The sequence below is a fragment of the Flavobacteriales bacterium genome (genome assembly GCA_016700415.1).
GTDB lineage: Bacteria > Bacteroidota > Bacteroidia > Flavobacteriales_F > PHOS-HE28 > PHOS-HE28.
In genome coordinates, this window is the sequence record CP065018.1 from 3,639,617 (window position 1) to 3,851,287 (window position 211,671).

At 59.0% G+C, this 211,671-nt stretch carries 168 protein-coding genes and 5 pseudogenes; 71 read left to right on the plus strand and 102 right to left on the minus strand.

Annotated elements, in window-relative coordinates:
• Positions 1-220: 220 nt before the first annotated feature.
• On the plus strand, positions 221-571 hold the full coding sequence (locus tag IPP95_15230; GenBank protein QQS72499.1) for a hypothetical protein: 351 nt from the start codon (positions 221-223) through the stop codon (positions 569-571).
• A gap of 96 nt (positions 572-667) precedes the next feature.
• Positions 668-892: pseudogene (locus tag IPP95_15235) on the plus strand (two pore domain potassium channel family protein).
• Between the two features lie 152 nt (positions 893-1,044).
• On the opposite strand, the pseudogene IPP95_15240 reads toward IPP95_15235, so the two are convergent.
• Both IPP95_15240 and IPP95_15245 read right to left on the minus strand, forming a co-directional pair.
• Positions 1,045-2,016: pseudogene (locus tag IPP95_15240) on the minus strand (DUF389 domain-containing protein).
• Positions 2,017-2,259: 243 nt separating this feature from the next.
• On the minus strand, positions 2,260-2,874 hold the full coding sequence (locus IPP95_15245) for a hypothetical protein (protein QQS72500.1): 615 nt from the start codon (positions 2,872-2,874) through the stop codon (positions 2,260-2,262).
• A gap of 161 nt (positions 2,875-3,035) precedes the next feature.
• On the opposite strand from IPP95_15245, the gene IPP95_15250 reads away from it, so the two are divergent.
• The gene (locus IPP95_15250; GenBank protein QQS72501.1) at positions 3,036-4,271 is read left to right on the plus strand and encodes a hypothetical protein; all 1,236 of its coding nucleotides are present in this window, start codon (positions 3,036-3,038) and stop codon (positions 4,269-4,271) included.
• Between the two features lie 11 nt (positions 4,272-4,282).
• On the plus strand, positions 4,283-5,344 hold the full coding sequence (locus tag IPP95_15255) for a hypothetical protein (protein ID QQS72502.1): 1,062 nt from the start codon (positions 4,283-4,285) through the stop codon (positions 5,342-5,344).
• A 72-nt stretch (positions 5,345-5,416) separates the two neighbouring features.
• On the opposite strand, the gene IPP95_15260 is transcribed toward IPP95_15255, so the two are convergent.
• From IPP95_15260 to IPP95_15290, 7 genes are all read right to left on the minus strand, one after another.
• Positions 5,417-6,571, minus strand: coding sequence for a hypothetical protein (locus IPP95_15260; protein ID QQS72503.1), 1,155 nt, complete (start codon positions 6,569-6,571; stop codon positions 5,417-5,419).
• A gap of 229 nt (positions 6,572-6,800) precedes the next feature.
• Positions 6,801-8,465 (minus strand): multicopper oxidase domain-containing protein, encoded by a 1,665-nt coding sequence (locus tag IPP95_15265; protein QQS72504.1) that lies wholly within the window; start codon positions 8,463-8,465, stop codon positions 6,801-6,803.
• A 262-nt stretch (positions 8,466-8,727) separates the two neighbouring features.
• Positions 8,728-10,212, minus strand: coding sequence for a gliding motility-associated C-terminal domain-containing protein (locus IPP95_15270; protein QQS72505.1), 1,485 nt, complete (start codon positions 10,210-10,212; stop codon positions 8,728-8,730).
• Positions 10,213-10,300: 88 nt separating this feature from the next.
• On the minus strand, positions 10,301-10,957 hold the full coding sequence (gene msrA / locus IPP95_15275; protein QQS72506.1) for a peptide-methionine (S)-S-oxide reductase MsrA: 657 nt from the start codon (positions 10,955-10,957) through the stop codon (positions 10,301-10,303).
• Positions 10,958-10,997: 40 nt separating this feature from the next.
• A complete protein-coding gene (locus tag IPP95_15280) occupies positions 10,998-11,543 on the minus strand; it encodes a hypothetical protein (protein ID QQS72507.1) in 546 nt (181 codons plus the stop codon).
• A gap of 37 nt (positions 11,544-11,580) precedes the next feature.
• Positions 11,581-12,513, minus strand: coding sequence for a T9SS type A sorting domain-containing protein (locus IPP95_15285; GenBank protein ID QQS72508.1), 933 nt, complete (start codon positions 12,511-12,513; stop codon positions 11,581-11,583).
• 253 nt (positions 12,514-12,766) lie between these two features.
• Positions 12,767-14,467 carry a DEAD/DEAH box helicase gene (locus IPP95_15290; GenBank protein ID QQS72509.1) on the minus strand — a complete coding sequence of 567 codons (1,701 nt, stop codon included), beginning with the start codon at positions 14,465-14,467 and terminating at the stop codon, positions 12,767-12,769.
• 154 nt (positions 14,468-14,621) lie between these two features.
• On the opposite strand from IPP95_15290, the gene IPP95_15295 reads away from it, so the two are divergent.
• From IPP95_15295 to IPP95_15305, 3 genes are all read left to right on the plus strand, one after another.
• Entirely contained in the window at positions 14,622-14,867 is a 246-nt protein-coding gene (locus IPP95_15295) for a hypothetical protein (protein QQS72510.1), read from the plus strand.
• Between the two features lie 15 nt (positions 14,868-14,882).
• Complete coding sequence (locus IPP95_15300; protein QQS72511.1) at positions 14,883-17,702, plus strand: hypothetical protein; 2,820 nt, start codon at positions 14,883-14,885, stop codon at positions 17,700-17,702.
• Positions 17,703-17,918: 216 nt separating this feature from the next.
• Complete coding sequence (locus IPP95_15305) at positions 17,919-19,187, plus strand: glycosyltransferase (GenBank protein ID QQS72512.1); 1,269 nt, start codon at positions 17,919-17,921, stop codon at positions 19,185-19,187.
• 70 nt (positions 19,188-19,257) lie between these two features.
• On the opposite strand, the gene IPP95_15310 is transcribed toward IPP95_15305, so the two are convergent.
• From IPP95_15310 to IPP95_15320, 3 genes and pseudogenes are all read right to left on the minus strand, one after another.
• Positions 19,258-19,620, minus strand: a complete 363-nt coding sequence (locus tag IPP95_15310; protein QQS72513.1) for an FkbM family methyltransferase — start codon at positions 19,618-19,620, stop codon at positions 19,258-19,260.
• A pseudogene (locus tag IPP95_15315) lies at positions 19,604-20,002 on the minus strand (FkbM family methyltransferase). The gene IPP95_15310 and the pseudogene IPP95_15315 overlap by 17 nt, the downstream one beginning before the upstream one ends.
• Positions 20,003-20,008: 6 nt before the next feature.
• Positions 20,009-20,536: a class I SAM-dependent methyltransferase gene (locus IPP95_15320; GenBank protein ID QQS74290.1), complete on the minus strand. Its 528-nt coding sequence runs from the start codon at positions 20,534-20,536 to the stop codon at positions 20,009-20,011.
• 245 nt (positions 20,537-20,781) lie between these two features.
• Between IPP95_15320 and IPP95_15325 the strand changes: the two genes are divergently transcribed.
• Positions 20,782-22,257, plus strand: a complete 1,476-nt coding sequence (locus tag IPP95_15325; GenBank protein ID QQS72514.1) for an oligosaccharide flippase family protein — start codon at positions 20,782-20,784, stop codon at positions 22,255-22,257.
• Here IPP95_15325 and IPP95_15330 read toward each other — a convergent pair.
• Positions 22,254-22,820 carry an NAD(P)-dependent oxidoreductase gene (locus tag IPP95_15330; protein ID QQS72515.1) on the minus strand — a complete coding sequence of 189 codons (567 nt, stop codon included), beginning with the start codon at positions 22,818-22,820 and terminating at the stop codon, positions 22,254-22,256. The two genes, IPP95_15325 and IPP95_15330, sit on opposite strands and share 4 nt — an antisense overlap.
• Positions 22,821-23,013: 193 nt before the next feature.
• Between IPP95_15330 and IPP95_15335 the strand changes: the two genes are divergently transcribed.
• Positions 23,014-24,099, plus strand: a complete 1,086-nt coding sequence (locus tag IPP95_15335) for a glycosyltransferase family 4 protein (protein QQS72516.1) — start codon at positions 23,014-23,016, stop codon at positions 24,097-24,099.
• Positions 24,100-24,280: 181 nt separating this feature from the next.
• On the opposite strand, the gene IPP95_15340 is transcribed toward IPP95_15335, so the two are convergent.
• The 5 genes from IPP95_15340 to IPP95_15360 all read right to left on the minus strand — a co-directional run bounded on the left by IPP95_15340 (position 24,281) and on the right by IPP95_15360 (position 31,306).
• On the minus strand, positions 24,281-25,801 hold the full coding sequence (locus IPP95_15340; GenBank protein QQS72517.1) for a hypothetical protein: 1,521 nt from the start codon (positions 25,799-25,801) through the stop codon (positions 24,281-24,283).
• A 10-nt stretch (positions 25,802-25,811) separates the two neighbouring features.
• The gene (locus tag IPP95_15345; protein QQS72518.1) at positions 25,812-28,997 is read right to left on the minus strand and encodes a M1 family metallopeptidase; all 3,186 of its coding nucleotides are present in this window, start codon (positions 28,995-28,997) and stop codon (positions 25,812-25,814) included.
• Between the two features lie 73 nt (positions 28,998-29,070).
• Complete coding sequence (locus tag IPP95_15350; GenBank protein QQS72519.1) at positions 29,071-30,048, minus strand: YihY/virulence factor BrkB family protein; 978 nt, start codon at positions 30,046-30,048, stop codon at positions 29,071-29,073.
• Positions 30,048-30,893 carry a carboxylating nicotinate-nucleotide diphosphorylase gene (gene nadC, locus IPP95_15355; GenBank protein ID QQS72520.1) on the minus strand — a complete coding sequence of 282 codons (846 nt, stop codon included), beginning with the start codon at positions 30,891-30,893 and terminating at the stop codon, positions 30,048-30,050. The genes IPP95_15350 and nadC overlap by 1 nt, the downstream gene beginning before the upstream one ends.
• Entirely contained in the window at positions 30,893-31,306 is a 414-nt protein-coding gene (locus tag IPP95_15360; GenBank protein QQS72521.1) for a DUF4783 domain-containing protein, read from the minus strand. The genes nadC and IPP95_15360 overlap by 1 nt, the downstream gene beginning before the upstream one ends.
• Before the next feature lie 74 nt (positions 31,307-31,380).
• Between IPP95_15360 and IPP95_15365 the strand changes: the two genes are divergently transcribed.
• Positions 31,381-31,845, plus strand: coding sequence for a 23S rRNA (pseudouridine(1915)-N(3))-methyltransferase RlmH (locus tag IPP95_15365; GenBank protein ID QQS72522.1), 465 nt, complete (start codon positions 31,381-31,383; stop codon positions 31,843-31,845).
• Here IPP95_15365 and IPP95_15370 read toward each other — a convergent pair.
• A complete protein-coding gene (locus IPP95_15370; GenBank protein QQS72523.1) occupies positions 31,836-32,717 on the minus strand; it encodes a class I SAM-dependent methyltransferase in 882 nt (293 codons plus the stop codon). The two genes, IPP95_15365 and IPP95_15370, sit on opposite strands and share 10 nt — an antisense overlap.
• Positions 32,718-32,823: 106 nt before the next feature.
• On the opposite strand from IPP95_15370, the gene IPP95_15375 reads away from it, so the two are divergent.
• Positions 32,824-34,320 (plus strand): hypothetical protein, encoded by a 1,497-nt coding sequence (locus IPP95_15375; protein ID QQS72524.1) that lies wholly within the window; start codon positions 32,824-32,826, stop codon positions 34,318-34,320.
• Positions 34,321-34,348: 28 nt separating this feature from the next.
• Here the strand turns inward: IPP95_15375 and IPP95_15380 are convergent, their stop codons facing one another.
• Genes IPP95_15380 through IPP95_15400 form a run of 5 tightly spaced genes read right to left on the minus strand, consistent with a single transcriptional unit; the run spans position 34,349 to position 39,667 of the window.
• Entirely contained in the window at positions 34,349-35,539 is a 1,191-nt protein-coding gene (locus IPP95_15380; protein QQS72525.1) for a glycosyltransferase, read from the minus strand.
• Positions 35,536-36,375, minus strand: a complete 840-nt coding sequence (locus tag IPP95_15385) for a glycosyltransferase family 2 protein (protein ID QQS72526.1) — start codon at positions 36,373-36,375, stop codon at positions 35,536-35,538. The genes IPP95_15380 and IPP95_15385 overlap by 4 nt, the downstream gene beginning before the upstream one ends.
• Positions 36,372-37,760 (minus strand): hypothetical protein, encoded by a 1,389-nt coding sequence (locus IPP95_15390; GenBank protein ID QQS72527.1) that lies wholly within the window; start codon positions 37,758-37,760, stop codon positions 36,372-36,374. Before IPP95_15390 ends, IPP95_15385 begins: the two co-directional genes overlap by 4 nt.
• Before the next feature lie 15 nt (positions 37,761-37,775).
• Positions 37,776-38,957, minus strand: coding sequence for a glycosyltransferase (locus IPP95_15395; protein ID QQS72528.1), 1,182 nt, complete (start codon positions 38,955-38,957; stop codon positions 37,776-37,778).
• Entirely contained in the window at positions 38,954-39,667 is a 714-nt protein-coding gene (locus tag IPP95_15400; GenBank protein QQS72529.1) for a methyltransferase domain-containing protein, read from the minus strand. Before IPP95_15400 ends, IPP95_15395 begins: the two co-directional genes overlap by 4 nt.
• A gap of 129 nt (positions 39,668-39,796) precedes the next feature.
• Between IPP95_15400 and IPP95_15405 the strand changes: the two genes are divergently transcribed.
• A complete protein-coding gene (locus IPP95_15405; protein ID QQS72530.1) occupies positions 39,797-41,185 on the plus strand; it encodes a polysaccharide biosynthesis C-terminal domain-containing protein in 1,389 nt (462 codons plus the stop codon).
• Positions 41,186-41,199: 14 nt separating this feature from the next.
• On the opposite strand, the gene IPP95_15410 is transcribed toward IPP95_15405, so the two are convergent.
• Entirely contained in the window at positions 41,200-41,997 is a 798-nt protein-coding gene (locus tag IPP95_15410; GenBank protein ID QQS72531.1) for an FkbM family methyltransferase, read from the minus strand.
• A gap of 9 nt (positions 41,998-42,006) precedes the next feature.
• The gene (locus IPP95_15415) at positions 42,007-42,816 is read right to left on the minus strand and encodes a hypothetical protein (protein ID QQS72532.1); all 810 of its coding nucleotides are present in this window, start codon (positions 42,814-42,816) and stop codon (positions 42,007-42,009) included.
• Between the two features lie 151 nt (positions 42,817-42,967).
• On the opposite strand from IPP95_15415, the gene rdgB reads away from it, so the two are divergent.
• Positions 42,968-43,558 carry an RdgB/HAM1 family non-canonical purine NTP pyrophosphatase gene (gene rdgB / locus IPP95_15420; GenBank protein QQS72533.1) on the plus strand — a complete coding sequence of 197 codons (591 nt, stop codon included), beginning with the start codon at positions 42,968-42,970 and terminating at the stop codon, positions 43,556-43,558.
• Here rdgB and IPP95_15425 read toward each other — a convergent pair.
• Positions 43,543-44,547, minus strand: coding sequence for a D-alanine--D-alanine ligase (locus IPP95_15425; protein QQS72534.1), 1,005 nt, complete (start codon positions 44,545-44,547; stop codon positions 43,543-43,545). The genes rdgB and IPP95_15425 overlap by 16 nt on opposite strands.
• Positions 44,548-44,702: 155 nt before the next feature.
• Here IPP95_15425 and IPP95_15430 point away from each other — a divergent pair, with 155 nt between their 5' ends.
• The 3 genes from IPP95_15430 to IPP95_15440 all read left to right on the plus strand — a co-directional run bounded on the left by IPP95_15430 (position 44,703) and on the right by IPP95_15440 (position 48,871).
• The gene (locus tag IPP95_15430; protein ID QQS72535.1) at positions 44,703-45,476 is read left to right on the plus strand and encodes a PASTA domain-containing protein; all 774 of its coding nucleotides are present in this window, start codon (positions 44,703-44,705) and stop codon (positions 45,474-45,476) included.
• Positions 45,477-45,584: 108 nt separating this feature from the next.
• Positions 45,585-47,765 (plus strand): T9SS type A sorting domain-containing protein, encoded by a 2,181-nt coding sequence (locus tag IPP95_15435; protein ID QQS72536.1) that lies wholly within the window; start codon positions 45,585-45,587, stop codon positions 47,763-47,765.
• Positions 47,765-48,871, plus strand: a complete 1,107-nt coding sequence (locus tag IPP95_15440) for an RluA family pseudouridine synthase (protein ID QQS72537.1) — start codon at positions 47,765-47,767, stop codon at positions 48,869-48,871. The genes IPP95_15435 and IPP95_15440 overlap by 1 nt, the downstream gene beginning before the upstream one ends.
• Before the next feature lie 79 nt (positions 48,872-48,950).
• Here the strand turns inward: IPP95_15440 and IPP95_15445 are convergent, their stop codons facing one another.
• Positions 48,951-49,757, minus strand: coding sequence for an FkbM family methyltransferase (locus tag IPP95_15445; protein ID QQS72538.1), 807 nt, complete (start codon positions 49,755-49,757; stop codon positions 48,951-48,953).
• Between the two features lie 253 nt (positions 49,758-50,010).
• On the opposite strand from IPP95_15445, the gene IPP95_15450 reads away from it, so the two are divergent.
• On the plus strand, positions 50,011-51,069 hold the full coding sequence (locus IPP95_15450; protein ID QQS72539.1) for a beta-lactamase family protein: 1,059 nt from the start codon (positions 50,011-50,013) through the stop codon (positions 51,067-51,069).
• A gap of 60 nt (positions 51,070-51,129) precedes the next feature.
• Here the strand turns inward: IPP95_15450 and IPP95_15455 are convergent, their stop codons facing one another.
• Positions 51,130-51,990, minus strand: a complete 861-nt coding sequence (locus tag IPP95_15455; protein ID QQS72540.1) for a hypothetical protein — start codon at positions 51,988-51,990, stop codon at positions 51,130-51,132.
• 128 nt (positions 51,991-52,118) lie between these two features.
• On the opposite strand from IPP95_15455, the gene IPP95_15460 reads away from it, so the two are divergent.
• Positions 52,119-52,592 (plus strand): hypothetical protein, encoded by a 474-nt coding sequence (locus IPP95_15460; GenBank protein ID QQS72541.1) that lies wholly within the window; start codon positions 52,119-52,121, stop codon positions 52,590-52,592.
• A 225-nt stretch (positions 52,593-52,817) separates the two neighbouring features.
• On the opposite strand, the gene IPP95_15465 is transcribed toward IPP95_15460, so the two are convergent.
• The 11 genes from IPP95_15465 to tgt all read right to left on the minus strand — a co-directional run bounded on the left by IPP95_15465 (position 52,818) and on the right by tgt (position 68,953).
• Entirely contained in the window at positions 52,818-56,534 is a 3,717-nt protein-coding gene (locus IPP95_15465) for a T9SS type A sorting domain-containing protein (GenBank protein QQS72542.1), read from the minus strand.
• A gap of 381 nt (positions 56,535-56,915) precedes the next feature.
• Positions 56,916-58,784, minus strand: coding sequence for an ABC-F family ATP-binding cassette domain-containing protein (locus tag IPP95_15470; GenBank protein QQS72543.1), 1,869 nt, complete (start codon positions 58,782-58,784; stop codon positions 56,916-56,918).
• A 199-nt stretch (positions 58,785-58,983) separates the two neighbouring features.
• Positions 58,984-59,739 carry a response regulator transcription factor gene (locus tag IPP95_15475; GenBank protein QQS72544.1) on the minus strand — a complete coding sequence of 252 codons (756 nt, stop codon included), beginning with the start codon at positions 59,737-59,739 and terminating at the stop codon, positions 58,984-58,986.
• A 63-nt stretch (positions 59,740-59,802) separates the two neighbouring features.
• Complete coding sequence (locus IPP95_15480) at positions 59,803-62,007, minus strand: tetratricopeptide repeat protein (protein ID QQS72545.1); 2,205 nt, start codon at positions 62,005-62,007, stop codon at positions 59,803-59,805.
• Positions 62,008-62,146: 139 nt separating this feature from the next.
• Complete coding sequence (locus tag IPP95_15485) at positions 62,147-62,749, minus strand: SCO family protein (protein ID QQS74291.1); 603 nt, start codon at positions 62,747-62,749, stop codon at positions 62,147-62,149.
• Positions 62,750-62,805: 56 nt separating this feature from the next.
• On the minus strand, positions 62,806-63,525 hold the full coding sequence (locus IPP95_15490) for a DUF2490 domain-containing protein (GenBank protein QQS72546.1): 720 nt from the start codon (positions 63,523-63,525) through the stop codon (positions 62,806-62,808).
• The gene (locus IPP95_15495) at positions 63,522-63,908 is read right to left on the minus strand and encodes a hypothetical protein (protein ID QQS72547.1); all 387 of its coding nucleotides are present in this window, start codon (positions 63,906-63,908) and stop codon (positions 63,522-63,524) included. The genes IPP95_15490 and IPP95_15495 overlap by 4 nt, the downstream gene beginning before the upstream one ends.
• A gap of 43 nt (positions 63,909-63,951) precedes the next feature.
• Positions 63,952-65,718: a long-chain fatty acid--CoA ligase gene (locus IPP95_15500; protein ID QQS72548.1), complete on the minus strand. Its 1,767-nt coding sequence runs from the start codon at positions 65,716-65,718 to the stop codon at positions 63,952-63,954.
• A gap of 129 nt (positions 65,719-65,847) precedes the next feature.
• On the minus strand, positions 65,848-66,540 hold the full coding sequence (locus IPP95_15505) for a DUF4918 family protein (GenBank protein QQS72549.1): 693 nt from the start codon (positions 66,538-66,540) through the stop codon (positions 65,848-65,850).
• A 35-nt stretch (positions 66,541-66,575) separates the two neighbouring features.
• Positions 66,576-67,715 carry an LptF/LptG family permease gene (locus IPP95_15510; GenBank protein ID QQS72550.1) on the minus strand — a complete coding sequence of 380 codons (1,140 nt, stop codon included), beginning with the start codon at positions 67,713-67,715 and terminating at the stop codon, positions 66,576-66,578.
• A gap of 101 nt (positions 67,716-67,816) precedes the next feature.
• Positions 67,817-68,953: a tRNA guanosine(34) transglycosylase Tgt gene (gene tgt, locus IPP95_15515; GenBank protein QQS74292.1), complete on the minus strand. Its 1,137-nt coding sequence runs from the start codon at positions 68,951-68,953 to the stop codon at positions 67,817-67,819.
• 400 nt (positions 68,954-69,353) lie between these two features.
• On the opposite strand from tgt, the gene IPP95_15520 reads away from it, so the two are divergent.
• The 12 genes from IPP95_15520 to IPP95_15575 all read left to right on the plus strand — a co-directional run bounded on the left by IPP95_15520 (position 69,354) and on the right by IPP95_15575 (position 79,073).
• A complete protein-coding gene (locus IPP95_15520; GenBank protein ID QQS72551.1) occupies positions 69,354-70,430 on the plus strand; it encodes a glycosyltransferase in 1,077 nt (358 codons plus the stop codon).
• Positions 70,421-71,032 carry a sigma-70 family RNA polymerase sigma factor gene (locus IPP95_15525; protein QQS72552.1) on the plus strand — a complete coding sequence of 204 codons (612 nt, stop codon included), beginning with the start codon at positions 70,421-70,423 and terminating at the stop codon, positions 71,030-71,032. The genes IPP95_15520 and IPP95_15525 overlap by 10 nt, the downstream gene beginning before the upstream one ends.
• A gap of 91 nt (positions 71,033-71,123) precedes the next feature.
• Positions 71,124-71,771, plus strand: coding sequence for a 16S rRNA (guanine(527)-N(7))-methyltransferase RsmG (gene rsmG / locus IPP95_15530; protein ID QQS72553.1), 648 nt, complete (start codon positions 71,124-71,126; stop codon positions 71,769-71,771).
• A gap of 37 nt (positions 71,772-71,808) precedes the next feature.
• The gene (locus IPP95_15535) at positions 71,809-72,111 is read left to right on the plus strand and encodes a DUF4160 domain-containing protein (protein QQS72554.1); all 303 of its coding nucleotides are present in this window, start codon (positions 71,809-71,811) and stop codon (positions 72,109-72,111) included.
• Positions 72,108-72,485: a DUF2442 domain-containing protein gene (locus tag IPP95_15540; protein ID QQS72555.1), complete on the plus strand. Its 378-nt coding sequence runs from the start codon at positions 72,108-72,110 to the stop codon at positions 72,483-72,485. Before IPP95_15535 ends, IPP95_15540 begins: the two co-directional genes overlap by 4 nt.
• A 106-nt stretch (positions 72,486-72,591) precedes the next feature.
• Positions 72,592-72,825: a DUF433 domain-containing protein gene (locus tag IPP95_15545; protein ID QQS72556.1), complete on the plus strand. Its 234-nt coding sequence runs from the start codon at positions 72,592-72,594 to the stop codon at positions 72,823-72,825.
• Positions 72,826-73,122: 297 nt separating this feature from the next.
• A complete protein-coding gene (locus IPP95_15550; GenBank protein ID QQS72557.1) occupies positions 73,123-73,566 on the plus strand; it encodes a hypothetical protein in 444 nt (147 codons plus the stop codon).
• Between the two features lie 532 nt (positions 73,567-74,098).
• Positions 74,099-75,460 (plus strand): DUF1669 domain-containing protein, encoded by a 1,362-nt coding sequence (locus IPP95_15555; GenBank protein QQS72558.1) that lies wholly within the window; start codon positions 74,099-74,101, stop codon positions 75,458-75,460.
• Between the two features lie 215 nt (positions 75,461-75,675).
• Entirely contained in the window at positions 75,676-75,963 is a 288-nt protein-coding gene (locus tag IPP95_15560) for a transposase (GenBank protein ID QQS72559.1), read from the plus strand.
• Positions 75,960-76,145, plus strand: coding sequence for a hypothetical protein (locus tag IPP95_15565; protein ID QQS72560.1), 186 nt, complete (start codon positions 75,960-75,962; stop codon positions 76,143-76,145). Before IPP95_15560 ends, IPP95_15565 begins: the two co-directional genes overlap by 4 nt.
• 5 nt (positions 76,146-76,150) lie before the next feature.
• Complete coding sequence (locus tag IPP95_15570) at positions 76,151-76,858, plus strand: IS3 family transposase (protein QQS72561.1); 708 nt, start codon at positions 76,151-76,153, stop codon at positions 76,856-76,858.
• 160 nt (positions 76,859-77,018) lie between these two features.
• Positions 77,019-79,073, plus strand: a complete 2,055-nt coding sequence (locus tag IPP95_15575) for a hypothetical protein (protein ID QQS72562.1) — start codon at positions 77,019-77,021, stop codon at positions 79,071-79,073.
• Here IPP95_15575 and IPP95_15580 read toward each other — a convergent pair.
• From IPP95_15580 to IPP95_15590, 3 genes are all read right to left on the minus strand, one after another.
• Positions 79,063-80,898: an ATP-binding cassette domain-containing protein gene (locus tag IPP95_15580; protein QQS72563.1), complete on the minus strand. Its 1,836-nt coding sequence runs from the start codon at positions 80,896-80,898 to the stop codon at positions 79,063-79,065. The two genes, IPP95_15575 and IPP95_15580, sit on opposite strands and share 11 nt — an antisense overlap.
• A gap of 184 nt (positions 80,899-81,082) precedes the next feature.
• Positions 81,083-81,484, minus strand: a complete 402-nt coding sequence (locus tag IPP95_15585) for a hypothetical protein (GenBank protein QQS72564.1) — start codon at positions 81,482-81,484, stop codon at positions 81,083-81,085.
• A 2-nt stretch (positions 81,485-81,486) separates the two neighbouring features.
• Complete coding sequence (locus IPP95_15590) at positions 81,487-82,191, minus strand: orotate phosphoribosyltransferase (protein QQS72565.1); 705 nt, start codon at positions 82,189-82,191, stop codon at positions 81,487-81,489.
• Here IPP95_15590 and IPP95_15595 point away from each other — a divergent pair.
• Complete coding sequence (locus tag IPP95_15595) at positions 82,190-82,828, plus strand: NUDIX domain-containing protein (GenBank protein ID QQS72566.1); 639 nt, start codon at positions 82,190-82,192, stop codon at positions 82,826-82,828. The genes IPP95_15590 and IPP95_15595 overlap by 2 nt on opposite strands.
• Here the strand turns inward: IPP95_15595 and IPP95_15600 are convergent.
• The 4 genes from IPP95_15600 to IPP95_15615 are packed head-to-tail and all read right to left on the minus strand — an operon-like array spanning position 82,791 to position 86,099.
• Positions 82,791-84,308: a hypothetical protein gene (locus tag IPP95_15600; protein QQS72567.1), complete on the minus strand. Its 1,518-nt coding sequence runs from the start codon at positions 84,306-84,308 to the stop codon at positions 82,791-82,793. The two genes, IPP95_15595 and IPP95_15600, sit on opposite strands and share 38 nt — an antisense overlap.
• On the minus strand, positions 84,305-84,766 hold the full coding sequence (coaD, locus tag IPP95_15605; protein ID QQS72568.1) for a pantetheine-phosphate adenylyltransferase: 462 nt from the start codon (positions 84,764-84,766) through the stop codon (positions 84,305-84,307). The genes IPP95_15600 and coaD overlap by 4 nt, the downstream gene beginning before the upstream one ends.
• A complete protein-coding gene (gene rsmD / locus IPP95_15610) occupies positions 84,763-85,311 on the minus strand; it encodes a 16S rRNA (guanine(966)-N(2))-methyltransferase RsmD (GenBank protein ID QQS72569.1) in 549 nt (182 codons plus the stop codon). Before rsmD ends, coaD begins: the two co-directional genes overlap by 4 nt.
• Entirely contained in the window at positions 85,299-86,099 is an 801-nt protein-coding gene (locus tag IPP95_15615; protein QQS72570.1) for a DUF3822 family protein, read from the minus strand. Before IPP95_15615 ends, rsmD begins: the two co-directional genes overlap by 13 nt.
• Before the next feature lie 219 nt (positions 86,100-86,318).
• Here IPP95_15615 and IPP95_15620 point away from each other — a divergent pair, with 219 nt between their 5' ends.
• On the plus strand, positions 86,319-87,794 hold the full coding sequence (locus IPP95_15620; protein ID QQS72571.1) for an AAA family ATPase: 1,476 nt from the start codon (positions 86,319-86,321) through the stop codon (positions 87,792-87,794).
• 11 nt (positions 87,795-87,805) lie between these two features.
• Here IPP95_15620 and IPP95_15625 read toward each other — a convergent pair whose 3' ends face one another.
• From IPP95_15625 to IPP95_15635, 3 genes are read right to left on the minus strand one after another with little or no spacing between them, the layout of a single operon-like run.
• Complete coding sequence (locus IPP95_15625; protein ID QQS72572.1) at positions 87,806-88,555, minus strand: 4'-phosphopantetheinyl transferase superfamily protein; 750 nt, start codon at positions 88,553-88,555, stop codon at positions 87,806-87,808.
• Between the two features lie 2 nt (positions 88,556-88,557).
• Positions 88,558-92,523, minus strand: a complete 3,966-nt coding sequence (locus IPP95_15630; protein ID QQS72573.1) for an amino acid adenylation domain-containing protein — start codon at positions 92,521-92,523, stop codon at positions 88,558-88,560.
• Positions 92,524-92,554: 31 nt separating this feature from the next.
• Positions 92,555-99,055, minus strand: a complete 6,501-nt coding sequence (locus IPP95_15635) for an amino acid adenylation domain-containing protein (protein ID QQS72574.1) — start codon at positions 99,053-99,055, stop codon at positions 92,555-92,557.
• A gap of 301 nt (positions 99,056-99,356) precedes the next feature.
• Between IPP95_15635 and IPP95_15640 the strand changes: the two genes are divergently transcribed.
• Positions 99,357-104,243: a thrombospondin type 3 repeat-containing protein gene (locus tag IPP95_15640; protein QQS72575.1), complete on the plus strand. Its 4,887-nt coding sequence runs from the start codon at positions 99,357-99,359 to the stop codon at positions 104,241-104,243.
• A gap of 309 nt (positions 104,244-104,552) precedes the next feature.
• Positions 104,553-110,084 carry a T9SS type A sorting domain-containing protein gene (locus IPP95_15645; protein ID QQS72576.1) on the plus strand — a complete coding sequence of 1,844 codons (5,532 nt, stop codon included), beginning with the start codon at positions 104,553-104,555 and terminating at the stop codon, positions 110,082-110,084.
• A gap of 49 nt (positions 110,085-110,133) precedes the next feature.
• On the opposite strand, the gene IPP95_15650 is transcribed toward IPP95_15645, so the two are convergent.
• From IPP95_15650 to IPP95_15660, 3 genes are all read right to left on the minus strand, one after another.
• Entirely contained in the window at positions 110,134-114,111 is a 3,978-nt protein-coding gene (locus IPP95_15650) for a gliding motility-associated C-terminal domain-containing protein (protein ID QQS72577.1), read from the minus strand.
• A 138-nt stretch (positions 114,112-114,249) separates the two neighbouring features.
• Positions 114,250-115,239 carry a 6-phosphofructokinase gene (gene pfkA / locus IPP95_15655; protein QQS72578.1) on the minus strand — a complete coding sequence of 330 codons (990 nt, stop codon included), beginning with the start codon at positions 115,237-115,239 and terminating at the stop codon, positions 114,250-114,252.
• Between the two features lie 5 nt (positions 115,240-115,244).
• A complete protein-coding gene (locus IPP95_15660; protein QQS72579.1) occupies positions 115,245-115,622 on the minus strand; it encodes a hypothetical protein in 378 nt (125 codons plus the stop codon).
• Positions 115,623-115,695: 73 nt separating this feature from the next.
• Between IPP95_15660 and IPP95_15665 the strand changes: the two genes are divergently transcribed.
• Complete coding sequence (locus tag IPP95_15665) at positions 115,696-116,016, plus strand: hypothetical protein (protein ID QQS72580.1); 321 nt, start codon at positions 115,696-115,698, stop codon at positions 116,014-116,016.
• Between the two features lie 199 nt (positions 116,017-116,215).
• Positions 116,216-118,723 carry a TonB-dependent receptor gene (locus IPP95_15670; protein QQS72581.1) on the plus strand — a complete coding sequence of 836 codons (2,508 nt, stop codon included), beginning with the start codon at positions 116,216-116,218 and terminating at the stop codon, positions 118,721-118,723.
• A 76-nt stretch (positions 118,724-118,799) separates the two neighbouring features.
• Here IPP95_15670 and purE read toward each other — a convergent pair whose 3' ends face one another.
• The 11 genes from purE to IPP95_15725 form a co-directional block, all read right to left on the minus strand.
• Positions 118,800-119,303 carry a 5-(carboxyamino)imidazole ribonucleotide mutase gene (gene purE / locus IPP95_15675; GenBank protein QQS72582.1) on the minus strand — a complete coding sequence of 168 codons (504 nt, stop codon included), beginning with the start codon at positions 119,301-119,303 and terminating at the stop codon, positions 118,800-118,802.
• Positions 119,300-120,484 (minus strand): 5-(carboxyamino)imidazole ribonucleotide synthase, encoded by a 1,185-nt coding sequence (locus IPP95_15680; GenBank protein QQS72583.1) that lies wholly within the window; start codon positions 120,482-120,484, stop codon positions 119,300-119,302. The genes purE and IPP95_15680 overlap by 4 nt, the downstream gene beginning before the upstream one ends.
• 41 nt (positions 120,485-120,525) lie before the next feature.
• A complete protein-coding gene (locus IPP95_15685) occupies positions 120,526-121,128 on the minus strand; it encodes a PorT family protein (protein ID QQS72584.1) in 603 nt (200 codons plus the stop codon).
• Between the two features lie 125 nt (positions 121,129-121,253).
• Positions 121,254-122,813, minus strand: coding sequence for a hypothetical protein (locus IPP95_15690; GenBank protein ID QQS72585.1), 1,560 nt, complete (start codon positions 122,811-122,813; stop codon positions 121,254-121,256).
• A gap of 159 nt (positions 122,814-122,972) precedes the next feature.
• A complete protein-coding gene (locus IPP95_15695) occupies positions 122,973-123,620 on the minus strand; it encodes a ribulose-phosphate 3-epimerase (protein QQS72586.1) in 648 nt (215 codons plus the stop codon).
• A gap of 73 nt (positions 123,621-123,693) precedes the next feature.
• Positions 123,694-124,563, minus strand: coding sequence for an RNA polymerase sigma factor RpoD/SigA (locus tag IPP95_15700; GenBank protein ID QQS74293.1), 870 nt, complete (start codon positions 124,561-124,563; stop codon positions 123,694-123,696).
• 178 nt (positions 124,564-124,741) lie between these two features.
• Positions 124,742-126,967 (minus strand): polyribonucleotide nucleotidyltransferase, encoded by a 2,226-nt coding sequence (pnp, locus tag IPP95_15705; GenBank protein QQS72587.1) that lies wholly within the window; start codon positions 126,965-126,967, stop codon positions 124,742-124,744.
• Between the two features lie 168 nt (positions 126,968-127,135).
• The gene (rpsO, locus tag IPP95_15710) at positions 127,136-127,405 is read right to left on the minus strand and encodes a 30S ribosomal protein S15 (GenBank protein QQS72588.1); all 270 of its coding nucleotides are present in this window, start codon (positions 127,403-127,405) and stop codon (positions 127,136-127,138) included.
• Positions 127,406-127,568: 163 nt separating this feature from the next.
• Entirely contained in the window at positions 127,569-128,414 is an 846-nt protein-coding gene (locus IPP95_15715; GenBank protein QQS72589.1) for an acetyl-CoA carboxylase carboxyltransferase subunit beta, read from the minus strand.
• 157 nt (positions 128,415-128,571) lie between these two features.
• On the minus strand, positions 128,572-129,636 hold the full coding sequence (locus IPP95_15720) for a class I fructose-bisphosphate aldolase (GenBank protein ID QQS74294.1): 1,065 nt from the start codon (positions 129,634-129,636) through the stop codon (positions 128,572-128,574).
• A gap of 245 nt (positions 129,637-129,881) precedes the next feature.
• On the minus strand, positions 129,882-132,425 hold the full coding sequence (locus IPP95_15725) for a BamA/TamA family outer membrane protein (GenBank protein ID QQS72590.1): 2,544 nt from the start codon (positions 132,423-132,425) through the stop codon (positions 129,882-129,884).
• A 77-nt stretch (positions 132,426-132,502) separates the two neighbouring features.
• Between IPP95_15725 and IPP95_15730 the strand changes: the two genes are divergently transcribed.
• The gene (locus tag IPP95_15730) at positions 132,503-133,240 is read left to right on the plus strand and encodes an RNA methyltransferase (protein QQS72591.1); all 738 of its coding nucleotides are present in this window, start codon (positions 132,503-132,505) and stop codon (positions 133,238-133,240) included.
• A 146-nt stretch (positions 133,241-133,386) separates the two neighbouring features.
• Here IPP95_15730 and IPP95_15735 read toward each other — a convergent pair whose 3' ends face one another.
• Positions 133,387-134,622: an IS256 family transposase gene (locus IPP95_15735; GenBank protein QQS72592.1), complete on the minus strand. Its 1,236-nt coding sequence runs from the start codon at positions 134,620-134,622 to the stop codon at positions 133,387-133,389.
• A gap of 598 nt (positions 134,623-135,220) precedes the next feature.
• Here IPP95_15735 and IPP95_15740 point away from each other — a divergent pair.
• The 5 genes from IPP95_15740 to IPP95_15760 all read left to right on the plus strand — a co-directional run bounded on the left by IPP95_15740 (position 135,221) and on the right by IPP95_15760 (position 140,521).
• Entirely contained in the window at positions 135,221-135,664 is a 444-nt protein-coding gene (locus tag IPP95_15740; GenBank protein QQS72593.1) for a hypothetical protein, read from the plus strand.
• 316 nt (positions 135,665-135,980) lie between these two features.
• Entirely contained in the window at positions 135,981-136,418 is a 438-nt protein-coding gene (locus IPP95_15745; GenBank protein ID QQS72594.1) for a transposase, read from the plus strand.
• 36 nt (positions 136,419-136,454) lie between these two features.
• Complete coding sequence (locus tag IPP95_15750) at positions 136,455-137,162, plus strand: IS3 family transposase (protein ID QQS72595.1); 708 nt, start codon at positions 136,455-136,457, stop codon at positions 137,160-137,162.
• Positions 137,163-137,199: 37 nt separating this feature from the next.
• Positions 137,200-138,189: a hypothetical protein gene (locus IPP95_15755; GenBank protein QQS72596.1), complete on the plus strand. Its 990-nt coding sequence runs from the start codon at positions 137,200-137,202 to the stop codon at positions 138,187-138,189.
• Between the two features lie 319 nt (positions 138,190-138,508).
• Positions 138,509-140,521: a tail fiber domain-containing protein gene (locus IPP95_15760; protein ID QQS72597.1), complete on the plus strand. Its 2,013-nt coding sequence runs from the start codon at positions 138,509-138,511 to the stop codon at positions 140,519-140,521.
• Positions 140,522-140,615: 94 nt separating this feature from the next.
• On the opposite strand, the gene IPP95_15765 is transcribed toward IPP95_15760, so the two are convergent.
• The 5 genes from IPP95_15765 to IPP95_15785 all read right to left on the minus strand — a co-directional run bounded on the left by IPP95_15765 (position 140,616) and on the right by IPP95_15785 (position 146,193).
• Positions 140,616-142,172 carry an FAD-dependent oxidoreductase gene (locus tag IPP95_15765; protein QQS72598.1) on the minus strand — a complete coding sequence of 519 codons (1,557 nt, stop codon included), beginning with the start codon at positions 142,170-142,172 and terminating at the stop codon, positions 140,616-140,618.
• A gap of 103 nt (positions 142,173-142,275) precedes the next feature.
• Positions 142,276-143,007 (minus strand): PorT family protein, encoded by a 732-nt coding sequence (locus IPP95_15770; GenBank protein QQS72599.1) that lies wholly within the window; start codon positions 143,005-143,007, stop codon positions 142,276-142,278.
• A 278-nt stretch (positions 143,008-143,285) separates the two neighbouring features.
• Positions 143,286-144,002 (minus strand): bifunctional demethylmenaquinone methyltransferase/2-methoxy-6-polyprenyl-1,4-benzoquinol methylase UbiE, encoded by a 717-nt coding sequence (ubiE, locus tag IPP95_15775; protein ID QQS72600.1) that lies wholly within the window; start codon positions 144,000-144,002, stop codon positions 143,286-143,288.
• A complete protein-coding gene (locus IPP95_15780; GenBank protein ID QQS72601.1) occupies positions 143,999-145,006 on the minus strand; it encodes a D-glycero-beta-D-manno-heptose-7-phosphate kinase in 1,008 nt (335 codons plus the stop codon). The genes ubiE and IPP95_15780 overlap by 4 nt, the downstream gene beginning before the upstream one ends.
• Before the next feature lie 11 nt (positions 145,007-145,017).
• Positions 145,018-146,193, minus strand: a complete 1,176-nt coding sequence (locus IPP95_15785; GenBank protein QQS72602.1) for a pyridoxal phosphate-dependent aminotransferase — start codon at positions 146,191-146,193, stop codon at positions 145,018-145,020.
• 318 nt (positions 146,194-146,511) lie between these two features.
• On the opposite strand from IPP95_15785, the gene IPP95_15790 reads away from it, so the two are divergent.
• Positions 146,512-147,051: a hypothetical protein gene (locus tag IPP95_15790; GenBank protein ID QQS72603.1), complete on the plus strand. Its 540-nt coding sequence runs from the start codon at positions 146,512-146,514 to the stop codon at positions 147,049-147,051.
• 64 nt (positions 147,052-147,115) lie between these two features.
• Here IPP95_15790 and meaB read toward each other — a convergent pair whose 3' ends face one another.
• The 3 genes from meaB to IPP95_15805 all read right to left on the minus strand — a co-directional run bounded on the left by meaB (position 147,116) and on the right by IPP95_15805 (position 149,448).
• The gene (gene meaB, locus IPP95_15795; protein QQS72604.1) at positions 147,116-148,111 is read right to left on the minus strand and encodes a methylmalonyl Co-A mutase-associated GTPase MeaB; all 996 of its coding nucleotides are present in this window, start codon (positions 148,109-148,111) and stop codon (positions 147,116-147,118) included.
• Positions 148,108-148,665, minus strand: coding sequence for a hypothetical protein (locus IPP95_15800; protein ID QQS72605.1), 558 nt, complete (start codon positions 148,663-148,665; stop codon positions 148,108-148,110). Before IPP95_15800 ends, meaB begins: the two co-directional genes overlap by 4 nt.
• Before the next feature lie 219 nt (positions 148,666-148,884).
• Positions 148,885-149,448 (minus strand): GNAT family N-acetyltransferase, encoded by a 564-nt coding sequence (locus tag IPP95_15805; GenBank protein ID QQS72606.1) that lies wholly within the window; start codon positions 149,446-149,448, stop codon positions 148,885-148,887.
• A gap of 68 nt (positions 149,449-149,516) precedes the next feature.
• Between IPP95_15805 and IPP95_15810 the strand changes: the two genes are divergently transcribed.
• Positions 149,517-150,641 (plus strand): hypothetical protein, encoded by a 1,125-nt coding sequence (locus tag IPP95_15810; GenBank protein QQS72607.1) that lies wholly within the window; start codon positions 149,517-149,519, stop codon positions 150,639-150,641.
• A 10-nt stretch (positions 150,642-150,651) separates the two neighbouring features.
• On the opposite strand, the gene IPP95_15815 is transcribed toward IPP95_15810, so the two are convergent.
• Entirely contained in the window at positions 150,652-151,599 is a 948-nt protein-coding gene (locus tag IPP95_15815) for a GNAT family N-acetyltransferase (GenBank protein ID QQS72608.1), read from the minus strand.
• A 222-nt stretch (positions 151,600-151,821) separates the two neighbouring features.
• On the opposite strand from IPP95_15815, the gene IPP95_15820 reads away from it, so the two are divergent.
• Positions 151,822-152,193 (plus strand): hypothetical protein, encoded by a 372-nt coding sequence (locus IPP95_15820; protein QQS72609.1) that lies wholly within the window; start codon positions 151,822-151,824, stop codon positions 152,191-152,193.
• Between the two features lie 78 nt (positions 152,194-152,271).
• Positions 152,272-154,005: a hypothetical protein gene (locus tag IPP95_15825; GenBank protein ID QQS72610.1), complete on the plus strand. Its 1,734-nt coding sequence runs from the start codon at positions 152,272-152,274 to the stop codon at positions 154,003-154,005.
• Positions 154,006-154,071: 66 nt separating this feature from the next.
• Here IPP95_15825 and IPP95_15830 read toward each other — a convergent pair whose 3' ends face one another.
• Complete coding sequence (locus IPP95_15830; protein ID QQS72611.1) at positions 154,072-155,373, minus strand: C1 family peptidase; 1,302 nt, start codon at positions 155,371-155,373, stop codon at positions 154,072-154,074.
• Here IPP95_15830 and IPP95_15835 point away from each other — a divergent pair.
• Positions 155,372-155,863 (plus strand): hypothetical protein, encoded by a 492-nt coding sequence (locus IPP95_15835; GenBank protein ID QQS72612.1) that lies wholly within the window; start codon positions 155,372-155,374, stop codon positions 155,861-155,863. The genes IPP95_15830 and IPP95_15835 overlap by 2 nt on opposite strands.
• Positions 155,864-155,928: 65 nt before the next feature.
• Here IPP95_15835 and IPP95_15840 read toward each other — a convergent pair whose 3' ends face one another.
• From IPP95_15840 to IPP95_15865, 6 genes are all read right to left on the minus strand, one after another.
• Positions 155,929-156,453, minus strand: a complete 525-nt coding sequence (locus IPP95_15840) for a GNAT family N-acetyltransferase (GenBank protein ID QQS72613.1) — start codon at positions 156,451-156,453, stop codon at positions 155,929-155,931.
• Positions 156,454-156,550: 97 nt separating this feature from the next.
• Entirely contained in the window at positions 156,551-157,102 is a 552-nt protein-coding gene (locus tag IPP95_15845) for a GNAT family N-acetyltransferase (protein QQS72614.1), read from the minus strand.
• A 60-nt stretch (positions 157,103-157,162) separates the two neighbouring features.
• Positions 157,163-157,534: a DUF2442 domain-containing protein gene (locus IPP95_15850; GenBank protein ID QQS72615.1), complete on the minus strand. Its 372-nt coding sequence runs from the start codon at positions 157,532-157,534 to the stop codon at positions 157,163-157,165.
• A complete protein-coding gene (locus tag IPP95_15855; protein ID QQS72616.1) occupies positions 157,497-157,739 on the minus strand; it encodes a DUF4160 domain-containing protein in 243 nt (80 codons plus the stop codon). The genes IPP95_15850 and IPP95_15855 overlap by 38 nt, the downstream gene beginning before the upstream one ends.
• 5 nt (positions 157,740-157,744) lie before the next feature.
• Entirely contained in the window at positions 157,745-160,150 is a 2,406-nt protein-coding gene (locus IPP95_15860; GenBank protein QQS72617.1) for a transketolase, read from the minus strand.
• A gap of 187 nt (positions 160,151-160,337) precedes the next feature.
• The gene (locus tag IPP95_15865; protein QQS72618.1) at positions 160,338-160,694 is read right to left on the minus strand and encodes a T9SS type A sorting domain-containing protein; all 357 of its coding nucleotides are present in this window, start codon (positions 160,692-160,694) and stop codon (positions 160,338-160,340) included.
• Between the two features lie 80 nt (positions 160,695-160,774).
• Here IPP95_15865 and IPP95_15870 point away from each other — a divergent pair, with 80 nt between their 5' ends.
• The gene (locus IPP95_15870) at positions 160,775-161,260 is read left to right on the plus strand and encodes a cytochrome c (protein QQS72619.1); all 486 of its coding nucleotides are present in this window, start codon (positions 160,775-160,777) and stop codon (positions 161,258-161,260) included.
• A gap of 102 nt (positions 161,261-161,362) precedes the next feature.
• Here IPP95_15870 and IPP95_15875 read toward each other — a convergent pair whose 3' ends face one another.
• Positions 161,363-162,607: a hypothetical protein gene (locus IPP95_15875; protein QQS72620.1), complete on the minus strand. Its 1,245-nt coding sequence runs from the start codon at positions 162,605-162,607 to the stop codon at positions 161,363-161,365.
• Positions 162,608-162,804: 197 nt separating this feature from the next.
• Between IPP95_15875 and IPP95_15880 the strand changes: the two genes are divergently transcribed.
• The 14 genes from IPP95_15880 (at position 162,805) to IPP95_15945 (ending at position 175,857) form a co-directional block, all read left to right on the plus strand.
• A complete protein-coding gene (locus IPP95_15880; protein ID QQS74295.1) occupies positions 162,805-163,227 on the plus strand; it encodes a cytochrome c in 423 nt (140 codons plus the stop codon).
• A gap of 32 nt (positions 163,228-163,259) precedes the next feature.
• A complete protein-coding gene (gene nosZ, locus IPP95_15885) occupies positions 163,260-165,248 on the plus strand; it encodes a Sec-dependent nitrous-oxide reductase (GenBank protein ID QQS72621.1) in 1,989 nt (662 codons plus the stop codon).
• Positions 165,249-165,531: 283 nt separating this feature from the next.
• Positions 165,532-166,116, plus strand: a complete 585-nt coding sequence (locus IPP95_15890) for a hypothetical protein (GenBank protein QQS74296.1) — start codon at positions 165,532-165,534, stop codon at positions 166,114-166,116.
• A gap of 13 nt (positions 166,117-166,129) precedes the next feature.
• A complete protein-coding gene (locus tag IPP95_15895; GenBank protein QQS72622.1) occupies positions 166,130-166,576 on the plus strand; it encodes a nitrous oxide reductase accessory protein NosL in 447 nt (148 codons plus the stop codon).
• Between the two features lie 62 nt (positions 166,577-166,638).
• Positions 166,639-167,841 carry a nitrous oxide reductase family maturation protein NosD gene (gene nosD / locus IPP95_15900; protein QQS72623.1) on the plus strand — a complete coding sequence of 401 codons (1,203 nt, stop codon included), beginning with the start codon at positions 166,639-166,641 and terminating at the stop codon, positions 167,839-167,841.
• Entirely contained in the window at positions 167,822-168,559 is a 738-nt protein-coding gene (locus IPP95_15905; GenBank protein ID QQS72624.1) for an ABC transporter ATP-binding protein, read from the plus strand. Before nosD ends, IPP95_15905 begins: the two co-directional genes overlap by 20 nt.
• Entirely contained in the window at positions 168,543-169,310 is a 768-nt protein-coding gene (locus IPP95_15910; GenBank protein ID QQS72625.1) for an ABC transporter permease, read from the plus strand. The genes IPP95_15905 and IPP95_15910 overlap by 17 nt, the downstream gene beginning before the upstream one ends.
• A gap of 202 nt (positions 169,311-169,512) precedes the next feature.
• Positions 169,513-170,088, plus strand: a complete 576-nt coding sequence (locus IPP95_15915; protein ID QQS72626.1) for a fasciclin domain-containing protein — start codon at positions 169,513-169,515, stop codon at positions 170,086-170,088.
• A 583-nt stretch (positions 170,089-170,671) separates the two neighbouring features.
• Complete coding sequence (locus IPP95_15920; GenBank protein QQS74297.1) at positions 170,672-171,004, plus strand: Hsp20/alpha crystallin family protein; 333 nt, start codon at positions 170,672-170,674, stop codon at positions 171,002-171,004.
• A gap of 175 nt (positions 171,005-171,179) precedes the next feature.
• Entirely contained in the window at positions 171,180-171,596 is a 417-nt protein-coding gene (locus tag IPP95_15925; protein QQS72627.1) for a hypothetical protein, read from the plus strand.
• An 8-nt stretch (positions 171,597-171,604) separates the two neighbouring features.
• Positions 171,605-171,910, plus strand: a complete 306-nt coding sequence (locus tag IPP95_15930; protein ID QQS72628.1) for a hypothetical protein — start codon at positions 171,605-171,607, stop codon at positions 171,908-171,910.
• A gap of 324 nt (positions 171,911-172,234) precedes the next feature.
• Positions 172,235-174,775 (plus strand): adenosylcobalamin-dependent ribonucleoside-diphosphate reductase, encoded by a 2,541-nt coding sequence (locus IPP95_15935; GenBank protein ID QQS74298.1) that lies wholly within the window; start codon positions 172,235-172,237, stop codon positions 174,773-174,775.
• A gap of 163 nt (positions 174,776-174,938) precedes the next feature.
• Entirely contained in the window at positions 174,939-175,175 is a 237-nt protein-coding gene (locus IPP95_15940; GenBank protein QQS72629.1) for a thioredoxin family protein, read from the plus strand.
• Positions 175,176-175,284: 109 nt separating this feature from the next.
• On the plus strand, positions 175,285-175,857 hold the full coding sequence (locus IPP95_15945; GenBank protein QQS72630.1) for a MarR family transcriptional regulator: 573 nt from the start codon (positions 175,285-175,287) through the stop codon (positions 175,855-175,857).
• 5 nt (positions 175,858-175,862) lie between these two features.
• Here the strand turns inward: IPP95_15945 and IPP95_15950 are convergent, their stop codons facing one another.
• Positions 175,863-176,612: an NRDE family protein gene (locus tag IPP95_15950; protein ID QQS72631.1), complete on the minus strand. Its 750-nt coding sequence runs from the start codon at positions 176,610-176,612 to the stop codon at positions 175,863-175,865.
• A gap of 147 nt (positions 176,613-176,759) precedes the next feature.
• Between IPP95_15950 and nadA the strand changes: the two genes are divergently transcribed.
• The 6 genes from nadA to IPP95_15980 all read left to right on the plus strand — a co-directional run bounded on the left by nadA (position 176,760) and on the right by IPP95_15980 (position 184,882).
• Positions 176,760-177,692, plus strand: coding sequence for a quinolinate synthase NadA (gene nadA / locus IPP95_15955; GenBank protein ID QQS74299.1), 933 nt, complete (start codon positions 176,760-176,762; stop codon positions 177,690-177,692).
• Positions 177,689-179,296, plus strand: a complete 1,608-nt coding sequence (gene nadB, locus IPP95_15960) for an L-aspartate oxidase (GenBank protein ID QQS72632.1) — start codon at positions 177,689-177,691, stop codon at positions 179,294-179,296. Before nadA ends, nadB begins: the two co-directional genes overlap by 4 nt.
• A gap of 383 nt (positions 179,297-179,679) precedes the next feature.
• On the plus strand, positions 179,680-181,494 hold the full coding sequence (locus IPP95_15965; GenBank protein ID QQS72633.1) for a hypothetical protein: 1,815 nt from the start codon (positions 179,680-179,682) through the stop codon (positions 181,492-181,494).
• Positions 181,495-181,551: 57 nt separating this feature from the next.
• Positions 181,552-182,934 (plus strand): tyrosine phenol-lyase, encoded by a 1,383-nt coding sequence (locus IPP95_15970; GenBank protein QQS72634.1) that lies wholly within the window; start codon positions 181,552-181,554, stop codon positions 182,932-182,934.
• Between the two features lie 119 nt (positions 182,935-183,053).
• Positions 183,054-184,430, plus strand: a complete 1,377-nt coding sequence (locus tag IPP95_15975) for a tryptophanase (GenBank protein QQS72635.1) — start codon at positions 183,054-183,056, stop codon at positions 184,428-184,430.
• Positions 184,431-184,441: 11 nt separating this feature from the next.
• Positions 184,442-184,882 (plus strand): 6-carboxytetrahydropterin synthase, encoded by a 441-nt coding sequence (locus IPP95_15980; GenBank protein ID QQS74300.1) that lies wholly within the window; start codon positions 184,442-184,444, stop codon positions 184,880-184,882.
• 5 nt (positions 184,883-184,887) lie between these two features.
• Here IPP95_15980 and IPP95_15985 read toward each other — a convergent pair whose 3' ends face one another.
• From IPP95_15985 to IPP95_16035, 11 genes and pseudogenes are all read right to left on the minus strand, one after another.
• Positions 184,888-185,274: a type II toxin-antitoxin system VapC family toxin gene (locus tag IPP95_15985; GenBank protein QQS72636.1), complete on the minus strand. Its 387-nt coding sequence runs from the start codon at positions 185,272-185,274 to the stop codon at positions 184,888-184,890.
• Entirely contained in the window at positions 185,271-185,504 is a 234-nt protein-coding gene (locus IPP95_15990) for a DUF2281 domain-containing protein (protein QQS72637.1), read from the minus strand. Before IPP95_15990 ends, IPP95_15985 begins: the two co-directional genes overlap by 4 nt.
• Before the next feature lie 312 nt (positions 185,505-185,816).
• The gene (locus tag IPP95_15995) at positions 185,817-186,518 is read right to left on the minus strand and encodes a VIT family protein (protein ID QQS72638.1); all 702 of its coding nucleotides are present in this window, start codon (positions 186,516-186,518) and stop codon (positions 185,817-185,819) included.
• A gap of 175 nt (positions 186,519-186,693) precedes the next feature.
• On the minus strand, positions 186,694-187,500 hold the full coding sequence (gene blaOXA, locus IPP95_16000; protein ID QQS72639.1) for a class D beta-lactamase: 807 nt from the start codon (positions 187,498-187,500) through the stop codon (positions 186,694-186,696).
• Between the two features lie 179 nt (positions 187,501-187,679).
• On the minus strand, positions 187,680-187,904 hold the full coding sequence (locus IPP95_16005; GenBank protein ID QQS72640.1) for a DUF2281 domain-containing protein: 225 nt from the start codon (positions 187,902-187,904) through the stop codon (positions 187,680-187,682).
• Between the two features lie 55 nt (positions 187,905-187,959).
• Positions 187,960-188,349, minus strand: coding sequence for a DUF302 domain-containing protein (locus tag IPP95_16010; GenBank protein ID QQS72641.1), 390 nt, complete (start codon positions 188,347-188,349; stop codon positions 187,960-187,962).
• A gap of 104 nt (positions 188,350-188,453) precedes the next feature.
• Positions 188,454-189,461 (minus strand): GTP 3',8-cyclase MoaA, encoded by a 1,008-nt coding sequence (moaA, locus tag IPP95_16015; GenBank protein ID QQS72642.1) that lies wholly within the window; start codon positions 189,459-189,461, stop codon positions 188,454-188,456.
• A gap of 7 nt (positions 189,462-189,468) precedes the next feature.
• Positions 189,469-190,170, minus strand: coding sequence for a hemerythrin domain-containing protein (locus IPP95_16020; protein ID QQS72643.1), 702 nt, complete (start codon positions 190,168-190,170; stop codon positions 189,469-189,471).
• A 176-nt stretch (positions 190,171-190,346) separates the two neighbouring features.
• On the minus strand, positions 190,347-191,666 hold the full coding sequence (locus tag IPP95_16025; GenBank protein QQS72644.1) for an alginate export family protein: 1,320 nt from the start codon (positions 191,664-191,666) through the stop codon (positions 190,347-190,349).
• Positions 191,667-191,730: 64 nt separating this feature from the next.
• A pseudogene (locus tag IPP95_16030) lies at positions 191,731-193,073 on the minus strand (NarK/NasA family nitrate transporter).
• A gap of 31 nt (positions 193,074-193,104) precedes the next feature.
• Positions 193,105-194,583, minus strand: coding sequence for a NarK/NasA family nitrate transporter (locus IPP95_16035; GenBank protein ID QQS74301.1), 1,479 nt, complete (start codon positions 194,581-194,583; stop codon positions 193,105-193,107).
• 241 nt (positions 194,584-194,824) lie between these two features.
• Here IPP95_16035 and IPP95_16040 point away from each other — a divergent pair, with 241 nt between their 5' ends.
• Together IPP95_16040 and IPP95_16045 are read left to right on the plus strand one after the other, a co-directional pair.
• Complete coding sequence (locus IPP95_16040; protein QQS72645.1) at positions 194,825-195,289, plus strand: hypothetical protein; 465 nt, start codon at positions 194,825-194,827, stop codon at positions 195,287-195,289.
• Positions 195,290-195,709: 420 nt separating this feature from the next.
• On the plus strand, positions 195,710-198,139 hold the full coding sequence (locus IPP95_16045) for a CotH kinase family protein (protein QQS72646.1): 2,430 nt from the start codon (positions 195,710-195,712) through the stop codon (positions 198,137-198,139).
• Between the two features lie 368 nt (positions 198,140-198,507).
• Here IPP95_16045 and IPP95_16050 read toward each other — a convergent pair whose 3' ends face one another.
• Positions 198,508-199,758, minus strand: coding sequence for a Fic family protein (locus IPP95_16050; GenBank protein QQS72647.1), 1,251 nt, complete (start codon positions 199,756-199,758; stop codon positions 198,508-198,510).
• Positions 199,759-199,922: 164 nt separating this feature from the next.
• On the opposite strand from IPP95_16050, the gene IPP95_16055 reads away from it, so the two are divergent.
• The gene (locus IPP95_16055) at positions 199,923-200,156 is read left to right on the plus strand and encodes a hypothetical protein (protein ID QQS72648.1); all 234 of its coding nucleotides are present in this window, start codon (positions 199,923-199,925) and stop codon (positions 200,154-200,156) included.
• A 102-nt stretch (positions 200,157-200,258) separates the two neighbouring features.
• On the opposite strand, the pseudogene IPP95_16060 reads toward IPP95_16055, so the two are convergent.
• From IPP95_16060 to IPP95_16090, 7 genes and pseudogenes are all read right to left on the minus strand, one after another.
• Positions 200,259-202,338 (minus strand): annotated as a pseudogene (locus IPP95_16060) (DEAD/DEAH box helicase).
• Between the two features lie 77 nt (positions 202,339-202,415).
• Positions 202,416-203,762 carry a hypothetical protein gene (locus IPP95_16065; protein QQS72649.1) on the minus strand — a complete coding sequence of 449 codons (1,347 nt, stop codon included), beginning with the start codon at positions 203,760-203,762 and terminating at the stop codon, positions 202,416-202,418.
• Positions 203,763-203,765: 3 nt separating this feature from the next.
• On the minus strand, positions 203,766-206,561 hold the full coding sequence (locus IPP95_16070) for a site-specific DNA-methyltransferase (protein QQS72650.1): 2,796 nt from the start codon (positions 206,559-206,561) through the stop codon (positions 203,766-203,768).
• Positions 206,562-206,588: 27 nt separating this feature from the next.
• Entirely contained in the window at positions 206,589-207,023 is a 435-nt protein-coding gene (locus IPP95_16075; GenBank protein QQS72651.1) for a GxxExxY protein, read from the minus strand.
• Positions 207,024-207,112: 89 nt separating this feature from the next.
• A complete protein-coding gene (locus tag IPP95_16080) occupies positions 207,113-210,202 on the minus strand; it encodes a DEAD/DEAH box helicase family protein (GenBank protein QQS72652.1) in 3,090 nt (1,029 codons plus the stop codon).
• A 315-nt stretch (positions 210,203-210,517) separates the two neighbouring features.
• Complete coding sequence (locus IPP95_16085) at positions 210,518-211,081, minus strand: hemerythrin domain-containing protein (protein ID QQS72653.1); 564 nt, start codon at positions 211,079-211,081, stop codon at positions 210,518-210,520.
• A gap of 43 nt (positions 211,082-211,124) precedes the next feature.
• A complete protein-coding gene (locus tag IPP95_16090; protein ID QQS72654.1) occupies positions 211,125-211,601 on the minus strand; it encodes an FAD binding domain-containing protein in 477 nt (158 codons plus the stop codon).
• Positions 211,602-211,671 lie beyond the last annotated feature (70 nt).

Below are 211,671 nucleotides of genomic sequence, written 5' to 3' on the forward strand. Positions count from 1 at the left end.
CATAACGCCCCTTGGGCCTCATTCGGGTGGCGAGGAAAGCTTGAACAACGTTCAATGTGGAAGAGCAGATCAAGAACATTGTTGTCTCCTTCATGCCGGGGCGGTCCTGTCGATCCTGCACAAGGTCTCTGAGATCGCATCAATTCGTTTCCCGACAAGGGTCCATGTGGCAGTTCGTGAAGGCGCGGGATGTCCGGGATCCCCTACATTGGGCGGGTCCATGGAACGTACGGCACGCCCTCTCCACATGCGCTTCGGTTTCATCAACCACGTGCTGGGGCGACGCTACCGCTATCTGCTCTATGCGCTGGTCCTGTTTTTGGTATTCCCCAGTTTCTTCTTCACCACGGCATACCACAGGGAGATCGCCTACGCCTGCTTGAGCTTGGTGCTGGTGATGGGCGTGTATGCCGTGCATACCCTGGTCACCAATATGTACATCGGGCTCGGCATGTCCGCGTTGGTGATCGTCATCAACGCGGGCGGGCTGTTCAGCACGAACGCCACCGTCAGTTCTATGTGGGTTTCCTCTTCTACATGGTGTTCTATAGTTACGTGGCATATCAGCTGATCGCCTCATTTTTCGCACTTCGAACGTGACGATCGGTGTCTTGTTCGCAGCGATCAATGTGTACCTGCTGGTCGGGATCGTCGGCGGCTTCAGTTCATGTTGATCGAGAACGCTTTCCCAGGGTCGCTCAACAACGTGAAACTGGAAAGTTTGACGACCGATCAGGCGCACTTCATCTATTTCAGCTTCATGACCATGAGCACTGTGGGCTATGGTGATATCACCCCGCGACCGCTCCGGCCCGAATCACTCGCCATCGTCTTGTCCGCATTCGGGCCGATACATTTGACGATGTTGGTGGCCATCCTCGTAGGGCGCTTCATCACGCACCGGTTCCAAACACAGATGGAACGGATGGCGCTAGGAGTGACACTGGTCTGCGCGCCGGATGTTGTGGTCGAGCGGTCAGGGTCACTGATCATTGGTCGGCCCATGTTCGTTCCCGGCCATGCATGGCCAAGCGCAATAAGGGATCACTCCAAACCCTTGTGTGTGATCAACGGGATCACCTCCACCGTGATGTCGCTCCGGAAACCGGTCTGTTCATGTACATCGTCACCAATGGTAGTGGCCAACGTTTGCGGGACCTCACCGCCGAAATGGCGCCGGACGATCACATTGATCAAGGCCTCTGAGGCACTCAGCAAAGTGACATTGATGGTGCTGCCTTCATCCATGAAGCCCGGCACACGCTCCACCGTCCGGGCGGTGGTGGTACGGATGGCCTTCTCTTGTTCGAGGGATCGGCGACGGATCCCGCGTATCACCAGGATGAGCCCGCTGCCGATGATGTCCAAGCCGATGATGTTGAGGAGCATGAGCAACAGGGCGTGCGATGCGACGTCCGTGTTCCCGAATGCGAGCCCGATACCGACGACGGCTGCCGGAGGTAAGAGGGATACTGCGATCTCCACCCCGATAACGGCATCCAGGACCTGGCCCCGGCGATTCGATGCGGTGGGGCTCGGCGGTGAGCGCCAGTGCCGCAGCGGCACCGGCGGAGATGGCGATGATGAGGTTCAAGGCGAGATCCTGCGAGGTGGGGATCGCCCGCAGCGCGATCTCCGGCGTGATGGTGTAGCCGCCCAAGAAGTGCTGAAGAGCGATGGTGATCAGGTAGGCGATCCCGCTACCGATGATCAACAAGCCCGCGACCTGTTTGAACAGACCACGTGCGGCGATCCCGGCATCCGAAAGATGGTACCGATGCAAACAGCGCGTGATGGGGCCATGAACGGGGCCACGCACATGGAGCCGATGATCGCGGCCGGGCTGTTGAGGAGCAGGCCGGCCGTGGCCAGACCGGCGGCGGCCACGGTCATGGCGATGTATCCTGGTGAGATGACCGCGCCGGAAATGGCGCGTTCCTCCAAGGTGGTGTAGTAGTTCCGGATACCCCAGATGCCGGGCCGGAGGTCCCACGGGTTGTACTTGTAGTGCGTCATGGTGTTGTGCTGTCCTGGTTCAGGATGAGGGTGATATGGGGGTGTGATAGCCTCATTCCCACCGATGTCCACGAGGATGATCGGCCGGTGCAGGGAAAGGTAGGGCAGGTTCTCTTCCTGCATGCTGCGCTCCTTTTTGCCGGTGATCCGCACATAAGGATCGGTCTGCAGTATTCCGGTGAAGGCCGCTGCGTTGTGGGGAATTGATCGCTGATCATTGGCAGGAAGGAAGTTCGGCTACATTCAATCCTGCTCCAGTCTCCACGGGTTCAGGAAGAACGTCAGGTAGGTCATCAGCCCGCTGAAGCCGATGAGGTAGAGCGGCCACAGCAGGTGCAGCCAAGAAAAATTGAAAAGGATGCTGGTCGCGGTGAGCGTCCATGCAAAGAGGACGATGGGCCAAGCATCGGTGCGGTGGCCGGCGGGGTCCTTGAAGGCGCGTTCCAACATGGGTATGGCCACCAGCAGGTCCGCAGTGATGGCGAGGACCGTGGTGATCCAGGTCGGAGGACAGGAGGAAGACGCCCATGCATGCCAAAGTAAGCCCAGCAGGCAGAGCACATCGCCTTTTCCCCGGGAGTAGTTCCCGCTCCACACCCCGGTGATGCCGATGAGCACGCAACCCATGGCGGATAGCAGCACGCTGAACACGTTCCAGTCCCAGGCCCAAGCCCCGGCCTGCAACTGGGCCACCACACTGATGCCCATCAGTAGTGACCAGCCGAACCAGGAGAGCACAACGGCCTTCATGCGGCCACTGGCCACGCGGCGGATCATCCGGTATTGCGCAAAGGCGACGAGGACATAGGCTGTCACCTTCATCATCCCGATCAGCATGGCCGGTCCATTGGTATCCATCGGTAGATCGGCGAAGCTACTGGGTCCGAATGCTCCTTCGGGATGTCCGCGACGGTTCCGGACGGCGTGTTGGATGCCGAGGATCCGCATCCGATCACAACGCTGTGCGGGTTACTGATCCTGAAGGGCTATTTTCGTCGCCGAACAATCAACATACTTGAATGAAAGCTCTTTTCACCTTGGTCGCATTCGCTGTGTCCGCTTCTGCTTTGGCCACGGACCGTATCGTGGAGGAATTCGGGCAGGCACCGGCCTACTCCAACATCACGGCGGCGGTAGCAGCCGCTTCGGACGGAGACCGGATCATCGTAAAGAACCGGGCGGGCAACATCCCATGGATCGAGAACATCATGGTGAATGCCAGTCTGCAATTCCTGAGTTTCTCCAACGACGACTTCTTCTACGTCCAAGGGAACTACACGATCACTGGTGCTGCCGATCGCGAGGTCACTATCATCGGCATGCGGAACACGTCCGGTAACATCCTGGCCGGTGCAGGAGGGACTGTACGTGGTACTTCTGTGCGCCTTATGGATAGCTACTTCGTGAATGGATACGTGAACCTGAGCAATAACAACTTCCAGGCAGATATCGTCGGTTGCACTTTTATGAACGGTACCGTGGCCGTCAACTACGGCAACGTGGTGGGCTGCGACATCGATGGGTCGGCACAGAACGCTGCCGGTATCAGCATATCGGGCAGTTCCTCGGGCTTTCCGCTGGACACCTGTGCTGTCATAGGCAACAAGCTGAAGAGCGCAGTAGGCTATGAAGGTATTTTCTCCAGCTCGGAGAGCCAGGTGTTGCATATCCGGAACAACTACATCCAGCATGGTTGGATGGGGATCGAGGTCTACGAAGGAAACAACACCGGCGTGCAGAACCTGATCTGGAACAATACGATCACCGCGTACGCCGGATCGTCCACCACTTACGGTATCAGCCTCGCGAACACCAACACCGGGAGCGTGTGGGAAGTGATGAACAATGCGATCACGCGCACATGGAGCGGTACCAATAACCGGGGCATCAACAAGGACAGTGGCAATTCAGGCCAGATCAACGTGTATTTCAACCACGTGTCCAACAACATGAGCACACCGATCTCCGCCGGGTTCACCTTCGCTTCGGACAACACCACGGACCAGGCCATCACGCTGAACGCGGACGGCACCTTCGCCAGTGCGCCGTCCTGCATCGACGGGGGCAATCCGGCACCGGTGCTCAGCGACCTGGACCTAACCACGGGTGATGCGGGCGCTTACGGTGGTTCATACACGCTCAACAATTTCCATCCCATGCACACGGGTGCTGCGCGGGTCTACCTCACCGGCCATCCGTTCAATGTGCGTTCCGGTTCCACACTGCGTGTGAAGGCCGTGGCCTTCGACCGCTAATGCCGGTGCTCATGCGAACGCGTTTCATTCTTCTGTTCCTACCTGTGCTCCTCTGCACGCAGTTGGCAGCCCAGACCGGGCTGCTGAACACCGAGTATTTCTGGGGTGCGGATCCCGGCCAAGGCAACGGCTCACCGATGGTGGCCGTGGATGGAAGTTATGGTCAAGTCTTGGAAACCGTGCTGGCGGAGACGGTGGCACTTCCTTCACCGGGCGAGCACACCTTTTCCATCCGGGCCAAGGACGAGGATGGCAATTGGGGGCCGGTCTTCCAAACGCTGATCCAAGTATTGGCTGGCGCTGTCAGCTTTCCGGACATCCAGGTGAGCGAAGGCGAGTACTACTGGGATACCGATCCCGGCGAGGGGAATGGCGGTCCATTGCTCGCGTTGGACGGGAACTATGATGATGCGCTGGAAGCGATCGGTGCGGACATCACGCAGTTGCCTGCAGCGGGCATGCATGTGTTGAGCTTACGCATACTGGATGTGAACAGCCATTGGAGCGCACCGTTCAGCATTGTGGTGGAGGTGTTACCGGGCAGCGTCAGCTTTCCCGCGATCCACGTTGCTGCGGCCGAGTACTGGTTCAACACGGATCCCGGGGAGGGCATGGCTACGGCCATGTTGGCCGCGGACGGGGCGTTCGACCATGCGATCAAGGCAGTGAAAGGAGGAGCGATCCCGGTGCCGGTGACAGAGGGCATCAATGTCCTGTGGATGCGGGCTAAGGACGACGACGGAGGCTGGGGGCCGCCGTTCGGCGTGGTGGTGAACATGGACACCACGATCTTAGGTACGGTGGCTGTGCCTGAAGAACTCGCAGGGACCTCTCCCTTGATCATCGCGCCGAACCCGACCACCGCTGCGTCAGGTTTCCGGGTGGAGCAACGTGGCGATCCGGCGCCGATCCGCATCCGTGTGCTCGATAGCCAAGGACGCGTGGTGCTGGACCGGGACTATGGGAGCCGTTCCAGGGTGGATGTTCCACTGAACGGCGTTGCTGCGGGCCTTTATCCTGTGGGTGTGTACCGGGGTGATACGGTCACTTGGCATTCGATCGCAGTGCGATAGCGGCAACGTTCCGATGGTCCGATCAAAGTAGACCACTGTTCTGTCGTTCATGGACCTGTTCGGAACGCGTCTTCATGGCTCGACCTCCACTTCCTGCCACTGCTGGTTGTTCACGTTCTGGTCAGCGTTCGGGTCGTACATCACATCGTTGCTGGGGATGTACTCTTGGTTGTTGTTCATCCAGTACTGGTCCGCGCCGCTCTGCACCTGGTAGCGCTCGCCGGTGCTGTTGTCACGCACGGTGTTCTCGTCCTTGATGTAGTTGAGGAAGCCGCGTTGGTTCTCGTCGCTGGCCTGCATCCTTGAGTTGTAGGAACCCATTATGCTGTTGTTGACGGCTTCCGTGGTACTGCGATGGATGGCCTGCCGTTGATCGAAATTCCGCTGGTTCTCCTGCATCCGTGCATTGTGTTGCGACCAGCTCTGGCCAGCCTTCTGCTGTTCGCTGGCGTTGTATGCTGCGATCTGCTGCGGGTTGTACTGCGTGTTCACGATGCTGTTGACCAACGCTGCTTTCGCGCTTGCCATGGCTCCCTTTTCAGCAGTAACGACCTGCATGTTCGTGTACCAGAACACATTGCTCTGCCCTTGGCTCACCATCATGTTCACGATCATGAACATCGGCTCGCCCTGCGCGTTCGTCCATTCGGTGCCCATGGCTGAAAAGTGGTCGCGTGTCGGTGCGACTTTGTACAGCTTGGACGAATACGCTTGATTGCTTGCCGCGATCTGTGGCAGCGGATATTGTTTCATCAAACGCATCCCCTTATTCCCCATCGCCTGTGAAACATCTTGTAGCACGTAGGTTTGGATATCAACGGGTTGCCGCATTTGTTGCCCGGCCATCTGGTAGCTCTGCTGCATCGACGGGTCGTTGGAATACGTGAATGTCCCGCCATTCCAGTAGTATACTTTCACGCCACCAGGGCCCGTGATGGCCGGTCCATTGCCTTGGGCGCCTTGGGCGACCTTCCAGGATGCGGGCAAAGGGACCTGCTGACTGACCATGCCCGTGTTCGGGTCGGTCACCGGATACATGACCATCCGTTCATCCCCACTGGAACGGCCTGGCATGCTGCCGTTCCCTTCCTGCATTCCAGGATCTCCCGGCTCTTGGCCGTTGTAACCGTACTGTCCATCGTCGAACTGGTCCTCTTGTGGATCGTTGCCGCAGCTCGTCGCAAGAAGGACAATGACGGAAAGCAGGGGGAGTGTGAGGCGTTTCATGGTTTGGATGTTCAAGGGTGATCGATCATCCATACTAAGGTAGGTGGAATTGGGGCCAAAGACCTGTAGAATCCCCCGAATTGGGGGGATGCCCTCGCAGCACCACCGGTCCGGTTTTTTCGGCAGTTTTTATCCCCGACCACGATCGGGACGCGACCGCAGATCCGCCTGCCGGGAGCTCGGCAGAAGTTCCACCTATGAGCGGTGGGGGTATGTGCGCTTGGACGGCTTATTCCCGAACGACCATGGCCTGCGCCTGTTTGCCCAAGCCCGTGAACAGGGCGATGTAGTTGCCGGGTGAAAGCCTTGCGAGATCGATCGTGCCTTCGGTCATCTTCGGGCCTTCCGCACGCAGCACCTCGCGACCGGACAGGTCCAGCAGGCGCAGCTGTATCACCGGGAAGGACGTGTTGAACCGCACCAGCGAGGAGGAGGGTACCGGATAGACGAGGGGATGTTCCACCTTCACCGTTCCGGCCACGGAAGCCGTCGGGTCCACGATGATGAACTGCCACATCATGTGGTTGATGTGCATCAGGTTGTGGCAATGGTACATCAGGGGCCAGCCGTCGGTGGTGTATTCGGCGAAGCGCATGATGACGCGCACGGTGTCGCCCACATCCACTTGGACGACGGACTTCGGCCCGCGTTCCCACTCGGCGGGCGGTTGGCCGTTGCGGTCCAGCACGAAGAAGGATCCCCCGTGCATGGTCATCGGGTGGGCCATGTTGGAGTGGTTGATGTAGGTCCAGATCTCGGTGTCGCCCAACATGATGGTGTCATTGATCACGTCCATGTCCCATCCTTCACCGTTCATCATGAACATGCCCAATCCGCCGACCAAGCCGGTCCCCGTTATCTCCTTGATGCGTGTGCGCGCCGCCGAGGCCTCGGGATAGGGCTGTACATCGGCCAGCGTGGCAGGTATCGTTGTGATCGGGTTGCTGCTCTGTGGCCCCACACGGATGCGCAGGATGGGGAAATCGACGCCATTGAGCGAGCTGCTTTCCCAGAGGAGGTTGTTCGAGCCTGGGACGGTATTGGGCAGTTCACTGCCATAGCTCATCAATAGCAGGCTGTCGCCTTCCATACCGGTGAGGTCAAGGAGAAGTTCCACGCGTTCGCCACTTCCCAGCATGATCCGGGTCATGGTTGCCGGGGCCGCCAGCAGACCTCCTTCACTGGCGATCACTTGGAACGGGACATCCCCTTCGAAGCCGAACGGGTAGTACCTGGCGGTGGAAGCGTTCAGCAGCCGGAGCCGCACTACCTGTGCCGGGCATTCCAAATACGGATGCGCCGTGCCGTTCACCAAGATCGAATCGCCATAGGGTGAAGAAACCAACTGCCCTGAAGGCGAGAATTTCTTGTCCTGCACCGCCAAGGGAAAGTCATCAACGCCATAATCTCGCGGCAGTGCAAGTTGGGCTTCTTCATCATCGCGAACGATCATAAGGCCGGCCGCTCCTTTGCCCACTTGTGCCCCGATAAGGTTCATGGTGTGCGGATGGTACAGGTACACGCTCGCCTTGTCGATCACCTTGTACTTCACGCTCCACATGTCACCCGGCTCGATCACCCTGGGCGGGCTGCCGTCGAACTCCGGTGGCACGTTCATGCCGTTCCAGTGCATGCCGCTGATCTCCGCCAACTGGTTGTGGATCCGGAAGTGCGCGGTATCCCCTTTGTGCAGGATCAGCGTGGGCCCGAGGTACGGTGCGTTGATGCCGTAGGTGTCCGTCACCACCCCGGGATAGAACTCATGGGTGTGCTCATCCAGCGTCAGGTCGAAGGTGTCCAGTTCGATCGCGGGCGGGATCGCCAAAGGGTTCTGTGCCCGGACATGGGCCGTGGCGAGGATCACTAAGGCTATGGGCAAGGCGTATCGTTTCATCATAGGGTTGTTTCGGTAGGTCAAGCTTGAGAGATCCCGGCGGATTGAAGTATGATGGATGTCATATTTGTCCGGGATCCGGAGTGCCAGTGCGGGCTTCCGGGCCTTGGATCCGGACCGGCCCCACCCTGCATTTGTTTGGGGTTCATCCACCTCCCGCGTACGGCGAGCCGCTACTCCACGCAGAATTCCGCATCGGCGAGTGCCCCTGCAATAGGTGTCCGGGTGTGAGCGTGGGCCGCTTGGAAGCGGTGTGGCGCGGCTACCGGACCAACGTCACAAAGCCCTTTCGTGTCAGTTCCGATCTGGGGTCGCACGGGTCACGCATGTGCATGACGTAGACATAAACGCCGAGAGGCAGTTTGGCACCGTCCCATTTCTCAAAGGTATCCGTGGTGGTCCACAGAAGCTTTCCCCAGCGGTCGAAGATCTGGACCTGATAGTCGAGGTCGGGAATGTCCAAATGCCCTGGCCACGTGTCGTTGATCTGATCACCATCGGGCGTGAACGCGTTCGGGAGAAAAGCCGTGGGAGCTGTGCGAACGTCGATGTGCGCACTGGCCGTGTCGTCGCATTGGTCGGGCCGGGTGGAGTAGAAAGTGAGGTCGTATTCATTGTACCGCTCCAGGTCCACGTGGTAAGTGCCGCGGCACTGGCCCAGCACCCAGCGGTCGCCCACGAAAAAGGCACAGGAATCGGCCTCGCTGGCGAAATTCACTTCGATCCCGGGCGTACAGGGGATCTGCTCCACCGTGAAGGTCGCCGGAAAGCGGGGGCGGACAAAGACACTGTCCGTGACGGGTTCGTTGCCACAGCCGAGGACATCGAAGGCTTGCAAGGAAATGGGCTGCCAATAGGGTCGGTCGAAGACGATCGTGGGGAAGTTGTTGTTACTGAAACCGTTCGTTCCCCAGCGCCAGACCAACGAATCCGCATTGGTGGCCAGCAGGATGCCGGTTCCGGGCGAGCGGAGGCAGAGGCTGTCCGGCGCGGCAAAGATGGCGGTGGGTGGGGGCAGGAGCGTGAGGAAGACGTTGGCGGTGACGATGCAGCCCGAGGTGGTGTCCACGGCGATCACGTCCACGTTGCCCACGGTGCCCAACACCACGGTGAAGGAGGCTGTTGTATCCCCGGTGCTCCAGAGGTAAACGTCCGGTTGGAAGCCGAAGACCGGGTCAGCTGAGAGCACCGATGGAAAAGCAGGGCAATACACGGCCTCGCCGCTGATGTTGATGCCGGGATCGCCTAGTTCCACCGAGAGGAAGGAAGGGCAGGTCCCACCGCTGATCAGGACCGAATAGATGCCCGGCCCCAGGTCGTTCCGGGTAAAGTCCGTAACCGCGGGGTCGTCGGCCCACTGCCAAGTGTAGGGGCCGGGGTCTTCGGTAAGCGTGACGCTGCCGTCGTCGAGCCCCGCGCAACTGATGTCCGTGGCGGTGAGCGTACCCAAAGGCAGCACGGTCGGAGGCACGACCACCGTATCGATGACGCTGTAGCATCCGGTGGTGTCGAAGACCTCCACCGTGTACGGTCCAACAGCCAACCCCGTGGCGACGGGGTCCTGCAAGCCCGGATCATGGGACCAGATGTAGAAGTACAGGCTTGGGGTGTTGGGCACTACGGTAATGGACCCATCGGCATCACCCGGGCAGGTGGGGGAGTTGACCTGCACGGTGATATTGCACGGAACCTGGCCATGCACGAGGATGGCGGCGGTACACAAGAAGAAGAGGGGGAAAAGGCGCATTTGGGGCCGCAAAGCTCGCTTTTTTCAGCAGGACCGAAGCACCGCGCCGGATCAGTTTTACACGGCACGCAAAGATCGCGCCAGCCGCTCACTTCAATACCTCCGGCATCTTCGCCTTGAACCGATCGAATCGCGGGATTGAAACGCTCTGCACATAAGGATCGCCGGGGTTGTGCCTGATGTAGTCCTGGTGGTAGGCCTCTGCGGGCCAGAACTTCTCGAACGGCACCACCTGCGTGACGATGGGCCGGTCGTACTGCCCGGAAGCGTTCAGTTTCTTGATCTCATCCTCGATGGTCGCCTTCTGCGTTGGCGTTTCATAGAAAGCGATGGAGCGGTATTGCGCACCGGCGTCGGGGCCTTGACGGTCAGGCGTAGTGGGGTCCTGGCTTGCGAAGAAGACCTTCACCAGCGTTTCAAAGCTCACCACCTCGGGGTCGAAGTACACCTCAATGGATTCGGCATGGCCGGTCCTGCCACTGCTTACTTCCTCGTATGTGGGGTTTTTCTCCGTTCCGCCTGAATAACCGGAGATCACCTCTTTCACGCCCTTGACGCTTTCGAACACTTCTTCCGCGCACCAGAAGCAGCCCTCGGCGAAGTGTGCCGTGCTCAGACCGGAGAGCTCCGGTATTTGTCCACTTGGATCAACAGGAAGTGCATTGTCCGCAGGGGTCGGGGAGCTGCTGCTTCCACAGGCGGCGAACAGGGCAAGAGGAAGGAGGACGGCGGTGAGGGCTTTCATTGGAGTGCTTGGCTTGGCCTGAACAGCGTGATGGACACGATCAACGGAAGGTCGTTGTGCGGGTGCGCGCCTGACGGTCAAGCGTGCGCATGGCCTTGGTGGCGCGAGAACGCACGGCCGGTCCCGGGTCTACGCGGAGGGCTTCTTCCAGCAAGAGCTTGAATTCCGCAGCGAGCTCCGGGTAGAACTTCACCATGCGCATGCCCACGGTGATGCTGAACGCCTGTGAGGCAATGGGCTGTGCCGGGTCTTGGACAATGGCGAACATCACCTCCGTGATCCGGCCATGAAGTGCCTTGGGCAGCGGGCAGAACTGTAAAGTCCGGATCAAGTTACGGTGCACACCTTGGTGCAAGGGAAGGTCGAGCAGGTCGAGCATCTTGCCGCCCCATGGTCCGCCCAGCTTCGGATGCGCTTCACAAGCGATGGACATGGCCCACGAGGCCAACTGTGCCTCCCGTGATGTGCCGTGAAGCACCAGCTCCATCAGTGCGGCGAAGCGCTTCCGATCTCGGCCGATGTGGTCGGCTATACGCTGGATGTTCGCCTTGTTCCGATCGCTTAAAAGGGTGGCGAGATAGTCCATAACGTACTTGGCCTTTATTCAAAAGCCAGCGACATTGCTATTGCTTTATGAACCTCGCCCATTGCGCCCGGGTCCCTTGAGCGATCTGAAGTTGATACAGACCTGCGGGAATTGCGGACACGTCAAGCCGACCGCGATCCGGGCCGGTCACGATCAAGCGGCTTTGCGTATCATGCACGCGGACGACGCCATTGGCCGATGGTTTCCACTGCAGTACATCATGCACGGGTTGCGGCCAGACCACCAAGGGTTCCCCATGCGCGGCCCGATCTTCCGTGATACCTGTGGTGGTGCCGATCGTGATCACGGTGTCAGAGAGGTTGCAGAGGCTGTCCGGGGTGAAGAAGACATCATAATCCCCGGCGGGCAAGTTGTCCCAGAAGGCAGTAGTACCGGCCTGCTCGGAACCCACTGGTGTGTGATCCGGCAATTGGTAAAGGGCAAATGTTCCAGTGAAGGGCGTGGGCGGGGGCAGGGGTGAGAGCGGGTCAGTTGTAAGACCAGCCACCTGTATACTGCCTCCAACACTTTCGTCGGCATCCTGGGAATTGATCGTGAACTCGACCTCTCCGGATGAATAGGCGGTCAAGAGCGGCTCGATACCGTATGACCCACAATGTGAGTGGTCCACTACCTTCGTTTGATAGGTATGTCCAAAAGGCAGCCCCGGCCAGATCTGAGTAAATTGGTATGTGAAGTCTGTCCCGACCACACTGTCGATAGCTATCCCATCCTGCAAAAGGTAGGCGACTGTCGAATCTGGGACCACACATTCGGGATTGTTGAAGATCTGCGGAGCGCCATATGGCTCGATGCCTCCGAAGATGTCGATCTCTAGGCCTAGGAAAGTCACGTAAAATTGCTGGTTGAGGTTCCAGCGGTCCTGCACGATGGTCAATGGATATGTGCCCAGCAAGTCTGTTCCATTGAACATGGTGATCGTATGGGGGCCGATCGGAAGTTCCGTCATCGGCTCCGTGGACCCGTTGTCCCAAAGACAGGATGTAGCACCGCACTCACCCAAATTGACCCATGAGAAACCAATTGAGTCCGGCCACACAGGATGATGATTGTAGGGTCCGCATTGCGCTATTCCGGCGTTGGCCAAGAATAACATACTGAAGGCGGCGGTGAAGGCTTTCATCATCGTTCACTGTTATTGATCAACAGGAAGACGGGAGCCTACGCCAACAGTTGCCCGTGGTTTACCGGGACGAGGACGCCTATGCAACTCCCGTCCGCCGCGCCTTGTTGAACTTCTTCTTGTCCTCCTTGAAATCGCGGGCACCCGTGGCACCTCCTCCTTCGTCCACGCGGATCTTGCGCCCCTTGTAGTTCGCGGCCTTGAAGTGGCCCATCGCCTCGTCGAAGTGCTCACTGTCGATGTCGATGAAGCTGAACATGTCCTTCAGCAGGATGCGCCCGAAGTGCTGGCCGGTGAGGCCGGTGATGCCACAGAGGTAGCCGAGCATTTTGCCCTTGTCGAAGCCGTCCTTGGTGCCGATGTTGATGAACATGGAGCGCATCGGGCCACCGGAAGAACGTCCGTACTCGGTCTTCTCCTTCCGCTCCTTGGGGTTGTGGTCCTTGCGGGCAAGGTCCACGTTGAGGTCGCGTGCATCCTTGTACTGCTTGAGGAAGCGGTTGAATTCCAAGGAGACCACGCGCTTGATCAACTCTTCACGGTCCAGCTCGGCGAGGTCCAGTTCAACGGCGTTCAAATAACCGGCGATGGCTTCTTCGTCCACCTTCACGGCCTTGAGCTTGCCGATGAAGGTGAGCAGTTGGCGCTCGCAGATCTCCGAGCCGTCCGGCACGCGCACATAGGTGAAGTGGACCTTCAGCTGGCGCTCCAGACCGCGCACCTTGAACACGTCGCGGCTCCCGATGATGCTGAGTGAGATCCCGGTCTTTCCGGCACGCCCGGTGCGGCCGCTGCGGTGGGTGTAGCTCTCCACCTCGCCGGGCAGGTCGAAGTGGATCACATGGCTCACGTTGCTCACGTCGATGCCGCGCGCGGCCACGTCGGTGGCGATCAGTAGTTGGAGGCTCTTGGAGCGGTAGCGCTCCATCACACGGTCGCGCTGCTGCTGGCTGAGGTCGCCGTGGATGGCATCGGCGTTATAGCCGTCGCGGCCGAGGTTCTCGGCGAGTTCCTGGGTATCCTGTTTGGTGCGGCAGAACACGATGGCGAACATGTCCGGATCGGCGTCCACGAAGCGCCTCAGAGCGAGGTAGCGGTCGCGGGCCATCACCACGGTGTAGCGGTGCTGGATGGATTCGTTGGCTTTGCCGGCGCCGCCGAGGCTCACTTCCTCGGCCTCGCGCATGTAGTTCTTGGCGATGCGGCGCACCTCGTTGCTCATCGTGGCGCTGAAGAGCCAGGTGCGCTTCTCTTTCGGCGTGCGGTCAAGGATGGTGGTGAGGTCCTCTTGGAAGCCCATGTTGAGCATCTCGTCGGCCTCGTCCAGCACGGCGACCTTGACGTGCCCGAGGTCCACCGCGCCGCGTTCCAACAGGTCGATGAGGCGGCCCGGAGTGGCCACCACCACATTGGCACCGCGCTGGATGCCGCGGATCTGATCGCGGATGTTCGCACCTCCGTACACCGGAACGCATTTGATGCCGGGCAGGTGTGCTGCGAAATGCTCGATGTCCTTGGTGATCTGCACGCACAGTTCACGCGTGGGTGCGAGCACCAGTGCCTGCACCGTTTTTAGGTCCTTGTCGATCCGCTCCAGCAATGGGATCCCGAAGGCTGCGGTCTTACCTGTGCCGGTCTGGGCCAAGGCCACCATATCGCCTTCCCCGGTAAGGAGGAACGGGATCGTTTTTTCTTGTACGGGCGTGGGGTTCTCGAAGCCGAGGTCGGTGAGGGCGCGCAGTATTTCGGCCCGTATACCGAGCGATTCGAAGGAGGACATGAGGAGGGGAAAAGGGGGGAAAGCCGTACCTGTCGCGGAAACGGGGGCGCAAATGTAAGGGTTTGGGAATGAACGGGGTGTGGCAGGTTTCTTCCAAGTGAACGATGGCACCGGAGCCGGGTGTAAGCGAGCGTCCGCCCCTACATTCGCGCCGATGTACCTGCTTTCGGCGAACGGCACCTTGCGGACGATACTGATCTTGCTGATCATTTGGCAGATACTTCGGCTTTGGATGAAGGTCCGCGAGAAGAATGTGAATCCCGGCCCTAGGAACACCCATTGGACCACGGACCGACCGCGACCCAAAGGCGAGGTCCGCATTGAGAAACTGGAGGACGTGGAGCATCATGCGCCCCCGCTGGATGCGGAGGACGCCGATTTTGAAGAGATCAAGGACTAGACCGACCACTACGGGATGAAAATGATGAACTGGAAGAAAATGCTGCCTGTTGTGGTGGCGGTGGTCACGTTCTTCGTGCTCACCCTGGGTTACTTCAGCCCGGTATTGGAAGGCAAACGCATGGTGCAGGGGGACATGGTCCACTACGCCGGCATGGCCCAAGAGATGCAGGAGCACCGCGCGGCCTTCGATGGCGAGGAGCCGTTGTGGACGGGCAGCATGTTCGGCGGCATGCCGGGCTACCAGATCGGCGTGATCTGGCCGACCAATGCGCTCACGTGGTTGGACTCCGTCTTCTCCGGCTTCCTGCCGCGTCCCGCCTCCTTCGTCTTCCTCTATCTCGTAGGCATGTTCATCCTGCTGCTCTGCCTGCGGACGGATCCCTGGCTGGCCCTGTTGGGCGCTGTCGCCTTTGCCTTCTCCTCGTATTTTCTGGTGATCATCCAAGCGGGGCACAACAGCAAGGCTTCGGCGATCGGCTATATGCCCATGGTGTTGGGCGGGCTGTATGTGCTGCTGCGTGGCCGGAAGCTCTTGGGCGCAGCGCTCTTCGCGCTCTTCCTCGCCTTGGAGGTGCATGCCAACCACGTGCAGATCGCATACTACCTCGGGATGTTGCTCGTGCTCTTCGGGCTGGCGGAAGCCTGGCGGGCCTTCAATGAAAAACGGATCGCCGACTTCGTAGGGCGCGGCGCGCTCGGCCTCGTCGGCGTGGCGTTCGCGGTGCTGTGCAACATCGGCCTGCTATGGAGCACCATGGAATACGGGGCCCACACCACGCGTGGCAAGAGCGAGTTGACGATCAACCCGCAAGGCGAGGCTGACGTTGACAACAAGACCGGCGGGCTGGACCGCGATTACGTGACGCATTGGAGCTATGGAAAGCAGGAAAGCCTCTCGTTACTGGTGCCGGACATTAAAGGCGGCGCGAGCGGATCGATGCTCCAAAGCCGCGAGGACCTGGACAAGATCACCGATCCCGCCTTGAAGAAGGCCGTGCTGGAGAAGTACCAGGCGGGCGGCTACGTGAACAACTACTGGGGCGACCAGGACTTCACCAGCGGGCCGGTCTACCTCGGGGCCATCATCATCCTGTTGATGTTGCTGCTACTGGTGCAGGCGGAGGCGCGCGCGCGATGGTGGATGCTGGCGGTGATCCCCTTGGTGATCATCCTGGCCCAGATCGACAGCCCTGTGGTCGTGGGGATCCTGTTGATAGCCTACCTGTTGGCGGGTCTTTTTCTGTGGAAGGACACATTGGCCTATGCGCTCTTCGCGGCGTTCGTGCTCACGCTGCTGCTCAGCTGGGGCCACAACTTCATGCCGCTCACGGATTTCTTCCTGGACCACATTCCCGGCTACAACAAGTTCCGTGCGGTCACCATCATCTTGGTGATCGTGGAAATGGCCGCGCCGGTGTTGGCGGTGCTCTACCTGGGCCGGATGATGGAAGCGGACAAGTGGGAGAAGAAAGTGGAGCGCCGCTTCCTGATGACCGCGGGCGTCTTGGCGCTCATCGTATTGGTGATCGCCGTGATCCCCGGCAGCCTCTTTGAATTCTTCGGCTCTTCCGAGAAGGCGCAGTTGATCGCCCAGATGGACAGCGCCAAGGACGCGGGTTCCGTGCAGGCCTACATCGACGGGCTGAAGCAATTGCGCATCGGCGTGCTGAGCATGGACGCTTGGCGCAGCTTCGCCTTCATCATCCTCGGTGGCGGGCTGGTGTTCGCCTTCGGGCGAAGGCTGATCGGGCGCACGGTCCTGCTGGCCGGTATCGGCCTATTGGTGTTGGTGGACCTCTGGAGCGTGGACCGCCGCTATGTGAACAACGACAAGGACGCCAAAGGGCAGTACATCAGCTGGGAAAGCCCGGAGAGCAATGCCTACCCGTACAAGCCGCAGCCGGCGGACATGGCCATCCTGCAGGCCGAGAGCAACGCCGCCACGGAAGCGGACTTCGACAAGGCACTGGCACGTTTGAAGGCAAGTAAGGCCAAGCTCAGCGGCTCGCAGCGCTTGGTGAGCAAGGAAGAGGCGGCCATTACGCGCTTCGGCAGCCTGCGCCGCACCACCGATTTCCGCGTGCTCACCATGCGCGGACCGTTCCAGGATGCCCACGTGGCCTACTTCCACAAGAGCATCGGCGGTTACCACGGAGCCAAGCTGAAACGCTACCAGGAGCTGATCGACTTCCAGCTGAACCTGGAGATGCAGAACGTGATCGGTGCCTTCGGTCAAGGTGCCACGCCGCAAAGCATCGACAGTGTGCTGGCCAAGCAGCCCGTGCTGAACATGCTCAACACCAAGTACATCATCTATGCGGATGACAAAGCGCCGCTGCTCAATTCCCATGCGCTGGGCTCTGCTTGGTTCGTCAATGAGGTGAAGGAGGCGAAGGATGCGAACGAGGAGATCACCCTGCTCGGCACCATCGATCCCGCGAAAACAGCGGTAGTGGACGCACGCTACTACAATGAAGTGGCCAATGTGGCAAAGCCGGATCCCACCGCAAGCGTGAAGTTGATCGGCTACCGCTCGAACGACCTGAACTACACGGTGCGCAGCGCGAACGGCGGCGTGGTCGTCTTCAGCGAGATCTGGTACGGACCCGACTGGGTGGCCGAGATCGACGGCAAGCCCGCACCCTACGTGCGCGCCGACTACGTGCTGCGCGCCATGAAAGTCCCCGCCGGGGAACACACCGTGCGTTTCCATGTCGTCAGTAAACCGTTCAACATCGGTGGCCGCATCGCCTCGGTGGGCTCCTTTGTATTGTTGCTGCTGGTCGTGCTGGCACTGGGGTTTGAGTGGAAGCGGAGTCGCGATCAGGCGTGAACTTTTCACCACAGTGGCACAGAGGACACGGAGAAATGCACGAATTGCATGGGTCGGTACAGGGTATAGGGTACCGAGTACAGGGTACAATGCGGCGCTGTGCCCGCAAGTACCTGCATTCGGTACGCGGTACTCAATACCCTGTAGCCAGTACACAAACCCGGACCTCATGCCAATTCCTCTCTGTGCTCTCTGTGCCGCTGTGGTGATCCTGCCATGAAGCGCGTCCTCATCATCACCTACTACTGGCCGCCCAACGGGGGGGCGGGCGTGTACCGCTGGTTGAAGTTGAGCAAGTTGCTGCCCGAGCATGGATGGCAGCCGGTGATCTACACACCGGAGAACCCCGAGGTGGTCGCCGATGATCCCGGGCTTTTGCGCGACGTGCATAAGGACATCGAGGTGATCAAGCGGCCCATCACCGAGCCCTTCAACCTCTACAAACGGTTCACCGGAAGGAGCACCAAGGAGAAGGTGCAGGTCGGCTTCCTTAACGAGAAGAAACAGGGCGGCTGGAAAGAGGACTTCGCGCTCTGGGTGCGGAGCAATTTCTTCATCCCCGATGCACGCGTGTGGTGGGTGAGTCCCTCCGTGAAGTTCCTGAAAAGATACCTCCGTGAAAACCAGGTGGACGCCATCATCACTACCGGCCCGCCGCACAGCATGCACCTCATTGGTCTGGGCCTGAAGCGCGTCTTGGACGTGAAGTGGATCGCGGACTTCCGGGACCCATGGACGGACATCGATTTCTATGCGCAACTGAAGCTGACCCGCAGTGCCGATGCCAAGCACAAGCGTTTGGAAGGGGAGGTGCTGCGCGAAGCCGACAAGGTGCTCACCGTTTCCTGGCATTGGGCGGAGGACCTGCGGAAGTTGGGCGCACCGAACGTGGAGGTGGTCACCAACGGCTATGATCCCGACGACCTGCCCTCACCGCCCGAGCCTGTGGATGACGACTTCAGCCTGGTCCACATCGGGTCGCTTTCGCCCACACGCAACGCGCCGGAACTGTGGAAATCCTTGAAGAAGATCTGTGATGAGGACCCCGCGTTCGCCGCGAAGTTCAAGCTCCGTTTTGTCGGCCCGGTGGACCACACCATCGCGGAGAGCGTGGCGGAAGCCGGACTGGGCGCACATTTGGAGCGCACCGGACGCGTAACACACGAGGAGGCCATGCGCCAAATGCAACACGCTCGCGTTCTGCTGTTGCTGGTGAACGACACGCCGAACCTCATGGGCATCCTGCCGGGCAAGCTCTTCGAATACGTCAGCACCGGCAGGCCGGTCTTGGGCGTAGGCCCTACCGAGGGTGATGTGTCACGCGTGCTGGACAGCGCGCCGCATGCCGTTGTCGACCGCCCAAGCCTGGTGGTGCAACGCGAACGGATCAAAGCCATGTTCAACGCACCGACTTCGGAACCGGACCCACGCTGGTCCCGCGCGGCAACCTGTGAGCAAGTGGTTCAGGCTTTGAACGTGTTATGACAAGTACGGGCAGTGCAAGGCCGCCAATCGAATAATGCGCCCTTCTTGTTCGGTGAGGAAGCGAGCAAACTCAGGGCCGCACCCGGGTGCAGTACACCACGTGCCCGATGAACTGGAAATTCCAGTCGTAGCGGCTGATCGCCTTGAAGAAGGCATTGCCGCAACCGGGGCGGAACCAATCGTGAAGCTCGATGGACAGCCGGTCCACCTTGTCGATCCAGCCCAGATCGCCTTTGCAGAAAAGCTCCAGTTCCGATCCCTCGATATCCACCTTCAACAGGCCGATGCGGTCCATGCCGTAGCGCTGCATAATGCCGGGGATGGTCAACGCATCGGTATCGCCCTGATCCCCGGCCTCCGTGCGGTAGGCGGATTCCTGATGCCCTTCTCGTTGCAACTGCAGCTTGCCTTCTTCCGGCCAGATGCTCGGCACGGACGCATTCCACCTTGGGATAGCCTTCCATGTTCTTGCAAAGCAGTTCGAAGTTGCCCTCTTCCGGTTCCACCGCGATGATGTGTGCCTCGGGGTAGGCGTGCTGCAGGTAGCGCGTGGCCAACCCGATATTCGCGCCGCAGTCGATGACGGTGCCGGGATCCCAGTCGGCTTCCACCGGCATGTAGGGGCCGATCAGGATCTGGTCGATCGTGTTGATATCCGCGGTGCCCGGCCGTAGCCACAGCCGTCCGCCCAACCAAGGAGCATCGATCTGCCGCAGCTTTCCTTTGGGCAGTTTTTTGATCCACAGCACACGGATCCCTTGGACGGGACCCAGCCGGACGATGTGCGAAATGAGGAGTAGAAGTGCCTTGCGCATGTTCGGTCAAGCAGTGATGCGACGGATCGCGAAGCTGAGGTGGCGGTCGGTCTCGTGGGTGAGCAGGATCAGCTCCCAGTCGTGCTTTACGCAGAATTCATGCACGGCCTCCACCACGCCGTAACGAATACCGCCGTCCCAATTCCCGGTGACATAGTCGTGCCCGGCGATGATGCCGCCGGGCTTCACCTTGGTGCGGGCGATCTCCAGCTCCGCCGCAGTGATGGGGTATCCATGGTCCGTATCGATGTATACCCAATCAAAAGTGGCATCGGGGAACTTGGGTAGCGCATCCGTGGACAGCCCGAGGTCGATCACGACTTTTCCGGCGGCGATCTCCTCCCTGAAGCGGCCTTCCACTTTGGCACGGCCCGGAGCGTAACGGTCACTTCCCCAGAAGTCTACCAGATGCAACACTACCGGGTCGTTCAGGCGAAGGATCATTGCCGAGAAGTCGCCAGAGGCTACACCGACCTCAGCGACCGTTCCATGTTTCGGGAGTTGTTGGAGGAAAGCCTCCCGGTCAGGGACCACGCGAAGGTTCCTCAAGTGCTTTTCAGACAATTCCACCCGTGGAATGGCCGCACTATGCTCCTTGCGCACCACGCCCAAAAAGTCTGTTCAGGGCGCTAAAGACCGGTTTCCCGATCCATTTCGGGACTATGCTACTAAGGCTCATACTGGGAACGGGCCGTTCAAACGGCGCGCAAGATACTGGGGTTTGCACATCAGCCTCATATCGGATCATTGACGCTACGTGCGCAACTTGCGCCCGCATCATGGGACGCATCGCCCGCCAAGCCACCATCAATTCCCTGCTCACCTATGTGGGGCTGGTGCTCGGCTTCGTGAATTTGGTACTGCTGTACCCGCGGATCCTCACCCCGGGCGAGCTGGGCCTCACGCGCTTGGTGGTCTCCATCGCGGTGATCGCCGCCCAGATCGCGCAGGTCGGTCTGGAAAGCACCACCATCCGTTACTTCCCATACTTCCGTGAGCGTCGGGGCGGGCATCACGGCTTCTACGCCGTGGTCCTGCTGCTGGGCACGCTGGGCGGCTTGCTGGCGATGCTTGCGTTATGGCTCTTTCATGGCACGTTCACGCAGTGGTTCGGCGACAAAGAGGGGCTCTACGGCGAGTTCGGCCTCATTGTGGTGCCGATGGTGCTCGCCGAGGTCTGGTACATTCTCTTCCGCGGGATCAGCCGGTCCGTACACCGCAGTGTCGCCCCGGTGTTGGCACATGAATTCGTGCTGCGTCTATTGCAGACGGTGTTGATCCTTGCCTATGTGAAGTTCCACCTCTCGTTCCACACGTTCGCATGGTTGTTCGCCGGGACCTTCCTCGCGCGGACGGGCCTGTTGATGTTGGATCTGTGGAGGGTGGGCACTTTCCGCCACTTCTTCCGGTGGCCGCGGATACAGAAGCGATTGGTCCGCAGCATGGCACGCTACACGGCCTATACGTTCGGAAGCGGGTTCGCATCCATCATCCTTGGGAATATGGACCAGATGATGATCGCCGCGCTCCTGAGCGATGGGCTGAAATATGTGGCCTTCTATTCGGTCGCGTTCCTGATCGCATCGGTGATCATGGTGCCCGCACGTGCCCTGGCACTGCCTGCGATGCCCCACTTGGCCGAAGCATGGCGCAAGCACGACATGGTCGCGATCGAACGCATCTACCGGTCCTCCGCCAACGTGCAGTTGGTGGTGGGCGTGTTCATCTTCACCTGCTTCTGTGCCAGCCTGCCGCAGATCTTCGCCCTGTTGCCCCCCGCGTATATGATCGGGATGCCGATCTTTCTTGTACTGGGCGCCACCAATGTCATCAGCCTTTCCGGTGGGATCGGAGGGGGCGTCATGAGCACCTCGCGGGCCTTCCGCATGGACGCCCTGTTGAGCTTCCTGCTGCTGGGGCTGAACGTGGTTTTGGACTATGTCCTGATCATTTCCATGGGAGTGATCGGGACCGCGTGGAGCTCGTTGATATCCTTAGTGGTGGTATTGGTCTTGCGGACCGCGTACCTGTACCGGAGGTTCGGCCTGTGGCCATATGACATGCGCATGCTCGGGGCGCTGTTCCTTGCAGGCGTGGCCGGTGGCCTGGCGTGGTGGTTGCCGTTGCACCTCGGCAACGTCGCTGACATGGTGGTGCGGACCTTGATGGTGTCCGTGGTCTTTTGGCCTGCGGTGTTCGCCTTGAAGCTCGCGCCGGAACTGCGCTTGTTCATAGGGAAGCGATGGCAGCGCTAACCGGTCGTGGCCGAGCTGCCCCCGTAGTACCGGGCCAATGTTGAGGCCCAGTGGCCCGGATCCGGCCATGAAGCCCCGGTGGAGGTCCAGATCCGTTTGAAGTCGCTGTTGTCCACCTCGTAGCAGGAGCCGGCATCCACGGGCCGGGCCGTTGCCATCTTGCCCAGAAGGTGCTCCATGACCCGGACCAGCTCGGGGAGCGGAGCGGGCATGTCGAAACAAACATTGATGGTACTGCCACCGTAGCTTCCGTCCGACAGGATGGGTGAACAGGCGGAACGGACCTCCTCCACATCGATCAAATACCGGCAGGCGTTGGTCTGCACATTGAACGGTTCGCCCGAAAGGATGCGGTCCCGGAAGAAATTGCACAACGTGTGCGGGTTCGGGGTGCGGCCCACCACATTGGGCAGGCGCAAGATGAGATGGTCCTCAAAATACTCCCGCACCAAGTCCTCCATCCGCCGCTTGTGGCCGATGTATTCCGAATCCTTGAGCGCCGGATCGAACAGGCTGCACGTGCTGAAATAGACCAACCGCGCATGCGTGTCTCGCTGTTCCATTAACAGAGCTCGCTCACGGGCATAATTCGCCTCAGTGGCCGAGGATGAGTTGGACACGCCTGAAGCGAATACAAGGACTCTGTCATCATCCTTGAATGAGGCGAAAGCGCGGGCGAGCAGACCGGAACCGATGACCATTACGGGGTGCAAAGAAAGGCGCTCAGGATGATCGACCCCCGCTTAGCTTCGCCGCATGGGCGCAAAACCGGGACCAAAGCGCAGGCTTGTGTACAGCACGCCGGTGCTCGTGTCTTTCGCGCGGAACGATATCACCCTGCTGAGCGAGGCATTCGAGGTGTCGGTGTTCCACTTCAAGCCGAAGCGCAAGTGGATCACCCCGTTCAGCCTGCTCAACCAGCTTTTCTTTCTGCTCCGCACCGTACCGGGTAGTTCCATCATCGTCTGCCAGTTCGCGGGCTATCATTCGGTGCTGCCCTGCCTGTTCGGGAAGGTGTTCCGTAAACCCGTATTGCTGGTGCTAGGTGGAACGGACTGTGTGAAGTTCCCGTCCATCGGATATGGGAATTTTACGCGTTGGCCTCTTGGACCGGTCACGCGTTGGTCCTTGCAGCTCGCCGATCATTTGGCACCGGTGGATGAGAGCTTGGTGGAAAGTGAGCACAGGTACACCTCCGACCCACAGGACCCGGTGATGCAAGGCTATCGGGGTCTTTTCCCCGGTATCCGGACACCATACACGGTGATCGCATACGGTTACGACCCGCAGCGCTTCCGATGCGAGGTGTTGAAGACAGCGGGTTCCTTCATCACTGCCGCACAGATGAACGTGCCCAACTTCCATCGCAAAGGGATCGACTTGATCTTCCAAATGGCCGACCGATTTCCGCAGTGCAGGTTCACCATCTTGGGAAACACACCTGCGATGAAATATGAGCGGGTCCCGCCGAACGTAAAGCTGTACGGTTTCATTCCGTACGAGGAGCTTCCGGGATTCTATGCGCGGCACCGTTTCTACCTCCAGCTTTCCATTTGGGAGGGCTTCCCCAGTGCGCCTTGCGAGGCCATGCTCTGCGAATGTGTACCCATTGCCAGCTCGGTGGCCGCTTTGCCTGAGATCGTCGGCGATACGGGCTTCATTTTGCATACCAAGGATGCGGACCGGTTGAAGGAACTCCTGGACACCGCGCTGGCGTCGGACCAGATCGCACTCGGACTGCGGGCGAGGCAGCACATCATGGACAGTTTTCCGCCGTCGGAAAGACGGAAGTTGCTCGCTTTGGTGGAAGAAATGGTCTCGAAGAAGCGACGAACCGGATAGAATGGGGCGATCGATCCTCCTTCAAAAACTCCGTCCGATCCCCACCACATACCGGAACATGGCGTGTAGGATAGCCGGTCGGGTCTGTGCAATGTGCTTTTCGGGGTCCATGGAGCAAGGCTTCTCAGCACGGACCATGGTGACCAACGTTAATAAGCACGCTTTGGTGCACCGAGACCGGTCAATGTTTGCGCTCATAGAGCAAAAAGGACTCATCTGATCGGATCGTCGGTGGGCACTGATGGATCAATACCAGGCGATGTTCCATTTTCTGCTCATTCGTAAGTGGCTCTGCGGTCAGGTACAGCATTCCCGGGGTCGCAGTTGTCAGAGAGTCGAACTCTGCCAAATGTGCTTCCTCCGATATGCCCCATCGACGTTCGTTGTTCCATTCCATGTAAGTGGTTTCCCGATGGATGATCGGATAGTACACCGGACGGTTCAGCGCGCCGGCAATGGAGATGCCACGGTCCTCGCAAGCTGAATAGATCTCGTTTTCTTCCCGTCCGTTGTCACGCAGGAATTTGGCAGTCCCTACGGACCCGCTGAAGGGAAGCAGGATATCGGCCATGATCATCGTAATTCCCGAAGCGACTTGGACGAAAAGGATGAACGGCAGGAATGAACGCATTTTCACAGGCGTCACGGAAACACGCCCAGTCTCGTCCGTTCGCGCCAGCCAAGCACTACCGATGTACGCGATGAAGATCAACCCTTGGTGGCGCATGCTTCCGTGGAACCGGAGCGCGCAAAAGGACAGGATGAACAAGCAGCTGCACAGGAATAGCACCTGGGCGCTTCTCTTCTTATGCAGGGATAGGGTGGCGCAGGTTATGAGGAGGACGGAGACCGATGTGAGCAGCCATTTCGAGGCATCCGGCCTAGTGGCTTTCGCCAGTTCCGCGATCAGTGTGCCGTCCCAGTTCCATGGCACCACTGCCGGGAAGGGCAGGAATATTTTCGCGGGGACCGTCATTGCGTCCAGCACTTTGGCTCCTTCCAAGGACCAGGCGCCGAAGAAGTTAGCATCCGGGGCGGGAGCTATGTCCCAGATCGCGACCGCGAAGGCGATCAGGTAAAAGCCTGAGGCTGCAATGCCTGAACGGGTCGAAAGGATCCGTTCACCACGCCATTGCATGTGTACCATGCAGGCGAACAGGCCGGCACTTAGCAAGGCGCCGTATATCTGTGTGAACGGCAGTAGGGTCAAAGGGATAAACGCAGTCCATCGTCTGCCGCGATGGCTCGACCTCAGAAGCGTGATGGTAAGCAGGAAGAACAGGACCGCAAGCCCGTAATTTCTGAAGAAAGCGGAATACTCGTAGCAGAAGAAATAGCCGAAGAGCACTCCGGCCTTGATCGCGTTGGAGAAGGGCGCTCGAAAAACGATCAACCAGCCCGCACCGGCCATGATGCCCACTGCGATGGCTTTCGCAACGGCCACTTGGTCCCAAGTGTTGGGGATCAAATAAAGGATCAGGTACCAAAGCGATGGATGTCCCTCATACCGGGCGCGCCATATGACATCCATATAGCCCGAGGAACTATTGGCCAACAGCAATGCCTGGTATTCGTCACGCCAGGGTTCATGAAAGTAGCTGGCCACGGCGATCAGACAAACAAAAGCCGCCCATACCGCGAGCATGCCGTGGGACCGTCCTGTACCAGGAACTTCCGGGTTGAACGCGGCAGGGGTGGACATGGCCATAGGATCAAAAGCTCCTCCCGATCCCCACCACATACCGGAACGCGACATGCTCCGTCTCCCCGGCGGGAATGTTGGACAGCACCAGCGGCATGTCGAAACGGATCGTCAACGGTTTGATGTCCTGCAAGGGACCGAATTTCTTGATGGTGAGGGCTGCTCCGGCGCCGGCGTCCGCACGGGGCGTGGCCAGTTTTATCTGCGTGGTGCCGAGCTCGGTGGTAGTGCGGTAGCCCATGGTGCCCACATCGCCAAAGAGGTAGACGTCGAGATGGAGATAATCCGCCAGCTTTCCGGGGCGGAAGCGGACCAGCCCGTCGAGGTCCAGTTCGCCGTTGATGGCCGCGCCGGTGTTGCCGGCATACGTGAGGATCGTGTTGCCCTCGGCGTCAAGCGTAGGGGCTACGTAGCCCGCATAACCGCGCAGTCCGAGGCCGCCGCCCTGTTGGAAATGGTTCACAACCGCTCCGTAGCCCATCCAGTCGAAAGGGACAAAGCCGATGCTCCGCACATACTTGTCGTCCATCATCTCCTCAGGCGAGGCGCTGGCTAAATACAGCTGGCTTTCGCGCGGGGTATTGCCGCTGCCGTATTGCGCGAAGAGCCGGGTGCGCAGGTCGAGTTTCCCGATGCGCGTGTTGTTGGTCGCGCTCGCAACGATCTGCGCAAAGGGATCCACCGCGCCGATGCCTGCGGTGCGCACTTCCATGCTCAACAGCCCGTTGCCTTTGCGCCAGTCGTAGCGATGGTCCACTCCGGTGTTCCACGTACTGTTCAACGCGTTCAGGTTCCACTGGTCCGTGTTGATCAGGTAGGTGAGGTCGGTACTGTCGCGCCGCAGCATGAACTTCAGGTTGGTGTAGATCGTAGTGCGGGTGAAGGGCACGTTCCAGTTAAAGCCACCTTCGTACTGCTCCAGTCCGTCGAGCAGGCGGGCGGCCACATGGACCGAGGAGCCGTGCAGCAGTTTCTCCGTGGCGTTCTCGTAGCGGAAGTTGAAGCTGACGGGATCGTACGCGGTGTTCACCCGGCCGTTCGGAAGGTTCTGCCCCAAGCCCGTGTTCAGCCAGGCGGTGAACCACACCTGATGCTTTTGTTGTAGGTAACTGCCGTGGAAATGCACGCCCATCTTCGCGCCGTCATAGCCGTTGTACCACACGTCGGGGCGCACGAAACCTTCATAAGTGCGCCAGTCCGGCCAGTTGTAAATGTGGCTGTCGAAGGTGCTGGTGAAGGGGAACTTCAGGCTGTTGTTCAGCATGTTGGCATCACCTAAGCGGTATGTGGTGTCGATACGAACGTCCGCGATGCCTGATGGGATGTCCACCTGCGCATAGTAGTCGCGTTGTAGCTCGTCGAAGCCGATCCATCGCGGAAGCATGGTGGCATCGGTCTTCTTTTCGAACCAGTTATTCGGGATGTGGTAGTTGTACGCTCTGCCATCGTTGGCGTTAACGGTGAAGTCGATCGGCATCTCCATTTCGCCGGCGCGCCGGAAGTGGATCTGCTGGCCCGCATCCGCACCTCTGTGCTTCACGCCTTTCACGGCATAATCCAGCTGCTTGCCGGTATCGATCCATTGATCGAAGAACCAGTTGAGGTCCACGTGGGTGAAGGAGATGAAGCTCTGACGGAGATCCTCCACGTAGGGGTGCTTGAACTTCCACTGCGCGAAATAGTGTTGGAAGGCGGCGGTGAAGAGGGAGTCGCCCAGCACGTACTGCAGATTGAAGAGCATGGTGGCGGTCTTGTAGTACACCATGCGGTAGCCGGTGGGCAGGCGCGAGAACTCGTCGCTGCGCGTGTTGATCGGGGGCAGCTCATCCCGCACGGCGGCACGCATGTAGCTGTTGTAGGCCAGCCTATCGCGGGCGAGCGTGGGCTTTGTCCACTTGCGCACGTAGGCGTTATTGGCCGGCTCCATCACCAGCGTGTCCTCGCCAATATGCGACATGCCCATCGTTTCGATGAACTGCGTGAAGCCCTCGTCCAGCATGGCGCGGTAGGTCTCGTTGTTGCCCACCATGCCGAAGAACCAGTTGTGCCCGATCTCGTGCATGAAGAGGATGCGGTAGTTCGGTTCCTCACCGCTGTCCAAGGTCAACATGGGGTATTCCATGCCGTCCCGCGCATCGGCCACCACCATCTTCGGATAGCCGTACATGCCGACGTACTCGCTATGCACCTTGATGCACTTCGCGGCGTATTCCGCAGCGTTCTGCCATTTGCCAGCGTGCGGCTCCTGGGCCACGGCGATGCACTTGATCCCGTTCCACTCGGCCTCGCCGATGCGGTAGGTGGGATCGGCCGTGAAGGCGAAGTCATGCACGTTCTCCGCGTGGTATTTCCACACTTTGCGGACACCGGACTGATAGGGCGTGATCACGGATGGTGCTTCGTTCCCCGGCTTGTCCTTGAAGTTGGCGATGTCGAGTTTCTTCCGCAGCTCGGGGGGCATCACCTCTTCAGGGTTCTGCAGCCAGCCGGTGGCCTCCACCACCATGTCGTTGGGCATGTCCAGCGCCACGTCGAAGCCGCCGAAGTCGCCGTAGAACTCGTAGCCGAGGTGCTGCTGCGTGTCCCAACCGAACTTACGGTCGTACACACCAAGGCGGGGGTACCACTGCGTGCCGTCGAAGTGCTTGAAGCCCCATGCGTTGAAGAGCTTCATCCGGCCCATCCCGCCCCAGTGGGTGATGAACGTGTAATGGAAGGTCGTCTTGGTGTTGGGCAACAGCGGTTCAGGTAGCGTCACCTTCATGATGGTGTTGTCCACCTCGAGTTGCACCTCTTTCCCGTCCGCGGTCATGCTCAGCACATCCGTACCGCGGGCAGGTGCTTCGGCGTTCGTTGCGCCCTTCGCGCGGTTGTCCCCTCCGAGCTGGTCCAGATAGCTTCCAGGCTTTGCGGCGTTGGCATAAAGGTGGAAGAAGACCTCGCGCAAGGTGTCCGGCGAGTTGTTCCAGTAGGTGAGGTCGATGGTGCCCTCGATCAGGTCATGCACCTCGTCCAACCGGGCGTCCATGTCGTAGTGGACGTCCTGCTGCCAATAGCCGGCATAAGGCGGGGAGTTCTTCCAGTAGTAGGGATTGTTCGCTTGGCGGAAGGAATCGGGCGGGCGTAACGGGTCATAGCGTTGCGTGAAGGCGGCACAGGCCAGGCTTATCGCGAACAAAAGAGCAATTCTCCTCATGGCATGTTCAGCGGATGCATTGGATATGGCACCGCCGATCGGGGTGCAAATTATCCGATCACAGCGTGTGGCCCTATCTGTTTTTTGCGGCTGTCCGGCTATGATCGTCCACGAGCCTCAACTTGCTGCGTTGTTCGCTGCGCGCCTTGGCGATGCTGGTGTTCAGTTCGTAGCCGATCAGCAGTACGATCATATTGAAATAGAGCCATAGCTGCACGGCGAGGATCACGCCAATGGAGCCATATAGCGCATTGTAGTCAGTGACGTTGGTGAACACGAAGGCCAGGGCGCGCGACAGCAGGAAAACCAGCACCAGGGCCAGCACGGCGCCGGGGGTGAAGAGATGGAACCTCCGCTTTCCGGGAGCTCCTGCGTGATAGAGCAGGGAGATCGCTACGAGGATCAACATCACTGAGACGGACCAGCGCAGCACGCCGAACCCCACGCCTTCCAGCAGATGGAGGGAGTGGCCGTCCGAGTGGATCAACGATCGCCCCCAAGAGCTGATGGTGAGCACGGCGGTGGCGGTGATGCAGAGCACGGTGAGCAGGAACATCAACAGCAGGCTGATCAGGCGTTGCTTCCATGGCCGGTACCATTCGGTGACAAAGGTGCTGGAGCGGAAGCCCTGCAGGATCGCATTGATGCTGTTGCTCGCCAGGAAAAGACCGGCCACGAAGCTGATGCTGAGCAACGTGGTATGCCTTCGGATCAGCAGGTCGTGCAACAGGCCCTCGATGAAATCATAGACCTCCCCGGGCAGCATGGAGTGGAAGGCGTCCAGAAGTTTCTCCTGGAAATTAGCCACCGGGATGAAGGGGATCAGCGTGAGCAGCACGATGATCGCCGGGAAAAGCGAGATGAAGAGCCGGTAGGTGATCGCGGCCGCTCTGTTCACCAGATTGCCTTGGAAGAGCGCATGGAAGAAAAAGCGGGAAACATGATAGATGCTGAAACCGGAAAACCCCGGTAGCATGATCTTTTCGGCCCAGCCGATCAACCTCCGGTTGGCCCGGGAATAAAGTAGCCGACGAACGATGTTCATCGCCATCACCCCATGGCTTTCAGGCTCATGTCCAAGCCCACGGCGGAATGCGTCAATGCGCCCACGGAGATGAAGTCCACGCCGCACTCCGCATACGATCGCGCGGTATCCAACGTGATCCCGCCACTGGCTTCCGTCTCAAAGCGCCCACCGATCATTTCCACCGCCTCCCGCAAGGTGCCGGTGTCGAAATTGTCCAACATGATGCGCTGTACACCGCCCACTGAGAGCACTTGCCCCACCTCGATCAGGTCGCGCGTCTCCACCTCGATGGGGATGGACATCCCATGCTCCCGCTGATAGGCCGTCGCCCGGGTGATGGCCTGCGAGATCCCACCTGCGAAGTCCGCATGGTTGTCCTTGATCATCATCATGTCATAAAGTCCCTGCCGATGATTGGTGCCCCCGCCGATCAGGACCGCCCACTTCTCTATTGCCCGCAGGCCGGGCGTGGTCTTGCGGGTGTCCAGAACGCTGCATTTCGTGCCTTCCACGGCGTCCACGAAAGCGCGTGTGAGGGTGGCAATACCGCTCATGCGTTGCATGAAGTTCAGCAGCACGCGTTCCACGAGAAGGATGCTCCGGCTGTTGCCGTTTACGGTGAACGCCACATCGCCGGGCACCACACGTGCGCCGTCCATCAGCATAGGCCGTAGATGCAGCCCTTCATCCGTCCGATCACAGATGGCCTTGGCCAGTTCGATCCCGGCAATGACCCCATTGGCCTTCACCAGGAGGTGGGCCGCACCTCTGGCATCACCGGGAATGGTCGCGAGGGAAGTATGGTCGCCATCGCCCACGTCCTCCGCGAAGGCACGGTCAATGAGCTCTTCCGTACCCGGTGGCAGCATCAGCGTTCGCCCTTGCTCGTTTCAATGCGCAATTGCTTCACCAAAAAGCCGGCATCGGACTTTTTCAGGAAGAAGGTGACCCTGAAATCACCGTTGGAGGTCGGCATCTTACCGATGTAGTAGCTGTCCCCCGTGCGGTTGGTGCCCTCGTGCTCGATCGTCAGGCCCTTGGGAGGATGCTCATCGAAGAACTTGCGCAGGATCTGTTCGGCCTGGGCATTGCTGTAATAATCGCTTGCCACGGGAAGGGTCATGTCCACATTGGCCACCATGTATTTCGCCAGTGCTGAAGCATTGCCGGAACCCAAGGCCGAGACCACCTGGTCCTTTACTCCGCTCTGTGCCTGTAGGCCCCCGAATGCAATTGAAAGGACAAGGAAAAAGGCCGCTCTTATCAGGATCGAATTTCGCATGTGGGACAATTTTGCAAAGAACGGGCCACATTTGCCCCTATGCAAGGGAAGGAGTTACGAACAAGGCAGCGGGCATGCGTATCCGCTTGATCCTCGTGGGGCGCACCGAGCGTGGGCATGTGATGGACGGGGTCCGGCATTACTTGGACAGGGTCCGGCGCATGGAAGCGGTGGAAGAGGTGGTGTTGCCGGACGCGGGCAGGGGGGAGGTGGTTTGGCAACAGCGCATCGAAAGCGAGCGCATTTTGGCCGCGCTGAGGCCCGGGGAGAAGGTGGTGGTATTGGATGAACGCGGCCGCCAGCTCACCAGCCCCGCCTTCGCCCAATGCCTCGGCACATGGCGCGACCAAGGGATACGGGACATCGCCTTCGTGATCGGCGGTGCCTATGGCATGACCGGTGAAGTGCGCGAACGGGCGGACCTGGTGCTTTCCCTGTCCCCGATGGTGTTCCCCCATCAGCTGGTGCGGGTGCTTTTCGCTGAGCAGCTCTATCGGGCGTTGAGCATTTTGAAAGGGACGGGGTATCATCACGGGTGAGGCTTCTCAAAGCAGGCCTTCATGCTGTCACCGACCTTGAGGAGGTCCAATACCGAATTAGCGGCCCGTTTCAAGATCTTCATGGACGTTTCCGTTTCCATCCTGGCGCGAAGGTCCTCTTGTTCCGCACGTGCTGCCGCACGGACGCCGGGATCGCGTGTTCGTTTCGTGCGCCATCGTTCCACGCTGACCCCGGTGGTCGTTATCCACTTCTCGCGAGCACCTTGGGACTGGACCAATTTGTTCAGGGTGCGGGGGGTGAAATAGTTCAAATGCTCGGGATAGCTCGCGATGCTCCAACTTTCAGGTGCTGCACGGCGCGCCAAGCAATTGTAGTTCGGTGTGGTCAGGTATAACAACCCACCTGGCCTCAGCAGGGCAAGCATGTTCCTGACCTCGGTCCGCGGATGGATGACATGTTCGATCACTTCGAAAGAGCAAACGATATCGTAACCTCCGATCTCATGCGCACCGGGGTCCAATTCACCTTCGGCCACCGGTATGCCCCGCTCACGGCATGCTCTCAAGGTCAGTTCCCCATACTCGTTGCCCTGCACTTCCCATCCGTGCGATCTGGCCCGTTCAAGGAAATGCCCGGCACCGCATCCCACCTCGAATAGGCGGCCTGTTTTGCGGTACGGCGCAAAGCGCATGAGCAACTCGTCATAGCGCTGAATGGTGATGGGGGAAATAGCTGCGGGGGCAGGATAATGGGCGTAATAGTCCATAAGCTCCTGCTCGGTCGGTTCCCAACCGGTGTAAACAAGCCCACAATTCCTACAACGGACCAGATGATGCTCGGCCAAGGGTGCGATGGGGCGACTATCGAGTTGGTCGCACTGGGGGCATTTCCGTGTTCGGGTCAAAGGCATGCTGCGAATGTATGGCCATGGTCGAATGTCGGCGCAGAGCCTCACACTCGGCCATACTTTGGCGTAGCTGTGGTGTATTGGGCGGCCAGGCCCGATATTTGGCACCATGCCCTTGTTCTGGATCCTATATTACGGGGACGTGGATATTGCGACCTGGGAATGGCCGGTGAGCATTCTCTACATCTTGTTGCTGTATACCTACTTCGCCCGGATGAAGAACGTGGCGATAAAAAAGGACCCGGAATATAAACATCTGCTCTGGGGGCTTTTTGCCAAATTGTTCGGCGGCATAGCCTTCAGCTTGATCTATTTCTATTATTACAAGGGAGGGGATACGATCTCGTATTTCTATTCCGCCATTCCCCTCAGCAGAATGGCAAGGGTTGATTTCACGACGTTCCTGTCGTTGTTGTTCGGACCCAATGATCTGGAACATTTACAAATGTTCTACAAGGTCGGGGTCATCCCATATACGTATGTGTATTTCGACAGCCGGACTTTTCTCGTCATCCGCCTCATTACACCTTTGGTCATCATTACGTTCAATAGTTTTCTTATCACGACGTTGATGCTGTCCAGTATATGCTATATCGGAATATGGCGTTGTTACAGAACTTTCGTATCCTATTATCCATCCTTGATGAACAAGTTAGCGATCGCATTCCTGTATATGCCATCGGTTGTTTTCTGGGGATCTGGCATTTTGAAGGACACGATAACGTTGAGCGCCACTTGTTGGTGGATCCATTGTTTGGACGAGGTGTTCTTCAAGAGGAGACGATTTTTTTTTAATATCCTCGGCCTCGTCGTGAGCACAACCTTGCTGATCATGATCAAGGCATACATCTTCATGGCTCTTTTCCCCGTGTCGCTGCTCTGGCTGTTCTTCTACAGGGTATCGCGGATGAAGAACGCTCTACTGCGCTATGGCACCCTGCCCTTGGCCATGATCATGATACTCACCATGTCCTTGTTCGTGCTCACCTATTTTCAGGACAGCTTAGGGAAGTTCGCGCTGGACAAGGCCGCCGAGACGGTGATGGTAAGTCAGGCTGACCTGAAGCGCACGGAACAGTATGGCGATAATTTTTTTGACCTTGGGCCGATGGACGGTACCTTCACGGGGATGCTGAAGAAATTTCCGAAGGCGGTCAATGCGGCGCTCTTCAGGCCATATATATGGGAATCTTCAAGTGTTGTTGTTGCCTTGAGCGCATTGGAGAATTTCTGGCTGTTCGGCTTTTTACTTTACATTCTATGGCGCACCAGGGTCTGGTATCTATTGCGAATAATCACAGGTAACCCTTTGGTGCTCATGTGCATATTGTTCTCGGTCATATTCGGTTTTATTATTGGGATATCGACGCCGAATTTCGGTGCGTTGGTAAGGTTCAAAATTCCGTTGGTCCCGTTCTTTGTGGCTGCCATGTTCATCTGTAAGCTCATTTTGGATCGGCGCAGAGAGAAAATGAGGAAGGGCGAGCGTTTCAGATTAAGGGATTACATGGCAGGTGAGCAACTTGTATCCACCATTGGCAAACGACCGGATGCCCGGATGCGGGGGACTTCCCAGATCACTGGTCATCGATCGTCCCAGCGATAGTCGGACGGTCGTAGGAAGATCGGTACGATCAACCGAAGATCTCAGCATACACTTCTTTGGCAAGATCGATCGACTTGTATCTCTTGGCCAATTCCGCGATCTCGAAGCGATGGCCCTCGCGTGAGATGATGCTGGCCATTCCACCCATGGCTTCCTTCAGGTCGCTCATGTCCGGGTTAAAAACATGGCCGCCGATGCCTTTTCGCATGAGGCGATATTCGTCCGCTATGCCATCGGTCATAAAGATGGGCAATCCGTTCGCCCAGTATTCTCCGTTTTTTACCGGGCTTTGGTACCGATTGACCGTAGATGGTCTTATCGTGCTGAAGGCAATGTCCGAGGCGGAGAGATAGGCCGGGATCTCCTTGTGCGGGACCGTGGCGAGATGGACGCGGTCCATAGGCAGGCCCGAGTGTTCAACCTTCTTCAGGATGATGGAGGTGTCCGACGGTGAAAGGATGATCAGGTGGAACCCCGGGAATTGTTCGAAGGCATGACGAAAGATCACGTAGGTCTCGTCATCATAGTAGAGTCCGCCGAATTTGCCGACATAGATACCGACAGTGGCCTGTTGTGGAATGTTCATCGCACTGCGCACCCGGGCACGTTCGGCCTCCTGAAAGCGGAACACATGGGTGTCTGTAATGGACGGTATGGTTTTGATCCGGTGCGGTGATTGGCCGGCTTTGATCAAGTCTTCCCGATGATTATGAGTTACGGTGACGAGATATTCAGCATGTTTCAATTGGGCTTTTTCCAGCATGTTGGCATAGAGATAGCGCGGGTCACGCTTGGTCCACACTCCGCATCCCAACATGTAGGTAGAGTGGGGCTCATAGGATTCCACGATGTACCGTACCCCGGTCATGAGATGGACCAGGTGCGCCACATTTCCCGCAAGCGAGGACTTGGCGATCAGGATGTCTATCTTCTCCTTGCGGACCAAGCAGGACAGATAGTGCAGCGCATGGACCTGCAGGTCGACCTTTGATAACGCATAGGACCAGGTGAACCGGGACCTGATCCCATGATGGACGACCTTGTCGATATCGAGGACGACCTCCGGCAGGAAATGCTGGGAAGTCTCGAAGGTGACCAAGTGGATCCGCTCAACGTCCGGCATCTCTGAAAGCAGATGCAGATAGGGGAAGATGGCGGCGGCGGTCAAGGGTTCGCGCAGACTCCAATAGCTCAGGAAAAGGATGTTCTTCTTTTTCATGGCCTTCTTTGGGGTGGAAAAGGAGGGGTGCGCAGCATGGACCGGACGGCATCCACAGGGCGGCCGGCCTTCAAATAGCTTCGGAACATGATCCGCCGGGCCCGGGCACGCATGAAGGCCAATTGCGCCGCATCCGGGGGGTGTGGCAGTTGCTGGACGAAAGCAAAGAGGGCATGATATCCCCTTTCCAGGCCTTTCAGGTCCGACATGGCCGAAGGTCGTCCTTGGCGATAATGGAGCACGGGTTCTTCCACAAAGGTGTATTTGCCGGCCCGTGCGATGCTGGTGTAGAAGGCGAGGTCCTCCCCATGCCGCATGTGCTCGGGAAAGCGTTTGTTGGTCGCATCCGTCCGGCGGATCATCCAAGAAGGGCCGAAAAAGCAGGTCTCAGATAGAGCCACCAAGCGGTCGAATGCCATGCCCTTGAAGGACGGGGAGTACATGTGGGTCAACCTGCCGTCGGTGGCGTCCAATCGGAGCACGGTCCCATCCACGAAGAACACCTCCGGGTCGGAGACGATCAAGGCCGCACGTGCTTCCAGACTGCGCGCCGGCAATACATCGTCGGCGTCCAGGAAGGCGATGATCTCGCCGCGGGCACGGTCCAAACCGGTATTGCGTGCCGCGCTGACCCCCTTGTTTTCTTGGTGTACCACGATGATCCGGGCATCATCCAGACCATCAAGGATCGCAGCAGTTGCATCCTGGCTCCCGTCGTTCACCACCACCAATTCCCAGTTCGGCCACGTTTGAGCTTGCACCGACATGATGGCCTCGCGGACGTGTTCGGCCGCATTGTACGCCGGCATGATGACACTTATGAGCGGTGCCGTCATACCTCAGGGGGCATTGAGATGTACCGGCCATCATCCGGCATCGGGATGGAAGATCTTCGCTCGATGTCCCAAGCCCATATTTGTTCCACCCATGGGCGCATGCGCTCGGGATATGCGAATTCCCGCAGTGCTTCGCAGTCCGGCAGGAGCTTCCACCCCAAGCCTTCTTTCCATTGTGCCAGACGGTCTTGGATAAGGTCGATGAATGACCGGGCGTCCGGTATCAAGATCCCGGTCCCGGTACGGATCAGGATCGACTCCATGATGTCCTCTTCCTTCGTTACCAACAGGATAGGCCTGTCGGCATTGAGATATTCCAGGAATTTCACCGGGAGAAAGCCTTTCCGGCCCCGATAGGTGAGATGGAGCAATGCATCAGCTGCGTGTTGCTCGCGCAGCGCCTCTTCCCTGGGCATCCGGGGTATCAACTCCATTGCGTGGGTCCGCTCCGCCGTGGCCTGCAGGTCCCGCAACAGAGAAGGGTCATTGCTCACCGTGCCGATCATCCTCAGTATAAAATGGTCGTGAAAGCCTTCAATGGCAGTTGAAAGCCGGTCCAGCCCGGACATCACCAGACCCCAATCTTGTTCAGGATAGACGCGGCCGGTGTAGACCAAGGTGAATTTGCCGTTCCGGACCTGTGCCGCGGGTTGAATATCGGGGTCATAGCCTCCCGTGAAGACACTTCCGCGGAAGTTGCGCGTCACTTGTTGGGCGTTCCGAAGGACGCCATCGCTGACCGCCGTGATCGCAAAGGCGGCACTCCCGATCTTTTTTTCCCGTTGCTTGAAAACGGCTTTTCGCAAAATGCCGGCCAACCCTTTTCCGTGACCGGTGACAATGTCCATGTGCAAGCTCGGGTCGATGATCGACCACGGGTCGCGATAATCCACGAGGAACGTGGCGTTCCAAACGTTGGCCAACCGCATGCCGGTCTCCGCCGTGCTCCATCCGGGCGCCGTGGCAAGGACCACATCGGGGATGCCGAACCGTTGTTCGATCTCTTCAGGCAGGACATCCCAGCGGCTACCATGGTCCAGGGGAAGAAGCAAGTCGGAGAGGACCCTCAACGGTCCGTGCAGGAACTTGCCCTGGATACGGTGGTGAGCCTTGGCAATAGTGCGCTGCCAAGGGTGCATGTCGCGTTGCAGATGGGTGCGTGGGCAACGCATCACGGAGATACCGCCAAGGTCGACCTCCCAAGTGGCGTCCTCCGTTTCCGTGGAGGTAAGCACCGATACCTGATGTCCTTCATCGCGCAGTTGGCGTGCCAAGTAGTAGGGCCTGCGCGCCCCGGTGCGGTTCAGTGGCGGGAAGTGCGTGCATAGGAGCAGCACGTGCAACTTGGTGGAGGTAGCTCCTTTTTCGGCTGAAGGTGGCGGCATTCCCGGCAGGATCGATCAAGAGGTGATCTGTTCATACACATCCAAGAATTGCCGCGCCACGGCAGCGGCTGAATAGCGGGCATCGGCAGCACGGGCAATAGCGGGACGGTCAAAACCACGGTAGTTGTCCATGATCCATCGGAGCGCGTCCGCGAAGGCCTGTGGATCTTCCGGCGGGGTCAGGACACCGTTCAAACGGTCCACCAGCTCGGGAATGCCATTGACCGTGGTGCTCAGTACGGGGGTACCGCAACAGAGGCTTTCAATGATAATGCAAGGCAGGTTCTCCGCCTTCGTAGGGTGGACCAGCAAATGCGCTTTGGCGAGCAGTGGTGCCAGCTCCGTCTTTGGCAATCGGCCGCGGAAGTGCATGATACCGTCCGTGATGAAGGCGGCGCACGCAGCACGCGCCTGCTCTATTTGGTCCCCATCGCCCACCCAATCGACGTGCAAGGAATTGCGCACCCCAACAGGCAAAAGATGCAGGGCATCGATGAACAGGAAGGGGTCCTTCGGCGCGCTCCATCTTGCTGCGAGGAGAATGCGGAACGGAGGAACATGCTCAGAAGCCGCCGGCTTGAAGATCGGGGAAGCCACATTGGGCACGACATGGATCTTTTCCTTGGCAACGTCGAAATCATCCTGCAACACACGACCGAGGTCTCGGGAAACGGGGAGGACCGCCCGGATGGAAGGCCGGGCGAACCAATTGATGATCCTTTCCCTTGTCTGGCTTCCTACCTCGGCACCGAGATGGTGGATCCAGAGGTGGTAGAACGAACTATGCTCGGTGACCACGACCGGCAGGCCCATTTCCTCGCCCACGAAGGATGCATTCTCCGTGATGGGCGTGCGGTTGTGGATATGCATGACACGGAAGCGGTACCTGTCCGAATACTTGAGAATTGCTTTGCGGTAAGCCGAACGCACGATCCGGTCGTGCCATCCGCCCCTCCGCACAGGCGTTTGGATCTCTCCGTGGATGACCTGCAGACCTTGGTCCGAGGATTCTTGCCATTTGAATTTGAGCAATCCCCATTTTCTTTTCACAACGCTCAGGTGGACGACCACCACCGGGGTGGCCGTAGCCAGCGCCAATGCATGCTCCCTAATGAATACACCATTGTGCGGGTCGGCTTCCGTGGGCCACCAGCCGGTGATGAAGAGCACGGCCTCCGGTCTCCGTTCCACGGTCATTTTACCTTTCCCCGGAACTTTGCGAAGCTTCGCCGCCAGCGTCCGATGCGGCCGACAGGAGGGGGCACCAGTTTGAAGGCGAGGTCATTCCGGTAGTGTTTCAATACCAGGACGGCCGCATCCGGGCCGTCCGTCCATAACCCGTAGTGTTCGGCGAATTGCAAATAGAGCCCGGCACTTGCCACATGCGGGAGCAATCGTTCCAAATGCAAGGGCTGGTCGATCACTTGGAGAAGCTCCGGCCGGTGTTCAATGTTCCATTCGAGGTATTGCGGGGCGGGGATGTGGATCACCACTTGCCCGTCCGGCTTGAGCAGCCTGCCGATCTTTAGGAACAACGACCCATGTTCGTCCACGGGAATATGTTCGAGGACGTCCGGAAGCACGATCAGGTCGAATTGGCCCGGGATCTCCAGTTGGACGATATCCCCGGTGATGAACTCCACGTTGTTCCTGCCCGCCAGCCGCTCGCGGGCGTGCTCCACGCTTTTCGGGCTGATGTCATTCGCAATAAGCTTCCCGTTCGGGATGGAGCCCGCGATCAATGCGGTCTGCGTGCCTACCCCGCATCCGATCTCCAGCACCCTGATGCCGTCCCGAAGACCGGACCGGAGCAGCCATTCCATGATCTTGTGGTGCCGAAGGTTGACGCCTTGTTCGATCTGCCTGGAAGCAAAGTCGTCATAGAATGATCGAACCTCGTCGCTCATGAAATAATATTGATGCCAAAGGGCTTCATTTGTGAAGTGGGACTTCGGTTTACGGGGACCCCGCGATGCTCACGGGATACGGCAGGCAAAGGTAGGCAGCAATTTAGGCGGTTCCTTCCCGTGCGGACCGTGTCCACCGCCGATCGGTCGGTGGTTTTTGTTCCGGAACCTTACACCACCTTTGGCGGCACGCTGCCCACGCGCATCGGGATGTCCATCAACAAGAGCATTTTCTACACCACTGCCGTCCAACTGCCGAGCGTGGCTCTGGGGTTCGGGACCGGGATCTGCATCACCCGGCTGCTTCAGGATGTGGGACGCGGCTATTATACGGTGCTCCAATCCGATGTGGTGCTTCTATCGCTTCTCATTTCCTTCAATCTGGGTGCGGGCCTGCTTTTCTTTCTGGCCAAGGAGGGCGTCGACAAAAAGCGGAGCATAGGCATAGCGGCCTCGGCCATGTTGATCATCGGGGTGTTATTGGCCTCCCTGTTGGCGTATGCCTGGTATTACGGCCTTCCGGCCAATCCCTTGTTGCCGGAGGGCATTGACGGGTTTTACTACGTGGCCTATCTCGTTGGGACGTTGTTCTTCAGTTTGTCCCATTCCTTCTTCAATGCGATCTTCCTTGGTCTGCGCCTTTTCCGGATCGCGAACCAGATGACCCTGATCTCCGCGATCCTTATGGCCGCTGTGTTCGGTACGTTGTTCTTTTGGCTGCGCAGTTCGCCCGGTGCAGGGAACTTGCCCATGGTGCTTTTGTGCTCCTTCCTGATCTTGTTGGTGCTCAACGCGCTTTGGTTGGTCTACTACATGGTGCATGTCCGGGTCCGGCCGGTGCTTTTCACTGGCGGTGAACTCCTGAGGCCATTGGCGTCCTTCGTGTTCATCGGGTATGTCGCCAACCTGCTCAATCAATTGAACTACCGGTTTGATATCTGGTATTTGCAGGATGTGCGCGGTGCCGGGGAACTCGGGCTATATGCGGTCGCGGTGGGAGTGGCGCAGTTCTTCTTCCAAGTGCCCGAACCGCTTTCTCGCGTACTGCAGCCCCACCTCATCGGGCAGTTCGACGACGAGATGCTGGGCCGGTTCCGGCTTTATGCACGGTTGAGCTTCACGTTGGTCCTGGTGGGAGGGACCGTGTTCATGTTCTTGGCGGGCTGGATGTTCTCCTTTTTGTATGGTGATGCGTTCGCACGGTCCGCCTTGGCTTTTCGTTGGCTGATGCCCGGCATCCTGTTCGCGTGCGCGTCGAAAATGATGGCCTTGTTGGTGGTCCGCACAGGGAAAGTGGGCTACAATGCACTGGCCTCCGGGGTCGGGCTCGTCTTCACCGTATTGCTGAACGTCTTCTTGGTCCCGAAATACGGCCTGGTGGGTGCGGCGATAGCGTCGACCGCAGCCTATTTGGCCGTGCTGCTGGTGGTACTGTGGGCGGTGTTCCGGCGCTTGGGGGTGCCGTGGGGCAACTACTACATCCTGATGCCGGGCGACCTTGGCAGGCTGCTGAAATAGCCAAGGGCTCGCGGTCAGGCCGAAGCGGCGGCGCTTCGCACGTATATGTCACCTGACCCGAATTTCAGGAAATCCGGGGAGGCGACCAGTTCGCGCATGGCTTGCAAAGGCATCCACTTTTCGGAACTGAAGGCTGCGGTCTCTCCCCGTGAATGGTTGCATTCCGCATCCGGTGTGAAGGTGCCGATGAGTTCCAGGCATTTGAGGGCCTTGTCCTGTTGTTCCGGTATGGTGCATTCGAAGGAAAGCATGGGCACCGGTCTGGACATGCCGCTGAGGACCTGCGCTTCAAAACCTTCCACATCGATCTTGATGAACCTGGGCGTGCCGTACTGCTCGAAGAGCAGGTCCAAGGTGGTCATCCCGACCTCGATCCTGCGGTCCCAGTGGGCAGAGGAAAACCGGGAATCCTTTACGGAGTCGATCCATTCCTTGGAAAAGGAGGACAGGGTATGCGAGTCGGACAGGAACATGGTCGCGGTTCCCGGGGAATCGGACAAACCCATGGGCACGACGGTGATCTTTTCCCCAAAGCGATGGCGCAGGACCAATTGGCATCCGGGTTGGGGTTCGATCGCAACGACACGCGCTCCGGCGGCCAGGAGGGAAGCCACGCGATTGCCGAGGTTGGCGCCCACATCGAAGCAGAGGTCGTCCTTTCGGATGAAGTTGGCATAGAACCGGTCACGGGCTTTGTCCGCCTCGATCATTTCCGGGGTTCTCCTGGCGATGGAATGGCGGATGGCGAAGGACAGCCTGTCCCCCAAAATGAGGCGACTGGCATTGAGCAATGTGGTCTTGATCTTGTTCATGGGAAAAGTTCAATCGGGCCGTCCGATCACATGTGACGGGATATGGCCGATCTCCGCGGCGGTCCGTGAAAAGGAGCTGAAGTGTGACCTGAACAAATAACCCGTTCGGGAGAGGGCGAATAGTTCCACCAAGGCATGCTGCATGCCGCTGATACTGGCCCGGTCCACCGGCTCTTCCCCGGTGATGATGCGATCACCGAACTGCGAGATGAGCTCTTGCTTGGTATCCTGGCAATCAGTGGCCAGATAGAAGCGGGTCCGGGGCTTTTCCCGTATCAATTGTTCCATGGCCTCTTTGAACAGACCGGTGGAGCTGACGGCAATTGAATGGGCATTGTCCGTGCGCCGGATATGGACGCCGATGGTCCACTGGTCGAACCGGTCCGTGATCTCAGCGATGCGCTGCTCCAGCTCAGGTATGGGACGGAAGGAGGAGTATTGCTCCGGGGCTTGATGAAAGCGTGCAAAGCTGATGATGTGCAGCTGGCGCAGCTTATGCAACTGTTCCGTTGCAACATCCAGCTCCAGTCTTTCATTCTCGTCGTGATGGTAGTAGGTGGTGCCTGTGAGCCGGCCCAACACCCTCGCCGCTGCATGGAATCGGCCAAAGCGCAGGAGGAGGCGGGAGGACCAAGATATGCCTTCGACCAGCTCGATCCCGGGGATCGGCCGGAACAACCGGTGAAATGGGCAATTGAGCAATGCATTGCTTTCCCAGTACACCCGTAAAGGAACCCCTGTGACGCGGTGGAGTGCCAAAGCAGCATCCATGGCGCGCATGCGGTTACACAAGCCCCCTACGGGCACCAGGGTGATCATGAAGTCGAATTGATGTACAAAGCATTTGGCCAAATATCCGCATCGCTCGGCCTCAGGCCAAATCCGTGCAGGTCCCATCTTTTGCCGAGGCGCAAAGCTGGTCCGGATTTGGATCCATTGCAGCTTCCGGCGTGATGACCATCTTCGCTCCATGGACAAACTGCTTCTTTGCACCGGCAACCCCGGTAAGGTCACCGAACTACGTGCTATGCTGCCCGGCAGTATGCAGCTCGTGGGCCTTGCCGATGTTGGCCTGCCCTCGGACCTGCCGGAGACCGGCGATAGCTTCACCGCCAACGCGCTTCAGAAGGCACGCTTCGCCTTCGGGCGCACGGGCTTCGCTTGCATCGCCGACGACTCCGGCCTGGAGGTGACGGCGTTGGACGGCGCACCGGGCGTGTACTCCGCCCGCTACGCCGGCGAAGAGAAGAACGATCGGGGCAACATGGCCAAACTGCTGCGCGAACTCGATGGCATGGAGGACCGGAGCGCACGTTTTCGCACCGTGGTGGCGTTGATCGATGCGGGCGGTGAACACATCTTCGAGGGGGAAGTGCGCGGAACGATCACCACGGAGCCACGCGGAGGCAACGGTTTCGGCTACGACCCGGTGTTCCTGCCGGAGATGAGCGACCTCACCTTCGCGGAGCTGGACGCGAAAATGAAGAACGCCATCAGCCATCGCGGTCAGGCGGTCTGGAAGTTGGTGCGCTTTCTTTCCGAACGTCAGCGCGAGGGCTGAATCATCCACTCCACCATCCCGTTCACCGCCTCGGCGATGGTGATCCCCGCTGCGGCCAGCATCTTGGGGAAGATGCTCACGGGGGTGAAGCCGGGCACAGTGTTCACTTCGATGGTGACCACCTCTTTGCCATCGCCTTCACCTTCCCGCCAGAAGTGGTCGATGCGCGCCATGCCGTTGCACTTCAGCGCCCGATAGATCGCCACGGAGCGTTCCTGGACGATCGTCGCGATGTGTTCCGGCACCGGTGCGGGCACGATCTCCTCGGTGTCCGCAGCGTTGTACTTCGCCTCGAAATCAAAGAACTCGTGGCTGGTGCGGATCTCGCAGATGGGCAGCGCCCGCACCTCGCCGCCCATACGGATCACGCCGCAGGTGAGCTCGCGGCCTTGCACAAAGGCTTCGCACATCACGGTGGGGTCTTCGGCGAAGGCCTTGTCCAACGCGGGTCCCAGCTCGGCGGCGGTCTTCACCTTGCTGATGCCGAGGCTGCTGCCACTGTTGTCCGGCTTGATGAAACAGGGCAGGCCCACTTCGTCCAGCACGCGTTGTGCATCCGATGCGTCGCGGCCCTGCAACAGGAGCGAGGGGGCCACGGCAAAGCCCATCTGGCGCAGCAGGCCGGTGGTGCTGAACTTGCTCATGGTGAGGGCCATGTTGAGCACCCCCCCGGTCTGGTATGGCACCTTCAGCATGTCCAAGTAGCCTTGCAGCTTGCCGTCCTCACCGGGTGTGCCGTGGATGGAGATCAAGGCGGCGGCGAAGCGCTCGGGACCCTGGCCACGGTCCGCGGAGAAGGCCCCGCGATCGAAGGGGAGCACGGTGCCGTCATGCCGTTCGCAGGTCCAGCCTTCACGCGCCACGCTGATGAATGCCGCGTCGAAGCGATCCGTGCCGAGCGCGTCCATCATGGTCTGCGCGCTTTTCAGGCTGATGACGGATTCTCCGGTGTATCCACCGCGCAGGATGGCGATAAAGGGTAGGGGCATGGCAGGGTATCGTGCGGACCAAAGTAGCGGTGGTGCCGTGCAAGGGCCGGTCGGGGTGCGGAGTAAGTGCCAACCATCGGATGTTGATGCCCCTTCGGTCGGATCTATATTCGCGCCTTGCTGAAAAGGGCCTTGATCGGCCTGAGGCAAAAGAGATGACGGCTGGAAAACGGTACTTTCTGATCATTGCCCCGGTGGCGATCACGGGCTTGGTCCTCCTGGGTGCCTGGTTGTGGCTCGGGTCCTATACACGGCATGATGTGAGCACAATGGTGCCGGACTTGCGGGCCCGCAACTACGAGGAGGCCACGCAGATCTTGGAGGCCATGGGCCTGCATGCGGAAGTGATCGATTCGGTCTACAACGACGATGTGCCCAAGGGCAGTGTGGTGGACCAGGACCCGGACAGCGGCAAATTCGTGAAGCCGGACCGGACCGTGTACCTGGTGATGAACGCAAGCCAGCCCAAGATGCTCAACATGCCGGACCTGGTGAACTTGAGCAAACGCCAGGCGATCAGCGTGCTGGAGATCATCGGGCTGAAAGTGTCGGAGATGCAATACCGCCCGGACCCGTGCTTGGATTGCGTACTGGCGCAATTGTACCAAGGCCAACCTATCGCAGCGGACGCCCGGATCCGCCGGGGCGAGTCCATTTCCTTGGTGCTGGGGCAAGGGCAGAACGGCGAGCGTGTGCCCGTGCCGGACGTGCGCGGGATGGGCTTTGAGGAAATGAAGGCCGTTCTGAACCTGGCATCACTGAATCTGGGGCTGGTGGTGCAGGTGGCCGGATGTGGCAATAGTGGCTGTGATACCGCGTTCGCGACAGTAGCACGCCAATCCCCCGTTCCCGGACCTGAGAACCTGATCAGCCCCGGTGGTCTGGTCGATGTTTGGCTTACGATGGACAGCACTGCGGTCACCCCTTGATCATGATGAAACCTACAATGATCCATGCCGGCCTACGGGCCTTTGTTGCCGTAAGCCTGCTCGTGTTGGCGCACCAAAGCGGGGCCCAGGAGCTCATCACTCCGTTGAATGCCATCCCGCGTTCGGGGAGCGCCCGATCCGCTACAGCGGTCCGGTGGGCTGAACGAGATCTTCCTGTACGACAATGCCACGCAGACGCTGCCCGTGATCGACGACTTTTCCGTGGACCGTACGCGGTATCTGAACGCTCAGCAGGGGGATGCCAACGTGAGCCTGACAGAGACCATCTACAAGATCGTGGTCAATGGTGTGAGCACGCCGGACATGGCCTTCCTCACCGACACCAGCTACCGTTACATCATCGACGAGCAGCCGGACACGTTGATCATCACCCAAGAGCCGATCGCGGCGCTGGTCGCGGTGATCCGGGACCTGAGCGTGTACCCGGTTACGGAGCAGAGCATGTTCGTTTGGCCGCACTATACCTTGATCGATACGTTGGGCACCACAACAACGGACACGTTGTGGCTCGACCCCACCTTGATCCAGGACTCGCTGCTGGTGTACAACGTCACGGCGGACACGCGCACCTATACCAATCCGGACAACACCCCGCGCCCGTGGATCCTGTGGGCGGATGATGACGCCTATGTGAATTCGACCTTCCCGCTGAACCCGCCGACCATCGGCGTGGCCACGCTCGACGGGATGGACCGCACGGGTGGGCCGTACGAACCGGACGCGCCGAACATGAACGGCCTGGCGGACAAGCTCACCTCGGTGCCGATCAATCTGGCGTTCCCCGCAGGTGATAGCATTTACCTGAGCTTCTTCTGCGAGCCGATCGGGCGCAGCGGCGACCAATTGGCCCATGGCGAGGACAGCCTGCGCCTGGAACTTTTCGCACCCGACGAGAATAATTGGTACCAGGTGTGGACCGCCCCCGGCAATGCCGCGGCGGACACCTTCCGGCAGGTGATGGTGCCGATCACTGATCCGAAATTTCTGAAAAGCAACTTCAAGATGCGCTTCAGCAATTACGCCACCTTGGGCGGGGCCGTGGACCAATGGCACATCGACTATGTCCGCTTGGACCGCAACCGCACCGCGGCGGACACCGTGCTGAAGGACGTTGCCTACGTGTACGAGGAAGCGGGCCTCTTGCAGACCTTCACGTCGGTTCCCTACGCCAAGTTCATCCAAGCACCCGCCAGCTACATGGCGCAGCAGGTGGACCTGGAACAGCGGAACAACGACACGCAGGACAAATTCATCACCTGGGGCTACGGCGTAACCTCCGATTGCGGTTGGAGCGCTTCCCGTGACAGCTACGGCAATAACATCAGCAACAACGCCGGTAGCCATTTCAACTCCGTCCATCCGGTGAACAGCGGGGCCGACCCGTTGGTGTACGATGTTTCCGCCTGCGCCGATGCCGCATTTCTCACGGCGAAGTTCTGGACCAACGCCACGCCTGATGTCTGTGCCTACAACGACACCATGGCCTACGTGCAGGAGATCAGCAACTACTACAGCTATGACGACGGCACCGCCGAGGCCGGCTACAGCCTGAACCAGATCGGCGCCAAACAGGCCTACCGCTTCGACACCGAGGGTGCCGATTCCCTCCGCGCGCTGCGGATGTACTTCGACCCCATCTTCACCTACAACCCGCCACCGGTGAACCATCCGCCGAGCGGCTCCTTCATCATCACGGTGTGGAGCAGCTTGGACCCGGAGGTGATCGTCTTCCAGAACATCTCCTTCAATTCCCCGCAGTACCACCTCTGGGGTCCGGACCACTACGTGGAATATCCCTTGGACAGTACCATCGCCGTCAGCGGCACCTTCTATGTGGGCTGGGTGCAGACCAACGACACGCGCATGAATTTGGGCCTGGATAAGAACCGGGACAACCACGACAAGATGTTTTTCAAGACCGGCCTCAGCTGGTCCGTCTCGGCGCAGGAGGGTTCCTGGATGATCCGCCCCGTGATGGTGGCCGCTGTGGACCCCTTCGCAGGCGTGGATGAGATCGCCGCTCCGGAAGTCTCCCTTTCGATCTGGCCGAACCCGTCGGGTGATACCTTCCATGTGCAGTTCGGCGAAGGCTTGGCGCAAGCCGCGCAGGTGGAACTGATCGATCCGATGGGCCGTTCGGTGCGCCGCTGGATCGCTGATGGAAACGCCCTGTCCGTGCAGGACGTGGCCAGCGGCCCTTACATCGTCCGCCTGATCGCACGCGACGGGCACACTGTGGCGCAAGGCCGATTGATCGTACAGCACTGATGGAACCAAGCAAGGGGTCGCCCGAAAACGAAGTCGGGGAGACCACCGAGGAACAGGAGCTTTACGAGCACCATCGCATCGTGGCCGACCCCGGCCAAGGGCTGATGCGCTTGGACAAATTCCTATTCGACCACCTGGCCGGTGCCTCGCGCTCGCGCATCGCAGCCGCCGCACGCAACGGCAATGTGCTGGTGAACGGTAAGGCCGAAAAGCCAAGCCACAAGGTGAAGCCGAACGATGTCGTCACGCTGGTACTGCCGCATCCCGTGCAGAATGTGGAACTGGCCCCGGAGGACATCCCGATCGAGGTGATCTACGAGGACGACCAGATCCTGCTGATCAACAAGCAGCCCGGCTTGGTGGTCCATCCCGGCCATGGGAACTGGACCGGCACGCTGGTGAACGGGCTGCTCTTTCATTTCGGGAAGCTGCCTTCCTCGCCCGACCAGCCTGTGCCACGGCCCGGCCTGGTCCACCGCTTGGACAAGGACACCAGCGGCGTCATGGTGATCGGCAAGACCGATGAGGCGCTCACGCACCTGGCCCGCCAATTCTTCGACCGCACCAACGACCGCCGCTACCGTGCGCTGGTATGGGGCGATTTCGATGAAGAAGAGGGCACCATCGAAGGCAACTTGGACCGTTCCTCCAAGGACCGAACGGTGATGTCCGTGCCGCTGGACCCGGAGCAGGGCAAGGCGGCCATCACCCATTGGAAGGTGATCGAGCGCTTCACCTATGTCACCTTGGTGGAATGCAAATTGGAGACGGGCCGCACGCACCAGATCCGTGCGCACATGAAGCATATCGGCCATCCGCTCTTCAACGATGCGCAATACGGCGGCGACCGCGTGCTGAAGGGCACGGTCTTCACCAAGTACAAGCAGTTCGTTGAGAACTGTTTCACGCTGCTGCCCCGCCAAGCGCTGCATGCGGCAGTGCTGGAGATCGACCACCCCACCACGGGCAAGCGCATGAAGTTCGAAAGCCCGCTACCGGCGGACATCGAGGCCGTGCTCGCACGTTGGCGGGTCTACACCAATTCCCGGCCGTTGCTGGACCCCGGCGAGGAGTTCAATGCGGAGGAGGCGAATAACTTGAAGTGATCGGAGTAGTTGTCCGTTGTCAGGCGTTGCCGCCACGTTGTTGAACTTTGCAATGCAGAGTTCAACTGAGAATGGACAACTAAGAACTACCTGACAGCTTTCTCCCGGGACGAGTTCCCCGAAAAGCTTGCCCAAGGCGCCACCGCAGGTTTTGCCAGGCCATCCGGATGCGCCACTCCCAGGAACGCAGGAACATGCTGGAACGGACGCTGAACGGTTGTTGGCCGGCAAACGCCCGGTTCACCCAAAACTGATCACCGGCCGTACGGCCCACGGTACTGATCACCAGGTCGAAGCCGTTCCCTGTCATGAAGGCCTCCACTTCCTGCTTCACAGGTTGGTCCAGATAGAGCGGTATCCGTTCCACCTCCATCCAGACCGTGCGGATATGTGGTAGCATTGAGGATGCTTTTCGCAAGACCATCAGCTCGGCACCTTGAACATCCATATGGATAAGATCGATGGCCGCTATGGCATGTTCAGCGCAGAAATCATCCAGCGTCCGCGTCGGGACCGTAATACGCTCATTGAACTCGAGCCAAGGGAACACTTCGGTGGCACGGCCGGGTTCCAACAGGGATGAGCTTTTGTTGCCATGGCGCCCCATTTCACCTTGGGCGGAGGAAAGATTCAACACGGCCGTGCCGGCCTGGTCAGAGAGGGCGACACAATGGGCTTGTGCTCTCAATTCAGGATGTTGACTGAAGTTTTCAAGTACCAGGGAGTGGTTGGCGACTACAGGCTCGAAGGCATGAAGCTCCGCCTGCGGGAACATGGAGGCATAGCGAATGCCCTCCGTACCGCTACAGGCACCTATGTCGAATATCTGCTGCATCCCGGAACCGGCGAAGAGGCGGCGGAGGAGGGATCCGTGTGGTGCGCTCATATGCGATAAAGGTATGTCCGCCGAAGCACTTGGGTACCTCTCGTCGCCGCACGATGTCCAGCCTTCCAAAGCCTTGCGGCCCTGGCGAGTTGGAACATACCGCAGAACGGCCATCCATGCTTCAGGGGGCACGGGAGGTCGGCCTACCTGCGGTAGACAGGCTCGCCTAACTCCCGCACCAGAGAACAGGGGGAGAAGCCCCGGATGAGTTCGGGGCCGATGGCGTTAACGCGCCGTTCCACATCTTTACCACATGGCTTCCCCTGATGTCCTCCTTGGAACATGGGCAAAGCACTCGACACCGGGTGTGGCCTACTTGCATTTCGACCGTGTTCAGGTGCTCCATCAGCACTATGCAGGACTCGCCGAAGTCAGCACGCAACGTCCGGTGGATGCCAGCACCAGCTTCCATGGTTTCTCCGTGACGAAGACGATGACCGCCTTGGCCGTGGTGCAGTTGGCGCAGGCCGGACATGTGGACCTGGATGCACCGGTACGCGAGCACCTGCCTGGCATTCCCTGTTCCGGCGATATCCGCATTCGGCACTTGCTCAACCACACGGCAGGGCTACCAAACCCGTTGCCGCTGTCCTGGGTACATGTTCCCACGGAAGCCGACTTCGATCGCGATGCGTTTTTCGCGGCGGTATTCGCGAAGCATCCGAAACTACGCTCCAAGCCCGGCGCGCGTTTCGCCTATTCCAACCTGGGTTATGTGCTGCTCGGGCAATTGATCGAGCGCGTGACCGGCCAACGTTATGAAGAGATCGTTCGTCGTGGGATCTTCGATCCATCAGGCATTGCACCGGATGAATTGGGCTTCCAGTATCCCACGAACGGCGCACATGCAACGGGGTATTTGCGTACACCCGGCCTGTTGCCACTTCTATTGCCGTTCATGCTGGATACCAAGCGGTACATGGGCGAACGCGTCGGACGCTGGAGGCCGTTCAAACCTTTCCTGCTGAACGGCGCCTCCTACGGTGGCAGCTTGGGAACGGCCCATGGATACCGCAAATACCTGCAGGCGCTGCTCACCCCTAACAAGCTCGTGAATGATCGATGGCGTGAGCAACTGTTCACGGAGAACCTCGACGCTGCCGGCCGCCGCACGGGCATGGCCATGGGCTGGTTCACCGGTTCATTGAAGGGGCATGCCTTTCTAGCGCACGCCGGTGGCGGCGGTGGCTACTACGCGGAACTCCGCCTGTACCCTGCTATCGGCAAGGGCAGCGTGGTGCTCTTCAACCGGACCGGGATCCGTGATGAGCGGGTGTTGGACGAACTGGATGCACCGCTGGTGCCCGGGTGAATCGGGGGCAATTCCCGGTCGGACCGGGAACACTGGCGGGAGCGCGGGCGATCGTGCCCGTCACTTGCACCCCTTCTTGAACCTCTCCCAATCAAGCTCCACACCGTTCGGATAGGCCGCCGCCACATCCGCATCGATCCGTGCCACTAATTCCGGGAAACCCATGCCATAGACCTGCTCGAAGCTGGTGGATCCCTCCTGCCACAAGGTCCCGAACTTCTCCACGCCGAAGTGCTCCAGCAAATACTGCACGATGCATGCGGATTGATGGTAGGCGGTCATCTCGTCGCGGTGATAGAACCCGTCCATCAAGGAGTCCGTGGGGAAGGTCATGTCGTGGGTGAGGAGATAGCTGTAGATCTCACGCACCGTGTATCCGTTGCACTGGTCCGCGGCATAGGTGGCCAGGCCCTCGTTCAGCCACAGGTTGTCCTCCGGTGGGAAGCCCCACTTTTCCATCGCGATCATGTGCATGGTCTCATGGATGATGGGCGCAGGGATGATGTTCTCCTTCTCGATCGTCGCCGGATCGTCGGTGGCTACAAAGGCTACTTCCTTGATCCAAAAATCCGCGTGGCCGGAAACGCCGATGTTGGTGGCCTCCTTCATGGCGGCCTTGGACGGGTAGAACCTGATTTTGTACGGCACTGAGAAGGTGTCCACCTCCAGCATCGCCATGTTCCGCCGGATCGCGGCCATGCACGCATCCACAAGCGAGTCGCGGTGCGCGTACGCAAAGCCTTCCTCGGGAAAGATGAAGGTGTAGTTCTCGATCGGCTTCGTCACCGAACGTTGCACCGTCCAGCCCGTCGCTTCCACGGACAGGCCGTCGCGCTCGTTCACCGGGGTACAGGCGACACCCAAGATCATCAAGGCCAGGTAACCTGCTGCGGACCGGGACTTTTTGGTGGTAGTGTTCATTGGACCGCTCAAGATAGGGAACTGCTCCGTGGCCTGTTCACTCAGGGGCGCAGTACCCGCTTTGGCCGGAAACAGGGGCGGGAGATAGAGGGATCGCTTAACTTTGAACTTGGCCAAACACCTCAGTGATGACATTCGAGACAACAGCCAAAGTCTCCTTGACGCTTGAGCAAGTGCTGGAGGTGGTGAAGCAACTTCCCGCAAAGGCGAAGCTGCGGATCGCCAAAGAGCTGGAGCAGGATGGCGTGAAGGCGGAATGGGACTTCGTGTTCGGTGCCTTCAAGAGCCGCGAGTTGGACATGGCAACCATCAATAAGGCCGTGGAAGCCGAAAGGGCCAAAGCCTATGCCAAGCGCCGTTTGCGGGTAAAGCTGGTCGTTGATACCAATGTCCCCCATCCCGGCGCTCGGCTGTTTGCCGAGTGCCATGCGCGCATCCGCCTCCTGCGGGCACCGTATCTTAACGCCTCAAATAACATCAGCACAGCCCGCCAAAGGCTGATCGAAGCGGCGGGCACTCGGCAGATCCGTGAGGTAATTGCGAAGCCGAGCGCCGGGGCGGTGTTTTCAAAGGCGTTCGGATCATCGCTCCCTCGAAGTTGATGGCGGAGCTCAGTGGTGGGCTTTAGCCCTCACTGCCGCATGTGGTGTAGCCGGCTGTAGACTGCTGGCAACACCAGCGCGCTGCTCTAATACGGAGAGCAGCCCCACCAGTGGCCCCGGCCTGTTCATTCAGGAGCCATGCCCCGTGCCTACGGCAGGCAAGTGCGGCAGGCAGGCGCATTGCGCGGTTGGGCCGGGAAATGGTGGGGGCAAGGGACATCTTGTTCACTCCACAACGAAGCGCCCCGAGTATTGTATCTCCGTGCCATCCAGTACACGGATCATGTAAAGACCCGGTACCAATGAGGACGCATCCAAATGCAATGCGCGGTCCCCATTGCCCACCATGGTCAGCAGTGCCCGGCCCTGTACGTCCATTACCTCGATCCGGGCGTGAACGCTCAGTACCTCCTCCGTATACAGCATGGTGGTGCCATGCACCGGGTTCGGGAAGATGACCCCATGACCCGCTTGGACCTCTGGGATCCCGGTAGTGCTCACGTAGAACGGCTCACTTTCATTGACGCATCCGAACGGCCCTGTGACCGAAACGCTGTAATAACCTGTTTCCGAGGCCAGATATGCGGACTGGATCGCGCCGGGGATCGGCGATCCGTTGAACAGCCATTGAAATCCATTCCCGCTTGATGCCCCGAGCAATCCATTGCCAAGGTCGGTGATGGTGGCCGTGTACAGGCTGCAGTCCAGCAATGTGCTCACCGCGTTATTCGTGATCACGGGATCGTTCTGGTCGAAATGGATGGCCGCCTGGTTCGAGATAAGGGTCCCGTTCTCCTGGCCCGGTACCACCCTGGTCCGGAAGGTGAAGAAGCCTTGGCTGCCGGCCCTGTCCGTAGCGCTGTCCGGCAGTACGATACCACGGAATTCAACTACCAGTTCACCGCCTGGTTCTATCGAGATACGACCGGGAGCATGGCTGTATCCAAGCACTTGCACCGCATCATGGAACAGCGCGGGGTCCAGTTGGTCCCGAAGGATGACATCCTGGGCCGGCGCATTCCCCGTGTTCTGGAAACGGATGGTGTAGTCCAAATGGTCCGTATGGAGGTCAATGATCCCCAAGGGACCGGTACCTCTCGGATCGACCAGCTTGTCGTTTGGATCGTATGAACAGAGATGATCATAGCTCCAAGCGTAGGAGAATGTATCCGTCACCGCATTGAGCTGGTCCTCACGAAGCACGTTGACCGAACTGTTCAACTGTTGACCGTAGAACTCAGCGCTGGGACGGGTGACGTTGAGCACATAGGTGCGGATCTCCTCATAATTCAGACCCGTGAAATTCCATTCGAGGTGGTGACCTTGCACCACATCCGGGGTCGGCTCGGCGCCGTTGAACGCGAACAGGGTGTCCAGGTCCACTGTGAGCCTTCCGTGCTCAACCCTTGTGCCCATGTTCGCCATCACCACGTATTGATGTGCGGCACTTCCGCATGGCGCCACCATATCCTGCAGGCTGGTCACGATCAATGAGGTGTCAACGGCTGCAGTGATCCCCAGGTCCAAGCCGATGGCAACGGGTTGCGAGCCGGTCAACACGGCTTCTTGGAAGGGTGGCGTGGAACTCACCTGCCAAAAAGCGTTGGGCAAAACCGGATGAACTTGGTACGTACCACTATCGGCAAAAATGATGAAGTGGCCGAGCGTATCCGATAATGCGGTGGAGGACTGGGGTAGGCTCTGTACGGAAGCCCACAGGGCACCGGGTTCCGCGGGTTCAGCTTGTCCGTCCCCGTTCAGATCATGGAAGAGCCTGCCCTCCATGTGGAAGGGGGAGCCGATGTAGTTCTCATACCAGACCACCCTGTCGTCCAGATTCGATGAGACCAACACATCCGGATCCCCATCTTGGTCCAGGTCACCAACATCAATATAGATCGGGGAATACAGCAGGTCACCGATCACCTGCGGCCCGGAGAAACCGCCCGAGCCGTCATTCAGGAAGGAGGCAACGGTGCTGTCGAACCAAGAGCACGCCACCACGTCCTGGTCGCCGTCCGCATCCAAGTCCGTTGCCGCCAGACCGCGCGGGGCACCGAGAGGCCCGATATCGATGGGACTTCCAAAATTGCCGTTGCCCAAGTTGCGGTACCACGCGATCTTGTCCGGTGACTCGGTACTGGTCAGCATGTCCTTGATGCCGTCCCCGTCCATATCGGCCCAAATGATGCGGTCCACAGTACCGATGGCCGGTGCAATGTTCTGGGCGGCACCGAACTGCCCTGAACCATCATTCGGGAACCACTGGTAGACATCATCGAACTGGTTGCCCATCAATACGTCCAAGTCCCCGTCCGCATCCACATCCACCAAGGACATGCCTTGCGGTTGATAGCTGGTGTAGTTATCATAGGCTGGGATCGTGAACGTTCCGGACCCATCGTTCAAGGCGACCTTCAGCCCAGCATCATCCAGATAGCCCAGCAGTAGATCCACGTCCCCGTCGCCATCCATATCCCCGACCGCAAAACCGGTCATGTACCCCACACCCGGCATCAGCACACGCGGGCCGAACTGCCCATCGCCATTGTTGAGTGAAAGCCCAAGCTCATATAAGGGGGACCTTGAGATCAGGTCCAAGTCACCATCGCCATCCACATCCACAGCAAGGGCGAAACTCATTCCGGAGCTGACCGCGATCACTTGTTGTGCCCCGAACGAACCCGCACCAATGTTGGGGTACCAGGCTAATTTGCCGTCCCCACTGGAAGCCGTGACCACATCCAACATCCCGTCCCCATCGAGGTCGGCACAGAAACTCATGTACACGTTGGATGTTTCCGAAGAACCTACCGTGTAGGCGCTGCCGAATTGTCCTGAACCGTTGTTGGCATAATAGACGAGCAGGTCAGCCGTATACCCCGATGCAACCACATCCAAGTCCCCGTCATTATCAAGGTCACCCGCCATAACGGTCCCAGGGTTGCCCAATGAGTTGCTGATCACTTGTTGAGGGCCGAACAGCCCCGCGCCATTATTGGCATACCAAGAGATCACGTAGTTGGGGCTTGAGGCCCCCGCCACCACGTCCAGGTCGCCGTCCCCATCGAGATCGGCCGCATACACTCCGCGTAGATAGGTGTTGCTGTCGTCGGTAATGAGCGATGAAGTACCGAACGTTCCGGTGCCATCATTGGAGAACCAGCTGATCTTGTTGTCGCCCCCGCTGCCCACCAGTACATCCAAGGTGCCATCGCCATTGATGTCCACCGCGGAAACGTAAGAGGCGTACATGGACAAAAGCGAAATGATGCGTTGCGAGCCGAAGGTGCCATCCCCGACGTTGGGATACCACTTGACCACGTTGTTGCCTGCTTCAGCCACAATGAGGTCAAGGTCGCCGTCCCCGTCAAGATCTCCAGTGGCGGTCATAATCGGGTTGTTCAACGCAGTTACTAAGTCGGTTCCTTCAGTGAATTGCCCGTTGCCGAGGTTGTGGAACCAAGTGATCGTTCCACCGCCGCTGCACGACGCCACGACATCGGCCAGACCGTCGCCGTCCAAGTCGGCGGACTGCACACTCCATGGTCCCAATGCCGTAGTGGACAGCACCCTTTCAGGCCCGAAAAATCCGGCTCCATCATTCCGGTACCATACGATCTTGTTGCCATCGTGCGCACTCGCCAATACGTCCAGGTCCCCATCCCCATCCAGATCCACGGCCTCACATCGGCTCGCCCCAAGAAGGTCTTGGGCGATCACCTGTTGCTCCCCGAATACACCTGCCCCAAGGCCGGGATACCACGCGACCTGATCATTGGAACCCGCGCTTGTCAACAGGTCGTTGAGGCCATCGCCGTTCAGATCCGCAACAACAATGCATGACGGTGCAGAGGCGGAACGGGAGATGTTCACTTGCGGCCCGAATTGGGCCTGTGACACGAAGGGCAGTAGGAAAAGTAACAGGGTTGAACAGCGCATGGGAAGGAGTTGTGGATAATCAAATATATCCGTTCCCGAATAGTGCGGATGTCAACGCTCGTGCCATATGTTTTCGATAGCTGATATTTTCGTGTGCCGATCTGAAGACTGCTGGCAGCTCCAGCGCGCTGCTCAACTACGAAGAGCAGCCCCTTCGCTGCCGCAAGTGTTCCAGCCTTCCACAGGATTGCGCTCCTGAGTGGCTGGGTCACTTGTGGCCTACAAGAGGCGGAAATCCAAATGCACCAATGGCCAAGGGCCCAATACGCCTGAGACGGAATGCGCCTGAAAAGTCAAGAGACCAAAAGACCCAATACGCCTGAGCCCGAACGCACCTCAAAAGCCTGAAAGCCGAAGGCCAAAAGAGCCTAACACCCAAGCCTATTCCCCCTCCACCTTCTCCATCAAAACCAACCATCGTTCCCCCAGCGTATCCAGCTGCGTGGTCACCTTCTCCAGGTCGATGGAGAGTTGCATGATGGCATGGTGGTCGGCGGCCTTCGCCAGCATTTCCGCGGCTAGTTCCTCCTTCTTCTTTTCCAGCGTGGGGAGGTCCTTGTCGATCTTCTTCAGTTCGTTGCGCTCGGCGAAGGTCATCTTGCCGCTGGCCTTTTTCTTCGTCGGGGCGGCCTCCACAGGGGCTTCCACCTTCTTGGTTGGGCGGGAGGCGAGTTCCCGCTGGTAGTCGCGCAGCTCGGTGTAGCTGTGTACCCATTCCTTCACCACGCCGTTGCCCTCGAAGACGAGCAGCTTGGTGCAGAGCTTGTCCATGAAGAAGCGGTCGTGGCTTACGATGAGCAGGCAGATGTTGAGGTCGGTGAGGAAATCCTCCAGCGCGTTGAGGGTGGGGATGTCGAGGTCGTTCGTCGGCTCATCCAGCACCAGCACGTTGGGGTTCTTCATCAGCACGGTGCAGAGGTGCAGCCGGCGCTTTTCGCCGCCGCTGAGGGTGCTGACGTACTGGTACTGCTTCTCCTTGTCGAAGAGGAAGCGCTCCAGCAGTTGGGCGGCGGTGAGGGACTTGCCTTTGCTCAAGGGGATCAGCTCGGCGATGTCGCGCACCACATCGAGGATGCGCTGGTCCTCCTTTAGCTGGAGGCCTTGCTGGCCGAAGATGCTGAGCACCACGGTATCGCCGATGGTGACCTTGCCGGCGTCCGGCTCGGACCGCTTGGTGAGCAGATCGATGAACGTGCTCTTGCCGATGCCGTTCGGCCCCACGATGCCGATGCGGTCGCCGGCCTTCAGGCTGTAGTTGAAATGCTCCACGATCTTCTTGTCGCCGAAGCTCTTGGTGAGGTTGCGGGCCTCGATCACTTTGCCGCCGAGGCGTGAGCTCTGGATGTCGATGCTCACCTGGCCGTGGTCGAAGTTGCGGTTGGCGAGGTCCTTCAGCGTGTCGAAGGCCTGTAGGCGGCTCTTGCTCTTGGTGCCGCGTGCGCGGGGCATTTTGCGCACCCATTCCAGCTCGCTGCGCATGAAGCCTTTCAGGTGGTGCTGAGTGGCGTTGCGCACCTCGTCCAGCTCGGCCTTCTTCTCCACGTAGTAGCTGTAGTTCCCCTTGAAGCGGGTGAACTCACCGAACTCCATCTCGATGATCTCGTCGCAGACGTTGTCCAGGAAGTAGCGGTCGTGCGTTACCAGCAGCAGGGTGACGTTGGGCGCGGAGAGTTCCTGCTCCAACTGCTCGATCATGTGGAGATCGAGGTGGTTGGTGGGCTCGTCCATGATGAGCACATCGGGCATGTCGATGAGCACCTTGGCCATGCCGAGGCGCTTCTGCTGGCCGCCGCTGAGGGTGTTCACGGGCTGCTCGAGGTCGCGCAGGCCGAACTGGAAGAGGAGGCGCTTCACGCGGGCCTCGTGGTCCCAGGCGTTCAGCTCGGTCATCTTTTCGATGGCGCTGTGGAGGGCGTCGCCGTCGAGGTTCTGCGCTACGGCGTGCTCGTAGGTGCGGATGGCGTTGGTGACGGGGTCGTCGCGGTCCAGCATCTCGTCCACGAGGCTGTGGGACGCGGTCATCTCCACGTTCTGGTCGAGGTAGCCGATGCGGAGGCCCTTGTTGAAGCTGATGATGCCCGAGTCCGGCGTCTCCAGCCCGGCGATGCATTTCAGCAGGGTGCTCTTGCCGGTGCCGTTGCGTGCAACGATGGCGGTCTTCTGGCCTTTTTCAAGTCCGAAGGAGATGTTCTCAAAAAGTTGGCGTGGGCCATAGCGCTTACTGATGCGCTCAACGGAAAGGCAGTTCATGGGAGAGGCCCGATTTGCGGGGCGCGAAGGTACGGTGAGTGCAGTCGGGAGTCTTTTAGTCGGGAGTCGTGAGCCACAAGCTGCTAGCCGCAAGCTGTGCGCCGGAGGCTTGGAGCTTGTGGCTTAAGGCTTAAAGCTTGTGGCTGTGAGAAAAGTCGGACTCACGACTCCCGACTCCCAGACTCAAGACTTCCCCTGATCACCACTTCTCAACGCGCTCCAGCAAGGTCCGCATCCGGGTCGCTCCTACTTCGATCACGGTGCCGTCGGACATGGTCACCGGTTTATCCGCACCGAGGGAGCGCCTGTCCAATTGATGGATGTTGACGAGAAAGTCGGGATGCACGCGCAGGAATGTGTCGGGATCGAGCATGCCCTCGAAGGCTTTCAGCTCCCGTTCAACTTGTATGTGGCCCTTACTGCTGGTATGCACCAAAGTTCCGCCGTCTTTGGCCTCGCAGCAGATGATCTCCTGTTGCGGAAGCTGGACGGTGCCATCGGGGGTGGGCAGTGCGATCTCCACCCCGGGGCCTTCGAGGCTTGTCAGGTTCATCAACAAGGACATGAACCGGTCCGGTCCCTTGGGCTGCCGCAGGAGCTGCTTTGCCTTACCGATGGCGTTGGTCAGCTCTTCCGGGTCCACGGGTTTCAGCAGGTAGTCCAATGCGCTGAAGCGGATGGCCTTCACGGCATAGCCCTCGTGCGCCGTGGTGAAGATCACGTGCGGTCGGTCCGGGCCCATGGCCTGCAAAAGGTCGAAGCCCGTGAGGTTTCCCATCTCGATATCGAGGAAGAGGATCTTGGGTGCCATTCTCCCCAGCAGGGCGATGCCTTCCGGCACGTTCACGGCCATGCCGAGCAGTTCCACTTCGGGATGTCTTCGCGCGAGCAGGGCTTGGAGGCTGTCGCGGCAATGCTGTTCATCATCGACGATAACGGCTGTGAGCTTTTCCATGGGGTGCGGGATGTGGTGAAAAGGTAGGGGATCAGGAATTCAACGGGACCTCTGGGGGATCGATCACCCTTCCAGCAGCGGCATCTCCACTTCCACGCGCGTGCCCTGTGGCAGATCCGTGTATTGGAAGCCTGCCTTGCCGCCGTGCTGCTTCTGCACCAGGTCCAAGCGGGCGCGTGTGATCGCGGTGCCCAACGAGGTTTTCTTCACGGGTCGTCCCGGAGCGGGAGCAGTTTTTTTCGCGTTCCTGCCTGCCCCGTCATCCTCAATGGTCCATATCATTTGGTTCTTGCGTTTGGCCACGTTCAGGGTAATGTGGCCTTTGCCTTCCTTGCCGGCCATGCCGTGCCAGATGGCGTTCTCCACGAAGGGCTGCACCACCAAGGGAGGCACCAACACCTCTTCCGGATCTATTCCGGGATCCACGGTAATGGTGAAGTCGAACTTGTTCTCCATGCGCATGCGTTCGAGCTCGAGGTATCCGCGCAAGGCTTCCAGGTCATCCGCGAGGGGGACTTCCGCATGGCGGCTGTTCTCCAGCACCGAGCGCATCACCCGCGCGAATTTGCTGAGGTAGCGGGTCGCGCTGTCCTGATCATTGCGTTGCACGAATGCATTGATGCTGTTGAGGGCGTTGAAGATGAAGTGCGGGTTCATCTGGCTGCGGAGCGCCTGGGTCTCCAGCGTGGCGGCCTCTTTCTCGAAGCGTTCACGCCTGCGCCTGCGGTCGCTCATGGTCCACGCCCCGATGCCGCCGAGGAGGAGGACGGCCCCGGCGCCGGTGGCGAGCGCGCGGTTGCGGTTCTGGTCGGCGCGTAGGGATTCGATGGTGCGCGCCCCTTCGAGCTGGGCGCGTTCAGCGGAATGATGCATGCTGTCGGCGAGTTGCTGCTTGGAGAAATCGTAGAGCAGGTCGCGCCGGGTCAGCTGGTCGTGGGACCGTTCATTGTCTATGCTGTCACGTGCGCCGATGAAGGTCTCGTAGTACTTCAACGCGAGCATGCCGTTGCCGAGTTCCTTGTTGGCCAAGTAGAGGCATTCGCAGTTCTCGCGGCGTTCATCGGTGGCGATCCCGGCGGGGGCCAAGGCGAGCCCTTCGGTACACCGCTCCAGCGCGGCGCGGGCATGTCCTTGGTCCAGCTCCACCCGCCCCAGCTCGGCGAGGGCCAGGGCCTCACCGGACGCGTCGCCGAGCTGCTTCGCCAACCGGACGGCCTCGTTCAGCGTGCGTGCGGCATCGACGGGGCGGCCCGTCGTGCGGAAGGCGGTTCCGAGCCGTCGCAGGGTGTGCCCCATCAGGTCTTTGGCATCCACGGCCCGTTCGAGGTCCAGGGCTTTGTTCAGCATGACCAGTGCGCTGTCCGGCCGGCCCATTACCAGTAGCATTTCGCCGATGCTGCTACTGGCGGTCATCTCGCCTTGGCGGTAGTCCACCTGCCTGTATTTGGCCAAGGCCTGCCGCAGCAGGGCGAGGGCACTCTCCTGATCGCCGAGCGAGGCTTTCAGGCTGGCGACCGTGGTAAGGCAGGCGGCGACGTCCTGTACACTTCCGATGCGCTCGCTGATGGCTAAGCTCCGGTAGGTCATGTCGATCCCCTCGCCGATGCGCCCCATGGATTGGTACACGTTGCCCATGTTGCCGTAACCGCCGGCCTCCAGGTCGTCCATGCCCAAGAGATGGGCCAGTTCCGTCGTGCGCCTGTACCAGACCAACGCGCTATCCCTTTGACCTTTGATCTCCCAAACGCGGCCCATGCCGTTGTAGCAGTAGACCACTCCGTGGGGGTCGTTGGCGGAGTTGTGCAGGGCGATGCTCTGGCGGTACAATACCAAAGCGGTGTCCAAGCGGCCCGCGTTCATATGTGCCATGGCCATGGTGCTCAGCACGGCCCCGGCCCCGACACGGAAGCTGGAGTCCGGCCTCATACCGTACCACTGGAGGGCCGTGTCCAAGTAGTCCAGTGCGGGAATGGTGGAGCGGACCATCAGCTTAGCGATCCCGAGGTCCTTGTAAGCCAGTGCGGCCATCAGGGTATCGCCCTGTTGCCGGGCTTCCCGGAGAAGCTTTTCCGCAAGGGCCCTGGAACTGTCCTGGTCCACGTTCCGCATGGCCCTGACCAATTCGTTGAGCGTCATCAACCGTGCACGCACGTTGGCTTTCGGGTCGCGGTAGGCGTGCCACAGCGAGTCCAAGGCGGGGTTGTTGCTGGCTGCTGGGCACCAGAAGTGGAACAGGAGGAAGACGGCAAGAATTACAGCGCGTGCCATAGTGGGGACGTTTTGGGGTGGACGAAGAGCAAGGTAGGACTTCGGTCGACCCCGGAGATCCTTCAGGAGTCTGTGAGTCTTGAGTCGGGAGTCCTATCCTCGACTCAAGACTCACAGACCCATGACTTACGGCTCAGAACTACATCTCGTCAAGCAACCTGAGCATGTCCCTCATGGCCTTGTCGGCCTCGGCGGGCTTGGTGCCGTCGTAGAAGCCGCGGATCCTGCCCTGCGGGTCCACCAGCACGAAGTTTTCGGTATGGACGAAGTCGTCCGGGCCTCCGTCGCCCTGGTCCACGGCGGCGAAATAGCTGGTGCGGGCGAGGTCGTAGATCTGTTGCTTGTCGCCGGTAAGGAGACGCCAGCGCTCGTGCTGCACGCCGTATTCCTGGGCGTAGGCCTTCAGCACGGGCACGGAGTCGGTCCCGGGGGTCACGGAATGGGAGAGGAGCATCACGCGGTCATCGTCTTTGAAGGCTTCCTGCACCCGCACCAGCTGGGTGCTCATCTTGGGGCAGATGCTTCCGCAGGTGGTGAAGAAGAAATCCGCCAGCACCACTTTGCCTTTCACGTCAGCGAGCGAAACGCTGTCGCCGTCCTGGTCGATCAGGTGGAACTCCTTGATGTGGTGCTCGCCCTTTTCGCCCTTCGCGGCGTCGCCCACCAAGCGCGGGTCCAGTTGGGAAGGGTGATAGACGGGCAGTTCCCCGGAGGGCTTGATGATGAAGTAGCCGATCACCACGGCCACGACGAAAATGGCGCCGAACGCGAGGATACGGAAGAGGAAAGAAGGGTTTTTCACTTTTTCTTGAATGAGCCTTCGAAGGCGAATATGAGGATCCAGGCGTTTCCCGGTGCCACGGTGTTCACCTCTTGGTCATAACGGACGGCAAGGCCCAATGTCCGCTTCTTCTTTTTATCGAGCGCCAGGTCCGTTCCCAACTCGTAGCGCATGCCCCCCAAGCGGTTTTCCGTGTAGTGCAGGGCGTAGAACATTTCGGCGCTCACATGCGGGTCCAGCTTCCAGTGCGGGATGTTGTACTCCACCCCCAAGCGCTCGCGGAAGGTGTCCCGGATCTTGTTTACCGGCTTGAATTCATGTTCATACCGCGTGCGGCTGTCCAGCTTAAGGCGGCCGGTACCCCATGAGAGGGAAGCTTGAAGGCCGATCCGATGCACGTTATCGGTGTAGCGGTCCTTGAGGGCATAGCGATACTGCACGGCCACCTTCAGGAAGTCCGTCACCTTGTATTCCGGGGCAAAGGTGAAGTTGACCTGCTTGGTCTCGCTGGCCCATTCCCGGGTCCGCCATTCCACCTCACCGTTCAGTTTGAAGTTGCGGCGGAACCCGCCCTCCACCACATTGCCCTTTTTCTTGGCGAACGGTTTGTAACCCACACCGAGGCTCATCCAGACCTGTCCGTCCGTGACCGGTACGGACGTGTTTTCCTGGGCTGTGGCACCTTGGATGCAGGCCCATGACAGGCCGACGAACGCGATATGCCGCAGGAAGCTCAAAAGTTGTCCGCAGTGATGACGGGCACGGTCACGACGTCCTTCTTCCCATCGATCGTCACTTGCCGCTCGATCGCCACGGAATTGCCCGGGCAATCACATTCCCCGTAGGTGTAGATCGTGTAGGTGCCTTTGCGCAGCCAGCGGAACGCGAACTGGCCGTCCGGTCCGGTGCGCACGTCGTCATCCTGGAATTCATGGTCGCCATAAACGATGTACACGCGGGTGTCCTGGTAGGGATAGGGATCACCTTGCGGGTTGCCCGCACCGTTCACGTCCTGTCGCATTACGGTACCATTGATCTCGGCCTTGCCGCCCTCGCCTTCTTCCTTTTTGCAGGCGGAAAGGAGCAGTAGGCATAAAACAAGGACTGACGTGTAGCGCATTTCCGATGGTTTTGTTGGGCGTGAAAGTAGGAAGGACGGCCGATCAGGTCCCGGCGTAGATCCCTTCCACGGCATCCGCGTATTTCGCGAGCACCGGTTTCCGCCGCAGCTTCATGGACGGGGTGAACTCGCCGCCGTCGATGCTCCAGTCCTTGTCCAGGAGCGCGATCTTCTTCACCTGCTCCCAGTGCCCCAGCCCTTGATTGGCCGTATCCACCTCCTGCATGACGCGGTCGATGATGCGCTGGTCCTTCACCACCTGCTCGTTGCTGGTGAAGGGGATCTCCTTCAGCTTGCAGTAGTCCTGGAGGAAGGCGAAGCTGGGGACGATGAGCGCGGCGGGGAACTTGCGGTTCTCGCCGATCACCATGGCCTGCTCGATGAAGCGCGAGGCGCGCAGCTTGTTCTCGATCACCTGCGGGGCCACGTATTTGCCGCCGCTGGTCTTGAACATTTCCTTCTTGCGGTCGGTGATGTAGAGGAAGCCCTCCGCGTCCAATTTGCCGATGTCGCCAGTGTGGAACCAACCTTCGGCGTCCATCACTTCGGCGGTGATTTCCGGCTGCTCGTAGTAGCCCATCATCACGTTGGGTCCTTTCACGAGGATCTCGCCGTCCTCCGCGATCAGCACCTGCACATCGCGGAGCAGCTTGCCCACGCTCTTGAATCGGAGCCCGTCGTTGCGGGCGTCGTTCACGCTGACCACCGGCGAGGTTTCCGTAAGGCCGTAGCCTTCCATCACCGGCACGCCGGCCGCGTTGTAGATGCGGGCCAGTCGCGGATTCAACGCGGCGCTGCCACTGGCTACGCAGAGCACTTCGCCCCCGAGGGCCTCGCGCCATTTGCTGAAGACGAGCTTGTTCGCGATCGCCAGTTGCAGCCGGTACCACGCGCTGGTACCATGCACATCATAACGTTCGCCCAGCCCGATGGACCAGAAGAAAAGCTTGCGCTTGATGCCGGTGAGCGCCTCGCCCTTGGCCAGGATGGTGTCGAAGATCTTCTCCAACAGGCGCGGCACGGCCGTGAAGACATGAGGCCGCACCTCGCGGATCGCTGCGCCAAGGTCTTCGAAATCCGCTTTGAAGTGGACGTTCATGCCGACGTGGTGGTAGAGGTACATCAGCATGCGCTCGTAGATGTGGCAGAGCGGCAGGAAGCTGATGCAGCGCGTGCCTACGCTCACCGGGAGCCGCTCCGCGCTACCCTCCACGTTGCTCATGATATTGTGGTGGCTCAGCATCACGCCCTTGGGTTTGCCGGTGGTGCCGCTGGTGTAGATGATCGTGGCCAGTTCCGATCCCTTTATGGCCGCCTTGTTCAGCTCCAGTTGGGCACGATGTTCCTCGCCCTTGTTGAGCAGCATGCTCCAATGCGGCAGGCCGTCCAAGCGGTCGAAGGTGAAGAGGTGTTTGAGGCCGGGGACCTGGGCGGCCGCGGCTTCTGCTTTTGCATGGATCTCCTCGGAACCGGCAAAGAAGACCTTGGAGCCTGAATGGTTGAGCACGTAGGCATAATCCTCCGCGCTGCTGGTAGGGTAGATGGGCACGCTGATGGCGCCCATGCGCGTGATGGCCTGGTCGGTGATGCACCACTCGCTGCGGTTGCCGCTGGCGATGGCCACCTTGTCGCCGGGCCGGATGCCGAGCGCCATCAGGCCCAGCGCCAACTTTTCGGCGGTCTCAATGACCTCTGCCGTGCTGTAGGAGATCCACTTGTCGCCTTCCTTGGTGGCGATACAGACCTCCTGCGGAAAGTCCGCGAGTTGGCGGTCGAGCAGGTCAAAAAGCCGGGAAGGATCGGGTCTCATTCAATAATTGGGATTTTCAAGATCTTCAAAGGTCGATACGATCTTGGGTCGGATGCCCCCAAAATAGGGATAATGGATCCAGTCATGAGTCTTGAGTCCGACCTAGACTCACGACTCATGACTCCCCGACTACAAGTCCGCGGCGGCCACATACTTCTCCACATACTCATCCAGTCGCTTGAACCTGTATTGCATCACAAAGCGCGGATGCTCCAAGGGGATGATCCGCCCGAAGAAGCCGTGCTTGTCGTTGAGCTTCTTCAGGAAGGTGAGGTTCTTGCCGGTGCCGATGCAACAGGCCACGTCCGTGCGCAGGCCGGTGGCGATCAGGTCCCGCAGCCATCGCACCACCACGGGCGTGATCGCTTTCTGCAGGGCCGCATCATCGTAATAGTTCAGGTTCAATGGCGTGCCTTTGGGGCCCGTGTGCGTGAAACCCAGCGGGCAGATCGCTTGCACATAGACGCGGTCGTAAAAGGCCTCAGCACCACCGGCAGCGCGTACCGCCCGATAAAAGAAATCGCTGCTCGGCTCGTGGGTGCGCATGCCTTCCACGGGAATGCCCAAGTCGGCCTCACAGCGCTTGGTGTCCGTGAAGCAGATGCCCGTGCTGCCCGCGCCCAGCCTGCCGGGATTGATGCCCAGCATCAGCATGCGCGGCCGCTCGTCGGCATAGTATTGCCGGTGGAAGAGTTTCACGATCCGTCGGACCTCTTCAGCGTTCTCCCCATTGAAGGGGTCCAGCACGTTGATGCCATCAGGCAGCTTCACCTTTTTCAGGTTGAAAGCGAAAACTTCCTTCAATAGACGATCGGCGAGCATGGTGCAAAGTTGGCAAGGACACGCTGCACGGCCGCTCACTTCGGCGCCTTCCAATAGATCCACACCCCGACGATGCCGAAGATGATGTTCGGGATCCAGACCGCCAGCGTTGGGTTGAACGCGGAGTTGGTCGCGGCCACCGTCGTCATCTTCATGGTGAAGACGTAGAGCAGGCAGAGCAGCACGCCCAGTACCATGTGTACGCCGGTGCCGCCCCGCACCTTGCGGCTGGCGATGCCCACGCCCATCAGCGTGAAGACGTAGGTGGCGAACGGGTAGGAGGTGCGCTGCTTCTGTTCCACCTCGTAGTAGGCCACCTTGCTCCCGCCGCGTGCCTTCTCGGCCTTGATGAAGTCCGCGATCTCCGTGCGGTCCAAGGCGGCGGCGATGTCGAGCCGCTGGCCCAGATCGGAGGGCTTCAACGGGATGATGGTATCCAACAGCGCTCCCCGGCGGATGCGTTCCGGTAACATGACCTCCTTCTCCGCCAGCAACCCATTGCTCTCCTCGATACCGACAGCGCCTTGGTCCGGAGGGATCTCCCGCGTCATGTAATCATGCACTTTCCAGCTCCCGGAAATGGTGTCGTACACGGCGCGGTCGCTCATCAGTTTGAAACGCAGCTGGCCGTCCACCCATTTCTCCAGGCTGAAGCGGTAGCCGGTGAGCTTGGACATGTCCACGGACTCGAAGTAGACGATCTCGCCCGGCGCGATCTCGCGGAGCACATTGCTTTCCTCCAGCTTGTAAGTGCTCCAGATGTGCGCCTTCTCGAAGGCGAGCCGCGTGCGGTTGGCATGGGGCAGCAGGAAGACGTTCACGTAGAGTGAAAGTGCCGTGAGGATCGTGGCAGCGATGAAGAACGGCTGCACAAAACGTGGGAAGCTCACCCCGCTGCTCAGCGCCGCGATCACCTCGCTGCGGCCCGCCAGTCTGCTGGTGAAGAGCAGCACGGCGATGAAGATCAACAGCCCGCTGAACAGGTTGCTGTAGTAGATGATGAAGTTGAGGTAATAGTCCACCACGATTTCGTATAGGCTGGCCGAGGTCTTGGCTAAATCCTCCGTCTTCTCGCTGATGTCGAACACCACGGCGATGGCCATGATCATGATCAGGATGAAGAAGAACGTCCCCAGGAACTGCCGGATGATATAGCGGTCTAGGGTTTTGAACATGGTTGACAAAGGTCGGTCTTATAGTCGTGAGTCGTGAGTCGTGAGTCGTGAGTCTGGAGTCTGGAGTCGGACTCATGACTCCCGACTCACAGACTCCCGACTCACCCGGATATCCTCGTCTTTAACTTCGGCAGCATCCCCGCCTTCCACTCGGAAAACGTCCCGTCCAGGATCTTCCCGCGTGCCTCGGTCATCAACGCCACATAGAACGCCAAGTTGTGCAGGCTGGCGATCTGCAGGCCCAGCAGCTCGTTGGTGACGAAGAGGTGCCGCACGAAGGCCTTGCTGTAGGCGCTGTCCACGAAGCTGGTGCCGTTCGGGTCCAGCGGGGAATGGTCGTCCGCCCACACTTTGTTCTTGATCTGCACCACGCCTTCCCGGGTGAACAGCATGCCGTTGCGGCCGTTGCGGGTGGGCATCACGCAGTCGAACATGTCGATGCCGATGGCCATGTTCTCCAGCAGGTTCCAAGGGGTTCCCACGCCCATCAGATAGCGCGGCCGGTCCTTCGGCAGGATGTCGCAGCAGAGCTCGGCCATGGCATACATCTCTTCCTCCGGCTCGCCCACGCTGAGGCCGCCGATGGCATTGCCGTACGCGCCTTTCTTGGCGATGTATTCCGAACTGGCTTTCCGCAGTTCCGGAAAAGTGCTCCCTTGTACGATGGGGAAGAGCGCCTGCTCGTGGCCGTACTTCGGCTCCGTAGTGGTGAAGCGATCGAAGCAGCGGTCCAGCCAGCGGTGCGTGCGGTGCATGCTGTCCGTGGCGTACTTGATCTCGCAGGGCCATGGCGTGCATTCATCAAAAGCCATCATGATGTCCGCGCCGATGGTGCGCTGGATGTCCATCACGTTTTCCGGCGTGAACAGGTGCTTGCTGCCATCGATGTGGCTGCTGAACTTCACGCCTTCCTCGGTGATCTTCCGGATGTCGCTGAGCGAATGCACTTGGAAGCCGCCGCTGTCGGTGAGGATCGGCCCGTCCCAGCCATTGAATTTGTGCAGCCCGCCCGCGTGCTCGATCACCTCCATGCCGGGCCGCAGGTAGAGGTGATAGGTGTTGCTGAGCATGATCGAGGCCTTCACATCGTCGCGCAGCTCGCGCATGTGTACGGCCTTCACGCCGCCCAGCGTGCCCACGGGCATGAAGATCGGCGTCGGCACCACGCCGTGGTCGGTAAGGAGCTCGCCTGCGCGGGCTTTGCTCTTCGGGTCGGTGGTCAGTAGCTTGAACTCCATTCGGGGCGCGAAGATGGGGAAGGTGGGAGTGTCTAATGCCATTTCGCATTCCAAAGTCACCTTGATCTGAATTGATATCCGCCGTGCCGCTAATTTTCTTTAGTGGCGTGTAACCTATTTCTGGATTAGCTGATGAGAAGGATTAGCTGATTAGCTGATGGTTGCCCTGAGCAACGCCATCAGCTGATCTCGCACATCAGCTAATCAGCACATCAGCTAATCATAACGGAAACTGCGTTCCGCCGCGCGCCCATTCCCTTTAGGCCCATCCACGCCGACGTTGTTCATAACTGGGCCGCCACACCGCCTTCCCGCCAAAGCCGTCCGGATAGCTTCGCACCCATACCATCGCCACGCTTGGGCGTGTTCCGCTTTGATCGTCACCACCGTACTCTGCCTCATGGCCGCCGCATTGTTGATGCTGGCGTTTTTCCACATGGTGATATTCAGCCGGTTGGCCTTCCGGAAGCAGGAGGTTGAGCCGGACCGCGACCTGCCGGTGAGCGTAGTGATCTGCGGTCGCAACGAAAGCATCGCCTTGCAGCAGTTGATCCCGTTGTTGCTGGACCAGGACCATCGGGAGTTCGAGCTGATCGTGGTGAACGACCGCAGTGAGGATGATACCTGGGAGGTATTGCAGTGGATGAAGCCGCAATACGCGAACCTGAAGCCGGTGAACATCCAGGCGGACGAGAAATTCAGCTACGGCAAGAAGATCGCGCTGGGCGTGGGCGTTCGCAGTGCGAAATACCCGAACGTGCTGGTCACCGATGCCGACTGCCTGCCCACCGGCCGCGATTGGATCAGCCTGATGGCCACGGGGTTCAAGGGCGGCCGCCAGATCGTGATCGGCCACAGCCCCTACGAACGGCAGGACGGCCTCACCAGCCTGCTGGAACGCTACGACGGCTTCACGAAGGCCGTGCAGTACATCAGCTTCGCGCAGGCGGGCCTTCCCTACATGGGCGTTGGGCGCAACATGGCCTTCACCAGCGAGCTGTTCTTCGGAGCGAAGGGCCAGCATCGGCACCGCCAGTTGATGAGCGGTGATGACGACCTCTTCATCAACGAAGTGGCCCGTGCGAAGAACACCACCGCCATCGCCGACGGCCGCTCGTATATGACCACGCGTGCCACGCCTGATCTCGGCACTTGGTTCCGGAGGAAGCGCAGGCATTACACCACGGCACGGTTCTACCGGTTCGGGCATCAGTTGTTGCTCACGCTGCTTCCGGCGTCCCGCATGGTGCTGTGGGCCACCATCCTCTTCCTCTTCTTCACCGGCCACGTGCAAAGCGCCTTGATCGGGCTGTGCATCGAACTGTTCGTCTTCCAGCCGATAGGCATGATCGCCATGCGCAAGCTCGGTGCGGGCCGCATCATCTGGCTGTCCCTGCCGCTGGAATGGCTCTTCCTACTTTTGGACCCCTGCATTTATCTCAGCACGCTCATCATCAAGCCCACACGATGGAAGTAAGCCCGAACCTGTCCGAAAAGGCCACCTACGACCTGGACCTCGTCCGGCGCGCCGTGGACAACAAGGACCAGAAGGCCTATGCCGAACTGATGTCCCGTTACCGTGATTCGATCTACTTCATGCTGCTGAAGATGATCAACAACAAGGACGACGCGGACGACCTCACCATCGAGGCCTTCGGCAAGGCCTTCCACCGCCTGCACCAGTACACGCCGAACTACGCGTTCAGCACCTGGCTCTTCAAGATCGCGTCCAACAACTGCATCGACTGGATCCGCAAGCAGAAGAAAAAGAAGATGCTGAGCATCGACAATCCCATCGGCACCAAGGATGGCGATGAGATGCACATCGAGCTGAAGGGCCACGGCCTCGATCCCTCGGAAGTGGTGATCAAGGACCAGAAGAGCGACGTGATGCGCGAAGTGGTGGCCAAACTGAAGCCGCGCTACCGCACGCTCGTGGAGCTGCGCTACTACAAGGAATACAGCTACGAGGAGATCGCCAACGAGCTCGACCTCCCGCTCGGCACCGTGAAGGCCCAGCTTTTCCGCGCCCGCGAATTCCTCGAGAACCTCCTCGATACCCGCAAGGACACGATCTGATCACTCCCCTGGATCTGTCATGCCGGGCCTGCCTCCCGAAGGGACGGCTTGACCCGGTATCGCGATCAGGCGCGTGGATTTTCTCTGATCAATGCCCGGAGTAGAACTGATCTGCCGATACTTCCCGGAACTCACCCCGGAGCAGCGCGCGCATTTCGCAGCGCTCGGTGATCTCTACGCCCACTGGAATGAGCGTGTGAACCTTATTTCCCGCAAGGATTTCGAGCACCTTTACGAGCGGCACGTCCTACACTCGCTCGGCATCGCCAAGGTCCATGCATTCAAGCCCGGCACGCGTATCGTGGATGTCGGCACGGGCGGTGGTTTCCCCGGAATCCCGCTGGCCATCCTATTCCCGGAAAGTCGCTTCCATTGCATCGACGGCATCGGCAAGAAGATCACCGCCGTTCAAGGTGTGATCGAGGGCCTTGGCCTGAAGAACGCCACCGCCGAACAAGTGCGTAGCGAGGACCACAAGGCGAAGTATGATTTCATCGTTAGCCGTGCCGTCACCACGCTGCCGGAATTCATCAAAGCCACCAAGCATCTCGTTCCGAACGCCAAGCAGGCCCTCGGTAAACACCATGAATCGATGCGCTCCGGCCTCCTCTATTTGAAAGGCGGTGAGCTGGCGGACGAGCTGCGGCCCTTGCGCTATTCCATCCGCGTCACCGAGCTGCGCGATGTCTTCAGCGAGGAGTTCTTCGCGACGAAGAAGGTGGTGGAGGTGGGGCTGTAAAAATCCAGACGTGCCACTTGACTAACTTTGGTCAGCAATGCCAAAGCTCTACGTGTATGCCGGGATGTACTTCTTCTTCTACTCCAAGGACCATTTGCCCATCCATCTGCACGTCGCCCATCAGAACTGTGAGATGAAAGCGACACTTCACTTTGGACCGGATGGAGAGCTTGTCGATCTCCAGTGGTCACGTGTCGGTAAGGCACTACCTGCTTCGTTGCGGTCCAAGGCAGAAGAACTCATTCGGGTCAAAGCTTCCGACATCGCGGAGAAATGGACCGCTCGCTTTCTCTATGGGCGCTCGATCAAGCCTGAAACCATTACCAAGTTGAAGCCATGAAGATGAACGAATTGTCGATCACGAGTATCGAGTCCTTAGGTGGTTATCGCTTGAAGGTCAATTTCAGCAATGGAAAGTCGAATACGATCGACTTTGAGCCTTGGATCCGATCCCTTCCAACAGAAGAGGAACGAACTTACCTTGAACCTTCACGCTTCAAGCAGTACAAGGTGCATTTGGGGCACGCTATTTCCTGGGGTGAGTTCGACATTATCTTTCCCATCACGGCCTTGTATCATGGGAATCCTGAACTTCTGCAACAGGGTGTTCCGGTCGATACAACTAAGCGTTCGGTCGTTCGCCGCAAAAGAAGTGTGGCCGGCCATAAGAGCACTTCCTTGAAGCGGCCGAAAAGGTCGAAGGCCGGATCGTAAGTATTGTTGCTCGCTCCATCAGGGGCTCCGCCTCGAGACCCTGATGCACATTCATCTGCCTCGCACAATAATGAGCCAGTGATGTAAAAACTTAGCTTGCGTTCAAATGGAACATCCTCTGCTCGAACGGATCACGATCGAACCTGAGATCTGCCACGGCAAGCCTTGTGTGCGGGGTATGCGTTGGCCTGTTGAAGTAGTCTTGGATATGCTTGGCTCAGAGATGAGTGCGGCAGACATCGTCTCAGAACATCGGGAGTTGGAAATGGAGGATGTTCAGGCCTGCCTCCATTATGCCAAGCTTACCGGAACCAGCATCCACAACTCATCCCGGAAATGAAATTCGACCCTGTAACGAAGCGCGTCTATACCGAGAGGGACGAATTCATCAAAACGATGCATTGCCCATACAAGGTGAGGTGGGGGAATTTGCAAGAGACGAGTTCGACTTCGCGGAAATGTGCGCAGTGTGATCACTTGGTCATAGACACGGAATTCTTGTCCGATGCTGAGGTCCTTCGACTGGTTAATGCGAACCCCGCCACGTGCTTGAAAATAGACTTGGATCAGCACAACGTAAAGCTGCGGACAGATGGCATTCTGGAACAGAAATAGGGTTCCACGCGAAGATCTACGCGTGATCAAGACCGCACGGGACAAGGACAGCATCAATGAAGCGGCAAGGAATGGATTCCGGCCATTGCTCAAGCCAGTTCAGCCTTCGGATAAAATTCGGTCGAAGTATTCAGTCGTTCAGAATAAGCGGACCGGCGAGATCAAAGTCGTTGGCGATTATCGGGCACGGCTCCTTTCGGATATCGCCGATGAAGATGAGACCGTCATTGACTGGACCTTCTACTACCCGCACAATTTCAAGTCCCCTTTCGCAGCCTATTTGATACCCGCTGACATTAGGAAAGGAGAACGGGTTTTCATAGAAGACCTGATCGAAGACTACGTAGGTGCAAGTTGGAACCAAGGAGACACGTATAGGCTTGAAAGCTGCGAAGCGATCTGGAACGGGAAGGACTTGAAGATCCAGTATGATCCAAAGGTCAATCGTTCAAGTTTTATTGGCTAAGAACGCCGCGCTTGGAGATTCGGAGTTAAGTAAGTGGAGTGGCTAGGTCCTCGCCAATCTGGTCAATGACTCCTTGTACAGCCTTGCGAAAGGAATCTTCAAACCGCATGGTCTTAGTGCTAGACGGCCTCTTTTTCATTTGCTCATACTGTAGCGGAAGTATCCGCTCCTGATGTTCCGTGAACATCATGCGATGCGGACTTGCTGGAAACCCACCTTCTGTGCCGCAAATGGAGCGGATCTTAGAACAGATCGGACCAATTTGCGAATACTCAGTAGGTGATAGAGCTGTGAGCCTTTCACGCAGCGCCTGAAGATCTGTGCGTTGCTCGTCTGATAAAACCATCATGTGTGCATTTTTATAATTTCAAAGCTACATTTTCTATTCAAGCGCAACTGGGATTTCATTCGACGTGCCCACGTATACCTGCTTCAACGAAGTCTACCATCGCCCTCGGGATAGCGCAGAGTGCTAATTGAAGGACCCAGTATATTGTACGCCTTGAAGATGGGGCATCCAACCGGCCGATCCATGATCACCCAAGCCTATTTCGACCAGATCGAAACTCAACTTCTCAAGGAGTTGGACAACGCCCAGGAAAGCATCTTGGTAGCGGTGGCGTGGTTGACGAATGCGCAGCTCTTCAACAAGCTCCGCGAAAAATGTGGAAGAGGCGTGACCGTGGAATTGATGATCTTCAACGACGAGATCAACAACACCAGCGGGAACGACTTCTCAAGGCTTGAGGAGGTGGGTGGCAAGCTGTACAAAGTTGGCAGCGGGGATGGCGGGACGTTGATGCACAATAAGTTTTGCGTTATCGACCGGAGCACGGTGATCAATGGCTCTTACAACTGGAGCTATAAGGCTCGGCAGAACCATGAGAACATCACGGTTTCCACCAACGCCGAAGAACTCGCGGCCCAGTTCGTGGCTGAGTTCCGCAGGTTGAAAGCCAAGTACTTTGTGGAAGATGGCGGTGGAAGTGAAGTGCTGGATCCGGCCAAGGTGGATCATCGGCTGGCGCTGATAAAGAACCTGATCAAGTTGGAAGAGTTGGAGGAAATACCACTTCAACTTGCCAAGCTCCCTACTTCGAGTTCGGATGCTGCGTTGAATGAGATCACCGGCGCTTTGAAGGGTCGGCGATATGCTAAGGCACTACTGGCTATCGACGCGTACATCCAAGCTCGGAGCCAAGTTGCCACCTATGTTGATCCCGAAATTGTTGGCCTGCGTTTGGAGGCGCATGCATTGGAACTTCAGTTGAAGGCGTTAACGGATGAACAAACGGAGCTTGAACGATTGATCCATCAATTCCAGATCCGGCACGCACAAGAACTTGGACCACTGATATTGAGGCTATTGGTGCTGCGAAAGGAGAAGGCAAAGACAGAGGCAGAGAGAGCAGAGGCGGAGAACGACTATCAGGAGTATCAAAAGGATTACCAGCGACAGAAGGATGAAGTAGTCCATGTGCTCAATGAGGAGGAGAAGAGTGAACTCAAGCAGCTATACCGCGAGGGAAGTAAGTTATGCCACCCGGATGCCGTGCAAGCTGAACATCAAGATGAAGCAGCGAAGTGGTTCATAGCCCTGAAGGATGCATATGAGCACAACGACACAAAAAGGGTCAATGAGATCCTGCACAAGTTGAAGAAGGGAGTAGCATTTGGTTCCATGGTGGATTCATTGTCCAAGAAGGAACGGTTGCGGGACTGGGTGGAAGAATATCGCCGAAGGGTGGAGACACTGCTTGAGGAGATCGTCACCATCAAGAGCGGCAAGGATTATCAAACCGTTGTATCCATCCCGGATTGGGATGTCTACTTTGCCGATATGAAGTCGCGCTTGTCAGAGGAATTGGAACAACTGCAACATGGCGATACCTGAAGACGAGAATTCTACCGGGATCGAGTTGAGCAGCTTATCGAGTTCATTGGCCAGAACTCAATACGCGCTGACTTTGACCAGCAAGTTGCTGATGCCTTCAACAGAGCGGAAGCGGCGTGAGTTGATCGAGTTCCTGGTCCGAATGGCTGAGAGGGACAATTGTAGTACTCCCCAAAAACTGGACAGGTAGCTAAGGTGGCTAAACTTGTCCAAGGATGACCCGCAAAAGCAGAAGGAAGTTCACTCCCGCATTCAAGGCGCAAGTTGCGCTTGAGGCCGTGAAGGAGAACCATACGATGGCAGAGCTGGCGATGCGCTTTGAGATCGCACCAGCACAGATCGGCCAATGGAAGAAGCAGTTGGCGGAGAACGCCGCTGGGGTCTTTGAAGGGACCCCGACGGCGTCCTCCGCCATGCCAGGTGGTCACGACCCCGAAAAATTGTTCGCCGAGATCGGCAGGTTGAAAATGGAGAACGACTTGCTAAAAAAAACGGTCCGATGAGCGTGGCACAAAAGCGGCATGCCATTGCCACCGTTCAGGAAGGCAGCATCATGGAGCGCTGCCGGGCGCTGGACCTTGCACGCAGCAGCTTCTACTATCAGCCCAAAGGAGAAAGCGCGTTGAACTTGGAATTGATGCGTTTGATGGATGAAGAGTACACCAAGCATTGCTTCCATGGGTGATCGGCATGCGCGACTTTCTGAGGCTTGAAAAGGGCTATTGGGTGAACGAAAAGCGGGTGCGCAGGCTCCTTCGGCTAATGGGCTTGGAGGCCGTTGCGCCCAAGCCTGACCTGAGCAAACCCGCCAACGGGCATAGGGTCTATCCCTACTTGTTGAGAGGTGTGCAGATTGAAGCTCCGGGGCATGTTTGGAGCACCGACATCACCTACATCGCCATGGGCAAAGGGTTCCTGTATCTCACCGCCGTGATGGACTGGCACAGCCGCTACGTGCTCTCTTGGCAGATCAGCAACACCTTGGACACCTCCTTCTGTCTGGAAGCTTTGCATGGTGCGCTGTTGCAATATCCTGCACCAATGATCTTCAATACCGACCAAGGCAGCCAATACACCAGCGACCTCTTTACCGGGGCGTTGATCCAGGAAGGCATCAAGGTGAGCATGGATGGCAAGGGCCGGGCTACGGACAATGCGTTCATCGAACGACTTTGGAGAAGCGTGAAGCAGCAATGCGTCTATCGCCATAGCCCCGCCGATGGGAATGAGCTGCGCAGCCTTCTGGCCGAGTACTTCGCCTATTACAACCACCAACGACCACACCAGCACCTGGATGGACTGACCCCGGCACACCTTTACTTTGGTCTGCCCGATACCCGGAACCGTACCCTGACACCAAACCTTGTTGAACCCCAATTCACACTAACAACCGCCTGAAACCTGTCCAGTAAATCGGGAGTACCTCAGCTTGATGAAATCGTGACCATCAAGAGCGTCAAGGATTATCAGACCCTTGCACCAATCACGGATTCGGATGTCTATTTTGCCGATATGAAGTCGCGGTTGTCACAGGAATTGAAGCAATTGCAACATGGCGATGCCTGAAGACGAGAATTCTACCGGGATCGAGTTGAGCAGCTTATCGAGTTCATTGGCCAGAACTCAATACGCGCTGGCTTTGACCCGCAAATTGCTGATTCCCTCCACAGAGCGGAAGCGGCGTGAACTGATAGAGTTCCTAGTTCGAATGGCCGACAAGGACAATTTTACCATTCGGATGCTGTCGGAGTTTTACCCGCTTAACCCAGGACTACTAGAGAAATATGCGGATTATTTGAAATGGGATGCGCTAAGCTGCAACCCCAACCTTCCATGGAGTGAGGATTTGCTGAGTCGTTTCGAGGAGAAATGGAGTTGGAGTAGTCAAATGCTGGATACGTGTAGAGCCCTACCATGGAGTGAGGCCTTGATAGCCCGTTTTGAGGAGAGATGGAATTGGTATTGGCTGAGCGACAATATCACTTTGCCATGGAGCGAATCGCTGCTTGCTCGTTTTGAAGAGAGATGGGTTTGGCAACGACTGATCCTCAATATCACTTTGCCGAGGGATGAATCTCTGCTTGCCCGTTTTGAAAAGAGGTGGGATTGGCATGTGCTGAGCAGACGCAAAACCTTGCCTTGGAGCGAGGCTCTACTGGAACGATTTTCCGGACTATGGGATTGGCAGGGACTTAGCGGGAATAGCAGTCTTCCATGGACTACAGCCCTGATAAAGCGTTTTTCAGAAAGATGGGATTGGCGCTTTCTTAGTGGGAATGAGGGTCTTCCGTGGAGCGATGAATTCATTGATGAATTTCAGGATAGGTGGACATGGAAGTATGAGGTCTCCGCACTGGAGGATCATTATTTGGCACACCCAGATGAAAGGTCGATAGAATGGCATCTTCTTCAGGGACTGCATGGCTTAAGAAGCTTGAGCCAAAATCCCAAGCTGCCATGGAGCAAATCTTTGATTGCTCGTTATGAAGATCGATGGGATTGGAAGGCATTAAGCAGGGCAGATTATCTTCTTTGGAGTGAAGATCTGATAATATCCTTTGAGGATAATTGGAACTGGGGTAGTCGCTGGTATTGGCATGGAGGTGGCCTTAGTCGCAATACTAGCATTCCATGGAATTCAGCTCTCATAAATCGGTTTTGGGATAGATGGAGTTGGAGTGGCCTCACCGCTAATAGCTCAGTGGCTTTGGCTGATAGAATCCTCATAGAACCCAAGCTGAAACATCAGATTAGAGAGGAGGTAGATAGGCTCACACCACTTTTTCGCTGGGCTGGTCTTGAAACGGAAAGCATGGACATCTGGTTTTGCAGGTTGGCAAGGCTGAGATGCGTCCAAGACTTATTATGGTCAGAAGATGTCATTTCCAAACTTGGAGACAATCTGGACTGGGGGACAATTAGTAGCGATACTATGCTCTTATGGAACGAAGATATAATTTCCCAATACGAAGCCAGATGGGCCTGGAGTCAGCTCAGTAAAAACCCATCTCTTCCTTGGAGCGAAACCTTCATTTCTCGATACGAAGGCCGTTGGGACTGGAATGAGCTTAGTAGTAGCCCATTCCTTCCTTGGAGCGAATCCTTCATTTCTCGCTATGAGGACCGATGGAACTGGAACTGGCTAAGCAATAATGAAACCCTCCCTTGGAGTGAATTGTTCATTGATAGATTTAAGGACAAATGGAATTGGAATCGGCTTGGCAACAACGATTGTTTTCCTTGGAGTGCGGCTTTGGCTATTTCATTCAAGGATCAATGGGATTGGGGTGGTCATGAAGATATTGATGGTACGATTTCTTCTGGAATGATTCATTTTCAACCGATTCATTGGGATGAAGAAATGATAATGAAGCTTGAAGGGAAAGTGAACGTTTCTGTTCTTGCGGAATTTGGGAGGGATGTAAAGTGGACCATATCCTTGATTGAACGTTATTGCAAAGACGTTTATTGGGGTAATAAATTGAGTGACGACGTATATTCAAACATTATTCGACCTTATGCGGATGATGCGCTCGTCGAGGAAGTGATGCAACGCATAATCCAGACAAGAGCTAGGGCCGAAGGTGCAGGTGCCGGTTCACTCAAGCCGTAGTCTCGGGGCTCAACTGCATCTTGCTCAACGAGTAGTACAACCCGCCGGTATCCGCGATCAGGTCATCGTGAGTTCCGCTGGCGGTGACCATGCCGTGGTCCAGCACGAGGATGCGGTCCGCGTTCCGCACGGTGCTGAGCCGGTGTGCGATCACAATGCTTGTGCGGCCTAACATCAGCTTGTCCAAGGCATCCTGCACCAAGCGTTCGCTGGCGGTGTCCAAGGCACTGGTGGCCTCATCGAGGATGAGGATCGCGGGGTCCTTCAGCACGGCACGTGCGATAGCGATGCGTTGCCGCTGGCCGCCGCTGAGCTGGATACCGCGCTCGCCTACGATGGTGGCGTAGCCTTCCGGGAAGGAGGTGATGAAGTCATGCGCGTTGGCTTTGCGCGCTGCGGCCTCGATGTCCTCGCGGGAGGCACCGGGCCTGCCGTAGGCGATGTTCTCCAGGATCGTTCCGCCGAAGAGCAGCACCTCCTGCGGCACGATGCTCATGCGGTCACGCAACGCACCGAGATTATAGTCGCGGGAGTCCTTGCCATCGATGGTGATGCGCCCGCCGACGGGATCATAGAAACGCAATACTAAGGAAGCGATGGTGCTCTTTCCCGCTCCGCTCGGACCTACCAGTGCCACACGTTCGCCGGGCTTGGCGTGGAAGACTACATCACGCAGCACCTCATGTTCGGGACGAGTGGCGTAGTGGAAGGAGACGTGCTCGAAAGCGATGTCGCCGGTGAGCTTTAGTTGCTCTTTCCGCGGCGTTAGATCGATCGCCTCGGTCTGGCCTTCCTGCAGGTCCATCAGGCGCTCGGTGGCGCCCACGGCCTTCAACATGGTGGTGATCAGGTCCGGCACGCTGGCGATGGAGGCACCGATCATGATGGAGAGGCCGAGGAAGGCGGTGATGTCGCCAATATCGAGCAGGTCGTCCGCCATCAGGTGTACGGCGCGCCAAATGATGAAGACTACCACGCCGAACATGCAGAAGATGATGAAGGAGACAAAGCTCCCGCGCCATTTCACACCTTTCAACGCCAGGTCGCGGGCCTTGAGCACACTGCTGCGGTACCGCGCTACTTCAAAGGCTTCATTGCTGAAGGCCTTCACGTTCTGGATGCCCTGCAGCGTCTCGTCCACGATCACGTTGGTGTCCGCGATGCGGTCCTGCACCTGCGTGCTCAGCTTGCGGATGTAGCGCCCGAAGAACACCGCGATCAGCGCCACCACGGGTAGCGTGGCCAGCATCGTGAGCGTGAGCTGCACGCTGACGAAGGTGAGCAGCGTGATGCCCAAGCTGATGGTGACCACTTGTCGCAGCAGTTCCGCCAGCGAGGTGGTCATGCCTTCCTGCAGTAGCGCCACGTCCGCGCTGATCCGGCTGTTGAGCTCGCCCACGCGGCGCTGTGCGAAGAAGAGCATCGGCATGCGGACCAAGTGCGAATAGGTGTCCTGCCGAAGGTCGGCCAAGGCGTTCTCCGAAACCAGGCCGAAGAGGTAGATCCGCACGAAGCCGAACGCCGCTTGGAAGGCGAAGACCAGAATGAGGAGTTTCGCGATGGAATCGATGTTCGTGAGATCCGTCAGCGGCGCGGACCAGAAGCCGTCTGAAACGCTTGCATTGACCAGTTTGCCGAGCAACAGCGGGAACGCCAAGCTGAGCAGGCTCGTGATCAACAGGCAGAACAGGCCCAAGGCGAACGCGCCCATGTGCGGCTTCAGGTAGCGGAAGAGCCGTGTGGTCTTGCGCCAAGCTTCTTTGTTGAGCTTCGCAGGCGTCGCGCCCTCATCGGTTGTGGTCGCCCGTCCTCTTCGTGATGCCATATTCTAATGTCCAAGAAGCACCTGAGCAGGTGAGGTGCCAATAGATCGGTCGTTCTACTTCCAAAGGACGAAGATCGCGCCGCAATACTTCAGTTCACTCCTGAAATTGCTTGAATTGGCATTTTGGAGGTACGCCTGCTTCAGATCGGCGTAGATCCGCTCTTTCAGCGTCATCTGCGTTCCGTCAAGAATGCAATGCCACCATCTTGTCCGCAATGTGGTCGAAGAGGTTTTTTAGCGGCTTCTCCACCATCATCTTGATGAACGGGTTCAGGTCGGCCTCGAAGACCTCGTGTATCTCAGTAGCCCCGTCCTTTTCCTCCAAGTGGACATTCAGAGTAAAGGGGAATGGGGACCGGTCAGTGCTTTTCATTCGCACAAGGTTGTTCGGTGTTCCACCGTCGAGTTCCAGTCCGATGGTGGCCGCGCCCTGCACCTTGAAGGAGCACGACTTGCCGTCGCTTTTCCAATCGCTGATGCGGTCCTGCGGCAACAACTGCTGGAAGTTGTGCATGTCCTGCAGGAACTGATAGGTGGTCTCCGCCGGGCGCTCGATCCGGACCTGTTTGCTCTCGATGCGTGTCATGGTCACTTCGCCGGTTTTTCCGGAGTGGTTTTACGTGATCTTGTCGCGGTGCCGGCAGCGGTAGCGGGCCCGTCCCAATTGGCAGGGTCCTCGCGCCAAGCATTCAAGGAGATCAGGTCTTTCTCCGTGATGTAGTTGTCCGCGATCGCTTGGTCCAGCAGGATGTGGTAGTCCGTAAGGGCGTGCAGGCGGACCTTGGCTTGGGCAAAGGCCTCGGAGGCCACCTTCAGCCGGTACGTGAAGATGCTGACCATGCCTTTCACCTCGCACCCGGCTTCCCGCAGTGAGGCCACTGCTTGCAAGCTGCTCTTGCCGGTGCTCACCAAGTCCTCCACAACGATCACGTTCCGCCCTTGGGTAAGGTCGCCCTCCACCATGTTCTTCATGCCGTGCTCTTTGGCGGAACTACGGACATAGATGAAGGGGAGACCAAGCTCCTGCGCGACCAATGCGCCGTGGGCGATACCCCCGGTGGCCACGCCGGCGATCATGTCGGGTTTGCCGAATTCATTGTTGATGGCCTCCACGAATTGCTGGCGGATGTACGTCCGCATCACCGGATGGCTTAGGGACTTGCGGTTGTCGCAGTAGATCGGGCTCTTCCAACCGCTGGCCCAAGTGAACGGTTTCTGCGGACTTAGCCTCACGGCTTTGATACGTAAAAGGAATTCGGCGATCTTCAGCGCCGGATCAAGCCGGGAATCCATGACGCAAAACTACGAAGTCCATATCGACGGGAAACCGTTTTTTATCGGTGAACGCCCGGAATTCATTGCCATGCCCGTGGGTTGGCTGGCTATCCGCGTGGACCTGCCGAGTGAAATGAACTACTTGGCCGCTCTGCTTACAGCCCGGCCGGAACTGAAGGGCATGCACGTTTTTGGCGCGGACGTGGAGCAACTGTGGGACTGGTTCCGGGCGGACTACCGGTTCGTGCAGGCCGCTGGAGGGGCCGTGACCGATGAACGCGGAAGACTGCTGGCGATCCACCGTATGGGCCGCTGGGACCTGCCGAAGGGCAAGGTGGAGAAGGGTGAGCCCATTGATGCGGCAGCGGTCCGCGAAGTGCGGGAAGAATGCGGCCTGCACGACATCAAACTGATCCGGCCGCTGTGCCATACTTGGCACACGTACGAGCGCAAAGGCAAGCAGCACCTCAAGCGGACTGATTGGTTCCTCATGAGCGGCAAAAGCTCGGAGCCGTTGACCGCGCAGAACGAGGAGGATATCGACCAGGTGCGTTGGACCGATGCGGAAGAACTGGCGGAAGTGCGCCGCGATACCTACCCTTCACTTCAGCGCGTGATCAACGCCTGGGAGGAAGCACACCGCGGTCCGGCCTGAGCTTCCGTTCCTCGTCGGCCTTCACCCTGATGCTGTGAAGCACCGCCCCGAGTCCTTGGCTTGGCAAGGGCCCTGGAGATGCTGTCAACTCGCGGCCTTGCAACAAGAAAAGCACGGGGGTGTTCCGGACCCGCAGGGCGTCCAGCAGCTCTTGCCGGTCAGCGGGAATAAACCAGTTGGGACCGCTTTTCGGATGGGTGCGCAGCCATGTCGCCAGTTGGGCCGGGCTGTCCTCCAGCGCGATCCCGATGAAGGTGGCATAGCCGTCGTATTCCGTCCGCAGTTTTTCCAAGGCGCCTAGTTCCTGCTCGCCGTATGCGCCGCGGGTCCCGGTGATCATCAGGCAGACCGGGCCATGGAAAAGGCTATCGATATCCACTTGCGATCCGCTTGTATCGATCAACGAAAGCGCTGGTAGAGGCGTTCCCGCTGTCATCGTAGTGAGGTCCCAAAGCATGTTGGCCGCAATGGCACGATGCTCCTGAAAGGCGGAATGTTCACGCACATCTTCGAACACTTTCAAAATGCCGGCATGGTTGAACTGCGCGTTGCCCTGCTCTGCGTAAAGCCCGGTGATCAGCACCAGTTCGTTCAGCCGGGGCGACTTCAGGAAATCGTTCTTCGCGAGCAATGCTTTGAGGCTGTCCGTGCGGCCCTCTTGGATATCCTTCAGCAGTGCATCAGTGTCCGTGCGGAAGGGAAAGCGCATGAGGTGATCGGCGAAGAAGGCCGTGAAAAAGCGCGTGTATTCAGGCACATTGTAGAGCACCGGCTTGTCTTTCAGGTAGCGGTCGAAGAGTGCGCGGTCGGTGGTGCGGGGGCCGAGGCGCAGACCTGCAATACCGTACTCCACGTCGCTTTGAAACCACGGATCTTCCACGTCGGCATAGAACTTCCGGAGCTTCCGTTCGAAGGTGTCCACACGGGCTTCGCTCCAGCGGGGAGAAAGGAAGAGGTCGGTCTGTTTCCGGGCGGTGTCGTGCACCATGGTCCCGGTACCGCTTCGTTCCTTGGCCACCGCATCCATCCCGGCATCCTGATCAGTGGCAAGGTCTTCCGCCACGAACGCGTCCAAGCGCTCGTTCAGGTCGCTCACCATAGCGTTCACGTCCAAGTGGTCCAGGTCGAGGAAGATCAGGTCCACGCGTGCGGTCCCGCTGATGGGAAGCGCTTGATCGGTGCGTGGTGCGGGCATTTGAACGTGGTAGGATCCCGCGCGCAGAAAAAGGTCGGCGCCCACATCGCCGATGCGGAGCAAGGCGCGTTCGGTGCCTTCCACTTCGGCGTTCAAGGTCACATCCCCCTTCGCATTGGTCCTGCCATGGGCGATGGCTTCTTTCCGAAGGGTGACCGCATCCATGTAGCGGTACAGCACCACCTGTTGGTCGGGATAGGTGGGCGCGTGTACCTGAATGCTCACCGGCGCGGCGCTCAGGGCGAGGCCGAACGGAAGAAGGATGCCTAAGAGAAGAATTTTCATGCCGTGCGGACCGCCGCAGGAACGAACGCGGACACGTCGGCATTATTGGCCATCAGCTCCCGGACGATGGTGCTGCTGATGTGCGCATGTTCGGGCAATGCCGGCAGGAAGATGGTCTCCACGCCGCGCAGCGCATGGTTCATCAAGGCGATGCTGCGCTCGTTCCCATGGTCCGTGCTGTTGCGCAGGCCGCGTACGATATGCTTCGCACCCAGTTCCACACAGAGGTCGGCGGTGAGGCCTTGGAACGAAATGGCCTCGATCTTCGGGCTGTGGGCGAAGGACTTTTTCAGCCAGTCCAATCGTTGTTCGAAGGGGAACATGTAGCTTTTGGTGCTGTTCTCACCCATGGCCACCACGATGCGGTCGAAGAGCGGCAGGGCGCGCATCACGATGCTCACGTGGCCGATGGTCACGGGGTCGAAGGATCCGGGGAAAACGGCGATTCGCTCGCTCATGGCTGCGGAGGTTTGGGAGTGAGGAAGCTGAAGTGGATGTTGCTGTACTTCCGGCAAACATCGAACCACGGATCGCCGCTCAGGTCGGTCTCGCGCGGATGCTCGATGATCAGCAGGCCGTCGGGGGCCAACAGGCCGCGCTCACGGATCAATGTCGGCAAGGTCGCGGTCCCATCGGCATGAAAAGGCGGGTCCGCGAAGATCACATCGTAGCTGCTGCGGTCGGAACTCAGATAGGTGAACACATCTGCTTTCACCGCATGCCAGTTGGTCAATGCCAGATCGGCCGCGGTGCGCTTGAAGTAGCTGTACAGGGCATTGTCCTGCTCCACGCTGATCACCTCTTCCGCGCCACGGCTCAGGAATTCCAATGAGATGCCGCCCACGCCGGCGAAGAGGTCCAGCACGCGGATCCCTTCCAAGGCGATGGAATGTTGCAGGATGTTGAAGAGCGCCTCCTTGGTGAAGTCGGTGGTAGGTCGCGCCGTGATGCCTTTCGGCGGGGTGATGCGCTTCCCCTTGAACCGGCCGCCTATGATGCGCATGGGAACTGATCGATCAAGCCGGTCCAGTGGTGGGCGTTCGGCACGGGCAGGTCCACAAGCACGGGATCCTTCGCGCCGGTGGTGGGGACGGGGCCTTTCAAGAAATACTTCGAGAGAAGATGCTCTTCCCCGGGGGTGAGATGTGTCCCTCCGGCACGGACCTCCACATCATCCGGTGAAAGCCCGCATTGCTCCAAGGCGAATAGTGTGTAATAGAGCAGGTCTTCCGCCACCGTGGCGTGGAAGGTGTTCGTCAGCAGCAGCTTCCCCCGGTCCGCCACCACTAAGTCCAAGCGCGTGGCCGAGCGGTGCAGTACAGCTACCGCACCAAATGAGGACCGGCTGAGGGCATGGCTCACCAAAGTGCCATGCAAGGGCAGGGAGCGGGCATTCGGGAAGCGCTCGAGCAAGGAACGTTCGGCCATCTCATCGTGCAGGTAGATGCAACGTGCGCCGAGGGTCCCGATGGGTTCATCACGCAGCAGACCGGTGGGCACGCTGCCGTGTACCAACTTCAGGTGGCGCATTTCGGTGCCGGCCACCAAAGCGCTTTCCGGTACTAATGTGCTGATCTCCGGCATGGCGGTGAAGGACACGCTCACGGGCTTCCCGGGCATCCGCTGCTCCAGGGGCATGTTTTCGCCCGTACCGCAGACCAAGGCCATCAAACGGCCCGAGGATTTCTCGTGTACGCACCATGCCTGCAGCGCCGGGGCCACCCAGCAGCTCAAGTGCCAAGCGTGTTCCTTGGCGGCATCGTACTTCGGGTGAAAATGTTCCTCGGTCATCGGGAATATTGCGATGGCTCTTTTTCGTGTGCCACAAAGGAACTCATTTCCGCTTGCTGCGCTTTGGGAAGTGATCAAGGAAGTTCAGCGGCTATCCCGAACTTCACCGCCCAACTCAGATGCCCGCGCTCGGTGCCTGAGGACCTCGAAGGCCCGAGTGCGGGCTGCATAGGGCCTCCGGCCCGTCTGATCCCGACGCTCTCTCGAATCACACCAGCCATGGCCAGCCTCACCGAAAGCCTGCTCACCCGTCTGGGACACGTGCCTACACAAGGCCAGCACAAGGCCATGGATGCCTTGTCACGCTTGTTGGCCACGGAAAAGGAACGCGCCACACTGGTGTTGAAAGGCTACGCAGGCACCGGGAAGACCACCTTAGTAGGTGCTTTGGTGAAGGTGCTCGCCGAAGCGCGCAAACCCGTGGTGTTGCTGGCCCCAACGGGCCGTGCAGCCAAAGTGCTCAGCGCTTATGCTGGAGCTTCCGCCAGCACCATCCACCGGCGCATCTATCGCACGGCAGGCGACGATGACGGCGGCTACGGCGGCATCTCCGTGGCACCCAACAAGGAACAACATGCGCTCTTCGTAGTGGACGAGGCCAGTATGATCGGTAAGGGCGGCGGCAGCGCATTCGATCGCGACCTGCTGGCGGACCTCTTCCAGTACGTCTTCTCCTCCGCCGGGAACAAGCTGCTGCTGATCGGCGACCCGGCACAGCTGCCCCCCGTTGGCAGTGACCACAGCCCGGCATTGGACGTAAAGGAGCTGGCGGAACAAGGTCTGTTGGCAGGCAGCATCGAGCTTACCGATGTGGTGCGGCAGGCCGAAGCCTCCGGGATCCTCGTGAACGCAACGGCCCTGCGCGATACACTGGCTTCAATGCCTGTGACGGAGCAAGCGGGCATTGGGGAAGTCCACGTACCGGCGGAGGAAAAGATCATTCCGCACTTCATCACCGGCTTTCCCGATGTGGTCCGTGTGGAAGGCTATGACCTGCAGGATGCGCTGGAGGAAGCATACGCCCGCCACGGTGACGGGGAGGTCTGCCTGATCTGCCGCAGCAACAAACGCGCCTACCAGTACAGCCAACAGGTGCGGGCACGGATCCACGGATTCGAAGAGGAACTGGAGGCTAACGACCGCTTGATGGTGGTGAAGAACAACTACTTCTGGGCGTCGCGTGAGAACGGTCCCGGTCCCGGCTCGTTCGGCCTGATCGCCAATGGCGAACAGGTGACCGTGCAGCGCGTACATGGCACCGAGGAACGTTACGGCCTATGCTTCGCGGACCTGACCATAGGTTGGTGGGACGGCCGCGAGGACCGCGAGCTGGAGGTGAAGGTGATCTTGGACGTACTGGCGAGCGAAGGCCCCGCACTGGCCGGCGCACGCATGCGGCAACTCGGTCAGGATGTGCTCGCAGGCATCGAGGCGCGCACCAAGGGCGAGCGCTTCCGCCTCTTCAAGCAGGACCCGTATGCCAACGCGCTTCAGGTGAAGTATGCTTATGCAGTTACGTGCCACAAGGCGCAGGGTGGCCAATGGAAAAGCGTCTTCGTGGACCAAGGCTACGTCACCGAGGAAATGATCGACCGCGAGTACGTGCGCTGGCTTTACACGGCCGTTACGCGTGCCAGCGAAAAGCTCTATCTGCTGAATTTCCACCCGCGGTTCTTTGGGGAGGGGGAGGAGTGAGCAACAAGGGCTCAAGCCGCCACGATGCGCCAGCCATCACTTGCCAATTCTGTCGCGATGCTCACCAGATGGTCCGTTCCGATCTGCGCTGTGCGCACATGGTATTCCGCTGCGGCCATGCGCACGAAGTCCGGATGCGAGATCTTCATCCTGTTCAGCGCTGCGCCCACTTCCAAGCTGTGCAGGTCGTCCATCAGGCCAACGCCGCAGGCCTTCAGCACGGCCTCCTTGCGGGTCCACAGTTCCAAGAAGCGGCGCTTGCCATTCTCGGCCTCCGCGATGCTGGCTACCTCCGGCGGCGTGAAGTAGTGGTCGGCCACACGCTCATGGTCCGTACGCCGGTTCATGGTCTCGATGTCCGCACCGATGGGCTCCTTCGCTACCGCTACTAGCACGGCATCTTTCGTGTCGCTCAGATTGAAATGGACCGGATGCCCTTCCAGGAAGGGTTTCCCGAATTCGCCACGACGGAGTATCAGGTTCTTCGCCGGTCGGCCGAGGTAATGGCCCAAGGTCTCACGCAGAAGGCCATGCCCAAGGATGTAGCGGTCGTGGTCCGTGGCGAAACGGAAGCGCTCGGCACGGGCCAGCTCCTCCTCGTCCAAGAGTTCATGATAGCGCTCCTCCCGGTCCTGCAAGGAAGCCAAGGTGGCGAACAATACCTGGGGCACTGCATACGCCAATGGCCCCGGTGGATCCTTCTCCAACCGGGCCGGCGATGGTCCTTCGCAGTGTACGATCAACGACCGTTCAGCCTTCATGCTCAAACGGCTTCCACGGCATGCTTGCTAACGGCCCGGTCGATGCTTGCGGAAAGTTCCTTTACCAGGAGCACTACTTCGGGGTCCTTGATCAGGCTGTAGTGGTCGCCCGGGAGCACCTGTATGTCCAACGGACCGGTCACCAGTTTGCTCCAGCCCATGTCATCAGGCCCAGGTGAACGATCGGCCTTGAACACGGTGACAGGTCCATCGTATGGCTTTGCATGATAGGCCTGAATGGCATTCAGGTAGTTGTCGATGATGTGGAAGTGCTGCAGCTTATGCGAGCGTATGTTCCCCTTGCGGAGCGCTCGATCCACAAGCCAGCGCATCACGGTGCGCTTCAACGGCGCATAGAACTTCTCTTCCGTCCTCATCGTCTTGAGGAAGTCCTCCGGGGCATACATGTCGAACATCACAAGCAAGGGTACTTCATGGCCGGCTGCCATGAGCTGCCTTGCCATTTCAAACGCGACGATGCCGCCAAAGGAATATCCTCCCAGCAGATAAGGGCCTTCCGGTTGCACAGACTTCAGCTCGTTCACATAATGCGTGGCGATCTCTTCCACGGTCTTGTGCTCGAAAGGTGCACCGTTCTCGCCTTGGTGGAAGAACGCGTAGTACGGCTGATCCTTCCCGAGGTATCGGGTGATGTGGTGGTTCGCCTCGTCGCCATGCACGCAGAAGAACGGGATGCGGTCGCCCGTTGGTTGCAATGCCGCCAGATTCTTCAGCCCGGTGGTTCCCTTTTCACTTTGCAGCAGTTTCGCGAATGCGGCAATGGTAGGCGCTTGGAACAGTGAGTTTAAGGGAAGGCTCTTGCCGAAGCGCTCCTCCACGCGGGCCAGCAATTGGATGCCGATGAGCGAGTGCCCGCCCAAATCGAAGAAGTTGTCGTGAATGCCCATGCCTGGGGCATGTAATAGATCGGACCAGAGTTCCGCTAGGCGTTCCTCCTTGGCGTTTCGAGGGGCCACGTGCTTCACCTCCAGAGTTTGGGAACGCAGCTCGGGCATGGGCAGCCCGCGCTTGTCCACCTTGCCGTTCGCGGTGAGCGGAAGTTCAGGCAGGATCACTAACGTCGTGGGCACCATGTGGCCCGGCAAGGCATTGCGCAAGTGCTCGCGGACGGCATTGATCAACGCTTCCTGTGCCACCACGTCCTCGGCCAACCGGGAAAGATCCTTCGGCACCACATAGGCTACTAATTGCTTCTCGCCGGGAAGGTCGCTACGGACGATCACTGCGCGGTCCTTCACCTCAGCAACATCGCTGATGGCACTTTCGATCTCGCCTAGTTCCACGCGGAATCCGCGCACTTTAACTTGCCCGTCGCCGCGGCCGAGGAAGTCGATCGTGCCGTCCGGGAGCCAACGCACGAAGTCGCCGGTGCGGTACAGTTTGGCCCCCGGTGTATCGCTGAAAGGGTCGTCCACGAACTTCTCGGCCGTGAGCCCGGGTTTGCCCCAGTAGCCCAAGGCCACACCTTCACCACCGGTGTAGAGTTCGCCCTTCCCGCCGATGGCCACGGGGTTCATGGCCTCGTCGAGGATGTGTGCAGTGGTGTTGGTGATGGGCCGGCCGATGGGGACGCGTGCCTTCAACGCGTGTTCGTCGTCGATCGCATGGCAACAGGTGAAGGTGGTGTTCTCCGTGGGGCCGTAGCCGTTGATGAGCACGCCCCGGCCTACCACGCGCAGCGCGCGCTTTACATGAGGAACGCTCAGCACATCGCCGCCGGTAAGGATATGCTTGAGTCCGCACAGGCTCTCCACATGCTCGTCCACCAGAAGGTTGAACAAGCCTGCTGTGAACCAAACGGTGGTCACCTTCTGTTGGCGGATGGTACTGATGATCTCCTGCAACGTTGGCTTCTGCTGGGGCTGAAGCACCAACTTGGCACCGTTCAGCAACGCCCCCCATAGTTCCAGGGTTGACGCGTCGAATGAAATGTTCGAGAGTTGCAGGAAGGTGAGGTCCGGCCCGAAAGGAAGATAGTTCTGGTCGCGCACCAAGCGGGTCACCGCGCGGTGCGGCACCACCACGCCTTTGGGTTCCCCGGTGGAGCCCGAGGTGTACATGATGTAGGCGGGAGAATCCGGTTTACCCATGGGAGGCTTGACCGAAGGTGCCGCATCGGTGATCTCCTCCAAGAGCAGGGTCTTGGCGGAATGTTTGGGCAAGTCGTCCAGCAGATGGCCTTGGGTCACAAGCACCTTCACATCGGTATCGCGGAACATGAACTCCAAGCGTTCCGCGGGATAACCGGGGTCAAATGGCACGAAGGCGGCGCCGCATCGCAGGATCGCAAGCATGGCGGCCACCATGTCCGGGCTTCGGTCCGTACACAGGCCCACCGGGTCACCCGGTTTCACGCCAGCGGCTTGCAGTACGCCGGCCAAAGAAAGTACACGGGCATGGAGCTGTTCATAGCTCAGGTCCCCCTCCGCCGTGACCAAGGCCGTGCGTCCGCCATGGGTCTTCACCACCTCGTCGAAGAGGGCGTCCATGCCGCGGTCACGGGGGATGTCGCTGCGTGTGCCGAGCCATTCCGAAGGGGGCATCAGGGCTTCCGCCGCAAGGTCTTCCTCACCCACCAGTGTGCCGATGGGCAAGGCTGCGTTCGTGTTGATACGGGCGATCAGAATGCTGAACTGGTCCATCCAATCGCGGATGGTGGAGGCATCGAAGAGATCGGTGTTGTAGCTCCACTCAAGCACCAGACCATCGCCTTGGCCGGTGGCGTTCAGGAAAAGCTCGAAGTTCTCGTAGTGCCGGGGATTGCTGACGAAGGTGTGGGTGAGCCCATCAAAGGCCACTCCGTCGTCCATGTTCATGTCGATGTTGAACACCACGGGCACCAAGGGGATCCGGCCGGGTTCGCGCGGCACTTTCAGTTTCTGCACAAGCGTGCCGAAGGTGTACTTCTGGTGGTCGAACGCATCGAGTACTTGCGTGCGCCGTTCCTTAAGGTGGGCATCGAAGGCTGCCTCATCGTCCACATGGCTGCGCAGGGCCAGCAGGTTCACGCAGTGCCCCACCAGATGCTTCATGTCCAGGTCGCTCTGTCCCGCTGCTGGAAGTCCGGTGACGATATCGCTCGATCCCGTCAATTTGTGCAGGAGCACCTCGAAGGCGGTGAGCAAGGTGGTGACGAAGCTCGCGCCGTTGCGAGTGGCCACGGTGCGCAGGCCAAGCACCAGCTTGGGGTCCAGTCGCAGGTCCAGCCGGTCGCCGTTGAACGTTTTCCGTTCTGGACGGACACGGTCCGTGGCGAGGTCCAAACGGGGAATGGAACCCTTGAAGAGGCCGGTCCAAAACTTCTCCACTGCGGCATGCTCGGTGGATTTCGCGAAATCCGTAGTGGCCAGCACATATTCGCTGAACGGGACCGCGGGAGGCAGGACCGGTGTGGTATTCGAGATATGCGCGTTGTAGAGGCTGCTGGTCTCTGCCATCAGGATGCCCAGGCTCCAACCGTCCAGCACGGCATGATGTCCGCTCAGGCGAAGGACATGTTCCTCCTTGCTCGTCTTTGCCAGTAACACCCGGAACAGGGGGCCATGTACCAGGTCGAAGGGTTGTGTCATGTCCGCCTCGGCCAATTCCTGCATGCGGTCGGCGCGAACCTCTTCATCCATGCCGGTGAGGTCGTGGTACGGGATCGACAGTTCAATACGCTCAAAGACCACCATGCGCATGCCGCTGGCACTGATCACGCTGCGCAGGCTCTCGTGGCGGTCCACCAGGTCTTGCAGCGCCTTATCCATCGCGCCGCGTTCAAGATCTCCCTTGAGGATCAAAGACACGCTTTCCACATATGCACAGTTCGCATCGTCGCCCATTTCAGAGGCGGCGAACACTTCCATTTGCGCCTCCGTGGTGGGAATGGTACGCTGGATCGCGGGACCGGCGAAGGGATCGAAGTCCACTTCAACGTGCCGCGTTTCCGGTATAAATTTCTCCATGATCGTCCGTGGACTTGTCAGAAGTTCCTCATCACTGTTTTTCCTCGGTCACAAGCATAACATACTTTCCGGGCTCTTTCTCATTTGGTATGAACCAACCGGGTTCTCCCTTCGGCGTTCTCCCTATGCGGGCCCCGGGCACCGGCGGCTCGCCCGCCTCCAACACACGCTCGCTCAGTTTGCGTGCGTGTCCGTTCAAGGTGTTGTTCACCACCTCGATCGGATAGGTGCGTTCCGGCATGAAGCCAGAGGCGCGCAGTTCGTTGCAGGTCCGGTCCAAGGCGTAAAGAATGAACTCCACGTCCGCCGCGGTATGTGCCGTGGTGAGGAAGTGAGGAAAGTCCAGCACATGCACGCCGTGCAGGCGCATCAGCAGGAAGAAGAACTCCGGATAGGCTACGCTCTCATCGTACTTGGTCTTGAATGCGCTGCCGAAATTCACCCAGCGGTAGGGGAGCTGATACTGGTCGAAGAGTACGTTGGCACGTTCCACCATGTCCTCGGTCATGGTGTTCAGCCGCTCCTGCAACGCGGGGCCTTCCTCCTTCATGTGTACCAAGGACGCCTTCGCGGCGGCCATGGTCAACGGGTGACGGACGAAGGTGCCCGCGAAATAGGTGACGCCCGCCTCGGGCACGCTGTCGTCGCCGAACTGCCATGGGCCGCCGTCCAGCGCGTCCATCCATGGCCTGCTGCCGATCATGGCACCGATCGGCATACCGCCGCCGATCACCTTTCCGTAAGTGCCGATGTCCGCCTTGATGCCGAACAACGCCTGCGCACCGCCTGGGTGCATGCGGAAGCCGGTGATCACCTCGTCGAAGATCAGCGCTGCGCCGTGCTGCTTGGTCACCGCGCGCACTTCGCGGAGGAAATCCACCGGGCGGAATTCCATGCGGCGGCTCTGCACCGGCTCCACCAGCACGGCGGCCGCTTCATGGCAACGCTGCTTGATGATCTCCAAGCTCTCAGGTGTGCCGTAGTCCAAGATCAACATGTTCTCCACCGCTTCGGGCATGATGCCCGGTGCGCCGGCGTAGCTCTTGTGGCTCTTACTGCCGCGCACGATCACCTCGTCGTTGATGCCGTGGTAGCTCCCGCTGAACGCGATAATGAGGCTGCGCCCCGTCACCGTCCGCGCCATGCGCATCGCGCCCAGTACGGCCTCCGATCCAGTGTTGCACACGGCGGCACGATCCTGTCCGGTGAGTTCGCACAACAGCTTGGAGACGTCCGCTGCCAACGGATGCATCGGTCCGATCTCGATGCCTGCGTCCAACTGCGCATGGCATTCCTTCTTGATGAAGTCCGGCATGTAGCCGAACATGGAGGAGCCGAAGCCGCTGAGGATGTCCACATATTCGTTGCCGTCGATGTCCCACAGGTGGCAGCCTTCGCTGCGGTCCACCACCACTTGGTACACCAGTTCCTTGGTCTGTGGCTTGAAGCCCGTCACCACGCGCGGGTCCGCCATCGGCCCGCGGTTCTCTTGCGTGAAGGTCTTGCTCTTCGCGGTCTTCGCGATGTAGCGCTTTTCGACGTCGTTGTACCAGGCACGCTGTTCCGGCGTGAAGTCGTCCACTTTTTCCTTCTGGATGCGTGCCTGTGCGCCGAAGACTTTCTTCAATTCGGGCGCGTCCTCCATGGCGTCCACATTGGAAGCGGATGTGTTGCCGGTGACGGTTTTTGCGATCGCGGCGGCTCCTTCTTTCACATGGGGCAGCAGGAAATCCGCGAGCTTGTCCAAGTTCGGCAAGTCCTCGTTCAGTTGCCGGAAGCTGATCTTCACGCCGAACTTGCGGCTGAGCGATGTGGCCACCTGCGTGAGGAACAGCGAGTCAAGTCCCATCTCGAGGAAGGTGTCCTCGGGGGCGGTCTCGGCCAATTCCAGACCGGAGCTTTCCTCCAGCAGTGTTTTGATCTGTTGGATCAAATGCTCCTTGGGCGAAAGGTTGGCGTCCAAGCCGTTCGGCACCGGTGCCTCGATGGTGGTGCTCGCAATGGCATGTCCACCGGCAGCGATCATGGACACGGGGTCCACCCAGTGGCGCACGCGCTCGAACGCATAGGTGGGCAGCGAAATGCGGTGGCGCACTTCGCGCTCGAAGAATGCCTTCCGGTCGATCTCCACCCCGCTCTGCCATAGCCAGCCGACAGCGCGCAGCAATGCGGTGAGTTCCTCGCCGTTCCCGGAAGCGGATCCCATCGACGGCACGGCGACCTGTCGCTTCGGATCGGCGCTTTGCTGGCGTGCCAGCGTGGTAGCGGTGGTGCGTGGGCCCACTTCGAGCATTACGCGGTCCGCGTCCTGCCATGCGAATTGCACGGCTTGTGCGAAACGCACCGTGGCCCGCAGATGGTCGCTCCAATACTTGGCGCTCGTGGCTTCTTCATCCTTCAGCCACTCGGCCGTGACCGTGCTGATGATGGGGATGCGTGGTGTGTTCAGGGCCACGTCATCCACAACGCGCTTGTACGGTGCCACCAAGGGGTCCATCATCGGGCTGTGGAAAGCGTGGCTGGTCATCAGCAACTTGCAGCTGATCTCCTCCTTCTCCAGTTCCGCTTGGAACTCCGATATGGCCTCCTTCGGTCCGCTGGCCACGCATAACTGCGGGCCGTTGTTGGCCGCAATGCTGCATCCGGCTGGCAGGCGCTTTGCGATGTCGGCCTCCGCAGCACGCACGCTGAGCATGCTTCCTGAAGGGAGTTCCTGCATCATGCGGCCACGGTTCGCCACCAAGGTGATGGCATCTTCCAAGGAAAAGACGCCGGCCAAACAGGCGGCCGCGAATTCCCCGATGCTGTGGCCCATCATCGCTTGCGGCGTGATGCCCCAATGCATCCAGAGCTTGGCCAAGCTGTATTGGACGGTAAAGAGCGAAGCCTGTGTATGCACCGTCTGTTTGAGCTGTTCCGCAGCCTCTTCCTCCTTGCCGGAGGCGGGGAATATGATCGCCTTCAGGTCCGTGTCCAGGGCTTTCGCAAAGAGCGTGCAGCACTGGTCGAAATGCTGTGCGAACACAGGTTCGCTGGCATACAGCTCGCGGCCCATGCCCACATACTGCGCGCCTTGGCCGGGGAACATGAAGACCACGCCCGGTGCCGCTTCGTGCAGCTCGCGCGTGCCCATCAAATTCGTGTCCTTCTTGGCGATCGCATCGATCACCTCTTGGTGCGTGCCGCCGACGATCAAGCGCCGGTGTTTGAAGGAGCGGCGTCCTTCCATCAATGTGAAGGAAGCGTCCGCCAATGAGGCCTCGGGGTGCATTTCCAGCCATGTGCGGAAATTCTCGGTCATGGCATCCAAACTGGTCTTGGTTTTCGCGCTCAGCAGGAAGAGTTGCTTGTCGCGACCAGCACTGGAAGGATCGGGCAGTGGTGCTTCCCCAAGGATCACATGCGCATTGGTGCCGCCTACACCGAACGCTGAAACACCGGCCACCCGGGGCTTGGTGGTCCGTCTCCAAGCGATGTTCTCATTGGCCACACGGAAGGGGCTGTTAGCAAAGTCGATGGCCGGGTTCGGCGTTTCAAAGCCGACGTTGGAAGGGATCACGCCCTCCTTCAGTGCCAGTGCGGTCTTGATCACGCCCGCCACACCGGCGGCTGCGGTAAGGTGCCCCATGTTGCTCTTGATCGAGCCGATCGCACAGATGTGCGTATCCCCATTTTCTGATTTTCTGATTTTCTGATCATCTGATCCAGGGCGGAATGCCAGGGTCAATGCCTCCACTTCGATGGGGTCGCCCAATGGTGTCGCCGTGCCGTGCGTTTCCACGTAGGAGATCTCCTGTGGCTTTACGCCAGCGTCGGCGTGGGCCATGGCGATCACCTCGGCCTGTCCGCGCACGCTGGGCGCTGTGAAGCTCGCCTTGTCGCTGCCGTCGTTGTTCAGCGCGCTGCCCTTTACAGTGGCGTAGATGTGGTCATGGTCGCGAATGGCATCGTCCAAGCGCTTGAGTACGATGATGCCCACGCCGTCGCTGAAGCTCGTCCCCTTGCCTTCAGCATCGAAGGTGCGGGTGCTGCCATCAGGGCTGTACATACCGCCCTCGTTGTATGTGACGCCGCTTTTGATGGGCACGGTGATCGCGATGCCGCCCGCGAGCGCCATGTCGCATTCGCCATCGCGCAGGGCTTTGGCGGCCTGGGCGATCGCCACGAGCGAGGTACTGCACGCCGTGTGGATGCTCAACGCCGGGCCGCGCAGGTTGAACTCGAAGGCCAACCGCGTTGCGATGTAGTCCTTCTCATTGCCGGTCATCACTTGGAAATCGCCCACCTGTTCGATCAGCTCCGGATGGCCGATCACGTTGCGGGTGAAATAGGTGTTGTTGCCCATGCCGGCGTACACGCCGATCAAGCCGGCGAACTGTGCGGGATCATAAGCGGCGTCCTCCAAGGCGGCCCAAGCGGTCTCCATGAACACCCGCTGCTGCGGGTCCATCAAGGCCGCCACGCGGGGATTGACACCGAAGAATCCGGCGTCGAACTTGTCCGCATCCGTGATCACGCCACGAGCGGGCACATAGTCCGGGTCGTTCTTCACCGTATCCGGGATGGAAGGGTCGATCTCGTCGAGTGTCCACGTTGAGACGCTGTTCTTCTTTTCGATCAAGTTCCGCCAAAGTTGCTCGGTGTTCTCCGCGCCGGGGAAGCGGCCGCTCATGCCCACGATAGCGATCTCGCCGCGCTCTTTCGACTTGTTCGAAGAAAACCGGACCCGGGCCATTTCCGCCGGGGAGATACCGCCGTCGCCACCTTCCAGATACTCGGTGCAGGCGCGGATAGTAGGGTGCTGATAGAGTTTCACGATGGGGAGGGCGAATCCGCGCGTTTCCAGTTGGGCTACGCATTGGATGCTCAGTAGGGAATTTCCGCCAAGGTCGAAGAAGTTATCGTCAATGCCCACCTTGTCCACGCCAAGCAGGTTGGCCCAAACGGCGGCGATGGCTTCTTGGAGCTGGGTGGTGGGCCGTACGAAAACCACGTCCAGGTCCGGTCGCTTCACATCGGGTGCCGGTAAGACCTTGCGGTCGATCTTGCCGCTGGGCGTGCGGGGCATTATGGTCACGGCCACGAACGCGGACGGCACCATGTAATCCGGCAGCAAAGCCCCCAGGTGGCTCCGCAGGTCGTTCGTGGAAAGCGCTTTCGTGGCCACGTAATAGCCCACAAGCCTTTTCAGTCCCGGAATATCCTCACGCACCGTGGCTACGGCCTGTTCAATACTGTCGTGTTTTTCCAGCGCTACTTCCACCTCGCCAAGTTCAATGCGGTATCCGCGCACCTTTACCTGTCCGTCCATGCGACCCTTGTAGTCGATGTTACCATCGGCCATTTCCACCGCGCGGTCTCCCGTCCGGTACGATCGGCCCCCCGCTGTGAACGGGTCGGCAACGAAGCGTTCAGCCGTCAGGTCGTCGCGACCGATATATCCGGTAGCCACGCATGCGCCGCCCAGGTAGAGTTCTCCTTCCACGCCCTTTTCCACGGGATGCATGGCATCGTCCAGGACGAGGAGCTTCACATTGTCGATCGCTTTCCCGATGGAGGGAAGGGGCGGCCAGGATGTGGGGTCGCCTTTTAGTTCAAGTTCGCTCACCACATGGCCCTCGGTGGGGCCGTACTGGTTGCAGAAGCGGCAACCGGGCAGCTGCTTGAAAAGGTTGATCACCGCAGGGGTGATCTTCAATTGCTCGCCGCTGGTGAATACTTCACGCAGGGACGAGGGGACTTCACCGGTGCGCTGAACGGCCTCGGCCAAATACTGGAGTGCGACGAACGGCACAATGACCCTGTTGATCCTTTGGGAGATGATCTTCCGGAGCAATTGGGTCGAGTTCAACCTGTCCTCGTCCGTGATCATCACCAGCGTGCCGCATTGGGCGAACGTGGTGAAGATCTCTTGGAAACTCACGTCGAAGCTGATGGGCGCGAACTGCAAGGTTTTCGAGCCTTCCTTCAGCACCGACGTCCGTAATTGCCATTGGATCAAATTGACCAGCGGCGCGTGGTGCATCGCCACGCCTTTCGGGCGGCCGGTGCTTCCCGACGTGAAGAGGATATAGCACAGGTCATTCGGCCCCGCGGGGCATTTCCCTTCGAATGCGACACGCTTCGAGAGGTCGAGCTCGTCGATCAGGAGCAATTTGATGTTGCCTGGGAAAAGGTGGGCGTGTTCCCGGTCGGTGACCACCATCGGCGGTCGCGCATCTTGCAACATCAAGGCGATCCGGTCCTTGGGATAGGCCGGGTCGATGGGCACATAAGCGGCACCTGCCTTGAGGATGCCCAATACACTGGTGATGAGTTCCGCGGAGCGCTCCAAACACAAGCCCACATTGGCCCCGGGCTTGATGCCCTGATGCTGGAGGTGCGCTGCCAGTTGGTCCACTTTTCCGGCCAATTCGCCGTAGGTCAAGGAGGTTCCATTGCCGGTCAAGGCCGGAGCGTCGGGTTGTGCGGCCGCAGAATGCTCAAAGAAGGCAAAAACGTGATCGGGGATGGGCCTAGGTTGTTTAGACATGCTGGTCCGAAGGTCTATGGATCCGAAATTTACGACCTGTTGAACGGCTTCCACATACAAAGGTTAAGTGAGGTTGGTAAGGTAAAAATCATTCGTCATCGAAAAATGCACGGATTTCGTCGTTAACTTTCGGGTATCCGGCATGCTTGGTCGGGCTATGAGAAGTGAACCATTTGGGCACTTGTATGTTACCCGGACATCGGCCTCCAAGGTGATTTATGCACCCCACGGCCACTTCATAGGTTGGTCAGTTACTGGTCCCTAATGATCAAACCAACTAATTTCGTGGCCCCTATTGAAGATGCAGGTACGTAAGTTGCTCATTTTGAGCCTCTCTCTATGGTCTGTTGCGCGATCGACCCCGATCTGTGCGCAGGCCTATGAGCGGAGCGTAGAGGCATCGGCCCAAGTCCAAGCATCCCCTCCCCGTATCACCTTGAATTGGGAAGGACTCTACAATGTGACCGGCTACCAGATCTGGAGAAAGATCAAAGGGGGGACCAGTTGGGGCGATCCCGTGGCGGTACTGGGCGCGAATACCCAGACGTGGGCGGACAACAATGTCACGACAGGGGTATCCTACGAATACAAAGTTGTGAGGCACACCACCAATGTCGGTGACGGCTATTCCTACATCAATTCGGGCATCCTGATGCCCATGGTGGAGGCCAGGGGCAAGGTGATCGTGCTGGTGGACGACTACTTCAGCTCTGCGCTAGCATCCCAATTGGAACAGATGCAGAAGGACTTGGAGGGCGACGGTTGGACCGTTGTGCGCCATGACGTGAGCAGGAATGCGAGCGTGCCCAGCATCAAGAACATCGTCGTGAACGACTACAATACCGACCCCGGGAATACCAAAATGGTCTTCCTTGTCGGCCATGTACCGGTCCCGTATTCCGGTAACATGGCGGCTGATGGGCATTCGCAACATTTGGGTGCATGGAGCGCGGACGTGTTCTATGGTGATATGAACGGTACATGGACCGATTCCCAGGTCACCTCCACGGGTGCTGTGGATCCGAGGAACCACAATGTGCCCGGTGATGGGAAGTATGACCAAGGCAACATTCCCAGTGCGGTGGAACTAGCCGTAGGCCGCGTCGACTTCCACGATCTTCCGGTGTTCCCGCAAAGCGAGACAACGTTGATGGGGAATTACCTGACCAAACTCCACAACTGGAAAGCGCGTAACTATACGGCCGTGCCGAGGGCATTGGTGGACGACAATTTCGTCGGCTACAACGATGCGTTCGCCTCCAACGGATATAGTGGCTTCGGCCCTCTGGTAGGCCCCGCCAACGTGGTCGACCTGGACTACTTCTCCACGATGCAGAACCAGAGTTACCTCTGGAGTTACGGGTGCGGAGGCGGCTATTGGGATTCCGCCAACGGCGTTGGCCATTCGTCGGATTTCGCCACTAGCGACCTGAAGTCGGTCTTTACCATCCTTTTCGGAAGTTCCTTCGGTGATTTCGATTGCCAGAACGATTTCATGCGTTCGTCCCTGGCCACGGGAAAGACCTTGTCCTGCTTTTGGGCAGGCTACCCTAACTGGTTCTTCCACCATATGGGGATGGGAGAGACCATTGGATTCGCCACACGATTGACGCAGAACAATGGCAACGGCCACTATTCGCCCGCGAACTCAAGCGCGGGCATGGTCCACATTGCCTTGATGGGCGATCCCACGTTGCGCATGTCCATGGTCGGACCGCCTTCGAACGTTGTCGGCACGGTGAACGGCAACACGGTCAACATTACATGGTCCGGTAGCCTGGACAATGTGCTGGGCTATCATGTGTACCGGTTCATTTCGGCGACCGGGTCATGGCAACGCGTCACGGATAACCCGGTCACCGGGTCGTCCTTTTCGGAAAGTATTTCCGGGGCGGGTGGTACCCTTCGGTACATGGTCCGTGCGGTTAAGCTCGAACAGACGCCCAGTGGCAGCTATTACAACCTCAGCCTCGGTGCGTTCGGTGAGGCAGTGGCCGGTTCACAATCCCCGGATTGCCTTGGCGTGATCGGTGGTCCGGCGCTTGCTGGCACGCCTTGTGATGACGGCAGTCCTTGCACCTTGAACGACCTTTGGGATGCTTCCTGCCAGTGCCAAGGCACCTATCATGATTCGGACGGGGACGGGATCTGCGACGCGCAGGACAACTGCCCCGGCGTTCCCGGACAGATCGGCTCAACGTGCAATGACGGTAACACCTGCACGATCAATGATGTGTTGAACGCGAATTGCCAATGCACGGGCACCTTTCAGGACAGCGATGGTGACGGCATCTGTAATGCGCAAGACAACTGCCCGTTCGTTCCGGGCCAGATCGGATCATCGTGCAACGACGGGGATCCATGCACGACCGGGGATGTGATCAATGGGAGTTGCCAATGCACCGGCACATTCCAGGATGCGGACGCAGATGGCGTATGCAATGCTTTGGACAATTGCCCCAATGTGCCCGGCGTGCAAGGTTCCTCTTGTGATGACGGCAATGCGTGTACCGTGAATGATATGCTGAACGCAAACTGCCAATGCGTGGGAACGCCCTTACCGGACGGTGATGGCGACGGTCTCTGCGATGCGATCGATGGCTGCCCCGGAGTAACTGGTGAAACCGGCTGGCAATGCGACGATGGCGATCCGTGCACCTTCAACGACGTGCTGGACGCCAATTGTATTTGCGTCGGGATACCCAGCCCGGACAGCGATGGTGATGGGATCTGCGATTTCTGGGACGATTGCCCCGGACAGCCTGGACAGGTGGGCTCAACCTGTGACGATGGCGATGCCTGCACGGTCAACGATATGTTGGATGAAAGCTGCCAATGCGTGGGCACTTTCGTGGACAGCGATGGCGACGGACTCTGCGATGCAGAGGACGGTTGCCCCGGGGTTACCGGTGAGACAGGCTGGCAATGCGACGATGGCGACCCTTGCACCATCAATGATGTGCTGGATGGGGATTGCAATTGCGTGGGAACTCCAGGCCCGGACAGTGATGGTGACGGGATCTGCGATGCGTTGGACGATTGCCCCGGACAGCCCGGACAATCCGGCTCCGCTTGTGACGATGGTGACGCCTGCACGATCAACGACATCTTGGATGAAAGCTGCCAATGCGTGGGCACTTTCGTGGACAGCGATGGTGATGGGCTCTGCGATGCGGTGGACGGATGTCCCGGAGTGACCGGTGAAACCGGCTGGCAATGCGACGATGGCGACCCTTGCACTGTCAATGATGTATTGGACGGCGATTGCAATTGCGTGGGAACTCCAGGCCCGGACAGTGACAATGACGGGATCTGCGATGCGTTGGACGATTGCCCCGGGCAGGCGGGACAGACCGGTTCCACCTGCGATGATGCGGATCCCTGCACCGTGAACGACGTGCTGAATGCCAACTGCCAATGCACCGGTCTTTTTCAGGACAGCGACAATGATGGTAGCTGTGATGCGGAGGACGGCTGCCCGAACGACCCGGACAAAGTGGAACCGGGGAATTGCGGGTGCGGTGAACCGGAACCGGGTGCAACCTGTGACGACGGTCTTTCGACGACCGTTGGTGATATGGTGGACGCGAATTGCCAATGCGTGGGCCAGCCGGTGGATTGCGAGGGTGTCCCGGGCGGACCGGCGATGCCGGGGACTCCTTGTGATGATGGTGACCAAGCAACTACGGAGGACGCTTGGGGACCGGACTGCAACTGCGCGGGCCTGCTTACGGATTGCCTAGGGGAAGCAGGCGGTCCCGCGCTTCCGGGCGTGGCATGTGATGATAGCCTCGCCACCACGGGTAACGATACGTGGACCAGTGGATGCGAATGCGTCGGACAGTTCATTGACTGCCTTGGCGTACCGGGCGGACCCGCTTTGCCAGGCACCCTGTGCAATGACGGGAACAACACGACCATGGGTGATGCATGGACCATCGACTGCGAATGCATCGGACTTGTCGTGGATTGCGAAGGTGTTCCCGGAGGGGAGGTGCTACCGGGTACGCCCTGTGACGATGGGAACCCATTGACCACAGCAGATACATGGTCGGCAGAATGCGACTGCTTGGGCGCACCGGCGGATTGCCTTGGGGAAGAGGGCGGACCGGCATTGCCAGGAACCTCATGTGATGACGGGGACCCGGACACGGGCAATGATGTATGGTCGATGGATTGCGCCTGTGTTGGTGTGCCCTTGGACTGTGAAGATGTCCCAGGCGGAGATGCACTGCCCGGAACCGCCTGCGATGATGGCGACGGATCGACCGGTGACGACACTTGGACCATGGACTGCACGTGTGTTGGACTGCCTGTTGATTGTGCGGGAACACCTGGCGGGCCCATCTTGCCGGGTACGCCTTGTGATGATGGAGATCCCGAGACCGGCAATGACACGTGGTCGACCAGTTGCGAATGTGCGGGCCTGCCTTTCGATTGTCACCATGTGGCCGGGGGCACGGCCTTGCCGGGCACACCGTGTGATGACCTGAACATCAGCACCGGCAACGATAGATGGACGGATGCTTGCACATGCCAGGGCCAGGCCTATGATTGCCTGCAGCAGCCGGGTGGTCCTGCATTACCGGGAACACCCTGCAACGACGCAAACCCGGCGACCGGATCCGATACATGGAGCGTGGCATGCATCTGCACGGGTGTCCCGATCGATTGTGCGGGACAGGTCGGCGGCAGTGCTTTCGTGGACGGTTGCGGCCAGTGCGCCGGCGGCACCACCGGTACCATACCGGACCTGGACAGTGATGCGGACGGCGTGTTGGATTGTCATGACAATTGCCCGACACTCCCGAACTCCTCTCAACCCGACCTTGATCAGGACGGTATTGGTGATGCCTGTGACAATTGCCCGTGGACGTACAATCCGGACCAGACGGACATTGATGGGGACGGGGTCGGTGATGCGTGCACCTTAGCGTCCGTGAGCCAGGTCGGAACGCTGCCGGGGATCTTCCTCCATCCCAATCCCACAACCGGAATCCTCCACATCGGCGAAGTCGGCCCGAACGCGGCTGTCACATGTATTTATGACCTATCGGGTGCAGAAGTCCGTAAGTCCGGGTTCAAGGAACAGATCGATGTTTCCGACCTTGCCAACGGCACGTATTTCCTTGTGCTCCGGGATGCCCATGGCATCGCTTTGGCCCGTGCCCCGATCGTCCGGCAATAATGGAGTCCGTGGGGCCAAGTACGGGATCGGTACCGCCTTATTTGCTATTCGTCTGATCGCTGAACCATGTGTGTAACCCGCACGTTACGGGTTACGCTATAAGGTCTCCTGTCCCATGTCCCATCGAAGGGTCAAGCTCCATTTCCGGGACCGGGATAACAGGCCCAGCCCTATAGCATGATGGTGAAACAGCTCCTTCTCACAATTTCCGGTACCGTCATAGCCTTTGGGCTTTTTGCGCAGTCCTATTCCCAGGCCGATGCGGTCCAAATGGCGGCAACAGTGCAAAACGCACCGCCACGGATCACCTTGTCTTGGGAACCATATGGTACGGCCACGGGTTACACGGTATACCGTAAACTGAAGGATGGTCAAAGTTGGGGTAGCAGCATCGCCAGCCTTGGCGGCTCCACCAACCAGCTCGTTGACAATAACGTGTCCGTCGGCATCTACTATGAGTACAAGGTGGTCCGGTCGGCCGGTGTGACAGGTACGGGATACATCGCCTCCGGTATCGATGTCGCCGCTGTGGATAACAGGGGCGTCATGGTGCTGTTGGTGGACAATGACATAGCCGGCGGATTGACGGCGGAATTGGACCAATTGGCTACTGACCTTCAGGATGATGGTTGGGGTGTGATCAGGCATAATGTGTCCCGCTCCACTTCAGTCCCCAACGTCCGTGCACTTGTGCAGGGCGACTATAATGCGGACCCGGAGAATGTCAAGGCAGTCTATATCATTGGTCATGTGCCGGTGCCCTACTCCGGGCGGTTGAACCCGGACGGGCATTCGGACCACTTGGGTGCATGGCCCTGCGACGGCTATTACGGCGAGATGGACGGAACGTGGACGGACAACTCCGTGAACATCACAAGCTCCCAGTTGGATCGCAATTACAATGTTCCAGGTGATGGCAAGTTCGATCAAAGTGACTACCCCAGTGCCATTGAGCTCGAAGTGGGGCGCATCGATTTCTCCAACATGGGCCTGCCATGGTACTCGTTCCCCTACAGTGAGACCGAATTGACACGCAGGTATTTGAACAAGGCCCATGCCTACAAGACCCGGCAATTCGTGCCACAACGTCGCGGGATCATATTCGACAACTTCCAGGATCCTGGAATGCCCCATCCCGCGGCCGGATCGGCCTATCGGTTCATCCCTGCTTTGGTAGGGGCATCCAACACCACGAACCTGGATCCGACAGGCACTCCCTTCTACAACGTGATCAATGGACAGAGCTATCTCTGGACATACGCCAGCGGGGGAGGAACGTGGGTGAGCGCCTACAACGTCGGAAACTCGGACAACTATGCGAACATCGATTTCGGTGGGATCTTCAATATGGCGTTCGGAAGCTATTTCGGGGACTGGGATGTCACGAACAATTTCCTTCGTGCCACCATCGCCAGCGGTAATGCGCTGACCAATGTGTTTTCCGGAATACCCAATTGGTGGTTCCAGCACATGGGAATGGGCGATAATATCGGTCTGAGCGCCAAGATCACCATGAACAACACCTCGCTGTACACCCCGCAGAACGGGGGATGGCAAGGCCAGCCGTATAACAGGGTGCATCTTGGGCTGCTAGGGGACCCCTCCTTGCGGATGACCGTAGTGGCCCGTCCTTCCAATTTGCAAGTGGGCAACAATGGTGGTCTCGCGGCATTCACATGGACTGCTTCCCTGGGCGCAGTGGACGGATACCATGTCTATGAGGTCAATACCAACAATGGCCAGCTCGTCAGGCTAACGCCCAACCCGGTCGTACAGGCAAATTTCAGTAGCGCTGCAGTCCCGTTCGTCAGCGGGAAGCGATATATGGTCAGGGCCGTGAAGCTGCAGATCTCGAACACCGGAAAGTATTACGACCTCTCACTTGGTGTGCAAGCGACGGCCTCGGGTACGGCCACACCGGACTGTAATGGAGTGGTCGGAGGCCCGGCGGTGGCAGGTTCATCCTGCAATGATGGCAGCGCCTGTACGGTGAACGATGTTCTGGACGCCAATTGCCAGTGCGTTGGCACGACCAGCCCGGACACTGACGGCGATGGTATCTGCAATGCCCAGGACAATTGCCCCAATGTGCCCGGGCAGATCGGTTCTTCCTGTGACGATGGCAACCCGGCGACGATCAACGATGTATTGAATTCCAATTGCCAGTGCGTGGGCACGCCAGCGACGCTGGACTGCAACAATGTTCCGAACGGTCCGGCGATGCCCGGTACCGCTTGCGATGATGGGAACGCGAACACGGGCAATGACACGTGGAGCTCGAACTGCCAGTGCGCCGGGCAAGCGCTGGACTGCAACGGCACGCCCGGCGGCAGCGCCCTTCCCGGCACCTCGTGCAACGACGGGAACGCGAACACGGGCAATGACACATGGACCTCGAACTGCGAATGCGAGGGCCAAGCGCTGGACTGCAATGGCACTCCCGGCGGGAGCGTCTTGCCTGGCACTTCGTGCGACGATGGCAACGCGGCGACGATCAACGACGTGTTGAACGCGAACTGCCATTGCGCAGGCACTCCTGTGACGCTCGATTGCAACAGCGTTCCGAACGGCCCCGCGATGCCCGGCACGGCCTGCGATGACGGGAATGCTTCAACGATCAACGACGTGCTGCAGGCGAACTGCGAATGCGCAGGCACCCCTGCCACCCTCGATTGCAACAACGTTCCGAACGGCCCCGCAGTCCCCGGCACCGCTTGCGACGACGGGAACGCGAACACGGGGAATGACACGTGGACCTCGAACTGCAACTGCGTCGGGCAAGCGCTGGACTGCAATGGTACCCCCGGCGGCAGCGTCTTGCCGGGCACTTCCTGTGACGACGGAAATGCGGCTACGATCAACGACGTGCTGAACGCGAACTGCCAATGCGCAGGCACCCCGGCGACACTGGACTGCAACAATGTTCCGAACGGCCCCGCACTCCCCGGCACCGCTTGTGACGACGGGAACGCGAACACGGGCAATGACACGTGGACCGCGAACTGCAACTGCGTCGGGCAAGCGCTGGACTGCAATGGCACCCCTGGTGGCAACGTTCTTCCCGGCACTTCGTGCGACGATGGGAATGCGGCAACGATCAACGATGTGCTGAACGCGAACTGCCAATGCGCAGGCACCCCGGCGACACTGGACTGCAATAATGTTCCGAACGGCCCCGCACTCCCCGGCACCGCTTGTGACGACGGGAACGCGAACACGGGCAATGACACGTGGACCTCGAACTGCAACTGCGTCGGGCAAGCGCTGGACTGCAATGGCACCCCTGGTGGCAACGTTCTTCCCGGCACTTCGTGCGACGATGGGAATGCGGCAACGATCAACGATGTGCTGAACGCGAACTGCCAATGCGCAGGCACCCCGGCGACACTGGACTGCAACAATGTTCCGAACGGCCCCGCACTCCCCGGCACCGCTTGTGACGACGGGAACGCGAACACGGGCAATGACACATGGACCTCGAACTGCAACTGTGTCGGCCAAGCGCTGGACTGCAATGGTACCCCCGGCGGCAGCGTCTTGCCGGGCACTTCCTGTGACGACGGAAATGCGGCTACGATCAACGACGTGCTGAACGCGAACTGCCAATGCGCAGGCACCCCGGCGACACTGGACTGCAACAATGTTCCGAACGGCCCCGCACTCCCCGGCACCGCTTGTGACGACGGGAACGCGAACACGGGCAATGACACGTGGACCGCGAACTGCAACTGCGTCGGGCAAGCGCTGGACTGCAATGGCACCCCTGGTGGCAACGTTCTTCCCGGCACTTCGTGCGACGATGGGAATGCGGCAACGATCAACGACGTGCTGAACGCGAACTGCCAATGCGCAGGCACCCCGGCGACACTGGACTGCAACAATGTTCCGAACGGCCCCGCACTCCCCGGTACCGCTTGCGATGACGGGAACGCGAACACGGGCAATGACACGTGGACCTCGAACTGCAACTGTGTCGGGCAAACGCTGGACTGCAATGGTACCCCCGGCGGCAGTGTCTTGCCGGGTACTTCCTGCGACGATGGCAACGCGGCGACGATCAATGATGTGCTGAACGCGAACTGCGAATGCGCAGGTACTCCTGTGATGCTCGATTGCAACAGCGTTCCGAACGGTCCGGCGATGCCGGGCACGGCCTGCGATGACGGGAATGCTTCAACGATCAATGATGTGCTGAACGCGAACTGCGAATGCGCAGGGACGCCAGCGACGCTGGACTGCAACAACGTTCCAAACGGTCCGGCGATGCCGGGTACCGCTTGCGATGACGGGAACGCGAACACGGGCAATGACACATGGACCTCGAACTGCGAGTGCGAAGGCCAAGCACTGGACTGCAATGGCACCCCTGGTGGCAACGTTCTTCCCGGCACTTCGTGCGACGATGGCAACGCGGCGACGATCAACGACGTGCTGAACGCGAACTGCGAATGCGCAGGCACCCCGGCGACACTGGACTGCAACAACGTTCCGAACGGTCCGGCGTTGCCCGGAACACCTTGCGATGACGGGAACGCGAACACGGGCAATGACACATGGACCTCGAACTGCGAGTGCGAGGGCCAAGCACTGGACTGCAATGGCACCCCTGGTGGCAACGTTCTTCCCGGCACTTCGTGCGACGATGGCAACGCGGCGACGATCAACGACGTGCTGAACCCGAACTGCGAATGCGCAGGGACGCCAGCGACGCTGGACTGTAACAACGTTCCGAACGGTCCGGCGATGCCGGGTACCGCTTGCGATGACGGGAACGCGAACACGGGCAATGACACGTGGACCTCGAACTGCAACTGTGTCGGGCAAACGCTGGACTGCAATGGTACCCCCGGCGGCAGTGTCTTGCCGGGCACTTCCTGCGACGATGGCAACGCGGCGACGATCAACGACGTGCTGAACGCGAACTGCGAATGCGCAGGGACGCCAGCGACGCTGGACTGCAACAACGTTCCGAACGGTCCGGCCTTGCCGGGTACCGCTTGCGATGACGGGAACGCGAACACGGGCAATGACACATGGACCTCGAACTGCGAGTGCGAGGGCCAAACGCTGGACTGCAATGGCACCCCCGGTGGCAGCGTCTTGCCGGGCACTTCCTGTGACGACGGAAATGCGGCAACGATCAACGACGTGCTGAACGCGAACTGCGAATGTGCGGGCACACCCGCAATACTGGACTGCAACAATGTTCCGAACGGCCCCGCACTTCCTGGAACACCTTGTGATGACGGAAACGCGAACACGGGCAATGACACGTGGACATCGAATTGCAACTGTGCCGGACAAGCGATGGACTGTGACGGCATCCTCGGCGGAAATGCTGCTCTGGATGATTGTGGTGTATGTGCTGGAGGCTTTACGGGGGTCATCCCGAATGAGGACCTGGATACGGACGGTCTGTTGGCCTGTGAGGACAATTGCCTCACGGAATACAATCCGGACCAGGCTGATTTCGATGGTGATGGTATCGGGGATGCCTGCGACAATTGCATCTGGGTCGCCAACGAGGATCAGTCGGACTCCGATAATGATGGTATCGGGGACGCATGCCAGGCCGGGTTCAACACCGGGATCGATGAACTCAGCGGTGAAGGGCAGGGCATGAGCATTTGGCCGAATCCAGCACGTGAGCACATCATCGTGCGCTGTGATGCAGGCGTTGCACACATGCTTCGGATCTATGAGCCGTCCGGACGGTTGATCGAGGAGTTGCCCTTCAACCAACAAGTGGATATTTCCAGGCTGGCTACGGGAACCTATGTGGTTTTTGCCTTCGATGCGAAGGGCAAGCCATTGTCACGGGTCCGTTTGGTCAAGCTTTGATCGGTCGCGGCCAATGCGGGAAGCCTTGCCATGGGCTTCCCGCACTTGGCTACTTGAGCAGGGTCACATGTCCGCGCAGTTCCTTGCGGTCCGCCGTCACCCCGTTCCCGACCCGCAAGGACCACACGTAGACATCCTGCGGAAGTACGGCTCCTCCATTGTTCAGGGCACCGTTCCAAGCCTCGCCAAGTTCATCGGACCCGAATACTTTCTCCCCCCAACGGTCAAAGATGAGGAACTCGTATCCCGTGCCGTCCGTTCCCGTGATGATCGGAAGGAAGTCATCATTCCGGCCATCCCCGTCCGGGGTGAAGGCGTTAGGAACATCGATCTGGACCGGTGCATTCACGGTTACGGGGAGGCAATAGGAGGCAGTACATTCCACACTGTCATGCACGGTGAGGCATACTTCGTACCGGCCACCGAAGTAGTCGTTGAACCGGTTCGTCCAAGGATCCCCGTCTCCGGTTGCCAGACCATCGATCGCCCAAGCATAGTTCGTATATCCGTGGTGCTCGGGTGTGAAGGTGATGTCCGGATGGTCGGAGTCCGTTGTCGGCGGGTTAGCCGCGAAGACCGCCGAAGGAGGGGGCTGCAGGAACACAAGGTGCTCCGCGTTGCCGGTAGCCGTGCAGCCATTGGCGTCCGTTACATCCACAGTGGCGGCCAACCATCCAGGGGTGCCGAAGGTTTGGATGAGCGAGCCGGCCCCGATCCCCGAGGAGCCATCATTGAAATGCCAATTGCTGCCCACGATGCTTGGGTCGTCCAAGGTGAAGGCGATGCTCAACGGTGCGCAGCCTTGGACAAGGTCGGTCGTGAATGTCGCGGAGGGCGGTTCCGCAACTGTGATACCCACTTGGGTGTTGAACACGACGTGCGCACAGGCCCCTGAGCCGTGCAATTCATAGGTCAGGGTCCCTCCCGGCATGTTCGATGGATCAAAGGTCCCGTCCATGGATGAACCGTCGGCGGAGGTCCAATCTCCGCCCTGGGTGGTGCCCGCTCCTAAAAGAGGGAGCAATTCGAACGGTTCCGAATTGATGCAGGTCAACACGGCCGTGTTGGACCCCGGTACCGGCAGTGGGTCAAGGCCCACGGTGATCACGGATGAGGCGGATGGGCATGGTGCAAGCCCTGGGACCGTATAGGTGTATTGACCTTCGGTATTACTGGCTGGATCGAAGAGACCGTTCAACAGGGAACCGCTCGGCGTGGTCCAAGTTCCTCCGGGGTCCGGTGTTCCGCCAAGTTCAGCGGTCAGGTCGACGGCATTCCCGTTCGTACACCAATGGAGCAGGGTGTCCGATCCCGCGTTGGGTCGATCGTGTACTGCAATGGTCATCAATGCGGAATCACTGTGGCACGGTGTCGTTCCGTTGAGCAGGTAAGTATAGATGCCGGCCTGGTCGGTAGCGGGGTTGAACAATATTGCCGCCGAATTACCGGACGGGCCCGTCCATGTTCCTCCGGGGTCGGCCGCTGTCAACAACGTGTTGAGGTCGATGGTCGAACTGGTGCTGCATAGGGTCAGGCCTGCATCCGGTCCGGCATGCGGCATGGCATTCTCGATGACCGTAACGGTGGCGCTGGCGTCGCTGCATGGAGCGCTGCCAGCGATCGTGTAAGTGTATGCTCCCGGTCCGTCCACGATCGGGTTATAAGAAGAGGAATGCGGAAGTCCTCCCGGACCCGTCCACGTTCCCCCGGCCCCGGCCGATGATCCAAGTGAAGCGAAGAGGTCGGTCGCCACACTTTCATCACAAACGGTCAAGGAAGCATTGTTGCCGGCCGCAGGTGGTACGTTCACCGTTACGGTCACGGTCGCTTGATCCCCGGTACAAGGAGCCGTTGCCGTCAAGGTGTAGATATATGCACCGGTACTGGCGGTCGCAGGGTCCAGCATCGAGGTTTGCGCTGATCCGTCGGGATCTGTCCAGCTTCCCCCCGGGTCGGCCCCGGTGAGCAGCGTGGAGAGGTCGATCGTTGAGCCATCGTTGCAAAGGGCAATGGTCGCATCCGGTCCGGCATTCGGCGTGGAGTTCTCCGAGACGGTCACGGTGGCGCTGGCATTGGCGCACGGAGAGGTACCTGGTACCGTGTACGTGTATGCTCCTGGCCCATCCATGATCGGGTTATACGAGGAGGAGTGCGGAAGCCCGCCCGGCCCTGTCCATGCTCCACCTTCATCGGCGGAAGGTCCGAGGGATGGAAGGAGGTCGGTGATGGCACTTTGATCGCAGAGGGCCACGGAAGCATCAGTGCCGGCATTGGGCGGCATGTTTATCGTTACGGTCACGCTGGCTTGGTCCCCGATGCAAGGAGCTGTTGCGGACAAGGTGTAGACATAGTCCCCGCTGCTGGCGGAAGTCGGGTCCAACATGGAAGCTTGTGGCGATCCGTCGGGATCTGTCCAGCTTCCCCCGGGATCGGCGCCGGTTAGAAGAGTGGAAAGGTCGATGGGCGCACTGTCCGAACAGAGGGTGATGCTGGCGTCCGGTCCGGCAATTGGCGTGGCGTTCTCGAAGACGGTGACCGTGGCGCTGGCATCGCTACAGGGAGCCGTGCCGACTATTGTGTAGGTGTATGCCCCTGGTCCGTCCACCGCCGGATCATAGTTGCCTGAATGAGGAAGCCCGCCCGGTCCCGTCCATGTTCCCCCGGGATCGGCGGAGATCCCGAGAGAGGCGTAAAGGTCCGTCGGCGCACCTTGGTCACAGACGGTCAAGGAAGCATTTACTCCGGCATTGGGCGATGGGTCCACAGTGACGTTCACGATGGCTTGGTCCCCGCTACAGGGGAGCGTGGCGGCAAGGGTATACAGGTAGGCACCACTACTGGCGGAAGCAGGATCGAGCATGGCCCCGTGCGCGGTCCCGTCAGGCGCGGTCCACGTTCCCCCGGGATCGGCGCCGATCAGGAGAGAGGACAGATCGATGAGCGCACCATCCGAACAAAGCGCGATGTTGGCATCCGGCCCGGCATTCGGCATGGCGGTTTCAGTGACAATGACCGTGGCGCTGGCATCGGAGCAAGGAGCAGTTCCAACGACCGTGTAGGTATATGCTCCGGGGCCGTCGATGGCGGGAGAGTAATTCGAGGAATGCGGCAGCCCGTCCGGCCCGGTCCATGTTCCTCCCAGATCGGGTGAGCCACCGAGGGAGGTGAAAAGGTCGGTCGGCGCTCCGATGTCACAGACGGTCAAGGAACCATCCATCCCGGCACTGGGCGGTAGGTTAACAGACACAGTTACTGTGGCGTGGTCGTCCGGACATGCACCAGGCAAGAGATAAGTACAGGCTCCCGCAGGCATGATAGCGGGATTGAAGACGCCGTTGAAGGAGCTTCCGTCCGAAGTGGTCCAAGTTCCTCCGCCCCCTGCGGCCCCAAGCAACGGGAAGAGGTCGACAGGGGCGGAATCAGCACAGACGGTGAGCACATTATCATTCCCGGAATAGGCACATCCGACAGTGGCAGGCAGGGTGGTGAGGGTCTGTTGCCCGCAACCACCCAATGTCCATGACCCGGTCTGGCTGTCCGCAAAGGCCGTAATGACCACGCTGAGGTCCGCTCCCTGCACGCACGCGCCACCACTTGCCACGGAAATGGTCCAACAAAAGGTCCATGGACCGGTACCCGAAAAATCACCGAAGTTGTTCCCCGGATCGCCATCGTTGTCCAGGTCGAAAAAGAAGCCGGGTCCCTGTGGTCCCTGATTGGCTCCGCCAGGATTGGTACCCGTCACCGAGTTGTACCAACCCCAAGTACCAGTTCCATTTACCGTGGCAGGCGGCGTGCCGGGCACCAAGGTGCTCATGTCCCAACCGGGCCCGAAGTCGGCAATGATCCCATGGAACCAGTTGGAATTGGTGAGCGACCAACCGGAAATGGTCACGCAGAAAGTCACCGTCTGCCCGCACGCGTAGGTGCCATTTGTGGGAGGAGGCGAAGCGTTCGCGGTGTATGACGTGACGCACCCCGCATTCACTGGAAGTCGCAATAACACGACCAAGAGCACGGTTGCCACGGAAAATCGGGACAAGTTGAGATCTACCATGGTCGATCGAGCATGCTCACGCTGGGAAAGGTAGGAGGAAAGATCGTCCGACCGCAAAGCCGGCCCACCTTCATGGATCATGACGGGGGATCCCGGACCTGCGACCGCTCAGATCGACAAAATGTGCAGGATCCGGAGCAGGTCCTCTTCCAATTGCTTCGTCTTACCCAACACCACCGTGAAGGGAATAAGCGCGATCTTTCCGAGCCTTTCACCCACCATGGTGTCCGTGTGCCCCGCTATCAGGGCCTCCACGGCAGCAACCCCGGACCGACTGGCCAGTATGCGGTCCGCGACGGAAGGATTCCCACCCCGCTGAACATGGCCGAGCACGCTCACCCGGGTGTCATAATGATGGTAGCGCTCCTTCACCTTTCTGGCGACCTCGTACGCGCCTCCCTCTTCGTCACCTTCCGCCACGATCACGATCACGGAGGACTTCGAGGTTTCTGCATGTTCCAGTGCTGCGATCAGCTCATCAATGCCCTGGTCACGTTCAGGGACCATGATGTATTCCGCGCCCGCAGCAATACCGCATTGGAGCGCGATCGCTCCGCAGGTGCGGCCCATCACTTCCACAAAAAACATCCGGTCGTGCGAGGAGGCCGTGTCGCGTATGCGGTCCACGGCCTCCATGGCGGTGTTGGTGGCTGTATCGAACCCGATGGTGGTATCGGTGCCGGCCAGGTCGTTGTCGATCGTGCCGGTGATCCCGACAACGGGCACCCCATGTTCCCGGGAGAATTGGGCCGCTCCTCTGAAGGTGCCGTCCCCGCCGATCGCCACGATCCCGTCAATGCCGTGCCGGTCCAGCGTGGCTTTTGCCAGCGATCGCCCCTCCACAGTGTGGAAGGCCGCACTGCGGGCGGAGCGAAGTATGGTGCCGCCACGTTGAATGATGTTGCTCACATCGCGGACTTCCATTTTCCGCACCTCATCCTCGATCAGCCCGTCGTATCCGCCATAGATCCCGCTCACGGCCAGACCGTGGAAATGCGCGGTCCGCACCACCGCACGGATAGCGGCGTTCATCCCAGGGGCATCACCTCCGGAGGTGAATACGCCGATATGTGAGACGCTCCGTTCTGTATCCGACATTTCCCTCATGTGCTGGCGCCGGTCCGGGCCTCCTTCAAGCCGAGTTCACGCAACCGTTCCTTGATCAAGGGGTATTGAGGACACGACCGGTCCAGCGCGCCGCCCAGCAAGAGCCCGAGCAGATAGATCCTTTGGTCCTGGTCAGGGAAGCGATGGAGGATCTCGAGCACTTCCCCGGAATGATGCATCACAGCGGTGTTCAGGCAGTGCCGCACCGCAAGGTCAAAGGAGCGGTCATCACTGGAGGGGTTGATCTCCCCCATGCAGGAACAGAGATCGTTGGCCAGATGTGAGGGCGGAACAGCCCGTTGGCCCGAGGCGGAAAGGACTACGCCGGTGAATACGAAAGCAAGGACAAAACGGAGATGGTTCAGGAGGGCCATGGAACGGTAAAAATAATCCTAAGGTCCATAGTAGTGACCGGGAGTGCCCGGCCTCCTGATACTTTTGTTCCGCATGCGCTGTTCCACATCCCGCTTGGCCTCCGCAACGTTGCTTTTAGCGGTGATGTTGTTCACGGCCTTGCCGCGAACGTTCTTTCACCATTGTGAGGAAGGTGCATCGTCCGCTGATCTCCATATCCTTTCGGGTACGTTGCATGCGAACACACATTGCCCGATCTGCGAAGCCCCGTTCCCCAATTGTGACGGTGTGGCCGACCTCTCTTTCCATATGGAGGAGGCCCTGCTGGGGACAAGGGTCATCCTGCCGGCCCTTGTCCCGGTGTATTCCGTGCCGACGACGCTCCGGTTGCGCGGCCCTCCCAAGCTGAGTTGATGCCTGCCGAAGCGCGGGCAAGAGTGGTCCATTGATCACCAGAGGTCGCTCCATGCGGCTCCAAATAGTTCTCATGACACAGATCCGGACCGGTGTTTTCACACCCTCCGTGCCTTTGGCTGCAGTGGAAAAAGACGATGGAAGTTCCATCCAGTTTGGTCCGGTCATGTCGGCAAGACAATTGAAACGAATGAAACGAATGAAACGAGTGTTCGAACTGATCATCCTGCTCATTTTCGCCATACCCGCTTTTGCGGTGTCGGCCGGAACGGATGTCAAGACATCCCTCACCGGCAAGGTGACTGACAAGGCCACCGATGAAACGATCCCGGGGGCGGAAGTGTATTTCCCGGACCTGCGCACGGGTGCCGTCACGGATATCAACGGTAACTATGCCGTGCATGATCTGCCGGTCACGAAGGCCTTGGTGAAAGTGAGCATGGTGGGCTATGCAACGATCACTATGACAATCGACCTGAGCACGGTGACCACGATGGATTTCGCACTTCCGGGATCGGTGACAGAGATGCATGACGTGGTGGTTACCGGCACTTCCAAGGCCACCGAACTGAAGCGGGATCCAGTGCCGATGGCGATGGTGAGCCGGACTTTCCTGCGGGAAAATGCTTCCAGCAATGCGATCGAAACGCTGGGCAAGGTCCCCGGTGTGAGCACTGTGAGCACCGGCCCGAATGTCTCAAAGCCTTATATCCGCGGCTTGGGCGGGAACCGCGTGCTCACCCTTTTCGACGGCGTGCGTCAGGAAGGCCAACAGTGGGGCGAAGAGCACGGCGTGGAGGTCGATCAGTTCCTCGTTGACCGCGTGGAGGTGGTGAAGGGCCCGGCCAGCCTGATGTACGGCTCCGATGCCTTGGCCGGTGTGATCAACCTGCTCCCGGCACCACCGGTTCCGGTAGGCACCCTGAAGGGCAGCGTGCTCGGCGCCTACGACACGAACAACAAGGGTATCAATGGCTCGGTCAACATCGATGGGAACAATGGGAAGTTGCTCTACGGTGGCCGTATTTCAGGAAAGACCGCCAGCGATTATCAGAACAGGTATGATGGACATGTCTATGGCACGAAGTTCAGGGAGAAAGATGTCGATGGCTACGTCGGTATAAACCGGGCTTGGGGTTTTGCCCGCTTGAATGTCAGCGCCTATGACAACGTTCAGGAGGTCCCCGATGGTAGCCGCGATAGCACCTCGCGCAGATTCACGTATCAGGTGGACGAGGCCGATACGGTCCGCCCCATCGTGCCCGATCCGGTTTTAAATTCCTACGACATCTCCACGCTGCATCAGCGTGTGCAGTACTACCGGGCCTATTCCATGGCAAGCTTCAATCTTGGGGATAGCAGGCTCACGGCCAACCTCGGCTTTTCGCGCAGCATCAGGCGCGAATACACCCATCCGGGACATGCCGACCTCGCGGGCCTCTACCTGTCCTTGAGCACATTTTCCTACGATCTGAAATACCATTTCGCGGAGCACAACGGATGGGAACCGACGGTGGGGTTGAACGGCATGTACCAGGCCAATGATGCGTCCAAGGGTACCGAGCTCGTTGTGCCTAACTATTACCAATTCGATATCGGGCCCTTCGTGCATGTAAAAAAGATCCTGGGCAAGTTCGATTTCTCAGGCGGCCTTCGCTATGACATCCGGGACTACCATGGCGATGCGATGTACACCCGCACCGATCCCGTGACGGGCTTTGATGTGAGCACGGAGCCGGTCCCAGGGGATACGAATATTGTGAAGCAGTTCGACCCCTACGTCCACACCTTTTCCGGTGGTAGTGGCAGCATCGGAGCAGCATGGAATGTGAACGATCGCCTCACGTTCAAGGCCAACATCGGCAGGGGCTACCGCGCGCCAAGCGCCGCCGAGACTTCCGCAAAGGGCGTCCATCCCGGCACGGGGCTACAGCAGCTCGGCGAGGCGAACTTGAAGCCAGAGTTCAATCTGCAGGAGGACCTCGGCTTCTTCTACGATGGCACGCATGTCAGCGCCAGCGTGGAGCTCTTCAACAACGCCATCCAAAACTACGTCTACAATGAGAAGCTCGCCAGCATGAGCGGCGGTGATTCGCTCTTCACGCAGGGGAGCACTGACTATCCCGTATTCAAATTCCGCCAGACCACCGCGCAACTTTATGGTGGGGAGATCAGCATCGACATCCATCCGCACCCGTTGGACCAGCTGCATTTTGAGAACACGCTTTCGGTGGTACTTGCGGAGAACAGGGGCGGCAGTGGTGCATCGCTCTCGGACAGCACGCGCTACCTGCCGCTGATCCCGCCGCTGCACACCAACACCGAACTCCGTTGGGACATGCCCAAGGGTATAGGTCGTTTCAAACGCATGTTCGCGAAGGTGGGCGTGCAGGTGTACGCCGCTCAGGACAGGTTCTTCGGTGCATACGGTACGGAGACGTACACGCCCGGATATACGTTGTTGGACGCGGGTATCGGCGGTGATGTGGTGAACAAGACCGGCCGTACGCTCTTCACCGTTACGTTATTGGGTTCCAACCTCGCCGATATCGGATACCAGAGCAACATGAGCCGCTTGAAGTACATGGACGATTATCCGGTGAACGGTACCGGTCGTAACGGTATCTACAACATGGGCCGATATGTGAGCATCAAGGTCGTCGTGCCCATTGACCTGAAGAAGAAAGAAGCACTGACGGTTCAGTAGAAAGTTTGCAGTTGGCAGTGGCAGTCTGCAGCAGTCCGATCACTGATCACTGATATACCTCTGCGGCGATCTTTCCCTACTTATCGAACCCGTTCGGGAACTGCTGCCGCATCGCCTTTATGCCTTCCTTCACCTTATCCTCCTGCTCTCCCTTGAAGGCCGCGAGTTTCTCAGCGAGCTTTTCATTGGAAGTGGCGAGGATCTGCACGGCCAACAAGCCTGCGTTGCGCGCGCCGTTCAGGGCTACCGTGGCCACCGGGACACCGGCCGGCATTTGCAGAATGCTCAACAATGAATCCCAGCCGTCGATGCTGTTGCGGCTTTTGATGGGAACGCCGATGACGGGGAGTATGGTCAAGGATGCCACCATGCCCGGCAGATGCGCCGCACCTCCCGCTCCAGCGATGATCACCTTCAATCCGCGGTCCGCAGCGCCCTTCGCATAGGCCACCATGCGGTCGGGAGTGCGGTGCGCGCTCACCACCGTCACCTCGTATTCCACCCCGAACTCCTTCACTGTATCCACCGCTTCGCGCATCGTTTCCAGATCGCTACGGCTGCCCATGATGATCCCGATCATTGCCTTGTTTGTTTGACAGGGGCTCGCGCTCCCCGTGTTTCAGTCTTTTGCTGCGCCGGCACCATCTTCCCATGCGCCTTGATGATGCTGATAGCCTGGTCCACCCTTTTCTGTGTGGGTGCGACGACCGTCACATGGCCCATTTTCCTTCCTGTGCGCGTCTCGTGCTTGCCGTAAAGGTGGATGAAGGTGCCCGGCACTTCCAGCAATTCTTCGGTTCCGAGCAGTTGCGGTGCGCCTGTGCCGCCCTCGCCCACGATGTTCACCATCGCTGCTTCGCCATGCATCCGCGTATCGCCCGCAGGCCAACCCATGTAGGCGCGCAACAACTGGTCGTACTGTGAACTGGCACAGGCTTCAATGGTGAAGTGTCCGCTGTTGTGCGCACGCGGCGCGGTCTCGTTCACCACTAGCTGATCATCCGGTGTGAGGAACATCTCCACCGCGTAGATCCCAGGTGCGCCGAACGCATCAGCAACAGCAGTCCCGAGCTGCTTCGCACGCCTGAGCACCGAAGCGTCACATCGCCCAGGGGCGAGCAACACATCGACCATGTTCAACGCTGGGTCGAAGACCATCTCGACCGGATCGTATACCACCGTGTTCCCGTCCGCTCCGCGCACGGCGATCACCGCCAGTTCCTTCGCGATGGGAATGCGCTTTTCCAGTACGCACGGTCCGTCAAATGCATTGGCGATGTCCGTGGTATTCGTGATCGGCATCACGCCCTTGCCGTCGTAACCGCCGGTGCGCGTCTTCAAGAAGGCGGGGAGGAACCCGGCGTGCGTGGCGATCTCCGATGGGTTGTCGATCAACACGAAGGACGATGTGGGGATGCCGTGCTTCACGTAGAATTCCTTCTGTAGGCCCTTGTCCTGAATGGTACGCAAGGTCGCTGAGGAAGGGATGACCGTTTTGCCTTGGCTCTCCAGTTCCTCCAGCGCTTCGGTGCTCACATGCTCGATCTCGATCCCCACCACGTCAGCATCGGCGGCAAAGTGCAGGACGGTATCGTGATCGTCGAAGCGGCCTTGGGTGAAGCTGGATGCGAGATGCGCGCAGGGGCACTCCGGATCGGGGTCCAGCACATGCACCTCCACATCGTAGCGCAAGGCGTTCTCAATGAACATGCGGCCGAGCTGGCCTCCGCCGAGCAGGGCTATGCGCCGTGGTCGCTCCATGGCCGCGAAGATACCGGAGGGAGGGTAACCTTCAGGCCGGATCAACGGCGGTGCCGCTTCCGGGAGAACTGCATGAAGCGATGACCGATGGTCAGTTGCAGGGTACGGTTACTCGGGTACAGTGCTCGATCCTCGGCCAAGGTGTTGCTCAGGCCGGTGAAATAACGCAGGGTGAGGTCGATGCCGGACATTGTTCCGATCCCCAAGCCGATGTTCAGGCCGAGGTCCAATTGGCTCACTTGGTCGCTGATATCGGTCCCGTCAGCTTTGGCGAGGATCAGATAGCCGCCTTGCACCCCGGCTTGGATCTGGAATGTCGGGCTGAGGAACAGCTTCAGGCTCACCGGCACGATGGCGCTGACGTTTCGCATGGTTGAGCGCCCGCCGTCGGGCAGGTCACGTGCCGCACCCTGTAACGAGATCAGCAGTTCCGGTTGGATCTCCACTCGATTACCGGCCCAGATGGGCACATAGAGCCCGGCCACAAATCCGGGCACCGGCCTGTAGTTCACCGCCTCGGAGCGCCAAGTGGCGGCTTGTGGACCGCCCATGTAACCAAGCCCGGATCGTGATGGGCGTTGGGCCTGACCGATCAAAGGGTAGGCCAGTATGGCCAGTAGGAGCGGGATGGAGCGCGAATGCATGGCAGTGCGGGTAAGCACGTGCCTTTACGCAACGGCCCGGTTGAAGTTTCCCGTTTTTGCTGGCAATTGGACAAGCTCGGCAATAAGATTGCCGGATGACTTCTTTGCCTCGACGAACACCCGATCTAACGTCCTCCTACGAAGAATCTCACCGTCTCACGGTCACCTCCCAAGGTGATGGTCAATTGGTAGATGCCCGCCGCCAGGTCGGAAGTCTCAATGCGGGCTTGGTCGCCCGTGGGCGTGAATGCGCGGATAACCCGACCGGAAGCGTCCAGGACCATGGCGTGTTGGTCCATCGTGGCTTGGGGCCAGGAGACCAGTACGTGGTCCGGGGCGTTCCGCACGGTGAGCGTCATTTCGGACACTTCAGCTACCGAACTGGTGATCGAGGTGATCTCGATGCCATAGTCCTCTGTTTCACCGTACTCATAAGCGAAGCAAGGGTCGGTGGGACTTGGCTCGCTGCTCAGATGATACACCCCGCGCACACGCATGATCGTATTCCCGATAACAGCACTCATCGGTACAGTGAACGCGAAGGTGTGGGCTTGGCCCTCGGTCGTATTGATGAACTCCCCAAGTTTCTCGGACGAGCTGAAGATGTGGTCCCCATTGTAGTCGATCCATGCGGCATAGTTGTCATCCGTGAAATCGCCGCTCGTAATGATGATGGAATATGAACCACCTTGGTTCAACGACGTGGACATCGCCGTATAATCCACGTAACCCGGTCCCGATACCGATCCGCTGCCTGTATTGTTGATCGTGCCGAGCACCACCCCGTCAATAAAGTCACCATCGGAAGGACCGGAGCCGGACGTGGGGATGCAGATGGTGGTCGGTCCGCTATCGCATCCGGTGGAGTTGAGCAGTTCGGCCCGTGATCCGTTCAGTACCCCGGACATCACGGTGGCCTGCCCCGTGGTGAACATCATGGTGCAATTACTGTAATCCATGAAATTCTCGTATTGGGTCAACGTGCTGCACCGCATCAGGTTCTGGTTGCTGCAGCTGAAGGTGGGTTGGTCCGTGGCGGGAGTGTCGCTGATACCATCGCCAGGCGAGCAGTTGCCATTGCCCCAAGGGTGGTCCAAACCGAGGTAATGCCCCACTTCGTGAGTGGCTGTGCGGTCGCCATTGCCGGTCCCGTAACTATAGTCCAGAACAAGCCCGTCAATGGGGCTTCCCACCATGCCTCCGTAGGGCAGATAGGCGTATCCTGCCGTGACCAGGCCACCGGTGGCACCGCTGCTGATGTCACAGATCCAAACGTTGAGGTAATGGGTGGTGTTCCATGCCGCCGAACCGTAGGGTCCGAATTTCATGTCATCCGTTTGCGTGTCCGGGTCAAACCAGGTACGTGAGGTCTGAAAGCGGGTGATGCCCGATGTGGGGTTGCCGTCGGGATCCATGGAGGCCAAGCAGAAATCGATCATCGCGTTCGCTCGGGATCCCGCGAACACCGCACGGACATCGTCGTAGTCCGAGTTCATCGCTTGGTAGTCGGCGTTCATCTGGGCGATGGTGCTCTGGATAACGGCATCGGAAACATTTTCCGAATTGGTGTTGTACACCACATGCACCACCACGGGAATGGTCTGCACCCCACCCCCGCGCAGGCCCTGTTGTTCAAGTTGTCCGGCTTCCTGCGCCAGATCGATGTGCAGGCCCTGAGCTTGCAACCAACGTTCGGTAATGGTGTGGGAATTACAATGTTCCTGTGCGATGGCTACGGAAGAGGCGGCAATGGACAGGAGCGCAAGGGTCGTTTTCCGATCATAATGCGAATTTAAGTGGTTTGCCGGGAATAATTCGATGCAATGGAGCGGGTGCTGTTGGTCCTAGGCGCTCAGGCGCTGGATCGCTGCGGCCGGGTCCGGGGCATTGAACACGCTGTTCCCCGCCACCAGTACGTCAGCCCCGTGCCGGGCCAGTTCCACCACGTTCCTTTCGGACACCCCTCCGTCCACTTCGATCATCAGGGATGTTCCACGTGCTTGGCGCAATTCCCGCAGCGCATCGATCTTGCGGAAGGTTCCGGGGATGAAGCTCTGCCCGCCGAAGCCCGGGTTCACGCTCATCAAGCACACCTGATCGATATCCTCCGCGATATCCTCCAGTAGATGCACCGGTGTGTGCGGGTTGATGGCCACACCGGCCTTCATGCCGGCGGCCTTGATGGCCTGTATGGTGCGGTGCAGATGCGTGCAAGCTTCCAAATGAACGGTGAGCCTGTCCGTACCAGCATCGCGGAAGGTGGTGATGTACTGGTCGGGCCGGACGATCATCAGGTGAACGTCGAAGATCTTCTTCGTCAACGGCCGTATGGCTTTGATCACCGGGAAGCCGAAGCTGATGTTCGGCACGAAGACGCCGTCCATCACATCCAGGTGCAGCCACGGGGCGGGGCTTTTATCCACCAGTTCCACGGCACTTTTCAAGTCGGTGAAGTCCGCGGAAAGGAGGGAGGGTGCGATGATGTGTGCCATGGGCCGCAAAGTTACTCCGAACGGACAAGGCCGCCTTTTCGGGGCGGCCTTGTCCGTTAACTTCAAGATGCTGTCAGTCGGTGAGATAGGTGCGCAGGGAGCGTCCTCTTCCGGCCTGTTTCAGGCGTCGGATGGCTTTTTCCTTGATCTGCCGCACGCGCTCCCGGGTGAGGTCGAATTTCCGTCCGATCTCCTCCAAGGTGTGCGGTTGGTTCCCTGCGAGGCCGAAGTAGAGCCGGAGCACATCGCTTTCGCGAGCGGTGAGCGACTCCAACGATCGTTCGATCTCGTTCCTGAGGCTGTCAGTGAGCAAAGCCTCCATGGGGTCCGGCAGATCGTCGTTCTTCATCAGGTCATGCATGGTGCCGCTGTCGCCGTCGTCCCGCAGTGGTGCGTCCATGCTCAGGTGCCTGCCGGTATTGCTCAAACTGGTCTTCACCTCGTCCAAGGTCATCTCCAAGTTCTCGGCCAGTTCGGCGGCCGTGGGTGCGCGTTCATGTTCCTGTTCCAAGCGGGCGAACGCCTTGTTGATCTTGTTGATCGAGCCGATCTTGTTCAACGGCAAGCGGACGATGCGGGCCTGCTCGGCCAAGCTTTGCAGGATCTGCTGCCGGATCCACCACACGGCATAGCTGATGAACTTGAAGCCCCGGGTCTCATCGAAGCGCCCGGCCGCCTTGATCAGACCAAGGTTGCCCTCGCTGATCAGGTCCGGGAGCGTGAGGCCCTGGCCCTGGTATTGTTTGGCGACGGAGACGACGAAGCGCAGGTTGGCCTTGCATAAAGCCTCCAAGGCATCGTTATCGCCCTTCCTGATCTTGCGGGCAAGCTCCACCTCTTCCTGTGCGGTGATCAATTTCACCTTGCCGATCTCGGTCAGGTATTTGTCCAGCGACGGGGTGTCGCGGTTGGTGACCTGCTTGGAGATCTTCAGTTGACGCATTCTTGCCATGGTACCCGTGGATTGTATCGGTGGATCGTTGCCGTTCAACGGGGATGCTCGGGCTGCGGTTACGGGATGGACCGTTCCGGAGCTTATTCGCGGTAACAGCAAGGACCTGCAAGCAGCAGGGGCCGCCTCTTGCGAGACAGCCCCTGTTTTTTCTTCGCTATGCGAACGATCAATTGTCGCGACGCGGTCCGCGATCGCGGGATTCACGGCGGGGACGGTCCCCACGGTCGCGGCGGTCGCCTTCCATGGCCGGCTCGCGCTCCACGTAGCCTTCCGGCTTCGGTAGCAGCACTTTGCGGCTCAACTTCAACTTGCCGGTGCGGGGGTCCTTGCCCACCACTTGGAAGTCGATCATCTCGCCTTCCTTCAGCACGTCCTCAACGCGCTCGATGCGCTTCCAGTCCAACTCGCTCACGTGCAGCAGACCATCGGTGCCAGGGAAGATCTCCACGAACGCGCCGTATGGCATGATCGTCTTCACCTTGCCGGTGTAGGTAACGCCGAGCTCCGCGGTGGGAGGGAAGGCGATGGCCCGGATGCGGGCAAGCGCGGCGTCGATGCCGCTCTTGTTCTCGCTCATGATCTGCACGTGGCCCACGCCGTCCACTTCGTCGAGTGCGATGGTGGTCTTGGTCTCGGCCTGGATCTCCTGGATCACGCGGCCACCGGGTCCGATCACGGGTCCGATGCTCTCCTTCGGGATCTCGATGCTGACGATGCGCGGTGCATGCTCCTTGTAGTCCGCGTTCGGCTTGGTCATCGTCTTCATCATCTCGCCGAGGATGTGCAGACGACCGGTGCGGGCCTGTTCCAAGGCCTTGGCGAGCACCTCGTAACTGAGGCCGTCCACCTTCATGTCCATCTGGGTGGCGGTGATGCCCTTTTCGGTGCCGGTCACCTTGAAGTCCATGTCGCCCAAGTGGTCCTCGTCACCGAGGATGTCGCTGAGGATGGCGTATTTGCCGTCCGGGTCGCTGATCATGCCCATGGCGATGCCGCTCACGGGTGCCTTGATCTGGATGCCGGCGTCCATCAGGGCGAGGGTGCCGGAGCATACTGTGGCCATGGAGCTGGAGCCGTTGCTCTCAAGGATATCGCAGTTCAGGCGGATGGTGTAAGGGTTGTCCGTGCCGGTGGGGATCATCGGCTTCAGGGCGCGGAGGGCGAGGTTGCCGTGGCCGATCTCGCGGCGTCCGGGGCCACGGATGGGGCGCACTTCACCAACGGAGAAGCTGGGGAAGTTGTAGTGCAGCATGAAGGTATCGCTGCGCTTCACCAATGCTGTGTCCACGGTCTGCTGGTCCATTTTGGAACCTAAGGTCACCATGTTGATGGCCTGGGTCTCACCACGGGTGAAGATTGCGCTGCCGTGCGTTCCGGGCAGTACGTCCACTTCGCTCCAGATGGGGCGGATCTCATCCATTTTGCGACCATCCAAGCGGATGCCCTTCTCCAGCATCGCACGGCGCACACCGGATTTCTGGGCTTTTTTGAAGTAGCGGGCCAGCATGGCCTTCTTCGCCTTTTGCTCATCGGTGAGCGTGGCAACGAAGTCTTCCTTCACCTTGGCGAAGGCTTCGCCGCGCACTTCCTTGGCGCTGGCTTGCAGGGTGATGTCGTAGTATTTCTGGAACGTGCCATCCACGATGGCCTTCTCCAGCTCGGCATCATTCTCCTCGTGGTTGTAGGTGCGCTTGGTCAGGCTCTTGGGCACTGCGGCGGCAAGTTCATTGATCACGCGGCACTGGTCTTGGATAGCCTTGTGGGCGGTCTTGATGCCTTCGATCATTTCAGCTTCGCTCACTTCGAGCATCTCGCCCTCCACCATCATCACGTCGCTGGCGTTGCCGGCCACGATCAGGTCGATGTCAGCGCCCTCCATCTCTTGGAAGGTAGGGTTCACCGTCCACTTGCCTTCGTTGCGGATCACGCGGACCTCGCTTACGGGGCCATTGAAAGGGATGTTGCTAACGGCGATGGCGGCGGAAGCGGCCAAGCAGGCCAGCGCATCGCTGGGGTTCTGCTTGTCGGTGCTCATCAGGCTGATCTGCACTTGGGTGTCGCCGTGGAAGTCGTCGTTGAAGAGCGGGCGCAGGGCACGGTCCACAAGGCGGCTTACGAGGACCTCCCCGTCGCTGGGGCGGTTCTCACGTTTGAAGAAGCCGCCGGGAAAACGTCCGGCAGCGCTGTACTTTTCGCGGTATTCCACCTGCAGAGGCAGGAAATCGATGCCCTCGCGGGCTTCCTTGGTGGCCACTACGGTGGCGAGGATGATGGTGTCGCCGCAACGGACGGTCACGCTGCCGTCGGCCTGCTTGGCGAGGATGCCCGTCTCTAAGCTGATGGTCCTGCCACCGCCGAGGTCGATGGTCTTTTTTACTCCTGTTGGTTTCATCTGTTTTTCGTGGCGCGCCTTTCGCGCCTTTTGTTGGTTGATTGTTTTCAGTTGGGGGACCTTCGACAACCTAGCGAATGGCTGTAAAAGGGAAAAGGGCGACCGTTGCACACGGGTCGCCCTTTTGCCGGTAAGTAGTGCAAGGTGTGTGCTCCACCGGCGTGGAACTCACTTGCGCAGGCCGAGCTTGCCGATGATCGCGCGGTAACGCTCGATCTCGTGGCTCTTCAAGTAGCCCAAAAGCTGCTTGCGCTTGCCCACCAAGCTCAGTAAAGCCGTCTCGGTGCGGTGGTCTTTTTTGTTGGACTTCAAGTGCTCGGTAAGGTGCTCGATGCGCTGCGTGAACAGGGCGATCTGCCCTTCCGCACTGCCCGTGTTGGTAGCGGTGCCACCGTGGGTCTTGAAGATCTCCTGCTTTACCTCTTTCGTTGCGATCATGGTCGTAGTGTCTGCCTCTTTGGGCCGCCCGTTTGGCGGTTTTAGGGCGCGAATGTACGGTTTTTTTGAATCTGTCTTGTGTCTGCACTTCAGGGCCCTATTTCTATGAAACCGTGCGCGGCCATGTCTGACACCGACCAACCGACAACTATTCAGTTCCGGCTCATGACCTGAACATCAAGATCAACTGCGCCAGCTTGGCCTTCAGGTCCTTGCGCTCCACGATCAGGTCCAAGAACCCATGCTCCAGCACGAATTCGCTGGTCTGGAAGCCGGGCGGCAGGTCGTGGCCGATGGTCTCGCGCACTATGCGCGGGCCGGCGAAAGCGACCAAGGCTTTTGGCTCTGCAATGTTGAGGTCGCCCAGCATGGCGAAGCTGGCGGTGACGCCTCCTGTGGTGGGGTCGGTAAGGATGCTGATGAAGGGCAGTCCCTTCTTGGCCATCATGCTGAGCTTGGCGCTGGTCTTGGCCATCTGCATCAGGCTGAAGCCGGCCTCCATCATGCGGGCACCGCCGCTTTTGCTGATGATGATCAACGGGCACTTGCGGCGCATCGCGGTGTCGGCGGCCATGGCGATCTTCTCGCCCACCACGCTGCCCATGCTGCCACCAATGAATTTGAAATCCATGCAGGCGATCACCACGGGCTGCTTTTCCAATTTCCCCTCGGCGGCGCGAAGGGCGTCGTTCAAGCCGGTGGCTTTTCGCGTTTTGGCCAAGCGGTCCACATACTTCTTGGTATCAACGAAGCCCAATGGGTCCCCGGCGATCAGCTTGGCCCCGATCTCCTTGAACATGTTGTCGTCGAAGAGGATGCTGAAATACTCCGCGCTTCCGACCTTCTCATGGTGCTGGCACTTGGCGCAGACCCAGAGGTTCTTGGCGTGGTCGTCGGAGGTCATGATCTCCGAGCATTCCGGGCACTTGTACCAGAGTCCCTCGGGGGTCTCCTTCTTCTCCTCGGTGGCGGTGGTGATGCCTTCCTTGACGCGATTGAACCAACCCATGCGTGATGTTTGATCAAGCGAAGTTAAGTGCTCCGAGTTCAGTGGATGACCGCCCTTGCTTCGCTTACCTTCCTTGCCTCCCTTCCCCACTTCGCCAAGTGATGGAAGCTATGGAGGTAAAGGAAGTACAGGAGGTGGTGGGGGAGTGGAACTCCACTTACGCGATCGTCACCTTCTTGTCCAAGTACACGTCCTGGATGGCGTTCAGCAGTTGCACGCCTTCTTTCATGGGGCGCTGGAAGGCTTTGCGGCCACTGATCAGACCCTGTCCACCGGCGCGCTTGTTGATCACTGCGGTGCGCACGGCTTCGGCCAGGTCGCTGGCACCGCTGCTGGCTCCGCCGCTGTTGATCAAGCCGATGCGGCCCATGTAGCAGTTGGCCACTTGGTAACGGCAGAGGTCGATCGGATGGTCGGTGGTGAGGTCGCTGTATACTTTCTTGTGCGTCTTTCCGTATCCGCTGCCCATGGCGGTGTAGCCACCGTTGGACTCGGGCAATTTCTGCTTGATGATGTCCGCTTGGATGGTGACGCCGAGGTGGTTGGCTTGTGCGGTGAGGTCTGCGGCGGTGTGGTAGTCTTTGCCGTCCTTTTTGAAGCCCGGGTTGCGCAGATAGCACCAGAGAATGGTGGCCATGCCCAGCTCGTGCGCGTACTGGAATGCCTCGGCCACTTCAGTGATCTGGCGGGTGCTCTCGTCGCTGCCGAAGTAGATGGTGGCGCCCACGGCCACGGCGCCCATGTCCCATGCGCTTTCCACCGTGCCGAACATCACCTGGTCGAACTTGTTCGGCAGGGTCATCAGCTCGTTGTGGTTGAGCTTCACGATGAAGGGGATCTTGTGAGCATACTTCCGCGCCACGCTGCCCAGCACGCCGTAGGTGGAGGCCACGGCATTGCAGCCGCCTTCCATGGCCAGTTCAACGATCTTGTCCCCGTCGAAATAGATGGGGTTCGGTGCGAAACTGGCGCCACCGCTGTGCTCGATGCCTTGGTCCACGGGCAGGATGCTCATGTAGCCGCTGTTGGCCAGTCGGCCATTGCCGTAGAGCGCCTGGATGCTGCGCATCACCTGCGGATTGCGGTTGCTCAGCGCGAAGGAGCGGTCCACGAAATCAGGGCCGGGCAGGTTCAATTGGGCTTTTTCAATGGTCTTGCAGGTGTGCCCCAGAAGGCTTTCCGCATCGGCGCCCAACAGTTCGTTCAAATTCCCGGTTTTCATAGTGCTCATGTGGCTACGCTAAAAATTTGGCCGCAAAGGTAGGGTTTGGTGGAGGCTATTGAGAACCGATCTCACCATAGAGGTACTGAGGGCCCGAGGAACAGGTGACAGTATGCAGTATGTAGTCTCCAGTGGCAGTCGGCCGTAGCAGTTCGTAGCAGCCCGATCACTATCCACGGATAACCAACTGCATTTCTTCGCGCCTCCGCGTCTCTGCGACCATACTCTCTGTGGATCACGGTAGATCAGAACGGATATCCGATCCCCAGATTGAAATTCAACTTGTTGCCCAAGGTGGTGGTCAACTCCGGTGACTTGGGCTGGAAGAGCCAGCGCTGTCCCATGGGCAGGCCGGGATCCTTGGTCTGCAGCCCGAGGTCAAAGCGTACGAGGAAGAAATCGAAGTTGAGCCGCGCGCCCACACCGGTGCCGAAGGCCAGTTCACCGGCCGCCTTGCCGATCTGGAAACCACTGCCGGGCTTGGCGGGGTTTTCCTGGAGGTCCCAGATATTCCCGATGTCCACGAAGAAGGCACCTTCGAGGTAGCCGATCAGCTTGAACCGGTATTCCGCGTTGCCTTCGATGCGGATCTCGCCCACGCGGTCGAACGCGTCCAATGGGGCGCTGTAGGAGCCGGGGCCCAGGGAGCGCGCGCGCCAGGCCCGTATGCCGTTCGCCCCACCGCTGAAGAAACTGCTTTCGAAGGGCAGTACCCCCAAGTTTCCGAAGGGCACGCCCACGCCGGCATCCACGCGGAAGGCCAGACTGCTTTTGGAGTGGATGGTGTGGTAATAGCGCATGTCGTTCTCCACCTTCACGAACTGGGCGAAACGCACCCCGGCCAGCGTATAGAAGCTGTTGCCCGCCGTGTCGGTCTGCTGGTCCGTCCGAAAGGCCTCGTTCGTCAACCGCAGCAGGTTTCCCGCGGTCTGGAGCGTGGGGCGCCATAAAAAGACGTTCCGCTTGTGGTCCCCTTCCTGTGTGTTCAAGGTGAGGGTGGCCCGGGCACCGGCGATCACGTGGTCGGTATAGCTGTCGCGCAGCACCGCATCGTTGGAGGTCCGGATGAAATCCTGGAAGCCTGTGCTGATCAACGGGATCCGGATGATGTTCACCTCCGCCGGGTACAGGGCCATGGACAGGGTGCGGCTCTTGTTCCATTCATAGCCGTAGCTCATCTTGGCCAAGGTGCGCGTATAGTCAGGCCGGCGCTGATAGTTGTACAGCAGATTTACGGCGGTACGCCTGCCCCAGGTGTTCGGCCAGCGGTCATCGGTGTTCCAGAAGGGGATGATGAAGCGGGGAAAGCGGATGGTGACCTCCGGGCCGATCTCCACGGTGTTGAAGAGCACGTCGTGGCCCACGTCGGAACTGGCATCACCGGCGGAGCCGCGGCCGTCCAGGCTCTGTTGCGCCTCTAAGCCGAGCGCCATCCGGGCCTGTATGGAGCCCATGCTCCGGAAGAGGTTTTTATGGCGGTAGTTCAGGCTGACGGAGGTGCCCAAGAAGCCGCCGCGGTTGGTGCCGAAGCCTTCGAGCGAGAGGCTCTGCCGCTTGCTGGGGATGACGTCGATCAAGCAATCGGCCTGGTTGTGGGACCGGGTCTGTGTGGTGTCGAAGGTGATGTCAACGCGGTTGAACACGTTCAGGTTGAGCAGGCGGCGGTACGTGCGGTCGTTGGTGGTCTCGCTGAACTTGGACCCTCCCTTCAGGAGGAGGCTGCTGCTCAATGCCTTCGGGCGGTAGGCCGGTCTCTTCCCGGTGAAAAGGAAGGTGTAGTTCTTGTATTCCACGGTGTCCGACGGCAAGGGTTTCTTGCCGAAGCCGGGGCGTTGCGTCATGTCCACCGTGATGTCCTCCAGGAAGTACACGGTCCCTTCCGGGGTGCCCGCCAAGCCGCGCCTCCCGCGGGCCAAGGGACGCTCGAAGCGGAGCTGCAGGTCCACCTCCTGGTCCCCGGCGCTGGTGTCCGCCACATATTGCAGCAGGTCCCGCGTGAAATAGAGGTAGCCCTGCTTCCGGAGCATTTCGGTGATGCGGTTGCGTTCCTTATCGAGCACGTCGGCGTCGAAGCGGATGCCGGGGACCAGCAGGGTGGAAGCCCGGGAGGCGCGCACCAGGCTGTCGATGGCGGGATCGTCCACGGACCATTCCGCCGAACAGATCGTGTAAGGTCGGCCCGCCGTGATGCGGTATTCCACCTCCGCCTTGGGTTGGCGGAAGGCACTGCCCCGCTTGTTCGAAAAAAGCCTGGAGCGCTCGAAGAAGATGGTGTCGGAAACGGTGGCATTGAAGAAACCCTCTTTGCCGAGGTAGAGCTTCAGTTGGTCCACGCTGCGGTCCACCAAGGAACTGTCCAGGATCACCGGAGCCTCGCCCACATCTTCGCGCAGCCACACACGGAGCGTCCGCCGGCACTCTTTGTCCTTCACTTGCTTCGGTTCCTTGCCGCGCGCGATGCGCTTGGCGTTTTTCGCTACGGCCTTTTCCGCTCGCCGGACGTTCTTCACGGCACAGATCGAATCCACCTCTGCCTTGCGACTTGCCGTTTTTTCCGGGCTGCTCCAGTTGTAGAAGTGGAGGTAAAGGCGTTGGCCCAGCACTTTGTTGTTGGGCTTCTGCTTGAGGATGCCCTTCAGCTCATCCGTGGTAAGGTCCTTGGCATCTGACTTCACGATGTTCCGCACCAAGAGATGCTCGCCCTTGGGCACGCGTTTGGTCGGGTTGCACGCCGCCAGCAGGGCCGTGACGGCGACCAAGAGGGGGATATGGAACTTGCTGTAGCGCACGGATAGGCGGAAGGACGGCTAATTTGCGCGGCGATGTACGGAAAGACCATGCCACGGCGGGCGAAGATATTCGGCAAATGAGCGGGGGCCATGTGAAGCGCATGCGTGCGCTGCATCAGCGCAAGTTCCGGGAGGCCGAAGGGCTGTTCCTGGTGCAGGGGCGGAAGATGCTGCGCGAACTGCTGGCCACCCGGTTCGAGGTGGTGGAGCTGCATGCCACGGAAGAAGCGGCCCGTGAAATGGGCCTTGCCGACGCGGTCATTTCCCCTGCGCATGATCTGGAGCGCATGGGCACTTTTACTCAGGGCAACGAGATGGTAGCGGTGGTGCGGAAACCGGCCCCGGCCTCGCTGATCTTGCCAGCGGCCGACCGTTTCGTGCTGGCCGTGGACGACGTTTCCGACCCCGGCAACCTCGGCACATTGCTGCGCATCGCGGACTGGTTCGGAGCGGAACAGTTGTGGTGCTCCACCGAAAGCGTGGAGGTCTGGAATCCGAAATGCGTGCAGGCGAGCATGGGTTCGATCTTCCGCGTACCGGTGGTGCCGACCGAACTGCCCGCTGCATTGCGGCAGGCTGCTGAAGGAGGCGTTCATATCTACAAGGCCGAAGCCTCGGGCGCGGATGTTTTCACCGTGAAGTTGGCCCGACCCGCCGTGCTGGTGCTGGGCAGTGAATCACACGGACTGTCGAAATGCGTGTTGGATGCGCCCGGAAGTTCCATCGCTATTCCGTCCTTCGGCGGGGCGGAATCGTTGAACGTTTCAGCGGCGGCGGCTGCGCTTTGTATGGAGCTGGTGCGGCATGGGCGGTGATCGTTCCTGTTCCCTCAGATTATGCACAAAGGATTAAAAGTAGGCAAAACATAGGGGAGTATTCCGAAATGTGTGTCAATCTGCACTGAGGCACGGTGACATTCTCCTGGCCCCAAGCCAAAGGAGAATGTCTCCGTGCCGGATCCTCAGACCAGCACATGGGCCAATCTTTCGGGGTACATGTTGCTCAACGACTGAAGGATCTGCGGCCAGCTGCGGACCTTTCTCTTCCAGCTTTTCTCGTTGTGCTTAAGTGTCAAATATAATTGCTTCTCCAAGGCACTTTCGCTGATGAACGCACCCTTGGTCTTGGTGGCCTTGCGAAGAATGCGGTGCAGGGCCTCCACCGGGTTCGTGGTGTAGATCACCCTGCGTATGGCATCGGGATGATCAAAGAACGGGCTTAGCTCGCACCAGTCTTTCTCCCACTTGGCCGCGATCTCCGGATATCTCCCTACCCATTCCCGCTTGAACTCCTGGAGCTTTTCCCAGGCCGCTTCGGGACTATCCTGCTGGTAGATCGAACGCAGTCCTTGGCAAACTGTCTTGTAGTCCTTCCAAGAGACGAACTTCAAGCTGGTGCGCACCATATGGACGATGCAGCGCTGTACGACCGCTCGCGTGAATACGCCTTGGATCGCCTCGCTGAAGCCGTTCAGGCCGTCCACGCTGAAGAACAGCACGTCCTTTACCCCGCGGTCCTTGATGTTCTCCAGAACGCGCGCCCAATGGCGTGCTCCTTCCGCATCGCCGATGAACAAGCCGAGAACATCACGTTCCCCGTCCATCCTCACCCCGTATACCGAGTAAACGGCTTTGGTCAACACCTTTCTATTCTCCCGGACCTTGTAGTGGACCGCATCGAGATAAATGACCACGTACACCTCTTCCAGCGGGCGGTTGCGCCATGTCTCGATCTCCTCGAACACCCGGTCGGTGATCGAGCTGATGAACGATGGGGAGTAGCTCACCCCGTACATCTTCTTTAGATGGTCCCCAATGTCCTCGTAGCTGGTGCCCTTGCCGTACAGATGCAGGATCTGGTTCTCCAGTTCGGGGGCCAGCGACCGGTCCCACTTCTTGATGATCGTCGGCTCAAAACTGCCGTTGCGGTCTCGCGGAGGCCTGACCGAAACGGGACCCAGTGCCGTTCTCACGGTCTTGTCGGTGTAGCCGTTGCGCCTATTGCTCCGCTTCTTCTCCTGGTCCAAATGCGCGTCCATCTCCCCTTCGAAGGCGGCGGAAAGCAGGCGGCCGATCATGCCCGTGAGCACACCGTGTTCTCCGATCAGGCCCTTGCCTTCTGTCAATCCTTGGATGGCTTCTTGCTCGAACTTGGCGTAGTCGAACGCCTTCTCTTTTTCAACTTTTCTCTTTTTCATGGGGCAAGTTTCTGAATGGTTTGTCAAACTATCCTTGACACACTTTTCAGAATACTCTCAAACATAGTGACTCCCGTAAACTACATTTTACTAAGCTTCACTCCCGAAATGGAACGATCCGCCACACATTCGCCCGCAGGGATGTCCGCTTCGGGGCCGATACGTATCGGACCGAACAGTTCATCAGCGTGGGTGCCGAGCGAAGTCGAGGTGCATCAACCCGTCAACCCGTCAACCCGTCAACCCGTCAACCCGTCAACCCGTCAACCCGTCAACCCGTCAACCCGTCAACCCGTCAACCCGTCAACCCGTCAACCCGTCAACCCGTCAACCCGTCAACCCGTCAACCCGTCAACCCGTCAACCCGTCAACCCGTCAACCCGTCAACCCGTCAACCCGTCAACCCGTCAACCCGTCAACCCGTCAACCCGTCAACCCGTCAACCCGTCTTCTAAAGTTACCTTCAGTACTTCCTCCTCCACGCTCCCGGCTTGGGTGTTTCCACACGCGGCATAGTGCAAAACCCCTTGCCATGTTGCGCGGTGGCCTCTTAGCCTTGTTCCTGGCCTGCCCGCTTTGGGCTTACCTTCGGGTTCCCATGGAAACCGTGCAGTCCCGGTCCGCATGGGCCTGCGTGCGATCCGCTGCGGGCATGGGCATGGACAAGCACAGCCATAGTTGGAACGCTGATGCAAGAACCAACCTGCGTTGCGAACAGGGACCCGATACCACGAAAACATCCCGTGCGGAACAGGTGGGCAGCTACCAACACCCGGACCCGGAAGTGTATAGGGAAATACTGTGGCAGATGAAGATGGATCGCCAGCGCCAAGCGACAACGCTGGAAGGATGCGCAAGCCAACTGCATGAACTTCAACAGCGTGTGGATTTCCTGGAATTGTACGTGGACGAGCTGCGGAAGCACATTGCTTACGAACTTCCCATCTCACATGAGGCTCCTACACTCACACCTGCACAAGCGCAATACCTGCGGGAATTGATCCAGAGACCAGTGCCGACCCCATCAACAGAAGAAAAATAAAAAAAGCCCCCGGTGCTATGAACACCGAGGGCCGTAACTCCAGTCCCACGAACACGCGAATGAACATGAAACAGAGATAGCAAAGATACGATCCTCCCTGGAGCAAGCCGCATGCCGGGTGGGACGGTGAGCACCCGGTATCCACGATCACGTGGCCGGAAGCGGAAAGCATCTTTGGGAAAACCTAGCGTGTCTTCCAAGTGCCGAAGAAGCGGTGAACAAGAAAGGAGAAAAACAAAAACATGCTCAAAGCACTCCTTCTGTAGTACTCCCCAAAAACTGGACAGGTAGCTAAGGTGGCTAAACTTGTCCAAGGATGACCCGCAAAAGCAGAAGGAAGTTCACTCCCGCATTCAAGGCGCAAGTTGCGCTTGAGGCCGTGAAGGAGAACCATACGATGGCAGAGCTGGCGATGCGCTTTGAGATCGCACCAGCACAGATCGGCCAATGGAAGAAGCAGTTGGCGGAGAACGCCGCTGGGGTCTTTGAAGGGACCCCGACGGCGTCCTCCGCCATGCCAGGTGGTCACGACCCCGAAAAATTGTTCGCCGAGATCGGCAGGTTGAAAATGGAGAACGACTTGCTAAAAAAACGGTCCGATGAGCGTGGCACAAAAGCGGCATGCCATTGCCACCGTTCAGGAAGGCAGCATCATGGAGCGCTGCCGGGCGCTGGACCTTGCACGCAGCAGCTTCTACTATCAGCCCAAAGGAGAAAGCGCGTTGAACTTGGAATTGATGCGTTTGATGGATGAAGAGGACACCAAGCATTGCTTCCATGGGTGATCGGCATGCGCGACTTTCTGAGGCTTGAAAAGGGCTATTGGGTGAACGAAAAGCGGGTGCGCAGGCTCCTTCGGCTAATGGGCTTGGAGGCCGTTGCGCCCAAGCCTGACCTGAGCAAACCCGCCAACGGGCATAGGGTCTATCCCTACTTGTTGAGAGGTGTGCAGATTGAAGCTCCGGGGCATGTTTGGAGCACCGACATCACCTACATCGCCATGGGCAAAGGGTTCCTGTATCTCACCGCCGTGATGGACTGGCACAGCCGCTACGTGCTCTCTTGGCAGATCAGCAACACCTTGGACACCTCCTTCTGTCTGGAAGCTTTGCATGGTGCGCTGTTGCAATATCCTGCACCAATGATCTTCAATACCGACCAAGGCAGCCAATACACCAGCGACCTCTTTACCGGGGCGTTGATCCAGGAAGGCATCAAGGTGAGCATGGATGGCAAGGGCCGGGCTACGGACAATGCGTTCATCGAACGACTTTGGAGAAGCGTGAAGCAGCAATGCGTCTATCGCCATAGCCCCGCCGATGGGAATGAGCTGCGCAGCCTTCTGGCCGAGTACTTCGCCTATTACAACCACCAACGACCACACCAGCACCTGGATGGACTGACCCCGGCACACCTTTACTTTGGTCTGCCCGATACCCGGAACCGTACCCTGACACCAAACCTTGTTGAACCCCAATTCACACTAACAACCGCCTGAAACCTGTCCAGTAAATCGGGAGTACCTCATTCCTTCCTTGACAAACCTCGCCACTCGTGCAATCCCCTTGGCGCTTGTGGCTGCTCTCGCTGTGAAAGCGACGGCACAAAACCTCGTTCCGAACCCGAGCTTCGAGGATACGGCCCGATGTAATGCGGAATACGACCCGGTGCTTTTATCTGCACCACCATGGTTCAAACCGACCACCGCCTCTTCGGATATTTACGATAATGATCTTGAACAACTCTGCGGTATCGCATGGGATCCCGCGAATCCGGACGTTCAGGCCAGTGGTTTCCAATTTGCGCGAACAGGAACTCGCTTTGCAGGTGCCTTCCATTGGTTTGGTGCAAATAGTTCTGACTCGAAAGACTATTTTACCGTTAAGCTAACTGAGGCTCTGATTGAGCAAACGGCCTACGACGTTTCGCTATACTACAGCCGAGCTGACGGATATGCCTTTGCCACAGACCGCATCAGTGTCTTTTTCGGGCCGGACAGTTTCTATGTGCATGATTACCGCACTTTGCATGTGCAGCCGCAAGTTGACTTGATGGACCCGAATAACGAGTACCTAACTAACGCAGAGGATTGGGTCCTGCTAACGGGTTCATTTGTCGCAACGGGAGGCGAACGGTACATGACCATCGGTTCTTTCTTGGACAGTTCCCAAGTGAACGGCACGACCGCACCCACAGGAAATCTGCCATACGCCTATTACTACTATGATGACATTGCGGTGTCGCCAGTACATCAATCAGGTATCGATGAATTGGAATTTTCCGGAGCAGTAACGGGTGACGGCAACCTGCGGTTGATAGGATTGTCGGATGGCACCTATGTAGCGCGATTGATCGATCGAATTGGTCGGGTCATTCAAGAATTCAAACAAGTCCGCTCCATGGCAGGGCATGCGGACATCGCAATAGGGGACCAAGGCATGGCTCACGGGCTATACTTGGTATCGGTTGAGTCAAGCGAAGGGAGGGGGGCCACCCGGTTCGTTTATACCGGTAGGCGGCAATGAGCGTAACACCTCACAACAATGAAGATCGCAATACTTTTGGCTGCTTTGGCCATTCTGGCGAGCACCTCAACTAAGGCACAAGGGCCTCCGGACTGGAACACGATCGGTAACAATACTTTGAATCCGGTGACAAGTTTTTTGGGAAACACGGATGGCATTCCCATCAACTTTCGCACGAACAACGTACTGCGGATGCGTCTCAACGAAAGCCTGCCCGGCCAGCCGGTGAACAACTTCCCGAACGTGGACCTGAGCGGTCACCTTGGGATCGGGGCGCCGGTGCCACCGCAAGCGCTGAGCTTTCTGCACATCAACAACAATGGCAGCTTTTTCGCGGGCTTCCGGCCGTGGATGCGCAGGGGTGAGCATGTCCGAGAACACGGACTGGATGTACGTGGGTGCGAAGAACCAGGGCGAGGACCTCGTTGATGCCGTGATCAACTGGGGTGACAATAAGGAAGCCGACCCTACCTATGGTCCGGATGCGTTGCGTTTCATTTTCACGCGAACGATGAGCAACATCAATATCGCCTCCCAGATGGACGGATTGGAGTTGGCCCGTATCATTCCGGACCCCTCTGGGAATCAGGGTTACTTCGGCATTGGGGATTACTTCACCGCTGCGACGAACCCTTCGGAGCGGTTGGATGTGCTGAATGGCCGTGTGGCGATCCGGCAATTGCCCACGGACCCGGTAAGCGCCAGCATGGAGGCCGTTGTCCTGAACACCACCACCGGCGTGCTGGAACACCGTCCGTTCCCCACCACCACCGGTGGCCCGGATTGTGATTGGACCCCGATCGCTGGTGCGATCAATGAACTCCGCACAGCGAATGCACCGGCAGGGACCGTGGGTGCTTGCCCTGATCAACGCTGGAAGGTACAGATCGGGACGCCATCGACCGCAGGGCCATACAGGCTAACAGTCGGGGTGAACCAGGTCACCTGTGCGAATTGTGGGATAACCGGAGGGACCAATGTGGATGTTAAAGGTGATGGGGGCGGCAGTGTGAATGGTTCAAACATACTTGTAGAGTCCGCAACTTCCGGGTCCGCCAATCAGATCAAGGGGCTTAAAATCGTGACCCGCAATGCGGGGTCGATCAACTACGGCATAGAGGTGGATGCGACGAACAATGTTGCGAATATAAGCAGCTCTGTTTATGGGGCATGGATCAAAGCAGTGAACCAAGCGGGAGGGAAAACCGCACAATTGTATGGCCTGCGTGGCAGTGCTGAGGCAACGGATGTTAATTCGGCTACACTTGCGAAGGGGGTGTGGGGTAGGGCGGTCAATGGGATTACAAACGATGGCTTACGTGGGGAAGCCACTGGAGGGAGCAGCTCCACAAACTATGGAGTTTACTCGGATGCCTCAAGTGGTGTGATGAACTATGGGTTGCATGCTAAAGGGTCCGGTGCCACGGGTTCCACCAACTATGGGGTCTGGACCTTAGGGCAAAACGGGACCACGAACTATGGGGTCCTCGCAAATGCGATCGGTGGTGGGGGAAGCACCAACTATGGGGTCTGGGCCACCGCGTCGGGTGGGGCCACCAACTGGGCCGGGTACTTCAAAGGTCGAGTGATGATCACGGACTCGGCTTGGGTGCTGGGCAACCAGATCGTGACTTCGGACGCGAACCTGAAAACGAACGTGGAGGACCTTACCGGGGCATTGGACAAGGTGTTGCAGATGCAGCCGAAAACGTATGAGTTCATTCAGGATGCTCTGCCACAGGCGCACCTGACCGAAGGGCCGCAAGTCGGCCTTATCGCTCAAGAACTGGAGCCCATCTTGCCGGAGGCCGTGGGGCATACCACAGTGCCTGCGGAACTGGACAGTCTGGGAGCGGAGATTTTTCCGGCCGTAGCGATCGCGGGGATCGACTATAACAAAGTGACCCCGGTGTTGATCGGTGCGATCAAAGAGCAGCAAGCGATGATCGATCAGCAACAAGCCACCATTGCCCAACTCCAAGACCAGATCAACCATTGTTGCGCAACACAAGGTGATGCGGCCCAAAGAGGAAGTGCGGAACAAGGGTCCATGCCCCAGGAGAACGAACTCCAAGAGCAGCGCCTGTTGATCATCCCCAACCCGGTGGCGGACCTCACCACGTTGGAATACTACGTGCCCAAAGCGGGCAAGGTGAGCTTGCAGGTGAGCACCAGCGATGGGAAGCCTTTGGCCACCTTGCGTGAGGAACTGGCCGAAACCGGTGCATACAACTACAGTTGGAACACCACCAAGTTGGCGGCGGGCACCTACTTCTGCACCTTCATGCTGGACGGTGCCGTGGTGGTGAAGCGTGCGGTGAAGGTGAAGTGAGAAGAACAGGATGCAAGTGACCGCAGGGTCCGCTGATCATCGGAGATGATGGTTGGCGAGACCCTGCGGCTGCATGGGTTGCTTTTGCCAGCGTCTATGTCGTTTCCGCGATCGCCCGCGCCACTCGCAAACCGTCCATCGCAGCGCTGACGATACCTCCGGCATAGCCTGCACCTTCAGCACACGGGTACAACCCACGCACTTGCGGATGCTCCAGTGTTTCCAGATCGCGGGGAATGCGGACCGGCGAGCTGGTGCGCGATTCCACGGCCACCAGCACGGCCTCGTTGGTGCGGTAGCCGTGCATTTTTTCGCCGAAGGCTTTCAACCCTTCACGCAGACGGGATGCGATCGCTTGGGGCAGCACCTCGTCCATTGTTGCGGGGACGATCCCCGGCGGGTAGCTGCACGCGGGAAGGTCAATGCTGAGGCGACGTCCGATAAAATCCTCCATGCGTTGCGCGGGCGCGGACTGCCGCTCGCCGCCGAATTTCCAGGCGTTGCGTTCCAGGCTCTGCTGCCAGCGCAGGCCCGCCAAGGCGGCGTCCGGCCCTTTGCTTTCCGGGAGGTCCGCCGGGTCCACGGCCACCACGATGCCGCTGTTGGCGAAGGGATTGTTGCGCTTGCTGGGGCTCCAGCCGTTGGTGACCACCTCGCCGGGCGCGGTGGCGCAGGGCGCGATGATGCCGCCGGGGCACATGCAGAAGCTGTACACGCCGCGCCCTTCCACCTGCTGCACCACGCTGTAGCTGGCGGGCGGCAGGAAGGGGTCGCGGACGGTGCTGTGGTAGCGGATCCGGTCGATCACCGATTGCGGATGCTCGATGCGCACGCCCATGGCGAATGACTTCGCCTCGATCGCGATGCCTTTGGCGTGAAGCAGCTCGAAGATGTCGCGGGCGGAATGGCCCGTGGCCAGCACCACCGAAGTGGCGAGGACCTCATCGCCCTGTGCCGTACGCACGCCGTGTATGCGACCGTCGGTGATCAGGAAGTCGTTCACGCGTGTGCCGAATCGCACTTCGCCGCCCGCCGCTTCAATGGCCTCGCGCATAGCGGTGACGATCTCGGGGAGCTTGTTGGTGCCGATGTGCGGATGGGCGTCCACGAGGATGTCCGGCGAGGCACCGAACGCGGTGAAGGTCTTCAGCACCGCCGCCACATCGCCGCGCTTGTCGCTGCGGGTATAGAGCTTACCGTCGCTGTAGGTGCCCGCGCCGCCTTCACCGAAGCAGTAATTGCTGTCGGGGTCCACCACGTGATCGCGGTTGATGGCGGCGAGGTCGCGGCGCCGTGCGCGGACGTCCTTGCCGCGCTCCAGAATGATGGGCCGTAGCCCGTGTTCGATGCAGCCCAACGCCGCGAATAGGCCGGCAGGTCCGCAGCCCACGATGATCACGGGTTCCGCCTTGCTGACATCGGGCAGTTCCGGCGGTGCTTCCGGCAGTTCCGGGAATTCTTCTTCCGTGGAAACTTCCACACGCAAGCGCACCAAGGGAAGTTTGCTGCGCGCATCGATGGAGCGTTTCACCACGCGTGCGCCCTTTACTTGTTCAAGCTTCACCGAACAGGCTTCAGCGGCTGCTTCGCGCACCAGTGCCGGGTCGGCGGCCTCTTGCGGAGGAAGGGCGATGTCCACGGTGCGGTTCATGGGGAAGACATGAGTCGGGAGTCTGGAGTCGTAAGTCCGACCGTCCGATCACCACTCCGCATTATCAGCGATCATCCGCTCTTTCAGCGTCATCTGCGTTCCACTACCCTTCGAACGTGAACGTCAGCACATAGGTCTTGGTGCGGAGGCTCTGTATCGGTCTGCTGAATCGCGTGTCATCGTCCACCACTAAGTTTGGGATGCCGATGCCGGTCTTCAGCTCGATGCCGAACTTGAAGTAGGGGAGGAACATGTCGATACCGGCACCGGCCTCCGCGCTGTAGTCGTATTTTTTCAGTTTCACCACGATGTCCTCGTCGATGTCGTTATTCACGTCCTTCTTGCTGGCCATGTCGATGCCGAACTTGCCGCCACCGATCACATAGACCGCGAAGTTGTTGATGCGGTCGCTGCGGAATTTCAGCAGGAGCGGGAATTCGAGATAAGTGCTCTCGATGGGTTTCTGGAAGCTGGAGGTCGTGCCGTCCGCCTTGCGGAAGGAGTACTTAAGGATGCGGTCCTGGAAGGAGAGTGTGGGCAGGAAGCGCAGGCTGAGGTTGTTGGTCATGTTCAGCGAGGCCACGATGCCGAGGTTGAAACCGGGCTGCTTCACGTGGTCGATCACCAGCACGGAATCCGCGAAGGGCGCGGTGGGCTTCAGCGTCATGAAGAAGTCACTGGTGTTGTAGCTGAGCAGGAAGCCGAAGTGGAAGCGGTGCAGGTCGAAGTTGGGCAGGTTCTGGACCTTCACACCGGTGCGTTGGGCGGAAGCCGGGGCCGCGATGCAGAGGAGCAGGAGCGGAGCGAGGAGGTAGGAGAGCTTGAGGAAACGCATCGGGTAAAGCAACGAAAGTAGCGGGCAATTCGTGCGTGGGCTCATTTGCGGCAGGGCTATCGGGTCTTGAGCGCCCTGCGGGCGCCTAAGACCGCGTGTTCTTTACCACGGATGGACACGGATCAACACGGATCCAAGCCCCAAGGTCGATGAGCCTATGCTTAGGGATCCATTGCTCTGTGCTGTCCCTCATCCGTGTACATCCGTGTCCATCCGTGGTTCCTTGCATGCTGTGCGAAGCGCCGATAGGCGCGAGAAATTAAGACCCGATAGCCCTGTCATTTGCGGGCCATGTACAGCGTGGCCACGCCGAAGGTGAGCAGGCGCGAATTGATCTCTTTTAGTCCACAGGTGTTCAGCACTTCTTCAAAGGCTTTTCCCTGCGGGAACGCGTCCACACTTTCGGGCAGGTAGGTGTAGGCGGCGTTGTCCTTGCTTACCAAGCGGCCGATCAGCGGCATCACCCGGTGGAAGTAGAAGCGGAACAATTGCTTAAAGGGCGTGCGTTGCGGCCTGCTGAACTCCAGCACGAAGAGCCTTCCACCGGGGCGTAATACGCGCACCATCCCGGCAATGCCCCGGGCGAGGTCCTCGAAGTTCCTAACGCCGAAGGCCACGGTGATCGCATCGAAGGAAGCGTCCGGAAAGGGAAGCTCCGCCGCATCGGCCTGTATGAGTTCGATACGGTCCGACAGGCCGGCTTTCTCCACCTTGGTGCGGCCATGGGCCAGCATGCCCGCCGAGATGTCCGCGCCGGTGACGTGCTTGGCCACCGTGCTGCCCATGATGGCGAGGTCAGCGGTGCCGGTGGCCACATCCAGCAGGCGGTCCACGGGTTCCTTGCCCACGCCACGGATCACTTTCCGGCGCCAGCCTTGGTCGGTACCCAATGAGCAGAGCCGGTTCAACAGATCGTACTTCGGAGAGATGCGGTCGAACATCAGTTCCACCTGCTCCCGCTTGGACCCTTCGGCCGCGTACGGTTTTACGGTCATGGCTTGCGGGCGGGTGTGCCCGGTCCTATGCGTTCGGCCTCCGCCGTCAACCGGGCGAGGTCCACGGGTACCACGCCCACATGCTCGCAGACCAGCCCGCCGGCGAGGTTCGCCCATGCGGCGATCTCCGCGAGCGGCATTCCCATGGCCAAGCACAGGCCGGCCACCGCGATCACGGTATCGCCGGCGCCACTGACATCGATGATGTTCCGCTTGTGCGCGGGCAGCAAGATCTCTTCACCCGGACCATGCGCGAACACGCCGTGCTCACTGAGGGTGATCAAGGAGGCCTTGTTCGCCAAGCGCGCTTCCAGCATGCGGACGGCTGCGCCCACCGCGGCCTTGTCACCGGCCGGGATGTCCACCTTCAGGCCATCGCGCAATTCCTTCAGGTTGGGTTTGAAGAGGTCCACCTCGCGGTAATCGAAGAAGTGCCTGCGTTTGGGGTCCACGGCCACGGGGATGCCGATGCGGTGCGCCTCGGTGATGAGGCCTGCGATCACGCCCGGGGAAAGCACGCCTTTGTCGTAATCCTCGAGGATCAGCACGCCCGGCTTCTCCTTCCGCATCAGTTCGAAGACGTGGTGCAGGAAGCGGCGTTCCTCTTCCGCGGAAAGGTCGCTCAGGGTCTCCTCATCCACACGTACCACATGCTGGTCGCCGCTGATGATGCGCGTCTTCACGGTGGTGCGTCGATCGGAAGAGCGCAGGATCCCATCGCTGGAAAGACCTTCCTCGGCAAAGATCCGGGCCAGATCTTCGGCATGGGCATCCTCTCCGATAACGCTGGCCACGATGGCTTTGGCACCGAGAGCGCGGATGTTCAGGGCCACGTTGGCGGCGCCGCCGAGGCGGGCACTGCGGCGGCCCACCTGCACCACGGGCACGGGCGCTTCGGGGCTGATGCGGTCCACGCGCCCCCAGAGGTAGGCGTCCAGCATCACATCGCCCACCACCAGTGCGGTGATGCTTTTGAAGCCGTTTGTGATCTCTTTTGGGGTCATGGGCTAATGGTTCAACCCAGCGCGGCAACGGCCTTTGCGATGCGGTCCAGGGCCTCGGTGAGCATTTGGTCGCTGGTGGCATAGCTGATCCGAACGGTGCCGGGCGCACCGAAGGAATCCCCTTCCACCAAGCTGACACCGTGGTCCAGCAGGTACATGGACAGCTCGGTGCTGTTGGTGATCTTTCCCTTGAAATTGCTGGAGACATCGGGCAGCACATAGAACGCGCCGTCCGGTGTGGTGCATTTCCAGCCGGGCACTTTTTCCAGGCCCTTCAGCACCAGATCGCGGCGGCGTTTGAAGACGCTTCGAAGGCCGCCGATCACAGCCGGGTCCGCTTCCACGCACGCCTTGGCCACGCGCTGTGCGATCCCGTTGGCGGCGCTGGTGAACTGCCCTTGCACTTTGTTGGCCGCTTCCACGATGGCCAGCGGCGCGCCGATATAACCGATGCGCCAGCCCGTGAGCGCGAAGGCTTTCGAAAGGCCGTTCACCGTGATGGTCCGTTCCAACATGCCGGGCACGGTGCCGATGGAACGGTGCGTGCCGCTGAAGTCGATGTGCTCGTAGATCTCATCGCTCAGTACGAAAAGTTCGGGCCATTTCAGCACCACGGCCGCGAGCTCCTCGAGTTCGGCCATGGAAAGCACCGAGCCGCTGGGGTTGCAGGGCGAGCTGAAGATGAGCAGACGGGTGCGCGGGGTGATCGCGGCAGCGATGCGCGCGATCGGCGGCTTGTAGTTTTCTTCCAACGTGCTGGGCACCAGTACGGGCGTGGCACCGGCAAAACGGACCTGTGCCTCATAGCTGACCCAGAACGGGGCGGGGATCACCACCTCGTCGCCGGGGCCGGCCAAGGCGAGGATCACGTTCATGATGCTCTGCTTGGCCCCGGTGCTCACCATCACCTGTTCCGGTGCATAGTCCAGCCCGTTGTCGCGCTTGAACTTGTGTGCGATGGCCGCGCGGACGTCCATGTAACCCATCACCGGCGGGTACTTGTTCCACTTGTTTTCCGTGATGGCCTGCTTGGCCGCTTCGATGGCGAATGCGGGCGGGTCCTGGTCCGGTTCGCCGAGGCTGAGGTCGATGATGTCCTTGCCTTGGGCACGCAACTCACGGGCGCGGCGGGCCATCAACAGGGTGGCGGACTCGGTCATAGAGCGGACAACGGGGGACAATTGCATGCGCGGAAATGGATTCGGGGCCGGAACGGCTGGATCATACGAGGCCGCGAAATTAGCCGTTAGGCTGGAAGAAGGTCCGGGCCATGGTTGTAATACCATTTAGACATAGAGAACGATCCAACCTGCTTGTTCTTTTCCCGCATTACTTCTCCGAATGGATCGTCCCGTAGCTACGGCTATGCAACAATCCATTCGGATCGTACTGCGAAAAAATAACGGCGCATCTTCGGACTGTTCTCTATGTCCAAATGGTATAAGTACCGACCGTTATTCGTTGGATCAGGTCTTCCGCCCGAACTTCGCCGCAAACATTTCCGCATGACCGGTGATCAATTGTACCAAGTGCTGCTGACCCTGCTGCCCTCCATCGTGGTCTTCCTCACGGCCTACTACCTGCTGCGGCAGCTGCTGGGGTCGCGCAACAGCGCGGAGAACAACCAGATCATGGCGGAGGCGAAACGCGAGGACCGCAAGCAAACCCTTCCTCTGCGCTTGCAAGCGTACGAGCGGCTGACCTTATTCCTCGAACGGATCGCACCGGGGGCCTTGGTCTTCCGAGTCCACAAGAACAACATGACCGCACGGATGCTGCATGCGGAGCTTTTGGCCACGGTTCGCGAGGAATTTGAGCACAACGTGACGCAGCAGGTCTACGTGAGCGACCGGGCGTGGCAGCAGGTGAAGATGGCCAAGGAGGAGACCCTGCGCATCATCAACATCGCGGCGGAAGGCTTGGGCGATACGGCCAACGGAACAGCGCTCAGCCAGCGGGTGTTCGAAACGGCAGGCAAGCTCTCCCACCTGCCCACGCAACAGGCGATCGCGGCGCTGAAGGAAGAGGTGCGGAAGTTGTTTTAAGAAACCGGTGAATGGTGATCGGACGGCTGCCGACTGCTACTGCCGACTGCCAACTCATCAAGACTCACGACTTCCCCCGGTATCTCTTCAGCAATTCCTCCGCGGCATCAAAAGGTCCGATCGCACCTGAGCGCACCCGGCCCTCCATGTCAGGCAGAAGTTGCGCTATCGTTGGGTCGTTGTAGAAACCATCGATAAGATCCTCCTCGATCGCGGCACGCATCCACCATTGGTCCTGTTCGCGGCGGCGCAGTTGTTGGTGCCCGCTTTGGAGGTCACGGACTGCGGCTACTTCCAGCGCCTGGGCCAGTTCGGGGATTCCTTTTTCGGTGGTTGCGGAACAGAGCAGCACGGGCGGGCGCACGCCATTGTCGCGCGGCGGAAGCAATGCGATGGCCTGCCGGAGATCCATGGCGGCGCGGTGGTTGCGTTGGTCGTTGTCGCCGTCGGTCTTGGTAATGGCGATGAGGTCCGCCGCCTCCATGATCCCGCGTTTGATGCCTTGTAGGCCATCCCCGGCCCCGCCGATCATCAGCAGCAGGTTGAGGTCGGTGAGGTGGTCCACGGCCGCCTCGCTCTGGCCCACGCCCACTGTTTCGATCAGGATGCGGTCATAGCCTGCGGCCTCGCACAGGATCACTGCCTCCCGCGTACGGCGCGCCACGCCGCCGAGGGTGCCGCTGGTGGGACTGGGGCGGATGAAGGCGTTCGGATCCGCAGCCAATCGTTCCATGCGCGTCTTGTCACCGAGGATGCTGCCACCACCGCGGGTGCTGCTGGGGTCGATGGCGAGCACGGCCACGTGATGTCCCTGCGTCACCAAGTGGCTTCCCAGCACATCGATCAGTGTGCTTTTTCCCACGCCGGGGATCCCGGTGATGCCGATCCGCACCGCAAGCGTCCCGACTTTCAGTGCTGCCGCGATCAGTTCCCGGGCCGCAGGGCGATCGGCGGGACGCGTGCTTTCCACAAGCGTGATCGCACGTCCCAAGGCAACACGGTCGCGGTCGCGCAACCGGTTCAGCAGATCTTGCGGAGAGCCGTCGAACACGTCGCTCATCCTCCGTTCCGGTATTTGACCACCCATTCCCGGATACCCATGTCATGCAACAAGCGGAACATCTGGGGGCCGATCACCAGGTCGGTGGTGTAGCGCATGCCATATCCGTTCAGGATCTCCATTTGGCGTTCACTGGGGGAGAGCGGTTTTTCGCTCCATCCTTTTGCCATCTGCCGGCCATTGTCCACCTTCAGCGGAAATTCCCAGTAGCGCAGTTTCCACAGGTCGCTGAGCGTGCTGCAATCGGTGAGGAAACCCATCGCGGCGCTGTCCGGCGGGAGCGTGCATTGCTTCACGTCGTATTTGCGGAAGAGGTCGTCCGCGTCGGGGTTGGCGGTGCAGAAGGCGCGGCCCTGTGCTTGGCGGATGAAGTTCTCCCGTGTCAGGGGGCGGCTCTCCACTACTTCCCCGTCCTTCACTTTCACGAGGAAAAGACAGAAAAGCTGCCCGTCGGTGGAAGGGGAGAGGCTCAGTGCGAATTGATGGTCCACAGTGGATTGCGCACCCGCGATGAAAGGGAAGCAGCAGGCGAGGGCGAGGAGAAGTGTGCGCATCGTGTTGGCGAAAGTACCGATGCGCGGTGTTGCGTCCAGATCGCCTTTGTGCATCCGATCAATTCGCAGGCTTTCGTTCGGCCTCCTCCTTCACCGCACCTGTGCATTCTTCCGGATATCCGGCAGCACGGTCACTACCATGTGTTGCTGCCCCCTCTATAGGTGTGAGCCGGCCATGGGCGTGGTCCGGGGATCTGTTCCTAAGGGAGATAGCCGGGTTCAGAGCACATCCTTCAACGGGGTGAGCAGCGAATAGACCATGGAGTCGACGAAGACGCCATTGGAGTAATAATTCTGCTTGAAATGGGCTTCCTTGACGAAGCCGTTGCGCTCCAGCACCTGGATGGAAGCTGTATTGTCCGGTTTCACACCGGCCTCCACGCTGTGCAGCCCCATCTTGTGGAAGCCGTAGTCCAAGGTGGCCGTTACCGCTTCGGTCATCAGGCCCTGCCCCCAGAGGTCGGGGTGGAGGGCGTAACCGATCTCGGCCCGGTAGTGTTCTTTCAGGATCCGCCAAAAGCCGATGTAGCCCATGACTTTTTCGGATCCCTTCACGGTGATGCCCCACAGGATGGAGTCGCCCTGCAAGGCCGCGTAATGGAGATCACGGATCATCTTCAGGGCCTCATCCTTGTGTGTGGCCAGCGGTTTGGGGATGAAGCGCATCACGGCCGGGTTTGCCCGCAGCTGGAAGATGGCGGGGGCATCCGATCCCACGAGCGCGCGCAAAAGCAGCCTAGGCGTGGTCAGTTCAGGGATCTGCGTGAAGTCCGGGCGCAGCATGTGCACAAGGTAGATCATCGCTTGCTCCGCTGTTCGCCGGAAAACTCAGGCTACCGTAGTTTGGCACCATGAACGGATGGAAAGCAAAGGTCTGCAAAGCCGCATTGGCGGTGTTGGCCACCGGGGCGTTCGCAAGTTCCTTGACGGCGAAGGAATACGTTGTACCTAAAGGTGATGTGGGGAAATGGTTCGCAACGCTTCCGGATGATGCGACATCGGTGGTCTTTTCCGCGGAAGCGAAATACCATAGCAGCGGGGATATCGTGCTGCCGCTAAGACTGCTCTTGGTGATCGACGGCAAGGGATGTGAACTGACGTTGGGCGCGGCGTCCAATGGTTTCACGTACGACATTAAGAACATGAAGGAGGCGATGCGCCGCACGGGCTGCCGCTATGTGATCAAGGATTTCGGTCGGATCACCGGCGGACGGAAGGCGATCGACCTCAAGGCCACCTTGGGGAGCGTTGTGGAGAACTGTGAGCTGGTCTCCCAGACGGAGGCCGCGATCGATCTGCGGTTTTGCCTGATGGCGACCCTGCGGAACATCCTGGTGACCCACCCCAAGTACACGGGGATCGTGCTCCGGCAGGGGGATTGGCCGGGTGCCACGGGCACCAACAGCCAATGCAATAGCAGCGTGCTGGAGCAATGCCGCGTGTACTGCGCCAAGACCACTTCAGCGGCCTTCACCATCCTCAACAGCGGCGGTGTGCGCATGACCGATTGCGTCTCCGAGGGCGGCCCTTCGGATTATGACATCTTCCTCAGCTCAACGCTGGGCGGGAATGAGGACAAGCCGGCGAACAATCCGGTGGTGAAATCCTTCATGCTGTCGAACTTCCATGTGGAGCATCACGTCCGTAAAGCGTCGATCTATGTGAACATGCCGGCGCAGAGCGTCGTGGACCTGAAGAACGTGTACTGGAACGGGGTCCAGAAAGTGCCGGTCATCCTGTACACGATGGGCCAGTTGAATATTTCAGACATCGGATGGTGGGCACAGGGGAATTGGATCGGGACGCGGATAAGCACACCGAGGATGAACATCTCAGGGGCGCACAGCGGTTTGATCGTAGGTGACGGAAAGACCGTGAAGGAGAACCAGGCCGGGGTGCTTCGCTTGACCGATCCGCTACCCGGCAATACGGAACTCAACCTGAAGTACGTGCGGGTGAGAATGAAGTCGATGTGAGCGGCATTGATCACCCATGGTACACCCGTGAGGCTATGATCAACCCGTCGCGCACCTCCAGTAATTCGCCCACGATCATATCATCCTCGCCCTCCACGTGCCGGATGTATTCCATGAACACGGCCTCCTCGTCGGCCAGCCAGTAGGTGCGTTCATAGCGCAGTGAGGGCAGGCGGTCGAAGGCATCCCGCCACCAATGGCGCAAGGCCTCCTTCCCGACGATGTAACCCTTGGTCTCCGGTCGGCGCACTTTCAGCTTCGGGCTATAGTGGCGGGCATCATCGGCGTAAAGCGCGAGCAGCTTATCGAGGTCGTGCGCGTTGAAGGCGGCAAACCACTGATCAGCGATCAGCGAATTCTTCTTGCACTCCTCCTTCACGACCTCCGTCCGTCCCTGGTCCACCCGTGACGTGCTATCGGTCCGCCCGAACAGCAGTGTGTCCGTGAATGCTCCGTTCTGGTACGTGTCTTCCTTCAGATGTCCCTCCTGAATAAATCCGTTCCGCTCCAGTACCCGGATCGATCCCATGTTTTCCGGGCCTACGCCAGCTTCGATGCTATGGAACCCGAGGGTGTCGAACGCATGCCGTACCACAACGTCGACCGCTTCGCTCATGATGCCTTGACCCCAATATGGACGGACGAGCGCATAACCCAGCTCGGTCCTGAAATGCTCCTTCTTCATCCGCAATAGGCAAATGATGCCAATGAGGTCCGTGGAAGGGCGCAAGGTGATCGCCCAGGCCAACATCTTCCCGTCACGCTGGTCGGCATGGATCTTCGCGATGTGCTCCTCCGCGTCCCCCAGCGAGGTAGCCAGCGGCGTCGGTATATGTGCCATGGTCCGCCTGTCAGATCGAATGGCCATGACGGCGGCCCGATCGGTGTCAAGAATGGGCCGTAAGCGGAGACGTTCCGTTTCCAGGGTGGGGATCGACTTAAAGTCAAGGTTCAGCATGGCGCAGCGCGAAGTTACCGGCGTACCGATCATGGACCGGATCTTCGAGGCCGCTTCGCGGATCACTGGCGTTGGGAATAACCACGGTCGCCCTCTATCCCAATTGCCTACAGATCGAAATAAACCTTCCAAGAATCCCCGAAAAGGGGTATTCAATCCATTTTACCCACTGAACACGGCCATCACTTATCTTCACCGAATAACCAATCAGAACCCACCAACATGGCAACCAAGACCGTAGTGAAAGCTGTTGCAGTGAACGCTCGCTGCCATTCCCCGCTTCACCAACCGAGAAATGGCGTGAGTTCCGGCGGTTCGTCGGAGATCTCGTGGACTTTCAAGGGCACATTTTTCAATGGAACAAGTTGCGTGGTCGTGATCGAAGCCGGGAAGGATCGAAGCGCCACGGCCTGCAAGGTGAACGAAGCCGGCTCCGGTGGCATCTTTCCCGCAAGGACCGACGGTGCATTCTGCGAGCTCACCCTGGACCACAGTGATCTGGACAACTGGACCGTATCCGTGGCCACCGACAAGGATGTTGCAGCGACAAAGGAGGTGATATTCAAAGGCGGGACCGGAGGAGGAGGTCTTTAACACCTGATGTGTTCGTTGCCACGCGGGAGCCTTGTTTCGGTCGCGGTATGCGGGTTGCTCGCGTGCCATGGGCAATCCGTGAACGGACCTCACACAAAGATCTGGGCGGACAGTTCCTTGACCGCGCTCAAGAACGATAAGGACCGGGACCCGGAGGCCGCGATCGCCACGACCGGACAATTGATCAGTATCTACTCGGCAAGCAAGGATCCGTGCGCGTTGGCGGAAGTCAATGGGTTGCGTAGCACGAGCTTCGCGGATATTGGCAAGTTGGATTCGGCCATGGCCTGTGCGCACCGGGCCTTGGAAGGCTTCCGGTCTGGATGCGACAGCTTAGTGCTGATGCGCGGTCTGGTGGCCCTGAGCTACCTCAATTTGAAATTGGACGAATACCATCGTGTGGACTCCATTTGCGATATCGGGCTGGCGCTTTGGGACCCGACTTGGCGGCCGACGGTCCTGCGCCATGCATTTCTCACGAACAAAGCCATCGCTGCCGCACGAAAGGGAGACCTTCCGGTCGCGGAGACCGCCTTCCGGACCATTCTGCAATTGGCTACGGCAGAGGGAGAACAACAGGACATGTATGACGCCATCGCGAACTTCGGGGCGGTCAAATCCTTGCAGGGCCAAATTGACAGCGCGGAATTCTACTACCGCATCGGATTGTCCCGTGCCCTGGCCCATGGGCAGAAAGGCCGGATCGCGCAGGGCTATAACAACCTCGCCATTTTGTCCAAGCGCAAGAAGGACCATCGGCGGGCGATCATGCTTCTGGACTCTGCCCTGATCTATGCGGATGCCGCAAAGGATCTTTCCTCGCGATCGATGATCCATTACCAGTTGGCGGAGAATTATGAGGCACTGGGGAATTATCGGAACGCATACGAGCAAGCCAATCTACGCTATGATCTGAACGACAGCTTGCTGAGCGAGGAGAAGGTGAAGACCCTGGCGGAGATGCAGGCGAAGTACCAGAACGCCAAGCAGGACAAGGAGATCAGCTCGTTGCGGGCGGAAGCACTTCAGGCGGAGCTGGACAAGGGCAAGGTGAAACGCACACGGAACATCTTCCTCTTCATCGGCTTAGGTGTCTTAGGCCTTGTGGTCGCGCTTTTGAGCCGGTTGCGCTACATCAACCGGACGAGCAAGGCCATGCAAAAGGAAAAGGTCATCTCCGAGTCGCTCCTGCACAACATCCTGCCGGAAGAGGTGGCGGACGAGATCAAAGCCAAGGGCTACGCGGACGTACATGAGTTCGAGAAGGCCACCATCCTCTTCACCGATTTCAAGGGCTTCACCGAGATGACCGAGCGCATGCGTGCCCCGGAATTGGTGGCGGAGATCGACCATTGCTTCAAGGCCTTCGACGGCATCGTGGAGGCGCACAACATCGAGAAGATCAAGACCATCGGCGACGCGTACATGGCGGCAGGCGGCCTGCCGGACGCCCAAAAAGGCGGCCCGGTGCAGGCTGTGTATGCGGCACTGGAGATGACGGAGTTCATGCGGGCCTACCAAGCACAACGCATCGCCGAAGGCCGCCTCTACTTCGTGATGCGCACGGGGCTCCACACCGGCCCGGTGATCGCCGGCATCGTGGGGGTGAAGAAATATGCCTACGACATCTGGGGCGACACGGTGAACGTGGCCAACCGCATGGAGACCACCGGCGAGATCGGCAAGGTGAACATCAGCCAGACCACCTATGACATGATCAAGGACGAGCAGGGTCTGCGCTTCACCCCGCGCGGGGCGTTGGATGCCAAGGGCAAGGGCAAGCTGAACATGTACTTCGTGGAACGGGCGTGAACGTCGGAACTCCCTGTGTTTCCCCCCGTTTCTGGCGCGAGCATCCGCGTCCGTGCCCCCAATACCTCAACGAAGTCCTTCGTGCAACTTCCGCAGCAAGGCATCCCTCCGGACCAGATAGGCGTCCATGGCGGCGTCCGTGGTGGTCACGGTCAATCGCACGGGCCGCTTGAACCACCGTCCAAGGAATGACGCCCGTCGATAGGCGTAATCGGTGCGTTTACCGTTGTCGTATACAGTGTAAGCCTGGGCCGGCCGCATATGGAAGGTGTGCAACAAGTTCTTGTTCCCGAGTTCGAACGATCGAACCACCGCGCTCCGCTGTGAGCGGCCCAGCCCCGCAAGCCGGACCAAGGTGTGGCCTACCGGCAGCGCCTGCCCGGGCTTGAGACGCGCATGCACCACCTGCCCGCTCGACGCTTGCTGTTCCGAATGCTCAGGCGGCAAGAGTTCCAAGGTACCGGATGTGTCGTTCATCAGTACATGGGCATCCGTACAGCGTCTGATCAACATGTCCCAAGTGGCTGTGAAGTAACCATGGCCTCCCCAGTGCGTGCCGTAGGAGTTGATGAAGGTGAAGAGACTGTCGCCGGAATAGCCGGTGCAGACCACGGCATGCCCATATAGAAGGTTCTCATCGCCCGTGTAGTGCCAATGCAGCATGCTGTCGCCATTGGTGGCATAGCCGCCGTAGAAGAACGTGGAGTCGGTGACGATCTCCGCGATGATGGGCCGCCCCAGGTCGAGATGGTACTTCCACTGGTGCAGATCGGTCTTTTCGATGTCCATCAGTTCCGGCCGAAAGCTGATAGCGGCACTGCCCCGGGCCCTCAGCGTAACGGGTTCCTGGCAGGCGTTCAACGCGGTGTCGTACGGCATTTGCTCCCATGTGCAGATCCCGTGGGCCGTGGCGAGGCGGACGATGTCCTTGAAATTCACACCGGTGGAGCAGGGGTCGCCGGCTTCTTGCTTCAGAAGGTTGAAGAGATAGGCCGGGCTGTACGTGGTGCTGGCGTCCGCAGTGTCCAAGGGCGAATAGGTGCGGCCATCGGCGCGGTTCCACCAGTAGCTCATGGCGGCATAGCACAAGGACCATGTGGTGCAGGAAGCCTGCCGATGTTGGTTTCCCGGTGGGGGGAACCAACGTGAATTGTCGACACTGTCCTTCAATTCATAGTGGCTGGGCAATTGGAAATCCGTCTCCAGCGGGAATTCCGGTACGGATCCAGGTTCAGGGATGAGGTTGCCCGAGGTGAAGATCTGGGCCATGGTGGCCAGCGGTATCGATGCCAGGAGCAGGCATCCCCACCGGAGCGACCTTCCCGGTCGGGAACACGCCATCAGGCCATTAGGGATCTTGGGCGGCATGAATACGAAGCTATGCCATTCCCGGCATGTCCGATCTCCCCATCAGATGGTATCGAGCGGTGGCTCCGAAGGCGTGCTCGGCGCGATGGCCGTTCTTTGCGCCCCGAAAAGCAACCGCATGGCCATCAGCTGGATCTATCTCCTTATTGCCTCGCTCAGTGAATCCGTCTGGCTTTACGCCGTGAAGGCCATGGACGTCAAGGCGGTGAAGGAGATGGGCTGGGCCGGGTTCTTCAGCGACCCGCTGCATGCCAAGCCCTTGCTCCCGTTCCTGGGGTATGCCGTCTTCGGCGCGGGCAATGTGATCTTCCTGTCCATGAGCATGCGCACCATTCCCGCCAGCACGGCCTTCGCGGTTTGGATGGCGGTGGCCTTGATCAGCTCGAAGATGATCGACACCTTGTGGTTCAAGCAACCCACGAACGGACTGCAGCTGCTGTGGTTCGCGTTCATCATCATCGGGGTGGTCGGGCTGAAGCGCAGCATGTAGGCCACGGAAGCTGGTGCTCGCGAGACCTGCCTCCCGAAGGGATGGCCGCGAGTACCAGCTTCCGGCTACAGTCCCACCCGGAATACCATCGCCGGCACGCCGCGATGCACGGTATCCTTCTCGTAGTGCATGCCGTTCCGCTTGGCCACCGCCTGGCTCTTCGTGTTGTCGTGGTCGATGAGCGAGATCACTGAAGGTGCCAGCGTATGTTCTTGTGCGAACACCTTGCAGGCCATCGACGCTTCCGTGGCATAGCCATGGCCCCAGGCCGAAGGCAGCACGTGATAGCCGATCTCCAGTTCCGCGATGCCGTCCACTTCCTGCGTCAAGAGGCCGATCATGCCTACGGGCGTATTGCTGGTGCGTTCGCTCACCACGTTCAGGCAGGAGCCGTCGCGGGCGATCCGGTCCAACGAACGCTGGATGAACAACGTACAGTCGGCCTCACTTCCTATGGTGAACGGCATGAAGCGGATAGCCTCGGCGCTGTTCAAGTATTCCATCCACCAGCTATGATCGACTAGCGATGGGCGGCGGAAAATGAGGCGCTCGGTGATGAGGCCTTCGAGGGATGGGATGGGAAGAAGCATTGCACAAAGGTGTTGACGAGGATCGCTTCAGTGGTGACAGGCCGGAGGCCTTAAGATCTCACGCACTCGCGAAAAACGCGAGCGCAAGCATGGGTGGTCACTTCGGAGCCAACCGGCCGAACACCACCGAATCAGAGAATGCGCCTTCCCAGAAGATGTTCTCCTTGAAGTAGGCCTCGCGTGTAAAGCCGTTCTTCTCCAACACGCGCATCGAAGCAACGTTTCCCGCTTGGGTCCAAGCCTCCAAGCTGTGCAGGCCGAGAACGCCGAAGGCATGGTCCGCCACGGTAGCGATGGCCTCGCTCATCAGACCTTGGCCCCAGTGATCGCGGGCGAGCATATAGCCTATCTCGCCGCGATGGTGCTCCGGGTCAATGCGCCACGGACCGATCACGCCGATGCAGGCATCGTTCTCTTTCAACGTAATGGCCCACTGTGCGCAGGTGTTGGCGCGCTGGCCGTCCTGAACGCGTGTGACGAAAGCCTTCGCATCATCGATGGTAACGGCCCGTGGCCGATGGACGAAGCGCATCACCTCGGGGTCGCTGCGCATCGCGAAGAACTCGGGCGCATCGCTCATGCGGACCTCGCGAAGTACAAGTCGCGCGGTGGTGAGGGTGGGAAGGGGAGTGAGGTCGAGGGCGAGCATGAACAGACTTCGCAAAGGTGGGACTGCTTCGTAGTCAGATCACAGATCCGCGCCAGCCGCTCATCGCGCCGTGATCTTCTTCTTCCGAGGCTTAGCGGAAAGCCGACGCAATGCTTCCTGTTGCGCTGCATCGCGAATGAAACCACGAAGTGAAAGGTCTTCATCCACTGCTTCCCAATGGATGCCGATGCCGCCGCCGATCAAGCGCCATTTCTTCAACTGCGTATCGGTCGCCTTCTTCAATCGCTCAAAATCCGAGATGTGCGCTTGGAGCACATCACCGCTGTTGAGCACTAGCACGAGTAGATCAAGTTCCTTATAGGGATGCACGTCTTCAATGCGCAGTCCTTCCCGCAAGATCATCGCTTCGATCGGGTCGATCCCGATGCCTTGCTTAACCGAAGTGGCGTTCCCACGCTTGGAGGAGCTCATGCTGATGCTTTTTGACAAGACGTTCGATCTTCCGTTCCTCACCGGCCTTGTAGCCGTTCGAATATACCATGCGTGGCTCAGGTGTCAGCCACCACTTTGCCGTTCCGTTGCCTTTCTCCACGTGGATGTGCGGCGGTTCCCCATTCTCCTTGCTGAAGAAGAAGAAACGAAAACCGTCAATGTTTCGGATGGCGCGAGGACTCATTGTGATCACGCCATCCTTCCCGGTTCCGCCTCCCGCACCATCTCCACAACCTTCTCCACCACATCCTCCAAGCTCGGCTTGCTGAAGTAATCCCCATCCGTTCCATAGGCGGGACGATGGGCCTTAGCAGTGAGCGTCGTAGGAGCGCAGTCCAACCAGCGGTAGCCGTTCTGCACTTGCAGCACTTGTTGCAGGATGTACGCACTGGCACCACCGGGCACGTCCTCGTCCACCACCAAGAGGCGGCTGGTCTTCTTCAGGCTTTCCACGACGCGGTGCTCGCGGTCGAAGGGGAGGAGGGTGCGCACGTCGATCATCTCCACGCTGATGCCGAGTTCCGCCAAGCGGTCGGCGGCGTGCATGCAGATGTTGAAGGTGCTGCCGTAACTCACCAAGGTCACGTCGCTGCCTTCGCGCACCACTTCGGGGATGCCGATGGGCACGGTGAATTCACCCAGGTTCGCGGGCATCTTCTCCTTGCTGCGGTAGCCGTTGAGGCATTCGATCACCAGCGCGGGATCATCGCTTTGGATGAGCGTATTGTACATGCCGGCGGCCTGCTGCATGTTGCGCGGTACGCAGACCACGATGCCGCGGAGGCTGTTGACGATCATGCCCATGGGGCTGCCGCTGTGCCACACGCCTTCCAGCCGGTGTCCCCGGGTGCGTACGATCAACGGGGCTTTCTGGCCGCCTTTGGTGCGCCATTGCACGGTGGCGAGGTCGTCGCTCATCACTTGCAGGCAGTAGAGCAGGTAGTCCAGGTATTGGATCTCCGCCACGGGGCGCAGGCCGCGCAGCGCCATGCCGATGCCTTGCCCGAGGATGCTGTTCTCGCGGATGCCGACGTCGCTGACGCGCAGTTCGCCGAAGCGGGCCTGCATGCCTTCCATCCCTTGGTTCACGTCGCCGATCTTGCCGGTGTCCTCGCCGAAGGTGAGCAGCAGCGGCTCCTTCTCGAAGAGCGCCGCGAAGTTGTCGCGGATGATGATGCGGCCGTCCACCTCCTCTTCCTCGCCGTATTCCACAGGTACTTCGGGGATGTTCAGGCAGCTCTTCGCGCTTTGGCTGTACAAGTAGCTGCTGTAGCGGTCGGCGTTGGCGGCGTTGGCGTTCCCGATCCACGCACGCAGTTCTTCGGCATCGGTCCCTGCGGTTTCCGCGGCCACCAAGGCGCGGCGCGCGGTGCTCATGATGTCCTTGCGGCCGGGGTCCAGCGCGGTGCGCAGTTCCTCCGCGAGGGCTTCGGCACCGTCCATGCGCAATGCGCCCACCAGTGCGATCACCTCTTTTCCTTCAGCCTGGATCGGCGAGAGGTAGGCCGCCCATGCGGATTTCTGCGCGGCTTTCACCTCGGCCTTGGCCCCGGTCTGGATGGCATCGAGCTCTTCCACCGTGGCGATGGGCATTCCACCGGGCTTGAAGGCAAGGATCCATTCGCGGAAGCGCACATTGCAATCGGCGCTCTTGTACCACTCCAGCAGTTCCTTGCTCTTGTAGCGTTCGTGGCTGCCGCTGGTGCTGTGGCCTTGGGGCTGTGTCACCTCTTCCACATGGATCAGGCAGGGCACATGCTCGTTGCGGCAAAGGGCGATGGCCTGCTCGTAGGTTTTGTTCAGTGCGGCGTAGTCCCAGCCTTTCACCTTGTGAATGCGGATGCCGTTGGTGTTCTCCTGCTTCTCAAAACCTTGGAACAGCTTGCTGATGCTGCCTTTGGTGGTCTGGTGGTCCTTGCTCACGCTGATGCCCCATCCATCGTCCCAAACGTTCATCGCCATGGGCACCTGGAGCACGCCGGCGGCGTTCATGCTTTCCCAGAAGGGGCCTTCGCTGGTGCTGGCGTCGCCGATGGTGCCGAAGGCCACTTCGTTCCCTTTGTCACTGAAGTGCGTGTAGCCGTGGAGGGCCTTGTTCTGGCGGAACATCTTACTGGCCAGTGCAAGGCCGAGCAGGCGCGGCATCTGCCCGCCGGTGGGGGAGATGTCCGGGCTTGAGTTGTATTGCTCGGCGAGGTTCTTCCACTCGCCGTTGGCATCAAGGCTGCGCGTGGCGAAATGGCCGTTCATCTGGCGTCCGGCGCTGGCAGGTTCCGCGTTGACGTCGGCATGTGCGTAGAGCTGCGCGAACCATTGTTGCACGGTCAGCTCGCCGATGGCGAACATGAAGGTCTGGTCGCGGTAATATCCGCTGCGCCAATCGCCGGGGCGGAATTGCTTGGCCATGCACACCTGCGCCAGTTCCTTTCCGTCGCCGAAGATGCCGAACTTGGCTTTCCCTGTGAGCACTTCCTTGCGGCCGAGCAGGCTGACCTCTCGGCTGAGCGAGACAAGTTTGAAGTCGCGGAGGATCTCTTCCCTCAGTTCGTTCAAGGTGATCGATCCTTCCGCTGTGGATGTATCGGTAGTGGGCATGGTGATAAAAATACGTTCGTTGCGAAGGTAGCGCGTGGGCAGGATCATAGCCGGTACGCCCACGCATTTCCGTATGGTGCAGGCATGCCCAAGACGTATAAAGGGCCATGACCTGTGCGGTCCGAGCTCCTTGAATGAGAAAGGGGGGCCGTTGCTGGCCCCCTTTCCGGTGTCGTTGTCAAAATGCTCAGTCTGCCCGCACCAATGGCTTTTGTGCCACATGGTCCGCAGTGGTCACTCGAAGGATATACAGGCTGGCGGGCAGCTCGGCCCCCAGCTCAAGCCGGACCGTATTGCCGCCCTCAAGCATCAGGTCGCGCTGCACGAGGATGCGTCCGTCCACGGAGAGCACTTCCACGCGGGCCTTCCCGGAGATGCCTTTCAAGGCGACGTTCACCGCGTCGCGGAACGGATCGGGGTAGACCTCCAGCAGGTCGTTCGCAGCGGTCAGTTCATCGATGCCGACAGGGCTGGCCTCACCTTTCGTTGCGTTCACGCAGTAGCGGTCCGTATCGGAGTTGGCCTGTTCGAGCACGCCGTTCATCTGTTTCTTTGCCGGGCGGGGAATTTCAGAGAACTTCGCCCCGTGGGAATAACCCCGGAACTTTAGATCCAACATCAGCCATGCACACCTCGTTTTCACTCCGTCGATCCTTCCTGCCGTTGAGCATTGCCTTGCTGGTAGCCGCTTGCAGCAGCGATACGCCCAAAGCGGCGGCCCCGTCCGATACGCCCGGAGCAGCGGCACCAGTGGAGGAAAAAGCACCTGAAGCATCATCCTTTCCGGCAGGCTTCATTACTGCACAGGACATCACCTTGGACAAGGACATTGACCAAGGCATGGTCGCCGAGGCTAAGAAGATCTTCGATGCCAAGTGCCATGTGTGCCACGGCCTTACGGAGGAGAAGGTGGTGGGGCCCGGTTGGAAGGGCGTGATCAACGAGCGCAAGCCCGAGTGGATCATGAACATGATGCTTCACACGCAGTGGATGGTGGAGAATGATCCCGATGCACAGGCATTGGTGGAAGAGACCAAGACCGTGATGCCGGACCAAGAGCTCACGAAGGACCAAGCCCGCGCCATGCTGGAGCTGATCCGCTCCCTCTGAGCACAGCGTTGCCAACATCTTGAAAGGCCGGCCTGAAGGGGTCGGCCTTTCTCGTGCTCTTTCAGGGCCTCCGCTACGGGACGCCGAGGGAGCGATCTGCCGCTAGGCCGCTGAAGGAGCAATTCGCTGCCCCACGCGGACGACCTCCTTCCGGCGTTCGTAGATCGCATGCACCAGCAGCGTGATGATCCCGGTGGGGAGGAACATGGATACGCCGAAGAGGATCCAGTAGTAGCCGGGGATCATGCCCCAGCCCGCCCAGAAGAGAAGGCCTTGGAGAAAGAGAACGCCTTCCGTCAGGATCATGCCCGTGGTAAAGAGGGAGAGGCCGGAGCGAGCCACCCAAGAGGTGCTTACGAACCAGCCGCGCACCAAGGCCATGGCAAAGAGCATCATGCTGATGGCGCCCAGGGTGTTTAGGTGGATGAAACCCATTGTGAAATTGCGCACGGTGAAGGCCATGATGGCCACATGCGGGATGGCCACGGCCGCCTGCATCACCACCTTCAGGCCCATGCCTATGAGCGAGTAGGTGACGCAGCGCCATGCCCACAGCGGCGCCTTGTCATGGAGCATCCTTTGGACCTTGAGAATGGCCTTCATCGTGCGCCAACCGGCCCAGAGCTGCAGCACCACGCCAATGGAGTTGACCGCATATACAGTCCAGTGGTGTTCGCTCCATGCGATGGCCAATGCGAAGGTGAGCACAACGGAGATCAGCCAGAGGCGGATCGTGAAGCGGTCCAGCACATGTCTTGCGCCGTGCGTCTCGGCCCAACGGCTCCACAGCGCCAAGGCACCGAACCAGAACCAGCCGTTGAGCTGGAAGTGCAGGTAGAACTGGATGGACCAGTAGTACAATTCCGTGCCGAACCCGCCGCCGGAGACGATCGGCCCCATGGCCCAGATCCCAATGGTGGAGATGAACATCAAGATCACCGCCATGCGCGTGAGGAGGCGGCTGCCGTTCGCCCGCCAGGTGCGCGTGGCCTTCCATACCTGTACGCTGAGCCAATAACCGGCCAACATATGCAATACGGACACGGTGATGGTGAATGCGCCGTAGCTCTGCACCGGGAAGCCCAAGAGCATGCCCACCACGGCGATCTGGGCCGCGGCAAGCAGGATGTTGCTGCGCCTCGACGGACCATGTTCCGTTTCATCCTGCAACAAGAACACGACCATGGCGATAAAGGCCCAGCCCAGCATGGCCACGTGGGAGTGCGCGTTCAGCAGGGGCTTGAAGCGGATGAAGGGGATCTCCCAGATATAGATGGCCCGTAGCACGCAGCCGATGAGGGCGGCGATGCCGAAGTTGAGCAGGGCGATGTTGAACCAGCGGCGCATGGGGCGCGAAGATCCGCATAAACAGGGAATAGTTGGGCATGATGAAACTCATTCAAGGGCTTGACAAGCATCAGCTCTATCTTCGCCGCGCTAACGACCTTTGAACCCGAAAACACCTCGACCTAATGGTAACTGACAAGAAGCTCACACTGAACACCCTCAAAGCGCTGACCTTGGTCGGTTTGACCACATTCGCGATGGCCTGTGGCGGTGGGGAAAGTACCCCTGCCACCACGACCGTGTCTTCTGCAGCGGCAGAAAATTCTGAAGCCGCAGCAGCGGTTGCGGGTCTCATCACCGCCGATGATGTGAACCTCGGTCCCATTGACCAAGGCATGGTGGCGAAGGGTAAGGAGCTGTATGACCTGAAATGTCAGGCCTGCCACAGCTTGGGCACCAACCGCGTGGTCGGTCCCGGGTGGCAGGGCGTGGCGGACCAGCGCAAGCCGGAGTGGATCATGAACATGATCGTCCACACCGATGCCATGCTGGAGAACGATGCTGAAGCACAGGCCATGCTGGAGGAATGCCTGGTGCGCATGCCGAACCAGAACCTGAGCAAGGATGATGCCCGCAATGTGCTTGAGTTCATGCGTTCCTTGGAAAAAAAACCGGCCTAAGTGCCATCTTTTGAACAACCAACCAACCTGAAATGAGAAGGACCTCGTTGATCACCTCGATACCCTTGGTATTGGCCGCCGCGATCGCCCTGCCACTGGCCCAAGGCTGTAAACCGGCGAACACCAAGAGCGCCGTGACCGGCGATGCCGCATCGAAAGTTTTCGTACCACCGGGACAGTACGATGAATTCTACAACTTCGTCAGCGGGGGCTTCAGCGGGCAGATGTCCGTTTACGGCCTTCCCTCGGGCCGGTTGTTCCGTGTGATCCCCGTTTTCTCGGTCGATCCCCAGACGGGCTGGGGTTACAGCGAGGAGACCAAGCCCATGCTGATGACCACGCACGGTTTCATCCCATGGGACGACAGCCACCACGTAGAGTCGTCCATGAGCGACGGCGTGCAGAACGGTAAGTTCATGTTCATCAACGGCAACAACACGCCGCGTATCGCGATGGTCGACCTGAGGACCTTCAGGACCTCCAGCATCATCGAGATCCCCAACAGCGCAGGCAACCACAGCTCGCCGTTCAGCACACCGAACAGCGAATACATCGTGGCCGGAACCCGCTTCAGTATTCCCATGGGAACCGATGAGCAGCGCGACGTTCCCATCGAAACGTACAAGGAGAACTTCAAGAGCACGGTCTCTTTCATCAAGCCTGACACTTCCAACGGCAGCATGGAGATCGCCTTCCAGATCAAGACCCCCGCGATCGACTTCGACCTGAGCCACTCCGGTAAGGGCCCCAGCGACGGCTGGTTCTTCTTCAGCTGCTACAACACCGAGAAGGCCCACGAGCTTTTGGAGGTGAACGCCAGCCAGAACGACAAGGACTTCATCATGGCCGTGAACTGGAAGAAAGCCGAGCAATACGTGAAGGAGGGCAAAGGCAAGAAGGTGCCCGGCAAGTATTACAACAACCACTACGACGAGAGCACCCACATGGGGACCTCGAAGATCGGCACCGAAGTGCTGCAACTGGACCCGAAAGAGCTCACGGACCTGATCTACTTCATGCCCTGCCCCAAGAGCCCGCACGGTTGCGATGTGGACCCCACCGGCGAATTCATCGTGGGCAGTGGCAAGCTCGCCGCAACGCTCCCGGTATTCTCCTTCGCGAAGATGCAGAAAGCCATCGCCGACAAGGACTACGAGGGTGAGTACGACGGCGTGCCCGTGCTGAAGTATGAAAGCGTGCTGCAGGGCGAAGTGAAGAAGCCCGGTCTGGGCCCCTTGCACACGGAGTTCGACGACAAGGGCTTCGCCTACAGCTCCATGTTCGTGAGCAGCGAGATCGTAAAGTGGAACGTGAAGACCTTGGAAGTGGTGGACCGCGTGCCCACGTACTACTCCATCGGCCACCTTTGCGTCCCGGGCGGCGACAGCAAAAAGCCTTGGGGCAAATACGTGATCGCCTACAACAAGATCACCAAGGACCGCTACCTGCCCACCGGCCCCGAACTCGCGCAATCCGCCCAGTTATACAGCATCGACGGACCCAAGATGGAACTGCTGTTGGACTACCCCTCCATCGGTGAGCCGCACTACGCACAGGCCATCCCGGCCGACCTGGTGAGGCCCAACTCCCTGAAGTTCTTCAAGATCGAGGAGAACAAGCACCCGTACGTGACCAAGGGTGAAAAGGAAGCCCGCGTGGTGCGCGACGGCAACAAGGTGCACGTGTACATGACCTGCATCCGATCGCACTTCGCACCGGACAACATCGAAGGGGTGAAGATGGGAGACGAGGTGTACTTCCACGTCACCAACCTGGAGCAGGACTGGGACGTACCGCACGGCTTCGCGGTGAAGGGCGCACAGACGGCCGAGTTGTTGATCATGCCGGGTGAGACGCAGACCTTGAAGTGGACACCCACGAGCGTTGGCGTGCAACCCTTCTACTGCACGGACTTCTGCAGTGCGCTCCACCAGGAGATGCAAGGTTACATCCGGATCTCCCCAGCAGGAAGCACCGTACCGTTGAGCGCCAACACCAAGAGCGTGGACGCGGGCCTTTGAGCCGGGACAAGAATGAACGCAATGCGCCCGGCCCCGCGATCCAAAGGATGCGGAAGGCCGGGCGCGCTGTTTCGATGCGGCCTGAACAGACGAAAATGTCTTTCCCGCAAAGACACCTTGGGCCGTAAACCGCTGTAGCGATATCACCAGTTCACGAACCGCCAGCCGGGGATCACCATCCCAAGCGCATTCAGGACAAGAGGGCAATAACCTGCCCGCCCACACATTTCAAGGATCTCATCCCCAACCACCACCCATCATGTCCCACAGCCCCAGCCACCCGATCCAGAACATGCGCCCGTTTTCCCGCATCCTGATCGCCCTCGCCGCCATCGCCATGACCTTGTTGCTGACGCAGCCTATCTGGGTCATCTACTTGATGGCACCGCAGTACCCCGAAGGGCTGCAACTCCAGATCTTTCACGACAGCTTCGTCGGCAACGTGGACCAGATCAACGGCCTTAACCACTACATCGGCATGGCCACCATCCATAACGAGATGTTCCCCGAATTCGAGGTGATGCGCTACTTCATCGGCGGGCTGGTGATCTGGGGGCTGCTCGCGGCGCTGATCGGCAGGCGCTGGTCCTTGGGGAGCTGGCTCTTCGGCCTGTTGGCCTATGTGATCTGGGCCATGTGGGACATGTACTCCTGGGGCTGGAACTACGGCCACAACCTCGACCCGCATGCGGCCATCAAGATCGAAGGGATGGTGTACCAACCGCCACTTTTCGGCCATAAGACATTGCTGAACTTCGATGCCTGGTCCTATCCCGATGTGGGCGGCTGGGTGCTGTTCGGATCAATTACCTTGGCGGTACTTGTCTTCCTCTATGAGTGGAGATCCCCACGTAAGCCGGCCGCCTGAAACTCGTGAACCCATGAAGAATTTTCTGATCAGTGCGTCTTTGGTGATCATGGCGTCCGGCTGTAGCGTCGGCCAGCCCAAGATCAACTACGGGCACGATGAATGCGCCCATTGCCGGATGAACGTGATGGATGCCAAGTTCGGTGCCGCGCTCATGACCGTGAAAGGCCGCAGCTACGTATTCGACGCACCGGAATGCATGGTCCCCTTCGTGAGCCATACTGGTCATTTGGTGGAGCAGGAAGTGGAAGGGTGGTACGTCTCGGACTTTGCCCATCCGGGAATGTTGATCGATGCGACCAAAGCATTCTACCTGCATGCCCCGAAACTCAACAGCCCCATGCGGGGGAACGTTGCCGCCTTCAGCAGTGATGCCGACCGAAAAGCTGCAGAGGCCTTTTTCCCGGGTGATGAAATGGATTGGCCAGGAGTGAAAGACCTGTTCAAGAAAGACGAATGACCTGCTGGATCCCGGGCCGCTTTTCGGCATTGCTTGCTGTGCTTGCGACATCAGCTTCGTTGATGGCCGCGGTCTGGACGGTAGGCTCAGGAAATACCCGTGCAAAGCTGGCCCCGGTCTTAGCCGCCGCCGCGCCGCACGATACCGTTCGGGTAATGCAAGGCACTTACGCGGAAGGCACGCTGACCATAGACAAGCCGCTCACGCTCATTGGCATCGGACGTCCCGTTATTGACGGCACTGGCGGCGATGGCAATGTGCTCACGATCACCGCACCGGATGTCACCGTGCAGGGTTTCTTGATCACGGGCACCAAGGTGAGCAACATGAACGATAACGCCGGCATCGAGGTGGAACGGGCCGACAACGTGAAACTGCTCGACAACGTGATGGAGCACTGCTTTTTCGCTTTCCACTTTGCGAATGCACGCAACCCGACCGTCATAGGGAACACCATCAACGGTGACCCGGAACTATCCGAGACCAGCAGGGCCAATGGCATTCATCTGTGGCATTGCTCGGGCGCCATGGTGGAGGATAATGTGATACGGAACCACCGCGACGGCATCTACTTCGAGTTCGTCACCGACAGCCACGTGCGCCGCAACAAGAGCCTGCACAACTCGCGCTACGGGCTGCACTTCATGTTCAGCCACCGCGACACCTATTCGGACAACCTCTTTCAGGACAACGGGGCCGGCGTGGCGGTGATGTTCAGCAAGAACGTTGATATGGTCCGGAACCGCTTCATCCGCAACCGCGGCGCCAGTTCCTATGGCATCTTGCTGAAGGAGATAAACGACGTGAAGATCGACAGCAACATCTTCATCGACAACACCACCGCACTGTTGGTGGACGGCTGCAACCGGGGCGACATCCGCGGGAACATTTTCCAAGGCAACGGTTGGGCGCTTCGGCTCTTTGCCAATGCCACCGATTGCCACTTCACCGCGAACACCTTCACAGGGAACACCTTCGACATGAGCACCAACGGGAACCCGGTGTACAACAGCTTCAGCGGCAACTACTGGGACCGCTACCAAGGCTATGACCTGGACCACGACGGCACCGGTGACGTGCCCTTCCGGCCGTTGAGCCTCTTCGCCATGGTGAACGAGCGGATGCCTTATGCCGTGGTACTTTCACGCAGCTTGCTCACCCAATTGCTCGACCAGGCGGAGCGTTTGGTGCCCTCGATGACGCCGGAAGGCCTGGAAGACGATAAACCCTTGATGAAAACTCCGCATGGCCCGCGTAACCTTTGAGAACGTCGGCAAGAAGTACGGCAAGCTTTGGGCGTTGCGCGAATTCAATGCGCGCTTCGAGCCCGGCGAGACCGTATCGGTGATCGGCCCCAACGGATCGGGGAAGACCACCATGATAAAATGCTTGCTGGGCCTGGTGCAGGCCACGACCGGCACCATCATCGTGAACGGCGAGCGCGTCGGACCCGATCCGGAATATCGGCACAACGTGGGGCACATGCCGCAGATCTCACGCTTCCCCAACGAGTTGAAGATCGGTCAGCTGATCGATCTGATGGACGACATCCGCGGCAGCAACAAAGGCCGCAGCGAGGGCCCGCTGGTGAAAGCGTTGGGCGTGGATGCCATGATGGACAAACGCCTCGGTACGCTCTCCGGCGGCCAACGGCAGAAGGTGAGCGCCGTGCTGGCCTTCCGCTATTCACCCAGCGTGCTGGTGCTGGACGAGCCTACTGCCGGCCTTGACCCCCTGAGCTCTGAGATCGTGCTGAAAGCGGTGCGTGATATCAAACGTGAAGGTTGCACGGTGCTCATCACCAGCCACCTCATGGAGGAAGTGGAAGCCCTTGCCGACCGGGTGGCCTACTTGCAGGACGGCACGTTGCGTTTCCTGCTCCCACCGGAGGACCTGCTCGCAGTTACAGGGGAAAAGCGGCTGTCCAAGGCAATTCCCGCGATGCTCACCGCCAAGACCGAGGCCCATGTGGAAAGTCTATAAGTACACCCTGATCGATCTGGCGCGCAACAAGTTCGTGCTGGGCTGGACGCTGCTGTTGTTGGCCATCAGCCTAGGCTTGTTCCAGTTGGAAGACCAACCGGTAAAGTCCATGCTCAGTCTCTCGCAAGTGCTGTTGGCATTGGTGCCCTTGGTGGCTTCGGTGTTCACCATCGTCTACCTCTATGATGCGATGGAGTTCACGGAGCTGTTGGCTGTGCAACCCTTGCGTCGATCTAAGATCTTGGGTGGCCAGATGGGGGCCTTGGGCACGGCCTTGGTGCTGGGTGCCTTGGTGGGCGCGGGCATCCCGTTGATGCTTTTTCTGCCGGGCGGTGCATCGCTCACGCTCCTGCTCGCGTGCGTGATGCTCACGTTGGTTTTCGTAGCGATCGGCTCGCTCATCGCGATCAAGAACCGTGAGAAGGCGCGTGGTGTCGGTCTTGGCCTGGTGGTCTGGTTCCTCTTCGTGCTGGTGTACGACGCTGTGCTGTTGTGGGTGATGTTCGCCTTCAGTGATTACCCGATCGAACCGTGGATCGTGCCCTTGGCCGCACTGGATCCGATCGACCTCGGCCGCATCATGGTGCTGCTGAAGGTGGACCTGGCCGCCATGATGGGGTACAGTGGCGCGGTGTACGAGAAGTTCTTCGGGAACGTCCGCGGGATCCTGGTGGCGCTTGCTGCGCTCATAGCCTGGGTGGCGCTGCCGTCATCGTTCGCGTTCAGGGCCTTTCGGAGGAAGGACCTTTGAGGTATTGGCCGCGGACCTGCCTGCCGGCAGGCAGGGGCGCAGAGGCGTGGAGAATACAAAGTGAGCTTGAGGCTTGTGGCTGAGTGCTTCAAGCCACAAGCCTCAAGCTTTAATCTTGACAAGGATCAGTTGAAGTCCTGTCATCGGTCAAGTTGAGGTACTTTGGTCGGCGAGACTTTTGAACCACATAAAAAGCCACCCGATGAAACGCCTCACCATGAAACTGAAGTATTTTACACCGTTCGCCTTGGTCGCACTTCTTTCCGCATGCGGAGGAAGCACGGATACCGCACCGGCAGACCAAGCCGGGAGTGACCCGGCCGTAATGACCGATGGAGGCCAATCCACCGTGGTGGATGATGAATCCGAGAAGAACGTGGTGCAGGTGGCCATTGCTTCCCCGGACCATACCACATTGGTGGCCGCGGTCAAGGCAGCCGACCTGGTGAATGCGCTGAGCAACGCGGGCCCCTTCACCGTCTTCGCCCCGACCAATGAGGCCTTCGCGGCATTGCCCGCCGGCACGGTGGACGGCCTGTTGAAGCCTGACCAGAAGGACGCGCTGGCTGACATCCTTCAGTACCACGTGGCCCTCGGCGTCTTCAAGCCGGAGAATATCCGCGACGGACAAAAGCAAGGCATGGTGAACGGTGGCGACGTCGTTTTCCATGTAAAGGACGGGCAAGTGATGATCAATGACGCCAAGATCATCGGCACTGTGCCCGCCTCAAATGGATTGGTCTGCGTGATCGACAAAGTGCTGCTTCCCGGGAAGTGATCGGTCTGCCATCGCCCTTATCCTGGGGCATGGTGAAAGTCGGTAGAGGCGTCCGCGAGGGCGCCTTTGCTGTTTTAGAGTGACCGGTTGGTGGTGAATTGTTAGTGGTGACCGGTGAGTGGTGATCGGTGATCGGAAGTGCGTCGGCGCATTGCGGTGCTTCAAGATCCGATGCCGGCTTCGGAGCGCAGCTTCCGCTCCGTGAACTTCCGCCCAAAGGCGGGGATACGGAATTGAACGAAGCAAGAACCGAAGTCCGATCGGAGCTGTGGAATTGGCATTGAAGAAAACCCGACTGTCAATTTTTCATCGGCACTGAAAATTCGGCATCGTCAATCCTTGTGGATCCGTGAAAAAAGTTCAACGCCAAATACAGATCGTCAGTGTCCACTCCTTTGGCAAGGGGCTTGAAGTCTCCTGTGCGAACCTCGGCCATGGTGGTCGGGGAAAACCGAAAACACAAACCAAAATGACACTCGTGAAATATAAGCAGCAGCCGGTGACGACAGCTTCGCCGGTGGACAGGTTGGCCAGTGAGATCTTTGGCCAGAACATCAGCCGCCTTTTCGGTAGCGATGGCCTGATGGACCATTCACCCCGCGTGAACATCGTGGAAAGCAACGATGACTACCGCGTGGAAATGCAAGCACCCGGCTTCGACAAGAAGGACCTGAAGGTGGAGATGTTGAATGACACGCTCACCATCCGCGGGGAGCACACGGAAGAGGAACAGGGCGAGGACAAGCGCTGGACCCGCCGCGAGTTCGCGCGCTCCGCCTTCGAGCGCAGCTTCGTGCTGCCGCAAAGCGTGCAGGCCGACGCGATCAAAGCGGAATACGTGAACGGCGTTTTGCAGCTCACCATCCCCAAGAGCGAAGAGGCCAAACCCAAGATGCGGACCATCAGCATCAAATAGGCAAGTGGCGGGCCTTTCCGCACTGGAATACCGGGAGCCGGGGGCATTCGCACACGATGTGGATGCCCCCGCTCTGCTACAGGAACAATTAGAACGGCATTGAGCAATGAAAACCAACAGCACCGTCAAGAGCATGGTCGCGTGTGCGGCCATCTTGCTCCAACTTTCCGCCTGCATGGGTCAAGAAGGAAAGAAAAAGCCTATGGCCACCAGCACTCCGCCGGTCCTTTCCGCGGACACCCCGCAGGTGGACGTGAAGGTGAACAAGCAGTACGATGAGAACGGCAATTTGATCGCCTTCGATTCCACCTACACCACGATCTATCCGGGCAGGGCAGACAACCCCGCTTTCCTGGACAGCGTGTTCAAGGACTTCAAAGGCAGGTCCGGGAATTGGTACCCGTTCCTGAACGATCCGGGATTTAATGACCTGTTCATGAACGACAGCATCATGCAGCCCGATTTCTTTCACGACGATTTTTTCCGCAAGCGGTTCGACCTGAACCGGCGCTACATGGAACAGATGATGGCCCGGATGGATTCCGTGAAGAATGCTTTCCTGCAACAGGAAGCGGAGCGGAAAACGCAATGACCCATTCCATGGAACGCATAGAGGAAGCCATCGTGAAGGTGTATCTCCTTCAACGGGACCGTTTGCGCGAAGAAGCAAGGACCATGGTGGAACAAGCGCCGGACCCGGATGTTCCGCCAACCCGGGTGGTGCCCATGGATGTGCCAGCGATCGACAAGCTTGTTGGAGGGCAGAAGCCATACTTGTATTTCGACCGTGGCAAAGGACGCTTCACCCATATCGTGCATGCCTTCGCCGTTGTGGTCGGCGCGACGGGCGCGGGCAGCGTTTTCCCCGTTCAACGGGTGATCACCATTCCGGAAACTGCCGGTTAGCAGCACGAAAGCCGGTAGAGGCGTCCGCGAGGGCGCCTTTGCTGTTGGGGATGGAACGCTGATACATGCCTACGGTAGCCAGCGTTGTTGCACGAGCGGATCGTCGCGGACGGATGAATGTCCATGCGTTCCGGAATTGATCCGCGCCGACCATGAAGATCAGCGTTATCAACAGTGCGATCGTTGATCACTTTGATCGTTCATAACGCTGTGGATGATCGAGATCGAAAATGACCTCTATCAGCGACTTGATCTTGCAGTTTTGAGACCCGCAAAAATCCGATCCCAATGCCGCAAGCCATACTCTTCGAAGAAGCAACCTCCATGACCACCGCCGCACGACCCAAGCCCAGTACCAGTTATTCAAAGGAGGAGGTCCTGGCTGCCGCTCTCGAGTATTTCCACAACGATGAGCTTGCCGCCACTACTTGGATGAACAAGTATGCCCTGCGCAATACCAAGGGTGAACTGATCGAACTCACGCCGGCCGATACGCATGCCCGGATGGCCCGCGAGTTCGCGCGCATCGAGCGTTCCTATAAACCACTGCCGGCCGAGAAGCAGGCCCTGCTTTCCACCTATGGCCAAAAGCGCAAGCCCTTGGATGAGAAGCGCATCTTCGATCTCTTCGACGGCTTCCGGGACATCGTTCCGCAGGGCAGCGTGATGGCCTCCCTCGGCGACAGTACGCGCCTGGCCTCGCTTTCCAACTGCGTGGTGATCCCCGCGCCCGTGGACAGCTACGGGGGCATCTTCCGTAACGACCAACAACTGGCACAGCTCTTCAAGCGCCGCTGCGGGGTGGGCTTCGACCTCAGCACGCTCCGCCCCGAGGGCGCGGAAGTGAGCAATGCCGCACGCACCAGCACCGGCGCGGTATCGTTCATGGAACGCTTCAGCAACACCACGCGTGAGGTAGCGCAGAAGGGCAGGAGGGGAGCGTTGATGCTCACCATGGACATCGCGCATCCCGACGTGGAGCAGTTCATCACGATCAAGCAGGACCTGATGAAAGTGACCGGCGCGAACATCAGCGTCCGTGTGAGCGATGAGTTCCTGCAAGCCGTGGAGGATGATGCCGAATACACGCACCGCTGGCCCATCGACAGCAAGACGCCGACAGTTACGAAGAAGGTACAGGCCCGCGAACTGTGGGACACGTTGATCACCTGTGCGCACAAGAGCGCCGAGCCCGGCATCATCTTCTGGGACCGCCAGCACAAGTACTCCACTTCATCCGTCTATCCCGGCTTCAAGAATGAAAGCACCAATCCCTGCGGCGAGATCGCAATGCAGGGCGGGGACAGCTGCCGCTTGATCGCGATCAACCTCTATTCCTTCGTCACCGATGCCTTCACACCGAAGGCGCGCTTCGACCACAAACGCTTGGCGAAAGTGACCTACGAGGCACAGCGCCTGATGGACGATCTCGTGGACCTCGAATTGGAGGCCGTTGAACGCATCCTGGTGAAGATCGACAAGGACCCCGAGCCGGACGCCGTGAAGCGCGTGGAGCGCGAGACCTGGCAGTTGCTGGGTGAGACCGGTCGCAAGGGCCGTCGCACCGGACTTGGCTTCACCGGCATGGGCGATGCGCTTGCCGCATTGAACTTGGCCTACGACAGCGAGGCCGCCGTGGAGGCCGCCGAGCATATGCTGCGTACCAAGTGCGAGGCCGAGTTCAACAGCAGCATAGACATGTCCATCGAGCGCGGCAGTTTTGTCGGCTTCGACCCCGCCGTGGAACGCACGTCCGAATTCACCGATATGCTCGCCAAGGAACTGCCCGAGTTGCACGCCCGCATGATGAAGAACGGCCGTCGCAACATCAGCATCAGCACGGTGGCTCCCACGGGCACACTGAGCCTGCTCACCCGCACCAGCAGTGGCATCGAGCCGGTCTACATGCTCGGCTACACGCGCCGCCGCAAGCTTGGTCCGAACGCGCCGAAGGAGAGTGTGGCCTTCACCGATGACATGGGCGACCAGTGGGAGGAATTCACCGTGCACCACCCGCGACTGGTGGATTGGATGAAGGCCACCGGCAAGACCGATGTGAAGGAAAGTCCCTACGCCAACAGCACCGCGAACGACATCAACTGGCACCATCGCGTGCGCTTGCAGGCCGCCGTGCAGAAATACACCACGCACAGCATCAGCAGCACGATCAACCTGCCTGCGGACGTTTCCGCGGAACTGGTGGGCAACATCTACCGCGAAGCCTGGCACATGGGCCTGAAGGGCGTCACCGTGTACCGCGACGGATCGCGCAGCGGCGTGCTGGTCTCCAACGAGAAGAAGGACGCCGCCGCAGTGGCGCACACGAAGCGTCCGGACGTTCTGGAAGCCGATGTGATCCGATTCAACAACGAACTGGAGCAATGGATCGCCGTGGTCGGCCTGCTTGACGGCAAGCCCTACGAGATCTTCACCGGCAAGGCCACGGGCGTGTTCCAATTGCCGAAGTGGGTGGAGAAAGGCTGGGTGATCAAGCGCAAGGACACCAAAGCGAAGAAGAATATTTACGACCTGCAGTACGCCGACAGCGACGACTACCGCGTGACCATCCAGGGCCTCAGCCGCAGTTTCGACAAGGAATACTGGAACTACGCCATCCTCATCAGCGGCATGCTGCGCCAAGGCGTCTCCGTGCCGCACGTGGTGGACACCGTGGTGAACCTGAACCTCTACGACGCCACGCTGAACACCTGGAAGAACGGCATAGCCCGTGCGCTGTCCCGCTACATCGCCGACGGCACCAGCGCCAGCGGCCGTAAGTGCAACGACTGCGGCGACAGCGAAGGCGTGTACTACGAGGAAGGCTGCCTGAAGTGCCGGAGCTGCGGAAGCTCCAAGTGCGGGTAGACGAGGTTCGGAGATCTGATTTCTGATACAGGGTATTGGGTACTTAGTACAGGGTACTGTACGTCGGCAGTACCCTGTACTCGGTACCGTTCCGAACATATCGGTCCTTTAATAGTTAGGAAACCTTACTATATTTGTCCCCGAACTTCAAAACCCCAACACAATGACCAAAGCAATTTTCTACCATGCAGGATGCCCCGTTTGCGTGAATGCCGAAGAGCGCATCACCGAGATCGTGGACCGCAACAAGTACGACGTGGAGATCGTCCACCTCGGTGAGCACAAAGGCCGCATCGCGGAGGCGGAAGCCGCAGGCGTGAAGAGCGTGCCCGCACTGGTGCTGGGGCATGATGTGCTCCACATTAATCACGGCGCCAGCATGGCCGAGGTGAAGGGCTGAAGAGCCTAAGCGATACAGGACGAGAGGGTGTCAGGGTGCGGGAGCGCATTCTTTCACCCTCTCGCAATTTCCGTAGGGAACATTTTTCGCCCACACCTAATTTCGCCCCATGTCCTCCACCCCTGAACTCGACGCGCACTTGGCGCAGGTGCTGGAACGGATCGGTGAAGTGGCGCGTGCCCTTCGTTGGAAGCAGGCGGTGGAAGAAGGGCTGAGCCCCTTGCAGATCCGGATCATGGGTTTTCTGGCCGACCATGCGGACGAAAGCATTGGCGTGGCCCGTCTGGCGGAGGAGCTGCTGGTGAGCAAGCCCACCATCAGCGACAGCGTGAAGCTGCTGGCCGACCGGAAATTCCTGATCCGGAAACCGGACAAGAGCGATGCGCGCAGCCACGCCCTGCAACTCACCGCTGCCGGCAGAAGGCATGTCTCCGCTGGAACTCCGATGGACACAGCCGTTGCGGAGTTGTCACTGGAGCACAAGGAAGCCCTTCTGACGGGGCTGATGGGCGTGCTGGAATCCTTGTTCCGCAAGGAGGCCGTGCATGTGCAACGCATGTGCTTCACCTGCAAATACTACCGAGGTGATCGGAGCGTCGAGCATCGGTGCCTGCTGCTGGAGAAGTCATTACCGGTAGCGGAACTGCGGACCGATTGCGCGGAGCACGAGGTGGTGGAGTAGGGTGGCTATCGCTTTGCGACCTGTGTTTTCACCGAGAACAGTTCCTCTACAAGTCCTTCTCCGGGAAAGCTGAGCTCCTGAAAGATCACCTGCCCCTCGGCATCCACCAGCAACACCGTGCTGCACCGCGTGCCGTAGCCGGGTGTGCGGATGAAGATCGACGAGGCCGCACGCTCCATTTCCAGTGGAAGACCCGTGTCGGGGAGCTTTTCGTCCGGCGCGATGGCATCATCGGTGAGCAAGGTGAAGAGCGCTTCAGGAAGGTCCGCGTCCGGAAGCTCCAGCAACTCCTTCATCCCGTGTTCCGCCTTCACCACCTTGGGCCAGGGCGTGTTGAGGAAATGGTTGCTCAGCCCATGGATGCCGGGTGTCAGTGCTTCATCGGCGCCTTTGATGTTGTTGTGGTACCGCAGGCTGTTCACGCTTCCGTAGATCAGGTTGAAGCCGGCGTAAGCTTTCGTGCTTTTCGGATCGATGCCGTGCTCCAAGGCTTCGCGAACCAGTACGCCGCGTGATGGCCCGGCGGGAAAGTTCATCCGCATCTCCCGGTAATTGGTGATCGCGGCGAACCTGCCGTTGCGCGTGAAGCCCAGCCAAGTGCCGCCTGCGCGTTGGTCGCGTCCAGCGAGGATGTCCGGGGCGTCTTTCCACCAGTGTGCGGGCTCCGTGGGACGGTCCAGGAACTCATCGCGGTTGGCGGCCAGGATAAGCGGAAAGCGCGGGTGGACCTTGTAGGCCAAGGCGATCAGGCACATGCCACAAAGTTACCGTTGGCCGTGCCGGAAGGTGAGTTTCGTCAGGTTGTGGCACGGGAGGACCATGGAACTTTGACCTTTATGATCCCCGGAGCCTTTTCGTCGCAGTCGGCCACCAATGCCAGCGGCCAAGCAGCGGCACGCTCAATGTCCGACCATGAGATTGTGGAGGACATCCATCGCCTGAAGCGTGAGAAGAACGCCATCATCCTTGCGCACTACTACCAGCAGCCCGAGATACAGGAGTTGGCCGATTTTGTCGGTGACAGCCTAGGCTTGGCGCAGGCGGCGGACAAGACCGGTGCGGAGGTGATCCTCTTCGCGGGGGTACATTTCATGGCGGAAACGGCGAAGATCCTCAACCCCGGGCGTACCGTGCTTTTGCCGGACCTCAATGCGGGCTGCTCGCTCGCCGATAGTGCTCCGCCCGAGAAGTTCAGGGCTTTTCTCGATCAGCATCCAGACCATGTGGTGGTGAGCTACATCAATTGCAGCGCCGAGGTGAAAGCGATGAGCGACATCATCTGCACCAGCAGCAACGCAGTGCGCGTGGTGCAGAGCATCCCGGCGGACCGGAAGGTGATCTTCGCTCCGGACAAGCATTTGGGGGCTTATGTGCAACGCATCACCGGACGGGAACTCGTGCTCTGGGACGGCGTGTGCGAGGTACATGTGGACATCAGCTTGGACAAGATGAAATTCCTGTTGGGCAAACACCCCGATGCCAAGTTGGTGGCGCACCCGGAATGCCCGCCGCACATCCTCGCGGAGGCCGATCACATAGGCAGCACCACCTCGCTTCTGGACTTCGTGCAACGCGACCCCGGCAACACCTTCATCGTCGCCACGGAAGGCGGCATCCTGCACAAGATGCGCCAGGCGGTACCGGGCAAAACCTTGATCGCGGCCCCGGCGAACGTGGAGAATTCCTGTGCCTGCAGCGAATGCCCGTACATGAAGATGAACACCTTGGCGAAGGTCCATTCCGCCTTGCTCACCGGTTCGCCGGAGATCATCCTGGAGGAGCGCATACGTGCCGGGGCGGAGGTCGCACTGCGGCGCATGATGGACTTGGGATGAGCAGGCCGCTGAAGGTGATCGTGATCGGGAGCGGCGTCGCGGGGATGGCCTTCGCACATCGCTTGTCGGCCCTGATGGTGATCGATGAGGTGGACATCCGCATGCTCTCCAAGGCGGCGCCTGAAACAAGCAATTCGCATGCGGCACAAGGCGGTGTAGCAGCGGTGACCGACCCCTCGGATTCCTGGGAGCGGCACCGCGACGACACCTTGGAGGTGGGTGCGGGCCGCTGCGATCCGGAAGTGGTGGAACGCGTGGTGAAGGAAGGGGCCGCCTGTATCCAAGAACTACTGGAAGGCGGGGCCCGGTTCGATACCGATGCGGATGGCCGGTTGGATGCGGCTCGTGAAGGTGGTCACAGCGCCGCACGGGTGGTACACCGCGGCGATCGCACCGGTGCTGAACTGGTCCGTGTGTTGCGCGCACAAGTGAAGGGTGACCCGAAGATCACCGTGACGGAGACCTTGATGGCCTTGGACCTGTTGGTGACCGGAGGTTCTGGTGGCCGGCGGTGCCACGGGGTACGCACGATCGATATCCACACCGGTGAGGTCCGTGAACAGTTCGCCGATGTGGTGGTGCTGGCCACGGGCGGTGCCGGCCAAGTGTACCGCCATACCACCAATCCTGCGGGCGCCATCGGCAGCGGCGTGGCCATGGCGGTCCGGGCCGAAGTCCCGCTGCGCGACATGGCCTTTGTGCAGTTCCACCCTACGGCGCTGTATGCGCCTGAGCAGAAAGGGACGTTCCTGATCAGCGAAGCGGTGCGCGGTGCGGGCGCCGTCCTGCTGAAGCCGGACGGGGCGCGATTGATGGAAGGGCTGCACCCGATGGCCGACCTGGCACCGCGCAACGTGGTGGCCCGGGCGATCCATGCCGTGATGCGCGATCAGGGCGCGACCCATGTCCGGTTGGATGCCACACGGATCGGGGAGGCACGGTTCGCCAAGGAGTTCCCCATGATCCTGGACCATTGCCGTTCGATCGGACTGGACCCGTGCAAAGAGCCGATCCCCGTGTTGCCGGCCGCGCACTACCTCTGCGGTGGTATTCGCACCGATGGCCAAGGGCGTACGGAACTTGAAGGTCTCTATGCCCTTGGTGAATGCGCCGGCAGTGGCTTGCATGGCGCCGACCGGCTTGCCAGCAACTCGCTCTTGGAAGCCTTGGTGATCCCTCGGCATGCCGCGGCTTCGATCATGATCTCCGAATGGCAGGCACCCCTTCCGGAGGATAAAGGGACCGGCCGGTATGTTTTCACCGCGCCAACCCCGTTGACGCTTGCCACGCTCGATGAATTACGCGACCGCATGACGGACAGTGTCGGTATTGTCCGCGATGATGCCGGGCTCCGGGCTGCTTTGGATATCTTGGCGGGGTTGAGGTCGCATGCTGATGTCGCATGGTCGCAGGGCGAACGGTCCATGGAACTGTTCGAGCTGCGCGACCTGGTACTGGTGGGCATCGCCATCTGTGAGCAGGCCATGGCGGAGCCGTTCAACGCCGGTACGCATTGGAACCGGGATCGGCAGGGCCGGGCTAACACGGAAAGCGCGGTAGCGGACAAAACCGGTCCGACCGGACACCCCCAAACGTTGAAATAACGGTCGCGACCACTACGAACTAGGGTACGCATTTGGGCAAAGGCCCGAGGAAGCCCTGTTTTCCATCCGGACGCCGGGCATGGTCAGACCTGTCCCCGGCCTATTTTCGCCATGGTGATGGCGACCAGCATCGTCCCTCTCGCCCAAGAGATCCTGAACAGGCTCTAAGGGAATGCGTGACGCATGGTGCACACATCACGGACCACACACCCGGCACTGGCTGAAAGGGCCGTATGGTGTAAGAGCACCAACGGTTGGCCCTCCAAGGTTCTCTGATGAAGGTCAGCGGCGTATTCGCCGTAAATCACGACCTTTGATAGCTTGAAGCATCAAGGCCGGAGCCCTTGGTGCTGTGCTGGCAACCCAACAAGACCTCTTCCTGTATGCCCCATACCTCCCCCCACACCTTCCACATCCCAGTGATGGGCCTTGGCTACACCATCGATACCCCGGTGAAGGTGGCCCACTTCGGCATCTCATCGGTGATCTCCATCATCGAGGATGAATTAGTGGAACGCATGCGTGAATTCCACTGCAAACAGGCCGGGGAAACCTACACCGAGATCCCGTTGAAGGAGATCGACCACCGTGCACAGCGTATCACCGCCTACTTGGACCTGGTGCAGCGGATCGTGAAGCGGAACACGGAAACCTTGCGTGCGGAGGCCTTCACCGAAGGCTCGGACATTGAGAAGTACTTCCTGCTGCTGCCGGACGAGCACCCCCTGCGCATGAAGTTCGAAGTGATGAGGGTCTGGCCGGAAGGCGAAACACGCCTGCTGATGCAGGAGGAGTTGCGCGCCGCGATCGTTCCGGGCGCCATCGATGTGAACATCATGGCCAAGATCGACCGCGAGGTGCAGGCCAAGGACGGCACCAAGCTGCCGGTGGAATATGCCGAGGGCATGGCCGCCTTCCGCGGATTCGCATTGAGCGCGCTGGATTCCTCCATCGTGATCAGCGCAGGCTACAACCCCAGGATCTACAGCTATATCGCCACTTTCCCGGATTTCTTCCCCGATGCCGAAGGTGTGATCCGCAAGAAGGTCATCCTGAAAGTGAGCGATCTGCGTTCCGCCTTGATCCAAGGGAAGATCCTCGCCAAGAAGGGGGTCTGGGTCTCCGAATTCCGCATCGAGTCCGGTTTGAATTGCGGCGGCCATGCCTTCGCCACGGACGGTATGTTGATGGGTCCGATCTTACGGGATTTCAAAGAGCGGCGTGAGGCGTTGACGACGGAACTGTACGAGCTGTGCAGCGCTGCACTTGCGGAAGGCGGCCACCATCCGCTGCCTGCCTCACCGGAAATACGCGTCACGGTGCAAGGCGGCATCGGCACCGTGAAGGAGGACGAGTTCCTGCGCAGCCACTACGGTGTCGACGGCACCGGTTGGGGAAGCCCCTTCCTGCTTGTCCCCGAGGCCACCAACGTGGATGACAAGACGCTGCAGCAGATCACCGTGGCGAAGAAGGAGGACTACTACATGAGCTGGGCCTCGCCGTTGGGGATCCCTTTCAACAACTTCCGGCCCAGCACCTCCGAGGCACAGCGCAAGGCGCGTATCGTCAAGGAGCGGCCCGGCAGCCCGTGCTACAAGAAGTTCCTCAGCACCGACACCGAGTTCACCGAGATCCCCATCTGCACCTCCTCACGCCAGTACCAGGACCTCAAGCTGAAGCAGTTGAAGGAGCAGGGCCTCGACCCCGTGAGCTATGCGATGGCGGCGGCGCGCATCACCGAGAAGGACTGCCTGTGCGAGGGCCTCGGGGCCAGCGTCCTGCTGAAGGACAACATGACGCCCGCTCACAAGCTGGAGGCGGTGGCCATCTGCCCCGGCCCCAACCTCGCCTACTTCTCGAAGGTCGTACCGCTGCGGACCATGGTGGACCACATCTACGGACGGATCTCGCTGCTCAATGAGAACGATCGTGCCCACATGTTCATCAACGAGATGAAGCTGTACGTGGACTATCTCAAGCGGGAATTCGAGCAAGTGAAGCACGCGGCCACGGTCAAGCAGCGCCGCTACATCGAGGCTTTCAAGGCCAACATGCTCAGCGGTATCCACTACTACGAGGAGCTTGCTCCGGTGCTGCACCGGCAGGCATCCTCAGCCTTGCATCGCTTCCAGGACGACCTGAGGGGCCATGCCGCCGAGGTGCGCGCCATGCTCCTGCCCGCCCCGGTGCTGGCTTGAGCACGTGGTGATCCGTCCCATTAGCTGAAGAACCATCCTTTTTCATCCATCTTATCAATGACCGAGACAACAACACCCTGGGCCGAACCCTACAAGATCAAAATGGTCGAGCCGCTGGCCATGACCACCCGCGAACAACGCCAAAAAGCCTTGGAGGAGGCGGGCTACAACACCTTCCTGCTGAAGTCCGAGGACGTCTACATCGACCTGCTCACCGACAGCGGCACCAGCGCCATGAGCGACCGCCAGTGGGCCGGCATGATGATGGGCGACGAGGCCTACGCCGGCAGTCGCAACTTCTACCACTTGGAGTCCGCAGTTCAGCGCTACTACGGCTACAAGCACGTGATCCCCACGCACCAAGGGCGCGGCGCGGAGAACCTCATATCGCGCATCCTCATCAAGCCCGGCGACATCGTGCCCGGCAACATGTACTTCACCACCACGCGCCTGCACCAGGAGCTTTCAGGAGGCACCTTTGCGGACATCATCGTGGACGAGGCCCACGATCCCAACAGCCTCTTTCCGTTCAAGGGCAATGTGGACCTGAACAAGCTGGAGGCTTTGATCAAGAAGCACGGCCCGGAGAAGATCCCCTACGTCAGCATCGCCACCACGGTGAACATGGCCGGCGGCCAGCCGATCTCGCTGGCGAACATGAAAGCGGTGCGTGAGCTGACCAACAAGTACAAGATCCGCATCATCCACGACATGACGCGCGTGGCTGAGAACGCTTACATGATCAAGCTGCTGGAGGAAGGGCAAAGCCAGCGGTCCACGGCGGAGATCGTGCTGGAACTTTGCTCGCTCACCGACGGTGCCACCATGAGCGCCAAGAAGGACGCACTGGTGAACATCGGCGGCTTCATGGCCACCAACGAATGGGATGTCTTTGAGGAGGCGCGCAACCAAGTGGTGATCTACGAGGGCCTGCACACCTATGGCGGATTGGCCGGACGCGACATGGAGGCCATGGCGATCGGCATCTCCGAATCAGTGGACGAGGACCACATCCGGGCCCGGGTCGGTCAAGTGTTCTACCTCGGTGAAAAGCTGATCGCGGCGGGCATTCCCGTGGTGCGCCCCATCGGCACCCATGGCGTCTTCCTGGACGCGAAGGCCATCCTGCCGCACATCCCGCAAACCTCTTTCCCCGCGCAGACGTTGGCGGCCGAGCTCTATTTGGACGCGGGCGTCCGCAGCATGGAACGCGGCATCGTGAGCGCAGGGCGCGATAAGGATACCGGGGAGAACTACCTGCCCGAACTGGAAATGGTGCGCCTCACCATCCCTCGGCGTGCGTACACCCAGGCGCACATGGACGTCATCGCCGCATCGGTGATCAACGTGTACAAGCGCCGCGAGCAGATCACCGGCTTGAAGATGGTCTATGAGCCGAAGTACCTGCGCTTCTTCCAAGCCAAATTCGAGAAGCTGTGAAAAAGAGCGTCTCAGAGTTTTACCACAAAAGGGACACGTTGATGTCGTAGGCCGGGCGCCTCAACGGCATTATCCGCGTCCATCCGTGTCCATCCGTGGTTCGTTCTAAAATCGACAACATGCAACACAAGACCATCATCGAGCCCTTCCGCATCAAGAGCGTGGAGCCCATCAGCGTGGGCACCGAAGCGGAGCGCACGCAATACCTGAAGGACGCCCACTACAATCCGTTCCTGCTGCGATCGGACAATGTGGTGATCGACTTCATGACCGATAGCGGCACCAGCGCCATGAGCGCCCGGCAATGGGCGGGCATGATGGAGGGCGATGAGGCCTATGCCGGTTCGCGGAGCTGGGAGCGCATGGAGCGGGAAGTGCGGGACCTCACCGGCATGGCGTACATCCTCCCCACGCACCAAGGCCGCGCCGCGGAACGCATCATCTATGGCCACTTGGGCGGCCCGGGCAAGGTCTTCATCAGCAACACGCACTTCGATACCACACGCGCCAACATCGAGTTCAGCGGCGCCACCGCCATCGACATCCCCATCGCCGAAGGGAAGGACACGGCCTTGGAGCATCCGTTCAAGGGCAACATGGACGTGGGCGAGCTGGACCGCTTGCTGAAGGAGCACAAGGGCCATGTGGGCGCGGTGATCCTCACGGTGACCAACAACAGCGGAGGCGGCCAGCCGGTGAGCATGGCCAATGCGGAGAGCATCGCCGCGATCTGCAAGCGGCACGGTGTGCTCTACTTGCTGGATTGCTGCCGCATCGCGGAGAACAGCTGGTTCATCAAGCACCGGGAGGAAGGCATGGAAGGCTTGACCTATCGCCAGATCGCGCAACGCATGTTCGCCCTGACCGATGGCGCCGTGATGAGCGCCAAGAAGGACGCGCTGGTGAACATGGGCGGCTTTCTGGCCTTGAAGGACGAGGTCTTGGCCGAGGCCTGCATCAACCTCTTGATCATCACGGAGGGCTTTGCGACCTATGGCGGATTGTCCGGCCGCGACATGGAGGCGATCGCGATCGGCCTGCAGGAGATCTTCGATCCGCACTATCTGGACTACCGGATCAAGAGCACCCTTTTCCTCGGGAAGAAGATGCACGAGCTGGGCGTTCCGCTGATGATGCCCATCGGTGGGCACGCGGTGTACGTGGACGCGAAGAAGCTGTATCCCCACATCCCGCCGCATGAATATCCCGGGCAGGCCCTGGTGGGCGAACTGTACAAGCTGGGCGGCATCCGCACGGTGGAGATCGGCTCCGTGATGTTCGGCACCTACAACGCCGACGGCACGCTGAATCCCGCGCCCATGGAGCTGGTGCGCTTAGCCATTCCGCGCCGGGTGTACACGCAGAGCCACATCGAATACGTGGTGGAGACCTTCGAGGAGATCATGAAGCAGCGCGACCGGGTACGCGGGTTGAAGATCACCAAGGAGCCGCGTTTCCTGCGCCACTTCACCGCGCACTTCGAGCCATTGACATGAGCAACGGACCGATGGACCGGCCGGTGCGTGTCACCAAGCGCTTCACCTTCGAGATGGCCCATGCGCTGCGGTGCCACGATGGCCTCTGCGCCCAGATCCATGGGCACTCGTACGTGTTGGACGTTACGTTGATCGGGAAGCCGCGCAATGAGCCGGAACACCCGAAGGACGGCATGGTGATCGACTTCGCCGAGCTGAAGAAGCTGGTGAATAAGGCCGTGGTGGAGCATTACGACCATGCACTGGTGCTGCACGAGAAGGACCGCGACCAGGCCTCCTCCGGCCACGAACTCTTCGGCCGGACGCGCTTCACGCCATGGCAGCCCAGTTGCGAGAATGTGCTGCTGGACATCGTGGAGCGCTTGCAGAAGGCACTGCCGGAGAAGGACGCGCTGTACGCCGTCCGCCTTCAGGAAACGGCCACGAGCTGGGCGGAGTGGGGGCGGGGTTGATCAGATCAAGCCTTCACGAGCGGCACATCGTATTGCGCGAAGTGCGGGTCGGCCGTGAGCAGTTGCATGCCTTCGGCCTTGGCTTGGGCGATCAACATTCGGTCGAACGGGTCGCGGTGGTGTAAGGGAAGCTTGGATAGTTCGAGTATATGTGGCATTGTAACGGGCCGGGGAACGAACCCTCCGTTGGTGAATGACTTGAAGAAATCCTCGATCGGGCTATGGAGTTCCAGCTTCCCGAGCGCATGCTTGATCCCGATCTCCCACAATGATGCAATGCTCACGAGACATTCATGCTTTGGGTTCTCGATGATCGCTCTAGTGGCAGGGGTGCATTCCCGTTGACCCAGAACGAACCAGAGGAAGACATGGGTGTCCAGCAACACCTTCATTCCATGTATTCTTTGAAGTCATCAAGCGGGTCATCGAAGTCCTTGGAAATGGTGGCCATGCCTTTGGCGATGCCGAATACACGCGGCTTCTTTGCGTCGTTATCCTGTGGAACCCCTGCCTGCTTCTTTTGCTCCCATTGTTCCATGAGTGAAGCAATGAAGTCAAGCACCTTCTTCCTCACCTCCTCCGGAAGTGAGTCGAGCTGGATGTATGGGTCGTGCGTGGCCATATTTCAAAGATAGGCGATCAGGACTTCACGAGCGGCACGTTGTAATGAGCGACATTTGGGTCGACGGCCTTACCGGCGCTCGGCGTAGTGCATGCCGCTCCGAAGTAACGCTGTGCTGCAGTCTGAAGACTGCCTATGGCTCCTGTGCATCTGTCCACTCCGGGGAGCAGGCCCACCAGTGACCCCTGCCGTTCATTCAGGAACCCATATTCCGGTTGGCAGGGAACACTGGCGGGAGCGGGGGGAAAATGATTGGTAAATGATTTACCACTAAATGCCAATGTGCTCCGTTCATATTATTTTTTTAAAAAATTAAACATTTACTCCAAAAAGGTAACCAACTAACGCAGAAAGTACCATTGCAATTGTTCCCCAAATTGTAATGCGTAAGATAGCTTTTTTTATACTTGACCCACCTGTTTTTGCAGCTGTTGTTCCAAGTATTATTAAGAATATAGTAGTAAAGCCATACAACCAATATTCCATTCCTTTTACTGGTGCAAATAGAATTACTAAAAGTGGTAAAACACCACCAACAGTAAATGCAGCACCTGATGCTATTGCAGCTTGAATTGGATTAGCTTGACTTATTTCATTGATGCCTAATTCATCTCTAATGTGAGTTCCTAATGCATCTTCTTCTGTCAATTCAATTGCTACTTGCATTGCGGTTACTTTTTTAAGTCCACGCTTCTCATAGATTTGAGCCAAAATATTTAGTTCTTCTTTTGGCATTTCTTTGAGTTCTTTTATTTCTCTTTCGATGTCTGCTTTTTCTGTATCTGTTTGCGAACTTACAGAAACATACTCGCCTGCTGCCATTGATAAAGCACCTGCTACAAGTCCAGCGACTGTTGCTAACAATATTGGTTCTCTTGTCGAACTTGCTGCTGCAACACCAATAGCAAGACTTGAAATAGAAATAATTCCGTCATTTGCCCCCAAAACGGCTGCTCTTAACCAGTTACTTCGGTGTATGTAATGATTGTCTAAATAGTTGTCGATTGTTATCATTGTCTTGTTGTTGTCGGGTTGCTTTAAAATTACGCCTAACGGTTTGCAGCTACCCGAAGGGCGGGATTTTTACCAATAAACCTCATTCGGAGCACTGAACTTTCGGCTACCACAAATGTGTCTGTGGAGCACGAAACCCCGCCTTTTGGGTAGGTGCTGTTAGCAGCAGCAATTCTCATTTGTCAGTCAGTTTAAGGTCGTCAAGTATTAAATAAACAATGTCAATTCGTGCATTTGCAAAGTCCTTGTTGTTTAAGTCAGCCGATTGAATGCAATTAGCAAAATAATAAACTTTGTTTTCAGTCTCCAAATAGCCAACATACCAACCAACATCTTTGTTGTCTTGTCCGCCCCAACCAGTTTTTGCTCTTACTACATAGTCCAACGTGTCCTTTGCAATCATTATGTTTTTTACAATGTCAACTGAACGCTGTGAAAAAGGAAGTTGGTTGTCGTGAAGTCGCTTTAAAAAGTCAATTTGTTGTTTGGGTGAAATACGAAGTCCGCCAGTCAGCCAAAACTTGTCAATGCCGCCTGATGTGTCTGCGTTGCCATAGTTTGCTTTGTCAAGCCAGTATTTCATTTGCTGTCCGCCTACTCGTCTGGCAAGTTCTTGATAATACCAAACAGTCGAATTTTTGAAAGCTGTTTTTAAGTCGTGGTCGGTGTTCCAGTTTGGATTTTGTCTGGTTACGCTGTCCCACGGAATTACAAAATTCTCGTCTTTAATTACTCCCGTCTCAAGTCCGATAAGAGAGTTACAAATTTTAAAAGTCGAAGCAGGTGAAAAAGTTTGCTCGAACTGGTTTTGGTTGTAAAAAATATAATTGTCGGTTTGAGGGTCATAAAGCACGAAAGAACCGTTAACATTAAACTGGTCGTAATACTTTTTAAAATCGTTACGAATTTCAGTCGTCTGTTTTTGCTTACAGGCTGTCAGTCCAATAACAGCTAAAGTCAATATTAATATGGTCTGTTTCATTGTCGTCATATTGTTGCTGCTAACTAGTCGGTTGACGCTATATGTGGTTTATTTCCGGACTTGGTTTGTGCTTGGAGTTGGGTTTATCGCACTATTTGGGCATGTAAAGCCCAATAGGCTTTCGGTCTCCGAAGGTCGTCCAATGTAGCGCAGCTTTGCTGTTACCCGATGTGAGCGTTTCATTCCATGTACTCCTTGAAGTCATCCAGGGGCTCGTCGAAATCATCTGGAATAGTTGCCATTCCTTTGGCCAACCCGGCGATCAGCTTTTTCTTTGGCGACACTTCTTGTGCTGGGTTATTCCGCTCCCATTCCACCATCAGTTCCGTGATGAACGCAAGCACCTTCTTCCTCACCTCCTCCGGGAGTGAGTCGAGCTGGATGTATGGGTCGTGGGCGGCCATATTTCAAAGATAGGCCGATCAGCTCCAAGGCTGCTTGGAGCGTGGACTTACAACCTCACACCCTTTCCACCACGCGCTTCAAGGCATCGCGCACTTGTGTCGCGAGGGGCTCTATGGCCGGATTGTCCACGGCGCTCATGGCGGCCGCGGGGTCGATGGCCGCCACTTGATGCTTTCCGTCGGGCAGTTGCCGGAGGATGACATTGCACGGTAGCATGGTGCTGATGAGCGGCTCCAAGGTGACCACCTGGTCCGCGAACACCGGATTGCAGGCGCCCAGGATCAGGTGCGGCAAATGGTCCTTGTTCAGCTTTTTCTTCAATGTGGCCTGCAGGTCGATCTCCGTGAGCACACCGAAGCCTTCGGTCTTCAGCGCTTCCACGGTGCGTTCCTTCAAGGTGGCCATGTCGGTGTTGGCGATGGTACGGGTGATGGCGTAGTTCATGGTGATGTGGGTTGATCCCATACGGGGATGTGCAGGTGGTACAAAGGTCCGCCGGATACAGCGGACGGTATGTGATGAAGGTCACGGTTGCGAGGGATCCCGCTTCAGCCGCCGATGGCCTGCATGGCCCGGTTCCCGGTATGGTTCCCCGGATCGCTGAACTCCTCCAAGGATTCCATACCGCCGCGTGCCTTCTTCTTATGAAGGACGTTGCTGCGGATCAGCTCGGTGATGTCCTCTCCCTTGCGGTAGGCGCTCAACAGGTCGCTTTCCGTGCCGGAGAAGAGGCAGTTTTTCATGCGGCCGTCGGCGGTAAGGCGCAGCCGGTTGCACGAATCGCAGAACGGGTTGGTCACCGTGCTGATGACCGCGAACGATCCCTGGTGCCCTTTGATCCGGTAGTGTTTGGCCGTGTCGTGGGGGCCGTCGATCATCCGTTCGATGTTGTCCGCTCCGAACCGGGTCCCCACCGTGTCAAGGACCTCCTGCAAGGAGACGCCCTTGCTCCAGTCCCACTTGTTCCCGTCAAAGGGCATGAACTCGATGAAACGGACCCGGACGCCCTCGTCGGCGGTCCATTGCACAAAGTCGCCGATCTCGTCGTCGTTCGTGCCGCGGATCAATACCGTGTTCACCTTCACGTCGAAGCCCCTGTCCATCAGCAGGCGGATGTTGCCAATCACCTCCTTGTAATGGTCGCGCCGCGTGATCCGCTGCATGCGTTCCGGCCTCAAGGTGTCCAAGCTCACGTTGACATTGCGGACCCCGTATCGTTCGAACACGTCGATGAAGCGGTCCACCAGTACGCCGTTGGTGGTGATGGCGAGCTCTATGGGCAGCTTGGACAGGCCCTCGATGATCTCCGCCGCATCGTTCCGCACCAGCGGCTCGCCACCGGTCAGGCGGATCTTGCGCACGCCCATGGAAACGAAGGTGCCTGCGATGGCAAGCAGTTCCTCCTGCCGCATGAACTCCTCCCGGGGCCGAAGTGCGATACCCTCCTCGGGCATGCAATAGAAGCACCGCATGTTGCAGCGCTCCGTAAGGGAGATGCGCAGGTAGTCGTGCCTTCTTCCGAAAGTATCTGTCAACAGGGTGCTGCGGTCGGTCATCGCCCGGTCAGTTCGCGATGCGGTCGAACTCCTCCGTGGTGATCAGCTTATGCGCCAAGGGGAAGAGGATGTTGTCCTCGCGATGGATGTGCAGGCGGAGCAGCTCGGTGAGCTCCCTGCCCGTGTTGAAGGAGGTGTCCAGCACGAACATGGCCGAGCGGGCATCGGGCAATCGGGCGGCCAGGCCGAGCATGTTGAAGCAGAGCGCCCCGAGCTGGATGAATTTCACATGGTCGTCCTCCATCAGGTCAACGGCCGTGCGTGGCTGCTTGTCGATGCTGTGCTCTCCGGAGGCGACGAGCTTGGTGTGGAGCAGGGGGAAAAGCTGCCTTTCCTCGCGCCGGTTGTGGTCGAGCAGGTGTTCATCGTAGTATTCAAAGAAGTCATGGAACTCCCCGTTGGTCTCCTCGTCCATCCGGTACTGCTGTTCCTTGAATTTCGCCAGCGCCTTGTCGAAGCGCTCGATCATCTCCACGGCCTTCACGTGGTCGTCCATGTAGTGCTGGAGCAAGGGGTGCAAGGCCTCGTAGGGAACATCCTCGATCACCGCGCCACCGTATGCGTCGGGCGGGTCCATGGGCGAGTTTTCCTCGCCCTCCATGCCTTTCTCCGCGTTCACCTTCAGCGGGTCGGTCTTCTTGAGGCTCGGGTCCAGCTTGGGCCCTTTGTTGTCCAATCGTTTCCCGCTAACAGGGTCGATGATCTTCATGGCTTTGTGCGTTGCATTGGGTAAGAATGGATCATAGTTCTCGATCCGGGTATGCGGCAAGTTTAACAGCCTTGCGCCGAACGGGGTCTAAAGAACGTGAAGCCCCGGTAAACCGGAGTTGAGCAATATCATGGGAATGATGATCGGCCCGGGGTTTGGGCCGTGGATGTTGCCGTTCAGAACTGCAGGCCCGTGAACCGCTTCGCCAGATTTGGCCGGACCAGGATGGAGAGGTAGGCCCAGTTCTGCATGTCGGCTATACCCGGTGCTGCCTCCAACTGCTGGAGGGTCTCGGTCGCGAACAGCTGGGAATAGCCTATTTGCAAGGAGACCACGTCGTTCAGGAGGTGGCCCATGCTCAGGTCGATCTCGTTGCCGAGCCTGCCGTCCATCTGCTTGCCGTCCTTCATCACATTGGCCGCGGCTTGCAGCTCATGCACGTTCATCGAGAGGAAGGTGCGCTTGTTCAAGTCGTAGCGCACGCGCAGGAACACGTCCATCAGACCTACGGAATTTCCTCCGCGGCCGCCCACATAGAAATGATCCATATAGCCATTGTGGGCGTGGTTGGTCCCGTACATCGGTGTATAGGACCGGTTGACTTTGTCGGTGGCGTCCTGCGCGGTGCCTGAAAGCAGTTCGCCCCCCAAGGTGGCGAGCACCGCCGAGCCTTTTTCCTTGTTCATGTCCGCCTTGTACGAGACCTGGGCACTGGCATCATAGGCCTGGACCTCGCGCTTGCCCACGTCCTCGCCGATCTGGTGGTAGTAAAAGCCGGAAAGTGACAGGCCTCCGCTTTCGTAGCGGACGGTGGGCAGGCCGAAGGTCTGCGTGTAGCGCACGCCTTCCTCGGTCAGGTTGCCGAGACTGTCCTTGTTGGCGTAATAAAGGCCGTTGTTCCAGAAGAGGGCGCTTAGCCGGAATTTGTCCCAGTGTTTTTCCATCCACAGCATTTGGGCCGCCTTGTACTGTTGGGGGATGTCATAAGATGAAAAGGCCAGTGTTTCCCCTGTGGAGTTGAAGGCGGCACCCACATGCAGTTTGAACGTGTTCCGCTCGTACTTCAGCAGCGCGATATCGTGTGACCGGGCTTGCAGGGCCCAATCGAGGTTTCCGAGGAAGCGGGCGTTGTCGTAATTGAGTTCCTGGCGTCCGAGTTTCAGCACCCAGCTCGTGTCGAGCTGGATCTCCGACCAGGCCTCATGTACCGAAAAAAAGCCGTCACTGGCGTTCGCCTGCGAAGTGCTGCCCCAAGTGCGCACGTCCTGGACGCTGACATGGAAGCGGACGCGCTGATGCGTGTACGTAGCTTGGAGCCGGGCCCGCTGGCCGATGAAGAACGCCGGGACCCCGGCCGTATCGATCAGCTTTCCATAGCCGTTGCGGAACTCCGCACGTTGCAGCAACTGACCGCCCCAAGTGAACTGGGAGAACACCAGTTGTGGGCCCAATGTTGCGATCAGGGTCAACAGGCACAGTGTGGAGGCTCGGTTCATGCCTGAACGTCCGGTAGGTTCGTGATGCTGGGAATTCATGTTGGTGCGGTTCAGGTTCGTACTACTAACTGGGGCGTTCGCAGCCCTTCTTGTTGTAGAAATGCCAATTCACCCAGGTGGCGATCACCAGGAACACCAACAAGCCCCAGAAGAAGCCGTTCGCGTTGGTGGTGGCTGTGATGACCGCGCCGATGATCACAGAGTAGACGAACGGACCGTATGCCGCGATCGCGGCCGTCCAACCGATCACACCAGCAGCCTGTCGCGGGGAGTGTTGGAAGATGATCGGGAACTGCCGGAAGGTGGAGGCGTTGCCGATCCCGGTGAAGAAGAACATGGCGAACATGATCCCGATGAACCAAGGAAGTTGTTCCAAGGAAGTGGGGGCCAACAAACCCATGGTGAGCAGCAGGATGGTGCCGATGAGGAGGCCCACCCCGGTGATGGTGGTGAGGATGGCCCCACCGATCTTGTCCGCGACGAAGCCGAAAAGCACACGGCTTGCGGAGCCGATAAGTGGGCCGTAGAAGGCATACGTCAATGGGTCAGGGAATCCGTGGAAGCCTCCGTACAGGGCCTTCATCATCATGGGAAAGGTCGCAGCCAATCCGGCGAAGGTGCCGAAGGTCATGAAGTAGGTGATGGTGCAATACCAGGTGTGCCGCTCTTTGAAGATGTCGAATTGTTCACGGATGGACGCCTTGACGGGCACGCTTTTCAGGTAGCGCCAGCAGAGGAACGTCATGATGAGGATAAAGGGCACGTACCAGAAGCTGGCACTTTGCAAGTAGATCTCCTTGGAGATGACGACTTCGTTCGTGGTCGCATCGAACTTCTCGAAGAGCCGGGGCGCACCATAGAGGGCCACCCCGAGCAGTGCCGGGGTCATGAACTGGGCAAGGCTCACCCCGAAATTGCCGATGCCGGCCTGGATGCCCAAGGCTGTTCCCTTCAGCCGTTTCGGGAAGAAGAGGCTCGTGGAGGGCATGTATGAGGAGAAGTCGCCCCCGCCGAAACCAGCGGTAAGCGCAAGCACCATGAATACCCAGTAGGGCGTGGTCGGGTCCATCACGGCGAATCCGATGCCGATGACCGGTATGAGCTGATCACCGTGGAGATGGTGATGGTATGCCGTGTGCCGTATACCGGGATCAAGAACGTATGGACAATGCGCAACGTACCGCCGGCCAGGCCGGGCATGGCCGCTAACCAGAACAGTTGCTCCGTGGTGAAGGTGAACCCGATGCCGGGCAGCTTGATCACGATGGCGCTCATCATGAACCACGTTGCGAAGGACAGAATGAGCGCGATGGTCGTGATCGTCAAGGTACGCCACGCGATCCGGCTGCCTTGGTCACGCCAGAAGTCCGGTTCCTCAGGGGTCCATTTTTCGATCCAAGTAGCCATGGTGGTGGTGGGTTTGGTGGTTTTGTTCTAGTTAGGACGGGTTCTCCAGCTGGTTTTCCTTTCGGCGCAGCAAGCGGCTCACGACCAGGTTCATCCACCAGAGGCTCAAAGCCGAGATCAAGAGGATAAGCATCCAGGAGCTGGTCCACAGCCCGGTGCCGTCAAGCAGGTAGCCGAAGAGGATGGGGCAGAAGAAGCCGCCAAGGCCACCGATCACTCCCACCATGCCGCCAACAACGCCCACCTCCGTGGGGAAATACTCCGGGATGTGTTTGTAAACGGCGGCCTTCCCGATGCCCCAAACGAGCCCGATGAAGATCACGAGAACGGTGAACACCCACACGTTGGCCTGGAAATAGATCTGCGTGACCCCCTTGGCCAAGAGTTGCCGTTTCACCACCTGGTCGCCCACCTTCACCATCGGCTGGTGCCAGCTGGCCTTGGTGGGCATGATGAGCTGTCTGCTGTCCGCATTCTCGAAGTCCTGGCTTCTGCCCTTGAGCGGATATTCCCGGCCGCTGACCTTCACCAAGCTGTCGCTCACCTGTTCCACCTGGCCGGCTTTGAGGGCCATCACCCCGCGACCGGGTGATACCACCTGCATCTTGGGCACCACCAGCATCAGGCTGATCGCGACCGAGAAGCCAAGCACCCAGTACATCACCCGGCGTGCGCCCCACTTGTCGCTCAGCCAGCCGCCGAGGGCACGGATCACCCCGGATGGAAAGCTGAACAGGGAGGCGAACAGGCCGGCCAATACCAGGGAGATCCCGTACACGTTCACATAGTAGGGGACCAGCCATTGTGCAAAGGCCACGAAGCAGCCGAACACCAGGAAGTAATACAGGCCGAAACGCCACACACGCACATCCCGGAGCGGCCTGAGGAGCTTGCTCATGGTGCGTGGCTCGGCGACCGGCTTGCGGTTCTCGGTGAACATGGCGAACGCAATGGCCATCACCACCAGCGTGGCGGCATAGAAACGCGGCAACTGGCGCCATCCCTCCAGGTCGGCTCCGTCATGGGTCAAGTACAGCAAGAGCGTGGGTGCGAAGAGCGTGGTGAACGCGGCACCTGCATTCCCTGCGCCAAAGATCCCCAGAGCAAGGCCCTGCTGCCGCTTGGGGTACCAGACCGAGGTGTTGGCGATGCCCACGGCGAAACCGGCACCCGTAAGGCCGAAGCCGAAGCTCATCAGGGCGAAACCAAAGAAGGAGTCCGTGAATGAAAGCAGGTACATGGGGATCGCGGATGCCACCAATAGCAAGGTGAACACCCATTTGCCACCGTACCGGTCCGTGAGAATGCCTACGGGCAGCCGGAAAAGAGAACCGGTGAGCACCGGGATGCCGAGCAGCCAACCCACTTGCACAGTGCTCCATTGGAAAACGGAATTGTCCACCAGAAAGGTGACAAGCACGCCGTTCAACATCCACGCCGCGAAACACAGGGTGAACGCAAGCGTGTTCAACGTCAGCATCCGATGCGACTTGCCGGTGGCCTTTTCCATCGTGTTCATCGTACAGGGAAGTTGGTGGTGGGGTGGTGGGGCGCGGAGGCGGGAACCGCTCCGTTTCGCGAGCAATGTTATGACTCAGAATAGGCTGGAATATGATATGTGTCATATAATTGAAAAAGGACCGGAATACCTTGCGGGTCCGAACGGAGGGCGTGATCGATCTACGTCCTTTTGTTTTGATCGTTCCCCGAATGTGCTTAACCTTGAACGCGGATCAAACAATACCCGGACCATGGCGGACGTGAAGGAAAAGGTTTCGTTGGAGGTCGTTCGTGAGAGCCCGGCGCTACACGAGACGATCGAATTCTGGTTCTCGGACCGCGACCATTTGAGGTCGCCTTTCCCGCCCGGTATCCGGGAGGAATTGACCGAGAAGGCCGCATTGCGGTTCCATCAGTGGGTGAACCTGCTTGACCCCAAAGCCCAGGGCGAGGTGGACAACGAGGTGATGGGCGAGAAGATCGAGGAGATCATCTTCACCTGCGCCATGGAACTGGTGACCGACCCCGAGCAGCGCATCACCATCGGCTTTCCGTTCATGCCACGCCCAGGCGACCCTATCCAGTCATCGGACGGCTCTGAGTCCAAGGTGATCGCACGGAGGATCGAGAAGGAGGACAAGGACGCCTTCCTTCTGGTGCTCGCACGGGAGACGGGATCCGGGAAGGAGTGGAGCACCCGCTTCGAACTGCCCTGAGCGCACAGAAGCAATCACGCTGGCGGAAGGCCCGTTCACACGCACTCCCGTAGGGTCTCCGCCTCGGGACCCTGCGGGCCGTACCATGCGGCTCATTTGCCCAAGGCAATTTGGTGATGCTCCACCGCACCGAGGGTGTGGCAGGGCTATCGGGTCTTATTTCTCGCGCCTTTCGGCGCTTCGCACAGCATTCAAGGAACCACGGATACACACGGATCTGCACGGATGAGGGCCAGAACAGAACAATAGGGTCAATGCGTATGCGCTCATCGATCTTGGAGCTTGGATCCGTGCCTATCCGTGTCCATCCGTGGTAAAGAACACTCGGTCTTGTGCGCCCGCAGGGCGCTTAAGACCCGATAGCCCTGGAGGGTGTGGGGCGTGGGCCACGTTTTCGGGTATTTTCGTGTCTTATTGGAGATGGGCACGCCTGAACGTTTACGGATCGCAGTCAGCTGCATGCTGATCGGGCCGGCGTACTTGTGCGCCACGGACCTGAGCGCGCAGTTGGTGATCAACGAGGTCTGCTCCGCCAACAACGTTGTGCTGGAGGCCCCGGAGGGCGATCACCCGGATTGGGTGGAGCTGCACAACACGGGATCGTCGCCGATCCAACTGCACGATCACTATTTCTCGGACAAACCCTCCGAGCCCGCCCTATGGCGTTTGCCGGTGATGGTGCTGGACCCGGATGCGTACATCGTGCTCTTCTCGGGGAACAGCGCGGGGCGCTTCCCCTTCGGCATCGATCGGCAAGGCGAGCGGATCGTGCTCTCCGATCTCGCGCTTCAGCCGGAGCAGATCATGGACGTGCCGGAACTGGGCTTGGATCATTCCTTTGGCGGTGATGCGGGCGGCGCGGGCGCGTACTTCTTCGCGGTGCCCACGCCGGGAGCGGCGAACACCACCACGGTGTATCCGGGCTATGCGCCGAAGCCCGTCCTCGATCGCGCGCCCGGCTACTACGCGGGCAGTGTGACCGTTTCCGCGAGCGCGTCCTCCGGGGCCGTCCACTGGACTTTTACCGGACGCGAGCCGGACCCCGGTTCGGCGGTCGCTTCAAGCCCGGTCGAGCTCACGGCCCCAACGGTCGTGCTTGCGCGCACCTATCGGGATCAATGGCTGCCTTCCGATGTGGTGACCGCGACCTACCTCACCGGTGTGCATCATGAACTGCCGGTGGTCTCGCTGTCCGTGGATCCCGACAGCATGTTCCACGAGGACCTGGGGTTGTACATGCCGGGGCCGAACGCCGATCCGGAGTATCCGCACTACGGTGCGAACTTCTGGAGCGAACGATCATTGCCCGTGCGTTTCGAGTTCTTCGAGGCGGACGGCGTGCGCGGCTTCGTGCAACAGGTGGATGTGAAGATGCACGGCGGTCGCCGGTCGCGGAACAACCCGCAACGCCCGCTACAGCTCACCGCCAAGGGGAAGTACGGCAAGGAACTGATGCACTATCCCTTCTTCCCCGAGCGACCGGAGGTGGCCGACTACAACACGTTGGTCCTGCGCAACGCGGGCGGTGATTTCTGCATCGCCAACTTCCGCGACGGCCTCTTTCACGAGATCAGCCTGCACAACGACCTGGACATCGATGAGCTCGCCTTCCGGCCCGCCGCCCTGTACATCAACGGCGAATACTGGGGCATGGTGGAGATCCGCGAACGCATCGACGAGCACCACTTGGAAAACAATTACGGTGCGGACCCGGACTCGGTCCTGATCATGGAGGAGGAGAACTGGAGCGTGCAAGGCGATACGATCCACTTCTGGGACCTGATGCAGTTCATCTACACGCAAGACCTGAACGATCCCTCGAAGTGGGCCCACGTGGACAGCTTGCTGGACCTGCACAGTTGCAAGGACTACTTCGCGCTGGAGATGCAGGCCGGCAACGTGGATTGGCCGAGCAACAACCTGAAGTACTGGAAGCCCTCCATCGGCCAAGGGAAGTGGCGCTATTTGATGTACGACCTGGATGCGACCATGCAACTCTACGGTTGGATCGAAGAGGACCTGGACATGTTCTACTGGGTCTTTGTCCACAGCCAAGGATTCGTACACACGGAGCTTTTCCGCGGGTTGATGACCAACGACGAGTTCCGGCGAACCTTCCTGAACCGCTTGGCCGACCTGATGAACACCGTCATGAAACCGGAGAACTTCCAAGCGGAGATCGATCGGATCACGGACACCTTCAGCAGTGAGATCGAGCGCCACTATGCGCGCTGGGACTGCTGGTACCAGATGTACGTGGACCACGCCTTCGGGATCATCCCGCATTTCGCGCAAGCCCGGGATGCCTACGTGCGGCAGAGCGTGCTGGACTACTATGCCTTCCCGAACGCACCCTTGCTGGACTTCGAGGTCTTCCCGCCCGCCGCCGGGTCCGTCCTGATCAACACCATCACACCGGAACTGCCTTTTTCCGGCTACTACTTCAACGGCAACGCCATCGACCTTACCGTGCAGCCGACCGATGGCCTCATCTTCGATCACTGGGGCTATAGCGCGGGAACGGAGACCTCCTCCGCCATGCATTGGAAACATTCCTTCGCCAGTGACGGCAAGGTGACCGCCTACTTCCGCTCGGCCTCCGGCGAAATGGCCGTGTACCCGAACCCCGCAACAAATGTCCTGACCATCGGGCTGGATGCACATGCGGCAGGGCAGGCCGATGTGCGCATCACGGATATGCGCGGCCGGGAACTGGCGCGGTACACGCCGGCTGTTTCCAATGGCGTCAACGGGCTAACGATCGACATCGGGGCGCTCAGTGCCGGGGTGTATGTGATCACCTCGGAGGTGAACGGCGATCGGCGCATCGCGCGGTTCGTGAAGCAGTAGGGTGGGCGTGTTGAAGGTTCAAGTCTTCAGCTCCCCGCAGTCCCTGTGGTATCTCGTCACTGCGGGCCTCGACCAGCAGTCCCGGCTCCCCAGCAACCCACGCCACCCGCCACCACCCGCATCATCCCCGTAGACATACCGAACACCCAGTACGCCCTCCGACCCCGATGCCCCGATATGCATCGGGGTCGGGGCATCGGGGTCGGGGCGGGGGCGGTGCATTGAGCAGGGTAGGCAACTGACCGCCAGAGGCGGGACGACGGTGTGGCACTCGGGACCCCGGATGAGGCTCCAGGGCCGAGCGCCGGGATGGTGACCGTGCAGTTGCTGCACGAGTTCGGCTTCGAGGACGGCTTCGGGTCGGGTGCTCATAACGTTGTACGGATCTCGACCTCTTTATTTCCGGGGTAAAGGCCGGGAAAGATCCACGGTGAAGAACGCAACGAATAGCTCGCGTGGAACAGTAGTGGCAGGCCCTCTTTCTTTTCCTCGTTCAGCAGGCCCATGCCCACCAGTTGATCAGTGATCTTCTTCAACGTCTTGTGCGATGTGCCGGTAAGGCGCTCCGCATCTTGTCGTGTGATGGTGCCACGCAGAAAGACCGCTTCCAAGAGGTAGCGGGCGCTGGTATGCATGCGCTTTGCTGTCGCCATGTGGTCCACATAGGCATGCATGCGGTCGAGCACGCCGTCCAGTTGAAAGGAGCCGTGCATGAAGTTGATCTGGTCGATCGCGGTCTTCAGGAAGTAGTGGCAGAATTCCACCAAGGACTTGTTGCTCAAGTTCCCTCGCCCATCATGGTCTCCCATGCGGCCGGCATCCGCAGCGGCCAGCTTTTCCCGGTAAGTGTCCCGGCTGCGGGCCAGGCCGCGGGAGATGGACCACAGCCCTGCGGCATCCAGATGTTCATGCAGAAAACAGGCATCGGAGAATAGGCGTACTACGCGGCCATTCCCATCGGGGAAAGGGTGGATCCACACCAGCCTGTGATGCGCGGCGGCCAAGGCGATGATCCGCCGCAGGTCCGAACGGTTGGCGGGAGCATCGGGATCGTAAAACGCGGCGAACCGGTCCATGTATGCGGGTACGGCCTCGTGGGCGGGCGCAACGTGGCGGCCCACTTCAACCTCCGTATCCCGGAACGCGCCGGGGACCAAGGTGAACGGCGTACCGTTCATGCTCTTCACCCACTTGAACGTCGCGGGCAGGTGGTCATAGAACGCTTTGTGCAGCTCCTTCAAGAATACCGTGCTGGCCGGGCTGGCAGGCGCGTTACCCGCATGCCAGCGGGTGTGGAGTTCGCGGTGAACAGCGATATGCGCTAAGGCCTCTTGCTGCCGATCGCGCTTTTCCTTGTCCGTGGAATACTCACTACGCAAGGCCTTGTCGATGTCGAGCGGGTGCGTGTCGTGCCCTTCGATCAGGTTGCTGTAATAGCTGTTCATGGGGCGCACAAGTTCGGCCACGGCAGCGCGGGTAACGGGGTGCATGGCCTCGGAGAGCTTCGCCGAAGTACGCACCAGCTCCGTGGCCAAGTGTTCCAACTCCCCGCTGGGGTCGCTTGGGAACAGGGGCTCCATGGCAATGGGGTCACGGTATAGCGCAAGTGGGCTGGCCATGTGGCAAATATAGGCTCTTGCTCTGTGTACTCCCAAGGTGGTTCCCAAGGTTATGGGGTGGTGACAGGTTTTATATCAAATTGATAAACAGAGTATTAAATGTAAAATATCAGTGCTCGACATCAACATTAGGAGTTCGTACTTCCCAAGGTTGTTCCCGAGCCTTGTCCCCTATCCCGTCATCCCGGAACGCGGGCAGTGCAGCGGTGGACGCCACCACCCGCGTGATCGCCGTGGACATACCGAAAAACCAGAACGCGAACGCACCGCCGTGGTATGACTACCGCACCAGCGTGGACCGGATCGAAGCCGCCACCGGGCTGGACTTTCTGGATGCCCTGCCTGCGGACCTACAGGAGCAGCTGGAGGGTGGGGTGGATACGGGGGCGGTGCATTGAGGGGGGGGTAGGCCTCTGACCGCCGGAGGCGAATGAAGTGCTGGCACTCGGGACCCTTCGAGTGCCTCAGGGCCCGAGCGCCAGGGTGCAGAGGGACACCTGTCAATACCCAAGATCATCCAAGAACTCCGACCCCGGTTCCACACAGGACACCAACAGCTGCTCCCGCGCTCTAGTGCATGCCACATAGAGCAGATGACGTTCCGTATCGTACACCTCCTTCAGGTCCGATTCATCGCCGACCTCATTGATGCGACTTTGCAAGGGGATCACCTCGTCGTCGCAGGCCATGACCGCGACCGCGCGAAACTCCAAGCCCTTGGCCATGTGCATGGTGCAGATGGATACTTCTCCTTCAGCAGGTTCGACACGGTCTTGTAGTATGCGGAATGGAATGGAAGTCTGTGCGACAGCCGCTTTCGCCCGGTCGAGCTGTTCCTCTGAGCGAACGAACACGCCGATCTCTTGCGGAGGAACACCTTGTTTCTGTTGGGCAAGGATCCATGTGGCCACACCCTTTGCCTCTTCATCCTCGCTTTGATAGGCTTGGATGTTCGGCTGGGGTCCGTTGAACACGGATACGGTACCGCTGCGATCTTCGGTAATGCCATCGGCATCGCTGACCTCCATCGCGAGCAGCTTATCCGCTTGGCTGCGGATCTGGTGAGATGTCCTGTAGTTGACCTTCAGCGTTCTGGACCGGCCGCGAATGTCCACGCCTTGCTGCAACCAGGAGAAGGCTTGTTGGAAGATCCGCTGCCCGATGTCCCCGGCGAAGAACAAGGCATCCGGACGTTCCTTGCCCAGTGCGGCGAAGAACTTGAGCTGTGCGACCGAAAGGTCCTGTGCCTCATCCACGATCGCGAAATCGAAGGGCGATGGTTTGTCTTGCGAGAGGTCTTCGGCCAGTTGGGTGAACAACTGCGCTGTTGTGATCTGCCCTTTAGCGGTTAGTGCGGCTCGAACTTTTTCGAAGATGGACCAGAGCTTCACGCGTTGCTGTTCCGGCAGTCTCGTCTTGCGGCCTAAGCGCGATACGTCACGGTAGTCCTCCCATGTTGTGAGTTGCCAAGCGTCCACCACTTGTTCCCATTCCGCGACAAGGAATGACTGGCTGAATTTGTGATCCGGGATCGAACCGGCTGTTGCTCGGATCAGGTCCGAGATCTCCTGCGCAGAAGCGATCAAGGGTGCGTCGATGCGTGCTTTGTAAAGCCGAAGGCCCAAGCTCAACAAGGAGTGTACTTCGATCTGGTCGCCAAGTTGCGGCTCACTTCGGAGCAAGCGCTTCAAGCGCGTATCCAAGTTGTTTGCCAGCACATCCGAGAACGTGGCCAGCAATACGCGTGCATCCTCATGCAGCCGCGCTACATGCACGGCCCTGTGCAGTGCCACGATCGTCTTGCCCGTGCCCGCAGACCCGGTAACGCGTGCCGGACCATTGTATTCGCGATCCACCAAGTGCTGTTGGTCCGGATGGAGAAAGACCATCCACTTGTCCCAAGGGTAGGCGAACGCACGCTCCAGTTCCTCCACATTCGCCAGCGTGCGGAAGCGGCGCTGTGCATCGGGATGTTCGAAGGGGTCGACGTTCACAGGCACAGGTGCCGGGATCACAGGCTTGCCTCCTGTGGCAATTTCCAACAGTGCTTCAGCTGCTTCCGCCGGCAAGTGGTCCGACAGGGCAAGCAAGGTGTCCTCATTCGCAGCCTTCACATCCGGCAGCCATTCAGGAGGAACACCATAGTCCAGCAGTTCATCGTCTTTCAGGTGCTCGAAGAGCAACGGCAATTGGACCGCTGGGCGCTTCACCACTTCGTCAACGTATTGTGGAACGATGATCTCCTTCACCGTCTCGCGGATCTCCACCAACTGCGCAGCACCGGTCTTGGGGTGCGTTTCCAGTTTGCGCCGCTCGGCCCAATCGTAGGCCTTGTCGTGGTGGTCCACATAGCAGAGCAACATGCTGCTTTGCGTCTTGTGGATGATCAAGCGGATATCCGAGCTCACACGCACGGACCAGAAATTCTTGTCCTTGGCCCGGTCCAGCTTGTGGAGCTGCATGCCCGGATGGGCCGGGTTCATTTGCAGGTCGAAGGCAGTGGTCTTCACGGCCTTTTTGCTCATCTCCGGTTAGGCGAGCAAGGCTATCGGTAAAGGTGTCGGCAATTCGGAACTCCATTCTTGTCTAACTAGCTGTGATTGGATTAGGAATAGACCTGCCACCCCGCACGTGCCTTGATATTCCTGTTTGCTGATTTATGAGGTTATGTCTGACGCGTCATACACGTCGCCCCCCATTTCAAGGTCATCTTCAATAGTTCGTTGATGCCTTGGCTCGGCATTCTGTAATGCAAGTACCAGCGCCTTATTCCCGGCAAGGATTTCATTGACCAGTATTAGTAGGTTCTCTGTTGAGGGTGGATACGTGCCTATATAACCAGACTGCAGTAACTCCTGAAATGTGTGCGGTCGTAGATAGTTGCCATTGAGCGATTCATAGCTCAAACGAACACCTCCATTAGGACCAGTCATGGCCGACGATCCAGCCATCTGCTGATAGTGATCCAGTGGAGTTATGATGGCACTATTCTTCACCAATGCGTCACGTTTGACGAATTTCAAATACATCGCCGAAGGGTTGAGTCGGTATGTCTTCGTGTCCTGTGGCCCTGATGCGTTGAACTTGTTCATGCGCTCAATTTCCGCAGCGAACTGAGAATCCGGTCTATAGATCCAATCCCATCGCTCACCGTTTTCCACCGGCGTTAACATCTTGTATTGGAGCAGAACCATGCTGGCGCGGGCATGATTGACATAGATCAAGTCCACACCGAGGCACGTTTCCAATGGTCCTCTATTGGCTGTAATGACCTCCAGCTGCTCACCCTTCCGCTCAAATTGGGCCACTCCTGTGATAGCAGAATTTATCAGTTCCCAACCAGGCATGGTCCGGGCTTCGTGTTCGATCACACGGTCCTCGATCATCGATACGCGACCGAGAGCTGTAGTGTCGTTTCCGTAAAGTTCTAATGAGGTAGCTTCTGGGTCAGGTCCTAATCCGAATGCAGCCAGTGCTGTTTGAAGCGCATTCGCCTGTAACGCGGCATTGCTGTCATACTTCTTCGGTGTTCTGATCTGCTCGGCCACTAAACGAAGCGCTTCGTGGTTACCGCTCTGGGCAGAAAGAACGCTCACCACGTAGCTGCTGAGCTTCTTTGAGAGGTAATCGATACCATTACCGGGGCTTAACCTGGAGATTGGCCTTTTGAACCTCGGTTCCAGAAGCAAAGCCTTGAGTTCATGCTCGGTCCTAACGGTCAGGTTTGTTGCGCGTATCACCTTCACGCGGGAGAACAACGTAGTCACTGCACTGCACGAAGAGACTAATCCAAAGCGCAACTCAGGCTTTTTATCATCCTCCCCTATCAAGAGACAAGGTGCCCTTCGCTTCACTTTATCAACCGCATCATGCGGGAGTACAAATGTGAATTCCTTAGCTCCCTTTCTGGAACCTTTATATGCTCGCCATTCATCTTCAGGGAAACGGAAAATGACGATCGGAAATCGTTCACAATAGGCCAAGAGATCGGATAGCCATTGCATCCCTCACACTTTAAACACCTTCATCACCTCATCCCCCAAGTGGTTGATCACCTTCACGGCGATGCGGCCTCTGGCTGGTTTGTCGAAGGGCCGTGAGGTATCGCTGTGGAGCGACTCCCAGGCCTCGCGGTCAATCTCCGCTTTGAGCGTTGTCTTGAGTGACTTGTATGGGTCGTTCGCGCCGAGGAAATATGCGTGGCGGACGAAGAAGCTTTCGTTGTCGTAGTCCGTGTCAATGAACCAGCAGGCGATGCCGTCCGCGCCGGAGCTTTCCACTTTGCCTGTGCTGGGGTGGAACACGTCCACGCCTTTTACATGCACTTGGTACTTGCCGTCCTTCTGCAGGATGTCGATGTCCGGCTCGCCGAAGACCACGAAGAGGTTGCCCTTTCCGGTGCTCTTCAGGTCTGCCGCCATGTGGAGGTCGGCGTTCATGCGCGCCTTGAGCACGGGGACCTTACCGAGCTTTTCAAATTCGGTGGTGTGGGCCTCGTAATTGAATGCGCAAGCGATAAGCATGTCGAAGCCTGCATCGGCGGCTTCCCGGGCGGCTTCCACCAGATCGGCACGTTGCACCGTGCCGAACTCCGGACCGATGAAGATGGCCGCGCGGCGCTCCTTGCTTCCTTCCATATAGAAGCCTTCGGCACAGACCAGTTCGCCGGGCCACGGCTTCAATGAGGTAAAGGTGATCCTGTCCTCCTTGTGTGCTTGTTGCACGCCAGCTAAGCGCAGGTTCTCCAAGATCATCTGCCCGAAGTCCTGGCTCTTCCCATAGCCCAACTGGGCATCGGCGAGGCTGTCGATCAATTCATCATCGGCGCCCACGGCCAGCATGCGGTGCGGGCTCATGCTCTCCACGGTGAAGGGTCCGGCTACGCGCACGGTCTTCTTATCCTCGTAGGGCTTGTCGAAGAGGTATTCATATTCAGCCTTAGCGGCGATGCTGGCATCCATCTCCTGCTGCCGTGCGATGCGTGCCTTCCACCATTCGGTATGCAGCTTCTTGGTTGCTGCATCTAATTTCTCCTCAGCCTCACGCGGGATCTCCCATTCCTCCCACTTCTTCTTCAGCGCTGCGTTAATCTTGGTCCGTAGCGGCTCCAATGCCACCTGCCACTTCTCCCAGATCACATCGATCTCGGCGTTGTTAGCGATGGACTTCAACGTGATATGCGGCACCCGCTCATAAACGAAGCCGTGTCGGATGTTTCCGCGCGCAGGTTGTGTGCTCGGTGCTGTTTGACCAACCTCGGCTTCCTTCAACTGGCCTTCCCGTGAATCAGCCAGCAGGTAAAAAGGGTATCTGGCGCCCATAATCCTGGCACGAGCAAGAGCCAATGCGACGCGTGAGGTATCAATCGTGATCCAGCGGCGGCCCCATTGCTCTGCGACCGTAGAAGTGGTGCCTGAACCGCATGTCGGGTCAAGCACCAGATCACCTGGGTCGGTTGCCATAAGTATACAAGCTTGTACAACCCTCAAATTTGTTTGAACCACATACACTTTGTGCTGGGCACCAGCAAGTCCTTCGGTCCAGATGTTTTGTGTATTCACAGATGGAGAGTCATCAAAGCCCTCAACGTAATAGGGGCGTTTGATTCCGGGCTTGACACGACCAGCGAAGTACAGTCTCTGAAGGCCAAGTGGATGATGGGTGCGCCAATGGCGACCGAGGCCGGGTAGGAAATCGTTCCCAAAGGCATTCCATGGCTTGTTCTCCGATTCACCGCCACCATCTTGGGTTAGCGTGATGTCATCCCGGAATGGACGCCATCCATCAGGAATCAGTTCGGGTGCATCCCTCCATTCCTTAGGAATGGATTCTATTTCACCATCCTTATTCCAGGCCTTTGTGTACTTTGAATAGTCAACGTCCAAGAGCTTCGCTGCTTTCCATGCCTTCCTGAATTTCAGGTCTGGCTTTCGCTTCGCGTACAGCAGCAAGTAGTCAGCGATGTTCGAGGTGTAATCGCTTTCTTGATAGTGCGTTTTCTTAAAGGTGATTAGTCCAATAAAGTTGTCCTCACCAAACACCTCATCCATGACCGCTCGAACTCGATGGACGTTCTCATCGCCGATTTGTACAAAAATGGAACCTGAATCAGCCAGTAGATCGCGAGCTACGGTAAGTCGGTCGCGCAAGTAGGTAAGAAAACTGTGAATGCCATCGCGCCATGTATCGCGAAAGGCCTTGACCATTTCGGGCTCTCTCGTGATGTGCTCCTTCTTCTCCTTCACATCGCGCGTAGTGGTGCTCCACTGGAAGTTACTGTTGAACTTGATCCCATACGGCGGATCGAGATAGATGCACTGCACCTTACCGCGCAGCCCTTCACGCTCTGCCAAGCTGGCCATCACGTGCAGGCTATCGCCAAGGATCATCCGGTTGGTCCAGTTCTGGTCGTGCTGGTAGAACTCGGTCTTGTCGGCTTCCTTGGGCAGGCCATTGAAGTCGCTGAAAAGATCAGGTGCGCTCGGGTCGCTTTCCTCCTTGCGCGCTTTGGTCTCACGCAACAGATCGTTGATCAGCACCTTCGGATGCACCTTCTCTTGGATGTAGAGCGGTGGCGCTTGCACCACTAGATCGCTCCAGTCCTGTTCATCCTTTCCACGCCATACGAGCTGTGGGTCCAGATCCCGGTTGCGGCGCTCATAGGCCACCTGCACAGGGTTCTTGTCGGCATCCTTCAGCACGCTGTCGTACTCGGCCGTGGGGATGTTCTTCCGCTTGGCCTCTTTGTGCTGGAGGGTCTCCACGGCCTTGTCGGCTGTTGAGGTCGCTTTCTTCTTTGCCATGGTTTCTTTTGACAGGATGGACAGGAGCTACAGGATGGTGTTTGGCTGTACGATATCATCCTGACCGTCCTGTTCGTCTCTTTCCTGCTTCGCTCTATAGGTTCGATGCTTACGTTTTACCTGTAAGCGTTCGGCACCGAAGTTGAGCAGCAAGCCCACCTCGATACCCGTTGCCGTCAGGTAGTTCACCAGTTGCACTTCATGGGCCGTGTTCAGCGCTTGCACGGCCTTGTTCGCGATCAGAATGACTTCCTCCACCCACATATCCGCAATGAAATCCCCAACGACCAAATCATCATAGCGCACTTGGATCCTGCGCTCACATTCCACCGCGAGGCCAGCCTTCCGCAGCTCATGCGCTAACGCATTCTGGTACACGGATTCCAAGAACCCAGGACCCAATGCGGTCTGCACCACCATGGCACAACCAATAACGCGTTCCGTCAGCTCTTCATGCTCCATGCTCCCATTCTATATTCACCTTCATCCCATTTACTACAAGCTTGATCCTGTACATCCTGTTCATCCTGTCCGAAGCAAGCTTAATCCTGTCACTCCTGTTCATCCTGTCCAGCTCTATCCACCATCGACTTGAACTGCTCCTCCACCTTCGCCGCGAAGTCGGCCTCCATCTCAAAGATCTCCTTGAATTCCGCGAAGGCCCAACGGCCATAGGTGCCGTTGTTGTTCACCCCGGGGATCCAATAGGCGTTCATGGTCTTGGCCTTCTCCTTGGCATCCTCGCGCCGGTAGCCTTTCACTTCCACCACCAGATGCAGGAGGTCTTCCGGCCCACGACCATCATCCACGAGCACGATGTAATCCGGGATGTATTTCCGCGCTTCCCCTTGGAAGAGGTAGGGCACTTCCAATCCGAGGTTCTGGTTCTTCACATAGGCCACCACCTTCGGATGGTTCTCCGCGATGCGGCAGAACTCGCCTTCCCATCCGCTGTCCAGCACGGCCCAGTTCACATGGCAGCGGCGTGCATCGGTCTCCCACCGCAGGTCCTTCGAGGTGCGGAAATTGACATGCCGCGTACTGCCTGTGGGATTGTACGGATCCAAGACAGCCTTCACCGGGCGTTCGTCGGCGAATGCCAATGTGATCCCCGCAGTGATCTTGTCACAGGCCATATCAGCCAGGACCTTGTAGGCCAATTGTGCCGGATACGTACCGCCTTGGCACACGAGGTAATTATCCATCCATTGCTTCGCAATGCGCTTCAACTGCCCGAACAGGTGGTACTTCACCTCTTTGCCTGTATCGCGCCACTTGGTGAGCACCAAGTGAGAAGTCAGTTCGTAAAGCACTTGTGACGGGCGCACATCGCCAGTGTGCTTCAAATTCAGTTCCGTTAGAGCACCGATGATGCCAGAATTCGTGACTATCGCCGGGCCAACCAACTCTGGTGAAAGGGTGAGTATTGAGTCTTCATCGAACTCCGCGATCAACCGTTCCTCGGGCAGTTCCACGCGATACCCTTCCACGCGGGGGAACTGGATCTCCAGTGCATCACGGTCCGGCCGGACCGCTTGCACATGGATGGTCTCGCGCGGGGGCTTTGGCGTCGCGATGACGGGCTTCGCTGTAAAGTCGAACGGGATACCGAGAATGTCGGCATATTCCACATTGAACAAGCCCTCCTCGTTCAACTCATAGCTCTGTCTGCGGAGTGCCCTTCCTATCACCTGCTCACAGAGCAGCTGGGTGCCAAAGGCACGGACACCGAGCACGTGTGTAACTGTGTTCGCATCCCATCCCTCGGTTAGCATGGAAACAGAGACCACACAACGAATTTGTCCGCCCAATTTGTTTTCCCGCCCAACGGTGTTCATTACCTCGCGCAGAATTGCCTGATCGGTGAGGTTCTCAGCCGCACGATAATCATTCGTGCGCTCGATGATATCATACTTGAAGCGTGCGATCTCATCCGCGGCCATATTCCGGAAGTTGTCGTCCAATGCGTCCCCAGACTCCAACTGGACACTGTCGATGAGCAAGGTGTTCGGCCGTGGCATGGGGTTGCCATGCTCATCGAAGTTTCTGAACAGCTCCAACCTTCCGGGTACTGGTGTTCCACTGCCATCCTCATTCGTTCTGACAAAGCCGGAGATATAGTCGTACACAAGTTTAGAAATGGCGGTATTCTGGCACACCACGATAAAGCATGGTGGCACCCGGATACCTTCCTTCTTCCATAGGTCAAAGGTTTTCTCGTAGTGCCCATAGAGCGCGGCCAATGCGGTTTGCAGCAGGGGAGGCAAGCTAAGTGGGTCGAGTTCCTTTTCGCCTCGCTTCTTTTTCGGCAAGCCTCTCGGGCCCTTGCGGATGTTTTCCCAGAGGTTGCGGAACATGGGCATCTCTTGTCCCGGAATGTTGTCCGCAACCGGAACACGCGGCAACTTCACGATACCGCATTCGATAGCGTCCATCAGCGAGAAATCGCTCATGGTCCAGTGGAACAAGGTGCCTTCCCGATATCCCGATCCTCTTAGAAAGAACGGCGTAGCGGAAAGGTCAACAACCCGCGCAATGCCGAGCTTCCGCTCCACCATCTCCAAGCCGGAGATCCACATGCGTGCTGCTTCATTCTCCCTCTTCGCGTGTGCCTTGGCCTCCTTCAGGTCCGCACCGGTCAAGGGTTCTCCATTGTCATCGGTGAAGTCTGAATCATCGGCGGGTTTCTCCCTGTAGCAATGGTGCGCCTCGTCATTCAGGACCATGACGTTCTTCAGGCCCATCAGGTCCGGCATCACCCGTTGAAGCATCTGGCCTTCACTCTCCTTTGTGTTCAGATCGGGTCCTCGACCTTGCAACAAGGCGCGCCCACCTGAACTCAGTTCAAGGCGTTCCCGCAACTTGAAGGCGTGATAGTTCGTGATCACGATCTTGGCTTTGCCCAGGTCCTCCATCATGTCCGTGGGCACCAACTCCCGCTTGCCGTAATAGCTATCGGGGTCATTCGGCTGCAACACGCGCAGGCGGTCCTTGATCGTAAGCCCCGGTGCGACCACCAGAAAGCCGCGTGTGAAATGCTTGCTGTTCGGCCTGCGGACGGCATTGATCGTTTGCCATGCGATGATCATGGCCATCACCGTGGTCTTGCCTGCACCCGTGGCCAGCTTCAAGGCGATCCGCGCCAAGTCCGGATTGGCCTCCTTATTGGCAGCATCCAGCCATTCAAGGAAGCGCTTGCCCGCTTTGCTCTGTGGCGCTACCTCCGTAAGCCAGATCAAGGTCTCGATCGCTTCAACTTGACAGAAGAAAGGACGCACATCACTGAAGTTGTAATGCCGCCAATGCTGGAGCAGTCGAGCAGTCTCCGGAGTAACCTGCCAGGAGCCGTATGGCAATTGTCTCCAAGTTTCCACATGCCCGCGCAGCTCGTTGATGATGGAGGTCGGGTCGTACTGCTGCTCTTTGGTGGTGAGGTGCTTGCCCTCGTCAAAGAGCATCTCCTCCTGCTTGGCCTTGGCCCTTTGCTTCTTCGACTTCGGAATTGGCGTAATGAACTCCGCCTTCCGTCTGATATCGATGGTCTGCTGAGTTGGCTGTCCTGTTTTATCCAACTCCCAGTGTCGGCGAGGGCGCTCGTATGGGGAATTAAGGATAGGGTGGTCGAAGAAGGGATTGGACATCTAACTAGCCTTGGTGGACTTTTCGCGGCTCAAAGTACCCAATTCCACAAAGCATGAGAACGGACTAAGGCTAAAGCCGCCAAGGGGCCGAAGAAGCCTGAAGACGACGAAGGTCGAATGCACCTTGAACACCAAGAGGCCGAAAGCCTAATGCACCCAAGAAGCCGAATGCGCCTGAGACCTGAACGCACCAAGAAGCCAACAGGCCAAAAGCCTGAAGAAGCCAGAGCCCAATGCGCTTAAAAGCCTAAAAGCCCAAAGCCCACCCTTCGGCCCCGCTCAGGACAACCGGCCAACAGCCGCCCAGCCTACCCCTCACACCGCCAATTCCTTCCTCAGCCCCCTCACCATCTCCGCCAGCTCCTCCTTCCTTTCCGCCCCGGTCTCGCGGTCGTGGTCCTCGAACTGGAAGCCGATGCGGTCGAGCAGGTTGTCGTCCAGCAGGGTCATGGCCATGTGGAAGACCTCGTCGTTCTCCACGGCGATGTGATCCAGCAGGGCTTCGCTGTATTGTGCCAACCCGTCGCGCACTTCGGGCAGTCGGCCTGCGTCGAGGTCTTTTGTGATGGCGTCGAGCATCTCCCGGAAATCGGCGTGGTTCTCCAGCATCTCCTTCAGCACGCCGTCGCCGAGCAGCTCGTTGCTCTCCAGCATCAGGGGGAAGAGCACCTCCTCCTCCTTGTGGTGGTGGTATCCGTCGGCATAGGTGCGGAAGAAGTCCATCAGGTGCTTCACGGTGCTTGCGTAGCGGGCGTCGTCGGTGCCGATGAGGGCTGCAGCGTCCTTGGCCACTTCGGTGGCCTCGACGATCATTTCGTGTTCGTCATAGAGGGATCGGATCGTGTTGTGCATGGTCGTGCCGGTTTTGGTTTTGTTCAATGGGTGTCCAGTTCCTCGAAGCTGCGTTCCAAGAACACGGTGATCATTTCTTTCCTGTAAAGCCGTGGATACGGATCGTTGTCGATGATGCGCCTTCTTCACGGCCTTGGTGATGAGCGCGGCTTGGTCGTCGCTGCGTTGCGCGTCGACGATGATGGGCTTGGGGTCCACGGCGCCGAGCACGATCCGCACTTTCCCGGATCAATGCGGTGGGTGGCAGGTTGCGCGGGTCCACGCCGTCGCCGGTGTAGATGCTTTCCAACGGGATGGTCTGTATCCCTTCGGCAGTGACCACTTCCAGTTGGGCTTCCATGGCGATCAGCACGGGTGCGGTGTCGCTGGCGAGCTTGGAGAAGCAGGCCTTGCGTCCGCCCGTGGCGATGCAGACGTCGCCGTCGCACTTCAGGCAATTGCCCACGGCATCGCGCCACCATTCGCTCTGGTTGTAGAAGGAGCAGCGGTTCTCACAGAGCAGGCTGCCGCCCAAGGTGGCGCTGCGGCGGACGATCGGTGATGCCACGGCATGCGCGGCCTCGATCAGGAGGAAGCTTGCGCGATCACCGCATGCTCCTCCAATGCGGAGAGGCGCA

Excerpts from the sequence above, each read along its gene's own strand:
- IPP95_15400 (QQS72529.1), bottom strand. The coding sequence starts at position 39,667 with ATGAGCGACGAGGTTCGATCATTCTATGACGACTTTGCTTCCAGGCAG.
- IPP95_15350 (QQS72519.1), bottom strand. The coding sequence starts at position 30,048 with ATGGCGATGAACATCGTTCGTCGGCTACTTTATTCCCGGGCCAACCGG.
- IPP95_16040 (QQS72645.1), top strand. The coding sequence starts at position 194,825 with ATGGCGGACGTGAAGGAAAAGGTTTCGTTGGAGGTCGTTCGTGAGAGC.
- IPP95_15300 (QQS72511.1), top strand. The coding sequence starts at position 14,883 with ATGAAAATGATGAACTGGAAGAAAATGCTGCCTGTTGTGGTGGCGGTG.
- IPP95_15635 (QQS72574.1), bottom strand. The coding sequence starts at position 99,055 with ATGTCTAAACAACCTAGGCCCATCCCCGATCACGTTTTTGCCTTCTTT.
- rsmD (QQS72569.1), bottom strand. The coding sequence starts at position 85,311 with ATGCGCATCATAGGCGGCCGGTTCAAGGGGAAGCGCATCACCCCGCCG.
- IPP95_15570 (QQS72561.1), top strand. The coding sequence starts at position 76,151 with ATGCGCGACTTTCTGAGGCTTGAAAAGGGCTATTGGGTGAACGAAAAG.
- IPP95_15615 (QQS72570.1), bottom strand. The coding sequence starts at position 86,099 with ATGACCGAGGAACATTTTCACCCGAAGTACGATGCCGCCAAGGAACAC.
- IPP95_15260 (QQS72503.1), bottom strand. The coding sequence starts at position 6,571 with ATGAAACGCCTCACACTCCCCCTGCTTTCCGTCATTGTCCTTCTTGCG.
- IPP95_15630 (QQS72573.1), bottom strand. The coding sequence starts at position 92,523 with ATGGAGAAATTTATACCGGAAACGCGGCACGTTGAAGTGGACTTCGAT.
- coaD (QQS72568.1), bottom strand. The coding sequence starts at position 84,766 with ATGAGCGAGCGAATCGCCGTTTTCCCCGGATCCTTCGACCCCGTGACC.
- IPP95_15470 (QQS72543.1), bottom strand. The coding sequence starts at position 58,784 with ATGAACTGCCTTTCCGTTGAGCGCATCAGTAAGCGCTATGGCCCACGC.
- IPP95_15815 (QQS72608.1), bottom strand. The coding sequence starts at position 151,599 with ATGCTGAACCTTGACTTTAAGTCGATCCCCACCCTGGAAACGGAACGT.
- ubiE (QQS72600.1), bottom strand. The coding sequence starts at position 144,002 with ATGACCGTAAAACCGTACGCGGCCGAAGGGTCCAAGCGGGAGCAGGTG.
- IPP95_15965 (QQS72633.1), top strand. The coding sequence starts at position 179,680 with ATGCCCCATACCTCCCCCCACACCTTCCACATCCCAGTGATGGGCCTT.
- moaA (QQS72642.1), bottom strand. The coding sequence starts at position 189,461 with ATGACCGACCGCAGCACCCTGTTGACAGATACTTTCGGAAGAAGGCAC.
- IPP95_15495 (QQS72547.1), bottom strand. The coding sequence starts at position 63,908 with ATGCGCTACACGTCAGTCCTTGTTTTATGCCTACTGCTCCTTTCCGCC.
- IPP95_15875 (QQS72620.1), bottom strand. The coding sequence starts at position 162,607 with ATGCGCCGCTGGTTCAACATCGCCCTGCTCAACTTCGGCATCGCCGCC.
- IPP95_15620 (QQS72571.1), top strand. The coding sequence starts at position 86,319 with ATGGCCAGCCTCACCGAAAGCCTGCTCACCCGTCTGGGACACGTGCCT.
- nosZ (QQS72621.1), top strand. The coding sequence starts at position 163,260 with ATGAGAAGGACCTCGTTGATCACCTCGATACCCTTGGTATTGGCCGCC.
- IPP95_15325 (QQS72514.1), top strand. The coding sequence starts at position 20,782 with ATGGGACGCATCGCCCGCCAAGCCACCATCAATTCCCTGCTCACCTAT.
- IPP95_15280 (QQS72507.1), bottom strand. The coding sequence starts at position 11,543 with ATGGACTATCTCGCCACCCTTTTAAGCGATCGGAACAAGGCGAACATC.
- IPP95_15395 (QQS72528.1), bottom strand. The coding sequence starts at position 38,957 with ATGACCGTGGAACGGAGACCGGAGGCCGTGCTCTTCATCACCGGCTGG.
- IPP95_15925 (QQS72627.1), top strand. The coding sequence starts at position 171,180 with ATGGGTCAAGAAGGAAAGAAAAAGCCTATGGCCACCAGCACTCCGCCG.
- pnp (QQS72587.1), bottom strand. The coding sequence starts at position 126,967 with ATGAAACCAACAGGAGTAAAAAAGACCATCGACCTCGGCGGTGGCAGG.
- IPP95_15760 (QQS72597.1), top strand. The coding sequence starts at position 138,509 with ATGGCAGCTTTTTCGCGGGCTTCCGGCCGTGGATGCGCAGGGGTGAGC.
- IPP95_16050 (QQS72647.1), bottom strand. The coding sequence starts at position 199,758 with ATGGCCAGCCCACTTGCGCTATACCGTGACCCCATTGCCATGGAGCCC.
- IPP95_15440 (QQS72537.1), top strand. The coding sequence starts at position 47,765 with ATGGAACCAAGCAAGGGGTCGCCCGAAAACGAAGTCGGGGAGACCACC.
- IPP95_15785 (QQS72602.1), bottom strand. The coding sequence starts at position 146,193 with ATGCAATTGTCCCCCGTTGTCCGCTCTATGACCGAGTCCGCCACCCTG.
- IPP95_15915 (QQS72626.1), top strand. The coding sequence starts at position 169,513 with ATGAAACGCCTCACCATGAAACTGAAGTATTTTACACCGTTCGCCTTG.
- rpsO (QQS72588.1), bottom strand. The coding sequence starts at position 127,405 with ATGATCGCAACGAAAGAGGTAAAGCAGGAGATCTTCAAGACCCACGGT.
- IPP95_15500 (QQS72548.1), bottom strand. The coding sequence starts at position 65,718 with ATGAGACCCGATCCTTCCCGGCTTTTTGACCTGCTCGACCGCCAACTC.
- IPP95_15365 (QQS72522.1), top strand. The coding sequence starts at position 31,381 with ATGCGTATCCGCTTGATCCTCGTGGGGCGCACCGAGCGTGGGCATGTG.
- IPP95_15375 (QQS72524.1), top strand. The coding sequence starts at position 32,824 with ATGCCCTTGTTCTGGATCCTATATTACGGGGACGTGGATATTGCGACC.
- IPP95_15505 (QQS72549.1), bottom strand. The coding sequence starts at position 66,540 with ATGCTCGCCGATCGTCTATTGAAGGAAGTTTTCGCTTTCAACCTGAAA.
- pfkA (QQS72578.1), bottom strand. The coding sequence starts at position 115,239 with ATGTCGGATACAGAACGGAGCGTCTCACATATCGGCGTATTCACCTCC.
- IPP95_15410 (QQS72531.1), bottom strand. The coding sequence starts at position 41,997 with ATGAACAAGATCAAGACCACATTGCTCAATGCCAGTCGCCTCATTTTG.
- IPP95_15510 (QQS72550.1), bottom strand. The coding sequence starts at position 67,715 with ATGTTCAAAACCCTAGACCGCTATATCATCCGGCAGTTCCTGGGGACG.
- IPP95_15660 (QQS72579.1), bottom strand. The coding sequence starts at position 115,622 with ATGGCCCTCCTGAACCATCTCCGTTTTGTCCTTGCTTTCGTATTCACC.
- IPP95_16075 (QQS72651.1), bottom strand. The coding sequence starts at position 207,023 with ATGGAGCATGAAGAGCTGACGGAACGCGTTATTGGTTGTGCCATGGTG.
- IPP95_15995 (QQS72638.1), bottom strand. The coding sequence starts at position 186,518 with ATGATAACAATCGACAACTATTTAGACAATCATTACATACACCGAAGT.
- IPP95_15670 (QQS72581.1), top strand. The coding sequence starts at position 116,216 with ATGAAACGAGTGTTCGAACTGATCATCCTGCTCATTTTCGCCATACCC.
- IPP95_15970 (QQS72634.1), top strand. The coding sequence starts at position 181,552 with ATGACCGAGACAACAACACCCTGGGCCGAACCCTACAAGATCAAAATG.
- IPP95_15700 (QQS74293.1), bottom strand. The coding sequence starts at position 124,563 with ATGCGTCAACTGAAGATCTCCAAGCAGGTCACCAACCGCGACACCCCG.
- IPP95_15910 (QQS72625.1), top strand. The coding sequence starts at position 168,543 with ATGTGGAAAGTCTATAAGTACACCCTGATCGATCTGGCGCGCAACAAG.
- IPP95_15250 (QQS72501.1), top strand. The coding sequence starts at position 3,036 with ATGAAAGCTCTTTTCACCTTGGTCGCATTCGCTGTGTCCGCTTCTGCT.
- IPP95_15520 (QQS72551.1), top strand. The coding sequence starts at position 69,354 with ATGGCCGCCGCATTGTTGATGCTGGCGTTTTTCCACATGGTGATATTC.
- IPP95_15975 (QQS72635.1), top strand. The coding sequence starts at position 183,054 with ATGCAACACAAGACCATCATCGAGCCCTTCCGCATCAAGAGCGTGGAG.
- tgt (QQS74292.1), bottom strand. The coding sequence starts at position 68,953 with ATGGAGTTCAAGCTACTGACCACCGACCCGAAGAGCAAAGCCCGCGCA.
- IPP95_15685 (QQS72584.1), bottom strand. The coding sequence starts at position 121,128 with ATGCATTCGCGCTCCATCCCGCTCCTACTGGCCATACTGGCCTACCCT.
- IPP95_15830 (QQS72611.1), bottom strand. The coding sequence starts at position 155,373 with ATGCCGCCCAAGATCCCTAATGGCCTGATGGCGTGTTCCCGACCGGGA.
- IPP95_15285 (QQS72508.1), bottom strand. The coding sequence starts at position 12,513 with ATGACGGAACTTCCGATCGGCCCCCATACGATCACCATGTTCAATGGA.
- IPP95_15580 (QQS72563.1), bottom strand. The coding sequence starts at position 80,898 with ATGGCATCACGAAGAGGACGGGCGACCACAACCGATGAGGGCGCGACG.
- IPP95_15245 (QQS72500.1), bottom strand. The coding sequence starts at position 2,874 with ATGGATACCAATGGACCGGCCATGCTGATCGGGATGATGAAGGTGACA.
- IPP95_15475 (QQS72544.1), bottom strand. The coding sequence starts at position 59,739 with ATGGAAAAGCTCACAGCCGTTATCGTCGATGATGAACAGCATTGCCGC.
- IPP95_16080 (QQS72652.1), bottom strand. The coding sequence starts at position 210,202 with ATGTCCAATCCCTTCTTCGACCACCCTATCCTTAATTCCCCATACGAG.
- IPP95_16010 (QQS72641.1), bottom strand. The coding sequence starts at position 188,349 with ATGAACTACGCCATCACCCGTACCATCGCCAACACCGACATGGCCACC.
- IPP95_15595 (QQS72566.1), top strand. The coding sequence starts at position 82,190 with ATGACGCAAAACTACGAAGTCCATATCGACGGGAAACCGTTTTTTATC.
- blaOXA (QQS72639.1), bottom strand. The coding sequence starts at position 187,500 with ATGAAACAGACCATATTAATATTGACTTTAGCTGTTATTGGACTGACA.
- IPP95_15820 (QQS72609.1), top strand. The coding sequence starts at position 151,822 with ATGGCAACCAAGACCGTAGTGAAAGCTGTTGCAGTGAACGCTCGCTGC.
- IPP95_15560 (QQS72559.1), top strand. The coding sequence starts at position 75,676 with ATGACCCGCAAAAGCAGAAGGAAGTTCACTCCCGCATTCAAGGCGCAA.
- IPP95_15360 (QQS72521.1), bottom strand. The coding sequence starts at position 31,306 with ATGCGAAATTCGATCCTGATAAGAGCGGCCTTTTTCCTTGTCCTTTCA.
- rsmG (QQS72553.1), top strand. The coding sequence starts at position 71,124 with ATGCCCGGAGTAGAACTGATCTGCCGATACTTCCCGGAACTCACCCCG.
- IPP95_15715 (QQS72589.1), bottom strand. The coding sequence starts at position 128,414 with ATGGGTTGGTTCAATCGCGTCAAGGAAGGCATCACCACCGCCACCGAG.
- nosD (QQS72623.1), top strand. The coding sequence starts at position 166,639 with ATGGCCGCGGTCTGGACGGTAGGCTCAGGAAATACCCGTGCAAAGCTG.
- IPP95_16020 (QQS72643.1), bottom strand. The coding sequence starts at position 190,170 with ATGAAGATCATCGACCCTGTTAGCGGGAAACGATTGGACAACAAAGGG.
- IPP95_15765 (QQS72598.1), bottom strand. The coding sequence starts at position 142,172 with ATGAACCGCACCGTGGACATCGCCCTTCCTCCGCAAGAGGCCGCCGAC.
- IPP95_15990 (QQS72637.1), bottom strand. The coding sequence starts at position 185,504 with ATGGCCACGCACGACCCATACATCCAGCTCGACTCACTTCCGGAGGAG.
- IPP95_15870 (QQS72619.1), top strand. The coding sequence starts at position 160,775 with ATGCACACCTCGTTTTCACTCCGTCGATCCTTCCTGCCGTTGAGCATT.
- IPP95_15230 (QQS72499.1), top strand. The coding sequence starts at position 221 with ATGGAACGTACGGCACGCCCTCTCCACATGCGCTTCGGTTTCATCAAC.
- IPP95_15810 (QQS72607.1), top strand. The coding sequence starts at position 149,517 with ATGAACGGATGGAAAGCAAAGGTCTGCAAAGCCGCATTGGCGGTGTTG.
- IPP95_15625 (QQS72572.1), bottom strand. The coding sequence starts at position 88,555 with ATGAAGGCTGAACGGTCGTTGATCGTACACTGCGAAGGACCATCGCCG.
- IPP95_15385 (QQS72526.1), bottom strand. The coding sequence starts at position 36,375 with ATGACGGCACCGCTCATAAGTGTCATCATGCCGGCGTACAATGCGGCC.
- IPP95_15940 (QQS72629.1), top strand. The coding sequence starts at position 174,939 with ATGACCAAAGCAATTTTCTACCATGCAGGATGCCCCGTTTGCGTGAAT.
- IPP95_15730 (QQS72591.1), top strand. The coding sequence starts at position 132,503 with ATGAGCGGGGGCCATGTGAAGCGCATGCGTGCGCTGCATCAGCGCAAG.
- meaB (QQS72604.1), bottom strand. The coding sequence starts at position 148,111 with ATGAGCGACGTGTTCGACGGCTCTCCGCAAGATCTGCTGAACCGGTTG.
- IPP95_15840 (QQS72613.1), bottom strand. The coding sequence starts at position 156,453 with ATGCTTCTTCCCATCCCATCCCTCGAAGGCCTCATCACCGAGCGCCTC.
- msrA (QQS72506.1), bottom strand. The coding sequence starts at position 10,957 with ATGAAAGCCCTCACCGCCGTCCTCCTTCCTCTTGCCCTGTTCGCCGCC.
- nadB (QQS72632.1), top strand. The coding sequence starts at position 177,689 with ATGAGCAGGCCGCTGAAGGTGATCGTGATCGGGAGCGGCGTCGCGGGG.
- IPP95_15460 (QQS72541.1), top strand. The coding sequence starts at position 52,119 with ATGACATTCGAGACAACAGCCAAAGTCTCCTTGACGCTTGAGCAAGTG.
- IPP95_15790 (QQS72603.1), top strand. The coding sequence starts at position 146,512 with ATGACCGGTGATCAATTGTACCAAGTGCTGCTGACCCTGCTGCCCTCC.
- IPP95_15935 (QQS74298.1), top strand. The coding sequence starts at position 172,235 with ATGACCACCGCCGCACGACCCAAGCCCAGTACCAGTTATTCAAAGGAG.
- IPP95_15640 (QQS72575.1), top strand. The coding sequence starts at position 99,357 with ATGCAGGTACGTAAGTTGCTCATTTTGAGCCTCTCTCTATGGTCTGTT.
- IPP95_15880 (QQS74295.1), top strand. The coding sequence starts at position 162,805 with ATGGCCTGTGGCGGTGGGGAAAGTACCCCTGCCACCACGACCGTGTCT.
- IPP95_15305 (QQS72512.1), top strand. The coding sequence starts at position 17,919 with ATGAAGCGCGTCCTCATCATCACCTACTACTGGCCGCCCAACGGGGGG.
- IPP95_15860 (QQS72617.1), bottom strand. The coding sequence starts at position 160,150 with ATGCCCACTACCGATACATCCACAGCGGAAGGATCGATCACCTTGAAC.
- IPP95_15265 (QQS72504.1), bottom strand. The coding sequence starts at position 8,465 with ATGAAACGATACGCCTTGCCCATAGCCTTAGTGATCCTCGCCACGGCC.
- purE (QQS72582.1), bottom strand. The coding sequence starts at position 119,303 with ATGATCGGGATCATCATGGGCAGCCGTAGCGATCTGGAAACGATGCGC.
- IPP95_15930 (QQS72628.1), top strand. The coding sequence starts at position 171,605 with ATGGAACGCATAGAGGAAGCCATCGTGAAGGTGTATCTCCTTCAACGG.
- IPP95_16045 (QQS72646.1), top strand. The coding sequence starts at position 195,710 with ATGGGCACGCCTGAACGTTTACGGATCGCAGTCAGCTGCATGCTGATC.
- rdgB (QQS72533.1), top strand. The coding sequence starts at position 42,968 with ATGGACAAACTGCTTCTTTGCACCGGCAACCCCGGTAAGGTCACCGAA.
- IPP95_15435 (QQS72536.1), top strand. The coding sequence starts at position 45,585 with ATGCCATCCCGCGTTCGGGGAGCGCCCGATCCGCTACAGCGGTCCGGT.
- IPP95_15425 (QQS72534.1), bottom strand. The coding sequence starts at position 44,547 with ATGCCCCTACCCTTTATCGCCATCCTGCGCGGTGGATACACCGGAGAA.
- IPP95_15780 (QQS72601.1), bottom strand. The coding sequence starts at position 145,006 with ATGACCCCAAAAGAGATCACAAACGGCTTCAAAAGCATCACCGCACTG.
- IPP95_15370 (QQS72523.1), bottom strand. The coding sequence starts at position 32,717 with ATGCCTTTGACCCGAACACGGAAATGCCCCCAGTGCGACCAACTCGAT.
- IPP95_15565 (QQS72560.1), top strand. The coding sequence starts at position 75,960 with ATGAGCGTGGCACAAAAGCGGCATGCCATTGCCACCGTTCAGGAAGGC.
- IPP95_15950 (QQS72631.1), bottom strand. The coding sequence starts at position 176,612 with ATGTGCCTGATCGCCTTGGCCTACAAGGTCCACCCGCGCTTTCCGCTT.
- IPP95_15465 (QQS72542.1), bottom strand. The coding sequence starts at position 56,534 with ATGCGCTGTTCAACCCTGTTACTTTTCCTACTGCCCTTCGTGTCACAG.
- IPP95_15695 (QQS72586.1), bottom strand. The coding sequence starts at position 123,620 with ATGGCACACATCATCGCACCCTCCCTCCTTTCCGCGGACTTCACCGAC.
- IPP95_15290 (QQS72509.1), bottom strand. The coding sequence starts at position 14,467 with ATGTCCTCCTTCGAATCGCTCGGTATACGGGCCGAAATACTGCGCGCC.
- IPP95_15575 (QQS72562.1), top strand. The coding sequence starts at position 77,019 with ATGCCTGAAGACGAGAATTCTACCGGGATCGAGTTGAGCAGCTTATCG.
- IPP95_15905 (QQS72624.1), top strand. The coding sequence starts at position 167,822 with ATGGCCCGCGTAACCTTTGAGAACGTCGGCAAGAAGTACGGCAAGCTT.
- IPP95_15665 (QQS72580.1), top strand. The coding sequence starts at position 115,696 with ATGCGCTGTTCCACATCCCGCTTGGCCTCCGCAACGTTGCTTTTAGCG.
- IPP95_15985 (QQS72636.1), bottom strand. The coding sequence starts at position 185,274 with ATGAAGGTGTTGCTGGACACCCATGTCTTCCTCTGGTTCGTTCTGGGT.
- IPP95_15535 (QQS72554.1), top strand. The coding sequence starts at position 71,809 with ATGCCAAAGCTCTACGTGTATGCCGGGATGTACTTCTTCTTCTACTCC.
- IPP95_15555 (QQS72558.1), top strand. The coding sequence starts at position 74,099 with ATGATCACCCAAGCCTATTTCGACCAGATCGAAACTCAACTTCTCAAG.
- IPP95_15270 (QQS72505.1), bottom strand. The coding sequence starts at position 10,212 with ATGCGCCTTTTCCCCCTCTTCTTCTTGTGTACCGCCGCCATCCTCGTG.
- IPP95_15855 (QQS72616.1), bottom strand. The coding sequence starts at position 157,739 with ATGAGTCCTCGCGCCATCCGAAACATTGACGGTTTTCGTTTCTTCTTC.
- nadA (QQS74299.1), top strand. The coding sequence starts at position 176,760 with ATGTCCGACCATGAGATTGTGGAGGACATCCATCGCCTGAAGCGTGAG.
- IPP95_15540 (QQS72555.1), top strand. The coding sequence starts at position 72,108 with ATGAAGATGAACGAATTGTCGATCACGAGTATCGAGTCCTTAGGTGGT.
- IPP95_15590 (QQS72565.1), bottom strand. The coding sequence starts at position 82,191 with ATGGATTCCCGGCTTGATCCGGCGCTGAAGATCGCCGAATTCCTTTTA.
- IPP95_15805 (QQS72606.1), bottom strand. The coding sequence starts at position 149,448 with ATGCTGCGCCCGGACTTCACGCAGATCCCTGAACTGACCACGCCTAGG.
- IPP95_15720 (QQS74294.1), bottom strand. The coding sequence starts at position 129,636 with ATGAAAACCGGGAATTTGAACGAACTGTTGGGCGCCGATGCGGAAAGC.
- IPP95_16025 (QQS72644.1), bottom strand. The coding sequence starts at position 191,666 with ATGAACCGAGCCTCCACACTGTGCCTGTTGACCCTGATCGCAACATTG.
- IPP95_15740 (QQS72593.1), top strand. The coding sequence starts at position 135,221 with ATGGAAACCGTGCAGTCCCGGTCCGCATGGGCCTGCGTGCGATCCGCT.
- IPP95_15340 (QQS72517.1), bottom strand. The coding sequence starts at position 25,801 with ATGTCCACCCCTGCCGCGTTCAACCCGGAAGTTCCTGGTACAGGACGG.
- IPP95_16065 (QQS72649.1), bottom strand. The coding sequence starts at position 203,762 with ATGCAATGGCTATCCGATCTCTTGGCCTATTGTGAACGATTTCCGATC.
- IPP95_15450 (QQS72539.1), top strand. The coding sequence starts at position 50,011 with ATGGCTTCCCCTGATGTCCTCCTTGGAACATGGGCAAAGCACTCGACA.
- IPP95_15345 (QQS72518.1), bottom strand. The coding sequence starts at position 28,997 with ATGAGGAGAATTGCTCTTTTGTTCGCGATAAGCCTGGCCTGTGCCGCC.
- IPP95_15600 (QQS72567.1), bottom strand. The coding sequence starts at position 84,308 with ATGAAAATTCTTCTCTTAGGCATCCTTCTTCCGTTCGGCCTCGCCCTG.
- IPP95_15945 (QQS72630.1), top strand. The coding sequence starts at position 175,285 with ATGTCCTCCACCCCTGAACTCGACGCGCACTTGGCGCAGGTGCTGGAA.
- IPP95_16005 (QQS72640.1), bottom strand. The coding sequence starts at position 187,904 with ATGGCCGCCCACGACCCATACATCCAGCTCGACTCACTCCCGGAGGAG.
- IPP95_16035 (QQS74301.1), bottom strand. The coding sequence starts at position 194,583 with ATGGAAAAGGCCACCGGCAAGTCGCATCGGATGCTGACGTTGAACACG.
- IPP95_15735 (QQS72592.1), bottom strand. The coding sequence starts at position 134,622 with ATGAAAAAGAGAAAAGTTGAAAAAGAGAAGGCGTTCGACTACGCCAAG.
- IPP95_15430 (QQS72535.1), top strand. The coding sequence starts at position 44,703 with ATGACGGCTGGAAAACGGTACTTTCTGATCATTGCCCCGGTGGCGATC.
- IPP95_15455 (QQS72540.1), bottom strand. The coding sequence starts at position 51,990 with ATGAACACTACCACCAAAAAGTCCCGGTCCGCAGCAGGTTACCTGGCC.
- nadC (QQS72520.1), bottom strand. The coding sequence starts at position 30,893 with ATGCTGCCACCGGGTACGGAAGAGCTCATTGACCGTGCCTTCGCGGAG.
- IPP95_15585 (QQS72564.1), bottom strand. The coding sequence starts at position 81,484 with ATGACACGCATCGAGAGCAAACAGGTCCGGATCGAGCGCCCGGCGGAG.
- IPP95_15800 (QQS72605.1), bottom strand. The coding sequence starts at position 148,665 with ATGCGCACACTTCTCCTCGCCCTCGCCTGCTGCTTCCCTTTCATCGCG.
- IPP95_15920 (QQS74297.1), top strand. The coding sequence starts at position 170,672 with ATGGACCATTCACCCCGCGTGAACATCGTGGAAAGCAACGATGACTAC.
- IPP95_15545 (QQS72556.1), top strand. The coding sequence starts at position 72,592 with ATGGAACATCCTCTGCTCGAACGGATCACGATCGAACCTGAGATCTGC.
- IPP95_15480 (QQS72545.1), bottom strand. The coding sequence starts at position 62,007 with ATGGCACGCGCTGTAATTCTTGCCGTCTTCCTCCTGTTCCACTTCTGG.
- IPP95_15390 (QQS72527.1), bottom strand. The coding sequence starts at position 37,760 with ATGCCGCCACCTTCAGCCGAAAAAGGAGCTACCTCCACCAAGTTGCAC.
- IPP95_15750 (QQS72595.1), top strand. The coding sequence starts at position 136,455 with ATGCGCGACTTTCTGAGGCTTGAAAAGGGCTATTGGGTGAACGAAAAG.
- IPP95_15835 (QQS72612.1), top strand. The coding sequence starts at position 155,372 with ATGAATACGAAGCTATGCCATTCCCGGCATGTCCGATCTCCCCATCAG.
- IPP95_15680 (QQS72583.1), bottom strand. The coding sequence starts at position 120,484 with ATGGAGCGACCACGGCGCATAGCCCTGCTCGGCGGAGGCCAGCTCGGC.
- IPP95_15745 (QQS72594.1), top strand. The coding sequence starts at position 135,981 with ATGACCCGCAAAAGCAGAAGGAAGTTCACTCCCGCATTCAAGGCGCAA.
- IPP95_15330 (QQS72515.1), bottom strand. The coding sequence starts at position 22,820 with ATGGAACAGCGAGACACGCATGCGCGGTTGGTCTATTTCAGCACGTGC.
- IPP95_15295 (QQS72510.1), top strand. The coding sequence starts at position 14,622 with ATGTACCTGCTTTCGGCGAACGGCACCTTGCGGACGATACTGATCTTG.
- IPP95_15865 (QQS72618.1), bottom strand. The coding sequence starts at position 160,694 with ATGAACGGCGTGCTCGAACAGGCCAACTCCGATACGGACCGCTACTGC.
- IPP95_15895 (QQS72622.1), top strand. The coding sequence starts at position 166,130 with ATGAAGAATTTTCTGATCAGTGCGTCTTTGGTGATCATGGCGTCCGGC.
- IPP95_15445 (QQS72538.1), bottom strand. The coding sequence starts at position 49,757 with ATGAGCGCACCACACGGATCCCTCCTCCGCCGCCTCTTCGCCGGTTCC.
- IPP95_15380 (QQS72525.1), bottom strand. The coding sequence starts at position 35,539 with ATGAAAAAGAAGAACATCCTTTTCCTGAGCTATTGGAGTCTGCGCGAA.
- IPP95_15980 (QQS74300.1), top strand. The coding sequence starts at position 184,442 with ATGGACCGGCCGGTGCGTGTCACCAAGCGCTTCACCTTCGAGATGGCC.
- IPP95_15525 (QQS72552.1), top strand. The coding sequence starts at position 70,421 with ATGGAAGTAAGCCCGAACCTGTCCGAAAAGGCCACCTACGACCTGGAC.
- IPP95_15845 (QQS72614.1), bottom strand. The coding sequence starts at position 157,102 with ATGCTCGCCCTCGACCTCACTCCCCTTCCCACCCTCACCACCGCGCGA.
- IPP95_16070 (QQS72650.1), bottom strand. The coding sequence starts at position 206,561 with ATGGCAAAGAAGAAAGCGACCTCAACAGCCGACAAGGCCGTGGAGACC.
- IPP95_15415 (QQS72532.1), bottom strand. The coding sequence starts at position 42,816 with ATGATCACCCTGGTGCCCGTAGGGGGCTTGTGTAACCGCATGCGCGCC.
- IPP95_15255 (QQS72502.1), top strand. The coding sequence starts at position 4,283 with ATGCGAACGCGTTTCATTCTTCTGTTCCTACCTGTGCTCCTCTGCACG.
- IPP95_15335 (QQS72516.1), top strand. The coding sequence starts at position 23,014 with ATGGGCGCAAAACCGGGACCAAAGCGCAGGCTTGTGTACAGCACGCCG.
- IPP95_15770 (QQS72599.1), bottom strand. The coding sequence starts at position 143,007 with ATGCGTTTCCTCAAGCTCTCCTACCTCCTCGCTCCGCTCCTGCTCCTC.
- IPP95_15850 (QQS72615.1), bottom strand. The coding sequence starts at position 157,534 with ATGAGCTCCTCCAAGCGTGGGAACGCCACTTCGGTTAAGCAAGGCATC.